Here is a 230,686-nt window from a genome sequence, read left to right on the forward strand (position 1 = left end):
TACCGGCGCCAATCCTTTTGATCAGCTTCAGTCCGTTCATTTCACCGAACTATCCTTTCGTAATCGCGGCGTTCTGTACCATACCATTACCGAATTTATTAGAATCGATTATCGGCAATCTCTATGCCTCATTACTTTGCGAACGCCGACTCAACTCACCCAACAACAGCATCGCCGTTTCCCGCGAGTGATATTAACCGACAAAATGCCCGCCCAATGCCGAATCGTCGGACTTAGACAGAAAGTCATCCACCATGGCGCAAGCTTCCCCATACAGATCGTCGAAATATCGGAAGGCGGGTTATCGTTTATTTCCTCCGTCCGTCTCTTTTACCCTATATACTTGCAATTCCATTTTTCCCTGCCTTCCGGAGCCCGTATTCTGGAACTGAACGGCGAAATCGTTCGAATCAATCCTTTCGGCAATGACGCTTACCGCGCAGCCGCCGAATTCCGGGATGTGCCGGAGGATATCCAGTCCTTGCTCGCCGACTATTGCATCGATTGCATGAGCAAATGAACGCACGTTCCAATTCCTTTATGAGGTGAGACAAAAGGCAATGTGGACTTTCTCCTCTAAACGAATGCTGAATGCATATGGCGAGAAGCGACTGTACGTCACCGATCTTGATTATGACGGCAAAGGGCATCCAAATAAGATTTATATATTCCTCGCCGAATACGGCACGGAAATCGAAATCGCCATTGCAAAGATTCGTTTACTAAAGCGTTCCCGCGAGTCCGAGCTGTACAAAGCGGTGCAATCGGACGGACAAACCTTTCTTCTTCGAACGGATCTGCGAAGAGGCAATCATTTTGCTTATTGTTTGCACGATACGTACAAGCATTGGATAGATGTTCACCTTCATGGTCGATCGAACAATCCTTCAACCGATTCTTTGCCGGTTGTTTCCCAATCCGTCCCTTTACTCCCGATTATGCAGATGAAGCGCAAGATCTTGCTTATCGATACGGAAATGATTCCAAAATCTTATTTGCATTTTAAACATTGGCTGAGGGACAACGAGATCGTACTTAACCCCTATTATCGTGAATGGTTGGATTCCCGTGTCGGCGATCCCTCCCTGCAGGCGGACATCCATCGCGAATTGAATAGCATTGCCGAACATTTTCCGCACAAGCTCGTGTCGGATCAGTACGTCGATTTGGAGTCCAGCCGCTACCATCAACGAAATCTATCCGACGAGAGGGAATATTTGTTAACGCTTGCGCAACAGCTTCAAGTTACGGCGTCGCAGATCGTATTCCTGACGCAAGACGAAGAGTGGACATTAGCCATTCAGGCGCAAGGCTATCAGTCCGTCGATCTCGGCGCGGCTTCGCCGGAAACATCGACTTCGCCGCGCGCTTCCGATCCCATTCAAGAAACGATTGGGCAACAGAGCTTGGAGCAGCAAACGGCGGATCGACAAACCGTGCTCCCTCCGCGCTCTCAGCGGCATAAAGGGTTACGATAAGATGGAGGATGGCTTGATGCGACTGATGTCCGCGAAAGATTGGTTACAGGTTTTCAAAAAAAGATGGCGCTTGCTCCTGCTATTCCCCCTGCTATTCGCAGCGATAGCTGCCTATTTGAGCTATTACGTAACTTCTCCGATCTATACCAATACGTGCACCTTGCTCGTCAACGAGCAGAATCGGCCGAATAGTTCGACTCTAAGCGTCGAGGAAGTCACGCTGTACGAGAAATTGATGGGAACTTACAAGGACGTCATCATGAGCAACCGAATCCTTCATCCCGTGGCGGAAGCTTACGGAAACGGAATCACTCCGGGCAACATCGGTCAAATCGTCAAAGTGTCTACCAAGGTCAATTCGCAAGTCATTTCTATCTCCGTTACCCATGCGAACCACAAGATCGCAACGGATATCGCGAACAAAGTCGCCGATCAATTCAAGAATAATCTTCCGAGCATCATGACCGTGAATAACGTGCAAATTCTAGATTATGCGGCCTATCAGGATCATCCCGTCCCCGTTAAGCCGAACAAGAAACTGAACATAGCGCTTGGCTTGTTTCTTGGGGTTGGCCTGTCCGCTTCCATTATCGTAATGCTGCAATTATTCGATACTCGCATTCGGAACGAGAACGATCTATACGACATTCTCCATTATCCCCTGCTCGGTTCGGTCCCAAGCTTCGAGCATGCCAAGCGAAAAACATTCTATCATTAAATACGTGGAGGGACCGTCGCGATGGCCGGAAAACGCAAAGAAACCTATTTGTTAACCAAACAGGAACCTCATTCTATCGTATCGGAAGCCTACCGTACCATACGCGCCTCTTTGAAATACGGGACCGCGGAGCAGGGACGGAAAACGATACTGTTCAGCAGCCCCTCGGCAGGCGAAGGCAAAACGACCGCGGTCGCTAATCTCGGTTATTTGTTCGCGCAGGATGGCATGAGGACGTTATTGATCGACGGGGATCTTAGGCGTCCGAATCTGCACCATATTTTCCGGTTGCCGAACCGTGCCGGGTTAAGCTCGTATCTGTCCGGATACAGCTCGATCAACGAGATTATCCAACCGACCGAACTAACCAACGTAGAGCTTATCCCGGCAGGCCCAATACAGCCCAACCCATCGGAATTGCTAGGAAACTATCGCATTTCGGAATTACTGAAATACGCCAAGGAAACTTACGATCTGATCCTCATTGACGCGGCCCCGCTTCTCGTCGTGTCGGACCCGGCCGTACTCGCTAGAGCGGTCGACGGAGTCGTCGTTATGATTCGGGCCCTTAGAACGAATCGGGAGGATATCGTCAAATCTCAAAAGCTGCTTGAGCCGTTCAAGGATAAAGTGCTCGGATTTATTTTGAATGAGAGAACGGGTACTTAAAAGATGACTTTGCGCGGGGTTCGTGGTGCGGGACAATCTCGGAGTAAATATCTAGCTGTCGTTCTACGATATCTCGAATGTCATAATGCTCGACCGCCAGCTTCCTGCCCTCTAACCCGAAGGATTCGCGAAGAGAATTTTCTTGAAGCAGCTCGTCCAATCGATTGCTTAACGTAGCCGAGTCCTTTACAGGAACAAGGAAACCGCTTTGTCCATGCCTGACCTCTTCCCGGCAGCCTCTTATATCCGTCGCCACGACGGGTTTGGCCATTGCCATGGCCTCCAAGATGGAGAGCGGCATTCCTTCCCTATGGGAGGGAAGAACGAATATATCGCTCAGCGCGAGCAGTGCCGGAATATCCGTGCGAAATCCGAGAAACAAAACATCTTCATGATAGAGATCGGGCAGCATCCCAAGCAACGTACGATCGCGCTCGCTGTTATGATTCTCTCCGACAAGCATAAGTTTGGCATTCGGATGATTCGCTTTCAAAGCATGGAACGCCTCTATCAACTCCAGTATGCCCTTCTCCCTTACGAGTCTGCCCACGTATACGATGATTTTGTCGTTTTCCGATATCCCGAGTTCGCACTTCATCCGGGCGATGGTCTCTTTGGAAACCGATTCGGGGTTATATTTTGTCGCTAGCTCGACGCCGTTGCTGACATGGAATAAAGCTTCCCTCTTTTTGAACTTCGTTTTCAAACATAACTCGTAATCTTCTCGGCTGACAAGAAATAACCGATCTACGCAAAGTCGGGTCAGCCATTTCTCGATCTGATAGAAAACCCGGTACTTCATAGGCTTCATATGCTCATGAAAATAAAAACCGTGGGAGGTGTAAATAATCGTCTTGCAACCTGCCAGCTTAGCGGCTACCCTTCCGAGCATGGAGGCAATCGGATTGTGCACATGAACGATATCGTACTTTTCCTTGCGTATTAACCGATAAAGCTCTTTAACGGTGTTCAAATTCGACGGAGCGGTCAGCTTTCGTATGACCGGCGTACGCACCATCCGAATTCCCGTTTCGTTCAGAGCCGCGAATAAGCCTGTATCCGTGCAAGCGCAATGAACCTCGTGCCCGTTGTCCATGAGGCTTTCCAACAGAGGTCGAATGGAACTGACGAACGAATCTAACCCGCATACGTGCAAGATCTTGGCTATTACGAATTCCTCCTCAGGCGAATGGTTCGTCGTTCCCCAACCTGTTAGCCGCATAATCCTTAAATTCGGCAAGAAAACCAATCCATTGGGCGGAAAGCCGTTGCTCCGTATACTCCCTTGCCTTCGTTAAATCCGCGAAACCGGCGTTTTTACGTTCTTCCTCATCCCGAATAAGCCCCTTTATCCGAACGGCTAACGCAAGATCATCCTTGGGCTCTATCATTCTTTCGGGAGGAAGCAGCTCCGGAATGCCTCCCACTCGGGAGGCCAGGCAAGGAACTCCTCTGCTCATCGCCTCTAGCAAACCTCTCGGCAACCCCTCGGTCAAGCTTGGCTGTATGTATAAATCCAATCCGTCAAGCCAATCCCTAACCGGCTTTCCAGAAGGGACGACTCCCAAGAAACTGACCCGGTCCTCTACCCCAAGCTCTTGCGCCAATTGCCTCCAGGGCTCCGGATTACCGCCTCCGAGTATGGATAGCTCTACATGGCGGTAGTCGGAGAGCCGCGCGAGCGCTCTGAAGGCGGTGTCCAATCCTTTGTATCGGGTTGCCAGCGTTCCGATCAATCCGATCTTAAACGATCCCTTCGAGGTTCCTTGGGGGAGCGAACGCAAGTCGAACCGCTCGTCCGTTATCGGATCGAGGGAGGCGTCCGAACAACCCAAAGTTCTCCCATCCGTCGGGTAATCCGATTGCAGGTAGTGCTGCGTTACGTATGAGACATGCGAGGCTATGCGGCATAACTTTCGTATACGGTAACGGTTCCATGGAGCATATCCTTTGCCGTACCAGGAGCCGTTGTACCACATCGAATCGAAGGGATGTCCTACCAGCTCGATCATCCAAGGCTTATTCATCTCTATCGCGGTCTGTATGCCCATAATCCCGATCTCGCTTGGCAACCGCGCAATGAGTACGCAATCTCCTTGCAACGCTTCCCGGAATTCCCGTTTACACCATTCCCTAAGCGTAATGTAATGCCAAGGACGGCTCATTCTGTCCAACGGCCTTACCTTCATGTCCGGACCTTCCACCTGCAAACGTTGAGTAACCGCGCCATGCAGACCGGTCGAGGCCGACTGCGTTTCCGATCGGATTCTTGTCACCAATTCCATGCTCCGGAACACGGAAGCGTACCTGTTTCTCCAGAACTCGTAATGAAAGCTTTCGTGATGATACCGACCGGTGGACTCCTCTTTTCCTAGAACCACATCGTATGCGTATACTAATTTCAAGACGGCTGCTAACCTCCCGGTTCTTTAGGCGAGTAAGACCTCGTAAACGCTTTTGCGATAAATACCCCGAAATAGGGCAAAAGCGAATACCATACTAAAGGACGCACGATCGAAGCCGTTTCGCCCCGCGCAATAATGAGGAAGAAGGATAAGAAACAAGCTAGCATCGCGAATTTGGCCGCATCGTTCCCCTCCTCCACCTTCCGAGAAAAGCGGGCAAAGCCATATCCGAACGCGCCGATAAGCAACGCCCCGAACCATCCGAAATTAAAATAGCTCTCCGCTATAAAAGAAAATCCGTAACCGCCGCCGATGCTTGCATACCCCGGATCGATCTGCCATCCTAACCAATCCGCGGCAAGCCCATGGGCGACGGAAGGGTGCAAATCCCAGAACAGATTAGGAACGATCGTCAACAGAGCGTACATATAACCTTGCCCCATATCGTATTCGCGGACTAGAGGAATCAAGTCCATCGTATGAGCTACCGTCAGCATGGAATTGCCGACTTCGCTCATGATCGCTACCGCCGGATTGTCTAACATGAGCAGATCGTTAACGAGATCAAGCGAGCCCATATTCCGGGTTCTCAGAACGGCAATCGCCGGGAAGACGATAAAGAAAATAAAGCTCCCGAAGAGGACGATCCATAGACGGGGCAACCGCATAACGAGCCGATCGTACAGCCACGCGTATGCGATGAAAGGCATGATCGCTCCCGAGCGTAATCCTAGAACCAGCATGATGAACGTATACGCGACTACGATGAAGAACGATATCGCGATCCCCGAACGGCTTCGGCGGCTTCCTGCGAGAATGAAAAGCGCGGCGGGAATTAATAATTTGCTTAGCAGAAACGGAATCGCCCCGAATCCAGTCGGATCATCGTTGCCGTATAGCGCAAGGACGTTCCCGTTCATGACTTTGACGATAGCATCCTTTAGCAGAAACGCCGTGGGAACGAACGCGATCGATAACATGCTCCATCCCACAATCCGAATGGCACGATCGTCCGTATCCGTCTTCCGCACGGAGTCGGTTGAATGGAGCGGCAACTGTCCCGACCGATCGGATCGGACTATGCTCAGCAGGGCTCCCAGGTGCATGATCGACATGCAGATGAGAACGAACAAGATCGTGCGCATTAAGGCGTCGGGGGAAAACTGGTTATCCAATATTCCGTTGCGGTTCATACGGAACACTTCCAGCAATAGCTGGCCTCCGTTAAACAACGCAGCCGCGATCAGAAACAAGAAATAGGGAGAGAGAAGCCGGCCCCCGACCGCCTTCCATGAGAGCAATGACCAGACGATAAGGCAAAGGTAAAGGCAACAAGCCGGATAGATAAGCGGGGCGGAGTCGTAATTCATATACAGCCATAAGAGAATAAATACGGCATGGCAGAATCCGATGTGGATCAAGAGACTCCATCGCGAAAGCCATAAAGTATCCCGATTATCGTACAGCGCTGGAGCTTGCATACAATTCCCTCAATTTCTCCGTTGAATCTTGGATATCGAACCCTTTCGTTCTAAGGCTTCGGTATCGGATTTCGGCTTCCGGAACCGGCTGGCTAAGCCCTCTAACAATCGCTTCCAACCAAATTTCCGTATTCTTGCCCAAGTCCAACCGTTCCATCGTGCCTAATCCCATATCCGCTTCTTCAGGTATCCCGCTAGAGCAGACTATGGGAACTCCCGCGGCTTGCGCTTCGATGAGCACGAGCCCCAATCCTTCGAATAACGAAGGCAGAAGAACGAGATCGAGAGCGTTCAGTATGTCAGAAATGTGCTCCGTAGCTCCGTAAAACGTGACGCTGTCCGCGATTCCTAGCTCCGAGGCCAGATTCTCCGTTTGCGAGCGCAACGGACCGTCCCCGACGAGCAATAAATGAAGCGAGGGGTTACGCCGTCTGGCCTCGTGAAAGATGCGCAGGGTAAACCTATGATTCTTAACCGGATCGAAGCGTCCGATCTGCCCGATCAACTGACGGTCGTTGGGGAGTGCCAAATGCCTGCGTATCTCCTGCTTCGCCATAGACTTCTCGATAAAGCTAGGCAAATCTATGCCGTTGGCAACGACTTGATCTCTAGGATCGCGAGGAACCTGCCGACCGAAAAGCGATTCGCAAGCGGATAACGAACAGCCTAATCTGGACGTTGCATGCTTACCGATCAACCTTCTCATCCATCCTCGGTACGCTTTCCGGAGAAACGACTCCCTTCTTTCCTCGTTCGTTGTATGACTATGCGAGATGCGTATGGGCACGCCGCATTGGTCGGCTATTCGAAGTACGAAGCCGCTAAAATAATGAACGTGGCTATGTACGGCTTCGAAAGGGCCTTGCATGACCATAACTCTTCTTAAATCGCCTAGATGGGAAATAAGAGATTTCGGATCGGAGACGATGAACAGACGGCCGCCTAATTTTCTTATTTCGTCATCGTAGTGCCCCGGATCCGAACAATGTACGACGAAGTCGAACTGGATCCGTTTGCGATCCATCTGGCGATAGACATTCATGATAAACGTCTCCGCTCCGCCGCGATCCATCTTTTTGAATACATGCAACACCCTTATCGCGTCACGCATAACCGCCAAGCCCCCTTTGCCATATGCATCGCTAGTTCATTTCCTTTACCTCTGTAAGGGGAGACAGACGCTTCTCTATTTTCATGGCAATGATTCCGTAAGCCACAGCGCTGAACAACCAAGCCGCTACGTAAGCGAGCGCCAACCCCTCGGCACCGCCGTCGCGCATTCCGAAATAAAAGCTGCCAAATAGGGTTAAGCTCCATCCTGCCGAAACGAACATGCCGATCCACCATTTGCTGTTAGCGAACAAAGATTGATAGAGCCCGACCGCGATCGTCTCTAATATTGCGGATACCGCAAGGTAGACCAACACGGAATGGCCGGATCCGAAATCGGAACCGTATGCTTTGAGCAAATAAGGAGATCCAACCGCTACGGCTGCCGCAACGAAGAAAGCAACCGATACGGTCATGCCAAGGTTGGAACGCAACGTCTTGCGATAGCCGTGCAAGTCGCCTTTGCCTAAAAGGTTGCTAAGAATCGGGGAAGCCACTCTAGCGATAAGCCCCGGAACGAATACGACAAGGTTGCGAAGAACGTTCGCGGCATTGAATACCGCCATTTCCTCTATCCCGTTGCTTCTCGTCGCCAACGCCGCATGGCTTGTCCAAATGGCCGTCCCCCCGACGATTCCCGATACGGCAGCCGGCAAAGTCAATCGGTAGAGCAACGATCCCTCCCCCCACATTCCCGTTATCCGAGGTACGATTCCTTGGCGTCGGCACTCCTTGCGAATCGCTAGGGTATGAAGCCAGAACGCCGACAAGGACGAGAGGCTAAGCGCCCATGCCGCTCCGCTCAAGCCGAATTCGTAAGTCAAAACAAAGGCCAGCGTCAAAGAGGCGATCGCTTGAATCACGTTTAGTTCGGTTAACCTCGTAAAAGCTTCCAAACCGTAGAGAATTCCGATCTGACACCACCAGACGGACCAGAAAAACACGTAAACGGACGATATCCTAAGCAGCATCGCCAATTGAGGCTCATGAAGCACGGTCCCTGCAATCCAAGGGGCCAAAACGAATAATCCGACCGCATAAATAAAACTGACGCCCATCGATACCGTCAAGCATAAGGCGACGAACCTGCCGGTCCTAGCCGGATCGCTATCGCGATGTTCGGAAATGATCTTGGAAGGCGTGATGCTCATTCCCGCGCTTGCGATCGTCACGACCATGAATACGGTGCTCTGCACGATGCTCCATTCTCCGAACGCGATTTTGCCTAGCAAACGCGCCGCGATTATCGTTCCAAGGAACGAGGAGCCCTGGCTAATAAGCGAAGCCGCGATATTCCAGGTTATCCCTCTGAAGAAACGCCTGCTCGCTTCGCTCCATGTATCCTTAAGCCGGCTCATGATTTGCGCCTCTTAGCCAACCGATTGATTAGCGCGAATACCGCTAAGCCCGATGCGACGCCAACCATATCGACTCCGACATCGAACCAACTGGGATGGCGATCCGGTACGAACCATTGATGCGCTTCATCCGCGATTGCCCACAACCCCAACGCGACGGGGATGCAGCCTAACCATCGCCGCCGAATTCCGGTCCATGAAGCTATAATCATCAGACTCGCCGTCATTCCTGCGAACAATAAGAAATGCGCGAGCTTCCTCAGTAGGAATGGGTAGTAATAATAATCGTTGGCGTGATCGTACCGGACATGCTCCCGATCTTCATTCTCTATTCTTGCCGTTCGCTCGCCCTGCCGAATATCGAAATAATCCAAATGAATGGCATTCCCCTGAGAGTTCGCGTTACGCTCTTCCAATGCCCTTAAGACGAGCACATGCTCGCCCGGAGCGAAATCCGGCGTGACGAACAATGGCTTGATCTCGGACTCGAAGGCGAACAAATCGACAGTGGACACAGGTTTCCCGTCAACGAGAACTTGAACGATGCCCCCATGCGGACCGGTATAACCAGCCCATTCGACCTTGCCTCCAGTAAACTTCAAACTTATTTCGGCGTTCGGAGAAGAGGTATACGACATCGAACCTCCCGAATAGGCCGGATCAGGAATCGTCATCTCGCGATTATGCACGATTTCTCCCCGATAACGAATTTCCAAGTTATCCGGAATCCACCGTGCGGCCGCGCGCATAAGTCCTTCATTGGAGTAAATGAGCGACGCCGTCTTTTCCCCTTGGATGCCGCTTAGCGCAAAGCTTGATGCGCATACCGCAACAGCGAAGAAGACAAAAACGAGGTGTCTCCAATTCCATCGCGCGGACATCCTTCCGTCACGCGTGCCGAATCGTTCTTTCCGGCTTGTTGTCGTCATCTTCCGCTCTCCCGGATCCTCTACTGAAACACGTTGAAATGAATGTCATCGACATACAGCTCGCCTACGGAATTGTCCGCCTCCGACTTCAAGATACAGTACACGATTGCTCTCGTCGCTTGTCCGGGTGTTACTCCGTTAACAACAAGAGAAGTATAGTCCCCTGTCGCGCTGCCGATTTCGGCGGAGTTGGATCCCACCCATACTTGGTTCGCATCGAAGAAATCGACGTACAACTGGGCTTTCGCGCCGATAAGCTTAGTCGCCCATATTTTACCGCTTAGCGAATACAGGCTATCGCCGGAAACGGCATTAGACTGCGAAATCCACGCATATCCGCCATTCCCCATCTGCGAGGCCGCGATTTTCTGAGCTTGTCCCGCGTTAGCTCCTTCGACCGGAACGACCGCGAATTCGGGAGCAGTCGCGTTGAAGAAGCTCTCGCTCCATTCATCCGCTACTGCGCCTCCCCAATTGTGGCGTTCGAAATCAGGGTTGCGGATATTGTCCAAGGATACGGTTAGCGCCAGATCGTCGGCGAATAACTTGCCGGATGCATTGTCCCCGGTTGCCCGCAATATGACGTACACTCTTGCTCTAACCGTACCCGCCGGAGTAATTCCCGATATCGACTCTTGGTGATATTGATCCGTTATCGCGCTCACGTTGGAAGAACGGAATGTAATCCAGTTGCCGTTCGCATCGAAGAAATCAATGAACAGCTGCCCTTGGGCATTCTCCAGTTCATTGGCCCACAGGCTTCCGCTGAAGGTATAAGGCTTGCCGGCTTGCAGGGCAACGTCCTGATACACGGAATGCAGCTTGTCGTTATCCATGCCCGAAGCCGATAATTCAAGAGCATATTGGCCGTTCCGCGCGGCTGCGCTGCTCTTGGAAATGTACTCCGTGTATCCGGCGTTGGGAGAATAGACGGACGAACCGACGGACGTATTCACCGACGAAAATACGGACCATCCAGGCAACGTGTTATCGTCTCCCTCTTCAAAACCACCGTTCACGATCAATGAAGCGACGGGTACAACGATGTCCGGTTCCTTCTCTCCCATAAAGCTCAGAGTATCCGCGATAACCGAACCCCCTCCGCCTTGCGCCAATGCCCTTAAGACTAAGCTGAACCGGGCGGTTACCGCTCCATCCGGCGCCGTTAGGCGGTCGTCCACGTAGACATATCCGCCGGTAGCTTGAGTCAGTTCCTTGATTCGCGTGGCAACGACGTTGCCGGATGCGTTAAGGAAATCTACGTATAATTGGAATTTGGCGTCCCGGAGTTCCGCGATATGGACTCTGCCGCCCCAATCGTATGTTTTGGAAGCTTGAACGGCGACATCTTGATAAACGATCGACACGCCGTCTTGAGGCAATCCCGTTGCCGCGATTTGTTGCGCAATGAGGCCGCTGGAGCTGCCATCGATCAGCAGCCGGTTGCCGCTCGTTCCGCCCTCGCTGACGCTGTCGTACCATCCGGCGAAAGATTGTTCGAAATCGCCGTTATTCAATATCTCAATTCCACTCTTAACCTTGAAAGAATATTCATAGGCGGCTTGAAGGCCGTTACCCGACATATCCTTCACCGCGCCTTGCGGCAGGATCGCTTTATATTCGGTGCCTGGCTGCAAATAGGCAGTCGGCGCGATGAACAATTCATTGCTATGAATCCGGGCAGTTGTCTGGATTACGGTACCGGATAAGGATTGCAGACGAATGTCCGAGAAAGAATCTCCTGCTTCGATAGGTTCATCGAACGTTACTCCGATAATGGAATTGGACAATATTCCTTCGCCGACCGTTGGCGGTTCCACGGACTGAACGACGGGAGCATCCGTGTCCACGTTATAGGACAGGAACGAAGTCTCATCAACATAGATCGTTCCTTCGGCATCCGCGCCCGTGCCTCGTACGATAAGGAACACCATCGCGCGGGTCGCGTTGCTCGGAGCATCTCCCGACAGTTCTACGGTTTCATATCCTTCCGTCGGAGCGACGACATCTTGAAGCTGAGCTCCGACCCATTGCCCCCCGGCATCGAAGAAATCGACGTACCATTGGAATTTGGCGTTCGTCAACTGTTCGGCATATACTTGCGCGGTCATCAAGAATCGATTACCGCTCTGAACCTTGACCGATTGGCTGAGCATGCCTGCGCTGCCTTCGGCCAATCCGCTTACGTGCATCTTCAGCGCTTTGCTTCCGTTCGTTACGGGCTCGGCGACGAGCGTCTTCTGCAGCGTAACTCCCGAATCATAATAGGTCGTCCACTTCTGGACGGCCGAAGCCGTACCGAGAGCGCCGGATTCGAAACCGGAGTTCTGGAGCAGATTTTCCAGCGTACTTCCTTCGAATGTCGTGAAAGACGAAGCATAAGCCTGCGGCTGCACGTTACCCGCCGCGTCTCTGACCGCGTTCGCGGCCACATGGATCGTGTAGGTCGTTCCAGGCGCCAATAAAATATTCGGTTTAACCAGCAGTTTGTTGGCTTGGACGGATACCTTCGCGGAGACGGCATTGCCATCGTTGATCAATTGAACGTCCGTACCCGAAGGATTCGTTAATTCAATATTCTCATCGTAGCTGATCTCGAGCGTCTGATTGATGACGCCCGCAGCCCCGTCGCTCGGATTGCCGTACCAGAACTGCGGCGCCGTTCTATCGTCGTTAGGAGTGAACAATAAGTCGTCCACGTACAAAGTTCCCGCGCCGTTGTTATCGTTGCCGCGTACAATCGCGAATACCGCGGCGCGCACCGCATCGGCGGGCGCGGCCCCCTCCACGTCGAAAGCCGCGTACCCCGTTGTCGTCTCTTTGTATTCCTTCACCATTAAACCGACCCATTGTCCGTCCGCGTTGAAATAATCGACGTAGAACTGGATTTTGGCGTCGGCTAATTGTTCAACGTTGATCCGCCCCGACAGACGATAGCTTCGTCCCGGTTCGACGGGGATGTATTGCACGACGGTAGCCATTCCGCCTTTAGGCAATGCCGAACCCACGATTCGAACGGCGGCTTGTCCCGATGCAACCGGCGTTTGAACGGCTCTGATACTGCCGCCGGATACCGAGGAATTCAGCAACGTCCAATCCTCGATACTCGTTCCTTCTTCCGAGTAAACTTCGAAGCTGCCGTTCTTGAGCAGATTAACCGGACCCGGCTTGCGAACGAGTACGGTCGCTCCGTCTGACAGAAGCCCTTCTTTGCCGTTCGAAGCAACCGCGCTTACGAAGTAAGAATAGTTAGTATCTTCGTTCATGGCTTGGTTAACGAAACTATCGTCCAAGAAAGCCGTTCCCGTTACTTTGGACGATCCGCTGATTCTGACGGGCGTTCCCCCGTTCCCTCCCGACGACGGAACCGCCTGGCGATATACGTAATATCCCGAGGCGCTCGGGACCGGGGACCAGCTCAATTTTACCGAACGGTTGATTTGGAATGTCGCGCTTACGGACTGCGGCTGCCCGATCGGCGGTTTAGGCACCGTGATCGAAACGGTATTCGATCTAATCGACTCGTTACTCGACCGATCCACGGCGCTTATCGCGTAATAATATCTGGCGTTGGCCGTTTGCAGGGCAAACCCTTGATTATCGATATAGGTTGTCGCCCCGCTTGCCGCTTGTCCAACCAGAACGTATGGTCCTCTTGAAGCTGTGGCGCGATAGATGCGGTAAGACTGGGCATACTCGTTCCCTTGCCATTTCAACTGAACTTTGCCGTCTTGAAGCTGAACCCTCGGCGTCGGGAATTTGTAAGCCTTAAGAAGAACGGGTTCCGCCAAGGATCGCGCCGACTCCGATCCGCTTGGATACAGGGTGCTCACTTTATAGTATGCTAGCCGGTTCTTGCTCAAATAGAGACCGACATAGCTATTATCCGTATATTGGATTTGCGCCCCGCTGGTAACGGTCGCGATAAGCTCGTAATTCCCGTTGATAGAATCGGAACGATAAATTTTGTATCCCGCCGCTAGATTTGCTTCTCTCCAGCTTAAAGTCACCGCGTTGGCGGAACTGATTTTCGTACGGATAGAGCTTGGCGGCTTCTTCTCGATTGCCGGGACGACGACGCTGACGGCGGCGGTTGACGGAGACTCCGTTCCCCCGTTCCCGATCGACCTAACGGTATAGTAATATCGTACGGATAATTCGCCCATAGTAACGGACGTATCCCGATATTCGTTATTGTTCGCGCTTGATGTTGCGTGAATGATCTGAAAATCCCTATCCGGCTTGGTCGAGCGGAATACGCGATAACCTTTGGACTGGGATACCTTGTCCCATCCCACTTTGATTTCCTTGCCCGTCCAAGACGCGGATGCGTTCCTAGGAGCCGCCACGCCGGTAGAATGCGCCGCGCTCGCCGTTTGAGGCAACTGCAACGGGTGCAACGCTTGCACGAGCAGAGCAACGATTAGGAGTAAAGCAAACTTCTTGACCATGGAATCATCCAACTTTCCCTCGCATGATAAATAACCTTAGAACGATAAATAGAGTCGAAGAAACAAAACCAAAAAACCCTCCGCATACAGGAAGTTATCGAGAGGATATATTCATTTTTTGACGGATTGCGAGAAAGGCATGGTGTACGTGCGCGAGTCTGAACAGATAAACTTACTTTGGGAGAAATAGAGTGCGGTAGCAAGTTCATTCCAGAGGATTAACGGATAGGAATATCTGAGTTGGTAACGATCCGAGGTGACTTTACTAGATGAGGATGGGACTTTATAACTAATATATCATAGCCCTTTAAGACTGGATAGCCGTATCCACTGCAAAAATTGTAATTATTTAGATAGTGCTCTCACGAACATATAGCTGATCCTCGTTGATAATCGTAGCCCTAATTCCATGTTCGCTCAGCCTTTGGATAACGGAATCCGCCTCCACCTTATTAGAATTAGAAAGGAGCAGCACTAACCGTTCCTTGATCATGCCTAAGGAATCCATTTCGCGAAGATTGCCGGATATTAGATTGGCCAACGCCGTTATGTTGCGATTCGTACTATCGATATCCAAGAGGACATAATCCGAGTTATATCGCTGCTTCGCGGATATTCTGATTTGCAGTACCTGTTCGAAAAAAGCCGGAGACAGCACTTTCGTCTCGTCCACGTACCTCTCTTTGCGCGTAACCCCGACATATCGAAAGGCACGGGAGAGGGAGCCGGCTATCATATCGATGCTCAATTCGAATAAATTCTCGTAATCCGGATTTATTTTATCCAAGGAAGGCTCATGCACGGAGACGAGCGCCACCGCTTTGCCTTCGTAACTGATCGGAGCCGCGAGCGTCGGCAGATCCGCGTTCATCGTCTTATTCACGAACAGCTTGCCGCTGTTTATCGCTTCATGCAGGTTAGGATGCTCCGATAACCGGATCGTCTTAGGAAGGTTGAAGTCCGTTGCGTTGGATTTGATCGCAATCCGCAGAAAATCCGACTCGTTGACCGCGTAGACGGATATTTTGTCCGTTTCCATCAAATTCGACAGAACGCTTACGGAAGAGACGATGATTTCCTCCGGCACCGTGCTCTCGAGCGCCTTGATAATGCCGTGTATGCGGCCGATGCTGATCTTAGCGTTGATTGAAAAACGCTGAAGCTCATCTTTTACCTTCCGGTTATCGTCTCGGACATATTCCTTTACCCCTTCTTTCGTCTGCTCCCGTATGGGCGCAAACGATTGCGTAAACCATTCGAAAGTACGCGTAAGGCCGTTCTGGATCGAGTAGATCGGCGCCCAGTCCAAATCCCGTTTGACTCTCGTATTGTCCAGACTGGAACGATAGATATCGCCGGGACGGCTATCCAAGTAATTGACTTTACCCGTTTCTTTCAGACTGCCGATGATTTCGATGAGCTGGTTAACGCTCGTCTCCGTATCCGTGGATAAGTTATATACACCGGTTACTTCTTCGCTGTTAGCCCCCCGGTATATGGCATCGACCACGTCTTCGACATAGATGAAGTCTCTAGTCTGGCCTCCGTCGCCGTATACGTTGAGCTCTTTGCCATCCCGAATCCGTTCCATGAAAACGGACACGACTCCGCCTTCGCCCTTGCTGCCCTGCCGAGGCCCGTATACGTTCGAGAACCGAAAACATAAGGTTTTCAAACCATAGAGTTCTTTCCATTTCTCGCAGTAATATTCGCCAAGATATTTGTTAATTCCATATGGGGAAACAGGACCGCAGACCATATCTTCCTTAAGCGAAATCTTTTCATAAGGCCCATATACGGCAGCCGAGGACGCGAAGATCAATTTTTTGACTTTCGTTTTGTGAGAGCATCGTAAAATGTTGACTAATCCGAGGATGTTGGATTGCGTATCCGCATGCGGTTCGTTAACGGAGGTAACAACGTCGACTTGGGCAGCGAGATGAATGACGACGTCCGGCGAAATGCTCTGGAACAATTGCTCGCAATTCAGATCGTGGACGCTCATGCGGTAAAACTTATGAGGAATGGTTACGTTGGATTTTTGACCGGTCGTCAAATTATCTATGATATAAATCCGGTGACCCTCTTTATAGAATCGTTCCGACACGAATGAACCAATAAAGCCGTAACCGCCAGTAATGATTACATTCAATAAAAACCCTCCACTTAAGGTTGAAAATCCAACTTTTGACCTACAAGCTAACCCCATTGTATGCCCAATTGCCTAAATATAGCAATTACATAATTCGATTTTTCCTCACAAAATTTTTCATCTATTCGTCCGAAGTCGAATAGCAATAGAGGGCAACCCGTCTTCTTAACCGGTTGCCCTCTTTTAATGGAAACAATGAAGTTCGGAGTTCGGATGGAAATCGGCTTAAATTCCAACGGTGCTGTAGCCGTTATCGACGTGAAGCACTTCGCCCGTAATGCCGCGAGCCCATGGACTCATCAAGAACAAAGCGGTATCGCCGACATCGGAAGCTTCCGTGTTGCGGCGAAGCGGAGCTTTCTCCTCTACTTGCTTCAGAATGGTGTTAAAGCCTGCGATTCCTTTCGCGGCCAGCGTGCGGATCGGACCGGCGGAAATCGCGTTAACGCGAATGTCTTGCGGTCCCAAATCGCTTGCGAGATACCGAACCGATGCTTCCAGCGCCGCTTTGGCAACGCCCATTACGTTATAGTTAGGAAGCGAACGCTCCGCTCCTAGATAAGTCAAAGTGACGATGCTGCCGCCCTCGGTCATTAACGGGTGAAGCCTTTGCGCGACGGCGGTCAGCGAATAAACGCTAACGTCGTGCGCCAACGCGAACCCCGGACGGGACGTATCCACGTACAAGCCGTCCAGCTCTTCGGATTTGGCAAAGGCGATGCAATGCGCAAGACCGTGAAGCACGCCTACTTCTTCCTTCAAGCGTGCCGCCAACGTCTCGATATCCTCATCGGACGACACGTTGCACTGCAAGGTCAGAGAACCTTCGATCGTGTTCGCCAGCTTCTTAACGCGTTCTTCAACCCGTTCGTTCTCGTATGTAAACACTAGACGCGCTCCTTGGGAGGCAAGCGATTGAGCGATGGCCCAGGCGATGCTGCGTTCGTTGGCAACCCCCATGACCACGATGTTCTTTCCTTTCAACAATCCGTTCATTACGTGGAAATCCCCCTCGTCACAAGTAAGGCTGCACCCGTGCCTCCAATAGCTGACACAACACCCTTCTTTGTCCAACGTAACGCATTTCCATAGCGATTGCAACAGTCAAATCGCTAGATGGTTAGCGGCTTGGAGGCGCTGTCACGAGAGCAGCTCCAAGCTGCCTCCGTCAATGACCCGAACAGCCTCCCCGGAAGCCTCCAATTCCCGGAAATCTTCCATCAGCTTCAGCAAAGCCCCGTCCTTCATCTTGGCCTCGATCATCACGTCTATTGCCTGGGTTGATCCCGCGATATTGGCTAGAAATTCAAACAAGGGCTGCAGCTCGATATAATCGGCGTGTCCCCGCGGGTCGGCGTCGCTCTTCGGACTTGAGACGTGAATTTTGGGAGGAAGCGCCAACGGGGTGCCGGTATGCCGGACGTTCCAATCGAAGCGCTCCCACGTAGCAAGTATTCTTGGCCACAACTCCTCCATCCGCTCGTTCCCGGGATTGACGGCGTGATGATGAATGTCCAGCACCATGGGAACCCCGACTTCTTCCGCGATGCTAAGCGTCTCGGCGGCCGTGAACGTTTTATCGTCGTTTTCCAAAGTGATTCTCTTGCCGATGCGCGGTTCGATCGCCTTGAATTGCTCGACGAACCTTTTTCCCGACGTTTCCTTGTCGCCGTAGCTTCCCCCGACATGGATATTATTCAACGCCCGCTCGTCCAAGCCCATCGCTTCCAACATGCGAACGTGATAATTCAGATCGGTTACCGAATTACGGAACACTTCCGGCCGCGGCGTGCTTAGCACGGTAAAATGGTCCGGATGAAAAGAAACGCGCATGTCGTGCTCGCGTATAAAAACCCCGACTTCGGCAAATGCGTTCGCCAAAGCGGGGTATGGATCCCAATCCTGCAATTGCTCGTGCGTGGCGAGCGGAATCAGCTTGGAGGTCATACGGTAAACTTGAATGCCCAAATAGCGGTTGTGCTTCAACAGCCTAAGCGTGTTATGCAAATTTTGTTCCGCGATGCGCTCCAGGCGGCGCAATCCCGCTTCGCGGTCGGACAGCTTCGAGAAGCTGGCCATCGTCATCGTCTTCGACGGAGAGGAGTCCTCCAGCTCGACCGACATGGCAACGTATCCGAATCGTACGATCATGATGTTGGAGCCTCCCGTACATTGAATATACGGATACTAGGATTGCTCTCCGAAGAACATTTCATGTGCGAGCGAAGTTTGAACGCGCGCCTCCTCTCCCGTCAACCTGCGTACGAGCTCCATCTCCACCTGAGTCACTTCTTCTCCTTGGAAATTGATTTCCGCGATGGAGGCTACGATCCGTACGATCGCTACGGCTTGGTTATCCGGCGTATAAGCGATAACCTTCTGGCCGGTGGGGAATACGCGAAACTGTTTTTTGACCATTTTACCGCGGCCGTATTCCAGCAACTCGTACAGCTCCTGTTCCGACTTGAATTTGCAGACCGAATTGAATTCCGTTTGAAATCCCATATTTTTGTTCCTCCCGTCTTTTATCTAAAGGTTTCTCGTGTAATTGCTTAACATTCTGGCATTAATTATACCCTTCATGCGGCTCTTAGGAAAAGGATTTAAGTTACCCACAATTGTACCGGGTTAGATGATGGCGCAGACGATTTGCGGACATTTCCACATGTGCACAGCTCGCGGGAACGAGCTTCATTCACAGCCTGGTTTTCCGCAATTTGTGCATAGTTTGCTCATGACTATCCATTTGATGGAGAATATCTTCAAAAAATGCTTACCAAGATATTTCCGAACCCTTGTAGTCCAACCAGTTATCCGCAAACGTGCGTGAATTGTGCATTAGTTGGGCGTAACTTGGGGATTATGCGGATAAATATTCATTTGATGGATTTGTTGTCCACATGTGCGTAACTGTCACTCTAGTTGAATTGCAATCGGGTTTTCCACAGCCAGTGACAAACAAGACCCTCTGGGTTATGATTCACTTAACGCGCGTGAAGCACACCGCCTTTGTCCCAATTTGGGATCGGGGCGGTTATTTTTTTGTCCAAGGGAGAGGGTAACGTGAATCGATTCGAGACGGAATATCGCATTTGGTTAGACAAGCACATCGCCCAGAGCAGCGGAGAACGGCATCGTAGATTGAAAGCGCGCCATGGTTTTGGAGAAAAACTTCTACTAGAGCAAGCCTGGTGGCCCGTTGTCCAAAGTCTCGAGAATCTGCACCCGGAATATGAATTCGTCGATCCGGAAGGCAATTATTATTTTATGGATTTTGCTTATGTTCGCATGCCCGCGCCTATTTGCCTGGAGTCAGACAGCTTTGGCTCCCATGCCCGAGATGCCGACCGAGACAAATTCTCCCGCGGGTTGGATCGCCAGAACGAGATCGTATTGGCGGATTGGCGCATTTTGCGTTTCTCGATCGACAAACTAAAGGAAAACCCGCTAGCATGCCAAAAACAAATCCGCAGGATGCTGGAAAATTGGTACGGCGAAGACCATTCGAATATACAACGCTTGTCTCTCTATCAACGGGAAATCGTCCGTCTCGCCACCCGTTCGCCCGCTCCGATCACGGTTTCCATGGTTTGTGAATGTTTGGGCCGGAATGAGAAGCTCGCGAGGGAGCAACTCCAGTTGCTCGTCCAAAAAGGAATTCTAGAAACAGCAGCAGGGGAAAAGAGAATTCGCAGTTACCGCCTACGTAGATAACGGTGCTCAGGCCCGCTATTCCGACGTAATGCCCGTTCCTGCGGAAAATAACAGTGCTCAGCCCGCTATTCCGGCGCACTGTCCGGTTCTGCGGAAATAACGGTGCTCAGGCCCGCTATTCCGACGTAATGCCCGTTCCTGCGGGAATAACGGTGCTCAGATCCACTATTCCAGCGCAGTAACCGGTTTTGCTGGAAATAACGGACTTGAGCACCGTATTCCGGCGCACTGTCCGGTTCTGCGGAAAATAACAGTGCTCAGGCCCGCTATTCCGGTGCACTGTCCGGTTCTGCGGGAAATAACGGTGCTCAGGCCCGCTATTCCGACGTAATGCCCGTTCCTGCGGGAATAACGGTGCTCAGATCCACTATTCCAGCGCAGTAACCGGTTTTGCTGGAAATAACGGACTTGAGCACCGTTAGATTCCGAAAATGTTGGCTTAAACACGAAATAACGGAGCTCAGCTCCGTTATTTTCGGCGTATTTCTCGTCCAGAATCCTAAGTTACTCCCCGCCGCCGTAATCGATCGATTGGCGTTCCTCGTGGCGCTCCAACGCGAGTTGGATAAGCGTATCCAATAGCTCGCGATACGAAACCCCCGATTCCTTCCACATCAGCGGATACATGCTAAACGGCGTGAAGCCCGGCAGCGTGTTCACCTCGTTGATGAACAACGCCCCATCGCTACGGCGAAGGAAGAAGTCCGCGCGGCATAGCCCCGATCCGTCAATGGAGCGGAAAGCTTTAACCGCCATCGATCGCACCGATTCCGCCACTTCCGGCGACACTTCCGCCGGGATGACCATTACCGATTTGCCGTCGATATATTTAGCCTTATAATCGTAAAATTCGTTAGAGCTGCAAATTTCGCCGGGCACGGAAGCGCGCGGATCGTCGTTGCCGAGCACGCTTACCTCGATCTCTCGGGCATCGACGAACTCTTCGACGATTACCTTGCGATCATAACGCAACGCTTCCTCGATCGCGGCTTCCAATTCCGCGCGGTTGCGGGCTTTGGATACGCCTACGCTGGAACCCAGATTCGCCGGTTTCACGAAGCAAGGATACCCAAGCTCCTCTATGTTGAGCAAGACTTGCTCGCGATTCTTTTTCCAATCAAAACGGATGAAATGACGATAGCCTACCTGAGGCAAACCTGCCTGCGCGAACATCGTCTTCATCGCGACCTTGTCCATTCCGACGGAGGAAGCCAGCACTCCCGCCCCCACGTAAGGCAGCCCGGCCATCTCGAACAACCCTTGAATCGTGCCATCCTCTCCGAACGTTCCATGGAGCAGCGGCAACATGACGTCGATCGCTTTGCCGTCGTTTGCCGACGTTCCTTCGGCGAGCACGCTTTCCGACATCCCTTGCAATACCGGCAGCAGCGCGTTTCCGGTTACAGGGCCAGATCCAGACACCTCACCTCCGGCTTCCTCCGCGGAAGGAGTAAATTGCAGCTCCGCCACCGCCGAAGGAGGCGCGCTCAACAAGGAACCGGATCTCCATAACCCTTTAGGCGTAATATAAAAAGGAATAAGTTCATATCGATCGTAGTCAAAAGCCTTCAACACGGCCAACGCCGTCTGCAGCGATACCTGATGCTCGCCCGAACGCCCGCCGTATACGAGTCCGACTCGTATTTTATTACCCATAACGTCATTTACCTCCGGCTTAGTCTGACATTACCGCCAACGGCATTCCGCTCCGGCGGAATGAACCGTCACGCAATCTCATGTAGGATCAAAATTCATCGGCGATGCGGTAAAAGTGATACCGGGTGTTCTCCGTCCATGCATACGAATCTTTGTAATCCCAATACCGGTGGCGGCTGCTAACCGTATTCGCGTTAACGAGCGGCATGCCTCCGGGCGTAAATCCGGTTACGATCGTATTATGGCCAACGCGACCGGTGCCTTCCCAGTCATAGCAGATGACGTCCCCGAGCTTCAACGCCTCCGGTCCGGAGACGGCTACCGCCCGTAACCCCCAGGCGCGCGGATTTCCCAAATAATGCTTTAAGCTATTGGCTACCGCCCAACTATAGCTCCACATTTCTTCTTTGTTAGAGTAGCCCTTATACCACCAGCCCGATGGCCTTCTCCCAGTATAATTCATAGGCGCTCCCCCTGCAAAGAGACATTGGGATACATAATTCGTACAGTTGACCTCGAAGTTCTCGTATGCCGCATTCGGCTCGTTCCACCATCTCTCGGCATAAGCAACGGCGGATTCCCGCGAGTACGGGACGCTTCTGCCTGATACGGCAATACCGTAACCGTATTCGTTATCCCGCGAAGAACCCGCGTATACCCTGGATTTAAAACCGTATAAGGCTTGCGGATTCATATAGGGAGCGGGCGTGGTTGCAACGTTTTTTCTGTCGCCTTCCCATTGATCGTGAACGTCGTCTTCCTCCTGCACAAAAACTTCCGCCGACCGTTCCGTTGCCAATGGTTTAATGCTGATCACTCTCCAGTGATTACCCGCGCGTACGAAACGAAGCCGCTCCTTCTCCACCCTCTCCTCCGTCCAAGGTTCGTTTCGCTGCTCCATCGCCCGCACGAGATGGATCGATATATCCGCGAAGACCTCGCCCCGACTAACTTGACGACGGTCAATTCGAGCGCGCATTTCGCTTCGTACGGGCTTGATTGCCCATAGCGATTCCCTATTGGATGCCAGTCGCAATCGCCTAGCCAACCGCTCGCGATGCTCCCGATCGGGAATATCGCGAAGCTTGCGCGCATCCGTATGCAATGCCGCTTCATTAATAGTGCTCACGTATCCGAACAAGGCTTGTTTCCATTCATTATCTTCGCTAGGCATCGAGTATCCCTCCCGTTACGGCTCACGATCAGTCGAACCCAGATTACGCCACTTCATCCTATGATCGAATTTCTCATTCCATGCCTTACGATTGCCAACGATATGAAAACCCGAGCAACGGATGAAAACCTAGGGTAATGCGGCATTCTAATGGAATGAAATTTGCGCGTTTAGCCATGAAATAGGCGTTGTTCCCCCTCAAAACCGCTTTACGGAGAAGAAACAACAGGGTATACTTATGGCATAAAGTATTTTTGAAATCGTGTTTCACAGGGTGAAACCGACTTGGAGGATGTTCTTCGGATCCTGAATCCCAAGTACGCTTCAACAAAAATACGAATGAGAAAAGGATACGAATCTAGGAGGCTACACACTTGTCCAAATTACCTTATCAAGTACAGGAACAACTGCAGTCATCAGGTCAATCGTACCGTTACTACCGCTTGCAAGCGTTGGAAGAGCAAGGCTTAGGCCCGGTTTCCAAGCTTCCGTTCTCCATTAAAGTGTTGCTCGAGGCTGCCATCCGCCAATTCGACGGACGCGGCATCACGGAAGAGCACGTTAAACAATTGGCCACTTGGACTCAAGGCCGCGAAGACAAAGAAATCCCGTTCATCCCTGCCCGTATCGTTCTTCAAGATTTCACGGGCGTTCCCGTTGTCGTCGACTTGGCGGCTATGCGCGAAACGGTTAAACAAGCCGGCGGCGATCCGAAGCAGATCAACCCGCTCGTTCCCGTGGATCTCGTTATCGACCACTCCGTCATGGTTGACGCATTCGGCTCCCCTGACGCTCTGCAATACAACATGGACGTGGAATTCGAGCGCAACGAAGAACGTTACCGTTTCCTTCGCTGGGCGCAAACGGCATTCAACAACTTCCGTGCCGTTCCTCCGGCAACCGGTATCGTTCACCAAGTTAACTTGGAATACTTGGCATCCGTTGCCGCTACCAAAACCAAAGACGGCGTAACCGAAGTTTACCCGGACTCCCTCGTCGGTACGGATTCCCACACGACGATGATCAACGGACTCGGCGTTGTCGGCTGGGGCGTAGGCGGTATCGAAGCCGAAGCCGGTATGCTTGGCCAACCGCTATACTTCGTTATGCCTGAAGTCGTCGGATTCAAATTAACGGGCAAACTGGCTGAAGGCGCTACGGCGACCGACCTTGCTTTGACCGTTACCCAAATCCTTCGTAAAAAAGGCGTTGTCGGCAAATTCGTGGAATTTTTCGGTTCCGGATTGTCCAACATCAGCCTTGCAGATCGCGCGACTGTAGCGAACATGGCTCCTGAATACGGCGCGACAATCGGTTTCTTCCCGGTTGACGGCGAAACGTTGAACTACCTGAGACTGACTGGCCGCGAAGAAAGCCAAATCGATCTCGTTGAAGCCTACTACAAAGCGCAAGGCATGTTCCGTACGGACGAAACTCCGGATCCCGTCTTCACCGAAGTAATGGAACTCGACTTGTCCACCATCGTTCCTAGCTTGGCAGGCCCTAAGCGTCCTCAAGACCGCGTAGAGCTGACGGCTATGAAACAATCGTTCAACGAAAGCATTCGCACGCCGATCGAGAAAGGCGGCTTCGGCTTAACCGATGCCCAAATCGAGCAAACGGCTGACGTTAAACATCCGAACGGCGCGCAAAGCAAGCTCGGTACGGGCGCGGTCGTCATCGCCGCTATCACAAGCTGTACGAACACCTCTAACCCAAGCGTTATGATCGGCGCCGGACTCGTTGCCAAAAAAGCCGTAGAACGCGGATTGAAAAAACCGGCATACGTCAAAAGCTCCCTGACTCCGGGATCTCTCGTCGTAACCGACTACTTGAATAACGCGGGTCTCCTGCCTTACCTTGAGAAGCTTGGCTTCTACGTAGCGGGTTACGGTTGCGCGACTTGTATCGGTAACTCCGGTCCGTTGCCGGACGAAGTCAGCGCCGCGATCGCGGATAACGATCTGGCCGTTGCTGCCGTTCTGTCCGGTAACCGTAACTTCGAAGGCCGCGTACACGCACAGGTTAAAGCGAACTACTTGGCATCTCCGCCGCTTGTCGTCGCTTACGCTCTGGCCGGAACGGTCAATATCGACCTGACGAACGATCCGATCGGATACGATGCCGACAACCAGCCGGTATACTTGAAAGACATCTGGCCGACCAACGAAGAAATTCAACAAGCGGTTGCCGCTTCGCTTACTCCGGCTATGTTCCGCGCCAAATACGAGAACGTATTTACGCAGAACGAGCAATGGAACAAAATCCCTGTACCGGAAGGCGAGTTGTACGAGTGGGACGACAAGTCCACTTATATCGCGAACCCGCCGTTCTTCAAGGACCTTGCTCCGGAAGCAGGCGACATTGCCGACATCAAGAGCGCTCGCGTGCTCGCGCTTATGGGCGATTCCGTTACGACGGACCACATCTCCCCTGCCGGTAACATTAAAGCCGACAGCCCGGCCGGTAAATACCTGCTTGAGCACGGCGTGAAAAAAGAAGATTTCAACTCTTACGGTTCCCGTCGCGGACACCACGAAGTCATGATGAGAGGCACGTTCGCCAATATCCGTATTCGTAACCAAGTGGCTCCGGGAACGGAAGGCGGCGTTACCACTTACCTGCCTACAGAAGAAGTGATGTCCATCTACGACGCTTCGATGAAATATCAAGACAGCAACACGAATTTGATCGTTATCGCCGGTAAAGAATACGGTACGGGAAGCTCCCGCGACTGGGCGGCCAAAGGTACGTTCTTGCTGGGCGTCAAAGCGGTCATCGCGGAAAGCTTCGAGCGGATTCACCGTTCCAACCTCGTCGGCATGGGCGTGCTTCCACTGCAATTCCCTGCGGGCCAAAGCTGGAAAACGCTAGGCATTACCGGCCGCGAAACGTTCGAAATCAGCGGACTGTCCAACGACGTAACGCCTGGACAATCGGTTAACGTAACCGTTAAACGCGAAGACGGCACGACTTTCGATTTCCAAGCGATCGCCCGTCTCGACTCCATGGTCGACGTTGACTACTATCGCAACAGCGGTATTCTGCAAACCGTTCTTCGTCAAATGATCGCGGCTCAATAAGTTGCGATTGCTCCAGCCCTTCATCCTCGGATGAAGGGCTTTTTTCAAGCTTCTCTACGTGCTTTGTTCCCGATGGCTTTCATACGTTATAATAGTTCCACACACTATGCGACTCTTACATATGCTTGGAGGCGAGCCCGGAAGATGATGACTAAGACGAATAAAAGCTGGATACGCCGCAATTGGCTGACCCTCCTGACCGGAATTCTGACCCTGCTATTAATGGCGGCCTTCTTAAAACCATGGCCTTATATGATTTACGGACCCGGATCGGCCGATCCCGTCCATCCGCGGGTAGAAACAGGCCATAAGCTCGAAGAGAAAGGCGCTTTTCTGTTCACGACCGTCTCTACCTACTCCAATCCGAATATTTTCAGCATCATCAAAGCCCGAATCGATCCGAAAATGGAAGTCAAATCCGAAGAAGTCGCAACGGGCGGAGCAACGAATTTGAACGCTTACCGCAATCTGCTCGCCTGGATGCGCGACAGCTCGGAAGCGAATGCCTTGCTTGCCGCTTATACGGCCATGAACAAACCCATCGACGCGAAAGAGCAAGGCGTCATCGTCTATGCCTTGCTGCCCGAATCGAAAGCGAGAGACAACGGCTTGCAGGAAGGCGATATCATTACCAAAGTAGACGGCAAGGACATTACGAACGCCAAAGAGCTTTCCGGATACTTAACGGGAAAAAAAGCCGGAGACAAAGTTGCAGTGTCGGGAACGAGAGGCGATAAGAAATTCGAAGCGAAGGTCCCGCTCATTACGATGAACCCCGGGAGCAGAACCGGGATCGGCTTCCAGAACGAGACCGTCCTGAAGGTCACTCCTCCCGATCCCGTCAAATTCGATTTCGCGGACACGGGCGGACCCTCGGCCGGGCTTATGATGACGCTTGAGATTATCGCGCAGCTCACAGGAGAAGATCTGACCAGGGGTTACCAAGTCGCGGGAACCGGTACGATCAGCGCCGACGGCACGGTCGGACAGATCGGCGGCATTAACTACAAACTCATCGCTGCGGACAGAGAAAAGGCGGACTATTTTCTCGTTCCATACAACAAAAATCATCCGGACAACTGGGAACTCGCCCAAAAAACGGTCAAAGATTTGAAGCTAGAGCCTAAACTCGTTCAAATCTCCACCCTTCAAGAGGCCGTTGATTTCCTCAAAAAGCTGGAACCTAAAAAGTAACCGTACGTAATCCGAAAGCCCTATCTAACGAAGCCGACCGCTTCCGTGACTAGGGCTTTTTCCTTTTGACAGGATTGGCAATCGGTGGTAACATTTGACCGCAGTTATTTTCTCTTATAAGGCGGATACCCTACGATGAAATACTGGAAAAGATGGACTTTATCTTTCACTTTGGCGATATTCGCTCTTCTCAGCGTACAAATCGCACCGGGAACGGCCAACTCGGAGGAGAGCTTTGAACCGATTATGCTGTCCGAGCTAAAAGGCGGCCAAGAGCTGTTCGAACCGATCTCGAAGTTCATTAAGGATTCGTTGGAGCTAAGCGAGGAAGATGCCTCCGCGATTACGACTGGAACGGTATACGAGGTTGATCTCGGCAACTATCCGAAAGGGTATACGCGGCAATTTCTCTCTTTCGTGTACAACTACGAGTGGATAGAGCTCGTTCTCGTCACCGCGAACGAAGATGCCTCCAGCATCAAATTACTGAATCGCGCGGTGAGCAGCGACGCCGGCGACATGTTTCTCAATACCGCGAAGCTCGAATTCTCTACAGCGGGCAACCATGTCTACATATGGACCCAATCTCCTTATAGCGCTTATGAATCGTACGTGGATCTCGAATGGGCGGGAGATACTTTTTACGTCGCCGAACATGAATTCGACGACCCTACCAAGCTCTATTTCGAGGAAAAGGCACAATTGGTTAAAGCCAAAGACATCGAAGGGTTAATTGCCCAATACGATTCCATGTTTCCTTTGTACCCGAGTTTCTACGAAAGCAACTTTACGCTTGCTGCGCCCGCGTTGAAGCTCGCCCACCAGAAGGCGCTCCAAGTGCAGAAGAAAGACGTTAAAAAAGCGATCAAATACCTCGAATACGGATTGGATCAATATGGAGATGCTTTCGGCATATGGGGATATACGGTCGGAACGTTGAAAAAAACGGATATCGTCGGCAATCCGGACGACTCGAACTATCGGGAATCTCGGCTGACTCTAAGCGCGTATGTCGGAATCCTGAACGACTACGGATACTTCCTGTCTCTTGCCGGACGCAACAAGGAAGCCCAACCGATTCTGGCTAACGTAATTAAGCTCGTTCCTTCGCGTACGGTTGCCTACCTTAACATAGCCGACGTCGAATGGACGCTTGGTCAGAAAACGGCCGCCAAAGCCCACTACAAGCAATACTGGAAGCTGCTCGGCAGCAAAGCATCTACTATCGCCCCTAAGAGGGTAAAGGATCGGATGAAGTAAAACGTCCGTCTTATAATTAACAAAAGCCCTCGCTTCCCAAGCGAGGGCTTTCTCTATGCTTATTTAGGCAAGGTGATGGTTAATACTCGCTTACCGGAATCCAGCTTGGCCGTGCCGCCTAGCTGCTTGGCAAGCCAGTCAGCGGATACTAGCCAATCTCCGGCTTTCTCTTGCGCGGCGACGGGAAGCTTCACGGCTTTGCCGTTCACCGTTCCCTGCGCGTTATTCTTTTTCAGGATGACCTTGTTTTTCCCCAGAACGACCGTTGCCGTCTGTTTGTTCTTGTCCCATGTCAGCTTCGCGCCGAATGCTTTGGCGGATTGCGAGAGCGGCATCACGACCATGCCTTTGTTCAACTCGGGCTTTACGGACAGGGAGACAAGCTTGCCGTTTACCTTTAGCTCAATTGCCGTCATCTCCGCAGCCGGCTGAGCAATCGAGCTCCCGAAGCCGCCGATGGCGACGGGAGCGAACCGTTTGGTCGTAGAACCGTCGCCCAGTCGACCGTTCGCGTTCCAGCCCCAAGTCCATAAGCTTCCGTCCTTGCCTATGGCCGCGGAAGTGCCTCCCCCTCCCTTGATCGCCGCGATGGCAGGCAAGCCGTTCACCCGTCCCCAGCTATATCTTTCTTTAACGCCGGATACGCCAAGCTGTCCCTGTGAATTATCGCCATGCGTCCATACCGTCCCATCCGGTTTGAGAGCGAGGAACGACGGCTCCGTGAATCTAAAAATCGTACCTTGGATATCCGAGAATCCTTGCAGCTCTTTCGTCGCTTCAGGGACCAAATTAACCGGTATTCGATCGTATGCAGCGGAATCCGTAGGGTTTAGCCCTTTGGATTCCAACAGGGACTGTCCCCATTGCAACACTTGGCCATTCCGCAAGTAGGCGATCGCCGTTCTGCCGTTCGTATCCACGCGAGAGACGTTCGCGAGCCCCGGCACTTGAACCGTCGCGGAAGAATATGAATAGTCCCGTTCGCCGTTCCCCAGCTGACCGAAAACGTTCGAACCTGTCATGGTTACCGTTCCGTCGCCGGTCAGCGCCGCGAACACCGAATCTTCCGACGCTACGGATTTTACGTTAGCGAAAGCTTCATTGCGGGATGGCGTCAACTTCAGCTTCTCGTGCTCCTCGCTCATGCCCGAGTAGGGATTACCCATCAGCGACTCTCCCCACCGCCATAGCGAACCTTCCTTGTCCCACGCGACGATTCCCCTGCCCATCGCGCTTATTCCCGCGATGTTGTTCAATTGGGGAACGACCTGCGGCTTATAAGCGTTGCGATCATCCGCGATGCGCCTCCCTCCGGTGCTATCCGGCGGCCCAAGGGAACTATACGTTCCGTCCCCGAGCTGGCCATCCATATTGGAGCCCCACACCCATACCGTGCCGTCGTCCCGAAGAGCCGCCGTATAGAAGCTGCCCGCGTCTACGTCGATCACATGATCGATCCCGTTCACTTTAGCGGGAACTTGCGAACCCGTAATTCCTTTTCCAAGCCCGAGTTGGCCTAATCCGTTACTCCCCCAGGACCATACCGTTCCGTCCTTGGCCACCGCAACGCTATGATAGTTGCCGAAGGCAACGTCAACGATAAACTTGCTGTCGTCCGGTGCCGCGGACGCCGCCTTGATCCCTTCGCCCGCGAGCGCCAGCACCCCTGCTAAACCAAGCAAAGCAACCCGCTTCACCGCTTTGTTCAACCTGTTCCGCACCTCTGACCCCGCCTCTTCGATGTAATCATTCCTTTTCTATAATCGGACATGACCTTTTAGGAATTTACCCCAGCATCGTACCCATGCGATGCGCTGCCTCAATAATTGCCGGGGCGACCTCGTGCATGCGGTCCGGGGTCAACCGGTTAGAAGGTCCCGAGACGGACAGCGCCGCGACCAGCTTGCCCGAACGGTTGAAGATCGGCGCGGATACCGCCGCCGCTCCAGGCTCCCGTTCCTCGTAGCTCGTGGCGTAACCGATCGCGACGATGTCGTCGAGCTGTTTCCCGAATGCTCCGCGGTCCAGATGGGTCGGCCAGGCCGGATCCGCCATTACGAGACCTCGGATCCCCGGCTCCGCGAAGGCTAGCAGCACCTTGCTGGAAGCACCCACCGAGAGCGGCAAGCGGGCTCCCACCGTTGCTACCCGGCGGATCGCTTGCATGCTCTGCACGGCTTGGATTCTTACGCGTTCCGCGCGGTCTCTCACGTACAGGCTGACCGTCTCGCTTAATTGGTCTCTCAGCCGCTCCATCTCCGGGAGAAGCACGACGGAAGGATCGTCCGAACGCGACAGGTTCGCGGACAATTCCAATACGCTTAACCCCAGACGGTATTTGTCCGTCGCGCTGTCGCGCGTTACGAAGCCCTTATCTTCCAATGTCGCCAAAAGCCGAAACACGGTGCTTTTATGTAAACCAACGCGTCCGGCGATTTCCGTTAAACCCCATTCGTGACCTGAGGCAAAACAGAGAAGTACGTCCAATGCTCTTTCCACCGCGCGAACCGTTCGTTTCTCTTCCTCCACAAGCTTTCCCTCCACATCCCTATCGTTTCACTCTATGAAACTTTGTTACACCCAGTATAACGCAAAAGGAGATGCGCGTAAATGTTGGAAGCGCTTTATTACAATTTGATTACGTATGATTTACAAGTCTCGCAGGCTCATTGACGCTATAGGTCTCTCGTTCTACGATGAGGTTACTAGTGTACGACAGTGCATACGCAAAGCGAGGCGATCCTAGATGACAACGATGTCGACGCCCCTACCTCTAGTCGGTTCGGGAGCAGCTTTCCCGGTTCCGGTTCAACCGTCCGAACGCGGTTGGATTCAGAAGCTGGGACGGTTGTCCCTCAACTTGGCCTTTGTCGTTTTTTGCCTGCTCGTCATGCTGTTCGTAGCGTTTCATGCTTATGCGGCTTGGGCGCTCTCCCATCCGCCGGTCGCGCCGCTATCCTCGAACCCGATGCTCGCCAAAAACCTGGCTTACTCCGAGGTCACATTCGCAAGCGCGGACAATCGGACGTTAGTCGACGGCTGGTGGATTCCCGCCGAGACGAGCCAAAAAACGGTCGTGCTCAGCCACGGGTACGGCGCCAACCGGGAAGAGTTCTGGGTACCTATGTACGATCTGGCTGATCTCCTGCACGGAATGAATTATAATGTCCTTATGTTCGACTACGGGTTTGCCAGCAAGACGCATGCCACCCCTGCTACGGGAGGCAGAATCGAATCGCAGCAGCTTCTCGGAGCCATCCAATTCGCACGCGAGCAAGGCAGCCAAGAACTGATCGTATGGGGATTCTCGATGGGTGCCGGAACGGCGCTGCAAGCCGCCCTGCAAACCGCCCCCGTCGACGCCATGATATTGGATAGCACCTTTCTTCCCGACGACGAAACCATATATTACAATATCAGCAACTACGTGAATCTTCCGAGATATCCTTCCTTGTCGCTTATCCGCAAATTTTTTCCGCTTATGAGCGGTACCCGGTTGGAGCAAATCCCGGCAGCCCAAGTACAGACAACCGCTTTCGATTTCCCGATTTTCCTGATCCATGGAACCGCGGACGACAAAGCTCCGGTCTATCTTTCCGAGAACGTCGCCAAAGCGCAGACGAATTCCCTCTCCCAGCTGTGGATCGTTCCGGACGCCATACATGAAATGATCTACCGCACTCACACCGAAGAATACGTTCAACGCATGACGGTTTTCCTCGATAGCGTACATTCGGGAGTGCTGGCCAAACTTCCGGCCACTGAATCGGGGAGTTCCATTATTCCTGCACAAACGGTAGTACCGGCATCAGCATAGGACCCATAACTTATAGGCATTATACGAGCCTCCTCTTGCATACGCTTTGTACGAAGTCTACTTCGTCAATTCGCAATCATGGGGAGGTTATTTATGTCATCCGTTCAAGGCGATATTATGCCCCTGCAGTTACTGGAAGAGATCGGCTACTGGAAAGCTCAGGAGTTAGAGCACGCGAACATGCTGCGTTCCCTCGTGCCGGCGTTGGAGCCCCCGTACGTGAGATGGCTGTCCGAGTGGGAGAACGTATTCGCGAGCACGCGCGATTTCGCGCAGCGAAACAAACTGTTTATCGAAAACGAGCCTGCCCGTTTCACGCAAGAGTGGGCCGACATCGTTCCGAAGCTGCTGGAGGATTCGCTGGAACAGTCGAGGGAATTCAGCCGTCAATTGCAGCTTCTTCCCGGGCATAGCGAAGCCCTCTCCCGAATGCAAAACCCGGAGCTCCCGCTTGCCTACATCCAACGCCAGACGGATTACTTTGGAGGGATCATGGGCCAACTCGAACGGTCGGGGCAATCGCGTTATCCCGATCGCAAGGAGAGAACGAGGATAGTCCCGAGGGCTTTTCCGGCCCCGAACCGGCCGACGAACTTCTGAAATTACGGCCTCAGACCGCTCAAGACGAAGCCGAAGACAATCGTCCCGGCAGCACTTGGTCTAATCCGACGGGTAATTCCGTGCCCCCCCTCTCCGCGGCCGCGCCGGGAAATCCTGTCCCGATCGGAGGGCATAAGCTGCCGCCTCTCCCATACTCGTACAAAGCTTTAGAGCCTTATATCGACGAGAGAACGATGAAAATCCATCACGACAAACATCACCAGAGCTACGTCGACGGATTAAACAAAGCCGAGAAAAAGTTGGAGGAAGCCCGGCATACGGGCGACTTCGATCTGGTGAAGCATTGGGAAAGAGAGCTTGCCTTTAACGGCGCCGGACATTACCTGCACACGTTATTCTGGGACGCTATGTCGCCTCGGGGGGGAGGCAAGCCTACCGGCCCGCTGTTGGATGAAATCAACAGAAGCTTCGGCAGCTACGATGCTTTCAGGAAGCAGTTTACGGAGGCCGCCAACAAAGTCGAAGGAGGAGGCTGGGCTATTCTCGTGTGGAGTCCGCGCAGCCGCCGGCTGGAGATCCTGACGGCGGAGAAGCATCAGAACCTGTCGCAGTGGGACGTGATCCCGCTTCTCCCGCTTGACGTTTGGGAGCATGCCTATTACCTCAAGCATCAGAACGAACGCGCAGGCTATATTAGAGACTGGTGGAACGTCGTCAATTGGCCTTACGTGTCCGAAAGATACGCTACCGCGAAGACGGTGCAATGGGTGCCTTATTAACTTCTAATGCGCTTCGAACGTATCGCTCCCGGAGGAAGGGCAGAAATCCTTATCCGTTCGGGAGCGGTATGCTTGTTCCGTTAGCCCCACTTATTAGAGATCCAGTTCCCGACAAACAACAATATTCCGCACCATACGTTTATCCATCCGACAATCCCGGCGACCTTCTTCTCCTTGCCCATGGACGAGGTCTCGTATCCTTTGACGTCCCAACGCAAAATGAACAATCCCGTTAGCAGACACAAAGGGATAATATACCCGAAAGAACCTGTATAACCGTTTCCGCCTATCACCCGCGATCCGCTCCTTGGTCCATCTTTTTTGATTATTACTTGGCTTTCATTCCGATCCGCCGGATTTTGGAGTTTACTCTTACTTCGACTTCAAGCTCCCTAAACCGTTCATGCCACTTCTCGTTGGTTTTGACTTGGCTGTTCCAATAGGACGGTTTTTTCGCGCGAATATATTCTCCGAAGCCGAAAATATCGACGCCTTCCTCCTGCAATTTCCCGATTAAAGACTCGGTTGACTTTTTTAGCGACTTCTTGTTCGTTTCTTCGATTTCTTTTAAAATTTTGGAATTGCTTACGTAAAACTGTTCGTTGACCTTCTCTTCGAGATTAATCTCGGTAAAGATCGATACGGTAATCTTCGGCCGGCCGTTCACGGTCTTGACGCTGAATTTCGATTTGCGGGACGTTGCATATACGGTAACGGTATTCGATGACCCATCGACCTTAATAACCCCTCGATACCCGGCCGGATTCATCCCTTTAATCGCCATGTAGGCGGCGATTTCGAACGGTTTCGTGGTACCCACCAATTTATCCTCTTTGAAATACGCTAATCCCTTGACTTCTATGTTCTGTTTTTTCTTTAACTCCACGTATGGCAGGTATCCCTCCTGCCCTTTTTTCGCGGAGTTGCTCCAATACATGCCAACGTAGTTCACCGGGAACTTGCCTAATTTGACCGAATTATCCATTGTCGACATGAGATAGAGTGCCGGAACGCGTTCCAGCTCCGGCGCTGCTCTCATTAATCTTTCCGCTTTGCCTTTCGAGACCAGCATCCATGCCATTCTCCGCACTTCCGGGTTTCGGCGGAGATAGTCGTTAATATTTTGCATTCCGATTTTGGCCAACTCTTCGGAAACGACGATAACCCGCAAATGGCCGAAAAAGATTCTGCCGGAAATTTGCTGCTGCAAATTCATAAGAGCGTCATCCATCGTATGCCCTACCATGCTAATGACCCATACGGTTTGTTCCGCTCCCCCTTTCCCCCCTCCCCCGCTTTCGCCGGGACCTAGCGGGATTTTACCGGGAAGGGCGATTTGCACCGTGATCCTGATCATTCCCTTGGCGGGTTCCGGAAATCCGGCGGTAATATGGGAGATTTCATCCTCTTCTTTTTCCGTTTCCTTGCTTGCCGCATCAACCGATATGCCCAGCACGACGGCGCGTTCTTCAATTTCCAGACGGTCCCAACAGGCTGTCAGCAAAGGAAACATCATCGCTACGATGACTGACAGCTTAATCCCTCTAAACACTCGGTTGATTCTCACTGGAATCCCCTCTTTTTTTGCGAATCATGGCGATGATCAGCAGCAATCCCGGGTACGCGATCGTAATGACGAGTCCGATCCTGCCGACGCTTTGGATAATTTCATACATGTTCAAGATGTTCTGAGGAACCATCGCGATGAAAAAAACGGCAGGCAAAAGAAAAAAAGCAAACATTTTGTGGTCGCGCAAGCGAAACAGCTTGCTCATCTCTTTGATCGCAAGAAAATAACTCGAGAAGAGAGTCGTGAATACCGCCGTTACCCACACGGCCAGAAACGCGGCATCCAAGCGTTCCAAAACGTTCGCGGGCAACGATGTCGCCTTCGCCAGCTCCAACGTCGGCCAAAGCAGATTCTTCGTTTCTTCGGAACCGAAGACGCTTACCGTCGCCGCGACGATCGTCACGTACAACCCACCCGAGATGACCATCCCCCACAGGCTTGCCTTCATCGCTTTCTCGGGATGACGCATGGCCGGAATGACCGTCGTAATAATGAATGAACCTTGAAACAAAGCCCCAATAGTCATCACGCCTCTGATCATTCCTTTATGTTCGTTGCCCCAGACCGGCAAAAGATTGATCACGTCGGAATTTTTCAAAGACAGCGCGACGATTAACAAAGCCGGGCCCAAGAGAAGCGGAAAATAAAAATAGTGAATGTACGCGAACGTCGTTATATCGTTGCGAGTGGAGATCGCGGCAAGCAGCAGCATCACGATAACGGTGACCTCTAGCGGCGTCTTGGTCAATACCGATGTAATCACCACTTCTCCGAACTCTCTCGCGGTCAGCGACGTCAGAACGGCGAAAAAACCGATAATCGCCGCGCTCCCGATCCAGGAGAACCACTTTCCGATAATCGCTTCGCTGTATTGGACGATCGACTGGTTCGGGAATCGCATGCCGAGCACCGTAATCAGAAACAAGCCTACAAATGCAAGCACCACTCCTAAGAATGTAACGAGAGGAGCCCCGGAATCGGCGGCACGAACGGCAAAAAGAGGGATCGGGAGCACGCCTACGCCGATAATGGTGCTGATAAGAATAGCCGCCGCCTGAATCATTGTAATTTGCCGGGATTCCCTCATTCTTCGGACTCCTTCCGATCTTCTTTGAACTTTAGCGGATCCATCGCGTTGTTTTGCGGCTTTTTCATTTCTTCGACCGTTTTGCCGCTTAATCTGATTTTATCCATCGGGAAGAGGAATGCCGGCCTTCTTCTCATCCACCATAACGGGCCGCGCACGACCAAATCCTTCATCCCCCGGAAGTTGCCGGGAACAAGCGGACTCAAATACGGAATGCCGAACGACTTCAAAGAAAGAAGATGGTTCGCGATGAGGATCAGCCCTATCATCACCCCGTACAAGCCGAATATGCCGGCCAGTATGATAAGCGGGAACCGCAAGAGCCGCAGGGCAAGCGCCACGTTATAAGCCGGGGTTGCAAACGAGCCGATCGTCGTCAGAGCGATAATAACGACGGTTATCGGACTGGCGAACCCCGCGGCGACCGCGGCCTGTCCGACGACCAATACGCCCACGATGGATAAGGCGCCGCCGACTTGCTGCGGCAATCGAATCGTCGCTTCCCGCAGTACCTCCATGGAGATTTCGATCACCAACACTTCTATAATGGCCGGAAAGGGTACCCCCGCGCGCCCTCCGGCCACCGCTACGGCGAACTCCGTCGGGATAAGCTCCGGATTGAAGGAAATGATCGCTACGTACAGAGAAGGAAATACAAGCGAGAACACTAGCGCGATAAGGCGGGCGAGACGAATGGCGCTCATCAGAAGGAACCGTTCGGTGTAGTCCTCGACCGTCTGATAGAGCTGACTGAATACCGTCGGAACGACCAGAGCCAGGGGGGATCCGTCGGCGAGAATGGCGACTCTGCCTTCCAACAGGTTGGCAACGACTTTGTCCGGCCTCTCCGTATTCTGGACTTGCGGGAAAGGCGACAGCTGGTTGTCCTCGATAAACTGTTCCAAATATCCGGAATCCAGAATCGCGTCGATATCGATGACGGACAGCCGTCTGTTTACTTCGTCGACGAGGTCCGGATTCGTTATCCCGTGAATAAAACAAATCGCGACCTTCGTTTGCGTTCTGCGTCCGACTTCAATCGTCTTGATCCGAAAGTCCGGAGATTGCAGACGGTAACGGAGCAGAGCAATGTTCACGCTCAGCAGTTCGATAAATCCTTCGCGCGGTCCCCGGATGACCTGTTCGGTCGCCGGTTGGTCGATCGAGCGTTTCTCGATTTTGCGGGTACTGATGAGCAATACCTCTTCCAATCCTTCGACGACGAACAGCGTCTGGCCGCGAACGATGCCCACGATCGATTTGGCAAGCAGATTTTCCGATTTCACCTCTACGTGGTACAACGTATCTTTGAGCAGGATATCCATTAACGGGCTTCCGTTGTTAATCTTCTCGTCTAAATTCGGAGGCCCGTACATGAGCGGCCTCAATATTTCGGAATTCAGCATCGTCACGTCGCTCATGTGGGTGTAATAAATTAATGCCGCGGGATGTTGTCCGAATACGTGAAACCTGCGAACCTCATAATCGTCGTTCTCGCCTAGTACGCCGTTGATAACCGCGATCGTATCTTCCAGATCTCCGCTGATCTTCGCTCCTTGAAGCTCGTCTTGAGGCGGATCCGGAGCCTCGTGAACCGTAGGTTTATCGTTTCTCTTCGACTTCTTCAGCATCGTGGATTTTCACCGCCGTATTCTATTGCATGGGATAAGGAACTTGGAATGTTATTGTTTGGCAATTGACCGTCTTTTAAACAACTTTTTACGATCGAGTCCATAACGCAAACAGTCCCAGCCGCGATGGCTGGGACTGTTTAACGATCTAGCAGGACTAATGTTTAATGCCGATTACAGGCTCCAATCCAGCTTCACTTCCCCGCCCTTGCGGGAAGATTCGTAGATGGCGTCGATGATCAGGTTGCTGCGCAAGCCCGTTTCCGCCGAAGTCCAAGGAGCTTGGCCCGTGCGAACGCAATCGAGGAAATGCCGGCTCAAGCGTACGCGCGCGCCTTCATCCTCCGACGGCGCGACAAGCGGGATATCCATCGTCTGGTCGAACCGCTCCGTTAAAAATTTACCCTCGCTGCCGCGAAGCACCGCGCCGCCGTCGGAGCCCATCAAGTGAAGGAAAGGAGAGCTGTCCGTATCCATATGGACCGCCCAGCTTACTTCAAGCGTAAGAGATGTGCCATCCTCCATCTTGATTATCGCCGTAGCGAGATCTTCGACGTCATAGATGCCGTTCCAGTTCGGCTTGCCCCAGCTGCCGATCCCTTTTTTCCGAGGACCGAACTCCGCGTAGGTAGAACCGTATACCGATACCGGCTTAGGCTCGCCCATGAGGAAAAACGCCAAGTCCAGCATATGAACGCCGATGTCGATCAGAGGTCCTCCCCCCGATTGTCCGTGTTGGGTAAACCATGTTCCCCATCCCGGTATCCCTTTGCGCCGATACCAGCCTGTCTTAGCCGTATAAATACGGCCAAGTTCCCCGCGGTCGATCTGCTCCTTCACTTGCAAAGCCAGCGGCTCCCAACGCATTTGGTGCGCGACCATGACCGTTTTCCCGGTACGTTTCTGAGCCCTTACGATTTCCTTGGCCGCTTCGGAGTCCAGGCCCATCGGCTTCTCGACTAGAACGTGCTTGCCTTGCTCTAGAGCAAGGATCGTCAGGGAAGCATGCGCTTGGTTAGGTACCGCGACGATAACGGCATCTACGTCCTCGCGGCGGATGAGCTCTTCCGGAGACGCGGACACGACGGGAATGCCGTATTGCTGCGCTCTTTGCTCGGCAAGCGGAAGAAAGACATCCGTGATCGCCACGAATTCGCACTCCTCCTTAAGCTTACCGAATTCCTGCAAGTGAACGTTTCCGATATTTCCTGCGCCGATCAAACCGATTCGAATTTTTTGCTGATTACTCATGAATAAGCCTCCTCGACTTTTGCGTTGTCTGATAACGCTATCATAATCCATCGTACGGCACTCTTTCGATGACCGATATAGCTTAGTTTGTATCTTAATTTGCACAAGTATCATTGCCATGCGGTAACAGGCACAGCATGAGGAACATATCCGTTCCTCCGCTGTGCCTGCTGTCATCTATGTTTTATTTTATCGTTCTGTGCCAAGCTCCAATATCCGCACCAATAGAGTCACCGCTTCCGCTCGGGCCGCGGTACCGTTCGGAACGAACTTATTGTCGCCGCGGCCATTCACGATGCCCAGCTTGCGAACCGCCTCAATTGCGCCTTTCGCCCATTTCGGGATGTCCTGATCGTCCGCGAAGCCGGTTGTTGCTTCTGCTTCAGCAGACAGTTTAAGGGCTCTAGCGATCATCGCTGCCATTTCCGCACGGGTAATACGCGCATTCGGCCGGAAACTGCCGTCCGCGTACCCGCTCACAATACTTGCTTCAACGGCATTCGCGATCTCTTGCTTCGCCCATCCGCCGATTGCGGCTTCGTCCGTAAACGCAGTCGCTGAACCTGCTCCTTCCAGCTTAAGCGCCTTTGCCAGCATGACCGTAAATTCGGCGCGGGTAATGGCGGCATTCGGCTTGAACGTTCCATCCGGATAGCCGCTGACAAGCTTCATGCCCGCCGCGCTCAGGATGGCGCTCTTCGCCCAATGTCCCGCGATGTCTGCGAACGATGGCGCCGGCGCGTTCGGTTCGCCGCTTTCGTCCTTCTTCTCGCCTACAGCCATGACCGCAAACTTGGTGAAGTGATCCACTTCGGCCGTAATTCGATCGCCTTTCGCTACGCCGCCTATTTCAATCCATACTTTCTTTGCTTCGTCATAATAGAAGATAGCGACTCTTTGATTGTCTCCCGCGAGAGACGGATCGAACTTCATCGAGATCACGATCGGCTTCTTGAAGTTTCCTGCCCTATTTTTCGTCAATTCAAAGACGCTGCTGACTAACTTTTCCTTATCGAATACGAGGTTTGCCGTACTGGACAGCTTCTCGATCTCGATGCGCAGCTCTTGCTCCGCCGCTCCTGCGCCTATCGTAAGGATAACTTCGTTATCGAGGCTGACCTCGCCGGCCCGTCCGCTCGGAATAAGGATGGTGCCGTTGTTCGATTTGATGACGGAAGTATCATTGCCATTGCCTGTGCCGCTGCCGCTGACCGGAGTCTCCGGTTGCGGCGTCTCCGGTTGCGGAGCCTTCGGTGTCGCCGTTACGGCATCGGAGAACTCGCTCTCGCCCCCCGCTCCCACGGCTTTCACTGAGAACGCGTATCGCGTGCCGTTCGTCAGACCGGTTACCGTGAACGCGGTTTCCGCGACGTTCGCCTGTACTTGCACCCAACCGGCCGGATCAACCGGAGCCGCTGACCCTGCATACTTGTAAACGACATAGCGATCCGCTCCGGCCACGGCGTCCCACCTCAGCGAAACTTTCCGGTCGCCCGCCGCCGCGGCGAGGTGAACCGGCGCTGCCGGAACCAGCGACAATGTCGATTTCGGCGTCGCCGTCACGGCATTGGAGAAATCGCTCCCGCCTCTCGCAGCTACGGCTTTCACCGCGAACGCATAGCTCGTTCCGTTCGTCAATCCGGTTACTGCATACGTGGCTTCCGTTACGCTGGCTTGAACCAGCTGCCAGTTGCCCGGATCGGCCGGCGCCGCCATGCCTTCATATTGGTACACGGAATAGGTGACGCTTTCCGCCGAAGCGTCCCATCTTAAGGTTACGGATCGGTCGCCGGGCGCCGCCGTCAAATTCGCGGGCGAAGCCGGAACAGTACCTGCATCCGCCAACGGGATCACTTCGTTCGACGGCTCGGATGCCGCCGAATCGCCTTGAGCGTTCGTCGCGACTACCGTAAAGGTATACGCCGTACCGTTCGTCAGACCGGTGGCAGTGATCGGGCTATCCGTACCTTCCGCCGCCGTAACGGCTTCTCCGTTCGCCCAAGCGGTTACTTTATAGCCTGTAATTTCGCTTCCGCCATTATGGATCGGCGCGGCGAAGCTCACCTCAGCGGACCCGTCTAGACCGACGGCACGCACATCGGCAGGAGCGTCCGGGACGGACTTAAGAGCAGAATACACTTTAAATTCCCAGAGCGAGTAGCCGTAGGCGCTCCCTCTTTTCATGCCATTCATCCGAACGTATCTGGCATTCACCGGTTCGAAGGAGATCTCTTCGACTCCTCCGGCTCCGTTTGTGGTGCCGTATACCGTCTTCCAGTTCGCCGTGTCGTCGGAAATCTGAATTTGATACTCCTTCCCGTACGCGGATTCCCAATGCAACATGACCTTCTCGATGGATTGGCTCGAGCCAAGATCGACGTAGATCCACTGCAGATCGGAATAGTTAGATCCCCAGCGGGTATTCAAAAAGCCATCGACGGCATTCCCGGGAGCCACGTCCGCGGCTCTGGAAGAGCTTGCCACTACCGGCATGCCTTCAGCAAGATTGGGCGGTACGGCTTCATACACGCTAAATTCATTAAGCGAGTAGCCATTTCCGGTACCCTGCTGAACGCCCTGCATCCGAACATACTTGGCACTGACCGGTCTGAAAGGAATGTCGACGATTCCTCCGTTACCCGTCGTCGTTGAGTAAACATCCGTCCAGGCGACAGCATCGTTCGATACTTGAATTTTATAACTTTTCCCGTAAGCTTTCTCCCAATTAAGCCTAACTTTATTGATCGTATATTGATCTTGCAAATCAACATAAATCCATTCATTATCCGAATGGTTTGAACCCCAATACGAAGTCCTGTAAATATCCGTAGCATTCGAAGCATGCAGGTTGTCTTTGCTCGATGAAGCGGTCGCGCCTTTATCGTAAGCGAGATCGAATCCTCTGTCGTCGTGAGAGGCTCCCTCATTCAAAGTCATGCTTCGGCCTGTGAACGTATCCTTGCCGAGCTTATAGCTTGTCGTGGATTGTTCTCCGTTACGATCCAGCGTAACGTTCACTGTAATTCCCGGCGTCTCGGGATTGGCGACTGAAATACGGACAGGTGCTACAGATTCGTCAACCATAACCATGGCGGGTTTATCTACTGTAACAGTCAACCCGTCTCTCAACTCCACCGTTCCTGCTTTATAAAACAGCAATTCCGCAATTTCCAAAGTATTATGCCGAACGGCCTGAATCGACACAGTATTTGAGAGAATGCTTATTGGGTTGCTGCTCGCATAATTGCTGACCTCATCGGAAGTTTTGTTTGGCAATACAATGTACTCATAGGAGGCATTTGTCGGCTTTACGCCATGGTCCAACCAAATAGAGAAAACCGGAAGAGTGATCGGCTCCGTTGAACTGTCCTTAATGACGTCGCTCCAGCTTCCTGTTTTCGTCTCCTGTTGTACTTGAAAATTCGTCGAACTCGGGAATATATAGCCAATCTTATCATTATATGCCCAGCGACCGTTCGTTATCGTCTGCGCTGCTCCGGCTGCAAGCAGATTGCCGTCTACGAGAACTTCGCCTACCGCTTGGCTTTGATTCAATGTCGTGTGAATGGCATCCGTAGTTGTCGATTTGATTCCTGCTCCAAGCGCAACCATCTCATCGTCGAAGAAAAAGTAACCTTTCTTTCCGCTCGTACTCAGCTTATTGAAATCAAATGCGGTTGCGCCATAACGCTCATTCGTCACTCCGCCTACGAACGTTTGGGCATTGTTGAAATTCGTATCTTTCGTGAATGCGTACGGAGCCGTCGTACCTGGAATATGTCTCCAGTCCATCAGCGGGTAGATCGGTCGATATTCGTCGCCGGTTCTTTGGATAGCAGTGGCCCCTTGCGCCGTCCAGTGCAGCAGGTTATATCCGCTAGGATGAATTGTTCTCTTTTCGCCGCCTTTGACTGTTTTGGAAGACATCTTGACCGTAATCCCATAGTCATCCCGCATATGGGAGGAGACGAGCGTCTGCCATTGCGTGATATTGTTAGCGTCCTGTCCATTGCTCGTGCTCGTGCCAACATTGCGAATATTGTCAAGGAAACTCGCAAACTCCGCAGCTCTCGCCGGGTTGGCTGGCTGCATCCACACCAGCGGATCTTCGTAATAGGTCAAAGCCGCACTCGAATAACCCGGCCATTCGGGTCCATTCATCCCCATGCCCAGATCGGCGACATCGCCTCTCACGAGATACCTGGTGCCGTCCAAAATGTATGACGATAACGAATCGATCGCTGCCTTGCTGAACGGGAAGGCAGTGCCCGAAGTAACGTAAGCCCAGAATGCCATATCTCTGGCAAAGCTTCTTCCGTAACCCGTCGTATAATTCGTTTTGCCATGCATGAAGAAAGACATGTCCGCCTGAATTCCCGTTACGGTCGTCGTTACATTCGCTAACGCGTTAAATGCCTTCACAGCGTCCCGAACGATATTCGCATCCTCGAGCAACAAGCCGCGGTACATATAATTTTGATTGTACCAGGACGAATTGGTTCCATCGACAGTGTGCGGTTTACTGTCTAATGTAGCGACAATGTTGGAGGTTTGCTCCTCAGTTAAGTAGCCTTCACATAAAAGCGCGATTTTTTCTAGCCTTAATTGTTTGCCGATTCCGGTTTCCCACCAGTTGGTTGAAGTCGGCTTTACCATAAACCAGTAGTCCAGCCCCTGTTGAATACCAGCTAATAGAGCTTCGTCATGATAGTATGGACCGCCCGGATCAGCAAACGCCTGAGCCATCGATTGCATTCGATCCAGCGCAAGATAGGGGGACCAAGGCTTCCCCATATTCGCATTGGTTGTATCTGCGTAATCGACATCCGTCCAGCTTCCGTTCGCGTTTTGACTGGCTAAGTAAGTGCCGGCCTGTGATTTGAAGGTCCATTCGACTCGACCGTTCGTTCCGTCGTTTATGATATCTTTGGAGATGTAAAAGTCAACCATCCGTTCTTTCATCATTTTCATATTCGCGATCTCTTGAGGAGTGCTGGTCTTGTCAACAATTTGGAAATAGAAGCGATCAGCATTTTCCGCATAACCGTCATTAAGTAAAAATGCGATGTAGTACTCGCCTGGCGCCAAGTCTTTTAGACTTGGATACTCTTTTCGACCCTCGCTTTTGTCTGTAAGTGTTATCGTGCCATCGGGAAGACCGTTCACATAACCCCATTTCCAGGCATTCGTCCCCTTTTTAGGAGTTTCGCTCTTGAGGTAAATACCAATCCAATCTTTATTTCCTTGAGCCCCTGTGTAATGGATGGTTAGCGGCTGCCCGCGCTCTACAACCGTTTGATCCATACTTAGCGTGCCGCTGTATTCGGGCTCGGGGGCCGCAGGCAGATTCAAGTCCGCGTAACTGCGAGGCTTCACATTGAACTTGGATACGACAGCGCGGTGGTCGGACAAATAAGTATCCAATTGGATGTCCGCATAAGATGTCGGTCCGCTTTTAACCTCCTTCTCGCCGATCAATTTGCTTTCCAGCGTTGTCGCAGGACCCCCGGCATACACATAGTCAAGCCGGTCATAGACTTCCGGCTTTCTCCACTCGGTGCCTTCGACCGCCCAAGTGATCCCTGGCGCTGCGGCCGGATCAGGATGCACGGCCCGATAAGAATCGACCATGCCCAATTGATCCAGCTTCTTCGATACCGGCCATTCCACCGCTTTGCCGAAATAGCGGTCTTTCGTCGCCTCCGTCCAATCCAGGTGCGACGGCACATTAAAGTCTCCCGTCAGAAAGACAGGCATCCCTTGCTCGGCAAGCGCAGGAAGCTTGCTGAACTGGTTACGCATCTCGGCCATATGTTTAAGGTTTTCATCGGCAATGACACTCTCCGCTGTCTTGCCGTCTGCAACGCTATAAGGACCGTAAGGCGAAGACGACAAGTGCATATTGCCAATGGCCACCGCTCTGCCAGGATCGACTTCAATCAGGTAGTAATCTTTTTCCTTATCCACATCGAGTATCGGATATTTGCTTATGAAGCTAATATCTGTGCCCGCCTTAATGCGGACATAGTATCCTAACAATGCTGCCGCCTGGTTTACGATTTCATCTTTGGATTCTTGAATACCTACCACATCCGCGCCTGACACCTGGATCAAATTCGCGAGGAAATTGACTACATTATCTTTGCCGTTCTTTTTAATGGCATCCCCCGCCCAAACGTTCAAGCTCATCACCGTGAACTCGATTTCCGATTTCGGGTCGGGGCCCGGCGTCGTCGAAGTTACCGTGACTTCAACCGTTGTCGATTTCCCTTCGTGCGTAATGTTTATCTCAGCGGTCCCCGCTGATACGGCCTTCACCAATCCTGTTGAGGTAACCGTAGCCACCTGTTGATTGCTGCTAACATACTGGATGCCATTTGCCACTGTTACATCTTTGGTTTCATTCGTATTATACGTGGCTTCAACTTGCAGTTGTGCGCTGTTCTCTAGTTCATTCAGCCTTAACTCCACCGATTCGGGAGTCGCCTTCAACTGTGTGATGGCATTGTCAACAATTTGGAAGTAGAAGCGATCAGCATTTTCCGTATAACCGTCATTAAGTAAATATGCGATGTAATATTCGCCTGGCGCCAAATCTTTGAGATTTGGATACTCTTTTCGTCCCTCGCTTTTGTCTGTAAGGGTTACCGTGCCGGCGGGAAGATCATTCACATACTCCCATTTCCAGGCGTTGGTCCCCTTTTTGGGCGTTTCGCTTTTAAGGTAAATACCGATCCAATCTTTAGTACCTTGAGCCCCTGTATAATGGATGGTTAACGGCTGCCCGCGTTCCACAACCGTTTGATCCATACTCAGCGTGCTGCGTTCCGCAGCACGAACAACATTCGTAGATATACTCATCGTTCCTACTAAAAGTACGAATGCCATCAACGATTTCAACAGTTTACTCATGCATGTCTCCTCCTTTGTTAATCTAAACTTAAAAATTCCCTGATAGCGCTTTCCAATCTATGGATTGAAGAAGGCAGCTCACGCTGCCTTCAACCCGTTATAAAAAAGTGTTATATATATCATCCAATGGTATGTCTACTACAGCCATCACTTCGTCCGCGGCGCCATAATACATGCGGATCGTTTGATCCTGCAAAAGGGCTCCGCACGAAAACACGACCTTGCCGAAAAATCCATTCACTTCATATGCAGCTTCCGGCTCCAATACGGGTACGCGAGATCTCGCGATCACCTTGGCCGGATTTTCCAAGTCGAGCAGCACCGCGCCCATGCAATAGCGATGCTTGCTGTCCGCTCCGTGGTACAAGGCAAGCCAGCCGCGATCGGTTCGAATCGGAACCGCGCCGCCACCCATTCGAGCCGAATCCCATCCTTGTTCGCTAAGCCCCATCAGGAAGCGATGGTTCCCCCAATGGTCCAAATCGGGCGATTCGGCGATCCACATCTCGGGAGAGCCGAACGATTTCGGCACCGGACGGTGCAAAGCGTAGTATTTGCCGTTAATTTTTTCCGGGAATATCATGACGTCCTTATTCTCGGGAGCCAGCATCAGCCCGCGACGCTTGAATGTTCGGAAATCCCGGGTCTCCGCCACGCCGACGCCAACGCCGCGAGCGGAGGCGGAACTGTAGGTGATATAATACATGTCCCCGATTTGGGTCACGCGCGGATCTTCGATTCCCCACGCTTCCAGGGCGTGTTCCGGAAACAAGGCCGGCTGCGGCTCGATGTCGAAATGAACGCCGTCCTTGCTTCGCGCCACCCGCAAATGAGATAAGGAGGTGAGCATGACCGTTCGTCCGTCCCTTACTACGAAGCGCGAGTCGGAGAAATCATAACTCGGATCGGTCTTGTCGTAACGCTCTACAAGTACATGAGTACCCGCTTCGTTCAGCCGGGGGATAAGCACTTCATCCGCCCGGTCCGATACTGGCGCTTCCGCAACGCGCAGCAACAGGATAATTTCATCCCGTAACTGCGCAACGCCTGCATTAAACGCACCAAGCACTCGAAAGTCGGGGCGGGAGGGCGCAACGTCCTCGGCCCGTATAACAGGATTTTGCTCGCAGCGTTTTACGTTCATGTGAAATACCTCTTTCAGTATTTAGGTGCTATTATTTACCGGATGTAACGGCGTTGATTTGCGCTTGAATTTCATCGATCACTTTTTGTCCGCCGAGGCTCTCCATTTTTTCCTCCAGCATCGCCTTGCCTCTATCCGCAGGCAGCACGCCTTGACTTAGCGGCAGGAAGATCGAATCGTGAAGCGGCGTAATTTTGGCATATTCCGTCTTCACCTTCTCAGCGTTAAAGTTGAAGCCCGACGTTGGACTAAGCGTGAAATTGGCCGGGTTGGTGGAGAAGTCGAACCACTTCTTGTCATCCGGCATCATCGTATCCGGCGTGCGGTTCAGCGTTGGCCGCCAGGTCAGCACATAGCCCGGGAACGAATAGTTGGACAGCACCTTATAGCTCGTATCGCCGACAGGTTCCCAGTCCTTCCCTTGAATGCCGTATTCCATCAAATCGTGGTTTTCCTTAACGGACAACCAGTTGGCTACGTCTAAAGCTAAATCGGCATGCTTGGATGAAGTCGGAACGCAAAGGAAATTCCATTGCTGGAAAGCGGTATAAGGCTTGGCCTTATCCCCGTTCGGCACGAAAACCTCAAGCTTGACGTTACCGTCTTGCAGCATTTCCGAATATTTCAATCCCTCCACGCCGTCAGCCGCATAATAGGTGGCCGCATATTTTCCTTGCTTGAACAGCGTTTCCGCATTTTGCTCCTGCGCGATATTTTTGGAAAGTATGCCGTCCTTGTAGTATTTGGTGACGCGTTCATAAGCATCGGCAATCATCGGGCTTGCCCATTGACTGACAACCTTCTTGTCCTTGGTTGAATAGGCGAACATGTTGACGCCGATCTCGAGCACTTCATCGAGCGCCTGATTAGCGGATTCGCTCAGGATAAACGGAAGTTTATCTGCTTTGATGCCGTTAATGACGAAGGGCTTGACATCCTTCTCGTTTTCCTTGACCGCATACAAAAATTTCTCCAGATCGTCGAGCGTTCTCAACTCGGGAAGTCCGTATTTCTCGCGCAAATCTTTGCGGATAAGCAAGCCGTATACCTGGCCTTGGGTGGTGCCGAGCGGAATGCCCATAATTTTGCCTTCAAATTTGTTATAATCCCACATTTCATCGGGAATGGACGCTTTGAGCTCCGGACGCTCGGCCACCATGGCATCCAGTTCCATCAAAGAATTGCTGGCGATCATCTGATTCATGGATAACCATGGGGCATCCAAATACATATCGAAATCTTCCCCGGCGGACATCTTTACGGAAACCGCATTCCCGTAATCGGACCACGGCAAGAAATTGATGTTCAAGGCCGCTCCGACGTTGTCCGCTTTCAATTTGTCGTTGACCGCCTGCAGCACATCGTCAAAGCCCGCCGGCTTATCCCCTGGAAAATAAGCTTTCAGCATCACCGTTTCCTTCGTCGCGGGTGCAGCGCTTCCCGTATTCGTTGGAGAATTCCCTACATTGGCGCCAGTCTCCGATTTGCCTGCGCAGCCCGCCAACATCAGTGACGAAGCCAATACCGCGGTCGTCGCCGCGCCAAACCATTTTTTCAATCTCATTTCGTTAACCTCCCTTATCTAATGAAAAAAAGTCTATGATTAACCGGGCTATTCCGGTTAATGCCGAAATTCTCGATTACCCTTTACGGCTCCTACCGTTAAACCCTTGACGAAATATTTCTGAAGCATGGGATACAGCAAGACAATCGGACCGATCGTCAGCACGGTTGTCGCCATTCGCACGCCATAGGTTGGCGGCGTGACGGCAATGGCCGCCGCGGCGGGAATGAGATTTTTGGCGGCTTCCATATTGGATACCATCCGGCGCAGAATCAACTGCAGCGGGAACAGCTTCTCATTATCCACGAACATCAATCCCATAAACCAGTCATTCCAGTAGTTTAGTGCATAGAACAGACCGACGGAAGCCAGTATCGGCTTCGAGATCGGGATCATAATTTGGAAGAAAACTCTCATTTCATTCGCTCCGTCAATTCTTGCGGCTTCCTCCAATTCCTCGGGAATCGTACGGAAGAAACTGACCAGCAAAAAGACGAGGAACGGCTGGCATAATAAGGTTAAAATGAGCACCCAGACGGTATTCTGCAAGTGCAGCCACTGACTGACCACAATATAAAACGGAATAATGCCTCCGGAAAAAAGCATAGGCAAATAGCAAAAAATCAGAAAAGGCGTTCGCAGGACATTCCGCTTGTTGGCTAGAGAATAGCCGAGCATCGCGGAAATGCACAACGCGCTTAATGCGCCTGCGGCGGTGATAAAAATCGTGACCGCATAGCCGTTGAACAACACATCCGATTGCAAAACCGCTTTATAAGCGTCCAGCGATAATTTTTGCGGAAATAAAGTATACCCATGCGCAATCAGTTCTCCTTCGTCCGTAAACGATCCGATAATCATCAGCAGAAAAGGAAACAGACAAAATAAGGTGAACAACAAAATGAACGTATAGGCAAATACCGTAAAAGTTCGATCCGCAGCGCTCTGTTTCTGTCTCATCGTTATTCTCCTAAAATAAAGCGGATTCTTTAGACACCCTTCGGGTTACCCAGTTGGCGGCAATGACGAAGATCAGACCCATAACCGACTGGAACAGGCCAACCGCCGAAGACATGCCGAAGTCATGCAACTGTCTCATGGAGCGGAATACGAAGGTGTCGATGACATCGGTAGTCGGATACAGTAAAGAGTTGTCTCCGATGATGGCATAAATCATGGCAAAGTCCCCGTTGAAAATCTTGCCTACGGACAGCAAAGTCATAATCATAATGGTAGGAACGAGCAGCGGCAGCGTAATGCGCAGCACAATCTGCAGCTTGGATGCTCCGTCGATCCGGGCAGCCTCGTACAAATCCTCCGATATGCCGGTAATCGCGGCCAGAAAAATAATCGAAAGATAACCGGCTCCTTGCCACACGCGGATAACCGTCAGAATGTAAGGCCATAGCTTCGACTCAAACATCCAGTTGACCGGTTCCAAGCCGATATTTTGCAGCCAGGCGTTAATCATCGGCTCTTCCCCGCCGAATAAGGATTGGACAATCATTCCTACCACGATCCAGGACATAAAATAAGGAAGAAAAATGAAAGATTGCGAAATTCGTTTGAAATACTTATTGCGAATTTCATTGAACATAAGCGCGATTAACACCGCGGCCGCCGTAGTAAACAAAATGAACAGCATGTTCAGCATCAGCGTGTTGCGCAGAATGACCCAGAAGTCATCCGATGTAAAGAAATAATCGAAGTTCTTAAATCCGACCCAATCGCTTCCCGCAATTCCTTTGGCGAAATTATAGTCTTTGAAGGCGATCATAATCCCGTATATGGGAAAATAACTGAACACGAGAAAGAACAGCAGCCCCGGCGCGGCCATAGCATAGAGAAAAGGATTTCGCGCAATATGCTTCAGCTTGGACCGTTTACTTGCGTTAAGTTGATATTGCATCGTTTTGCTTCCCCCCTTTCATCGAGACCGGAAATCGCGTCAGCGTCCCGTCATCTATGCCGTTACCTTACCAAGCCCTCGCCGCAACGGCAATTCCGGCAAGCTCCGATTTTTCCTGCAAGCTCGGATTTACGAACTTCCCAAAAACAACACTATTTCGAAAATAAACGATTTTGCGGACGGAAATGCTCGCTATGCTATAATGAATCCACCAATTTATGAGCTCGGCAGTCATCATTACGGGGGTTCTAGAGCAATGAAATTCAGACTTTCAGTTCTCGCATCGCTGAAGCGGCACCCTACTTATATGAAACTTATTTTTTATTTTGTCAGCGCCAACGTTCTGGTTTTGGCCATATCTTTTGCGTTGCTCAATTGGCAGTCTTCCAAGACGCTTCTGGAAGAAATCGGCGATCATTCCGAATCGTTGCTAGAGAACGGCGCCCAGAACACGGCGCAACTGATGGAATGGGCTCTGGAATTCAGCTTCTCCTCCAGCAATGACAGTCCCCTTAAGGTATATGCCCTTTCGGATCAATACAGCGATTTTGAAACGTTTGAAGTATGGAGCCGGCTTATGGACATCAAGAACGCCAATCCGTCTATCGATTCGGTATACCTTATCAACGATTACACGAATACTGTAGTAGATTCCAGACTTGGATTGAATGACGCGGAAGCTTTTTACGACCAGGACATTATTGAGCGTTTGCGGGATCCAGCTACAGCGGAACGGAGCGTTCTCATTCCGAGAACCTTGTCCATACCTCTTGCCGGTAATAAGGCCAAAGAGGTGATTTCCATCGTAAGATTTTACGAAAAGGGCAGTTCCATCTCTGCTTTCGTTCTGAATATGGACACTCATCATTTAATGACCTTGCTTCAGGACAATTCGACTTATGCGAACAGGTCGGTAACGGTTCTGAACGATAGGGATGAGACGGTTTTTAGCAGCATCCCTTTGAATAAGGAACAAATCGCGGAGCTCAGGAGCCACGGGAATAAAGGCGAAAGCGGATGGAAGCTGTTTGAGCCCCGCAATCAGGGAGAACAGTTGATGGTTTACGCAAGCACCTCCATCAAAGGAATTCAGGATTGGACCTTTATCGAAACGATACCGAAGTCTGTCATTTTGGGAAAAATCACTGTTCTTCGCAATACAAGCCTGATCTTGTTCCTCATCCTGTTCGTAGCCTCATTGACCGTTATCGTTCTGATTTCCAAGCGGGTGTACTCGCCTATTCAAGAACTGATTAGCAGAGTGATGCGGCAGCATCAAGCCGAAAAGCCCGGCGAAGGATATAGCGCAAATGAACTTGACTACTTATCCAATGTGTTTACGGCCCAACGCAATCAGATTCATGAACTGACCGAGCAATGGCGGCATAATAAAATTCTGGGCAGGGAGCGGTTTTTGCGGGATTTTCTCGGGGATATCTACCATTCGGCAGAGGAAATAAGTTCTCAATTTCAAGAATGGGGAATCGATCTGCCGGAAGACCAGCTGTCGGTAGCCATCTTCCGGATCGACCGCTTCTCGGAATTTTCGGAGGCCTACCCGGAGAAGGACCGGCGTCTGCTCCGATTTGCGATGTCCAATATTATCCAAGAATCTCTGCAATCGTCCAAACACAAGCTGCAAACGGTGGACATGGGGAACGACCACGTCGCGGTTGTCTTATCGGCACCGTTGTCCGAAGAATTTGCGAAGAAGCTGCAAGTATCCCAGCAGTTAATGGAGCAGTATTTGTCGATCGGCACGACAGTCGCTTGGGGTAGGACGTTGCCCAGCCTGACCGACATACATGAGATCTATATGGAGACGTATGAACTGACGCAGGAACGGTTCCGATTCGGCCACGGAGCGCTCATCGTGAATGCATGGCTAGCCGACGCGCCCGGAGAACTATATCATCTGCCTGTGGACAAAGAACGGCAGGTCGCTCAGGCTCTTCCCAAGGGTAATGCGGACATGGTTCTGGAAATCATACGCTCAGCCGTAGTCAAGCTGCGGGGACTGCCCTATTTTGAATGTAAAATGTCGTTGATTACCTTGTTCATGGACATACGCCGGCTCATGCAGGAGCACTCCAGTCAGCCGCTCCCCAGCTCATGGGGGCTGACTTCCATCGAGAATCAGATCATGCAGCAGGAGACGATGGAAAACGTGGTACCATGGATGGAAGCGCTCGTAACCAAGACGCTCGAAGACATTGCGGCTGCCCGCGGTTTATCCAAAAACGCGGCCCTGATCGAACAGGCCGACCAGTTCATTGATAAGCAATTAACCGATCCGAACTTGTCCGCAACGATGTTGGCCGATCATTTGGGTCTGTCCGTGAACTATTTCCGCAGTTTGTATAAGGCGGAGACCAACCAATCGATTACGGATAAGATATCGGAGAAACGCCTGGATTGCATTTGTCGGGAGTTGCTTGCCTCCGACTCGCCGATCGAGCAGATTATCCATCATTTCGGATTTTCGTCGCTTAACACGTTTTATTCCATCTTCAAAAAGGTGTATGGAATGACGCCGGCCCAATATCGAAGGATGCATAAAAATGGCGCTAGTTGATATGCCGGCCAATCGCGATCCGAAGTATGTAAAAAAATACAACCTTCCGTGTTCCGGGAAGGTTGTATTTCGCGTCTGGCTTATTATCTCTTGAGCAACTCCAGGAACTCCGAACGAAGCGCCGAGCTTTGTCGGAATTGGCCTCTAACGGCCGAAGTTACGGTTTTGCTGCCCGGCTTCTTCACCCCGCGGGCGCACATGCATAGGTGCTCCCCTTCTACTACGACCATTACTCCGTGCGGCTGCAGTACCTCTTCGAGAATGTCCGCGATTTGCGAAGTGATTCGTTCTTGTACTTGCAAACGTCGCGAAATCGCTTCTACTAGCCGTGCAAGCTTGCTCAAGCCGGCTATCTTCCCGCTTGGAATATACCCGATGTGGGCCTTCCCGTAGAAAGGTGCCATATGATGCTCGCATTGGCTGTAGTATACGATATCCTTCACGATAACGAGCTCTTCATGCCGTTCATCGAACGTGACGCCTAGAACGTCCCTAGGATCTACCGCGTACCCCGCGAAAATTTCCTCGTACATGCGCGTTACCCGCGCCGGCGTCTCCAACAAACCCTCGCGCTCGACGTCTTCGCCGATAAGCTTCAATATTTCCCGGACGTGGAATTCGACCTTCTCCCGGTTATTGCTCACATCCGAATTGGAGTAATCTTTGGCTCCCGCCATAACCATTCCTCCTACTATCTACGGAACTTAGGATTATTTCTGTTGTTCTGGCTTGCACCCGGGTTCGACTTGGCATTGCCGCCGCCCGAGTTTTGGTTTTTCATCATTTGCTGGGCTTTCGCCAGCTGCTGGCTATTCATGTTATAGCCCATTTGCTTAGCCATCTTCTGAAGCATTTCCGGATTGTTCTGCATCTTCGTCATTTGGTAGCGCAAATAGTATACCCCGACAATAAATCCAACGATCAAGCCGACGATTAACGTCAGGATCGGAATGATATAGGACCACATAATCAAGCGCCTCCGAAATTTTCATAATAAAACCCTGCGAACGCCTCGATGCGTCAGAGCAGGGCCGTTGTATTATGATAGCATGGTCCAACTTCGCGCGCAAACGAAAATGCCCGTATGAGGCGTTAAGATAAAACTGCTTCAATGAAAAGCGTAGGATGCTGGGCGAGATCGACCTCGTTATAGCCTACCGCTTCTTCGCCTTCCTTGTCGATTACCCGCACGACCGGTCTTCCGGGCAAGCCGCGGTGCTGGCCGACGACGACTCCGGTTTGGCGGTTGGACAGCTTCACCGATATTCCGTTCGGATAGATCGATACGATTCTCATGAAATGAACCAATACTTCGTGATCGAGCATTGTACCGGACATCGCGTTTAATCTTTCGCATGCTTCATGCGGCATTAGCGTCATCTCATCGCCGGACGGATAGATCAAGTTGTCGTAGGTATTCGCGACGGCTACTATTTTCGCATAGGTATGGATATCGTCGCCCGTCAACCCGCGCGGCAAACCGCTGCCGTCTACGGCTTCATGATGCTGGAAGGCGACATGCGCAATCAGCAAGCTGTATTCGCGCTTATTCTTGATCAGCTCGAACCCGCGCCACGCGTGATGCATCCGGCCTTCCTGCACTTCAGGCGCTCCGAGCTTGCCGATATCGTGCAATAAAGCTCCGACGGCCAGTTCTTTTAACTGAATCATATTTAAACCCATGTTAAGCCCTAACAGCGAAGACATCATGCAGACGTTCATGGCATGCAGGAACATGGCATTGTCTGCCGTACGGATATCCGACAAGTGAATAAGTACGTTCTGGTTCTTCAATACGTCGTCGAGCATTTCGTCCACGGTTTGGCCGATCGCTTTCGAACTGAAGGTTTTTCCCGAACGAAGCGTCTCGAACATCTCGGACATCTGATGGATGACCGCCCGTTTCGTATCGTCGGAGAGCAGCTCCTCGTTAGAAATATCGCGATACATCGGATCATCGATATAGATCGTCGTTACGCCTATCCGTTTTAACGTGCTAATCATATATACGGTTAAGTGCACTCCCGTGGAGAGCAGTACCGCTCCATTGGAAGAGAAGATCGTTTTGCCTAGTATTTGCCCCGGTTCGACCGTCTCGATATCGACTAATTTCATCTCGTACCTCTCCTGCCTTTGCCTTTAGTTCTATCATGGTGTAATAAACTATATTTCGGCATATTGGATACCGAAGTTTATGGGGTTGGAGACGAATAATAAAAACTCCTTCGATCCTTAATAATAAGGAAGCGAAGGAGGAGGCTTCTTCGTTTAACAGTTTATTTCACTTCATAAATTTCATACAATCCGTCGATGACGAGATTCGCCGCGAGAATGCCTCCCGCCGTATTCCATACGGCATCGTCGACTTTGTATACTTTACCGTTCTTAACGGCATTAAGGCTTTGCCACAACGAATCGTTGACCCATTCCTTTTCCGTTTCCGAAGCTTTGCCGTCACCGGTCTCGTAAGTGAAATACAACAAACGGTCCGCGTCCGCTTCAGGCAGACGCTCTTTCGTGATTTCGTCTACGAATTGGTCTTTCGCGTTCAAAGTCATCGCGTTCCGGGTAATGCCGATTTGGTTGAAAATAACGCCCGTAAACGTATCCGTATGGTAGACGCGCGTCTTACCGCCCATGAAACGTACGACCGAGACGGTTTCCTTAAGCTTGTCGCCCGCTTTGGTTTTGAACTGATCGATCTTCGCGTCGAAATCGGCGATCAGCTTGTCGCCTTCCGCCGTTTTGCCTAACGCTTCGGCATAAAGCTTGAAGTTCGTTTTCCATTCGCCGCGCAACGTTTCGGATTCTACGGTCGGGGCAATCGCGGACAATTGCTCGTAAATTTTCTCATGGCGCATTTTATTGCCGAGAATCAGATCCGGCTTCAAGCCCGCGATCAATTCCAAGTTCGGCTGGCCTTCTTCTCCAAGCTCCGTTACGCCTTCCATTTGATCTTTAATGTGATCGTACCATGGCGAGCCCGTCCAAGATTTCACCGCGCCGACCGGCTTTACGCCAAGAGCGAGCAAGGCTTCCGTTCCTTCGTTGGTCAGAACTACGACGCGTTGAGGAGCGCCGCTGATTTTCGTTTCGCCCATGGCATGCTTGATGACGCGCTCCGCTGCCGGCGACGAACCTTCCGGGGATGCGGTTTCCGCTGCCGGGGATGCGCTATTGGATGCAGCCGGAGAGCTGCTTTCATTCCCGTTTCCTTTATTGTTTCCGCAAGCGGTAACCATCATCGCCATTACGAGCAAGACGATTCCCCACCATGCGGACTGTTTTCTAGCGTTTGCTTTCATTTCGTTTCTCCCCCTGATGTGTATTCATGCCGTTAGTTGAAAATCATTATCAATCAACAACATTTCTTAATCTATTCGAAATGCTCCCCGATGTCAACAATTTGTTGAGAACGATTTTCATCCTCATTGACAGCATGGAACACATCAACTACACTCACAAAGGGGACTATGTCCCCTTGTTAATAACCGGGAACCCTTATCACATCAAGAAAGCTGGTCGCCATGAGAACCTTCGGACTATTCCTCTTTTTGCTGCTACTGGTCCTATCGATGCTATGCAGCATTGCGTTCGGAGTAGCGGACATCCCTATCTCTGCCGTTATTGATTCTTTCATCCATTATGACGCCTCCCAAAGCCATATCATTATTCGCGATACCCGCGTTCCCCGAGCCTTGATCGCGGCGTGCGTCGGAGCAAGCTTGGCCGTGGCCGGCGTGCTTATGCAGGTCATTACCCGCAATCCGATCGCCTCTCCGAGCACGTTCGGCGTGAACTCGGGAGCCGCTTTTTTCGTGGTGCTCGCATCCGGCCCGATCCTGAATCTAAGCGGACTTCAACAGCTCACTTGGACAGCTTTAGTCGGCGCGGCGGTAAGCGGCGTCATCGTATTCATATTGGGCAGCGTCGGCAAAGACGGAATGACCCCGATCAAGATCACGTTAGCGGGGGCGACGATCGCCGCTTTTTTCTTTTCCCTCACCCAAGGGTTCATGCTTGCCGACGGTAAAATGTTCGACCAAGTGCTTATCTGGATGGTCGGTTCGGTCGCGGGACGGGAAATGGACATGTTATTGAATGTCCTTCCTTACATGGTCATCGGCCTTATCTTAGCTCTATTCCTGTCTAGCCATATGAACGTCTTGTCGATGGGAGACAGCGTCGCCAAAGGGCTCGGAATGTCCACGGTACGCATTAAAGGAATGGCATCGCTCTCGATTATTCTATTGGCCGGAGCTAGCGTAGCCGTAGCTGGACCGATTGCCTTTGTCGGAATTATCGTACCGCATATCGTTCGCTATCTCGTCGGCAACGATTATCGATGGGTCATTCCGTATAGCGCCGTCGTCGGGGCTTTGCTTCTCGTTACGGCGGACTTGGGCTCTCGCTACATCGCCATGCCGACGGAAATTCCCGTGGGCGTCATGACGGCGATTCTCGGCGTCCCGTTCTTCGTCTATATCGCACGGAAAGAGAGGCGAATCGGATGAGCAAATATACCTCTTGGAGAACGAAACAGCCGAGCCTCAGCTTTCAAGTAGATCGCAAAGTCATACGGGTTACGACTATACTAGCCGTTCTATGCGCATTCATCATGATCGTCAGCACGGGAATCGGCAGCCAGTGGATTAATCCATGGGATGTGCTCCGCTCCATATTCGGACAAGGAGACTCGATGCATAACGTCATCGTAATGAAGCTAAGATTGCCGAGAATCGTCATCGCCGTCTTGGTAGGCGCCTCTCTTGCCGTTGCGGGCGCGGTGCTTCAGGGAATCGTCCGCAACCCCCTTGCTTCTCCCGACGTCACGGGAATTACGGACGGCGCTTCGCTCGGAGCCGTGCTTTTCTTGTTTATATTCACGGATACGCTATCGATTCGTTGGATGCCCGTCGCGGCCATCCTCAGCGCGTTCGTCGTTACCGGAATCCTTTATTTGCTAGCTTGGCGCAACGGAGTCGCTCCGATCCGGCTTGTATTGATCGGCACGGGCTATCCGCGGCCTTCAAGTCGATCTCGTATATGCTCATCATTGCCAGCCCTTTTATGCTTGCCATCAAATCGGTCACCTTTATGACCGGAAGCATATACGGAACGTCATGGGAGAAGGACGTGTTCACGCTCCTTCCTTGGGTAGGAATCCTATTGCCGCTCACCTGGCTGCTCTCTCGCCATTTGAACGTTCAAGCGCTCGGCGACGACGTAGCCAACAGCGCCGGATCGAACGTACAGCGGGGCCGAATCGTTCTGCTCCTGCTCAGCGTCGCTCTAGCGGGTTCGGCGGTAGCCATTGGCGGAGCAATCTCGTTCATCGGACTAATGGCTCCCCATCTAGCCCGCAAGCTGGTCGGTCCCGCCTTCGGGGCTCTTCTGCCGGTAAGCGCATTGCTCGGAGCGATCATCTTGTTACTGGCGGATTTGGTCGCCCGTACCGCTTTCTATCCGCAAGATATCGCCGCGGGAGTGTTTACCGCCGCGATCGGCGCGCCGTTCTTCTTATACATGCTATATCGTCGAAGAAATACGTAATTCGTTCATTATTAGCTTTCACAGCGTCGAGAAAGGATGAAGGATCAATGAAAGGATTAACGGCTAAGGGATTATCCTTGTCTTATAACGAAGATTACATATTCAAACTGCTGGATCTAGCGATTCCAATCGGTCAAACGACCGTGTTGATCGGAAGCAACGGCTGCGGCAAATCGACGTTGCTTCGTTCGATGGCTCGCCTGCTGAAGCCGAATGAAGGCAGTATTCTTCTTCACGGCGAGGATATTGCCAAGCTTCCCACTAAGGAAGTAGCGAAGAAGCTGGCCATTCTGCCGCAAGGCCCGACCGCGCCGGAAGGGTTGACCGTGCAGCAGCTCGTCAAGCAGGGGCGATACCCGTATCAGAGCTGGCTGCAGCAATGGTCCGAGCAGGACGAAGCCAGCGTGAAGGCGGCCCTTGAAGCGACAGGAATGAGCCCGTTCGCCGAACGGCCGGTCGATTCGTTATCCGGCGGTCAGCGGCAACGGGCATGGATAGCCATGACGCTTGCCCAAGACACGGGGATTATTCTCTTGGATGAGCCTACGACGTATCTCGATATGACTCATCAGATCGAGATTCTAGACTTGCTGTATGAGCTTAACGTTCGCGAGAATCGTACGATCGTCATGGTGCTGCACGACATCAATCTCGCCTGCCGTTACGCGGACCACATCGTCGCCATCAGCGATGGAGCGGTTTACGCGCAAGGCAAGCCGGAGGAGATTGTCGATACTTCGCTCATCGAAGCCGTCTTTCGCCTCCACTGCGATATTATGCAAGATCCTTTGTATGGTACGCCTATGTGCATCCCCCATGGCAAAGGCCGAAAACTAGCCAAGAGATAACCTTCTCGTTAGCCATTCCTGCGAAATAGCGGTGCTCAGCACCATTATTTGGCCGCAAATCCGCTCCAGTCGCGATTTAGTGGTGCTCAGCACCTTTATTTGGCCGCAAAACCGCTCGAGTCGCGATTTAGCGGTGCTCAGCACCTTTATTTGGCCACAAGTCCGCTCGAGGCGCGATTTAGTGGTGCTCAGCACCTTTATTTGGCCGCAAAACCGTTCGAGGCGCGATTTAGCGGTGCTCAGCACCTTTATTTGGCCGCAAAACCGTTCGAGGCGCGATTTAGCAGTGCTCAACACCGTTATTTAGCCGCAAATCCGCTCGAGTCGCGATTTAGCGGTGCTCATGCAACTAGAATAAAAAGTGGACACCTCATAAGAGAATGCAGATAATTAACACAACAAAATGAAGAGGTGTCCGGCATGGGTGAGCATAGACAACGTTACAGCGACGAATTTAAGGAACAAGCAGTCAAGTACATTCAGGAACAAACGAAGACAATACCTCAAATTGCAGAGGAACTGAATGTACCGGTAGGCACATTGCATCAGTGGATGGCGAAGTATCGCAAGTTCGAGAACGAGCCGCTGGTAGATCGTGAGACAATCCGCCAGAAGGATGAGCAGCTTCTAGAGCAAGAGCGTCAGATCGAAGACCTCAAGGAGGAAATCGCCATCCCAAAAAAGGCCATGCACATCTTCAGCAAAGAAAGGAACTAAGGTTCCGGTTCATTGAAGATCATCGCTCCGAGTTTCGAATCGAGAAGATGTGCGTCGTTTTAGATGTATCGCGGAGCGGCTACTACAATTGGGTTCAAGAGAAAGCCGAACAAAATAGCTATCAGAAACGTCGTAAGGCACTACTGGCGCGTATTACATGGCTTTTTCTAGATTCCAAAAGACGTTACGGCAGCCCGAAAATCACGAAGCTACTGCGGGATGAAGGATGGACGGTTTCCGAGCGTTTGGTCGGCAAGCTCATGAGCGAAAACGCGCTTCGGTCATGCGTTTCTAAGAAGTTCCGTGTCACTACGACGGATTCCAATCACACGCTCCCTATTGCGCCAAATGTACTGAATCAGAATTTTAAGACAACGGCTCCGAACAAGGTTTGGGTAACGGACATTACTTACGTACCGTGCCGCGAAGGGCGCATGTATCTGGCAAGCATCATGGATCTTTACACGCGCAAAATCGTGGGCTGGAAGTTGGGTGACCGAATGACGACGGATTTAGTGCTAGCTGCGTTGGACCAAGCTTATAAGGCTCAAAAGCCCTCAAAAGGGCTAATACACCACTCCGATCGCGGCTCACAGTATGCCTCGGACGAATACCGCAAACGGCTAAAACAGTACAGAATGAAAGCCAGCATGAGCCGGAAAGGCAATTGCTACGACAACGCCTGCATCGAATCGTTCCATAGCGTGCTCAAGAAAGAGTTTATTTACTGTACGCGTTTCAGGACGAAAGTCCAAGCACAGCAAGAGATGTTCGAGTATATTGAGTTCTTTTATAATCGTAAAAGAATTCATGGTTCTTTAGGCTACGTTTCGCCGGATCGGTTCGAAGCCATGTACTACAAAATGTTGGGGTAACTTCGCTTAACGGGTGTCCACTTTCTTGACAGAGGTCCATTAACACCATTATTTGGCCGCAAATCCGCTCGAGACTCGAAATAACGGTGCTCAGCACCGTTATTTCGCGCGCAGGACAACTACGATTCAACTCGTATATTCCCACGAGTTGAATCCGACACAAAACGGCTTCCACCATCCCATACGGGCGGCGGAAGCCGTTTATGTTTGACTACGTTAATTTTCGTCGTATTTCCCCGGAAATAGCCATTTATTCGCGTCTGCGATCCGTTACGGGAGCCGACAACGCTCGTTCGATCGCAGATAATACTTCAGCATCCTCTTCCTTCGATTGCGCGGCCCGCAAACATTCAATGGCTTCTTCCGCACCGATCCGCCCAAGCGCCCAGGCCGCTGTCGCCCTCAGTTCCGGGCGCGGATCGTCAAACAGTACCGCGGCGACATCGGGCACGGAATCGACGTCGCGGAAATTGCCCAAGGCGATAAGCGCGTTCCGTTGAATCGGCTTGCGTCCGCGCCAAGACGCCGAGCTTGCGCCGAATTTCTCGCGAAATTCGCGATTGCCCATCTTCAGCAGCGGACGCAGCAACGGCTTGGCAACCTCCGGGTCCGGCAGCAGCTCCTCATGATGCCTGGTGTCGATTTTCCGATTAACGGGACAGACGATCTGGCAAGTATCGCAACCGTACAGGCGGTTGCCGATTTTCGCCATCATCTCCTCTTCCACGATGCCCTTGGTCTGCGTAACATAGGAAATGCACCGTTGCGCATTCAATTGTCCCGGGCCTACCAGCGCCCCCGTCGGACATGCATCGATACACAAGGTGCAATCCCCGCAACTGTCCAACAACGCCTTATCCGGCTGCAGAGGAAGGTTGGTAAGCATCTCTCCCAAATAGACCCATGAACCCCATTCCGGCGTCAACACCGAACAGTTTTTCCCGCTCCAACCGATGCCGGCGCGCTCGGCGACGGCGCGATCCGATAACGCCCCCGTATCTACCATGGACATGAGCTTGGCATCGGGCACTCTGTCCAATATCCATTCGGTCAGCATGGCGAGCCGCCGCCGCAAAGCCTGGTGGTAATCTTCCCCCCAAGCCGAACGCGATAATATGCCTCTTCGTTTGCCCGGTTCCGACACCGGGGCGTTCTTCATCTTGGACGGGTACGCAACGGCGATCGCGATAATCGAACGGGCTTCGGGCATAAGCAGCTTCGGCTCCGTCCTCAGATCCAAGTCCGGCTCTTCGAACCCCGATTCATGGCCGAGCTCGCGATGCCGAACGAGCCTTTCCTTAAGCTCCGGGAACGGGTCCGCCGACGTCACTCTCAGCTTGTCGATGCCGAGGCTGGGAGCCGCTTCAAGCATATTTTCTTTGAACTGCTTCCAATAAGCCATATCCTTCTCGGCCATGATCAGCCTCACAGCTTAGCCCAACGGCTGATCGGCCAAATGATCAGGTCGGCGCGGCCTTTAATAAGCTCTTCCGGTACTTCCTTAAACGCGCGGCTATCTCTGCTGGCGCTTGCATGGCGATTATCTCCCAACACGAAATAATGGCCTGCGCTAACCGTCGTCAACGGGAAATCCTCGCCCTCGATTTTCACGTCCGTGTATGACTCTACTTTCAAATCACCGTTGATGTATAGCTCTCCTTCACGGATTTCCACCGTATCCCCGGGAATCCCGACAATCCGTTTAACGAGATATTCTTTGCCTTCCGAGCCTTCGGTCGGATCCTTCAGAATGACGACATCGCCTCGGTCGAGGTTTCCGATCTTCAAGACGATTTTGTTGATGAACAACCATTCGTTCTCGTGAAGCGTCGGCTCCATGGATATTTTCTTCACGGTTGATAGCTGAAAGACGAATGCTTTGAGCAGCAACACGATCGCAACGGCTACGATAAGCGCCTTGGACCAATCCCAAAGCTCCTTGCGCCATCCGGTTAAGATCGGTTTCTTCTCTTTTTGCACCGAACGTCTTCTTCCGCCGCCGGAGGAGGTTGCGGGCTCTAATGGTTGGCTCATGGGATAGTAATCTCTCCTTCAGCGTTCGTTTGTCGTTTCCACTGCTCGTAATAGTGGTAAACATCGGCATCGACGAATGGCATGGCTTTATTCGCAATTCTGGATTGCAGCTCGAGCAACCCGGCTTCCACGCGATTTTCGACCGAGTGCCCGTACCGGTACTCCTCTTTATGAAGGAGGAATTCATCCCGGTCAAGTTCGTGCGCGGCTCCGTTCGGCATGACTACAACGTCAAGGTCGTAATCGATGTATGTCAGAACATCCCCGTAACGATAAGGGGGCGAGGCCAAGTTGCAATAGTACCGGATCCCTTGCTCTTCAATGAGCGCGACAACGTTAAACCATTGCTCCGGTATAAAGAAGGAAACGGCCGGAACGCGGCTGATCCATTCCTTGCCGTCCGCTTCTATGATCGTCGTGTGGTCGTTGAGCATAACCCACAGAGAAGCTCCCGCATGCTGAAGGAGAAGGCGCTCCTTCGGAACTTGCCAGTTTTCTAACCATACGCGGTGCAGTGAACCATCATGCTTGAAGCTCTTGATCACGCATTTCTGATAGGGATTATCCGCTTTGTTCAAGATGGCACCTCCCGCCGTTCGATCAAGCTGTACGCTCCGCGGCTGCGGGCGATGTTCAATAATATAAGAAAAGCATATCTCCCCGCCAAAAGCAATGGCGCAAAAGATATGCTTCCTGGATCCGTCCGCGATCGATTCAACCTGCTACGATCGAAAGCGGCTGTGTTAACTGAACGAAATCGACGGGCCTTAAACCTAGCGAATCATAGAAGGGCCGCAAATGTTCGTTATGCTTGTCCTCTGCAACAAGAACCTTCATCACGTTGCGCTGGCGGAACCGATTGTTCATATTGGATACGAGAGCCCGTCCAACGCCTTGAAGCCTGAATTCCTTCCGAACGGCTATGCGATATACATAACCCTTATGGTGATCAATCGTTCCAATTAATACTCCCGCGATATTGCCTGCCGATTCCGCAACGAGCACCAATTCGCTATCCCAAGACAATTGGCGAGCGAACGCACCCATCGTCTCTTCACAGCATTCTTCCGATAATACTTCTTCCAGAAGTTCGGCAACCGACCTGTAGTCTGACAATTGGAAAGAACGAATCTGCATGCTGTACAATTCCCCCGGGCATTAAGTTTTACATCCAGTTAACGATCTCTTAATTTTACGACAATTTAGAGAAATTTCTAGTTCTTTTATTAAAAAAACATAAATTTTTTCGCAAAAACGAAAGAAAACGGGATGAAAACGCTTTAAACAACACGATTGTTGGTGGTTTAACTACATTAACGGGAATAAACCGCGATATTCGGATTTTTTTGCTGGATAATCGGTGCCGAATTGGGGATTCTAAGAGAGTTGATGAGATTCGGATCCTGTCATAACCCCATGAGTTTTGACTTTTTATACATCCATGTTGATTTAATCGAAAAGATAAGGGATAATAATAAACGTGAGTAACACAAGCTACATATCGAAATCACTATTTAGGAGGTTTTTTATCCATGGCACACGAATTACCGGCACTTCCTTACGCAACAGACGCACTTGAGCCTCACATCGACACGGCAACGATGGAAATCCACCACGGCCGTCACCACAACGCTTACGTAACGAACCTGAATAACGCTTTGAAATCCGCTCCGGAGCTGGAAAGCAAAAGCGTTGAAGATCTCATCGCAGACCTGAACGCAGTACCGGAAAGCATCCGCACAGCGGTTCGCAACAACGGCGGCGGCCATGCCAACCACAGCTTCTTCTGGAAAACGATCAGCCCAAGCGGCGGCGGCCAACCTTCCGGCGCTCTGGCTGCTGCGATCGATAGCGAGCTTGGCGGTTTCGATAAGTTCAAAGAAACATTCGCGGCCGCAGGCGCTACTCGCTTCGGCTCCGGCTGGGCTTGGCTTGCTCTTGGCAAAGACGGCAAACTGAAAGTATACAGCCTGCCCAACCAAGATAGCCCGATCATGGAAGGCGACACTCCTCTTCTCGGCCTCGACGTATGGGAGCACGCTTACTACCTGAAATATCAAAACAAACGTCCTGATTACATCGCTGCTTTCTGGAACGTTGTGGACTGGAACGCGGTCGGCGCAATCTACGACGCTGCGAAGTAATTTAATGACGTAACGCAAAGAGATCGCTTCCCCGGAATGGATGGCAGCTGCCCCCGTTCCCCGGATAGCGATCTCTTTTTAATGCCGCTTGCGATTAAATTAATGAACGACGGCATCCTCTTCCAATAGCTCGTTCAACTCGGCGGCGACGGTGTCGATCATATGCACGAATGAAGATAGTTCCTGAGAGCTAGCCGCCTGCTCCCTGGAGAAGCGAACGGTCTCTTCGCTGCCGTGCTTGACTTCGTCCAGCGACGCTCGGATTTCCTTAAGCTTGGATTGAATCGTAACCAAGGACTGCTTGGAATTCGTCGCCAGCTTGCGGATCTCGTTGGCAACGACTTCGAACCCTAAGCCCGCATCGCCCGCGCGAGCCGCCTCGAGCGCCGCGTTCAAGCCGATCAGATGCGTTTGATCGGATATTTCGCGCATCGTAGTTCCCAGCTGGTTGATCTCTTCGATGCTGTGGGAGAGCTCCCCGACTTTGGCATGGGAGTTTTCTTGGACGTTGGCCGTATGCGAAGCGTTCGTGGCGACCGTCGTGCTGCTGGCGCTAAGCTGAACCATCATCGAAGATAGTTCCTGCACGGCGGTGCTCACCTTCGTGATCATGTATTGGCGTTTCTCGACCAGTCTCTCGATTTTGGCTTTCTCGTCCTGCTCGTACGCCTCCAGAACGATCTGCGAGTCCAAGTTGAACATCTTGCTTAGGGAATGGGTAATCCGCAGCCATTCGTCCGGGAGAATGCGTTTGAGATGCGTTGTCGCGATGTCGAGATATAAAATGTAGGTGCCTAGGTACCATTGCGTCGTCAAACCGATTTTGGAATGAACCTTCCCTATGAACAGGCGCTTGTCGAAAAATTGTTCGTCGATGCTGCCATCGGTCAGAGATTGGAAATACCACACTTGCGTTTTCTTTAATCTTTCGATCGTGCTATGGGATTGAATAAGCTCAATCAATTCCGGCTGTTCCGTAATTCGAGCGTACAGCTCGTCCACGACGGCATCCGTGATTTCCTGAAACGCCGATTGTTTGGAGCGCAAGAATCGCAAATCTTCCTCGGATATCCCTATGTATTTCAATTGCTTCATTCTTGCCGCGCTCACTTGAATCATTTCCCTATTCCTCCTCATCTAGGCTGCTGCTTCTCTAGATTCGCCTTAATCTAGTCCTACGTCAAGCATCCAGATGAAATTTATCTCATTAAGCGCGGTAACCGCTAGCTGCCAGAAGCCTATCCGCATGAAGCAGCACCGTCAGCTCATCGCCCTTCTTGTGAATCCCGCGAATGTATTCGGAGGCTATGCTCGCGATAGCCGCAGGAGTCGTCTCCACCTCGTTATCGGGCATATTGAATACTTCCGTTACCGAATCGACGAGTACTCCGATGTTATTCCCGCCCGTGCTCATGACGATTACCCTGGAGTCTTCCGTCAGCTGCGTCGGAGCAAGTCCCAGGCATTGCGAGAGATCGACAACGGGCAGCAACGAACCGCGAAGATTAAATACGCCTAACATTTCAGGCGCATCCGCAGCTACCTGCGAAAGCGTCGGCACGCGAATGATTTCCTTAACCTGCTCGATATCGAGCGCATATTGTTGTTCGCCAAGCATGAACGCCACTCTTTTGTCAGCCCGGACTTGAGCTTTCTGTTGCGCGCTCTCGCGCTTATGATTCGTAACCGTTCCCGCATCGCGGACGACGGCGTTCACATCCAAAATGTAAGATATGCTTCCGTTGCCTAGAATAGACGAGCCGGAAACGTAAGGCACTTGGCCCAAGTAGGACGAGAGCGGCTTCATTACGATCTCTTGATTAGCCACGAGCTTGTCTACGTACAGGCAAACCCGCTTCTCCGCGGCCCCGATCATAACCGCGTATCCTTTGCTGGAGCTGATCGGAATCGTACGAAGCTTGTCATGCAACCGGATAAGCGGGAAGAGCTCTCCTCGCACCGTACAGATTTCTTTGCCATGCACGCTCTGAATATCGGCGGACGACAACTGGAACGTCTCTAGCACGTGAACGAGAGGAACCGCGAAAGTATGCTTGCCCAGTTCTACTAGCAAAGAGCGCGTTATCGCAAGCGTAAGGGGCAGTTTGATCGTAATTTCCGTCCCTTTGCCGATTGCCGTGTCGATATCTATGAGCCCGTTAAGTTTTTCGATATGCGTGCGGACGATATCCATCCCTACTCCGCGCCCGGACAATTCGGTAACTTGTTCCGCCGTGGACATCCCCGAGTGAAAAATAAGCGCGATCATTTCCTTATCCGTCAGCCTAGACGCCTCGTCTTGACTAATAAAACCCTTATGGATCGCTTTCTGTTTAATCTTCTCGGGATCGATCCCTCGTCCGTCGTCCTTCACGCGAATGACGATCGCATTCTCCTGATGGCTGGCCTGCAAATGCAAATGGCCTTTGCGGGGCTTGCCCAGCCGTTCGCGCTCTTCGGGCGACTCCAAGCCATGATCGGCAGCATTCCGCAGAATGTGGATAAGAGGATCGCTAATCTCTTCTATGAGCGTCCGATCCAGTTCCGTTTCTTTGCCTTCTATCGTAAAATGAATCTCTTTGCCCGCTTGCTGCGACAAATCCCTTACCAACCGCGGAAATCGATTAAACAGCTGTTCGATCGGGAGCATCCGGGTTTTCATCATGCCCTCTTGCAACTCGGCGATCACCCTGTTCAGATGGTCGGTCACTTCCCCTAGCATCGCAACCTCGGTTTCCTGTTTATATCGTTCATCCAGCCTTTTGCGTACTTCTTTAAGCCGGGTATTGTCAATAATCAACTCCCCGACCAAATTCAACAGGTGCTCCAGCCTTTTGACGTCCACGCGTACGGTTTGCTGAATTTGCACCTTGCTATCGGTTGGAGTATCGCTTTTACTTACAGCGGATGGAAGGATCGCGGCCGGTACCGCTTCAATCCCCGACTCGAGTTCCGCGTCGGATTCGTCCTTAGGTTCCGTTACCGGCTCGACGACGCGTACGCTAACGTCGCTGATTTGCGAAAGTTGCAGAACGTTGCCTTCAATGGCATCCGGCGCATACGTAGATGCGACCACGAACGAGATCGGGCCCGATAAGAGCAGCTCTTCGTTATCCCATTCGCTCAGCGCGGGCTTCAGGGCGATGATTTCCCCCGTCTCGCTTAACGTGCGATGGACAAGCATTCCGCGCACCGTGGGCATATCGGCATCGGAGGAGAGCGTTACGGATACCATGTACAAAGGTATGCCTTCTTGGCGCTTGCGCGTCATCTCTTCCATTTCCGACGGGTTCCAACCCTCAACGGCAACGGCAGCCGGCTCCTGCTCGCCGGGCGTACTCTCCCTTACGATGTCAAGGCTCGTGTCGCAAGCATGACGTCCGTTCAAAATTTGCTCAAGCGCATGAAGCAAAGTTTCGTTCGGATGCTCCTCCATCTGGCCTTGCTTAAGGGTCTCTCGTTGTAATTTCAAATAATCAATGCAATTAAACAAAATATTAATCATCCCGGAGCTTAAGATCAGTTGCTCCTGCCTGAGAAGGTCGAATACGCTCTCTACCTTGTGGGTAACTTCTTTCATTTGATGAAAGCCCATGGCGGCCGAAGAACCCTTCAACGTATGGGCGGCACGGAAAATTCTCTGTACGGTGTCGCTATGGTTGCCGTCCGTCTCCAACTCGAGAATGGCATGGTCCAACGTGAGCAATTGTTCCTCCAACTCGTCCAGGAACACGCTTAAATAGGCAGACGCAAATGAATCCATCCGATTACAGCTCCCCTCTTATTCCTAGAACGGCTTGCAGATTCAACACGCTAACGAGCCGATCGCCAAGCCTTCCGATGCCGGACAAATAATTGCGGTTAACCGCGCTCGCATGTTCGGCGGGAGGCACGATTTCCTCGAAAGCGGCTACCTTCTCCACTCCGTCTACCCATATTCCGATATCGTCCTCGTCCGTCCTCACGATCACGATGCGCGAGGAAGAAGTTTGCGGAGCTTCCGGTATACCGAATCTAACGCTTAAACCGATGACGGGAACGATTCGCCCCCGCAGGTTGATTACGCCTTTGACATAGAGCTTATCGCAAGGCACGTCCGTAATCGGCTGAACCTTAATGATCTCCTGAATTTCCGCGATAGAGAGCGCGTATTTCTCTTCATTCAATCCTATGACGATATAATTGTTCATCTAGCGTTCTCCCTATACCTTGAAGATGGATACGTTATCGTTTAACTGGACGGATAGATGGGCAAGCGAATTCGACGAGCTGGCCGTCTCCTCCGCGGCTGCCGCGGATTGCTGGCTAGTAGCGGCGATAGTCTCCACCGCTCTCATGACTTCTTCCGACTGGGCTGCCTGCTGTTCGCTGGCCGCGGCGATTTCCGATACTTGATCCGCCGTCTCGCCGACCATTCGGACGATGCTGTCGAACGTTTTGCCGGTTTGGGAAGACAACGAGGTCGCTTCTTCCACCGCCTTAACGCTTTGATCCGTATTATGCTGCATGCCTTTGATGATCGACGCGATCTGTTTAGTAGCCTCGCCGCTTCGTTCCGCCAATTTGCGAACCTCGTCCGCCACGACCGCGAAGCCTCTTCCTTGATCCCCCGCTCTGGCTGCTTCGATGGCCGCGTTCAGCGCCAACAAATTCGTTTGCTCCGCGATCTCGTCGATGACCTCTATGATTTGTCCGATTTCCTGGGAGTCTTGTTCAAGAAGCTGCATCTGCCCGGACAACCGGTCCATGCTCTGGATCGACGCCTCGATCGCCGCGCCGCCTTGCTCCGCTCCGCGTTTGGTACGATCCGACAGCTCGGCGACCGATGCCGCGTTCGCCGCCACCGCGGACACCGCGCGCGACATCTCCTGAACGAGCTCGTTGATCGTCTGGGCGGATTCCGCTTGATCGGTGCTTCCTCTGGCGATTTCTTCGGTCGTAGCCGATATTTCCTGGGCAGCCGCAGCAACGCTTTGGGCAGAACCTACGGTCTGACCGATCAAATTGCGCAGGTTGTCCATCATTTCGTTGAAGGCGCTCGCCAAAATACCGACCTCGTCTTTGCTGCCCGCCAACGCCCGATCCCGCAAATCTCCCTGAGCCGCCTTGGTGGCGACGTTCACGACCGACTTGATCGAATGAACCAGTCTATTCGATAGGAAAATAGCAAGCGCAAGCCCCAGGAGAAGAGCCGCCGAACCTAGCACGAATACGATGATCGTTCCCGTTCGATTCGTATCGAACGCATTCGTGGCTTCCTCGTCGGCGCCGGCGACATTATAGGTAATCCACTCGTTCATGTCCGATTTGATCGTCTGCACCAAAGGCAGAACTTCCCTAATAATCGCTAAGTCCGTATTCGCCCCATCGCGCTGGGCATCCTCGACCAGCTTCTTAATAACGACGAAGTAGCTATCCGTGTTTTTCTTGATCTCGTCGTACATCGCTTGTTCTTCCGAATTGGATATGAATGATTTATACTCTTGCATCTCTTTGTCGAAGCTGTCCATGCCCGTTTGAAGCGCCCGAATCATATCGTTCCTGGCTTGCTCGTTCGTCTCGAATTTCATGAGCATCAGTTGGCCGCTCAAACCGTTAAAGTCGCCTCTCATTTGGGAAAGCTTATACATGCCCGGCATCCAGTTGTCTTTCACCTCGGAGATGGAGCCTTTTAACGAGCTCATCTGCATGATCGCCACCATACCCACGGAAACCAATAAAATCAGTACAATCCCAAAGCCGCTTAACAATTTCGTGCGTATGTTCATTCTCATCCCTATTTTTCTCCCTCTCCGACTATCTCGCTTGTTATACTAAAGTTGCCTGCAACTCGGCTTCATCCGGCATCCGGATTATGCAATCCAAGATGTTCATCAGCTCGCCGCGGGCTTGATGCATAAATCCCATCATCGAGTCTTGAAGCTTGTCCGTCTGAAGCGTCGCGTTAAGGAAAATCTGCCGGTTCAAAATCACGATCGACAATTCGTATTTGGACGGATACCGTTTGATTTCCTCATAGATCGTCGTTTCCAAATAGGCTTCCGGCAAGATCAAGGAATACATCAGCACGGGATGGTCCGGTTCCATATCCTTGATCTGAAACTGCTCCCACAAAGGATAATTGCGTTTGTGCCAGCGATAACCGAATACGACGGCTTCTTCCTCCCATACGGGCTCATACACGCGGGTAGCCTCGAGAAAAAGCTGCCTGTAAAATTGGATTAACTTCATTTTGTCCCCCCTCACTGCGCATTGTCGGATCGATCCAACGACATACCGACGTTCCCCTCCGTTCTGATTTGCTCATATACCGTAACTTTAAGCCTGAATTATTAAATCTTGTGCTTGATTAGTATTTGAAAGATATGTTTTTCGCTAACCGAAACGAAGATTACGAGGAAGATGTTAGCAAAATGTTTGGATTTTCGACGGTAATAAGGGGAATTCGTGAAGAAAATAGAGGGCATTTCACCAAAAAAGCCGCGAGGGCTTTCGGTAATTCCCTACCGAAAGCCCTCGCGGCTGCTGATCATGACGATTATGAATTCATGGCGCGAATAAAATACTCCGTTAACAATTTTCTAAATACGTTAGGCCATGCATAATTTTCGAATTGCTCCGGCCCTACCCATTCGTACGCCGTCCGATCCGCGACGTATTCCTCCGCGGCAACGGCTGGCAATACTCTAATATTCCAGATAAGATGGGTAAATATATGCTGCGCTTCCCCGATGATCTGCTCCTTGGCCTGGATCCTGACCCCGTCATCGGCCAGCGCCGTTTCGAGCCGCTGCTTGCCCATTGACGAATCTTCCCACGCATCCGCATCGGAAACCTCGATATGGGGAAGCTCCCACATCCTCGCCAATAAGCCCGTTTCCGACCGTTGCCTAACCAACACTTTGCCCGCGTGAGGTCCCGTTCCTTCCACCAACGCAGCGAATCTGTATACGGGCTTCGCTTTTTTCGCTTTCGTCTTCACGGGGAGCTCCCGCTCGCGTCCTTGAAGCCGAGCCAAGCACATATCCGTTACGGGGCATTCCGTGCACGAAGGCGATTTCGGAGTGCAGATTAGCGCGCCGAGCTCCATCAAAGCTTGGTTGAAGTCTGCCGCTTCTCCTTCGGGAATAAGCTCCTGCGCGAGCCCTTCCATGCCGATCCGCGTGGACGGACGAGCAATGTCGTCCTCCAAGCAGAAGTAACGCGACAGCACCCGCATGACATTGCCGTCCACGGCAGGCTCCGGCTGATTGTAGGCGATGCTCAAGATAGCCCCCGCCGTATAAGGACCGACCCCCTTCAGGCCGGACACCTCCTTCTTGCCGCTCGGAACGACCCCGCCGTACTGCTCCGCGACTTCGCGGGCGGCAGCCTGAAGATTGCGCGCCCGCGAATAATAGCCTAACCCTTCCCAATGCTTAAGCACGTCTTCCTCCGGAGCCTCGGCTAAGCGCTCGATGGAAGGAAATCGGTCCACGAACCGATTGAAGTACGGAATAACCGTGTCGACGCGGGTTTGCTGAAGCATGATTTCCGACACCCATATATGATAAGGATCGCGGCTTCTTCTCCATGGCAAGTCTCTCCGCGCCTTCCGATACCACCCTAATAATTCCATGCTGAAAAACCGTTTCGAATCGCTCGATTCCACTTCAGTTATTCCTCTCCTATGTGACTAGACTCCCGAAGAAACCATCGTTGTCGCTTGCTTGCGATAACGGCTAGGCGTTAAGCCGGTATGGGCTTTGAACATTCTGGAAAAGTAATAAATCTGCATCCCGACCTTGCTAGCTACCGCGGATACGTTGCATTCCGGCTGGAGGAGCAAGCCCTTGGCCATTTCCATTCGCCGCAAATTCACGTATTGGATCGGCGAATAGCCGAGTATCCCTTTGAAAAACACGATGAAGTAATTCGGATGCAAATACACCTGCTTAGCCAAACTCTCTACCGTGATGTTGTCGGCCAGATGATCGTCGATGTATTTCAGCACGAGATCGATTTTCTGAAGATCCTCGCTCGGCGCATCGTTATCATGAATCGAGAGGTTATCCAAATAAATGCTGATAAGCTCCAGCATCGTTGCTTTAATTTTGAGCCTCGAGGTAAGCATGTCTTTGGTCAATAATTCGAACAATCGTTCGAACAGAACAGTCGTCTCCCGTTCGTGGTTGTCATCCAACCGAATAGAAAGAGGGATCTGAAGAGCCCTGTACAGATCGCGGTCCTCATAGCTGCTGCGGAAGTGGCACCATTGGAGCGTAAGCTGCCGATCCGGCTCGACCGATATCCGGTGCGGCATCCCCGACAATACGATGCATAACCTCCCTTTGGAGAGGGCGATTTCTTCCTCTTGAACGATTAGCTTGCCTTCTCCTTCCTTAACGAACAGAAAGCGATTACAATCATAGGTGTCCTCCCGCTCCTTGAGCGACGCGGAATCCAACACCGTTTCCGCTGCGGCGGCAACCTCTATATTCATGTGCTCGAAATGTTTCATCATGATAGTTAAATAATTCGTAGTCATCTCTGCGCCCCATTATCTGGATATAGAAATTATCGTCCTTTTTTACACCTATTCCATTATACGTCAATCTAGCGCAAGCGTATATTTCCAAAATGAATGCTTACGCCCAATAAATAACAGTCCAGCTGCAAATAACGCCGGACTGTCCCCTTGCTTACTTTTCGATTAACGCCGTAGCCGCGGCTATCGAGCGCTCATGCGTTATCGCGATATGTATCTTGAATGAGCCCTCCGCCCATCCTAACCTCTCGATGGAAGCCGATGATAAGGAACACGTCGGTTTGCCCCATTCATCGGGTAGCACTTCTATATCCTTGAATCCGACGGTCGCGCCGATTCCGCAACCGATCGCCTTCACGACGGCTTCTTTGGCCGCGAATCTGCCGCTAATATACTCCAGGGCGCGGCGTGGCTGCAAGGAAGCCCATCCTTCGCATTCCCGGGCGGTAAGCACTCGATCGACGAACCTATCTTTGATCGGCCCCGAGAGAAGCTTATCCATCCGCGCCAGCTCGACAACGTCCAATCCGATCCCCAAGATCATCTTGTCGGATTAAATTCCCGGAATTAGCTGCCTTTTGTGCTGCGTACGCAAGTAATGCCTCTCAAGGATTTCGCGGGCTTTCGGGTCGATCTCCTTGCCTTCCAGATACGAGCTGTTGTCTTCGTACGTGACTCCGAGCTCGTCCTCGTCCGTCTGGCCTTGCCACAATCCCGCCGTCGGAGCTTTATCTACTACGCTTGCTGGCACCCCGAGACGTCTAGCTAACTCGCGGACTTGGCGTTTATTCAACGTGCTGAGCGGAGTAATGTCCACGGCACCGTCTCCCCACTTCGTGAAGAAACCCGTTAGAGCTTCCGAAGCGTGATCCGTACCGACCACGAGCAGATTCAGGTCGAAAGCCAAAGCGTACTGAACGACCATGCGCGTCCGCGCCTTTACGTTCCCTTTGCCTCCGCGGCTAATATGGCGGTGAATATTGAGCGTCTTAAAAGCATACTCCGTTTCCAACGCAATCTCGTCCACGGCTTCCGCAATGTTCGTCTCGACTTTATGCTTCAACTGAAACGCTTCGGCCACCTCATAGCTATGGTGAATGTCCTCTTGTTCCCCATAAGGTTGGAATACGCCTAGCGTCATGTAATCTTTGCCCGTTTCCTCGGTAAGCTCGTCGGTCGCGCGTTTGCATAGCCCGGCGGCAACGGCGCTATCCACGCCTCCGCTTATCGCGATCAGCAACCCGGTCGCTCCCGCTTGCTTCACGTAATCCTTCAGAAAATCGACGCGACGCTCGATTTCCCGATCTACGTCGATTGTCGGTTTGACGCCTAACTTCGCAATGATCTCCTGCTGGATCGTCATATGTACATCCCTCCCGTTTCAACAAAAATATCCCGGTGACTTAACCGCAATGGCTTAAGCCCCCGGGACGACGTGAATTACCGGCAATAACGATCGAAGGCCGCCGTAAGATCGGAGGCAATATCATCCGCGCTGCGATTCTCGATTTGGTGCCTTTCGATAAAATGAACGAGTTCTCCGTCCTTCAACAGAGCAATGGATGGGGAAGATGGCGGATAAGGCAGGAAATATTCGCGAGCTTTCGCCGTTGCTTCCTTATCTTGTCCGGCAAATACCGTAAACAGATGGTCGGGCAGCACGTCATGCTGCAAAGCTTCGGCTACTCCGGGACGGCATTGTCCCGCCGCGCAACCGCAAACGGAGTTAATGACGACCAGAGCGGTACCGGAGGCTGTCGGAAGCTTAGCTTCCACCTCTTCGGGTGTTCTTAATTCTTGAATGCCGAGCCGAGTCAAATCGTCGCGCATCGGTTGAACCGTATTCATCATATATCTTTCGAAAGACATGGACATAGATTGCGCCTCGCTTTCCGGATCAATTAATTGGCGGTTTCGTTTATCCGCTACGCTTCATTATACAGCGTTGCCGCAAGCCCCGTCAAAAACCGCGAACCTCTCTCAGCAAGACAACCGGGATGCCATGCTGTCGTAAGCATGGCATCCCGGTTGTCGCATTGCCTTGGTTAAGGTTCGTCCAACACTTCGGGCACCGGGAAATATTCGTCGTCATCATCCGGGTTGATCGACTGGGCTGTATTGTGTGTCGGATGCATGAACAGTCCTGAGGGGAGAATTCCCTGTTCGAATAAATCCCGGTTTTCCTTCGTGCGGAATCCGATATCCTTAAATGGATGCACCCACTGTTCCCCCGCCATAACGGAAGGATCCGTCTCCTCGCTCCATTGCTCGAGCGGCGAATGGTCAGACGCGTAATCGTGATCGCCGATCACGACTCCGTTGGCATTCACGAACGGCTCCCGCGGCCCCCGGTTGTCGCGGAACTCCGCTCGAAATTCGATCTCGAACGGATCCAAGTTCGAATCGTCATGCCCTCCCGCGGGCTTCACGCCCGAATAGGAGCTGTTATCCTTATCCGCGGAAATAACGTTCAGGTCGACGGCCGATTAGGTCCGTCCAGTTTCTTGTCGAATCCCGGGGACAAAGGCGAATTGTTTTTCCTGGCCCGATTAGCCGCATTCCGCCCCGATTTCGAAGGGCCTTGTGTATTTGCCATGGAAGCATCCTCCTTGTCTGGATGAGTCCCCCGTAGTGTATCCGATTTAATGCCCCTTATCCGCGCCTTTAACATTTCGTCAAGAAATGTTGCCCAGCTTGTTGAAGGTGACGATAAAGGATGTCCCTTGTCCCATCGTCGATTCGACGTGGATCTTCCCGTTATGCCTCTCGACGATACTGAGACATAAAGCCAACCCTAAGCCCGTTCCGTTAGTCTTCGTCGTATAGAACGGTTCGAATAGCCTTTTCAACTGCTCCGGCGGAATGCCGACTCCGTTATCGACCATCCGCAGTTGTATGCTGTCGCTGGAGTTCAACGTCTCGATCCGCAGAACTCCTTTGTCGTTCATCGCTTCCATTCCGTTGCGGGCCAGATTAAGAATCAGCTGTTTCATTTCCTTGCTGTTCATCGGAAGGTGATCCATGTTCTCGCCGAGCCGCAAATCGATCATCTGTCCCCGCAAATTGGCGTCCGCCCATATTAATGGAAGAATATCGTTAAGCAAGTCGTTTAAGTTGGACGGCTCCTTCTCGACGATCCGATTCTGGGCGAGCGACAGGAAGTCGTTAATGATCGCGTTCGCCCGGTCAAGTTCGTCCAACACGATACGAAAATAGGATTGTTGCTCCTCGGGGCTTCTTTCGTTAAGCAGTTGCACGAATCCCCTGATTACGGCCATCGGATTGCGTATTTCATGCGTGATGCTCGCGGCCATTTGGCCTACGAGGCTAAGCCTCTCCATCCGGTCAACCTCGTCTTTCAGCCTTTGGAGCTCGGTAACGTCGTGTCCGATGAAAAGTACCCCGTCCGTTCCTTGCGAAGGCAAATCTTTGATCGGACAGGAAACGGTGTAGAAGATTTTCCCGTGCAGCCTGATGATCTCCGTGATTTTTTCTTCGCCCCGAAGCACCCGTACTACCGGGCTAATCTCGAAATGCACGTTCATCCTATCCGTGAACACGGAAAACTTCTGATACAGAATATCGTTGCGGCCTAGAGGAGCGACGAACTTAAGCGCCTTGTCGTTCACTCGGGTAATGACTCCGTCGTTGTCGCAGAAGACGACCATTAAAGGGGTATTATCGATGAACTGCTGCAGCCTGAGCATCTCGTTGCGATACTTTTTCGACACGTCGTATAACTGCATTTGCAATCGGATTCGATCGTAACAAAGCTCCGTATAATAAACGCTGACTAAAATTACCGCGATAAATAAGGCGCCGAACAGGAGAATGCCGCCAATATGCTCCGGCAGTTCGGACATCTCGAAATCCGGCAAGCTCAAGAAATAGTGGGCGTCCTGAAGCAAAGCGAGCAGAAAGCACAACAAAGCGGCAAGCTTAAGCTTGCCTCCGCGGGTGCTGCCTTGAAACGCCGAAATACGAGAGTAAAATATCGGGATATAGATCAATAGGAAAATAGCGAAAATGATATACTCCCATTGAGTGGCCATTACGCTTAGCCGGGAGATCGCATAGACTGCCAAGAGAAAAATCGCGACGGGTAAGCCGCCGTACAAAGAGCCTATAATAAAAGGAATATGGCGGAAATCAAAATTCACTCCATGCTCGTTGATTACGGAGAACCGCGTATTCAAAATCATAGCCGCTGCGCATGCTAGACCAAGCACGACGTTGGAATAACGCGTTTGATCCGGCTTGGAATACCAGGCCATGAAGAAAAATACGGGGAGAAGGGCGATCAGGACTTGCAGCAGAGTGTCTTTCCACATCCTGTGAACCTCCTGCGCAACGAATCTACATTTATTGTAAAAATAGCCAATCTCTCAATTCTCATTACCGACATTCATAGCTTATATCGAAATTAGTATATTTTCCATATTATTCTTCAACAATATCTTCCTCATTTCTTGCCTTTCAACCGACTATTTTGCATTCCGCCGCGCCGGTGTTAGAATCTATACATATCAAAAGATCGGGAGCAATAGCATGAAATACGACGTAATCGTAATTGGCGGAGGCTCCGCCGGGTTAATGGCGAGCATCGCGGCAAGCAAACGCGGCGCCAAAGTCCTTTTGCTCGACAAAGGAGAGAAGCTCGGGCGTAAGCTCGGAATCTCCGGCGGCGGCAGATGCAACGTTACCAATAACAAGGAAACCGACGAGCTGATCAAGCATATTCCCGGCAACGGCAGATTTTTGTACAGCTCCTTCGCCAACTTCAATAACCGAGACATTATCGCGTTTTTCGAGAATCTCGGGATCGCGCTTAAGGAAGAAGACAACGGGCGAATGTTTCCGGTCACGGACAGAGCCAAGACCGTAGTTGACACGCTCGTCGGCCAAGTTCGCAAGCAAGGAGTCGAAATTAAGCTTAACGCCCCAGTGGATACGATTCTTTACGAGGACAATCGCGTGGTCGGCGTACGACTGAGATCCGGGGATGTGCTGGATAGCCGCGCCGTCATCGTCGCCTCGGGCGGCAAGTCCGTGCCTCAGACCGGCTCGACGGGAGACGGTTATCATTGGGCGGAAAAGGCCGGACATACGATCACCGAGCTTTTTCCGACGGAAGTTCCTCTAACGTCCAATGAACCATTCATTACGAGCAAAGAGCTTCAAGGTCTTTCCCTTCGGGACGTTTCCTTATCCGTATGGAATCCGAAAGGGAAGAAAATCATCGAGCACCAAGGCGACATGATCTTTACCCACTTCGGCATATCCGGGCCGATCGCGCTTCGATGCAGCCAATTCGTCGTCAAAGCCCTCAAGCAATTTAACGTAGGCAACGTCGAAGCGTCCGTGGACTTGATGCCCGACGATAGCGTCGACGAGGTCTATTCCCGAACGTTGAAGCTAACGGAGCTTGAGCCCAAGAAGTCCGTCAAGAACATTCTTAAAAGTTGTTTGCCCGAGAAGATGGTCCCTTTGCTCTTGAAGCAATCCGGGCTGGCTGAATCGCTTACTTACGACAACCTTCCGCGGCAGGAATGGATGCAATTAGCTAAGCTGATCAAACGATTCCCGATAAGAGTATACGGAACCTTGTCGATAGAAGACGCTTTCGTCACGGGCGGTGGCGTTAACTTGAAGGAGATCGATCCGCGGACGATGGAGTCGAAGCTCGTGGACGGATTGTATTTCTGCGGAGAAATACTCGATATCCACGGTTATACGGGGGGCTACAATATCACCGCTGCCTTCTCTACCGGATATTCCGCCGGCATGAATGCCGCTATCCGATAAATGAAACACGGAACTTACAGCGGCTTTCAAGCAGCCACTGTAAGTTCCGTATTTTTTTCGTGCCGGTTATCCTAATTGGCCTGTTTAAGTGAACATACGGCGCCAGTAGCTAGATGTATTTTTACATGTCCACTCTAAGGGGTCATGACCACAACAAAGTTATTTATTCAAATACAATTTTCACAGCCATTGATTGAATTGTTGATATTCCAAATGTCCATGCTTTTGCCTTTTTGCCAATAAGTGAAGTATCGAAGGAATACTCAGACAGATCGCGGTTTTCTATATACCATTTTCCATCTTCGGCTAAAGCGATCCATGCGAGCATATTACTCTCATCTTTGACTAAAATCCGTTTTTTTCTATATCAATCTCCGTAACAATACCCGTAAAATCGGCATCCCTTGTACAACATTCTTGGATAGACAACTCGAAATCTATTGTTTTTCCAAGTATCTTATATATTGTGTCACTAATTGCTTGTATTTCCTCTTGGGTAAAAACCCTTTCAATGTCTCCATAACTTCTAATTTCGATCCATAATCTATTATTAAGAACAGATATATATAATATCTTGATGGAATGCTTTTGTTCAATTTCATTTCTATGATCAGAAATCGATTCAATGATTCTCTTAAAATCATTGTCTAACTGATACAAGAATACTGATATTGGATTTTTATCATATTGGATACTCAGTCCGAGGGCTTCACTTGCATATCTTAAGCTAATGTATAAAGATTGATTAAAAATAATAGGAGCTTGAGTCATTTTGTGTTCTTCTTTGTTAATCCATGACCTAAAGCTAGATTGCTCTACCGTGATGCTAAAATTATCTTTAGTTGCTGTTGCGGTTTTCTTACTCGCATTCCAAAATACATTTGCACCAAATATTTCGAAAAATTGTCGAAATGGGACTAAGACTTGATTTTCCTTTATTATTGCGTTAGAAGAAATATCAAGTAGTTGGTCGTTATTGTAAATCTTAATTGTCGTATTACTAGGTGGATTCGCATATATGTGGGGGTAACTACAAAAAATAATGATAGAAATAAGACTTATTATTACTTTTCTCATCAGAATCATCCTAATTTTTGTTTTTAATACAATGGGTAAGAGATAATATGCACTAAAGGCGATCACATTCGGAGAAACTCCTATGTACATGTAGGTTACTCAATATATTCAGACTATTTATTTTCAAGAACTTATAGAGGTTGGTTTACCATTAACAGAATGACTTATAATAATAGACTAGACAGAAGATAATTTTGTTGCTTTAAATTATAAATTCCAACAATTCATTTGTGGATCAAAAAGTCTTAACGAATAGGTACAGGGCAATGAATGTCTAGTACAATCATGTTCATTCTAGTATTAATTGCCCTTACCTATTCAAACATATAGAAAATTATGATTTTAATAATCAAGTCTTACGGATGTAATTCCTAAATGAGAAACAACATTTTGTATATGAGAATAAAGGAATCTTGGTTCAGTTCCCACCATTTTCGTTCCTGATAAGACACCAGTTAATCTGTGACTTCCAAATTCATTTGGTATATATGTTGGTGCACCGCTATCTCCTCCATAAGCATATGCTGCTATGCTTCTTAGGCCCGTAAGAAATGTTCCACCTGGCGCCCCGGAATCATATGGTGTTATTAAGGGTCCGCAGGTTACTTCGGTTGTTCTTCCAGATTTACATACTGTTTGCCCTATTATTTCACTAGAAATAGATTCTGTAGACTCAAATACACCATTCTGGTATAAGTATGGCGATGTAGCTGTATTTGATTGTCCAATTACAATTGCTGCTGCATCGGCGGTTCCCTGATAATGCCGTCTCTCAACCATTCCTATTACTGATCCCCCTTGAGTGTATACTTGTCCCAATTCTGCGCAATGTGCAGCTGTTACATAGGCAACTTCTCCTGTATTTAGCCATCCAGTAAATGCACCTGTGCAAGGAAGATTGTTAGGTGGCACTATTTCAAGTCCTCCAATCAATGGACGGGTGTACGCAGTCCTTGAAGTTAACGTTATTGGAGAAAATTCACTATTAATGATATAGTAATTATTTTTAAATCTTTCTTCAATTTCTTTTCTGACAAACGAATCTTCACTTGGAACTCCAATAATTACTTTATTATCGGGGATAGAGATATCCGTAGAAACGTGAGTCCATTTATTTTCGATAATAAATTGATTTATCTGTTCCTGATAGTTTTCTAATTCACTTAAAGGAGTATCTACCTCAAAGATCTGCAATTTATCTATTCGAGGAAAAGCATTGATAATTTCGGAATGTATATTTGATTTCGAGCTGTTATTAACTAAGCCAACTCTAATAGTTCCATTATTCAAAGATCGGTCAAAGTACATCCCCCCAAAAGAGTCTTTATGCTTTGTGATCAATTCAACTTGAAGATCTCTCGCGTATTCAATGGTAACATCCTGATCCTTTAATAATTCCATTTCATCATTAGTTAAATATACACCATATGTTTCCTTGCTTTTGTTATTAATACTATTAACAGAAACAGATTCAAGTTTTTCTAGATCATAAACTTTCCTAAAGTATTCATTGCTGCTTTTTTCAAACTGTGATAATGAAGATAAAGAATTTGATGAACCATCTGTAGTTGCCAAAACAGGAGTGGTGGCTAAAAGACCAATAAGGAAGACAATTGACAACATGCTAGTTAACTTTCTCATCTGGAAAACACACCTTTATTTGGTTTTTTTGTAACTAGTTTAAAATATACAGCACTTCCGATTAATTGTATTGAAAATATTCCCAAACAGTAAATTTTCACTATATATTTGGTTAATAAGTATCACTATTTATTGTTTGATTTACAGGATTCGACTAAATACTCCTTCATTCGAACATTCATCTAGTATTCCCTCTTTAAGGATTCGACTTTAGATACTCGAATATCATCGGCATCGGAATCCAGCGTAAACCATCCGAAAGATCATTGACATAAATGCTTGGCCTGTGAATTTCTTTCCATGCATAAAGGCACCATATTGCAGCTGCCGAAGTGGGTGAAGATCATGTCGACATGGTGCTTGATGATCCGTCACACGGGCGGAGGCGTCAACTTAAAGGAGATCGATCCGCGGACGATGGAGTCGAAGCTCGCGGACGGATTGTATTTCTGCGGAGAAATCCTCGATATCCATAGTTATACGGGAGGCTACAACATCACCGCTGCCTTCTCAACCGGATATTCCGCCGGCATCAATGCCGCTATAAGAGACTGATTCGCATAGTAATAACAGTTAAGCGGCTGTCACTTGAGAAATTGGATTGTTATTTCAAAATGGCGACTTTAGGGAGGCTATCCCTGCGTCGCCATTTCACGTCTTTGGTCGATCGCTTCCTTCTTGAGAAGATTATGGGCAAGCGAAAGCCACCTGACCTCTAGGCTTTCTTTAACTTCAGAAGCCTCGATTGTTCTTTATTACAAAGAAACCGTACCTTTCGTATATGGTTGGGTGGTACCTCCATTTTACCAAGGGGCGGTTTCTTTGCGTTATTATGGGGTGGAGATTTTCGAAACAGCGATAAAAATAGAGGGTATGTATCTCCTGTAGGAGCGAAGCGTTTGCCTTTTCCGACGTGAAATCCCCTTGTTACGGGGTTATCAATTCAGATTTCACGTCGGGAACAGCAACCGGAAGGAGATACATTCCTCCAAAATCTAGTCGCTGCTAAGGAAGGGGGCGTTCTCTAGTCATCTAAGATGACTTATGGGACAGCCTCTTACTGCCATAGGATCAGCGCTCAACGGCAACGTTCGTTTTGGGTGCGCGGAATTGCAATCGGTAGAACAACAACATCCCCACGTGCAGGACGGCAAGCACGACATATATATTGCTGAATAGGGAACTGCCCGGATCGGTATGGACAGGAAGCCAATTCGTCGCCGTGCCCTGCTCCGATACGATGCCGTACACGCCTGCCGCTATTCCTTGGGCGATAAAGCTAACCATCGAGAAAAGCCCCATGCCCACTCCGACCTGGTCTTTGGGCAATGATCCGGATACGGAATTGGACATCGCGATCTGCATGAAGGATTGGCCTACGTTGCCGAACATCAAGAAGAAAGCGATCCACGCCGGAGAGATTCCCGTAAAGACGGCCAACAAGGCAAAACAAGCGATTAAACTAGCGGAAGCCACGGAGTACAGGTAGGAATTGCCTTTCCGATCCGCCAATTTGCCGCCCTTCCTTCCCAGGATAGCGGAGGCTGCCGCTGCCGGAACCATGGCAAAGCCGATCCAACTGGAATCGAGATGATAGACTTCGGACAACAGAACCGGCGTTAAAAAATATAAAGAAACGCCTATGCCGCTGATGAGAAATGCAAATGTCAGCGCGATGGAATATTTCAGGTTACGAAATAGCCGAGGCTGGATAAAAGCTTCTCTGGCGTAGCGGATTCGCACGACGAAGAGAATTAATGCCGCTAATCCTAGAACCAAGTATAGCCAGGTTCGATTCGTAACCCCTAGTAAAAGCAGCGTAATCGATGCAGCGAGCAAGCCTCCGCCAAGCCAATCGAATTTACGGGGAGCTTCTTTCGGCTCATGCTCCAAATATTTGCGATAAAACGGAAGCAACAGCAAAATGAACAAAGAAGGCAGAAACAGCCAACGCCAGTCCGCGAAGCTGACGACAATCGCGGAGATGACGGGCGCAAGAGCGCTTCCGAGCCCGATCCCGACGGCCGTCATGCTTAGAGCGGAGCCCCGCTTCTCGGGCGAAAAGTACCGCACCGGGATGATCAAAGCAATCGCCGGAATCGCCGCGGCCCCCGCGGACTGCAGACACCTTCCGAGCAACGCCAACCAGAACGTCTGGGACACGAGTCCGATGAGCGAACCCGCCGCGAACAGCGTCAGTCCGAACGTCAGCAGGCTTTTCAGTTGGAATCTATCGGCCAATTTCCCGTACGTCACCGTTCCAAATGCGTAGATAAGCGTATAGGCCGACGACAACCAGCTTACTTGAGCGAGCGTAAGATGAAACTCCTCGCTAATTTGCGGAAGCACGACGTTAAACATAAGGGCGCTCATCGACGATAGCATGACGGTAAACATCATTAAACGCATTAAAATCATGCCTTTTCGTTGCCGAAGATCGGAACTCATCGTTAATCTCTCCTTTAATCGAATAATGAATGTAAGTACATACTTGCAATATTTGGATAAAAAAACTAGGGTGTCAAAGCCCTAGCGAATAACCGTGCGCTTTCCTCGATAAATTCATCCAACGAATCTTCCGGCATCGGCTCTTTGGCGTTCAAGTGATTGCTGATGAAAGCGCCATGATTCATCCACATGAAAGATAATGCTTGCAATTCCGCATTCGAAGTCAAAACCTTGCCTTGCTCCGACATGGCGATTAAATAATTCGTTAACAGTTTTTTCAGTTGTTGAGGATGGCGCCCCGCCTCCTGATAAACTTCCTGAGGGAGACTGCCGCTGCCTCTATGCGCGATTAAAAATAGCTTTCGATTCCGCTTCATAAGCTTATGATACGTTCGGCTGATCAAGAGCAAATCCGAGAGCAATTCCCCTCTTAGTCCCTCGTTAAACAGCTTTGTCATTTCATCGGCATAATGATAGCGGCTAAACGCAGTCTCCAGCAGCTTCTGTTTCGTGCCGAAATGGCGAAATAACGTGACTTCGTTCACTCCCGCGGCAACGGCGATCTCCTTGGTCGTCGTCCCGTCATATCCCTTCTCCGCCATGAGATCGATAGCGGCTAGCAGAAGCTTATCTCCAGTGCTTTGATTGTTGCCCATTTTCCCGCCCCTTAATGCAAGCACTTACTTACATTCATAATTGTATTCGGGTAATGGATTAATGTCAACAACTGGATCGATTATTCCACGCCTTGTTTTCCTCTCCCATGCGAAAGATCAAGTAGCCTCGAAATGATCGTACGAGCCGTCATCGGCGGAGAAGCTCTTCCCTTCGCCTTCTGCCGCGGAGCTGGCCACCTGATAACTCTCCTCCCAATCCTCGTTGACGGTATGCGCCGGGATCGGAATATCTCCCATGCCATAGGCATGGTCGGTCACGTCCACGACTTCCGCCGGCGCATGTTCCATCAACTGTCCCGCATAACATTGCACGATCTCGAGCGCGGACGTCAAATCCTCGTCCTGTACGTGGATATGAAGCCTTCCTTCCTCGTGCAGCTGCGGCTCGTACCCTAGTTCCATTAACGTCTCTCCAGCCAATCGAGCCTGATTTTCGTCCGGGAACTGGAACATCAGGGCGGCGTGCTTCATGTCACTCATCCTCTCCAAGTACCATTAACGCATCCAATCCCGCATAGGTTTTCCAAAAGGGGGTACCGTTTATTCCTATTCCTGGCGAAAAACCTTAAGAGTAACGAAAGCATGGTTAACGAATCGTACCCAGAAATAACCGGCTAACGGCGCCACCGCCAGGGCCAGCCAGCCCGCCCCTCCGTAACTGAAGCCTATCTTCGCGCCTACGATAAATGCCCATACGGTCATTGCCGGCAATGCGCCCCATACTCTCGCCTTGTTCGCGGCTTGTTCAAGCATTTCAATACGCCATTTGAACAAAGCAATGTAAGGCTCGGTCAACCAGTTCATCCACTGCCTGTGCACCATGAGCATGAGAAGCATCGGCAAGGCGAGCCAGACGATTGCCGCCAATAACGCCGGCGAAGCAAGCGTTGCGGCTATCCCGGCGCCGGTAAAACTGAGAACGGGTTGGAAGAGATCCGATCTGCGCAGAACGGATTTAAACCAACTGTCGAGCAGCCTGTGAGCATCGTCACGGTGCTTAAGAAGAGGCTGCGAACGTTTGAACAGCATCGGTCTGCGCAGCATCGGGGCAGGCTTCTTGTCCATTGCCTCTTTAAGAATAAACCTCACGTTACCGGCATAGAGGGAGTTCTCTATCGCGATCTCGTGCAGGAATGTACCGTGCATATTTAGACGCATGATCATCAGCCAAGCCGAGATTCCCGTCAGGGCCGCGATTGCCAGCCCCATAGCGGCTAGATTATCTTCTCCTATGACGGCGAAAGAAACAAACAGATAGAGTAACGCGAGATAACCCGCAATCGATACGAGCGCTCTTTTCCAGCCTTTCCACGTTTGCGTTAATCGATCTCTCAGCAGCATCCATACAAAGCCGAATAAGGAACAATAGAGAATTAGAACGAGCAGATAGCTCCCGGAGAGCCGGAAAATTTGCAGCAAAAGAGGCGAGGCGACGGCAATGAACAGAGATGAGATCAGGAGCCTGGTGACGATTCCGTATAGGAAGCCTCCCATGACTTTGCCGCGAATCCACCTTGCCCGGCGATGAAGGAATAATCCGTCCCCGGGTTCCGCGAACGTTCTATATTTGCCGATCAATTGTAATAGTCCAAGAAGAATGAAGATCCCTACGAGAATGTTATGGTCCAAGCCTACCGGAGGATCGCGCAACAGATCCCTGTACATGCCGCCGAAGATGAAAAAGCCGGGAAGCAAAACGTACAGCCAAGTCGCCCAGTCCATCACCGTTCGCCAGATTTTCCAGACGGCCGTCCAATTGGCGGACACCCGCTCGATGAACATGAGGAGCGGCTCGTATCGGTCGGGACGAAATGCATCCTTGTTCGGCTCGCGTATCATGCCCGCACCTCGTCATCGATGTATGTCAACTTATGAAAACAATCGAACAATCTCGCCTCCGGACCGCACCCCGCGGCGGCTCTAATCTCGTCCAAGGTTCCGGAAGCGGCTGCTCCCCCGCCGTGGACTAGCACGAACCTGTCGCATAATCGCTCCGCCGAATCGAGTACATGCGTCGTCAACAATACCGCCGCTCCGCGGCTCCTCTCCTCCTCCAAGGCGTCGAGCAATTCCATTACGGCGCCGGGATCGAGCCCGATGAACGGTTCATCCACTAAATAAAGCTCGGGCTGCAGCAAGAAACCGATAATGAGCATCGTCTTTTGCTGCATTCCCTTTGAAAATCTAAACGGATATTCGTGTTTAAAGGCATGCAGCCTGAATCTGCGCAACAGCTTGTCCGCGCGTTCGCGGAACAATTCCTCGGGAATGCTTCCCGCAGCCGCGACGAGAACAAGATGCTCCCACAACGTCATCCGTTCGTATAATATGGGTTGTTCCGGAATGTAGGCGATTCGCGAGGACAAGTCCCCGGCTTCAGCGTTTTCTCCTTCTATTCCATGCCACGCGAGCTTTCCTTTCCAATGGGGAAGCTGGCCGAGCAACCCCTTCATAAGGGTGCTCTTCCCGGCTCCGTTCGGACCTAACAATCCGACTCGTTCACCGGACTGAACGGTCAAGACAACATCGCGCACGATGGGGCGTCCCGGTTCGTATCCGGCTTCTGCTACGTCCGCGCGGAATAGCGGTTCTTTTCCGATTGGCAACTTCTACTCCTCCTCCGTCAAGCTTCTTTAACATACGAAGAGGCCGATTGTGAAGTTTCAATCAGGCGACTTGGATTATTCCGTTAAATCCGGACAAAAGAAAAAAGCCTCCTCCCGGTTACCGGCCGGGAAATGCGGAGGCTTCCGGAAAAGGGAGGCACCCTGATCCTACATACATTCTATCCCATAATGCTAGTTTCGAAAAGCATGCAAGGAATGGTTAATTTCCATTGTTTGGGAGTAGACTTGCTGATAGATGCGGAATAGCTGCTCGTACCGTTTGCTTGTTTCTTCATTCGGGCGATACGTGCGCGCATGCTTCACGAACACTTCCCCGCATGCGTCCAGAGTCGGGAACCAGCCGCTGCCGACCGCTGCCAACATAGCCGCGCCAAGGCCCGGGCCTTGCTCGTTCTCAAGCGCGACGACATTCGCTTGGAAAATGTCGGCCTGCATTTGCAGCCATAGCGGATTTTTGGCGCCGCCGCCGATCGATACGATCGTGTCCACGGTTTTGCCCGCCGCGCGGAAAAGATCGATGGATTCGTTCAGCGAGAACGTAATTCCTTCCATAACCGCTTTGGCGAAATGCGCGCGAGTGTGGCTTCCGTCTACTCCGATGAAGCTGCCGCGAATTTTCGCGTCCGCGTGCGGAGTGCGTTCGCCTACGATGTAGGGCGTAAACAACAAGCCGTTGGATCCGGCAGGAATGTCTCCGATTCCTTCAAGCATGGCATCGAACGATTCGCCTTTGGCGAAAGTATTGCGGAACCAGCTCAAGGAATACCCGGCTGCCAGCGTTACTCCCATCGCGTAGAACGCGTTTTCTTTGCCATGATTGAAAAAGTGGACTTTGCCTTGATAATCCGCGGAAGCATCCGCTTCATAGGTAAGGATGACGCCGGACGTTCCGATGCTGCAAAGAGTAAGTCCCGGCGACAAGATGCCCGCTCCGATCGCTCCGCATGCGTTGTCCGCCCCTCCGGCGAACACTTTCGTTGCGGTCGTTAGCCCGGTCGACCGGGAAGCCTCGGCGGAGATCGTTCCCACGTATGCGCCTGCTTCCACTAACGAAGGGCAGAACGATTGCGGGATTTCAAAAGCGTTAAGCACGTCCGCGCTCCAGCTCTTGCCCGCCACGTCGAGCATTAACGTTCCCGCGGCATCGGACAGATCCATATGCGTTGCGCCCGTCAGGCGCAGTCGCAAGTAATCTTTAGGCAAGAGGAAACGGCTCGCTCTCGCGTAGACGTCCGGTTCGTTTTGTTTAACCCATAAAATTTTGGGCAGCGTAAAGCCTTCCAGGGCAGGGTTGCGAGTAACGGCTAGAAGCTTATCGGCGAGCGTCCTCTCGATCTCCCGGCATTGTTCCGTCGTACGCGTATCATTCCATAGAATGGCTCTGCGCACGGGCATGTTATTCTCGTCGAGGAGAACGAGGCCGTGCATTTGCCCCGAAAAGCTAATTCCCTCGATATCGGATGGGTTTACGCCCGAGCTGGCAAGCAGCTCCTTAAGCGACCCCGTCGTTCCCGTTACCCAATCTTCCGGATCTTGCTCGCTCCAGCCGGATTTCTCGTGATACAGCGGATATTCTTTGGTCGCTTCCGCTTTTACGCTGCCGTCTTGCCCGATCAGCAACGTCTTCACTGCGCTTGTTCCCAAATCTACGCCAATGACATATTTCATGGGGTTAACCTCTCCTCATATGAAAATCCGCCCCGCCGGTTCCTTCCGGGGGACGGAATGGTCGTGCCGTTTAGGCCACCAATATGCTCTGTTTATCTTATACGCTGAAGATGACGTCGTTCAATGTCGCTTTGATTTGCTCCAAGCGAGCGGATTCGTTGCGGATCGGTTTAGCTTGCAAAGCGTATGCTTCCAGCGATTTCAATGTCGCTTTGCCGGATACGATCTCGGCGCCGATCCCTTCTCTGAAGCTGCGGTAGCGGTTGTCTACGATATCGTCAAGAACGCGATCTTCGATCAGCTTAGCCGCCGCTTTCAAGCCGCGAGCGTAAGTGTCCATACCTGCGATATGGGCGAAGAACAAATCTTCGTCCTCGAAGGAGGAACGGCGTACTTTCGCGTCGAAGTTCACGCCGCCGCGGCCGATCCCGCCTTCGTTCTTCAGAATTTCGAACATAGCGAGCGTCGTGGATACGAGATCCGTCGGGAATTCGTCCGTATCCCATCCGAGCAGCATGTCGCCTTGGTTCGCGTCGATCGAGCCCAGCATGCCGTTGATGCGAGCGGTGCGCAGCTCGTGCTCGAACGTATGGCCGGCAAGCGTCGCATGGTTCGCTTCGATGTTCAGCTTGAAGTGATCTTTCAAGCCGTAGCTTTGCAGGAACGCGATAGCCGTAGCGGAATCGAAATCGTATTGGTGCTTGGAAGGCTCTTTCGGTTTAGGCTCGATCAGGAATTGCGCGTCGAAGCCGATTTCTTTGGCATAATCTACGGCCATGTGCAGGAAACGTCCCAAGTTGTCGAGTTCCAGCTTGAGATCCGTGTTCAGCAACGACTCGTAACCTTCGCGGCCGCCCCAGAAAACATAGTTTTCCGCGCCGAGCTCTTTACCGACTTCAAGGCCTTTTTTCAGGGTTGCCGCAGCGTAAGCGAATACTTCGGCATTGTTGGTCGTGCTTGCGCCATGAACGTAACGAGGGTTCGTGAACAAGTTTACCGTGTTCCACAGCAGCTTCTTGCCGGTAGACTTCTGGTAATCCTTAAGCATAGCTACGATGATGTCCAGGTTTTTGTTCGACTCGGCCAGCGTTGCGCCTTCCGGAGCGATATCCGCATCATGGAAAGCATAGAAAGGAACGTTTAATTTCTCAAGCAATTCGAAGTTCGCTTCTACGCGAGCTTTCGCTCTATCGATCGGGGACAAGGAATCCCAGCTGCGAACAGCCGTGCCCGCGCCGAACGGATCTGCGCCGTTCGCGTTGAACGTATGCCAGTATGCGACCGCGAAACGAAGATGCTCTTCCATCGTTTTGCCGAATACGATCTCTTGCGGATTGTAATGCTTAAAAGCGAAAGGATTTTTCGAATCGCGTCCTTCGTACTGAATCTTAGGAACATTAGTAAACTTGCTCATTAGAATATTGCCTCCCTGTAAGCGATATCAATTTCTTTTCTGACATCAGCATATCATGCCCGAACTTAGTTTGTCTATCCAATAAACTAAGTTTTTAGAAACTTTATGTGGTATGATAGGTAACAAGATACAACGCAACGAAATAGAATTTGCAATAGAAGGAGTCGCTTCTCGGAAATGACGACACCCACAGGCGATCAGGCTTTAATCAAAAGAATCAACACGGCGATCGTGCTAGAGTATATATTGCGCGGCGCACCGCTTTCCCGTGCCCAAATCTCCGAGCAATCCGGACTGAACAAAGCGACCGTCTCCAGTCTCGTGCAAGATTTGATAGACGGATCGTTGGTTCAGGAAATCGGCACGGGGGAATCCAGCGGCGGACGAAAGCCCGTTCTGTTGGAATTCATCGCAACTTCCGGGTATGCCGTGGGCATCGACTTAGGAGTCAATTACATACGCGGAGTGCTAACCGACTTGCGGGGAAATATCGTGGCGGAAAGAACCTCCGCTCTGCGCCAATCGGAGCCGGGAGCTGCCGTAGATCAATTATGCGTCTGCATCGAGAATCTGATGGCGGAAGCGCCTTCGAGTCCTTACGGTATTGTCGGCATCGGAGTCGGCGTGCCCGGTCTGGTGGACGATACCGGGACGATACTGTTCGCTCCCAACTTGAAGTGGCGGGATATTCCGTTGCAGCGCCTGTTATCGGAGCGGTTCTCGTTGCCCATTACGATAGACAACGAAGCCAACATGGGCGCGCTCGGGGAGCAGAAGTACGGTGCAGGCCGCAGCATTAACAACTTAATTTACGTCAGCGTCGGAATCGGGATCGGTACCGGGTTAATTTTGCATAAGTCCCTCTATAAGGGCGCATCGGGATTTTCCGGGGAGATGGGACATCTATCCGTCGAAGCGCACGGCAAGAACTGTACGTGCGGCAATCGCGGATGCTGGGAGATGTACGCTTCCGAGCAAGCGTTGCTGGAGCAAGCGGCCCCGCTCGGCTTCGAGGATTTGGAAGCTTTGCTCGCCGCCGCATCCGCGGGGCGGGAAGACGTGTTGGAGCTATTCTCTGGTATCGGAGAATATCTGGGCGTCGGCATCGCCAACATCGTCAACGTGTTCAACCCCGACGCCGTCGTCATCGGCAACCGCATGAGCCAAGCGCGCCCGTGGCTGGAAGGCCCTCTCCGGCAGACGGTTATCCAACGCGCGCTCGGTTTCCATCTGCGCAAAGTCCAACTCCTATTCGCGGAGCTTGGCGAACGCTCGTCCATGATGGGGGCCGCGGAAATGGCCATCGCCGGCTTCTTCGCCCGGGTCAAAGCGACATAGACGGGAGCTGCGGCTCCCTTATAGTCGCTTTTTGCGACTTTGGCGGCCTTTTTGCTCGCGGTGGCTCCTCCATTGTTGCTTTTCGCGACTTTGGCAGCCTTTCTCGCTCTGCGGTGGCTCCTCCATTGTTGCTTTTTGCGACTTTGGCGGCCTTTTTGCTCGCGGTGGCTCCTCCATTGTTGCTTTTTGCGACTTTGGCAGCCTTCTTTGCTTCGCGGTGGCGTCCTCCATTGTTGCTTTTTGCGACTTTGGCAGCCCATTTTTTCGCATTCACTCTCTCATAGTTGCTTTTTGCGACTTTGACGGCCTCTTTTCTCGCATCCAGTCTCTCATTGTCGCTTTTTCCGACTTTGGCAAACTACTCTCTCATCCTTTATTACGCTAGTATTTTATGTTATAAATTACTATATCGTTATATACGAATCTATTCCTATCACCCGGGGTACTTGAGCCGAGAAAAGAGGTTGGGAAAATGAACGATAAGCTGGCGGAAATGGCGGAGTTGCTGAAGCTGCTAGGAGATAGGACGAGGTTGGCTATGTTAGGCCTCCTTCAGGAACGGGATTTATGCGTTGGAGATATCGTAGATCTACTAGGCACGAGCCAACCGAATGCCAGCCAGCACCTGCGCAAGCTCAAGAGCGCCGGTCTGGTCAGGGAAACCAAACGAGGGCAGTGGGTTTTCTATTCTTTGAATTTGGACGACTTCCCCGACCTGCGAATATTTTTATCCCAACTGCCCGGCCGGAAAGAACGCTTAAGGTCGTTATCCCGCTTGGTTGAACGGAGCTAAACGCTCACGTGCTTCAATCGAGACTATCGCGGCTCATTGAAGGCACTTTTTTTATAGGTGAATATTGTTTGCATGAAGAGAACTCTTTCGTGCCGCTATTTCGCTCGAAGATCGTTTTCGATAACTCTCCGCCATCATATGCTCTCCCCGGCTACCGCGGATTTAATTGGCTTGAATCCACGGTAGCAGATTGAGCTTCATCCTCAGCAACCTGACCGTTGTAGGCTCTATACCACAGCTTCATGCCGGCTGATCCGTCTGCGGCATGACGTACCCCTTCGCTAACCCAACCCTTCTCCCCTCCGTCGTGCCGCTAATCAAGTGAATGCGGATAACCGTACATCCGTGCACGAGATAGATCTGTCCCCGATTTGCATCGTAGACGCGGCTGTTCTCTCCTTCCGTCCATCGATAACAATCCTTCTTATTTTCGGGATAGTCGATCGTTTGCTTCCATTGCCCATCGTTTGAAAATCGATCCAGCCGGTTGTCCTAATCCCATCCAAATACGTCCCAAGCGTCAATTTCCGCTCCAATCTGTTATCATATGAATATATAAATTTCGGAAAATCAAACAAATTCGCACGCCAAAGGCAGGATCACAGCAATGACCTTTCAATTGACCAAACGGGTTATCAAGCTATTATGCGGCCCGTATTCGTACGAACGCGGAGAATCCGAATACCGGTCCGGCAAAGTCGCGATCACGGAATACGATTCCGACTCCTCCCGTTACCGCGCTACGGTCAAAGGCATCGACAGCTTCCAAGTACGCGTCGATATCGACAACAACGGGGATGTCCGCGCGCAATGCGATTGCCCGGTATTCGATATTTCCCCTAAATACTGTAAGCATGTCGCCGCGGTCTTACTCAACATTCACGACATTCAGAACGCGGGCAAATCCCCTGTTCGTTCCTACGCGGAATCTAGGCTGCAGCCGGATGCATATCGCTCCGGAACGAACGGATCGGGCCGTTTAACTCCGCGTTACTCCTCGTCGATGGCGCATGCCGCTTCCCGCGACCGCACCCACTCCGGGGACAACGGCCTCAGCAACGGAGTGCTCGGCCTGTTCAGCAACAAACCGTCCCGTTCAAGCCGAGCGCGGCATTTGTTCGACACGAGGCAGGCGCTGGACGTGGAATTCGTTTTCAGCCCTTTTCCGTACGGTTATCGGAAATATATGTTCGGCGTGGAGCTCAAGGTCGGTTCTGGAAGATTGTACGTCGTACGGAAAATCAGAGAATTGCTGGAACGGATAGACCGAAGCGAAGAGTACGTATTCACCAAGCACTTCTCTTACGATCCCGAGATGCACAGCTTTACGCAAGAGAACCATGCCGTTATCCGGCTGCTAATCGAGATTTATCGCAACGAGAAAATGTACCGGGAAACGTCCAGCATCTACTCTGCGCATGCCAGCCATTTGAGCGGGGACAGAATGTTGCTGATTCCTCCCGCCTCGTGGGATAAACTTGCGCCATTGATCGCTCAAGCCCCTCACGCCAAGCTGGAACAAGAAGGCGTAACTTACGAAGGCATACAGGTTTCGGACGAGCAGTTGCCGCTTCGATTCGAATTCAATCGAGCCGAAGCAGATAGCGAAGACATCAGCTATCGACTGGACGTTACCGGCTTGGATCGGATAACCGTCATGGACGCTTACGGAATCGTCCTTACCGACGGCAAGCTGTTGAAGCTGAAAACGGAGCAATGCACCCGGCTATCGGAACTCAAGCAAATGTTGGAGTCCTCCCGCGAGAGCCGGGTTCGGATATTGCCGGATCAAATGGAGTCGTTCATGGAGCAGGTCATTCCCGGCCTCATGAAGCTGGGAAGCGTCCGAATTGCTCAAGACGTAACCGAACGATTAATACAAGCTCCTCTCAAGGCCAAACTTTACTTGGACCGGGTTAGGGATCGATTGCTGGCAGGGTTGGAGTTCCAGTATGGAGACATTGTTATCAATCCATTAGAGGGAATCGGCCAGAAGCGCGGATCGGACCGAATTCTAATGAGGGACGGCGAACAGGAAGGACGGATTCTCGAGCTGATGGAGTTGAGCCGGTTCGCCAAAACCGAGAGCGGATATTTCATGGACGATGAGGACGGCGAATACGAGTTTCTGCACTTTATCGTCCCGCAACTGGAGAAGCTGCTTCATGTGTATGCTACTTCCGCCGTGAAGGCTAGACTCTTTGTCGGGCATACGCCCCCGAAGATCAGAGTCGACGTGGACGAACGAACGGATTGGCTGGAGTGCAAATTCGAGATAGAGGGCGTTCCCGAGACCGAGATCCGTAATCTTCTGAAATCGCTCGCCGAGAAACGCAAATATTACAAGCTGCCGAACGGAGCGCTCCTGCCGCTAGAGAACGTCGATTATGAAGCGATCAACCGGTTTATGAACGAGATCGGCGTCCCCAAGGATATGACGGGATCGGAATTCCGCCTTCCCCTTGTTCGCGGGCTTCATCTGATGGATGCGGACCAGCAAGGCGGAGCCATCAAGCTGGGCAAATCGTTCCGCATGCTTCTCGACAATATGCGCAACCCGGACAACTTGGATTTCCCTGTGCCGGATAGTCTTGCCCCCGTCTTGCGTGACTATCAGAAATACGGATATCAGTGGTTGAAGACGCTCGCTCATTATCGTTTCGGGGGGATTCTCGCAGATGACATGGGCTTGGGCAAAACGCTTCAAAGCATCGCCTACCTTGTCTCCGTGCTTCCCGATATCAGGGACAGGCAATTGCCGGCGATCATCGTCTGCCCGGCTTCTCTTATGTACAACTGGCGCAACGAGCTGACCAAATTCGCTCCCGAAATCCGCGCCGTTATTGCGGACGGCAGCAAAGTCGACCGCGATCGCGCGCTTAAGCAGCTGTCCGATTCCGACGTCGTCATTACGTCTTATCCGCTTCTGCGAAGGGATGTCGAATCTTATGCGCAGCCTTCGTTCCATACGCTAATTCTGGACGAAGCCCAAGCATTCAAGAACCATGCCACTCAGACCGCGCATGCGGTGAAATCCATCCAAGCGCGATATCGCTTCGCGCTTACCGGAACCCCCGTGGAAAACTCCATCGAGGAGCTGTGGTCGATCTATGATGCCGTCTTTCCCGAGCTGTTCCAGGATCGAAGGCTGTTTAACGAGTTGACGAGAGAAACGGTCGCCAAGCGGATTCGTCCTTTCCTGCTGCGGCGGCTGAAGACCGACGTATTGAAGGAACTGCCGGAGAAGATCGAGTCCTTGCATGCTACCGAACTGCTTCCGGAGCAGAAAAAGCTATATATGGCTTACTTGGCTAAGCTTCAGAAAGAAACGCTGAAGCATCTTGATGAAGAAGGGTTTCAGAAGAGCCGCATCAAAATTTTGGCCGGCTTGACTAGGCTGCGCCAGCTCTGTTGCCATCCTGCCCTGTTCGTAGAGGACTATGAGGGCAGCTCAGCCAAATTCGAGCAGCTATTGGAGATTATTGAAGAATGCCGCACCGCCGGCAAAAGAATGCTTGTTTTCTCTCAGTTCACCGAAATGCTAGGATTGATCGGAAGAGAGCTCGGCTATCAGGGTATCCCGTATTTCTACTTGGATGGCCAGACCCCATCCTTCGATCGCGTTGAGCTATGCAACCGATTCAACGACGGCGAGAGGGATTTGTTCCTCATTTCCTTAAAAGCCGGAGGTACGGGCCTTAACCTGACCGGGGCGGATACGGTCATCCTGTATGATCTCTGGTGGAATCCCGCCGTAGAACAACAAGCCGCCGACCGGGCGCATCGAATGGGACAGAAAAACGTCGTGCAGGTGCTCCGGCTTATCACCCAAGACACGGTCGAACAGAAAATGTACGCCCTTCAGCAAAGAAAGAAAAACTTGATCGAAGAAATCATCCAACCGGGCGAAGAAGCCTTATCCACCTTGACGGAGCAGGAAGTCCGGGAAATTCTTATGCTGCAATAACACACGATAGGATGGGGCAATCCCTTAAGGTCTATTTACTTGACCGAATGGGACTGCCCCTATTTTATTCGAACAGAATAGAGCAATTTTGTACATGGCGATAAATTCCCGCTCGCGGAGTTGAAAGTGTAATCAAACAAAGCTATATTATTACATATCGAAATTATAATATATAAAATGATTTCGTTTCGATAAAGTATATCCAATATTACTTTTATTTAGAAAGGGGCACTTCCTATGCAGAACATCGACGACATCGACCGGCAGATCATTAAAGCTTTGAACGCGAACGGAAGAATATCCTATACGGACTTGGCCAAGGACATCGGACTGTCTCGCGTAGCGATACAAGCAAGAATCAACGCCCTCATGGACGAAGGCGTCATCGAACGGTTTACCGCCGTCATCAATCCCGAGAAAATCGGCATTACCGTGTCCGCCTTCTTCAACGTGGAAGTCGAACCGAAATGCCTGAAAGACGTCGCCGACACCTTAGCGGACGAGCCTGCCGTCACCAGTCTGTATCATATGACCGGACCTAGCAAATTGCATATGCATGGCTTGTTTACGAACAATAAAGAAATGGAAACGTTCTTGAACGATAAGCTGTATCGGCTGCCCGGGGTCGTGAGCGTCGACTGCCAGGTATTGATTACTCGCTATAAGAGCCGAATGGGAATGAGGTTGTAACCGATGTCCGAACAAACGAAAGAACGCCCTTACGCGCAACTTGCCTGGGCAATGGGCAAGACGGGCATTCTCGGATACGGCGGAGGGCCGTCCGTTATCCCGTTGATCCGTTATGAAGCGGTAACCCGCTACCGTTGGATGGACGACGACGAATTCGGGGAAATTCTCGCCATCGCCAACGCCCTTCCCGGACCGATCGCCACTAAGATGGCCGCCTATCTCGGTTATCGCCAGAGAGGAATTCTCGGCGCTGCCGTGGCGGTCCTAACCCACATTCTGCCTTCCGCGATCGCCATGGTCTGCCTGCTTGCCTTCGTGGAGTACTTAAGCCATTCTGCCGTCGTGCAAGGAATGATCGTCGCGGTTATGCCGGTCATCTCCGTCATGCTTGGCGTTATGGCCTACGAATTCGCCAAGAGGGCTTACGCGGGGTTAGGCAAGATCATGCTCGTCGTATTTTGCGGAATCTCGTTCGTCCTGCTTCAGCTCGTGCCCGTGCATCCGGCAATCGTCATCCTCTTGTTCTTAGGATATGGAGCCTTCCATTACCGCATCGTCAACCGAATCAAATCCAATTCCAATAAATCCGAAGGTGAAGCTTCATGATAAATGACCTCATTGACCTTATACTCGGCTTCTTCATCTCCAACGTGCTCGGATACGGCGGCGGACCGGCATCGATTCCTCTGATGTACCAGGAGATCGTAACCCATTACCATTGGACTTCGGATCATCAGTTCTCGAACATTCTCGCGCTTGGCAACACGCTCCCCGGACCCATCGCGACCAAGATCGCCGCTTTCGTCGGATACGACGTAGCAGGCATCCCGGGCGCGTTGCTGGCGTTAGCCGCTACGATCGTGCCATCCGCGATCGCCCTGATCGTACTGCTAAGAATCATGCAGAGATATCGGCAATCTTCGGTCGTCAAAGGAATGACGCTGCTCGTGCAGCCGGTAATCGCCGTCCTCATGCTCGTTCTGACTTGGCAGATGGGCAGAACCTCCATCGAATCCCTCGGCATCTGGCAAGCGATAATCATTGCGGCAATCGCGTTATGGGCGATGGAGAAGCGCAAAATCCATCCGGCGTTCGTCATTCTATGCGCGTTTATCTATGGCGGACTTGTCGTTCCCCATTTATAAAATAAAAGAGGACCAGACGGTTAGTCTGCTCCTCCTTGTTCCTGCGGGCTTAGGTCATCCGAATGGGTCACCCGATTGCGGCCTCTGCTCTTCGAAGTATACAATGCCTGATCCGCTTTAACGATCAACGTCTCATCGCTGTCATCCTCCGATACGGTTGCCGCCCCTACGCTGACCGTGACCGGGTATCCGCCCCAATCCGCTTGCTCGATCTCCCGCCGATACCTCTCGGCTATTAGGATGGCATTGTCCCGATTGGCGTCCGGCAAAATAATGGCGAATTCCTCTCCCCCGTAACGGGCCACGATATCGCTTTCCCTAGCCTGAGCCTGCATCGTTTTCGCTAGTTTCCTAAGAATCTCATCGCCTACGGGATGGCCATATGTATCGTTAATCCGCTTGAAAAAATCGATGTCGAGGAGCAGCAAAGAGAACGGAATTTGTAACCGATTGAACAAAGACAAGCTCCCTGCCAAGCTTTCCTGGAACGCTCTCCGGTTTTTCACGCCGGTTAAGCCGTCCGTCGACGCTTGCGCCTCAAGGCTTTGATTCAGCTTGATAAGTTCCTCCTGCTTCCTCTCGAACTCCTCGTTCAACGCTTTCAACGTCTCGTGCGCTTCATCCTTCGCTTTATTCAGCTCTTCCAGCTTCCTCTTCGAGTTCAGCATATCCCGTTCATATTCGATCCTTTTGCGCATCTCGATCAGGACGCAGTCGATGTAAGACTCCCCGTCGCGCTCCTTGCGGACTCCGTTCAAGAGAACGGGCACTTCCGCGCCGACCTTGTTCTTGAGCGTAAGATAGATTTCGTTGACGTAACCGTTAAGCTGGATGAACGGATAAAAGTACGTATGGAAAAAGATCTTGTTCGCGACGTTCATCACGTTCTCGATATGCTGGCCGAGCAAATCGCCGCGATCATACTGCAGCAGGTTCAGTAACGTTTGGTTAGCGTCGGATATGATTCCGGTATTCGTAAGAGTAATAAATCCGCAAGGAGCGTAATTCAACTGATCGTCCATTGGTCGAGCCCTTCCCTGTTCACTAATCATGAATCCATTAAGTACTGTTTAATGTACTGCGTTGTTTCACCCGGATGGCTTAAGTGCGGATAGTGGCCTTTCGCGCTCATGAGCTTCAACGTGCTTTTCTTGAGATGCGAATGCAAGTATTCCCCTACCTCTATCGGAGCGATGCTATCCTCGGAGCATTGCAAAATCAGGGACGGAACGGTAACCTTATCCAACTCTTCCCGACAATCGCAGTAGAAGGTCACCTCCGCGAATTGGCGCGCGATAACGGGATCCCTCGAACAGAACGTCTGTTCAAGCTCTTCCGCGAGCTCTCGGCGTTCGGGATTGTTCATGACGATCGGCGCCAAATAATTCGCCCAGCCCTTGAAGTTCATTTCCATCATCGTTAACAGTTCCTGAATATCTTTTCTATCGAATCCCCCGTAGTATCCGGGAAGATCATTAACATAACAAGGCGAAGGCCCGAGCATGATCAGTTGCCCGAAATAATCGGAACGGGCGATCGACGCCAACGTTCCGATCATTCCGCTGACCGAATGGCCGACGAATATCGCATCGCGAAGATTCAACGCATCGGCGATTTCGAGCACGTCCTGCGAATAACCGTTCAAATGACCGTATCTTCCCGGGTCGTAATCGTCCAAATCGGATTTGCCGGAACCTACGTAATCAAACAAGATCACCCGGTAATCTTCTTCGAAAGCCGGAGCAACATGCCGCCACATCTCCTGATCGCATCCGAAACCGTGAGCGAATATTATCGGCCGTTCGCCCTTCCCCGAAATCGTAACGTTGTTGCGGGCCATAATGTTGTTTGCCATCACGTTCACCTCTCGTTGGATTAGCCGTAGGCTCGTACACTACTAATCTATAACGCAATCCCCTACGAATCTATATAAAAAAACCTATCGCGCGTGATCCGATTCAGCTTCTAGGCGCCTTCAAACAAAGAGCCGAGAATATCCGGAGCTTTCTCCGGCATTTCTCGGCTGCTGCTATGCCTTCTCCATATGCTTCTTGAGCAAATCCCGGCCTCTCTTCAGACGGGACTTCACCGTGTTCATCTTCATGTGATTCATCTCGACGATCTCTTCCATGGACAGATCGAGCACATAACGCTGATAGACCATTAACCGATAAGCCTTAGGCAGCTTGTTGATCGCCGCGAGCAAATCTTCCGAGGCTTCCTTCAGAATCAGCACGTCTTCCGGTCGAACCGCTTCGGCCGCCTGGTCTTCCCAGCCTTCGTGCTTCATCATGGGATGAGAGAGAGTCAGCTTCGTTTTCCGCTTGCGCAGAATATCGATGCAGATGTTCTTGGTCGTCGTGAAGATCAACGAAGATACCGACCCGGCGGGGTCAAGGCGTTCGAAGTTGACGTACAGCTTAAGGAACGTCTCTTGAACGGCCTCTTCGCTATCCATCTTGCTGCGCAGGATTTTCCATGCGAAGCTGAATATTTTATCTTTGTAATGCTCGAACAATTGCTCGTAAGAGATAACAGGGATTCCCCTGTTCACGGTATGCTGCATATCCATAGGTTTGCACCTCTATTCTGTGAAGCTCAATATCCCTCATTATATCAAAAGAGAGCTTGTCTTTTAAGAATTCACAGAAAATTTCGCAAAAACTACACGATTAGCGGCCCGGGATAAACTTCTTGATCCAGCTTCCGAATCCGGCAGGGTTGCGGGTCTGGACAAGCACGACTCCTTCGCCGCGGAATCTGCATACTAATGCTTCGCCGCTCGTAATGCTGGAGAACCAGCCTTTGGAGGCTTTCTCGATCGTATAATTCATGTAACCCGGCCAAGCGACCAGATGTCCGTTATCGATAATACGCTCTTCTCCCGGCTCAAGGTTAATGGCATGAATAGCGCCGTATGAGGATAAGAACACCGTGCCCGTCCCGCTGATCTCGATAATAAAGAACCCTTCGCCGGACAGAAGGCCGCGGCTTAGATTTTGCATTTTCGTATTTACCTTGATCCCGCTCGTTCCGGCTAAGAATCCGTCTTTCTGTACGAACAAACTGTAAGATCCGTCGAGCTCAACGGATTGAATATCCCCCATGGACGATGGAGCGAGCAATACCTCCCCGCCGCCTCTATTCGCGGATAACTCTTGGAAGAAGAACGTTTCGCCGCTCAGCATTCTTCCGAGTCCTGCCATGATCCCGCCATCGGCGGTCCCTTTGACGTCGATATTGGGCGACATGGATACCATTGCGCCCGATTCCGCTTTTACGCTCTCGCCTGCGTTCAGTTGCAGTTTCAGCAACGCGAATGCCCCTTGATATAGAACGTCGTATTTCATCTTTGTTCCCTCCGCATGTCTTTTTTTAGTATTTGCCGCGTAAACGGTTAAAGAGCATCGTTCTAAAAACGACGCCCGTCCTTATTGCGGTCTCTTAAGAAGCTGTCGGGATCTATTAATCCGTCCAAACGGCCGGCAGCGTCTTTGTAAATTCGCGTAATTTCTTGCACTTTATCGAACTCTAGGTTTCCGGGACCCAAATTTTCATAGAACATTTTCTGCAACAACGTATTGAATAGTTGTAACCTCTCCTCGACGACTTGCAGCTCCTGCGCCAAGATTTCATCGAAGGTGTGGTTTCTGATCCAATCTTCGATCGGATCGTCGTTCTCTTCCGCCTCGTCTTCGAATCTCCCGCCGCGATCGCGTTCGCGATCTTGATCGTACCGGTTGCCGGAGACGTCGATCGAGGTTCTGAGCTGCGATAGCATGATTCGCTCTTTGGCGAGCATGACCTGAAACGGCTTATGCGCCAGCAGATCCGCAACGACGAGACGGCACATGTCGGGATTGCCTAACAGGCTAGCATCGAATGGATGGAGAATCCATTGATTCTGTTTACTGTACAAATTAAACTCGAACCATTCGCCTCCATAATTGAATCGAACGTTAATCGTGGTAGGATCTAAGATTTCGAAAGTAAAATCCAAGCGGCCTGCTCCTCCCGGTTGGCGAAGTTATCTAATGGTATAGTACCAAATCGGGGAAGATTTGAAAATCTTTTGACTTTACTCCTCGATAAGCTCCATGATAGATTCCGACTTCTCGTTGCTCGCCACGACGATCAGAACCAGGATGCCAATGCCGATCACCCAACTCATGACCATACCCGAACTTCCTCTCTACCAACCGGATTTACTATAGTCTATCCGGCGGAGCGAGATTTTATGACGTTCATATTTCGCTCTACTTCCCCCCTCATCGCCCATCTGCAACCGAGTTAGTCGGCTTTTCCGCGACATATGTCCGCCAATTGGAACGATTTATTCCGCAGCAAAGCGAAGCGCATGACTTCTCTTTCGTAAACGGGCAATTCGAGCAAACCCGTTCCTTCCGCATTGCCGATACGACCGATTAATTCATACAAATTCCGTTGGCAGAACTCCGGTTTCTTCTCCAGTTCATCTCTGCTATATGGAAAATAGACGTATCCATAGATCGCAACCGAACGAGCACGAGCCCTTTCGAAAGAAAAACGATCCCGCGTGATCTTCTCCGCATGAGTGACGAAGTGATCTTCTTCGAACACAATCCGTAACCTGGAATGAAATACGTCGCCGTAAATTCTCGTACCCGATAAGCCCATCATTTCATATTCGATCTCCATGTTCTCGAAGCTGCCGAATACGGGAAGCAACACGGTCTCCAACAGCTTCTTGGTCCCCGTCAAATCCCTCCGCAGCATCTCGAGTCTTTGCCCGCTGGCGCCCCGAACCTGCTCTTTCCAAAAAATCCCATACCCCGTATCGAACATTAACGAACTGCTCCTCTCCAATTTAAAAAAAAAGCCGCCAGCTCCCTATGGGAACGGACGGCGCGTGCTTCACGCGTTCGGAGATTAATATTTAGTCCAACAAACTCGTTACGGAAGGCTGCTGAATAGCCGCCGGCGCTGCTGGGCTTGTCCCAGGCTGCAAGCCGAGACGTTGGCCCATCTGCTTGTTGATCTCGGATAGGCGAGTCGTTTGTTCCGTAGCGGACGCGATAATCGTGCGGTTCGACTCCTCGCAACGATTGATCGCCGACGTCAAGTCGTTCATCGCTTGGTTGATTTGCTCCATCGACATGGAAGACTTCGTCATCGCTTGAGTCGTCTTCTGCGTCGTTTCGTTGAGGAGACGGGCATTTTCCGCGAATTGCTTGCCTAGCATGTCGTTCGTTGCGTTAACGGCATCGATAACCTTCAGTTGGTCGTCCAACGCCGTCGCGATCATCGCGGATACGGTAATGAGATGCTGCGTCTTATCGATTGTCGCATCTACCGAATCGATAAGCTTGTCGTTATTGTCGTTAATGATATCCGAACCGGCAATCGCTTGCTGGTACAGCATGATCATCTCGGTCAGCGCTTGAATCCGCGTGACGACTTTACGCAAGCCCCGCTCCAGCTGAGCTTTTCTCATCTCGTTCTCCGGCTTCGCGATTTCTTGCTCGAACAACACTTTCAGTTGGTTGCCGAGCTCTATGCGTTGCTGAACGTTATACATTTCCTGAAGGCACATTTGCTTCAAGTTACGCATATGCACGATATTTTCTTCCAATGTGTCCTTACCGTTGCGAAGCGCGGATATGATCGATTGTACGTTGGTTTTGACCGATTGGTATTTCATGATGTAGTTTTTCATCGGAGTCTTGCGCAGAATCTTCTGCATCAACGAGAGATCCTTGCTCCGGTTCAAGTCGTCGACTTCATTGCGCAGCTTCAAAATATTGCCCGCGATTTCCGAGCGTTTGCCCCCTAACAGATCGTTAAGCGGACGCTCGAGCAAAGTCAGGTTTGCCCCGGCTTTCTCCATCGTCTTCTGGCCCATTCTTCCGATTTCATCCATCAAGGAATCCAATTGAGTGGCATCGGTCGAAGAAATGCGTTGAATCGTAGCTTGCGCTTCCTGTTGAACTCTTGCCGTGTCCGAATCCTTAAGCATAATGGCCTGCATACTCATGTGTAAATCCTCCTCTAGAGTTAGTTGCCTGCACCGTAACGCTGGTGAATGAGCTCGGCTTTGTTTTTCAATTCCATAAGGTCCTTCTGTTCGATAAAGCCCGTATATGTCGTAATTTGATTGTCGATATCTTTAAGGCTGTTCAACAAAATTCTGCGATTCTGCCGTTTGGCTTCCCCGCTGAGATTAAGGAACGGGGTAATGGTTCCGTTCAAATCCTTCAACACGAGCCGCTGGATCTTATGGTTGATATCGCCGTTGTTGAACTCGACAAGCTGAGGAATAATCCGGTTTAACCTTACGAGCAGGGATAACGTGCGTTGAACGATCTCGTTATCCAGGTTGTTCTTCTCGCCCTCGATCAGCACCATGTCCTCGATCGTCCCGATATATTCCATAACCGTATCCCATTCCGGGCCAAGAGCGGGAGCTCTATGTCCGTGCGGACGGTCTGTCTGCGGCGCGGACGTTTCGGCGATCCGATTGCTAGCGGATGACGGCTGATCGACCCTCTGGCCGCTGTTCGCGGCTGCCGCCGCAGCCGCATTGGCCGCGTCTCTCTCCGCGGCTAGCTTGGCCACTTTGAGCTCGGCCTGGCGAATCGTAGATCCTACAAGCGTTCCCAGAATCGGGAATACCAAGGATACGGACACGGGAAGAAATTTAGTTGAAACAAGACCTACGACATAACCGATGATTAGGGAGGCAAGCCCCCATTTAGAACGAAGCAATGTTTCGCGTACCTCCTGTCATACGATCTTTGAATAAGAAGTTATTCAACCTATTACTCAAGTGTATGGTTTTCAGCCGCTCGCGTCAATTTTTTATCTAAGATCAGCCTTGTCTTGCATCACTACGGGCAGCTCAAGGTAACTCGCCTTGACCCCCATGCGGGGAACGGGCCGTTCGAACGATTGTCCTAATATCGTCTTCACCGCCAGGTACGGCATGTTTACGCCGCTCAAGCAGGTGATGAACAAGCCGCCGGACATTCTCGGATTAATCTCCAGCAGCTTGGGAACGCCTTTGTTGTATTTGACCTGAATGTTGAACACGTAGGGAATTCGGCATTTCGCCGCTACTCGCTCGGCAATCTCCGTCAACTCCGGAACATCGTCCAGCAAGTAAATTCTACCCGTGGACTTCCTTCTCGGCACGGCGACGATCAGCTTCCCTTCGGAATCCGCCAGGCAGTCGATGCTGAATTCGTCTTCCTCGAGAAGCTCCATTACCATCAGCTTAGGAAACTTCTCTACCGCGGACAACGTGGCGTACACCTGCTCGAAAGGGACGGACAAACTCACCCAGCTATACAGATTTGCCAGAGGATCCATTTCGTTATCGATGATCCGAAATCCCATGCCGCCCTCGGAGTCCGTAGGTTTGAAGCATGCCCGATGCCCGTTCCGAACAAGAGTTTCGTAGGCCGACTTGAATTGTTCCGCGGTTTCGACGACGTAGTATTCCGGAATCTCCACGACTCCCGTCCCCTGCAGCGTTTCATAGAAACGATCCTTCTCCAGCATACTCTCCAATAACGGGATGTCCCGGCATACCATGACCTTCGTGCCGATCTCGTCGAACCGATCCGCTTCCTTGGCGATTTCGAGCATTTTGAGCCGCGGGATAAAAATATCAATCTCGTTGCGACGGCAGAAGTCTACCGCGTAATCGACGTACTCGGTCCCGTGAAGCACCGGCTCCCGCTCGGAATAATCGCACGCCTGCAAGCTGAGATGATTCGTATCGGGATGAGTGCCGTAAAACTTGAATTTTCCCCCGTCCGGGTTATCGCGGATCATATTCATGTAATGATAGGAGACGGAAAACCAGCGGTTAAAATAAATGTTCGTCATATCGCGTTCCTTGCCTCCATCCGATTCATCAGCGTGCCCACGACTTCTTCGGAAGCCCGGATCCCGGAACGTTCCGTAAATAGAATTCGGTCATGCACGCCGTATTTCCGATATAGCTCCCCATGGTTCGGAGCCACGAATTCGTCCGCGACATCGAGCATGCTCTCGTCAAGCAAGCTGTCTCCGGCCGCGAATACGTAACTCGCCCCGGCTAGCTCCTTTACGTAACGTACCGCGGAGCCTTTGCTCACGCAATCGGGAACGAGATAGATTTTACGTCCTTGCAGCGAGCAGTTCCAGCCATCGTCCTGCAGAAGTTTCGTAAGATCGTCCATTAACCCTGCGCGTAGCTTAGCCCGATCGACGATCACCGAATAGAACAGCTCGTCGCAATATCGATCCTTGATGATCCATTCCTTAGCGACTAATTCGTCGAACTTCCCTTTGATCTCGGGAGCGGGCGCGCATTTCTCGCGCACGGTCCGACGAACGCGGTTTTCCCATTCCTCGTCCGACCTGCCGTCGATCAGCACCTTACCGCCGTTGCTCACGATGGCGTAACGCGAAGGAACGCCCTCGGTTAGTCCGAATATTCTCCGGTATTGCTCGTAGATTCTAGTCGTCGTAGGAACGAAATGAACCCGACCGCTAAGCGCTTGAAGATCGCGGTAAGCCGTTCGGGTCATGAACGAACGATATTCCCCCTGATCGAGCTCCACCGGAACGAGTTCATCCGGCTGTTCGATCGGCCCCATGGAATTGCGGGAATAAATAAGCGTTTGATCCAAATCGCATGCAAAGATCATTCCGCTCCCCCCTTCAGCGGTTTAATCAATCCGCAGCAAGAATAAGTTAAATCCGGGTATACCTCGACGGGAACGCCTCGATCGCGAGAGAGCAGAAGGATCGAAGCCAGGTTCGGGTTGTCTAAGTCGTTCACGAGAATTTTCCACGGCACCCTTCTCAGCAGCACTCGCGTCGTCTCTCCGACTCCCGGCTTGATCAGATTGATGTCGGCGATTCCGTAATCGCGCTGAATTCTCAGGATATCCTGCTCGCCTTTCCAAGTAACGGGATCGCCGGGAATCTCCAGCAGGCGCGTGGCTTCCTCTAGAGCCTCTTCTCTCACCGAATCGAAGTAAGGTTCGATCGCATCGACGAACGCGTTCGTCAGATCCTCCTTCTCCCACTCCCGATAATATTTGGCCCCGTGGTAATCGTCGGGTCCGATCAAGTCGTCCCGCAGGACGGTTCGGCTGATCAAGCCCGATACGGTGGAATTCAAGCAGGCGCTCGGGATCAAGAAGTCTTCCCGCGTGCCGAACGTCCCGGAGCAGCGTCCGGGATCCGCCAGCACGGCCAGATCGCCGCTCAACTTAACTCCGTATTTCTGCTCGAAACGGTTACAGGCATTGATAAGCACTTTGCGAATCGCCCCTTTGCCCGTCCAACCGTCGATGAACTGAATTTCCGCTTGCGGGTGCGTACGGAGAATATATTTAAGGGCATTCTCGTCGATTCCTTTGCCTCTAATAATCGAGATGCTGTAGTGCGGCAGATCGCGATCGTAATACCTCCTAATATATCTGCGAATCAGCACGCCGATAGGCGTTCCGGCTCTAGCAAGCGAGACTAGCGCCAAGTTCCGCCCTCTCTTGCTTAGGATCTGCTCGGAAACGACGGCCGCGGCCAGCGCGACCCGTCTCGCCGTTGCTTGAAGCGTTTCATGGAACAGCTCGATGTAGGCCTCGGAGGGACGGTATTCCATCGGCAGCATCTCCGAATAATGCGTACCCGATTGGATCGCTTCTTCCCGGTCTTCGGTTCCCCGTTCCAGTGCCAAATGGCTTAAATCCTTTAGAAGAAATACCGCGTCCTCGGGCTTGTAGCTCCCCATCGAGGTCGGGGAAGCGAGTTCGCCATCAAATATCGAATTCAAATGAACCATCACTTCTCCTCCGCCGGCAACGGTTTTCCGAAGAAAACGAGATTCACGATTGGAATTCCGATTCGGGCAAGCGCCCGCTCAAAGGACTTCCCTTGCTCCGCGTCATATTCCCGCTCAATGAAGACGAAAGCTTCGTCGTATTGTCCCGGAGTCACGTTATACATAAAGTTCGCCACCGTCGCGTCATCCGCGGACTCGAAGCGATATGCGGAAGTTACGGCGTAATGCTCCCCTTGCATCGGATAGATGGGACTCCTTGTCGTCGATTGATAGTAAACCCCATCGCCCATGAGATTCGCGATTCTCATCGGAATATACATGAATTCGCCGGTGCCCATGCACAGAACACGTTTGCCCGTTCTCTCCGAAACCAAGCGCTTCGCCGCATATGCGACTTCGCGATCCAGTTCCGCGCCATGCCGAGCGTCCATCCCGAACCTTCCGGTATTCGTCAGATAAGGCACTGCCGTCGTCTTATCCGCAAGAGACGTACCCATATGGGAGAAGAAGCCCGATATATCATGTCTTCTAAAGCTGATCGCGCAATCAGGTACATCTACCGGCGCCGATTGATCTCGTTCATCCGAGGGGTTTCCTTTAACTCTGATCGCCCCTTCGACGAGCGACAAACAACGAATGCGGATGCCAAGCTCGCGCTCCAGCTGGCCGTACCGGCTTCTATCATCCCGAGAACGCCAATCAAGCAAGCTGGCCACGACATAATCCCGTTGTCCGAACGTCTCGAACAACTCCTTGATAATGTTCAACGACGTTTTGCCTGTCGTCATCTCGTCGTCGACGAGCACGATGCGCGAAGCTTTGCGGAAAATATCCGTGTCTTCGGCATAACAACGATGGGACATCGCGTGCGAATGCTCTTCCTCGAAGTTGATGACCGACGTCCTGTCCTCGATCTGCTCCCGCGTCGTATGCAGGTACATGACGTTCCCGTCGAAAGCATCGAACATGCTATGGCCCAGCGCGGTGGCCGTCTCCGCGAATCCAATGAAAAGCGTCGGCTCCTCCACCATGATTTTGTTGTCCATTAACCGACCGTATAGCTCGTCCGCCCGCGCGGGGTTGTCGAAAGCTTCATGCCATTGCCGCACGGACACCGACGACGTCTGACGTTCTAGGATGGAAGTCTCGTAGAGACAGCCCAACATCGCTCCCGATATTAGAGATAGCGAGGGATGCACGGGAAGATGTTTGCCCAGCACCTTGCTGACGAAGAGAAAACTGCGTTTCTTGTTGATTCTCGCCGCCATCTGAAAGAGATGATCGAGCTCCAGCCGGTACGGATTCGAAGCGATGCTCACTCCGACCTCCAAACCGTCCACGATTTTATACAAGCGCTCCTTCTCGCTGCGAGTCCGCGAGTAAGCAGGTGAAGTTATGTTTGTCATGTAACACCCCGAAAATCTTGGCTCGGATCATGATCCGGTTTGACCAGTTCAGATGCGGCTTGATCTCATTCATTTTGTTCTCGTACCGGCTCTTCATGACGCCGAGATCGCCTTGGCTGTTCGATATGATGCTCATCGCGTCGATATACTCTTCGTGAGTGACTACGTATAACGATTGAACGGGCTGGAGATGGGTCGGATGGATGATCGTCTTGCCGATAATCCCATTCTCCTTATCGTACGCAACCTCGCGAATCAAACCATCCACATAGCGGTCCAGATAGGACATTCTCAACCTAAGGCCGTCTTTGCCCATCATTTCTTGGAAAGGCGTCGCTCTCAGCTGAGGCTTAAGTACGCGGTCGCTCCTGAAATATTCCCACACGGGACCGGAAATGACGAAGCGATTGTCTTCTCTCCCGAAAATATTAATAATATCCGTTACGCAATCCCGGATAACGCCGATATCGTAGATCGTCATGTCGGGATTTCTCCTTAATCCGAACATGCTGGAGAAATCGGTAGCGCCGATACGCACGTTCAGCACGTACGGCTTGTATTTCGTCAGCAACGCTTGAATGCCCAATAGCGTGGCCAGCCGGCTCTCCCGATAGATGACCTCGGGCGTCTCCAAGATCGGCATTCCGTACAAGATCGGGAAATCCGGAGCTTTGCTCTTATTGTAAGCTTCCAATATTCGAAAGTAGACTTCCCCTTCGGAAGCCGTAAACTTGGGAAAAGCAAACCCGGTAATCAACCGTATCTGATCTCCGAGCAACGGCAGCAGTCTCTCGAACTGCGCGGATGAGCGAACTCGGACAAATAAGAGCGGCAACCCTTCGTCGTTCAGTTGCCCTCTATTCAGGCAGGCCTCCAGCTTGTCCATCGTCCGGCATAGATTCTCCTCTGCCAGCTGTACCTGATTATCCCCTACCGCGTCCTCGAGATCGATGACCAAAGACACAAGGCCTTTGATCTTCTTGCTGGCAATATCCTCCGCGATCGTCGGCCTCGTCGCCGGCATGTACAACGCCGCTCCGACAGCGTACGCCAAGAGCTCTTGGTCGGTCCGATTGTTGAACTCCGTCGGGAGATAATGAAAGATATCGTGTTCCTGCTCCGGGGTCAGATAGTCAAAATAGCGCATCGACATCACCCTCCTTAATGCTTCTTGCCATTCCAAATCAACCCGTAATTAGTTCTAAAAAATATCCCCCACTTAATCATGAGGGATATTCCTTCGAGTATGAAATCTTATACGGAATCGGACGTCGTTCCTTGCGCTTTTTTCTTCTTAATGGAACTGAGGATCATCGTACCTACGAAGATCGCGATCAGAATGGAGAAGAATACGGCATGGGACACGTGGAAACCGAATGCTCCGGAGATCATCTTAGCGGCAATGACGATAATAAGGATAAACGCCGCTTTCTCCAGCTCCGGGAATTTCTCGATCAACTTCAGGAACACTTGGGCGACGCCTCGCATCATCAGTACCCCGAGAATACCTCCGAGGAACAAAACCCATACCTCTTCGCTTACGCCGAACGCGGCGAGCACGCTGTCGATACTGAAGGCGATATCCATGATCTCGACGGCAAGAACCGTGCGCCAGAAGCTGAGGCCTTTGTTCTCGACTTCCCCGTCTTCTTCATCGTTCTTGCGACGAATATATGGAATAAGGGGGATTCCGCCGACCCGGGCGAATCTGAATTCCAGGTCGAACAAATTGCTTAATGCGATCCAGAGTAGATATAAACCTCCGGCCACTTTAATCCATGTGATCTTAACCAAGAACGTTCCGATCCCGATGGCCAAAAACCGGAAGACGTAAGCGCCGATAAGTCCGTAAAACAATGCTTTCTTTTGTTGCTCTTTCGGAAGATGCCTTACCATTACGGCGAGTACCAATGCGTTATCCGCGGATAGCAAGCCCTCAAGAATGACGAGCGTACCTATAATTCCCCAAGTCGAAGGCTCCGCCAATATTTGCCCCATGTGGTTCCAATCGAAGAAACTCGCGAAGCTGTCCACAAAATTGCTAAAAAAATCTGCCATGATGCTCCCCCTGCCAATTCTTTCTCAGTATCGGAAACCTTGTTGCTATTTCCTGCCTTTAGACCAACGCAGCCCCCAGTTATAGGCGATATCGAGCTTTTGTTGATCGTCGAAAAACTGAACCAACCGCTCGATGCTGAAGGTTTGATCGTTCACGTTCTTGATCATCGCAATTGCGCATAGCCCCTTGCTATTGTTGTACTCGTCCATTCTGACGACGATATCCGGTCCGCCGGATTGGGTAATGGTCACGACGCCGTCAGCTTGAGACCAGTTCGCCACCCCTTCGTAGATGAAGGCGAATATGACGATGCGTTCGATCTCGGCGACTTTGGCGCCATTGATCCTAAGATTCTCGCCGCCGGCCAGCGCGCCGGTACGATCATCCCCGTCCAACGAAATGTAAGGCGGACGGCTAAAGTCGCCGAAGGCATTGCCTAACGCCTGTACGCCGCCCTTGGACCCGTCCTTCAGTTCGAAGAGGCAACCCAGATCAAGGTCGATTCCGGAAGCGGCTTTAAATAATCCGCCTCCCGATTTCTTGCGATTCCAGTTTAAGTTAACTAGAATTTCTCCCAGCGCCCCCGATTTCTTCTCGAGGTTAATGACGTCTCCCTTTTTGCGAAGCTCGATCTTGTCCAACCGAATCGTGGAAGGCGGAGTCGATGGAGGCTGGATCGGCGGTTGGACCGGCGGCGGGGAGGATAGGGACGGCGAGGCTTGTCCCCCCGCGCTCGGGGCGGAATCTTCACGAACGTCAACGCCGAAGCTTCCGCACAACGCGGACAATCCGCCGGAGTATCCCGATCCGATCGCGTTAAACTTCCATTCCCCGTTGTATCTATATAATTCTCCTACGACAATCGCCGTTTCGATAGGAAAGTTTTTTCCAAGTTCGTATCGAAGCAATTCGTTGCCGGTAGCTTCATCGATGACTCTGATATAGGCATCGTTCACTTGCGAGAAATTTTGTTTGCGGACATCTCCTTCGTAGATCGTTAAGGTAAACGATACCTTCTCGATTTCCTTCGGGATGCTCCCCAACTTGATGCTGACTTGTTCTTTGTCCGGTTGGTTACCGTAAGTTTTCCTGTTGCTTTCCCCGACGATTTCAATCGCTCCCGCAGCGCCTGAAGGATTCGAATAGAAAATCAAATCTTGATCCGATCTTACTTTACCGTTCGCTTGAAGCACGAACACCGAGAAATCCAAATCGACTCCAGAAGTAGAGTTCCACCCCATACCGACAATAACACGCGACAATGAAGGATTGCTTCTAGTAATATCTGCTTTCTGGCCTTTGACGATCGACAACGACATCTTAATATAGCCTCCGTTTGGGTTTACTTACTTGGCGTCAAGGCCATAATTGTGCGCCAGCGCCGATAACCCGCCGGCAAATCCCGATCCTACCGCCTGGAATTTCCAATCGCCGCCATGGCGATACAGCTCGCACACGACAACGGCCGTCTCCACCGAGAAGTCCTCGCCGAGATCGTAACGCAGAATTTCGCTGCCGGTTTGCTCGTCCACTAACCGAACAAAAGCATTGGATACTTGCCCGAAATTCTGGTTGCGCTGTTCCGCGTTGTGAATGGTCACCGTAATACCGATGCGATGAATGGCTTCGGGAATTTTGGTGAAATCGAGCTTGATTTGCTCATCGTCCCCGTCTCCTTGCCCATCCCGGTTATCTCCCGAATGAACGACCGCGCCGGTATAGACGGACAAGTTGTTGTAAAATACGAAATCCTCGATTCCGCCCGCCTTGCCGTTCTGATGGAGCAAAAAAGCGGACGCGTCCAAGTCGAATGCTTCGCCGCCCGTATATTTATTCGTATCCCAGCCAAGTCCGATAATCGCGCGCTTGAGCCCCGGGTTAGTTTTCGTAAGATCGATTCTTTGCCCTTTCGACAAACTGATCGTCATGGCAATTCCTCCTTATACTTGTACTCCGAAATCACGGCATAACCCCGCTAATCCGTCACGATAGCCGCTTCCGACGGCACTGAATTTCCATTCTCCGTTATGGCGATACAACTCCGCGACGACTACGGCCGTCTCGATCGAGAAATCTTCTCCCAGATCGTAACGGATAAGCTCCTCGTTCGTACCGTCCTTCACGACGCGGGCGAACGCGTTAGCCACTTGTCCGAAGTTCTGGTTGCGTGCCGCGGCATCATGGATCGTGATGCAGAAAGCCACTTTCTCGATATTCGCGGGAACTTGGCTCAGATCGATCGTCAAGGATTCGTCATCCCCCGCGCCCTCTCCGGTTTGATTGTCGCCGGACAGCTGAATAGCCCCGTTGGCGATGCTCTTGTTGTTGTAGAAAATAAAATCCGCATCCGAGTTCACTTTACCGGAAGCATTCAAACAAAAGGCCGACGCATCAAGGTCGAACGAGCTGCCGCCATCGTATTTGTTCGTATCCCAGCCTAAACCGACCTTAACTTTAACGAGACCCGGATTGGATTTGGTTAAATCTACTTTTTGGCCTTTGGACAAGTTTACCGCCATGGAAAGTTCCTCCTTTAATTAAAAAAAGGACCGCAATCCTACCGAAAAGCGGTCCCTCGAACAGGGTATAACGAACGATTACATCAAACCGAAATCTTTGCACAAGCCGGCCAGGCCTTCTTTATATCCGCTGCCAACCGCGTTGAATTTCCATTCGCCGCTGTGACGGTACAGTTCCCCTACGACGACAGCCGTTTCGACGGAGAAATCTTCTCCCAGGTCGTAACGGATAAGCTCCGCGCCCGTATCTTCGTTAACGATACGTACGAATGCGTTCGTAACTTGTCCGAAATTTTGGCCTCTTTCCGCGGCTTCGTGGATCGTGATGCAGAAGGAGATTTTTTCGATTTCGGCAGGAATGGCCGCCAGGTTGACTTTGACTTGCTCATCGTCTCCGTCGCCTTCGCCCGTCAGGTTGTCGCCCGTATGAACGACGGAACCGCTTGGATTCTGGGTATTGTTGTAGAAAACGAAATCTTTTTCAGTAGGCGCTTTACCGCCCGCGTTAAGACAGAAGATGGAAGCGTCCAAATCGAAAGCTTTGCCTCCGTCGTACTTATTCGTATCCCATCCCAATCCGACCAGCACTTTCGTTAGTCCCGGGTTCGTTTTCGTCAAATCGATTTTTTGGCCTTTAGATAAGCTAATAGACATAGGAGTAACCTCTTCTCATGATTTTATTTGATGCTGCAGGGATTTCATTATTGGTAAGAACGGGCAAGAAGATCAACGTGAGCAGCATCCGTTCCTTCGCCGATCGCGTTGAATTTCCATTCTCCGCTATAGCGGTAAATCTCTCCAACGATAAGCGCCGTTTTGCCGGAGTAGTTATCCGTCAAATTAAAACGCACCAATTCCTGTTCGTTGGACTGATTAAGCACGCGAATGTACGCGGAGGAGATCATTCCGAAGTCCTGCTTGCGGTTCACGCAATCGTAAATATTAACAACCATAAGAATCTTGTGAATGTTGGCCGGTACGCGACCCAGATCGATGTGGATCTGCTCATCGTCTCCGTCGCCTTCTCCCGTGCGGTTATCGCCGGAGTGAACGACCGAGCCGTCAGGGCTCTTCAAGTTGTGGAAGCATACAAGGTTTTTCCCTTGAAGCTTGCCGTTCTCGTCCAGTAGGAGGGCGGAAGCATCGCAGTCAATGTCTACTTTCTTGGAGCCGAAGAAGCTCTTCTTCTCCACGGGGTTCCATCCGAGACCTACGATTAGCTTGCTAAGTCCGGCGTTACCCTTCGTTAAATCGACTTTCTGTCCTTTTACTAGAGAAATCGTCATTTCAATGGGGTCTCCCTTCGACTGTTTCAATCTTATGCGGCTGCGTCATGGATTCTATGAATCTATCATCCATTGACTAACCTATTTTACGACCAAGCGACAAAAAGGTTTCAACGACTTTTCAAATCATTTTCTGAAAAAACACCAAACAATTAAATTATAATCCAAATGCCACCATCCCATCAATATTTGGGAATCGCAAAGCTGCTGTAACCTTCCAGGTTCGACTTGCGTCAGTACACTTATCGAATTTGCGTAACAAACATCAAGGAGAGTGCACAGCTATGAAAAAAACATCCATCTTCCTTCTTTTAACCGTCGTGCTAAGCCTAGTCCTTAGTGCTTGTTCTAGCAACAACAAGGAAGCCGCAATCGACCCCAAGGTACCTGCCAAGGAAATGGCCGACCAACTGTTGGCTCGATTCGAACAACCGATGCTCATGGAATTGGAAACAGCCATGGTGCAGCAGCTCTATCGCTTGGATCCCGCGTTACTAGAAGATTATTCGATTAGAACGCCGCTCATGAACGTGAAGACGAATGAACTGACGATCTTGAAAGTTAAAGAAGCCAAAGACGTAGCTGTCGTCGAAGCAGCGGTTAAGCAACGCGCCGGCGACGTACAGAAGCAATTCGAGTCTTATCTTCCCGACCAGTACGAACTGTCCAAGAACTATAAGCTCGTCATCAAAGGCAACTACATCCTGTTCGTCATTTCCGAGAATGCCGACGAGCTCGTTAAATCCTTCGAAGGCTTCTTCGGGCAAAAATAAACGGACATGGTATTCAGCAGCCTGATTTTCCTATTCGTCTTTCTGCCCGTCGCCCTTCTACTGTATTACTGCTCGCCGTGGAGAATCAAGAATCTCGTTCTGTTCTTAACGAGCCTTTTGTTTTACGCATGGGGAGAGCCTGTCTACATCGTTATTATGCTCATTTCCACCGTTACGGATTACGGCTTCGGGTTGCTGCTTAGCAACTCGCGGCTGAAGCCGATTCAGCGCAAAGGGGTCGTCGTTTGCTCCATTATCGTCAATCTCGCGCTTCTGTCGTACTTCAAATACGCCGATTTTCTCATTCAAAACGTGAACGGTCTTTTGGGAACCGATATCCCGCTTACCGAGCTGGCTCTTCCGATCGGGATCTCCTTCTACACGTTCCAATCCATGTCCTACATCGTGGATATCTATAGAGGAACGGCCAAGGCGCAACGCAATTGGATCGACTTCGCCACGTTCGTCGCCTTGTTCCCGCAATTGGTCGCGGGTCCGATCGTGCATTACAAAACGGTTTCGGAGCAGCTCCGCAAACGCACGGTCAATACCGAGATGTTCGCGGAAGGCGTTCGGCGGTTCATCGTCGGGCTAGCCAAAAAGGTGTTGCTCGCCAACAATATCGGTCTGCTCTGGCACTCGATATCGGAAATGGATTCCGGTTCGCTGCCGGTGTTAACGGCTTGGTTAGGCATCATCGCGTTCGCGTTCCAAATTTATTTCGATTTCAGCGGATACTCCGACATGGCTATCGGACTAGGCCTGATGTTCGGATTCCGATTCAACGAAAATTTCGATAAACCCTATACCGCTCAGAGCATCACCGACTTCTGGCGAAGGTGGCACATTTCGCTTAGCGGCTGGTTCAGAGATTACGTCTACATCCCGCTTGGAGGCAATCGTCAAGGGTTAGGCAAGCAATTGCGCAATATCCTTATCGTTTGGTTGCTTACCGGGATCTGGCATGGAGCGAGCTGGAACTTCCTGCTATGGGGCTTGTATTTCGGCGCGATCCTGATTTTCGAAAAATGGTGGGTACTCAAGCTGCTCGACCGTGCGCCTCGTTGGATACGCCACGCCTATGCCATCTTCCTCATTCTTGTCGGCTGGGTATTGTTTGCCTTCGACGAGCTCCCGATGGTCGGCGGTTACTTGCAGGCTATGAGCGGTCTGGCCGGCCAACCGTTGTGGGATAACCATACGCTGTATTTCGCTTACACGAACGCGATATTGCTTGTCGTACTGGTCGTAGCATCTATGCCTAAGAGGAAGCTCTTCGCGGTTCACCCTAACGGCCAAGGAGCAATCCTGAACGTTGCCTGGTGCGGGCTGTTGTTTTTCCTATCCGTCTCCTATCTGGTCGACGCGACTTTTAACCCATTCTTATATTTCCGTTTCTGACGAGCAATAAAAGGAGTACACCCGTAATGAACAATCGGAAGGCAGACCGCATATTGGTTTGGGGATTCGTCGCCGCGCTGTTTCTGATTCCGCTGACCTTCTTCCTCATGCCGATCAGCCGGTTCTCCGAGTTGGAGAATCGTACTTTGCAAGACGCCCCTAAATTAACTTGGGACAACGTAATCTCCAAAAAATTCGCCGACGAAGCCGAGAGCTTCGTAACCGATCATTTCCCTTATCGCGGCGACTGGGTATGGATTAAATCCACGGTCGAGCAATTGCGCCTGCAACAAGAAAATAACGGAATATTCAAAGGCAAAGACGGTTACTTGTTCGAGAAGTTCGCGAAACCCGATTACGAGAAAGTTCGGCGGTACACGGAAGCCGTCAAGCAATTCGCGGCCAACCACCCGGACGTCGACATGACTTTCCTGCTGGCGCCGACATCGATCGGCATGTACCCGGATCGTTTGCCGTGGAAAGCTCCGTTCTATTCCGAAGCAAAGGTAAACGGCGTAATCGCCGATCAACTCAAAGATAGCGTAACTTTCATGGACGGGTTCGACTTCCTGCGTCCGCATGCGTCCGAGTCCATTTACTACCGGACGGATCATCACTGGACCACGCTCGGCGCTTATTATGCTTATGCGGCTTACGCCAAGCGAATGGGCTGGACTCCGCTCGGCGAGAAAGACTTCCGGATTCAAACCGTGAGCGATTCGTTCCTTGGAAGCTTCCATACCCGCAGCCAATTCAGCGGATTGAAGCCCGATCCGGTTCAAGCTTTCGTACCGAACAATCCCGTTCATTCGGAGATGTATATAGCGGATACCGATAAGACGGCTGCCACTCTATATGACGATAGCTTTCTGCGGAAGAAAGATCAGTATTCTTACTTCATGGGCGGAGTCCATGCTCTTACGACGATCAAGAACGATCTTGATCCGCAAGCCGTAGACCTGGACAAACTTCTCGTCCTTAAGGATTCCTACGCCCATAGCTTTATTCCGTTCCTCGCTCCGCACGCGGCGGAAATCCATGTCATCGACGTCCGTTATTATAACGGCAACATCGGCGATTACATGAGCGAGAACGGAATCGAAGACGTATTGTTGCTCTTTAATACGGCTACGTTCGTCGAGAACGGCGAAATCCTGAAAATCGACAATTAATCGTTCCGGTCGTTCCCACGGCTGCAACATTACGCGGACAAGCTCCGTCAGTAGACTTGTAATCGCAACAGACGATCAGACATCAAGGAGAATACGAACATGAAAAAAAGCGCCATTGCCTTTCTGTTAGTGACTACGTTATTAGGCGGTCTGCTGAGCGCATGCGGTAGCAATTCGAATAACAACGCCAACGCTCCTACTTCGACGAGCGAGGCGTCCCCAAGCAGTGAAGCTAACTCGAGCCCGGAAGCGAGCCCAAGCGAGGAAGCAAGCACCAGTCCCGAGGCAAGCGCCAGCCCGGAAGCGAGTCCGGGCGCGGAACCTAGCCCTAGCGAAGAAGCAAGCCCAAGCAAATCCCCGGAACCGAGCAAAGAGCCTGCGCCTAGCAAAAAACCGTCGACGCCTAGCAAAACTCCGGAACCGAGCAAGAAGCCTGAACCAAGCAAGAAGCCTACTCCTCCGAAGGAGCCTGAAGCAGGCAAAGAACCGACTGCGAAGGACATCGTCGATGAGATGTTGAAGCAGGTCGAGCAACCGAAGCTTATGGATATGGGAGAAGACCAAGTCGAGGAATCCTACGGAATCGATATGAAGCTGCTGGCGGATTATACGGTCAGAATGCCGCTGATGAATGTCAAAACGAACGAAATTGCCGTATTCAAAGTTAAGAACGCAAAAGATATCGACGCCGTGAAAAAAGGAATCGAGAAACGCGCGGAGGCTGTCCAGAAGCAATTCGAAACCTACCTGCAAGACCAATATGAGCTCGCGAAAAACTACAAAATCGTTACGAATGGCAATTACGTGCTGTTTCTAATTTCCGAAAGCGCCGATGAATTGGAGAAAGTCTTTAACGCTACCTTCGACAAGAAGTAAGTAAACCATATAAAACAGCGAAAAAGCGGGATCCGGTTAGGATCCCGCTTTTGATTTACGATCTTAGAGCACTCTGCGCGCGGTTACGTAGCTTTTCGTCCAATAGTTCGAATTCATGTTCGATACGGTAACGCCCTGGCTGCTGCTCGCGTGAAGGATTTTGCCGCTGCCCGCGTAGATCGCCACGTGGCTGATTCCGCCTCCGCCGGTTCTGAAGAATACGAGGTCTCCCATGCTTAAATCTCCTTTCTCGACCTTAGTTCCCGAATAAGCTTGAGAAACCGAAGTTCGAGGCAAGTTCACTCCGAATTGTTTGAATATATATTGTACATACGACGAGCAGTCGAAAGCATATGTAATTCCCGCTGCCGCTCCGTATTGATAAGGCGTTCCCAGATGTTCTTTGCCATATGCGATAAGTTCCAGCGATTCCGGCGTGGCCGCGCTCGCTTGCGTAGACGAAGCGATCATCGATCCGAATAATCCCGTTACGACCAAGCTGCAAGCCAATAATACTTTTATCGTTAATTTCTTGCTCATTTCGTTTTCCTCCCGGCTTCTCTGGTTGTCGGTAAACCATTGTTGTCGGAAATCAATATAACACATCTGTTTTTACCGATATTTTTCCAAGGAGAGCGCAAACGCGGCCGTCAAAGCGCTTTTCAGCTTTTCTTAGAAAAGAGTTAGAAAACGTTAATGTTTCGAAAAAAGCTAGAATCGAAAAAAATCGGAACTTTGTATTGTAAAACCGTAAATTCCGAGTATAATACTAGGTATATAGATCATAAGCGTCAGGAGATGCCAACATGACCCAATCGAACAACCGAATCGCCAGCCAATGGATCGATGATCAGCTTGATATATACAGCCTTGCCGTTCGCCTTGGAGATCGGGGTTGGCAGGATCAAATCCTGGAGCGCTTACGCAACAAAGACGAGCACATTCAACGCGAAACCCGGTATCAGGCTTGGGAAGCTTTATGGGCCCGGTTCGACGAGATCAACCGTAAAATTCTGGGGATATACGAGCAGCTTCATACGAGCGAGAACGAGAGTCATAAAGAAAGCTTACGGGAACAAGCGTGGGAACTTCGGAACTTGCGCGTTCAGATCGGCATGAAGCTGAGAGAGAGCCAATCCGGCATCTCCAACGTTCTGCAAAGAGGATAATCGGCTTTTAAAATAAAAAAAGGCATGCAGCGGTCTGCTCTGCCATGAAACTTATGGGTCTGAGGAATGGTCAAGATTCCTTCAGCCGTCGCTGCAATCTTACATCGAAGTTTGTTTCATATCGCGCATCATGCCCATCATCATGGTGGTCATTTCGTCGCACTCTTGCATTTTGCTCATCATCATGTCCATATCCATGCCGTCCATCATTTTCATTTCCATCATGTTGTCCATCATCATTTTCATGCATTTCATCTTGCACATCATTTCTTCCATGCACATGTTCATCATCATGTTCATCGCCATTTTCTCCATGTCTTCTCACCTCCGCTACTTATTGGCATTGCTTTCCCTTGTCTAAGTTACACTATTTCTTGCCCAAGATCAACAACTTTTTATTGATTTGATAAAAAAAATATGATATAAATAAAGATTGCCGTTTTTATTTCGAGTAATCCGGTTGGATTTATTCCCTTGGTCGGAATGAATCGAAAAAGCCCGAGACCCCTTGTAATTCTAGGGTTTCGGGCTTTTTTCGGGTTTTGCGGGTGTTATACGTTGCACATACGTTATACCTTTAACTCAGAATGTTGGATGGATGAGGTTTCTATTTGAATGGTCGTGTGCTGGATTTTGAAACGCTCCTCAATCAATCGAATCGCTTGTTGTAAAATAGCTTGATTATCCGACTCGTCAGAGACGAGCAGATGGCAGCTGAGCGAATCCATCCCGGACGTAATCGTCCAAATATGCAGGTCGTGAACGTCTAGCACGCCTTGGATTTCGGTTAACGTCGATTTGACCTGCTCTTGGTTAACCGTAATCGGCGTACCTTCCATCAGAATATGGACGGTATGCTTAACGACTCCCCATGCTCCCTTCAGGATCAACAAGGAGACTAGTACGCTAATAATGGGGTCGGCTAAATACCAATCGAAAACAAGCATGATCAATCCAGCCGCTATCGCCCCTACGGATCCGAGAGCATCCCCAAGCACATGAAGGTATGCGCTTCGAAGATTGAGATTGTTCTTCACGTCTCCTTTTCTTAGCAATGCCCAGGCGCTCATCAAATTGGCGATCAATCCGACGGATGCGATAAGGATCATCGACAGGCTGGAGACTTCGGGCGGATGACCAAACCGATTGAATGCTTCCCACATAATAAATCCCGCGATTACAAACAGCGTAACGCCATTGAACAAAGCCGCTAATATTTCGAAGCGGTAGAAGCCGTAGGTTTTGTTAGGGGATGCCGGTTTCGTCGCGAACCAGAAAGCGACCAGGCTTAAGGCCAACGAGCTCGCGTCGCTCAGCATGTGGCCGGAATCGGACAGCAAAGCAAGGCTATTCGTCAGAAGCCCGCCCGCGAACTCCAGGATCATGATTGCCGCAGTGATAACAAGAGCGATCGCAAGTCCCCGTTTGTTGCCTTCGCGTCCGGCGTCATGATGATGATGCCCTAACCCATGATGGTGATGGTGGTGCCCGTGCCCATGATCGTGGCCGTGCGCATGATCGTGGTTGTGATTATGGTTGTGATTGTCTTGCTCGTTATCATCGTGTGAATGGCCTTCGCAACGGGCGTGGTTATCCTCGTGGCGAGAATGATCATCCTTCGGCAAACTTTGTCTGTCATGCTCTCGTTCGTTTTGACCATGCTTATGTTTGTCGTTCATAACCTTATCCCTACTTTACATATGAATATATGCTCATATATAGTATGAATCATCGCCGATGTTTCTGTCAATAACATTCCCATATTATTCATAACAAGCATAAGTCGCTCTCGGCATCCTAAGTTTCCGCCAAACCGTCGAACCTTTTCCGACCTTTTTTCGTCCAATGCCAAAAGTGCCCATCTTTTGATATAATAGTTCGGGAAACCGGTTTCTCGTTACGCGTACGAGCGAGATTACCCAATTATTATTGGAGGCTGCAATCATGGCGAAATCTGCGGAGAACAGAGTCATCTTAACGAAAGATCAACTAATCGAACAATTCAGAAACTGCGGGGTAGCCGAGGGACAGACGATATTCGTGCACACTTCTCTAAGCAGCATTGGGTTTATCGTCGGAGGAGCGGAAACGCTTATCCGTTCGTTGCTCGAAATCGTCGGCGTGGAAGGAACGTTGATGATGCCTTCCCAAACGTGGAAAAACCTTGACCCTTCCACCGGAGTTCACTGGGAAGAACCCGTAGAATGGTGGCCGATCATTCGCGAGCACTGGCCCGCGTACGACAAAGAGGTAACGCCGGCCATCGGTATGGGCGTAGTCGCCGAGATGTTCAGGAAATGGCCGGGAGCGAAGCGGACGGACCACCCCGCAAGGTCTGTAGCGGCCGTAGGCAAATATGCCGAATATCTGACCAAGGAGCACGATCTTAGCAATATTTTCGGTAAAGGCTCCCCGGTAGACAAGCTGTACGAATTAGATGGGTATGTCTTGTTGATCGGGGTCGGCTACGATAAAAACACGTCCCTGCACTTAGCCGAAGTCAGAGCCGACTTCCCGACGAAGAAGTTTGCCGATGAGAGCAGCGCCGTGCTCGTAGACGGACAAAGAGTATGGGTGACGTACAACACGCAAGCGGTCGACGACGTGGACTTCGTCAGGCTGGGGAACGAATACGACCAAGAGGCCAACATCCGCATTCATAAGGTCGGCAATGCCGACGTCCGGTTCATGAAGCAAAGGCCGCTAGTCGATTGGACCGTTAAATGGATGGAGAAACATAGAGTATAACGGTACCGCGTGCCGCTATTGCAGCGGAATTTCCGGCCGGGGCTCGATTAGCGGCACCGCGTGCCGTTATTGCAGGTGAATTGCCGGCCGGGGCTCGATTAACGGCACCGCGTGCCGTTATTGCAGGTGAATTGCCAGCGTAGGCTCGATTAACGGCACCGCGTGCCGTTATTGCAGCGAAATAGCCGGCCGGGGCTCGATTAGCGGCACCGCGTGCCGTTATTGCAGGTGAATTGCCGGCCGGGGCTCGATTAGCGGCACCTCGTGCCGTTATTGCGAGCCCATCGGGCCATTTATCGCATTTAAAACGCAAATAGCGGCACTGCGTGCCGCTATTTGCTTCGTCGTTATATTAAGCTCGCGCTTCCTCGTACGCCCTCAACCCGAGCGCGATCGAGCCGGTTAAGCCCGCGTTATCGCCGAGTCCCGGAGGTACTATATAGCCGTCGATGCCCCCCGCTTCAAGCGCCTCGGCGACTACGTAGCCTTTCAGATTGGACCGGACTTGTTCGCGGATAAGCGGGAACAATTGCATCTGATGCATGACGCCGCCGCCTAGAATAATCTTCTTCGGCGAGAGGAGCAGAATCGCGCTCGCTAACGCTTGCCCGATGTAGAAAGCTTCCATCTCCCACGCCGGATGATCGGCTGGCAGCTCGCTGCCTTTTACGCGCCACCTGGCTTCGATGGCAGGTCCCGCGGCCATCCCTTCCAAGCAATCCCCGTGATACGGGCATTTGCCCTCGTAAGTGTCTTGCGGATGACGGCGGGTCAGCACGTGGCCGCCTTCCGGATGCACCAAACCGTGTACCATTTTGCCTTCGGTGAAGACGCCGACGCCTACTCCCGTACCGATCGTATAGTAGAGGCAGCTATCCAGCCCTCGGGCCGCGCCCCAAGTCGCTTCCCCCAGCGCCGCCGCGTTTACGTCCGTATCCCATTCCATCGGAACGTCAAAAACTTTCTTCAGCTCCGGGAGCACGGGATAGTTCGTCCAACCCGGCTTCGGAGTCGTCGTGACGTATCCATACCGCGGGCTGTTCCGATCAATATCGATCGGACCGAACGAACCGATTCCGATCGCATCGACTTGCTTATCCTTGAAATAAGCGATTACTTGGGCGAGCGTCTTCTCGGGCTGCTCCGTCGGAAAGCTGATCCGCTCCAACACTTCGCCCTTCTCGTTCCCGATTCCGCATACGAACTTCGTTCCGCCCGCTTCAATCGCACCTATGATCAACCTGTTCTCCCCCTGTCCACTGCCGTAAAAGTTAAATCCGATAGAAGCCTTCCAACTGCGCCGCGATCTCTGCCTTGGCGTTATCGACGACCACTTGTCGTTGCGGTTTGTCGAACAGCGCTTGAATCCGCTCGGGGAACGTCTGCTCGATGCCGATCAAACGAATCGCCTCGTCGAATTTGGCCGGATGAGCCGTTGCCAGCGAGACGAATGCGCCGTCGCCTTTGTTACCCGCGCTTTCGTAAGCCGCGATCCCGCATGCGGAATGCGGGTCAAGCAAATAGCCATATCGCTCCTGATAAGCCTGTATCGTATCGAGGCATTCCGCGTTCCCAACGCTGTAAGCCGTCATATCCTGCTGGATGCGCGCGACTTCTTCTGCCGTGAAGGTAAGCTGCCCCTCCGCCTTGAATTTCTCCATGCGCGCGGATACTTCGCCCGCATTCTCTCCTAGGAAGTAATACAAGTAACGCTCGAAGTTGCTTGCGATCTGAATGTCCATGGACGGACTGTGCGTCATGCGGAACCCTTCCGGCTTGTATACGCCCTCGCGAATAAACCGCTCAAGAATGTTGTTCTCGTTCGTGGCCAATACTAGCTGCTTGATCGGCACTCCCATTTTCTTGGCCAAATAACCGGAGAAAATATTGCCGAAGTTGCCCGTAGGGATGCTGAAGTTAACGCCGTCCGCTCTCGTCTTTTCGGGCAGCTGCAAGTAAGCGTAGAAATAATAAACCGATTGCGCCAAAATGCGCACGAAGTTAATGGAGTTAATCGCGCGTAAATGATATTTCGTCTTGAATGAAATGTCCGCGAACAGCTCCTTGATAATCTGCTGGCAATCGTCGAAGTTCCCGTTAACCGCCAGATTCAACACGTTGTCGTCCTGCACGGTCGTCATTTGCAGTTCTTGAACGCGGCTGACCTTGCCGTTCGGGTGGAGAATGCAAATCTGGATGCCTTCCTTGCCGCTAACGCTGCTGATGGCGGATGCCCCGGTGTCCCCGGAAGTCGCGCCGAGGATGTTGATGACTTTGTTCTGCTTCTTCGCCACGTAGGCGTACAGATTGCCCATGAACTGCAAGGCGACGTCCTTGAACGCGAAAGTCGGACCGTGGAATAGCTCAAGAACGTGCAGGGAGTCGTTTAAGGTCGTTAAAGGCAACACGGCCGGGCTCGTGAAGCCGGCATAGCTGTCTTGAATGAGCGTCCGCAAATCTTGCTCGGGAATCTCGTCGTTCGTGAATAACGAAAATACTTCCAGCATGAGATCCTGATAAGACAGCTTGGACCATGCTTTCAATTGCCCTGCCGTAACGGTAGGAATCGTCTCCGGAACGATCAGCCCTCCGTCTTCTCCCAGTCCCATTAGGAACATATCGATAAAGCCGATCGGCGCTACTTTTCCTCTCGTGCTTATGTACTTCATCGCGTATTTCTCTCCTCGTTATGAATTATTCTTCATCCATTGTGGACGAAAGCGAACATAATTTCAACAATTGCGTATCCGCTATTCGCAGACGAGCACCTGACGGGTAAATTTCCCTTTGTTCACCGTGCAGCGGTCCTGGATCTTAAAGCCGGCTTCCAAGATGATCGAGTCCATCTCTTCCACCGTAACGACGACAAGTCTCGCCGCGAATTTCCTTGCGCTGGCCAGCATTTCCCGTTTCTCCCCAAGGGATAGCACGGAACACAGATTGTACGGCATATCCAATATCGCGACGTCGTAACTCTCGGTAATCTCCCTCATATCGCCTAGCGTAACTGTAGCCGAACCGTACTCGAAAAACGCCACGTTCTCCCTTGCCCCAATGGCCGCCAGCGGATTTATTTCCCTTCCCGCGATATCGATGCCCATCGACAATGCTTCCACGAGTACCGTCCCGATTCCGCAGCAAGGGTCGATCGCCCGCACTCCTTCTATACGAGGGACGGCTATGTTGACGACCGCCCTCGCGACTCGGGTGCTTAGCGCCGTAGAATATTTACGCGGTTTATCGTTGTGCTTTAACCATGCCGCCTCCCCGTGAACCAACTCCCCTAGCCGCCAACGTCCGTCTATTCGGGCAAAGCCGAATTCCCGATCGGGCTTGCGCATTTCCGCTCTTCCGCGGAACCGCGAGCCGATCTCCCGTTCCATCGCCCGTTTCTCGTCGTATTCGAACTTCGCCTTTTCTCCGGGATCGTAATTGTCTATAGCCAGCACCTTGAAAGTCGATTGCCCCAGCTCGATATCGCCTGCTCGCTCGGCGAGTTCCCGCAAACTATCGGCCTCGAACAGTATTTTTATTCTCATCTTTATAAAAGGGCTTCGCCCCGGTTCCACTTCAATCGGACTCCGCAGCAAATTGTATCGGCTCTCGTCCCCGAACAACGCGCGCATCTCCAGCATGCTTAATGGGCGTTCCTCTTCATTGGAGGCGAAAGCGTATAGGTAATCGTTCATGCGAATCCATCCTTTGTCGGCAACGCTCTATCCTATAGTAAGATACCATTCCCGAAGAGCAAAAAACACCACAAATTAACCACATTAGAGGTTAGAAAACCGAGAAAAATTGAACTACTATAAATGAATAATAGATTGGAAAAGAGAGGGATGCCGCGTGTCTTATTTATCCGTAAGCACTTGGAGCCTGCACCGGTTGCTTGGCCCCTTACGTTGGACGTTCTGGGACGCCGAAACCGGGACGCATCGGACGCATGTGCAGGATCAGCCCCAAATTCATGCGTTGCTTGAATTGCCGGAGCAAGCCGCCAAACGAGGATATCGGGCTGTCGAGATTTGCCACTTCCATTTCCCGGCGACGGACGAGAGTTATTTAATGCAGCTTCGGAAATCTTTCGCCGATGCCGGCGTTTCCTTCGACACGCTCCTCCTTGATTACGGGGGTCTCACGACGACGGACGAAACCCGTAGTTCGGCCGACCAGCAACTGTTCCGCGATTGGATCGACGTTGCTTCCCTATGCGGCGCCAAGCAAATCCGCTTGATCGCGGGGGAAGCCGCTCCTGCCGATGCCTCGGCGATTCGGCAATCGGCCATGGCTCTCTCTAAGCTGAACGAATATGCGGCTACCCGCAACGTGCGAGTCGTTACGGAGAACTTCAAGGAGCTGACTTCAACGGGAGAGAGCTGTCTGAAATTATTGGGCGAGACGGGGAACGCGGTACGAATGATTACGGATTTCGGCAATTTCCACGGGGAAAATAAGTACGGCGAGATTGCCTCGACTACTCCTTACAGCGTGTCCATTCACGCCAAAGCCGCATACGACGAATCCGGCAATCCCGACGAGACCGAATTCAAGCGATGCCTTGATGCCGTTAAGCGTACCGGTTACGACGGCGCATTCGTCCTCATCTATGACGGTCCGGGCGATATGTGGCAAGGTCTTGAGCGGATAAAGCAAATTGTTCAACTTTACTTATGAAAAACAGAGAGCCTTCAACCTCCGCATCCCAGGCGGAACGAAGGCTCCTCTCTCATTAACGGATCAGCGTCCCGAAAATATTTCACTTCAAGAGACTCAACATTTGGACGACCGGTCTTCCGTCGCCGCTTAGCTTCGCTTCCCGGCTGCGCAATTGGGAGGAACCGTCCCCGTCCAGAAAAATTCCGTTCACGAGCTTGCCGTCTCCGACGCGCTCCGCGATCGCTTCGCGGAACGCCGCCAGCGTCCCTTTCGTCGAGCTTACTACCAAGTAGAGATTTCCCTCGTCGTCGTATACGGCTGCCGAGCGCAAACAATAATCATCCGGCAGCGGCGCGGCCTCGGCAGCGATTTGCTCCATCCAGCCCTCATCGTTCCCTAAGCTCATACTGATGCCGCCTTGAGCCCAGAATCGAGAACGATCCGTTACCGACAGCTCCGAGGCTTGACTTGCCACCTGCACGCTCAGCTTATCCAAGGATCCGTCCCAGACAAGCGTTCCTCTCGCATATTTCGCGTTTTTCGCGCCAACCCCATACGATCCGTGCGTATCATTAACGGGCACGTCGTTCACGACGGCAATGCTGAGCAAAGCATCCTGATAGAAGAACCCTCCGTTTATCCCATAGAAGGGTGCCGCGGTTACGTTATTGTGCACGGGTTCCAGCCCGATATTGGATGGCCGCGTGCGCAAATAATGCAGCTCCATTCCGTTGCTGGCCACGGAAGTCCCATATATATAGTCATGCGGCATGTTAAGCTCGTCATCGCTATTCGCATTATCGCCTTCGTTTAACGATAGGATTAGGATCGTCGCGATTAACGCGACTACCGCCAAAAACAAAATCCCCGCTATGGCTAGCTTTATCTTCGTTTTCTTTTCCATCTTTGCGCGACCTCGTTCTTTTCCTTCTGCTAGTCTCTCATTATATCAATGAACGGCGTTAGCAATCTATTTTTTTCATTTTGTAGCGGCGGTTACAGTTTTATCGGAAAAAGGAAGAGTAAAATGATCCTCGGCACTGAATGGTGTACGTCTATCCTATTCAAGAAGAGGAGATTCATAATGTTGAAGAAACGAAATTCGAAGTGGCGGTTAGCCAAGCTGCTGATCGCCTTCGGGCTCTTAGCCGGGCAATTACTGGCCTTTTATCCCGCGGAGCAAGCAAGCGCGTCATCCGAATTCAGCACGAGCGTAAACGTAAGCTCGTCTACGGCGCAACCGGGCGATGCGGTTACCCTTACGACCGCGATAACTTCCAACCTGACGCGTTCCATCCACGCCCAGGTGAAAGTAACGAACTCGAATGGAACGACGGCTTACGAGCAATGGCTGTACAACGTGCCGACGACGGCCGGCCAAACGACGGAGCATCCCGTGGAATGGATCGTTCCCGAAGGGATTCCGGCAGGGAAATACAGCGTAAGCGTCGGAATCTTCGGAGCCGATTGGGACACGATGTACAATTGGGATTCCGGATTGGCTAACGTTACGATCCAATCGGACAGTACGTTGCCTTCCTTTACATCGACCTTGAACGCGCCCGCTTCCGCGGAAGCCGGAAGCAGCGCCCGCATTGCCGCCAACCTCGTCAGCAGCTTGGCGAGTACTGCCAATGTGAACCTGTCTGTCTTCAGTCCTACCAACGTTATAGTGCATGAGGAATCGCTTGCGAATCTGACGTTCGCCGCTAACCAGATCAAACCGATCGCTACCGAATGGGAAGTTCCGGCGGATGCCGCTAACGGAACGTACCGGATTCAATTGACGGTATCCGACCCGAACGGCGCGGCGATCTATTATCAGAACGCGAATTTTGGAAGCATTCGAGTAGCCACAGTCGACCCTGCGGCTTCCGCGTCTTACGTCACTAAGGCGACGACAAGCACCCCTCGCGTGAAAGCGGGCGATATCGCCCAATATTCGGCGAAAGTGACATCGGACCGCAACGTGTCCGTCCTGATCGATATCATTGTCAAGAATCCTTTTACGAACGAAGCCGTTGAACAAACCGTATTGCAGCACCAAGTCCTGACAGCCGGTACGGCTCTCGAAGTTCCGTTGACGTGGTACGTGCCTGCCGACGCCGCTACCGGTAATTATTCGATCGAGATCGGAATTTTCGGCGAGCAATGGGAAGGCCCTTATCATTGGAACTCCGCTGCCGGAGCCATTCAAGTCACCGACGGCACGACGCAGTCCATTGCGTTTACTTCTTCGGCGGAAGTCGAGCGTTCTCCGATTAAAACGGGCGCCGTTCAAAGCTTTACGATCGAAGCCGCAAGCGATGCGAATACGAAAGCGAACGTGAAATTGAAGGTCATCGATCCGAAAGGCGCGGTCGTTCATTTCAAAGATTTTGCCAACGAGACCTTCACCGCGCAACTGCCGAAAAGGCTGCAAACGGATTGGATCGTGCCGGGCAACGCGGAACCCGGAACGTATCTTGTCGATACGGCGATTACGAGCATCGACGGAACGATCGTCTACGACAGCCGATCGTCCGCGGCGCAATTCGTCGTCGAACAAGACGATACTCCGACCCAACCGGATAACGGAGCGAACGCCAACTGGAAAAGTCACGCTACGGTCGCCGAATCCGTCGAAGCCGGCTATCCGATTACCGTTACCGCCAACGTCGTCAGCGAGGATTACGCTCATGCGCTGGTCGACGTAGAAATTTACGGAGAGCAAGGCCAAGTGTATCAGGTTGTCGTCGACGACCTTTACTTCCAACCGAACGCGCCTAAGCAAATCCCCGTTACGTGGAACATTCCCGCCGCTCAATCGCGAGGCGATTATACGGTGAAGATCGGGGTATTCCCTGCAGGCTGGAAATCGGTATGGGAACACGACTGGAACGATAACGCGGGCACGTTCGAAGTCAATTGGGGCGTTATTCCCGAAATGACGCAGAGCAGCGCCGTATCGTCGGATACGATTCAGCCCGGCCAGACCCAGACGATTCAAACGCAATTGACCAGCAGCGAGACGGTTCCCGCTTCCGTTCGCTTGGAAATTCTGGATTCCGCGGGCAACCGGGTTGCCCAACGGGATTACGCGGAAGAGCAGTTCGTTCAAGGCGTAGCCAACGGATACGAGTTGGAATGGACGCCTCCGGCCACTGCCGTTAATGGCACATACAAGCATAAAATATCGGTCATGAAGCCGGATGGCGTTCGGGTATTCTACGCGAATGCGGATGCGGCGCAATTCGAACTGACCGGCGGCATCGACTTGGAATACACCCTTTCCGCGGCTACGATTCAAAGCGAGGTAAGCGCGGGCCAAACGTTAAACGTAAATATGCGGGCCGGAAGCACGGTTCCTTCGATTGTGTCCTTGAAGGCGAATTTTATCGATATTCTGACAGGGGAAACGGTTCATAGCGAGTGGCTGGACAATCAAGTTCTCCCCGAAGGCGAAGAAGCGGCATTGGCGCTCGATTGGACGCTTCCGAAATGGATCCGCATGAATGAGCAAAAGGTACGTTCCGGCGCCGAGCCGTTGATCAAATACGTTCTTGACGGCGACTATCGGATCGATCTGGAGCTATACAACTCAGATAAGACTTATTTAATCTTGGCGCAGGAAGGCGCCGCCGCTTTTAAGGTCACGTCTCCAGCCGACGCGCCTGCTCCTCAGCCGGCCCAAGAGCCGACTCTTCCGGAAATCATGAAGCTCGGCGTGTTCGCGACGAATAACGACGCTTACGGGTTAACGGGCTGGATGCCGGAAACGGGGCTTCCTTGGAATTTCGCTTATCGTTACTTGAACGGCGGCGTCAACAACGCCGAAGGTTGGACGGGTTGGGATCAATACAACGTAGGAGACTGGCAGGGCGCATACGCCTACGATTACGCCAAAGAAGCGACGGATCGCGGTTATACCCCGGTCTTGACCTTCTATCAAATGCTGCAAAGCATTTCCGGAGATTGCTTGGATTGCGATGAAACGAAGGACGATATCATCACGCTCAGCGATCCTTATGCGATGCGCGCCTATTTGGAAGAATTCAAGCTTCTGATGCAGTTATTGGGCACGGGTAACTACAATGACAGACAGGGAATCGGCAAAACGGCTATCGTCCACGTCGATCCCGACTTGGCGGGTTACGCCCAGCAAGCCGTACTCGACAACAACCGCTGTTATGGAAAATGTACCGGGCAAGGCAATGATCCTTCGTACTTGAAAGCGGCCGTAGCGAGCACGCGCATGCCGGAGCTTGCCGACTTGCCGAATACGTATCAAGGCTTTAACTGGGCGCTGCTTCGCCTTCGCGACTTATACGCCCCGAACGTGTTAATGGCGCCTCATGTCAACAGCTGGGGAACGCTAGTCGACGTCGGCAGAGATACGAATCCGAATTTGGACGTTACCGCGCTAGGCAAGCTCGCGGGCGAGTTCGCCAACTTAACCGGAGTGAAGACCGTGCCGGCCGGCATTAAGCCTTATGATTACATCTTTAACGACATCGACGATGACGATGCCGGCGGACCGAGAGGGTATTGGCTCGACCGCACCAACCTAACGCTTCCTAACTTCGCTAGATGGGAGCAATTCGTCAAAGCGGCTTCCGAGCAAACCGGCAAAAAAGTCATGGTCTGGCAAATTCCAGTCGGCAACCAGGTGTACCGCGCCATGGATAACACGCCGGGACACTACCAGGACAACAAAGTAGAATACTTCTTCAGCCATCTGCAACAGCTGGCGGACGCGGGCATCGTCGGACTCATGTTCGGCCATGGGCAGCCCGGATCGACTTCGCACTATAATCGGATGGACGATAATCAGAATTCGCCGGCCGAAGAAGATTACTACAATCCCGATCCGTTAACGAACTCCGACGGATGGGGTGACGGAAGCGTGCACACGAACGATAAGCTTGCCGATTACACCGACGACGACGGCGGCTATCTTCGCTTGCAAGCTAAGCAATACTACGAGAACCCGCTGCCGGTATCCAACCACTAAAATCGAAACTCCCGCCAACAAAGCGTTGGCGGGAGTTTTCATATTCTGCATAAAAGTTAAGGAAGCAAAGTTTCTCCCATTAAATACCGGTCGCACTCCCGAGCGGCTTCGCGGCCTTCGTTGATGGCCCAGACGACCAAGCTTTGGCCGCGCCTCATATCGCCCGCCGCGAATACCCCCTTCACGTTCGTCTCATACCGGCCGTACTCTGCCTTAGCGTTGGACCGTTCATCCTTTTCCACGCCGAGCTGGTCGAGCATCGTACTTTCCGGGCCTAAGAACCCCATCGCCAGCATAACCAGTTGAGCGGGCCACACTTGCTCGGTGCCCGGTACTTCCACCGGCCCGTATCGGCCCTTCGCGTCCGTTTTCCATTCCATGCCGACGGTGTGCAGTTCCTTGACGTTGCCGTCCTCGTCGCCGACGAAACGCTTCGTCGAAATCAAATATTGCCGCGGATCGTTGCCGTACAGAGCCTTGGCTTCCTCTTGCCCGTAATCGAGCTTGTATACGCGCGGAAACTGCGGCCATGGGTTGTTGTCGGCGCGGGTTTCCGGCGGCTTCGCCATGATCTCGAATTGCGTAACGCTCCTGCAGCCATGGCGCAAGGAAGTTCCAACGCAATCCGTTCCGGTATCTCCCCCGCCGATGACGATGATGTCTTTGCCTTCCGCGGAGACGTACTGTCCGTCCGCGTGCTCGGAATCCAGCAGGCTCTTCGTATTCTTATGCAGAAACTCCATTGCCAGATGAATGCCCTTCAGTTCGCGGCCTTCTATCGGGAGATCCCGGCCTTTCGTCGCGCCTCCGCACAGAACGACGGCATCGAACTGTTCGATCAGCCGCGAAGCCGGAATATCCTTGCCGATCTCCGTTCCCGTCACGAAAACAATGCCTTCTTGCCGCAGCAGATCGATCCGTCGCTCGACGGTTTTCTTGTCCAGCTTCATATTCGGTATCCCGTACATGAGCAGGCCGCCGATGCGATCCGCTCTCTCGTATACGGTCACCGAATGCCCCGCCTTGTTCAATTGAGCCGCGCACGCCAATCCGGAAGGACCGGAGCCGACGACGGCAACCTTCTTGCCCGTGCGAACCGCGGGTGGCTCGGGGACGATCCACCCTTCGGCGAAGCCTTTGTCGACGATCGTTTTCTCGATGTTCTTGATCGTGACCGGAGGGTCGTGCAAGCCGACGGTGCATGAGCCTTCGCAGGGTGCCGGACATACCCGTCCGGTAAACTCCGGGAAATTGTTCGTCTGATGCAGCCGATCCAACGCTTGACGCCACAATCCCCGGTAAACGAGATCGTTCCATTCCGGAATCAGATTATTGACCGGACAGCCGGCCGCCATCCCGTTAATGATCTGCCCGGTATGGCAGAACGGAATTCCGCAATCCATGCAGCGGGCGCCCTGCTCCCTAAGCAACTCTTCCGATGCTTTGCTCTGAAACTCCCGCCAATGATGGATGCGGTCCAGGGGGTTAATCTCGGGAGGCAGTTCCCTTCTAAATTCCATGAATCCGGTAGACTTCCCCATATCGTTTCTCCTCCATCGCCCTAGTTGCCGCTTACTCGCGACAAGTCCCTCATGTTCGCTTCGAACGCGGCCATGGCAACCTCTTCGCCGCTTAAGCCGGATACCGCCAACCGATCCATCGCGTCCAACATCCGCTTGTAATCCTTCGGAATGACTTTGACGAACTTCGCCAGGCTATCTTCCCAATGCTCCAACACCGATTGCGCCCATCCGCTCTTCGTATGGAACACGTGGCGTTCGACCATGGTTTTCATTTGCTGCGCTTCTTCCGGCGATTCCACGCGTTCGAGATGGACCATCTCCAAGTTGCAACGGTTAATGAAATCCCCTTCCTCGTCTAGCACGTAAGCGATCCCGCCGGACATTCCCGCCGCGAAATTGCGCCCCGTCTTCCCGAGAACGACGACGCGTCCGCCGGTCATATACTCGCAGCCATGGTCGCCCACGCCTTCGACGACGGCGCTCGCTCCGCTGTTCCTAACGCAGAAACGTTCTCCCGCTATGCCGCGAATATAGGCTTCTCCCGAGGTGGCGCCGTAGAATCCGACGTTCCCGATGATGATATTTTCTTCCGTCTTGAAGATCGCTTTCTCCGAGGGAGTGACGATGATTTTACCGCCCGACAGCCCTTTGCCGACGTAATCGTTCGAATCCCCTTCCAGCTTAAGGGTCACCCCTTTCGGCACGAACGCGCCGAAGCTCTGGCCGGCGGAGCCGATAAAATGGAACCGTATCGTATCCTCCGGGAGTCCCTTCGCTCCGTAACGGCGGGTAATCTCGCTTCCGAGAATCGTTCCGACGACCCGGTTCGTGTTGCGGATCGGCACGATGGCCGCCACAGGCTCGCCGGAAATCAAGGCAGGCTCGGCGATCTTGAGCAATACTTGCCGATCCAGCGATTGGTCAAGGCCGTGGTCTTGCGAAGTGTTGCAATAACGCCCTACCTCCGAACCGATCTCCGGCTGGTGGAGCAACGGAGAGAGATCCACGCCCTTCGCCTTCCAATGCGCGATCGCTTTACGCCCGTTCAGCTTGTCGGTCCTGCCGACCATTTCGTTCACCGTACGGAAACCCATCAATGCCATTAGCTCCCGCAACTCTTGGGCGACGAAACGCATAAAATGAACGACATGCTGCGGATCGCCTTTATACTTCTTGCGCAGCTCCGGGTTCTGCGTCGCGACTCCGACCGGACAAGTGTCCAAGTGGCAGACGCGCATCATCACGCACCCTAGCACGATCAGCGGCGAGGTGGCGAAGCCGAACTCCTCCGCTCCGAGCAACGCCGCGATGGCTAGATCGCGCCCGGTCATCAGTTTTCCGTCGGTTTCCACCACGATCCGGTCGCGAAGCTTGTTCAGGACGAGCGTCTGATGCGTCTCCGCCAAGCCTAACTCCCAAGGTAAACCCGCATGGCGAATGCTCGTCTGAGGGGAAGCGCCGGTTCCGCCGTCATAGCCGCTGATCAGCACGACGTCGGCACGGCCTTTGGCGACGCCCGCGGCTATCGTTCCGACGCCAACCTCCGACACGAGCTTCACGTTGATTCTCGCCCGCGGGTTCGCGTTCTTCAAATCATGGATAAGCTCCGCCAAATCCTCGATCGAGTAAATGTCATGATGCGGGGGCGGGGAGATGAGCCCGACTCCCGGAGTCGAACCGCGCACCTCGGCGATCCAAGGATATACTTTGCGCCCGGGGAGCTGGCCGCCTTCTCCCGGTTTCGCTCCCTGCGCCATCTTGATCTGAATTTCATCCGCGTTAACGAGATAGTGGCTCGTCACGCCGAACCGGCCCGAAGCGACCTGCTTGATCGCGCTGCGCCGGGAATCGCCTTTAGAATCCGGCGTAAACCGGTTCGGGTCTTCCCCGCCTTCCCCGGTATTGCTCTTCGCTCCGATGCGGTTCATCGCGATCGCCATGCTCTCGTGCGCTTCCTTGCTGATCGAGCCGTACGACATCGCCCCCGACTTGAACCGCTTAACGATCTCGTCTACCGGCTCCACATCTTCGATCGGAATGCCGCCCGTCTCGTCCAGCTTCAGTTCCAGCAATCCGCGGAGCGTAAACAGCTTCTCCTGTTGCCCGTTGACCGCCTCGGCAAATTTCTTGAACAGCGAATAATCGTTCGTGCGGCAAGCTTGCTGCAGCGCGTGAATCGTTTGCGCCTGGTAAATATGCTCTTCTCCGTCGTGTCGCCATTGGTACTCTCCGCCCGCCGGAAGCACGAGCTCGCCCCGCTCTTGCCGCGCGTACGCCAGCCGATGGGGAATGAGCGCTTCTTCCGCGATAACTTCCAATCCGACGCCGGCTATTCTTGAAGGCGTCCATGTGAAATACTTGTCGACAAGCGATTGCTCAAGCCCGAGCGCTTCGAAGATTTGCGCCCCCCGGTAACTCTGGATCGTCGAGATCCCCATTTTGGACAACACTTTGACGACGCCTTTCGTTGCCGCCTTCAAATAGTTCTGGACCGCCTTCTCGTGAGAAATGCCGACGAGCAGCCCTTGACGGATCATATCGTCCAGCGACTCTAACGCAAGATAAGGGTTAATCGCGCTTGCCCCGTATCCGAGCAGCAATGCGAAGTGATGAATTTCCCGCGGATCGCCGGACTCGACCAGAAGGCTCACTTTCGTTCGCGTGCCGAGCCGAATCAAATGATGGTGCAAGCAAGACACGGCGAGCAGAGCCGGAATGGCCGCATTCTCGCGATCTATGCCCCGGTCGGATAAGATCAAGATGTTATGCCCGCGCGAGATGACCCTATCCGCCGCTTCGCACAGCTCCGTAAGCGCGGCTTCCAACCCTTGCGCCCCTCCCGCGACCGGAAAAAATATCGGCAGCGTAATCGCCTTGAAGCCCGGTCTGCGAATATGGCGCAGCTTCGCGAACTCTTCATTCGAGAGAATCGGCGACTTCACCTTAATCTGTCGGCAGCTTTCGGGTTCAGGCTTCAGCAGGTTGCGTTCCGGACCGATGGTCGTTCCCGTGGCGGTTATGATTTCCTCGCGAATGGCGTCGATCGGCGGGTTGGTCACCTGCGCGAATAATTGTTTGAAGTAACTGTACAACCGCTGCGGCCGCTTCGATAGAATCGCTAACGGAGCGTCGTATCCCATCGACCCGATCGGTTCGACTCCGCTTTGGGCCATCGGCTCGAATACTTTGCGCAGCTCCTCGAACGTATACCCGAAAGCCCTCTGCCGTTGAAATACGGTCGAATGGTCGGGCTGAGGAACTTCGGGCGCGTCCGGCAGCTCCTCCAAACCGATCAGATGCTCCTTCAGCCAATCCTCGTAAGGATGTTCCTTCGCTATGGACGTCTTGACTTCCTCATCCGAGATAATCCGGCCTTCCTTCGTATCCACGAGCAGAATTCGGCCTGGACGCAGCCTTTCTTTGCAAAGAACGTTTTCCGGCGGGACGTCCAACACGCCCACTTCCGAGGACAGTATGATCCGGTCGTCCGTCGTCACGTAATACCTAGCGGGACGCAGCCCGTTCCGATCCAAAAACGCGCCGATCCGGGTCCCGTCGGTGAAAGCCATCGCCGCAGGTCCGTCCCAGGGTTCCATCAGCGTGCTATGATATTCATAAAACGCTTTCATCCGATCCGTCATGCTTTCGTGATTCGCCCAAGGCTCGGGAACCATCATCATGGCCGCGTGCGGAAGCGACCTTCCGGATAAATAAAGAAATTCCAGCGAGTTATCGAACATGGCGGTATCGCTGCCATCATTGTCGATGACGGGCTTCACCTTGTCCATATCCTTACCGTACAGCTCGGTCTCGGCTATCGCTTGTCGGGCATGCATCCAGTTCACGTTGCCCCGCAGCGTGTTGATCTCGCCGTTATGAATCACGTACCGGTAAGGATGAGCCCGCTCCCAGCTAGGAAACGTATTCGTGCTGAACCGGGAGTGAACGAGCGCGAGCGCCGTTTCGACGATCGGATCCTGAAGCTCCATGTAATAAGAATCAACCTGCTCCGGAATGAGCATTCCTTTGTAAACGATCGTTTTGCTAGACAGACTGGAAAAGTAGAAAGACTCCCCGCCCTCCAAGCCGGAATAGCGAATCTCCTGTTCGGCGCGTTTGCGGATCACGTAAAGCTTGCGTTCGAAGCCCAGCTCATCGACGAAGCTCCCCTGTTGTCCGATGAACGCTTGGCGAACAAAGGGCTGCACGGATTTGGCGGTCTCGCCGAGCTTCGAATCGTTCGTCGGAACCGTTCTCCATCCGATTAGGGCCTGGCCCTCCTCGCGTACGATGCTCTCAAGCCTTTTCTCGAAAGAAGCGCGCAGCGCCGCATCCTGCGGCAAGAACAGCATCCCGACCCCGTACTCTCCGTCCGGGGGAAGCGTTATGCCTTCTTCTTTTAGTTCCCGCCGGAAAAAAGCGTCCGGGATCTGCAGCAAGATTCCCGCTCCGTCCCCCGTGTTCGTCTCGCATCCTTGCCCGCCGCGGTGATCCAGGTTCCCCAGTACCGTCAGCGCCTGGCGGACGATATCATGCGACTTGCGACCTTTGATATTCGCTACGAATCCCATCCCGCAAGCGTCGTGCTCGAATTGCGGATCGTACATTCCTTGCTTGACCGGCAGCCCTTTACGCTTCATAGTTCGCAACCTTTCTATACCATAATTTTTATGTATATATTCGAGTTGTCTGACTATGTATGGATTATTCAATTTTTCTCCTAGCGGCTGAGTTTGAAACGGCGGGTTAGTTGACCTATTGGCGGTTCGGTTAGTAGTGTGTGGGAGGTTTACATTGCAGAGGGCGGATAGATCGATTGGTGGTTGGGCGTAAATATAAAATACAGTTATTTTCGAATAGACCGTGTCCTATTAGCCAATTCACTGTATTTCCCGTAACTAATTAGAATTAGTCGGTTTTGCCGACTAACTTGCTTCCGAGAAGAATCACCGAGGTGGAATTAGTCGGTTTTGCCCGACTAACTTGCTTCCGAGAAGAATCACCGAGGTGGAATTAGTCGGTTTTGCCGACTAACTTGCTTCCGAGAAGAATCACCGAGGCGGAATTAGTCGGTTTTGCCGACTAAACTCGCTCCAAGACGCGCCTTAGAGACGCAAGTAGTAACGATTTCGCCCGTTATTCCGGTCAATTCCCCTCCTAATAAATCCTAATTCGATAGCTCTTCGATTCGTTTAACCTTATTTTCGTTTTATCGGCCTGCATCCGACCGAATGCAAAGAAGCACCCCGACAAAGCAACACTATTGTGTTTAGCTCTGCGAGACGCTTCCTCGATGCTGTTAAATTCATTATGTTCAAGAATATTATTCCTGTCAAACGTTGATTCTATCGCCAGCCCCTGGAATCTCTATCTGTTCCGCGAACATAATCGGGTTTAACCGATCGGCTCCATTAAGTTTGTTTCTTCCTATACTGCCCGGGAGATATGCCGTAGGCTTCGCGGAACACCCTATGAAAATAAGTATAGCTGCTCAGCCCCGTCTCCATGGCGATCTGCTCAAGGGACATCAAGCTGTGATCAAGCAGTTCCAGCGCATGCGTGAGTCTGAGCTGCTGGGCGTATTGCATGGCGGACACTCCGAAATGTTCCTTGAACAGGTGGACGGCCCGGGATACGCTGAGACCCGCATGCCCCGCAATATCTTGAAGCCTCAGAGCTTTAGCTGCGTTCTCCTCGATGTAATTCCTCATCTTCAAAGCATGGAACGCCGATACCGACTGGGCGGGAGGCGCTTCTTCGAGAGCGCGGTCGAGCAGCAGGAGCAAAGCACGAACAAGAAGCGCGATCAGCTCCGAATGCCCGCCGTCCAGACGCCGTTTCTCGGAGATCAATTGCTGCCAAATTCCTTTGATCCTCTCATCCTCCACGATTTTTTTGCGAGTCGGCCTTATTTTATCCTCCCACCACTCATCCATTCCCTTGCCCGTGCACATGACGAAATAATCCCCGTTGGGCTTCATCGGCTCCCCCGGTCTTCCGATTTTTAGCTCGTAAATATCTCCAGGCTTAAACAGCAGTAGATCCCCAGGCAAAATATCCGTATATTGACCGTTAATCAGCGCCTCGCTAATCCCTTCCAGCTGCAATCGGATAATATAGGTATCAAGACCATTGCTGTAATTATGCCAGAAGGGGTCCTTATGTCTGGAATGTCCGCACAATTGTACGTTTATCTCACACGAAGACAAATCGCTCACCTCTGTTCAGTCGCTCACGATGACCAGATCGTATAGGTTTTCAGTCATTTTGATTCTACATCTATTGCGGTCTTTCCTCCTATAATAAATCATATAAATGATTATGGAGGCTAACTATCATGAACCAACGAAAAATCAGATTGATTCAGACCGAACAGAAATCGCAGGACAGATTGACGGAAAAGCCCTCGCTATCGTTCCATGCCGACGAGAACGGCGCGGAAAATCAGTTGATTAACGTCTACGACGATCTCGCCTACCAAGAAATCATCGGTTTCGGGGGCGCGATTACGGAAGCCTCCGCGGTGACCGCCGCCAAGCTTGGAAAAGCCAACCGGGACGAGATCATTAAAGCTTATTTCGACGCGGAGGAAGGTATCGGATATACGCTATGCCGTACGCACATCAATAGCTGCGACTTCTCTCTTGGCAACTACTCGTACGTCGAGAAAGAAGACCCCACTCTTGAGAGCTTCGATATTAGCCGGGATAAGCTAACGCTCATTCCTTATATCCAACAAGCGGCATCGACAGCCGGAGACGACTTCCTCTTATACGCCTCGCCATGGAGCCCGCCGGCTTGGATGAAGACGAACGGGGAAATGAACAACGGCGGCAAGCTTAAACCGGAATATCGCGAAGCTTGGGCGCGTTATTACGTCAAATTCATCGAAGCCTACGAAGCGGAAGGCTTGCCGATCTGGGGGTTAACGGTTCAGAACGAAGCCAAGGCCGTGCAACGTTGGGATTCTTGCATCTACACCGCTGAAGAAGAGCGCGATTTCGTCCGCGATCACTTGGGACCGGCGCTTGAAGCCGCGGACCTTGCCCGCGTCCGTCTCATGGTCTGGGATCATAACAAGGAACGGGTATACGACCGCGCGAAAGTCGCGTTCGAGGATGCCGAAGCGTCGAAATACGTCTGGGGCATCGGCTTCCATTGGTATTCCGGAGATCACTTCGAGGCGCTATCCGCCGTTCACGACCGCTTCCCGAACAAAGGCTTGGTTTTCACGGAAGGCTGCCACGAAGGCGGCGTACAGATCGGGTCGTGGAAGAGCGGCGAACGCTACGCGCACGATATCATCGGCAACTTGAACAACTGGATGTCCGCATGGACGGATTGGAACATCGTTCTGGACGAGCAAGGCGGACCGAACCATGTCGGCAACTATTGCGACGCGCCGATTATCGCCGATACGAAATCGGATTCCCTGACTTTCCAAAGCTCTTATTATTACATCGGACATTTCAGCAAGTATATCCGTCCGGGAGCCGTGCGGGTAGCCAGCACTAAATATACCGATAAGCTTGAGACGATCGCGTTCAAGAACGTAGACGGATCGATCGCCGTCGTCGTGCTGAACCGTACGGACGAGGACGTTCCTTATATCCTTCGGAACCGAGACGAGCTCGCCGAATCGGTTAGTCCGGCGCACTCGATTCAAACTCTGTTATTCTAATGCCAATAGAAGGAGAACACATACAGCAAATGGCACAGTATAAGTGGACGACTACAGAAATTCGCGCCAAAGCCGAGAAGCTGCTTGCCCGAATGACGCTCGAGGAAAAAGCAGGGCAAATGACGCAATACGATTGGGGCTCTAACCCGATTAATCCCGATACCGGATTGTCGCAACGCGACCACATTTCGAAACAGATCGCAGAGGGCAAGGTCGGATCGGTGTTTAACTTGTCCGGCGCCGCGGAAGCGAATTCCTTGCAGCAGCTAATCCTGGATAAAACAGCGAACGGAATTCCGTTGCTGATCGGGCGCGACGTCATTCACGGATACCGTACGATATTCCCGATTCCTCTTGCCCAAGCCTCCGCTTGGAATCCGGAACTTGCGGGCAGAACCGCCGCAGCCTCGTCTAGAGAAGCGCAAGCGGACGGCGTCGCTTGGGTGTTCGCCCCGATGATCGACGTAGCCCGCGATCCTCGTTGGGGTAGAATCGCCGAGAGCATCGGCGAAGATCCTTATCTGGCTTCCGCCTATGCGAAAGCATGGGTGGAAGGCGCGCAGACGGACGATGGCCCGGGCCTGGCGACGGCCAGCTGTCCGAAGCATTTCGCGGCATACGGATTGGCGGAAGCCGGAAGAGATTACAACACGGTGGACCTATCGGACCGCGTGCTTCGGGAAGTCATATTGCCGCCTTTCCGTGAAGCGGTCGAATCCGGGGCGCTCAGCATCATGGCCTCCTTTAACGAAATTAACGGCATCCCCGCCTGCGCCAACCGATACTTGTTGACGACGATCCTGCGCGAGGAATGGGGCTTCGAGGGCATCGTCGTCAGCGATTACAACGCCGTCCGGGAGCTCATTACGCATGGCGTTGCCGCCGATGAAGAAGAAGCCTGCTTGCTTAGCATCAACGCCGGGCTGGACATGGATATGTCCTCCGGCATCTACGTTCGTTATTTGCCGAAGCTTGTCCGCGAGGGCAAAGTAGACGAACGGCTAGTAGACGAAGCGGTCCTTCGCATCTTGGCCGTCAAGCTGAAGCTTGGCTTGTTCGAGAAACCGTTCGTTACGGTAAGCGAATATGCGACCGATCGCTCCTTGCCGGCGGATCATCTTACCTTGGCGCGGCAATCCGCTCGCGAATCGATCGTATTGCTTCGCAATGAACGGGAGACGCTTCCTCTGAGCAAGATGGCCTCGTCGATTGCCGTCATCGGTCCTCTCGCCGACAGCGTGCAAGATCCGCTTGGCTGTTGGTCATTCGACGGAAGGCCGGACGACGTCGTTTCGTTGCTCGAAGGCATACGACTGTCGGTAGAATCTCATAGGAAGATACATTATGCGCGAGGATGCGACGTAGAATCCGACTCCGACGCCGGATTAGCCGAAGCACTGGAAATCGCGAGCCAAGCGGACGTCGTCGTCCTGGCGCTCGGCGAAACGTACTTGATGAGCGGCGAAGCCGCTGTCGTACGAGTCTGGATCTGCCCGGCGGCCAAAGAAGGCTAGCGGAGGCCGTTGCCGCTCTGGGCAAACCGGTCGTTACGGTATTGATTACCGGTCGGCCCCTTGCTATCCCATGGCTTCAGGATTATTCCGACTCCATCGTTCAAGCTTGGCATCTCGGCGTGCAAAGCGGCCATGCCATCGCCGACGTCCTCTTCGGCGATTACAATCCGAGCGGACGTCTCACCGCCACGTTCCCGTTGAACGTCGGTCAGGTTCCGATCTATTATTACCGCAAGAATACGGGGCGTCCGCCCGGAGGCGCCTATACGTCTTATTACATTGATTCCTCTACCGAGCCTTTGTATCCGTTCGGTTACGGTCTCGGCTATACTTCTTTCCGTTACGGGGCGATCCAATACGCCAAGCAACGTATCGGCAAGGGAGAATCATTCGAACTCTCTATCGAGGTTACTAATACCGGAACGATCGAGGGCGAAGAAGTCGTCCAATGCTATATCCGGGACGAGGCCGCTAGCGTCACGCAACCTCTTAAGAAATTGGTCGGCTTCCGCAAGCTTAAGCTCGCGCCGGGCGAGACGGCTACCGTTCCGTTCACCGTCACGCAATCGGCGCTCGCGATTATCGACGCCGGCATGAACCTCACCGTCGAACCCGGACACTTCACGCTCTGGATCGGCGCGAACTCCTCCGCGGGCGAATCCGTTCGACTGACGGTCGAAGCTTGATCCGGCCAAAAACATTAAACGTACGATAGACATCCTCAGCGAGAATCAACCGCTTTTATTCATTTTTTCCCATATAAATACAAATGAGAGATTATAGTAAATATTTTATGGCTTATGAAAAATAATATCCTGCGGGAGAATAACCGAACCATGAAATAGGGTATAGTTGGGGAAAAAGGAGGATTCAATCATGCAAATCATTTACCACGGTCACTCATGCGTTCAGCTCGTCACGAATGGCAAGTCGCTGGTCATCGATCCGTTCTTGAGAGGCAATCCGATAGCGGTGACGAAACCCGAAGACATCCAAGCGGAATACATCCTGCTTACCCACGCGCATACCGATCATATCCTCGACGCGGAGCCGATCGCGCGAGCGAACGATGCCACGGTCGTTGCCACCTTCGAGCTCGCGATGTATATGTCCTCCCGCAAAAACCTCAAGACGATCGACATGAACCTGGGCGGAACGGTCGATCTGGGATTCGCCCAAGCGAAGATGATCCAAGCGTTCCATAGCTCCGGCATCTTTCTGGAAGAAGGCCAGATTATATACGGCGGCATGCCCGGCGGATTTATCATTCAAGCCGAAGGCTTGACGCTGCTGCATGCCGGAGATACCGCGCTGTTCTCGGATATGAAAATGATCGGCGACCGCCATTCGATCGATATCGCTTTCTTGCCGATCGGCGACCATTACACGATGGGACCGGACGACGCTCTGCAAGCAGCGGAATGGTTCGGCGCGAAAATGGTCATTCCGATCCATTACAACTCGTTCTCGTTAATTCGCCAGGACGCCCACGATTTCGTGCAGCGATTGGAAGCCCAAGGCCAACAAGGGCGCGTTCTCGCTCCGGGCGAGAAGTTCGATTTTACGAAGGGGAAGTAAATAACTTCGCTGCGCTAAAGAGGCTTAGTTCCGATAAGCGAATTCGCCTGTCGGACTAAACCTTCTTCCTGCTTTAGAACTGAACCATTTCGCCATACCTAAGAGAGAGCCGCTTATCCGCTCTTGAAATAACCGGATTTCTACAGTTAATCCGATAAAATCATCAGACTACTCTGCCTCGTATGCAATAATAAATGTAAACAAGACTACATCCCTTCACGAAAAAACCGCCAACGCCCGAGAATTCGGGCATTGATGGTCGATTCCATTATTTTTTCGCTCCATTGTCGTCCTCTTTGCGGTTCAGGATGGCGCGGGCGACGTAGAACATCAAACCCAAGAACAACCCGGTACCGACCACGATGTAGATCATCGTGAATATTTTGCCCAGCGTCGTTTGCGGTTCGAAGTCAGGATGCCCTACAGTGCTCAGCGTCGTAATACAAAAGTATAGCGCATCGACGACGCCCAGCCCCTCCTCGCCCGTATAAAACAACGTGCCGGACACCAGCATGAGGAGGATAAGAATAAACAAGACTTGAAAGTTCTTGTCTTTGAAAGATCTTCTTATGCCTTTCAACAAGCGTATGAGAGTAATGAGAAACGAAACCATGCTAGAGAGATATCCTTTCCTAAGGCATCCTATCTACCTTAGTTCAAAGTTCCCTCGCTTATACGGATTTATACGCGGCGGAACCCAGCCCCTACTTAGAACAACATATCAGATAGCCGCATCATACGTTCCGTATCGATATCACGCTCTAATCCGCGAAGCTGAGCGTGAACGTTGCCAGTATCGGCAGCAGCACAAGGACCGTAACGCCGATCAACATCGGGCTAACGAACAGCACCCCCGCCAGCGTCTCGCTGTTCCTCAAGCTCAGCCGTTTGCCGAGGGCAGGTTTTGCGTCGATTGCGGGCGTCGCAGCCGAGTTCTTCATAGGGTACACCTCTAATCGGTTCGTAATCGTAAACTTGTTTACATTATAAAAGAAAAATACCGCCAGCCTTTGACGGTATTTTGATCTCCTACGCTATTAATTTTACTTTCTGCTTAGGGCAATATTGCCGTTGCCCCCCTACAAGATGGGAGATACCAACCTGGACACCGATTCCTTGAAACGAATCCATCTGGAGCGTTGTTTGTATTGCTCCATCGTGAGCAAGGTGGACACTTCGATATCTTTCTTGAACGCTGCGGTCAATTGCCGCGAAATCCCGGTGTCGTAAAGGAAAGCTCCCACTTCAAAATTCAGCTTAAAGCTTCTCACATCCATATTCGCGGTACCAACGAAGGCAATCTCCTCGTCTACGACAATCGTTTTGGCATGAACAAAGCCTTTGTTGTAGAGGTACATGGAAACTTCGGCCTTGAGCAATTCCCCAATAAAGGAGAGCGTCGCCCAATAGACGAACGGATGATCCGGCTTGTTCGGAATCAAAATGTTCACTTCTACGCCCGATAACGCTGCGATTCTTAAAGAATCCAGTAAACTGGCATCCGGGATAAAATAAGGGGTTTGAATATAAATGGATTTCTTTGCGGAAGCGACCATTTTCACATAACCGTTTTTAATATGCTCGAATTTGGATTCAGGTCCGCTGGCAACGATCTGCATCCCTACGGTTCCTTCCGTGGCCGGACTCGGGAAAAACCGAGGCTCGTAACGAATGTCCCGACGCGATGCCTGATTCCAATCCAGGATAAAGCGGGTCTGCATCGAATGGACGGCGCTGCCTTGAACCCGGAGATGCGTATCTCGCCAATAGCCGAACTTCGGATCTAGCCCAAGGTATTCGTCGCCTACGTTAAATCCGCCGGTATATCCGATACTCCCGTCAATGATGACCAGCTTACGATGATTCCGGTAGTTTAGCCGGAAGTTAATGAGCCGAAACTTCGATGGGAAGAACGCCTCCGCTACTCCGCCCGCTTCGCGAAACGATTTGAAAAATCGTTTGTTCACTTTCCTCGAGCCTAATTCGTCGTATAATAATCGAATGCTAACCCCCTCTCGCGCTTTCTCCGTTAACGCGTGAATGAGCTTAGTTCCCAGTTTATCATTCTGAATGATGTAGTACTGAATATGAATATGGTCTCTCGCGGACTCGATATCCCGGAAGAGCCGAATAAATTTCTCTTCGCCGTCCGTCAATAATTCCACTTCGTTATCTTCGGTAAGAACGGCCCGGTTCGTGCTTAAATGCAACCGAATAAGATCCATGTTCAGCTTCGCTACCGGGTTGCGGAATCGGGCTTCGCCCGATTTCATCCAGGACAATTGATCCCGTGCCGCCTCTTTCATTCCGATCTGTTCGATGTCCTTCCATTCGAAGAGACGAATGCGCCGGTAATTTTGCGCGAAGAGCAAATACATGATAAATCCCAGAACGGGGATGAAATAGAGAACGAGCAGCCAAGCCCAGGTGGAGCCTATGTCCCTTCTCTCTCGAAAAACGATGGCGGATGCAAGAATCATATTCAATAAGAAGACTAAACCAAGGAAATAGGATGCCATGTTCAATTCGCTAACCTCCCGCGTTGTCAAAGATGATGCGACTATTATATCCCATTGGAAAAGGTTGAAATATATCATCGAAGATAATGAATCGGATTTTCGGATGACGGCTTGGGTTATCGATTTTGACATCGCAGCGTCCGACTATGACTAAATACCCATTTTTTAACTTGTAGAATGATCGTATTTATCTATACTAAAATAGTATATTTTCCCTAAATCGTCCTTTAACGGCCCTTTTCCGGGATGATCAGGAATGCAGAAACATATTAAAAAGCGGAGGGACAAAAACGATGTCGCGTTTCAACACGGCAAAGAAAGCGATAAGCTTAATCGTTTTACTAGCAATGATGTTAAGCTTAGCTTCGACAGCATGGGCGGCTCCAAGCTCATCGGACGATCTTAAAGGCCACTGGGCGGAAACCGCCTTACGCAAATGGGTCGCGGAAGGTACTCTGAAAGGCTATAACAATCGGTATAATCCCAATCAACCGATAACAAGAGCGGAATTCATGACGTTGATCAACCGCTCCTTCAAGCTTACCGAATCAACCGATATTAAGTTCTCGGACCTTGAAACCTCCCATTGGGCTTACGGCCAAGCGGCCATTGCATCGAAAGCGGGATACGTCAAGGGTTACGCGGACCAAACGATTCGCCCGAATCGCCCGGTTTCGCGCGAGGAAGCCGCAAGCATGCTTGCAGCGCTTCTCAAGTTGAATTCCGCCGACCTTGAAGGCCTGAAGCCGATTAAAGACGCTGCCACGCTCTCCTCTTGGAGCAAAAAAGCGGTCGCCGCTCTTGTGAAGGAAGGCATTCTTACCGGCAATTCCAAAGGGAACTTCGAACCGCAACGCGAGCTGTCACGGGCAGAAGCAGTGTCCCTTCTGGACAAAGCGAGAGATTACGCTCCACCGGCAACCGTATACGATAAGGTCGGCACTTATGGCCCGACCACGGGCCTAACGACTATTTCAGGCGACGTCATTGTCTCCGCCGGGGGCATTACTCTGCAAAATACCGTTATCGAGGGCGATCTGAAAATATCTGAAGCCGTAGGAGAGGGCGATGCCTTTTTCAAAAACGTAACGGTAAAAGGTACGACTACAATTAGCGGCGGAGGTCCGAACTCCGTCCATTTCGAAGATTCCGTATTGGTAAGAATTTCAATAGATAAGCGCGATGGCACAGTGCGAGTGCTCGTTATTGGCGACACTACCGTTCAACACGTTGTCGTTCACTCGCCGGTAAAGCTTGAAGAATCAAGCACATCGGACAGCGGGTTTAAGAACGTCGAAATCGCGGACAATCTACCCTCCGGCTCCAACGTACAACTAATCGGACAATTCGAGAACGTTTCGGTTTTGTCCTCCGATATTAAAATCAGCATACCTAGCGGATCCGTGAAAACGCTCAACATCGGCGAAGGAGCCGGGAATACGACAATAGACGTAAGCGCAAGCGCTACGATCTCGGATCTCGTATTAAACGCGGTTGCCAAATTGCTGGGCCAAGGAACTGTAGCCAACGCGACCGTCAACAGCGGCGCTACGGGTTCCTCTTTCGAGAAACGTCCCGCAAACGTAGGAGGAGAAGCCTCAGGCAGCATTACTGCTCCGAACGCTGGTACCGGCGGTAATACTGGCAACGGTAGTACTGGTGGCGGTAACACTGGTGGCGGTAACACTGGTGGCGGTAACACTGGCGGTGGCAATACTGGAGGCGGCAATACTGGAGGCGGCAGCACGCCATCGTGTACGGAAGCTCCCGATGTTTGCCGGAATGCCAAATTATCGAATCTGACTGTCTCCGGATTTACGTTGAATCAATTGGATTCGAATTTTGCCGCGACGGGATCTACCGGCTTCAACCCGGACGCATTCGCATATAGCGTCGTTACCGCTCGGACGATGGAGCCTGTAACAGCTGCCCTATCCGTTACGAAGTCCACCTATTCAACAGCCTCTTATACGATCTGGGGCAACTTGTCGAACCATTTGGAATCCGGCTCATTGACGGACGCGAACTCTTCCCTTCAATTGGCAGTGAAACCGATGCAAGACAGCCGAGTGGTCATCAACGTGAAAAGCGGCGACGGAATAGCTACCAAATCCTATCAAATCTTCTTCCAGTATCCTAGAACCATTCAAGAAGGATTGAAAATAGGAAGCACTACGTGGTCGACTTTCGAGAATGGGCAATGGATCGCGCAGAATTCTTATCACATCCAGAAAGGTTCGGTCAACGGAGAGAAGCTTATCGATACGGATACCCTGCTTCTTTTCAGTCCAGGCGAAACGGTTCCGTTCCTAACCTGTACCTACTATAGCTGCAGAATTCCCGATGATTCGATTACCGGCACGACTGGAACATGGGATGTCAAAATTATGAGAAACGGTACGATTCTAGCTCAAGGAGAATATCGCTACGATCTCAGTATCGTTCCTGTATTAACAGGCGACATCGGCTTAGAAGCTATTCCTCTTACTACGCAAGAGCTCATCGACGCTCTTCGGAATGAGCCTAGCCTGACAACGCCTCTAAGTTTCGGATACAAAACATTCGTTGATTCGGCAAAGCTTCAAGCACTCGTTCCCGGCGCGAAATATTATAATATCGGCGCCCAAGACATGATAGGAACCGTAAACGCGTTGCCGGTAGGACTATCGAAGGAAGAATATAAAATCGGCATTCAACCCAACGGCTATCACGGCTACTCTATGTCCCAAGCTTATTCGTTCAGCTTCGGCAACCCGAATGCCAAACAACAAATTTATGGCGCATATTATCATCGATCCGACTCCCCGGATGAAGACAAATCGATCAATGATATGTTCGTATATGTTGGCATTTACGATGAGAACCTTCAGCTTCTCGGCCAGTTTATTACAACCCTGACATTCGATCAAGCTCACGTCGCCGATGGATATACTCCTACCGGAAACTGGGTTCCTTCGCAACCTTAACAGCAATCGCCCTTTACTTGGCTTTTCTTGCCAGGTGAAGGGCGAGTTATTTAATAGGGGTACAAACCGGCATCATTGTCGTCATGAAAGGAGTTCCCGCGAGAAAATTCTCTCCGGTCAGCCGAACCCCGATTCGCACGAGACAGAATCGTAAGCCGGATAGACGTCCGGGTGCAGGAATGCCGCAAGCTTCCGCAAACCGACGACGAGGCGCGGGGACGGCCTGCAATAGAGAGCCTCTTCCATGATATGGATTCGATTATCTCGGACTGCCGCGAGTTCCGGCCAATTCGGACGTTGCTTCACCGTCTCCGGCTTCACCTGCTGCGCTTTAACGCCCACCCACGCTAATAAAATATAGTCGGGAGCTCGGCCCAGCACATCGTCCAAATCCGTCTTCACGCTAGCCCGGGCATCGTCCGCGAATACGTTCCTCGCTCCGGCAAGCTCGCTGATCTCCGTCAGCCAATTCCCTCCTCCCGGCGAATAGACCGGCTTCGGCCACCATTCCCAGTAAAGGGCCGGCCTATTCTCGACTCGTCGGCTCAACTCCGCGTAATGCTCCAGCATTTGCTCGTACTTTCGCTTGGCGGTCTGCGCTTGTTCAACCGTATTCGCGGCTTCTCCGACAGTCAGCATGTTGCGGCCGATATCTTCCAAGCTTTTCGGGTTCAGGATGAGATAAGGCAGATTCCTCGCCTTCAAGCCCTCGATATTCTTCTCCATCCCCGGTACGGTAAGCGATGCGACAACCAGATCGGGTTCGAGCGCTTCGACGGCATCGATATCGATGTCCATATCCGAGCCCAGTCTAGGCAACCCGGCAATCTCGGCCGGCCAGTCGGAATAATTGTCTACTCCTACGATTGAGGAAGTTAACCCCATAAAAGCCAACAATTCCGTATTGCTCGGACAGAGCGAGACGATCCTCATAGTCGCCGTTCCCCTCTCACATCTCGATTCCCATGACGGCCGATATGCCTTCCTCGTAATAATGCTTAACCGGCTTCATTTCCGTAACCAGATCCGCCAATTCCACGACTTCCGGCTGCGCGTTGCGGCCCGTCAACACGAGATGCATGCCTTGCGGACGGTTGCGAATAACCTCCAACACCTCTTCCAGCGGCAGAACGTCGTTGACCGGGAACGTATTGATCGCCAGAGCGTTATTGATCTCGTCTAGAATGACCAGCTGATGCTCTCCCTTAGAGATGCGTTCCTTCGCATAAGCCCAAGCTTTGCTAAGCGCCTCCCGGTGCTCTGCCGGCGTCTTCAGCCAAGTAAAACCGATACCGAGCTGATGAATTTCGATTCCCAGCTTGTCGAACACGAGCTTCTCTCCGTATGTGCGTTGAGGAGATTTAATGAACTGTAGAACGAGCACCTTGAAGCCCCGGCCCGCGCCGCGAACCGCCAGTCCCATGGCCGCAGTCGTCTTTCCTTTGCCGTCGCCCGTATACACTAACGTCAGTCCGCGCTCTTTGCTCGGCTTTTCCATCTTCGATCAGCTCCTTTATTCTAGAAACGCCCCGCCTTGTAGCATAATTTGCGGCAGCTTATGTACCGGATGCTCGACTACGATAGGCGTAGTCCCGTATACGAGTTCGATCAACTCGCTGCGCATAATCTCCTCCGGAGTCCCGATACAGACCGCTTCGCCCTGGTTGATCATCAGCATCCGATCGCAATAGATCGAAGCGAGATTCAGATCGTGAAGCACGGCGACGACCGTCAGCTTCTCTTCCCGTTGCCAAGCCTTCACTAAATCCATCATCTGAACCTGGTATCCGATGTCCAAATAAGTCGTCGGTTCATCCAAAAGAAGCAGACTCGGCTGTTGGGCCATGACTTTGCCGAGCGCGACCCGTTGACGCTCGCCTCCGCTCAGATTTTGCAACGATCTATCCTGCATATCGACTAGCCGAAGCTTCTCCAGTATGGAATCCACGATGTTCGATTGATCGTCCTTCTCTTCTCCGAGCCAATTCTGATACGGATATCGTCCCATCTCGACGATTTCTCTCACCGTGAAATTGACCGGAGGAAGCGACTCCTGCTGCAGCACCGCCATAAACCGGGACAATTGCTTGCGCGAGTATTGCTCTATCGGGCTGCCGTCGATCCGAATGCGACCCGAGCTCATTTTCTCGACGCCGGATAAGAGCTTGAGCAACGTCGATTTGCCGCTGCCGTTGGGACCTAGAATGCCGAAGAACTCCCCTTCGCCGACGGCAAACTCGATCTCCTTCAGGACATTAGCCTCATTATAGGATTTGGAGAGATGTTGGACTTGCAGCATGCCTCTACGCCCCCAGCCTTTTCTTGTTTTTGCGAAGCAGATACGCGAAGAACGGCGCTCCGAGGAAAGCCGTGACCACGCCTAACGGAATTTCCGTCGGGCTAAGCAGCATTCGGGCCAGCGTATCCGCCCACAGCAGATAGATTCCGCCGAAAATAGCGGTGACGGGAAGCAAAATCCGATAATCCGGTCCGACCATTAACCGCACCAAATGAGGTACGACTAATCCGACGAAACCTATCGTGCCGGCTACGGAAACGGCTGCCGCGGTAATTAACGTAGATACGCACAAGACGATCATGCGCGTTCTTACGACGTTAACGCCTAGATGCTCGGCTTGACGCTCGCCGAGAGCGAATAAATTCAGCGTTCGTCCGTAGGACAACAGAACCGCAAGGCCGATTAGGAAATACGGTACGAGCATTAAGGTAAAGGACCACCCTCGCAACGATAGGCTCCCCATCAACCAGAAGATGATTTCGTTGATGACCTTGTCGGATAGGGATACCATGAACGAAACCATCGATCCGAGGAACGCCTGCACGACGACGCCCGACAGAATCAACGTTTCCAACTGGAACTTGCCGTTAATGATCGCGAGCCGAAGCACGATGAACAAACTAAGCATCCCCGTGACGAAAGCAACGGCAGGAATCATCCATTGCCCCAGCAAGACAACCTGCAAGCCGAACAAAATAACGAGAGCCGCGCCTACCGCGGATCCCGATGCTACGCCGAGCGTATACGGATCGGCTAAAGGGTTGCGCAGCACGCCCTGGAATCCTGCGCCGGCAAGGGATAAGCACGCTCCGATCAGAATAGCGAGCAGGACGCGGGGCAAGCGCACCTTCAGAATGATTTGCTCCGAGGAAACCGGCCAGTCCGGCGTCACCCAGTCCCCGACGTAAGGCAGCTGATGCCATAATATGCTCCATACTTGGGAAACAGGCAAACTCGCCGTCCCCATCGACAAGCTCACGACAACGGAAAGAAGGAGGAGCGCGAAGCCTGCTCCTCCCCAGATCAAGATTTTCCTACTCACTCTTCACCAATCCCGGATAGATGCCTTCCGAAAGCTGTTTCAACGCTTCCGTAATGCGAGGTCCGGGTCTGGATAAAATATCTCCGTCCATGCCGATCAATTGCTTATCCGCGATCGCTTTGATTTTATCCCAGCCGCTGCGGCCTTGGATAAGATCTTCCAGCTTCTTGCCGCTCTTCTCGTCGGTGATGTTCAACGTATAGATGATAACGTCCGGATTGTCCGCGATCACCTTCTCTTCGTTGATCGGGTTCCAGCCTTGCATATCGGATGCGATGTTCACGCCGCCGGCCAGCGTAATCAACTCGTCCATGAACTCGCCTTTGCCGACCGTCCAGCCGGGGGAGAACTCGATATAAACTTTTTTCTTGCCTTCGGGTTTAATCGTTGCCGCCGCTTCCGTTACTTTGCGAACGTCCTCTCTCATCTGCGCGACGAGAGCTTCCGCTTCCGTTTGCTTGTCGGTAATTTGGCCGATCAGCAGAATATTGCCCAGAACGTCCTCGATACTCTTCGGCTCCGTCTTCACGAGCTTAAGATCAAGCGAACGGAACTTCTCTACCGCCGTGTCTTTGATGGAAATTCCCGTGATGACCAGGTCGGGTTCCAATGCGATGATCGCTTCCACGTTCGGTTCGGATACGCCGCCTACCTTCTGCTTCTCGAGCGCTTCCGGCGGATAGTTGTCGTAATCGGATACGCCTACCACCTTATCGCCAAGGCCGAGCGCGAACAGAATCTCAGTCTCGGATACGGAAGTCGAGACGATCTTCTCAGGCGCCTTATCGAAGGTAAACTCCGTTCCCGTCGCATCCTTAACCGTAAGCGGGTACTCCGTCTTCTTAGCCGCTGCTTCGGAAGCCGGCGCGCTTTCCGATGCCGCCTGGCTAGCGCTTGCGATTGGGCTGGCACTTGCGCTCTGGCTTGAGCTCGGGCTCGCCTCCGAATCGTTATTGTCCTTTCCGCAGCCCGCTAATGCGACTGCCAGTGCTAACGTTAACGCTATTAACCATAATTTCTTCATAGCTTAATCTTCCCCTCGTCAAGTTTGTAGAGCAGAGCTTGAACGATCAAATCATTTTACCGGCAGGGCCATTCAACGAGAAAACCCCCGGTCTCCAGCAGGAAACCAAGGGTTAGCAGATCAGGTAACATCGGATGATTGGCATACAATCTATATCCTGATTCGGCCATTCCTTTTCCGCGAAGGATGTTCGTTGGCGAAGCCGAGTAGGCAGGTTTCCTGGCTTACGGGTTAGATGACTCCCTCTCCTTCCCATTCCTTGGAGGAACAGTGGACTTGCGAGGCAATCCCCGATATACAGTGGCGGGACCGCGCCGGGTTTGCACCGGCTTCCCTTTTAACCTCCGAAGCTTATCGCATCAAAGGCACCTACAGGCTGTAAATTATTTAATTGGTCAAGCGATAATCTCTTCTAGAATTATAGTTGAACGGACTGCAAAAGAGAAGTGAAGATTGTATGATCATCCGGTTTGGCAACCGTTTGACTCACGAAAAGAAAGGCGAACCGGGATTCTTAGCACCCGGTTCGCCTTCGTTATTAAAACGGCTCCATCCCTAGCGTATCCACTTTCTCGCCGGTGATATCAACGCCCATTTTGCTCGTAAGATCCCGATAATGTCCCGCGCGCGCTTAACCGGGCTGCCTTCCGTCTCGCCCATATTCGCTTCCAGGCCATTCAGAACCATGACGGTCATGCCGAATCCCGGCTTGCTCAATCCTTTGGACAGATGGGCTTTCGTCGGCTTCCATTTGTTAATGATAACATCGTGAGCCGAAGGCTTCGGCGCTTGCGGCGTCATCCAGAACAGGATGGCCGTCATGAAGCCTACCTTCCCATCCGCCGCCAATATTTCCGGATTGCCGAGCAGCACGTTCTTGTCCCCGTAGATGATCGAACTGAAGAGGCCGTAATTGAAGTTCCAGCTCATCATGATCGGTCCGCGTCCGTAGTAACGTTTGCCCGGAGCGCCCGGATAGAGCTCGCTGCTCGCAGGATCGACGAAAGGATCCAGGTTGACTCCGGTTCTCCCCGCGATATTCTCGTTCCAGAACAAGCCCCATTTCAATTCTCCCCCCGGCGCTGTCGCCCAACCTCCGCCGGTCTCGTGGGATAGATTCGCTAAGAATGCCGCTAGCTCGCGTTTGCGATCCTTTTTGAAGCCTTCTTTGAGGAAAGCGCCGAAATCGATGATAACGGTTTCAATTTCTTTCGTCTTATTCTCTTCGGAAGTAAAATCGGAGGACCGGGAAACTAGCGTCTCGATTCTGGCTTCCTTGTCCAGTCGATGAACTTCCTGCGCTCCGGGGCTTCCTTTGCGCGAACTGATTTTAAGCTTAATGTTCGCCGCCTCCGTGACCGCCGCGATCAAATTGTCGTAGGAGAAAAAATCCTTCTGGTTTTCTTTGTAATATTCTTTGCCTTTCGCCACCTTAAACCATTCCGGGGAGCCTAATCTGTAAGGGAACAATTCCTCGTAATCCTGCTGAGGAAGCAGCGCTTTGACCGCATCTACGGCCTTATCCGGCGTATAATCGGGGTCGATGCCGTCCCATTGAAGCTCGATCTCTTGGCGGGTTAGAAAATGATTTTCTCCAACCGCAAGCTTGCTTCCGGCATAATCGATTGCGTTCTTCCCGGTTGCCGGCTGCTCGTCGGCGGCTTTGCTTTTGCCTGCGGCCGCAACGGAGAACGGCGCTGCCAGAAGCGCGGCGGCAAGCGTTAAACTAAGGGTGCGATGAATCCACTTACTGGAAAACGAGTGCTTCCAATTCGATTCGCCCATAAATCCACACCTTTCAAGTAGTAGTAACATTTGGAATTCTATACGACCCTCCGATTGCGAGTCTATAGGGATGGAAGAAGTCCGTTTCAAAGTGACACAAATCATTTATTAGTATCAAACGATGGAATAACAAAAAGCCCCGTAGAGGATTTCCTCGCCGGGACTTTTTGCGATTATATTTTCTTAACGAATTCCGATTTCAGCTTCATTTCGCCGAAACCGTCGATCTTGCAATCAATGTCATGATCTCCGTCAACCAAGCGGATGTTTTTCACTTTCGTTCCGATTTTTACGACCAACGAGCTTCCTTTGACTTTAAGGTCTTTGATCACGGATACCGAATCTCCATCGTTTAAGACGTTTCCGTTGGCATCTCTGACGACTTTTTTGTCGTCCCCATCCGCGGCATCGGATTCCAATGACCACTCATGAGCGCATTCCGGGCAAATGAGAAGATTTCCGTCTTCGTAAGTATATTCCGAATTACATTTCGGGCAATTGGGCAGTACTGTCATGTTTCTATTTCCTCGCATTCGTGTCAGCGGTGAGCCGATGGATTTCCAATCTATTATTCAGAGACCGAAAACAACCGGATTAGCTTGAGCCGATCCTACGGAAACTCCTTTAATGATAATACGATATAGAGCTATAAAGTTCCAATTAAGAATTGCATTGTCTAACGCTTTACTTTCTTTTTACATCAACAGGGTTTGAAGCGCTAAAGCTCCTTCATGCTCAGGCTCCATCGCTATCGTTCTACGCGCGTATTCCAAGGCGGCAGCCTCATTGCCGGTCTCATAGCAGCAAACGGATAAAGGATAGAGCACCTCGGAGTCAGCCTCGCCATGCCGAAGAGACCTTTCCAAGAATACCAAAGCATCTTCGAACAATTCCATTTCGTACAGCAGCATTCCGCAGTCTAACGCCAGGTTGTGTTTATCCTCCACGGAGTAATAGGTTTTCCACATCGAATGTATTCCGCTGCGGATATCTTCTATTTCGGCCTCATTGCCGGCTGGAAGAAGATTGGAGATGCGCTTGGCGCTTTGCAGGAGCCATTGCGAATCGTAGCCGCTCAATCGCCAGAGGGCTAGGATTTGCCGTAATTCCATATGATCCAACTGCCCGTCAAACCATTGTTTCATGCTGAAAAAGTCATCCGGGCCAAAGCGTTCTACAAAACGCCGATAAGCCAGACGGGTATGCGCATAGCCCATCGGTTCTTGCAGCATTAAAATACAGCCTACGTTTAAGTTGCTATGATGATGCGCGGTGAAGAGAGACAGCGCGCCCTTCTGCTCGAAAAAGGTTTGAATCGCATGATAGTTTGCCGTCAGAGAGAAGCTTCCGTGATGAATAAGCTTGGGGGGCTCCGCAAATTCCCAGTTCTCTAACCTGTGGTCGCCTTTATCCGCCGTAATCAGAAGGAAACCCCTTTGCGACAGCCGGCCAAGTCGTTCCAAACAATTTAAACCGATAGCTGGAAAGAGAATGTGGGAATCCTCTGCCTTCTCTCGATAAAGTTCAATAACATCGCGGTACGGATACGTTTCCCGTTCAGAATCGGTCTCCTGGCGATAATGATACCCGAGTGTCGTTTTCTCCAGTATTTCGGATGCGCTCAGACCTTCCGTTCCTTCCGGAAACTGCAGGGAGACCTTGCACTCATAGATTTTACTTCCTTCCACGTAAATCAGTTCTTGCGGGATGCTGTCGAAAAAGTAATTCGCGATGACCAGCAACGGTTGCTGCAGGTCCCCCGGTCGTATAGCGATTCCCGATTGGATCAAGATTAGTTCCGTATCGGTAACGGCATCGAATTTCGCGAAATCTAAAATCCCCTTTTCAACAAAGGGAATCAAGCAGGGGTGCCGTTGCCAGTATGCTATATTTTTGACGGCGATATCGCTCATGATATAGCGAAAAGGCGGGATCGCAATGCCCGCAAAAGCCGCTAGCTCGCATAATTCGTTAAGCACATGAAAGGCTAATCGGCCCGAACCCGCTCCAAGCTCGACAATCGTGACAGGTTCGGAGGCATAGCCTACCCCCGCTCTGTCCTGAAGAAACCCGAATATCATTTCCGCATAGGCCTCGGCTATAATCGGGTTGCTCGTTATGTACTCCGGGACCTCCTCGTTTTGCCATGCCTTGATTCCTTGCTCTTCATAGTAGGAACGCTGCAGTTCCCAGATCGGGGCTTCACTGAAGCGATAGATGGGTTGTTCTGTTTGCGCCATTTTACTTATACCCCTTTAGCTCGATTCCTTTCATCATAAACCGTCCCCTTCACTATCTCCAAATCCCTGCGCTTAATCGCTAAATCGGAATAGCGACAACCGCAAAATAAAACTCCCGCAAAATAAAAACTCCCGCCCCTATGGAGGGACGAGAGTTCTCTTTCGTATTGCGATAACGGCTATTTCGCGAATCTATGGCTGCCGATCGTCGCGATCGTATCGAGACCTGACCAGAACGCTCCTTTGGACACGTCGGGATCGTAAAAATACACCGCATTCCGAACGTTGTTCTTTCCGTTCAAAGCATCCTTGGCCGCGCGAAGCACGCTTGCGTTCGGTACGCTCTTATCCAGCATGCCGTTATGCGCGACGGGGAACTGCTTGCCGGAATAGATGACATCGCGGATCGAATTCGGGAACCGCGAATCCTTGACTCTATTAAGCACGACATTGGCTACGGCCAACTGCCCCTCATAACCTTCATATCCCGATTCGACCTGAACGAGTCTAGCCAGCAGCATATAGTCCTGCTTCGTAAACGGTTCCGCCTCGTTCTCGAGTACGGAAGGGATGACGACCCGCAACGTCGTTCCGACTTTAATCTCGTCGGCTTTGTCCAGCTTATTCCGCTTTAGCAGCGCCGATTGGCTAACGCCATGCTGCTTGCTTATTTCCGATACTCCGAAATCTTCGGTCACGACGGCGGGTTCAACCGCGTCCAACTCGGCTACCTGGGCATCCGCATCCCAATTAAAACTTGTATGTAGCAGTTCGGCGACATGGCGAAGCGGAATATAGATTCTGCCTTCCGCGACGAACGGCGCCACGTCCATTAAATAGCGGCCCTCGTTGAAGTACACTACCGGCACGCCATTGCTTAGCACGATTTTGTCTTTGTTAACGGTATGAATCGTCACCGCTTCATTGTCTTGGTCCCATTCGGTCTTCGCGCCTAGCTTATCCGCCAGCCCCCCGATTGGAAGGAACAGCCTTCCGTCAAGCGTGCGCACCGAATCGGTTAGTTTCGCTTTAACGCCGTTAATCTTAATGGTTACGTTATTTACCGTCGAAGCTTCCGTTTTCTCCGCGGCAGCTGCCGGCAATGCGATGCAAAGCAGGAGAAGCGTAAAGAGGGGGATAAGCATGAACCCGCGAGTTTGCTTACTTCTACAAAGCATGATAACCTCCCAAAAATGTATAGCATGATAAATCCGTTTTTAAGCTACCGTAAAAATATATCATAATATTAAGCGCTTGCAGGATTAACATTTTCACACAATTGGGATATTCATGGAAAAATCGGGTTAGCGAGCGAGGGGTTGGGGCGGAAAAGTACCGCCTCACGGTACTATTGAGCTCGCGAGCGAGGGGCTGGCAAAATACAAGAAGCCGCCTCAAGTTTCGCTTTCGAGACAGCTTCTTTCGTCCGTATTCAATTATAACGACGCCTCATTTTAGCGAGCCGTAATACTCGGCGAAAACGTCCGCGAAAGCCTCCGCCGTGAGCAGGTTTTCTTCCAGCGTATTGTTCACGCCGCCGAACTCCATAAGCAAGCTGCCCGGGGATATCGACTGGTTATACTCCCCGTTTCCTTGATGGGCGCTCTTGGCCAACACGCCGCGCGACAAACCCGGATACTTCTTGTTAAGCCGCGCATTCAACGCTTCGGCCAATTTCTTGTTGGCCGCGAAGTTCGGATGAGCGGTTCCGATGACGAACAAGATACGCGCATAGGATTTGCCTTTGATCGTCGCCGTCGTGCTTTTGCGGGGGACGTCGGCGTCGCGATGAATATCAAAAAAGTAAGCCAACGATGGGTTTGCTTCCATCGCTTTTTTGACGTCTTTACGAGACTCCGCGTAAGAGAAGGAGAAGCCCAAATTTTGTTGTTTGAGTTTCTCGGTATAGTCATCCTTGCTTACTAACGATTGGATTCCTTTTTTTCGCAAAACCTCTCCCATTTGCTGGCCGACTAACGTAATATTCACTTTCGGATCGTCGAAGGACGTCCCTTTTTTATTGCCGACAACGTTTTTCCAGGATTCGCGATTATGAGTATGATAGATATAGACTTTCGGTTGCGAGACTTGATCGCCAAGACCGGTCTTGACGACCCATCCGGCAACGTAAGCGGTATCGCCGCCGGGAAGCGAAACTTGATACCAATCTCCTTCCGTGCCGACGATCTGAAACGAATCTCCCAGTCTAGCCTTGCCTACGATTTTATAATCAAGCCCAGGCCCGTTACGCAAATTGGTGACTTCTACGATGTTAACGAAGCGTATTGGTTTATCGATTTTCACGACCCAAGCGGCCACGTACGCGGTATCGCCGCTCGAAAGCTCTACTTGATGCCAATCCCCTTCCAATCCGACGACGGGAAATGTATCTCCCGGCATGGCTTTGCCTACAATCTCGTAATCTAGCCCCGGTCCGCTTCGCAGATTCGTAACGTCAACGATATTCACGACGGCTTCCGGAACAACCGATGTTTTCCGCTCCGCCTGCTCATTTTCTACGCTAATATTTTGATTACTAGATTCGGATGGCGAGGACGGAGATCCATAAGCAGGATCCAACGCAACGAATAAAAGCAGAGCCGTAGCGCATCCGATTAGTATCGATTTACGTAAGAACAAGGCTTACTCTCTCCCATGTCGATAGTGTCACTTAACAGTCTTCGACACTATTCAAGGAAAAGCCTTCTATTTACCCGAAATTCGTCAGAGGTCGGAGAACCTATTCCATAAAATCCTTTAACTGTTTGCTGCGACTCGGATGCCTTAATTTGCGCAAAGCTTTGGCCTCGATCTGCCGGATTCGCTCGCGAGTAACTCCGAATTCCTTGCCTACTTCTTCGAGCGTACGGGCACGGCCGTCATCTAGCCCAAAACGCAGGCGAAGCACGCTCTCTTCCCGATCCGTCAGCGTATCGAGCACATCCGCCAACTGTTCCTTCAACAGCTCGAACGCCGCGGCATCGGCTGGCGCCAAAGCATCCTGATCCTCGATGAATTCGCCCAGCTTTGAGTCGTTTTCTTCCCCGACGGGCGTCTCTAGCGAGATCGGTTCCTGAGAAATCTTCATAATCTCCCTTACTTTATCTAAGGTAAGATCCATTTCCCTTGCTATTTCTTCCGGCTCGGGCTCGCGACCAAGCACTTGCACCATTTGTCTGGAAATACGGATATACTTATTGATCGTCTCCACCATATGAACCGGAATGCGAATGGTTCTGCTTTGATCCGCAATGCTTCGGGTGATCGCTTGGCGGATCCACCAAGTCGCGTACGTGCTGAACTTAAATCCCTTCCTATAGTCGAATTTATCTACGGCTTTGATCAAACCCATATTTCCTTCTTGAATGAGGTCAAGGAACAACATGCCGCGTCCGACATACCTTCTGGCAATGCTGACGACAAGGCGAAGATTCGCCTTCGTTAATCTTTGCTTGGCCTGCTCGTCCCCTTGTTCGATTCTTTGGGCTAAATCGACTTCCTCCTCCGTGGAAAGCAATTGAACGCGTCCGATTTCCTTCAAATACATGCGAACCGGGTCATCCACCTTCACGCCTGGCGGTAAAATCAAATGTTCGTCGTTATTGAGCTCCGTCTGTTGATAGTCCGTCATCGCTAATTCTCCTTCCACGTCCTGGGGTTAACTTCAATCTAAATTAATATTGACAAAAACTTTTCATTGTGGTATGATATTTTCATCTATGGATATTTCCGAAAAATATCGTACTCGTCATTCTAACAAATGAGTGAACAAAGAGCAAGATTTATTTTTTAGGGACAAAGTCATGCTACGCATGTTCAATAACGGCACAATGTGCCGTTATTTTTTATTGCCTGGAAAAGAACGATCATCAAATAAGATAAAGACTAGTCGTTTAAAGAACGGGACATACTGTTCTATGGCAGCTGTCAGTTGAGTACGCTTGGAACATACAGAAGGGAGCATGCTGCATGTCTCGCCATACGACGAAAAACAACAAGGGAAAGAAATCGAATCCCGGAAACAATCACGATTCTGCCGTCCCGGGTTCGACAAACAAACAATAGGCCGGAAAGAAACCCCAAAATGCGGACGGAGGCGATCATATGCCATCAAGCCGGAATCACCAAGGAGCGCACGGGATCGGTCAGGTTGAAGAGCAGCTGAATCAACAGGCGCGTGCCGCGGATAACATCCAAGGCGGAAGCGAAACGGATCGCGAGATTGCCATGGAGGCGAACCGCGATGCGCACACCTCTCTGGACGAGATCATCGAAAGTAACTAACAGGGCTTAATTAGACGAAGGCTGCCGAAAGATCGGCAGCCTTCTTTCTATATAGCTTTAGTTCACCAGAATAGGATCCTCGGGGTCCGACAAATCGTAAGTGACCGGTCTTGCGTAAACGTATTGCCTCGTCTTCGGATCGTATGCGTAGACAGTAAGAGTAAGTTCAGTCTCCGGCAGCCCGCCCGGCACGACGAGGTATCGCTTGCCCGTTGTCAAATCCGTGTAATCGAAAGTCTCTTCCCCTTCGTCCTCATAGGTCCAATAGACGCTATACTGCAGCCGTCCGGCAACGGCCGGCGCGGCGGAACCCGCTTCGAAGGTAAGTTTATGGTCGATTCCTTCTTCCTCTTCCCCGGACTCGACGGCCTGAATCTTCGTTAGCTTAGGTTCCTTGAAGACTAAGGGCAACGGATCTTTAATACCGCTCAGTTTCAGCCAGTAGCTCCTAACGGACGCAAGCGTAGTTGCCGGAGGAAGGGATTCATTCTCAATTTCTCCATAGAAACCTCTTCCCTCTTGCGATTGATGAGATTTAACCATGCTCAACTTGGCCGTCGGAGAACCGAACATGGCCATGTAGTCGTCCGCCATAATCTCTCCGGGATCCCAATAATGGGTATACTCGGGGTCGGATGTATCCTCCGTGAATAAGACCGGATAATTTTGAATTCCCCTTATGGCCGCCCATTTCGTGGTTGAGTCGCTAGGAAGCTTATGTTCTTTTTTAATAAGCCAATAGTATGTAAAATGGTGTCCGTATTCGTGGCTTAAAGTCGTGGACAGACTCTCCACGGTCGACAAATTGTCGGCATCGTAAAGAATGATTTCCGTCGGCTCGTCCATCTCGATGTCGGATAGGTCGTCCTCCGTCCAAGAATAGCCCATATTCGCGACGCCCAATTCGTCTTCTTTCTCTTCCGGCGACAGAACGACCTTACCCAGGTAACGAAGTTCCTCGCCGTGCGTGTTTTTCATCAATTCGACATACAGCGCCTTCAACTTCTTTTGGTTCCATTTCTTGCTGTAGCTGACAAACTCGATCTTCTCCGGAGACAGGTACGTAGCCACCGGATTCCCCGAAGCCGCCCATGCCGAAGAGCTCGAAAATCCGCTGACTAACCCCATGATCATAGCGATTAACGCCAACATAACGGCCGATCTTCTAATCATCCGTTTCAATAACTCCGCCTCACTATCCGTTAATAATGTTGTTCCTAAATATATCGGCAACTAGATTTCGTACGATGATATCCAGGGATTCACGTTCGGGCGAATAACGGAGACGAGCCGTCGGCTCGTCTCCGCATTCCTGTTCATTCGTTGATTAATCCAGCCTTGATCAGCAACCGGTACAGAAGCACGGTCGTCTCCGCGCGGGTTAACGACTTCCGCGGACGCAACTCGTCTCCGTTACCCTTCATTAAACCTTCGGAAATGGCCGTCCGGATCGAATCGCTCGCCCAGTTGCCGATTTGATCGCGGTCGGAGTAGGCTTCTAAGTCTACTTGCGCCCCTGCATTTCTTGTTGCCGATGAGATGTCGGCCAGTCGCAGCGCCCGAACGATCATGACGATCGCTTCTTGTCGCGACACTTCCCGATTCGGGCCGAACGTTCCGTCCTTGAACCCATCCATCAATCCGTACGCTTTAACCGCCGCGGCGCGCCGCTGTACCAGTTCGACCGGCCGACGTCCAGGAAGCTTGCCTGACCTCCGCCTTCCGGCAATCCCAGAGCTCTTGCTAGCAGCGCAGCGAATTCGGCCCGAGTAACCTCGGCATCGGGATCGAACCGCCCTCCGTCTACGCCTTGTACGATCAATCGGCTATTCATTTCGCTGATTTCGTTAGCGGCCCAGTGTCCTTGAACGTCCGCGAATAGAGACTGCTTGGAAACAACCGCAAAGACGCCGTTCGTGAGACTCCGAATCACCGCGGCCCGACGACCGTCCACTAAGGCAAACTCCGTCGGCACCGGACGCGCTCCAAGCTTCTCGTCCCATACGACGACCGTCGATGTCGTATGATCGTCAGCTTCCGTCGGTAAATAAATGACCCTTTCCACATAATGGCCAAAGCTAGCAATCTCTCTTTTCTCGCCATGATCGATGATATGCACGTTAAAATGAACCGGATTCCCGACTAGCCGGAAACCGCCTTTATTCGCCGCATCCCGCAGACCGGCAATTCCCCCGGCTTCGCCGAACGCGATCGTTACTTGAGCTTCCGCGGCTGTCGTCCAATCCGTCTTCCGGCTTATGACCTCGTCTAGAGGCAAGCGATACTGGCCTTGCCGAGTTTTTAATAGAATCGTAGCTCCCTCTTCCGGAAGGAGCGAAATGGCGTCGCCGGGAAGGCGAAGCGCGATTAAGCCCGCTTCATCCTCGATCGAGATCGAGAGATTCGCTTTGGCCGTTGCGGAAGATGAGAGCACCTTCTTAAGAACTTCGCTATCCAACAGTACGTCGATGGATTTGACTCCGTCCGCGCCAGTTCGCAAAGCGGCAACTCCGGACACTTCTGTATCGTTGATCCGAATCGCAATCGTATTGGATGGCGATGGGTTTGATGGGCTTGATGGACTTGTGCCGTTTGAAGGGCTAGACGGCCCGGGATTCGTGCTTGCCGCGGAACGGTTTACGTTAAGCGTGTACTTTTTCACGGTACCATCCTGCGCTTTGACATTGACCTCGAACGCGTTATTGCCCGTTGCCAGCGGATACTCGCCGGTAATCGAATTCGCGGTCGCCCGCATTCCGTTCACGGAGACGATAGAATAGCTATCCGAGGTTGCCAACAACATTTTCAATCCGGTTACCGAATGGGTTACCTGAATGTTATAGTCCGTTGTCCCCGAATCAAAGGCGAAATTTACCGTCCCGCCCGTTCCCATGAGCTGCCAGTCGGCCAAGTTCGCATTGTTGCTCATGGGAACGATATTCCGGACTTCGATCAAGCTCACGTTCGCGTTGCCCGCCGTATCTACCGCATAGACGGAATAAATCCCGTTCTCCTGAACGGTAAAACGATCGGCGATCGCCACTCCTTGTGTATCGAAATACGAAACGGCACGGCTTCCCGGCGCCCACTTAATAGAAGAAAGGCTATTGAAGTGCCCGTATACCGACGCGGTTACGGTAACCGTCACGTTGCCGAAGGTAGGGGCGATAGGATTTGCTTGCAGTACGATTCTAGGAGGCTGATCGTACGTAAACGCTACATTCACGGTCTGGATTAAAGTTAGACCGGTTGTTGCTTCCTTCGCGGAATAGGTCACGTTCTCCGCCGCCGTATTGCTCACCGTAAATAACGCTAAGCCGTCCGCATCTGTCACGTCGTATACGGCTTGTATGACCGAGCTTCCTCCATTGGCTTGAAGCAGCACCCGCTTGCCTGCGATCGGGTGGTCGTAATCGTCCTTGAGCTTAACGAAGATCGATGCTTTGCCGGCTCCGTCCGCACGAACGACAAGGTCGCTTGCGGTAACCGTGGAGCGCTGCGCGCTTACGTCGCCAAGGAGAAATTCCACGCTGGCCGTCGGCGCAATCGGATTGCCATCGACGCTGGCGCTGATCGTCGCGATACCTAACGTTGTAGGGGCCGTCAGCGTTGCCGTATACGTGCCGTTACCGTTGTCCGTTACGCCGCTAACCGTTCCAAGCGTTGACGTAATGCCAACCATCGCTCCCCCGGCCGTCTGCGCATTACCCAGAGCGTCGATCAACTTCACCGAGATCGTCGTCTGGCTTGTCCCATCGGCGGTCAGCGTTGCATCGCCCGCTTGGATCGTGCTGTTCGCCGTCGACGCGCGCCCACTACGAACTGCATGCTGACCGTCCCCGCTATCGCGCTTCCGCCGATAGTTGCGCCGATCGTCGCCGTCCCTGTCGTCGTCGGAGACGTAAGCGTCGCCGCGTACGTACCGTTGTTGTTATCCGTTACGGCGCTAACCGTGCCGAGCGTAGACGTAATGCCTACCGTCGCTCCTCCGGTTGAGATCGCATTGCCCTGGGCGTCGATCAACTTCACGCCGATCGTCGTCTGGCTTGTCCCATCTGCGGTCAAAGTCGCGGAGCCAGCCTGAATCGTACTGTTCGCCGTCGACGGAGTTCCCGGCACGAACTGCACGGTGGCCGTCCCCGTTATCGCGCTGCCTCCAACGCTGGCGTTGATCGTCGCCGTCCCTGTCGTCGTCGGAGACATTAGCGTCGCCGCGTACGTACCGTTGTTGTTATCCGTTACGGCGCTAACCGTGCCGAGCGTAGACGTAATGCCTACCGTCGCTCCTCCGGTTGAGATCGCATTGCCCTGGGCGTCGATCAACTTCACGCCGATCGTCGTCTGGCTTGTCCCATCTGCGGTCAAAGTCGCGGAGCCAGCCTGAATCGTACTGTTCGCCGTCGACGGAGTTCCCGGCACGAACTGCACGCTGGCCGTCCCCGTTATCGCGCTGCCTCCAACGCTGGCGTTGACCGTCGCCGTCCCTGTCGTCGTCGAAGACATTAGCGTCGCCGTATACGTGCCGTTGTTGTTGTCCGTTACGGCGCTGACCGTGCCGAGCGTCGATGTAATGACTACCGTCGCTCCTCCGGTCATTATCGTATTCCCATTCGCGTCCTTCAATCGTACGGTTACCGTTTGGCTTGTCCCATCGCGTCAGCGTCGCGTTGCCCGCTTGAATCGTGCTGTTCGCCGTCGACGGCGCTCCCGGTACGAACTGCACGCTAGCCGTCGACCGATCGCGCTACCGCCTACGGTTGCACTGATCGTCGCCGTACCTGTCGTCATCGGAGCCGTGAGCGTCGCCGTATACGTACCGTTGTTATTGTCCGTTACTGCGCTGACCGTGCCCAGCGTCGAAGCGATGCCTACCGTCGCTCCTCCGGTGCGATCGCATTGCCCTGGGCGTCGATCAACTTCACGCCGATCGTCGTCTGGCTTGTCCCATCGGCGATTAGCGTCGCGGCGCCAGCCTGTATCGTACTGTTCGCCGTCGACGCGCTCCAGGCACGAACTGCACGCTAGCCGTCCCCGTTATCGCGCTACCGCCTACGGTTGCACTGATCGTCGCCGTACCTGTCGTCGTCGGAGCCGTGAGCGTCGCCGTATACGTACCGTTGTTATTGTCCGTTACTGCGCTGACCGTGCCCAGCGTCGAAGCGATCGCTACCGTAGCTCCTCCGGTCGTAATCGCATTCCCATACGCGTCTTTCAATCGTACGGTTACCGTCGTCTGGCTTGTTCCGTTCGCGGTCAACGTCGCGTTGCCCGATTGGACCGTGCTGTGCGCCGTCGACGGCGCACCTGCTACAAACTGCACGCTAGCTGTCGACGTAATTGGGCTGCCGCCAACGCTGGCGCCGATCGTCGCCGTGCCTGTCGTCGTCGGAGCCGTGAGCGTCGCCGTATACGTGCCGTTATTGTTGTCCGTAACGGCGCTGACTGTGCCTAAAGTCGAGGTAATGACCACCGACGATCCTCCGGTCGCCCAATCCGTTCCTTGCGCGTCTTTCATTTGTACGGTTACCGTCGTCTGGCTGACGCCATCCGCTACCAGACTGGATTGCGCGCTTGAAACCCGACTCTCGGCCGGGGATAAGGAGTAATCCGGGATCGTATATGTCTTGAAGGCGAAATCTCTCCCGGCAGCCGACGAGGATCCTCTTGGATACGTATCGGCAGAACTCAAATACCAACCGAATCCGGCAGGACTCCCAGACTCCGTGGAAGCTACCATTCGATACACGGTATTCTTCTTCAAGTAAGGTGATGTCCCGGAAAAATCGATCGATACCCAGCCTGCGCCGAACGTCGCCAACTGCGCGGTCGCAAGAGGCGTCGAAAGATTGCTTTCCTGATAGATACTCACCTTAAGGGCGCCGGTTGTGCCGAAGGAATCGAAGATATTCAGATCAATCCCGCTGAGATTACCGGCAAACGCCGGGGTAAAGGTTTGAAATCTCGGGTAATCGGCATTCACGAATACATTGCCGGTGCCACTCGCGTTCTCTTGATCCAAAACCGCCGAACCCGCAGCGTAAACGGATCGACCGGGCAACCACCCTAAAACAATCACGATGCTAAGAACAATTGCGATCCATAGGTTCAAAGCTTTCATCATTTCCTCCATTCTTGGCTTCGCTTCCGCATGAACGAAACTTAGCGCTCTAAATTTTAATAACCCCCGCATAAGTAATCCCTGCGACAACTATCCCCGCCAGGACGAAAATACCGAAAAACCATTTCGTAAATTTAAGGCCTACTCCCGGACCGTCCCACCATAACTTACCGTAGATAATAGCCCCGAGAAGCATGACGCTTAGAAAAGCAATGCCGGCATTATACATCGTTATCCACCTATCCCTCTCAAAATTTAGCTTTTTTCACACTTTTAATCTATTTAATTATTAGTAAGATAAAATAACTCTTTATCCTGCGCCATACCCATAAAGGGATATCTTTGTTCGAAATGAGGCATTAAACGCCTAAAAAATAACTGCTCCATACCTCCTTGGAGGTATGGAATCTTTAGCGAATCGGTTTTATGATAAGCGATAGATTTCGCGCGAAGCTGCAAGGTTGGCAAATAACCTCTTTAATAGGGATGCCTCTTTCCGTTAAAATAATTGACATAAAATGTAGTCAGAGGTGTTCGGAAATGAAAGAAGCCGGAATAACGCTCAGAGAATTTATGAACGGACAAGCGTACATGAAGCCGGATGCTTTCCTTATCCTTGCTAGAGCGATTGCGGCCAGCGTCGGGAAACTTCATCAGCAACAATTCATACACCTCGATTTGCGGCCTGAGCGGATATTCGTTTCAGCGAATGGGACGGACGCTAGCTTGATAGATTCCGGCCACGCGGCGCGTCGATCGGACGACGGCTACGTCCGATCGTCCGTCTACGGCATTCCCGACGCAGGCCTGCCTTATTGCTCGCCCGAAAATACGGGCAGGATGCTCCGTACCGCGGACGAGCGCAGCGATCTATATTCTTTAGGCGTACTTTTCTATGAAATGCTCTCCGGACGCCTTCCTTTTCTAGCCGACAATCCTCTCGAATGGGTGTACCTGCATCTGACGCAATCCCCGGCACCGCTAACGAACGAAGGAACGCGATTACCCGACGGTCTGGAATCCATCGTCATGAAGCTTTTGGAGAAAAATCCGGATAGCCGTTATCAGAACGCCGGTTTTCTAATCGCCGATTTAGATAAAATCGGACGCGCCCACGATACTTTTTTCATGGAACCCGGATTTCACGGCAGAGAGCTTGAAATTTCAATGCTCACTCAAGCCTTTTATTCCGCTTGCTTCGGATCTACGGAAATGGTCTACGTTTCGGGAGATGCCGGAATCGGCAAAACGAGCTTAATAGAAGAGATCTTTCGAAAACAAAGGCATTCGCGGGATTTTTACTATATCGCCGGCAAGTTCGAGCAAATCTCGAACGAAAGCCCCTATCACCCTATTATTCAGGCCTTTCGCGGGTTAATGCGCCATTTGCTCGGCGAGCGGAAGGATCAAACCGAGCAATGGAGACTCAAACTGCAAGAAGCTCTCGGCGCCAATGCCGACCTCATTACGACGATCATCCCCGAAGCCGGGCATATATTGGGCAACACGCCGGCTGCGGAGGAACTGCCGGCCAATGAATCGAAGAAACGGTTCTTTTACGTTTTCCGCAAATTCGTGCAGGCGCTGGCTTCCAAAGAGTATCCCATCGTCCTCTTCATCGATGATTTGCAATGGGCGAACTCTTCGTCCCTGCAATTGATTCAAGCCTTGTTATCCGATCCGGAATGCCAATATCTCATGTTCGTCTGCGCCTATCGCCATACGGAAACGGATCGGAGCAAGCTTCCGGGGTACGAAACGGACGGAAGCGTCACGGATCAAGCGGTTGTCCGTCACATTCATCTGTCGCCGCTCGGCATGGAGCAAATGAACCTGATCGTGATGGAGACGCTGAATAGCGATGCCGACTCTACGCTTATCTTGACGGAGCTGTTATACCGCAGATCCGGCGGCAATCCGTTTCATTTCAAACAGATCCTGCTCCGCTTACAGGATGACAACATTCTGCTATACAATCATGAAAAACGATGCTGGCAATGGAACTTGGGACAGATCATCGAGCAGGAACCTAGTTATGCCATCCATGATTTAATGGAACGCAGATTGCAACGTTTCTCGAATCAAGCGCAGGAACTGCTCAAAGCGGCCGCCTGCGTGGGGAGCACGTTTCACCTCGATCTCATCTCTTCCGTCGCGAGCCTCGATAGAGACGAACTCGTCTCCGAGTGGTTCCTTATTGAAGCCGAAGGGATGGTTGTGCCTCATGATACCGGGATTTATCGTTTTGCTCACGATAACATCCAGAAGCTGATCTATAATCAAATAGATGATCAATCGAAACAAGACATCCATATCCGAATAGGCAGATGCCTGCTCGGATCGGATATCGGGATCGGAGAAAGCTCGTTCGACGCCGTTAACCATCTTAATAAAGGCTCGAAGACGATTAAAGACGAACGCGAGCTAAGACAGCTGGTCAATTTGAATTCGGAAGCCGGAAAACGCGCCAAGGCCTCCTCCGCATACGATATTGCTCTGGGATATTTCGCAAAAGGCGCGGAGCTGCTGTCAGACAAAGACTGGGACACGGAGTTCGAGTTTTGTTTCGAGCTGCATGCCCAGAAAGCAGAATGCGAATATTTGTGCGGCAATTCCGATCCGTATGAACGGGAAATCGAATTATTGCTTGACCGTGCCCGCAATCCTGTCGAACGCAGCCGGGTGCAAATGATCCGAATTATGCAGCACATTAATCAAGGCAGATATTTAGAGGGGACGGCACTAGGCATTGAAAGCCTGAGAGAGCATCACGTTATCATTTCGCCCAATCCGGGAAACTTAACGCTCTGGATAGAGGTCAAGCGAATCGAGATCTTGCTTCGCAATAAGCATGACAAACTCGCCCATTTGGAGGAAATGTCGGACAAAGATCGCATTGCCGCGATGAACCTGATTTTCTCGATTACACCCTCCACCTTTTTTACCGATAAGAAGGTCTTCATCCTGCTGATGTGCAGAGCCATTCAACTGTCGCTTAAACATGGGAACACCCCCGCTTCCGCGACCGTCTATTCCGCATTCGGCATGCTTCTGGGGACCGGGTTCGGCAAATTCGATCAAGGTTATGCCATGGGCAAGATCGGCGTGGAGCTATCCGAGCGCTATAATAGCGCCTCGATTAAAAGCAGAACCTATACGATATTCGGCGCGGTTCTCTGCCAATTTGCCGGGAATAACCGCGATGTGGACGATTATCTAAGTAAAGCGCTCCGTTGCGGCATGGATTCGGGAGATTATGTTTTTGCCAGTTACGCCATGGGAGCGCACGTCAATTCCTTGTACGCAAGAGCGTCTTTAAGCGAATTGTCCAAAAAAATCGCGGACTACATGGCGGTGCTGGATACGACGAAAGATGAATTCGTAAGGCAGAACTTTTACCTGTATCAGCAAGTTATTCTCGCCTTGAAAGGCGGAACGGCCGCTCCCGGCTCGTTCAGCAGCCCCGGCTTCGACGAAGATGAATTTATACAACGGATTCGCGAAGAGGAAACCTCGGCCACCACTCTATTTCAATATTGCACCTACAAGACTCAGCTTTACTATTTGCTGGGCAACTATGAGGAGGCCGTCCGATGGGCCGAGCAAGCCAAGCCCTATGAGGCATACGCTACTCATTTGCCTCATTTGCCGGAATGCCTGTTTTATGAATCGCTTGCCTCATTGGCCGCACGCCAAACGTCCGGGGAAAGTTCATCCGTAAGCAAAAGCTTGCAACGAGGCATTCGGCGATTCATTAAATGGACGCAGTGGAGCCCGGACAAATATCGGGCAAAGCAATACCTGCTTGAAGCCGAATTTGCGCGCGCGATCGGCGAATTCGGGGCCGCCGAGGAGGGGTACGATAAAGCGATCCGCGAGGCCAGGGAGCACGGCGATATCCATGTCATTAGCCTAGCCGGCGAACTAGCCGCTAGCCACTATACGGGAAGCAACAGGAGAAAGACGGCTTTGCATTATTTGCATCTTGCCGTTGAAGGATTCAGACAATGGGATGTTTACTTGAAAACCTCTCAATTGGAGAGGCTGGTGTTGGATGTACAATTTCAAGAGAATACCGCGCTAACGTCTGTAAGAACGCAATCGCCGGCAAGCCGAACGGCTGCCGAGCTGGAGATCGCGGCCGCGGGCTTTCAGGGCGAACCCCGTTCCGCGGACAGCATGGATCTCGCCGCGATTCTCAGAACGACCCAAGCGATCACGAATCAGATGGACATGGATACCGTGCTGGCGGAAATCATGAACACCATTATGAAGCATGCGGGCGCAAGCAAGGGAGCTCTGCTCACGAACACGAACGATGACGCGCTCACTATACAGGCGTACGCGGATTCGGAGGAGCAGGCCGCCGTCCGGTTCCCCATGGAATTGTACGAAAGCCTTCTTTTGCCGGAAGGAATCATTCGATACGTCTTTCGCACGCACGAGGCCGTCCATTATGCCGGAGGAGAAGAAAGCTGGCTGATTCATAACCCCTATATGGCCAAACACCGCCCGCAATCGGCCCTGTGCATCCCCGTAACCGTTCACGGCATGATGCTGGGCGTTCTGTATCTTGAGAATAAAAGGACAAGCGGCGTGTTCGCGAATGATCGCATGGAAGTTCTGCTCGCGATGGCTTCGCAAGGAATCATGATGTGCGTGCTGCAGAGCTCGTCCGAACCGATAGATACGGAACCGGGAATGGAGGAACATACGCAAGATGCTCCTTCCAGCGCGATGGAGGAGCCGCTAACGGACCGCGAACTGGAAGTCCTCGCATTATTGGCTGCCGGATTGTCCAACAAAGAAATTGCCGATCGCCTGATTATTGCCATAGGTACGGTGAAGGTACACGTCAAAAATATTTTCGCCAAGCTGAAGGTCAATCGGCGCTTCAAAGCGATCGAGCAAGCCAAGGAACTGAAACTGATTGGTCGGAATTCTTGAATAATAAAAGGAAACAGCGGCAGACCGGGACAGAAAATAAAGTCCTGGATCTACCGCTGTTTTATTTACTTATTCAGTTCAAGATGCAGTAGAGGATACGGGCGTCCCGAAGGGTCTAGTTCCGATCGTCCCGTCCGAATAAATCCATAACGTTGGTAGAACGCGTACGCTCCCTCATTTTGCTCGTTCACGTCAACTTTGAGCTTAGAGCCTTTTATAGTTTCGGCATGTCCGATTAATCGGCTGCCTATCCCTTTCCCATGGTAATCCGGGTCGACGAATAACATCTCTATTGTCGTTCCATCAAGTCCAATAAACCCTAACGGTTGTTTGCTTTCATTCAGTTCCATCCAAATCTCAACTTCTCTTAGCGCGCCGTTTCGAACCATCCGATGATAAAACTGCATATCCTGTTCCGTCAAAAAGGTATGGGTATGACGTACGGCCCGGTACCAGATATCCACTAATTGTTCGTGATTTTCATCCTGATAGGAGATAATTTCATTTAGCACAGTTATCCTCCGTCCTTCTTCTTTACTTTGCTTACCGACTTGTTCAGGCGCTCTAAAGCGATTCCGAAGCTTGGCTGACCCATGACGCCAGTTGCTTGGAATCAAACGTATCCCCTTTTCGCAGCTTCAGCGTTTTTCTTTCCGGGGGGCCGTCGAACATGCTTTCCGGCAATTCCAAAGCGGCTGCGTTAAAGATCGTAAAGCTGACCGCGTCTTTCGATGTCGAGACGACCGCGGCGTATTTGCCGTTTTTCAAAAAATGGGGTTTCTTATACTGAATACGTTCATGAACATCCGGAACGGCCTGATGGACAACCTCGCGCAGACGGGTTGCCAGTTCTCCCTGCCATGGTTCTTTTAACGCTTCGATAAAATCGGTTACTTCTTGGTTCATTCTCATACTCTCCTTTATGTACGTTGAGTTTTATTTTTTAACATGTAGAGTTGGTCTCGCAAATCGGCTTCCAATGCCCGCGTTCTAGGCTCCCGCAAGGAATCCGAATTCTCTTCGAGTCTCCGCAGTTCGATCTCGCACTCTCCGCGGCCCGCCGGAACCGGCATTCGAAGCGCCCAACCCACGGCTTCGTCCTCCGTCTTCGCATCGATCAGAATATATTCCGCCATGAGCTCATGATCTGCCGGAAAAGGGCCTGCTTGTATGTCCGGCTCTCCGCCGTGCGTTGGATACGTTATCCTTATCCCGGTCGAGCTTGGCTGAAGCTCCTCCGCGGCAAGAAGCGCGCCGGCCTTGGCCAAAGACTTTTTGTACGCTGCCTTTGCATCGTTGTGCTCCCGGCTTTGATGGATTCCGGACTCCGAATACCCTGTCGCTTTGACAATCAGCATATAACGCATTCTTGGTTCCCTCCTAGAATATTCCGGACTGGCATTCGGCCGCCCGGTTTAATAAAAGCGTTCGTTCACGCTCATTAAGGGTCATGGATGCGGCGCGTTCAAATTCCATTCGTGCTTCATCGTATCGTCCCAGCTTGGCCAGAAGATCGCCGCGAACGCTCGGCAGCAGATGGTATCCTTGCAAGGAGCGTTCGGCAATCAGACCGTCGACGATCTCCAGCCCGAAAGCCGGACCGAACGCCATGGCTATGGCGACCGCTCGGTTTAATTCGACGATCGGCGAAGGCGTTACTCTCGATAATGCTTCGTATAGAGCCGCAATTCGGATCCAATCCGTCTCCGCCGCGGTCGGTGCCTGCGCGTGGCAAGCCGAAATCGCGGCCTGCAACGCGTACGGCCCAAGGGGACGGCCGAGCTTCCGGCTGCGCTCCAGCGCGGCCAAGCCGCGGCGGATCAGCAGCCGATCCCACTGCGCCCGGTTTTGATCCATGAGAAGGACGGGTTCCCCCTTGGAATTAACCCGGGTTTTAAACCGCGAAGATTGAATCTCCATAAGAGCAACCAACCCGTGAACTTCCGGTTCATGAGGAGCGATCTCGGCGAGAACGCGGCCCAGCCTCAGGGCCTCCTGACAGAGCAGCGGACGGATCCAGTGCTCCCCGGAGGTCGCCGAATATCCTTCGTTGAACATGAGGTAGATCACCTCAAGCACCGCGGACAATCGATCTTTGAGTTCCTTCCCCGCAGGCACCTCAAAAGGAACCTTCTCGGCGCTCAGAGTTCTCTTGGCCCGGACGATTCGCTGGGCAATCGTTGATTCCGCGGCTAGGAAAGAACGCGCGATTTCCTCCGTCGTTAGCCCGCACAACAGGCGAAGCGTCAGGGCGACTCTGGCGTCCTGCGATAACACCGGATGGCAAGTCATGAAGATCAGGCGAAGGAGATCGTCGCCGATTTCCCCGTCCAAAGCCTGATCTACGTCATCCTCCGTATATAAGTCCATGCCGTGGGCGATTTCTACGTACTTCTGATCCCTTAGCTTGTTCCGGCGTATGAGGTCGATCGCGCGCCGCTTCGCGGCCGTCATGAGCCAGGCGCCCGGATTGTCCGGAATGCCGGTCTCCGGCCAACGTTCAAGGGCAATGACCAAAGCATCCTGGGCAAGATCCTCCGCGACGCCGACATCCCGTACCATTCGCGTTAACCCCGCGATAAGCTTGGCGGACTCCATTCGCCAGATCGCATCGACGGTTCGGTGAGCATGGGGCAGACTCACGCCTTTTTCTGCTCCTCAAGCCGTTTGCGAAGATCGGCTTCTTTCGCTAACGATTCCGGATTATCCATTAAGTCTTCCGCCTCGAACACTTGTCTGAGCTCGATCTCGCCCTGTCCGAATCCATGGGGATCGGGCATGCGCATAGCCCATTCAATGGCTTCTTCCCTGGATTTGACTTCAATGAGCGTATATCCCGCGATCATTTCTTTGGCCTCCGTAAACGGACCGTCAATAACCTTCGGTTTGCCGCCGGGTTCCGGATAGGATATCCGGATTCCGTTCGAGCTGGGCTGTAATCCATCGGCAGCGAGCAACACTCCGGCTTTCACTAATTCCTCGTTGTATTTCTGCATGGCTTCTATAAGCTCCTGGCTGGGCATAACTCCTGCCTCTGAGTCTGTAGTCGCTTTAACGATCATCATAAATCTCATATTGTGAACCCTCCTATTTTATGGCGAAGCTTCTTCAGATTAGAGATTACCCGCGAAGAATGCCGTAAGCTCCGATGAAATGATTTTCGTATCGAGTTTCTTCGTATGGCCAAGTCCCTTTTTGCTCAATAATCGCGCATTCGGCAGTACGTTTGCCAGTGCCTGGGCACCATGACGCAGTCCAATCGGACTTTCCGTTCCTTCGAGCACCAGCGTTGGCATCTTTACCGCGCTCCACGATTCGGCGGGCAACGGCTTTCCGTCCATGTAGCCGTCCAACAAAGCCGCATCGTAGGGGAGCGTGTGAGCAACGGCCATGAGCTTAGGCCACACGCCCGGCATAATCCGCATCAAGCCGACTACGAATGAAGGAGCACCCATGCCCTTGGTCATAAAGTACTTGACGGCATCCGCCCGATTATTCGCGGCGATGAGCGCCGTAACTTCCCGAACGAAATTTTGCGGAGGCTTGTGACCCTCGGTATTGACGACGAACGGAGGCTCGTGCAAGGCCAATTTCGTAATATTTAAGCCTCTTGCCGCCGCTTGCAGAGCAAGCACCGCCCCTGAAGATAGACCCCAAACATAGGCTGATCCGCCTGCTTCATCCATCATTGCCTGAAGATCCTCTATCTCGCGCTCTATGGCATAGGGCTGCGCGTCTCCGCTATCGCCGCGGCCTCGACGGTCGTAGTTGTAGACCGTGAAGCGCTCCGACAAACGTTTCGCCAGCTGCACCTGCCCGGGAAATTTCCGGTAGCTGAACGCACCCGCTACGAGGATGAGCGGCGGTCCTTGGCCCGTTTTGTCGTAAGCAATCTTTGTACCGTCTTTTGAAGTGGCTAACTGCATCGTATCTCTCCTTTGCCGTTATAGTAAATCGTTAAGCTATTGTTTCAAGCTTCTATTATGACGACGAACCGTCTACCGCAAAATCGACGCATCCGCGAAAAAATATTTTTGATTCTTTCTCATTATTATCACGTAACAATTAAATATAGTAAACCGAGTCCCACGGCTCCATGGGTTAGACTAGCCCGGCACTAGAAACAGCGCAACCCAGGACGAGAAAAATAAGGTCCTAGACTGCCGCTGTTTTATTGAACTATCGTTTTCCGTCAGCTAACCGATCAATAAATCTATCTATTTGCAGCGAATTGCGTTACTTGACTTCGTTCAGGCGCTCTTCCAGACGATCCCAAGTTTCGGTGATCCCCTGCATCATGCCCATGTCGATGACGGTTTTAAGCGCATCTGCAGACACGTATTCACCGCGGTTAACCAGCTTCGTCTTCCCATCCAGATCGATGAATTCTAAAGACACCACGGTCGAAGGCATAGTCTCGTTCGTATTGCCTTCGGCATCCGAGAAGTAATCGGTGTAGACGATCTTCTCCGGCTCGGCAATTTCCTTATATACGGCTTTGCCCCAAGATTCCATGCCGTAAAATTGACCTTGGTTCCGATCGACGCATTTCATGCAGTAGTGCCAAACGCCGTCCGGCTGAAAATCGACGGTGCAAACGGTGAGCTCCCAGCCTCTAGGTCCCCACCAATGCTTAAGATGCTCAGGTTCTTTGAACATCTGGAACACGAGATCGCGCGGCGCGTCGAACACGCGCTCCAATACCAGTACCCGCTCGTTCTCTACTCTCGAAACCATTTTGTTGTTAGACATTGTAATTCCTCCTATATATGATGTTATGATTTTTCCTTGTTTTGCAGCTCTCGCAAGTAGCCATCCAATCTGTCGAATCTCTCTTCCGTAATGCGCCGAAAGGACTGCACCCACGAATCCAGCGCTTCGAACGGTTCGGGCCGGAGCTTGTAAATTCTGCGGTTAGCTTCGGCTTGTACTTCCACGATCCTGCTCTCGCTGAGCACCTTCAAATGCTTCGAGGCTTGCGGCTGGCGAAGCCCCAGCCGGTCGGCGATTTCCCCCACGGTCAGAGGCCCGTCGCGCAACAGTTCGACAATGTCCATACGATTCGGTTCGGCCAATGCGCTCAGCGTCGTCATGTCCATGCCCGGAATCTTCTTCGACATGTCGCTCACCTCGTTAAGTAATGGTTTCTGTGTATTATCTCATCCCCTTCATCGCCATGATCATCTTCTTGATGATTTGAATATACCTTATAAGGAATATTCCTGTCAAGGAATATTTTAATCAAACCATCCGACAGGCATAGGAAAAGAAAATGGAGACGACGATAGATTATCGTAACTATTCCGTAAAAGAGCCGTCTATAGAGAAAGGGGTGATTATCATTGCGAAAGCTTCTCGCGATCATTGCGCTCGGATTTGTTTTGTTAGGATGCGAAAGTAAATCAAGCCCGCATCCGGAGAGCGCGCCGCCTGTAATCATTGATACGGCTGTCGCTCGTTTTACTGATTTCGTCGGCAATCCGGATAAGGTAAATGTTTCTGCCAAGCTCTCTCGGGAACAGGCATTATCCGCCGCTACCGATTACCGCCCCATGACGGGAAAATGGTTTGAAGGGGAGAACGGATTTAATCTTATTGCTTCCTACACTTCCGAAGAAACCGAAGCAGGAAGTAAGGTAGGAGCGGCTCTAGGTCAAATTCCCGAAGGGCGGTCTGCTCGTTTTCAAATCACAAGCCGGGACAAAGACGGAAAACGGCTTCAACTGATAACAGAGTACGTGGCCGACATCAAAAATACGCTCGATGGACGTCTTGACTTTTCATACAACATCCCGGAACAGCCGAACGCAAACTATCTCCTCAGCATAGAAATCGTCTCTCCCGAGGGCGTTGTCGAAGACACGATGATCGCGCCCATTTTCGTCCCCCCGAACGAACTCAACGCTCGCCTAACCGTAAAACAACCGATTGACGGATCCGACCAAACGGAACTAATTCTTTATAATGCCGGTCCAACCGATCTGTATTTTGGATATGGCTATGGGATTTATCAAAAAGTTTCCGAAGGGTGGAAGCTTTTACCCGACGATAGTGCCGTTCCGGCAATCGGGTTCCGTTTACAACCCGGCCAATCGCACCGCGAAGAGGTTAGGTTTCCCCGGAAGCTTGAACCCGGAAATTATCGGATCGTAAAGCAGATCGAAGGATACATGACCGACTTATCAGTAAAACTAGCTGCGGAAATTAAGGTATAAGTATTCCTCCAGCTTCTATTTTCCGCATCGTTCGCCCTTCAAGGAACTGCCCCCAATAAAAGAAACAGCGGCAGCCATGGACGGAAAAAAGTCCTAGACTGCCGCTGTTTTATTGTACTAACGTTCTCCGTTAGCTTAATAAACGATGCAACAAAGTGAATCGAACTTCAACCTTTCCATTCTGGCGCACGCAGGATCCCTCTATAGAAAAATTCATATCTTAATCAACAAGCTTTTGTTTTACTTTTCTCCAAAATCCTTCATTCCTCCGATTGATATGCTTCTCATTGTAAATCAGCAGACTGTAGGAGGACCACAGCGTAGATGTTCGAATGATTGCATAGGTGCCGAGGGCGATCAGAACGACGAAAACCGGATAATATGGGACCAAGACGCCCTCAGAGATCCCTTTTCTCTCTAGTGCAAATGCCATTCCTCCTACAGCAACCATACTAGCCCCGACGACGATGATCGCTGTATACTTACCCTTCAACCGATTCATACGTTCCGTCAATTGCTTTACGTAACCCTGATCCAACAGAAGAGCTTCTTTCGCCAGCACATGGTACCGCTCCTCATCCTTCAGTATAGCTGCCACGAGTGAAACGATGCCTCCTGCTGCCAACAAAATGATAAGGAAGGAATAACCGACGGGCTCCTGTCTAAGCATCAGATATGGCAAGCTAGCCAGAATGAGCAAGCACACGCCTAACGCAATACGGTTGGACGACTTATGCTGGTGGCTCAAATATCCTTCCGCCATTTCTTGGCTGACATAATAACCACGCTCTTCACGGCTTCCCTTCTCCTCGGTCTCCTTCAACAAATAATCGATGGATACCTCGAATAAGTTTCCGATCATAAGCAGCTTTTCCGTTTCAGGAAATCCTTGTCCGTTCTCCCATTTGCTTACTGCCTGTCTGGTTGTGCTAAGTCTCTCAGCTAAAGCTTCCTGGGAATACCCTTTTTCTTTTCGTAGTTGCAACAATTTTTCGCTAAATGACATAGGCTTGCTCTCCTTTGCTCGATACTAATTGAATTATAGAAAAACAAAGGATTCGATACTATATTTTTAAGGTTGCGTTTGCGCCGCTTGGAGTTGCATATGGGTTTTTATTGTAGAAAAAACGTAGGTCATTGGGTTCTAGACTGCCCCACTGCTTCATTAGACTAATCTGCCCTATAGCTTAATGAGGCCACGACATTCTACCCTTTATTTTCTCCGTCTACAACTTTATTTTCTTTGGACAGCAGCCAATCTATACTCTGCTTTCAATTGATCCAATTTCTCATTAAATTTATTTCTAGCCTCACTGCCTATAGACGAAACCAAAGATTGAAGCTTTCCATCTCCGTAAACAGATTCTTCAGTTACATCCAATACGTTCAGCCAGTCCTTTATCTCTTCAAAACAGGAATAGGGAATAAAAATCTTATGCAGCAGTACTTGAACATCACTGTAATAATCCAAAGGTGCAACTTGGCTCCCATGGATAGTAAAATTGCCGGACTGTCTACAGATGCGGCGATCAATTGGGCTGCCTAAAACACAGAATGGCATCATGAAACGAGATTCAACGTCTTCATCAAGATATCGCTTAAAATGATCATATACATTATCCTTCGCAATATTAATTACTTCAGTAAAAGGTTTCTCTGAATTGTTCCAGATGTGCTCCCCAACATGTGCATTTACCTTTTTGGGATCCATTACAAAAACAGAAGCTCCGTATCGACTAAACGAGTTTCTATTAAAGTCATTAATCGCCTCGTCTACCGGTATTATCATTTTGGGATCAATGTTGCTTTGGGTTGCAAAGAATAAAGCAATTAGCGGATCGGTAGACCAATCCAAAAGCGTAGTAGGCACGCCATAATGCTGGGCTAAGAAATACCACTCAAGATCGTTCTTAGGCTCTGCTCTTAAATATTCCCCTAAGTAAGTTATTGCTAGTTCCTTAAACTTTTGCAACATAGTCGGAAATGGTAATATAGCCACAGCTTCCCCTCTAGCGGCTCCTCCATGTGGGTCCATGGGTCTGCCAAACTGATCAGCTATCGCATAGTTATCCCTTATGGCTGACGGAACCAACCGTTGCCATGCCTTTGATTGTCCACGGAACCATACTGTTTCTTCCTCGGATTTAATTTTTTTAACTACATCCAGATATCCCTGAAAGCTTTTTATTTTATGCTTTTTAAAGCCAACATTAGGGTTCTCGGACATTCAAAGCACCTCCTTATTATTACTTGCTTTTAATGCCATAACTAGACAACAAAGTCGGAGCCCCGAGGATTTCGGGCTCCGACTTTGTTATGGGTTGCTATAAGTCCCAGCGGCTTAAGGTTCAATCCCCCATACGAGAGTTCCGTTCTGGAAGAGAGTTACATGATCCCAATTGGCATAGGCGGTTTTCGTCGGGTCGAACGAGTAGTCGTTCGATTCGTTGAAGTTCGACCAGTCCGACTTGGACATGCGCAACTGAATGTCGCCGGTCTGCCCGCCCGCCGCGATCGAGCCCGCGCCGGAGGAGAAGCTGAGCTCCACGTACGTGTCCGTCACCGTCCGTTGGACGTTCTCCCCGCCGATTTGCGCCCAATCTATCCAGGTGTTGACGGATGCGCTGCCGTCTCTGGAGAAGTAGTAACGGAGCTTCAGCGTGCTCAGGTCAACGGCGCTCGTATCGTTGTTTTTGATATTGAAATGCGGCTTGATTTGGTTGTCGGCCGCGTTCGTGTCAGCCGCTCTGTACTGTACGGCCAAGCTCGTGCCGCCGTTCGCCGAATCGGTCGCGACCGTTATCGCGTTGCTTGCCGCCGACACGTTGCCGGCCCCGTCTCTCGCCTTCACCGTAAAGGTATAGCTGGTTGCCGCTGTTAAGCCCGTCACCGTAAATACTGTTCCGCTCGTTGAACCGGCTTGCGTCGCACCGTTATAGATCATGTATTCCGTTACGCCGATATTGTCGGTCGACGCCCCCCACTGCAGCGATACCGTTTGGCTAGTGCGACCTGTCGAGCTCAGGTTGGCTGGAGCCGAAGGTGCTACGGTATCGTTGCTTGTCGAATCGCTCACTGCAATGGCTAGCGAGGCAGAGGCTCCGGCGCTGAACAGGAACGTCAAGTTCGTCGTGCCTACGGGTTGCTGGGCAAGATAACTCTTCTTCAGCGTGATCGCGTTGCCGAAAACGGTGTAGTCCGTTCCGGCGGCAAGGGAAACCGTGCCGTTCTTGATCCCGGAAAACGTGTTTCCGTTCAGCGTCAGGGTCACCGGAACGTCCGCCTGCATGGCGGTATTTTTGTCAAAGGCGGCTGTATTCGGACTTATCGTCGAGTTGTTGTTAGCGTTGCCGCTCCCGGTCGCAAATGCTGCCACGAACACCAATCCGGAATTCCAATAAACGGTATGCTCGTTCGTAGTCCATTCTTGGAAATTATCCGTATAGTTTTTCGCTGCGAATCTTGAGATCTGGTTGCCGGTATTCACATCGTTGGAGAATCTATTCGGTCCTCCTACCAGGTACCCCTTGGGTACCCCCTGCAAGCCATCCGTTCTGAACATGACGCTGAACGGATACTTTACGCTATTGTCGCCATACCCCGACACAAAAGATATGCCTACGGGATTTGCGCCGAGTATCCAGTCTAATTGACTATATGTGATGTCATTAATAATCTCGAGGTTATTTGCATAGGTCCCTAGCAATTTTGTACCAATAATCATTTCCATCGGTACATCTGCAAACTGCATGGTTATCCCCCAAATATAGTGACCGTTTCTCACAATGCTATTCCATGCGCTTTCATTGTATCTGTTCACTTTGTCATTGAACCATTGCTCGTATTTAGTAGTATACCAGCTTACAACCGCAGGATTCTTATTGGCAGCCTTTAGATAACTGAAGAAGCCGGTATTAAAGGTATCCCCCCAACTGCTTGCAAATTCATTTGCATCCTCGAAAAATTTCCCCATTTTCGTGTAATTTGCAACGAAATAGTTATTATATTTTGCATCGCCAGTCGTTCGGTAAAGGGAACCTGCGGCCCAAAGCCGGTTGGAAGCGTCATCCGTCACATCATAGGGCCACCTGCCCGTGTTGGGAGTACCGATAAGCTCCGGATGTGCCTCCAGATAACCCCATGCGTCTATTGCCGCGTCTAAACAACTCTGAGCGAAAGCCGGATCGATAGTTTGATAAATCAAGTAGGCATGGGCCAATACGGCGGCTGCGGTAGCCGTATCGGCGGTAGTTTTGATGTTTGTTCTTGGACTTACCGTATCTGCGTCGATAACCTCTCTATCGACTAAATTATCGTCATCCTGAAAAGTTACTCGCGCATAGAATCCGCCGCTTGCAGCATCCTGCATTTTGAGCATCCATTCCAGTTCCCACCTTGCTTCATCCAGGATATCAGGAATTCCATTCCCGCTCTCAGGAATATTAAACTGATTGTCCGTGAATTTCTCAGGCATAATTTCATATGCCCAGAAAAGATCTGACAAAGCTTTGGCGCCGGCGTTTACGTACTTGCCTTTATCGCCCGCATCATACCAGCCTTTCGATACGTCTTTTATGATCGAAGGATTGGACATTAAAGGCACCGCGGTATCGGGCGTGAAATCGGTTCTCTGATAATTTTGAGTATACGGACTGGTAATATTTATTCCTGTCCTTTGGTAATAAAAATACCTCGCAACGTCGACCAAGAATGGTTCGTATATCGCATTGGCATTGCCGATCGTGAATTTCGGCGAATTCTGAAGTCCTTGCACTGCAATATAATAGGTTCCCGGAACTTGTAAACTAGTAAAATCGGCCGTAAAGATTCTCTCGCCGCTGTCGACGGCATCGTAATTCTTTTTCAACACAAGCGTTCCCGTAAAAGCCGTAGAGTGATTTTCCGCATTAATCACGTTAAACGAAGTATTCTCATCGACCATGAGAACATCCTCAAAACCTGTAACAAGCGCCTGTTTTTCAACGTGAATCGGATACCCGGCCTGATTTACCTTGATGGGGTGATACTCCCTCTCCTTATCCGGCGATGTAACCTTAATATCGTTAAACCAGACTGTTAATGGGTTCATACCGTCATTTTTGATGGATAACGCATCGACCGAAGAAGGATAAATTCCTTGGGAAACTTGCATGACATCTTTCAACGGTATTTTCACATGGGTCCAACCGGTCGTAACATGGATATAGTTTTTGATATTTACGGTTGTGGTAATTTCATTGCCGGCAGCCCTTTCGAACACCCTGTCTTTAAAACCGAGCAGAAAGGATTCTCCGCCTGCTTGCCCTTAATGTTAAACTCAAGAAAACCGTTGGCATAATAAGGCGTGAAGTCGTATGCTTTCCACCCGGCTACGGTGATCAAAGCGTTATACCAGGACGGATTGGAAACAGTCATCGTATTTAATTTTAATGAAGGCAATCCATTTAACGTAACGGAATTATCGACTGGGAGTTTCCCATTTTGCGTCTCCAATCCAAACCCGCTGTCGCCGGCCCAGCCATCCGATGTCGTACTGAATATACGGTAATCCAGCAAGTTTCTCCACCCTGCAGGCGCTTCGGGAGTAGAAGCGTTAGCGTTGAGCGGAAAAGATAAAAATGTTGTAACCAACACGGTAAAAGCAAGAATCAAACTTATTTTCTTTCTCATTATCGTTCACTCCTTTAATAAAATATTCCTTTTCCCGCGGACCAGAGAAGCAAGATCATCGCTATGGACGGCTCAAACAAAGATTAGAAAGATAATCACCTCCTTAATTGCCAGGCCGTTGTCATAAAAAAAGGGCTGTCCCTCAAGTCATTTAATGACCATCTGAACAGCCCTCTTTTCGCTGAATCCCTATCTTTTAATCATTACTTGCCGGCCAAGAACGCATCGAATTGTTTCTGTTTTTCCGCTACGACCTTATCGGCGCCGGCAGCCTTCAGCGCGTCGATATACTCCGGCAGCATCTTTTCGTAATCTATCGAACCCGATTCTATCGCTTTCTGATACTGCTTGATCACGTTAGCAATCGCACCGACTTCGCCCTTGACGGGTTCGCTGTTAAATACGAATCCAAGTCCCGGCGACGATTTGGCTCCGGAGTTGAAATCTTTGAATTGCTCCCATTTGCTAGGATCTTCCGAATCCCAGACGTAGTTAAGGAATTGGTTGCCAAGCTCCCATGCGGCCGCGGGAGAATATTGCGCGGTCTGCGCGGTAGGCGTCATGACTTCGCCGTTCAGAGTATAATGAATGCCTTCGATTCCGAAGTTCAGCATGTTGTTGATTTGTTTGTCCGTATGCAGCAGATTAATAAGCATCATGGCACGAGCGGGATCCTCCGAAGTCGAAGAGATCGCAAGCATAGCTCCTGCCGTTTCCCCGGTGGAAACGGTCTTGCCTGTCATCATGATCTGACCCAGCTTGCCGGGCATACCCGCGGCATTGGCGATTTCTTCCGCTTTGCCCGGTTTCATCGGGTCGATAGTGGAGAACACATTGCCCGCTTTGTAAGCATCTTGGGTGGATAATTGAGTCGTCGCGGCGTCTTTGTTAATATAGCCTTTCGTAAAGTAGTCGCGCGCAATGCGCAAGTATCTCTTGTAAATATCCGTTTCTTCCGCCAACACGACTTTCGTGTCGTCGCCATTCTTCATAATGATGCCGGGAATCGTTCCGTCGCCCAGGTAATCAAACTCCGCGAAGGAGTGCACGGTGAACAAGCTGCCCGTCGTATACAGCGGAATCATATCCGGTTTTTTTTCCTTTACGACCTTGTAGATAGCGTCCAGATCTTCCGGAGTTTTGACCGCGTTCATATCAAGACCGAGCTCTTCGGCGATATCCTTCCGGTAGACGATGCCGCCGGCCGAAGCCAGTTCTTTGTTCGTGGGTATGCCGTAACTTTTGCCGTCGATCTTGGAGCCCTCAAGGAAAGCGGGATCCAAGCTTTCGAGAATTCCTTGTCCGTATTGTTGCAACAATTCTCCGACTTCCTTGTAAGCGCCCTTGGATACGTTTTTGGCATATCCGTTCCATTGCGCCGTGAACAACACGTCGACGGCTTCGCGGGAGGCGATCATCAGGTTCATTTTATCGTCCCATGCGCCCCAATCGATCCCAACGATGTCGATCGTGGCATTGATTTTTTCCGTCAGGATCTTATTAAGGGCTTCTTCAACCTTCTTCTCGTCCGCTTGCGGGGCTCCTTCATATACGAGCTTTAACTTGTACGGCTTTAATTCGCTTGCGCTTGCATGGGAAGACGTTGCCGAAGAAGACGGCGAAGCGGCAGCGGGTTCTGAAGAACTGCTCTCTTTTGCGTTCTCTGCGTTCTTGTTGCCGTTACTATTGCCGCAAGCGGCAAGTACCAGAAACACGGCAATCATAAGCGCTAACCAGGATACCTTTGCCTTGTTTGCTTGTTTCATGAATCTTTCGACCTCCATCGTATTTTTATCTATGCTAGCCGGTTACCCGGAAATAGCCGTAATAATCATCCTTAGCCTTTGACGGCCCCGACGGTCAACCCTTTAATGAAGTATTTCTGGAAGAACGGATAAGCGAAAATGATAGGTCCGACCCCCACGATGACAAGAGCCATCCTGACCGTTTCGCTCGGGAAGTTGAACATGCCGCCTGCCCTCGCTATTTCCGCTGCCGCAGTGGGATTGTTCGAGAGATACTGGATATTGGCCAGCATTTTATACATGAGATATTGAACCGAGATGTTATGGTTGTCCGTGATGAACACGAGACTGTGGAACCAATCGTTCCAGTAAGTCAGCGTCTGGAATAGCCCGACCGTAGCGAGTACCGGCAGAGATAGCGGAATGACCATCTTGAAAAAAATTCGAAGTTCGCCAGCTCCGTCGATTTTGGCCGATTCCAACACCTCGGGGGGAACCGATTCCTTGAAGAAGGTTCGAACGACGAGCACCCAGAAGGCCGACATCAAGAGCGGGATGATCAATGAGGCCAAGGTGTCTTTTAGATCGAGCATTTGCACGTAGACGAGATACCAAGGCACAAGGCCTCCGGAGAACAACATCGTGAAGAATACGAAGAACGTGAAGAATTTGGCATGCGGGAAATGACTTCTGGATATCGGGTAAGCATATAGCGCGATAATAATGACGCTTAACAACGTGCCGATCAGCGTAACCAGAATGGAGATCTTGTAGGAATAAGCGATCTGCCCGATATCTCTCCACAGAAATTCGTATGCCGCCAGGTTGAACTTTTCCGGGATAAATCGATATCCGTTGTTTACTACCGATTTCTCGTCGGATAACGATACCGAGACAATGAGCAGGATGGGAATGATGCATAGCAGAGAGTACGCGATGAAAACCGCGTGGAAACCGAGCGATACTGCCCTAGTAAGTCGATTTTTCGGACTGGTTCCGGACGATGCTGTTTTCTGCCCGGCGATAACGGCCATCTGTCGTCCCTCCTAAAATAACGCGTTCTCGCGATTGAAGCGGCGAACGACCCAGTTTGATAGAAATACAAGAACAAATCCCACCACGGACTGCAACAGACCTGCGGCCGACGATAATCCAATATCGCCTACGGTCAAAAAGGTGCGGTATACGTAAGTATCGATAACGTTCGTGACCGGAAAGAGCACGCCCGATTCTCGGGGGACTTGGAAGAATAACCCGAAGTCGGCGTTAAATATTCTGCCGATCTGCAATAAAGTCATGATCGTCAGAATCGGCTTGAGCAATGGGATCGTAATGCGGGTAATCTGTTGCCATTTGCTGGCTCCGTCAATCGTCGCCGCTTCGTAATACTCGTCATCGATACCGATAATGGCGGCTAAATAGATGACCGTGAAATATCCCATGCCCTTCCATGTATTGATAAGGGGCAGAATGAAGGGCCAAACCTCTTGCGTAAAGTACCATCGCACCGGCTCGAGCCCGAGCGCCGGCAGCAGCGTCTCGTTGAAGTATCCATGTTCGTCGCTCATGAAGGCGTAGACCAAGTAGCTAATGACGATATAGGACAAAAAGTAGGGCAAAAACATGATCGTTTGATACGTTTTCGATAAAAACCGGTTTTTAAGCTCGTTCAATATAATTGCAAAAGCAAGCGGAACCGTCATGTTAAGCAATATAAACAACGAGTTGTACAGCAGCGTATTTCGTATGATGATGTAAGAATCCGGCGACTTGAACAGAAAGTCGAAATTGTTGAACCCCACCCACGGACTACGCAATATGCCGATTTCGTAGTTCACCGTCTTGAAAGCGATGATGATTCCCGCCATCGGAACGTAATTGTTGAAGAGCAGCAAAATAACGCCCGGAAGCATCATCGCGTAGAACATCCAGTAATGACGCAGAATTAATTTCCAAGTTAATTTTCGGGGCTTTACGATAGCATCTGTAACCGTTTGCGCGGATGCCTTGGCCATTCTTTGTTTGTCCTCCTTCTTCTAAGTTCGTGATACCAGTGTAAACGACAAACGACGCCTCACTCTATCGGCGTCGTTACCCACTTATTGCTCTAGTGACCTATTCAGCGCAGTCCTGATATTTCTTCCTATATTCCTGAGGCGTCATTCCCGTCAGCTTCCTGAAGAGCTGCGAGAAGTGCGAAAAGTTTGAATACCCGACGGAAACCGCGATGTCGCTGATTTTATGATTGCTATTCTCCAATTGCCGCTTGGCCTTCTCCACTCTATGTTCCGATATGAATTCCGTCAACGATTTGCCGGTTTCCTTCCGAAATAGACGCGATAAGTATGCGGGATTCAAGTAAACCTGCTCCGCGATTTCGTCCCTGTTCAGATCCAGGTTTACGTTATTCTCGATGAATTGCTGCACCTTAACGATCACGTTGGAAACATCTTTGATTTCGGTCGCCATATATTCGACCAAACGCTCCACGAACCGAATCGTCCAATCTTTCATCGCGGCGAACGACTTCAGCGCTTGCTCCCCCGTCCGCCACTCCTCATCTACGAAGACGTCCGAAGGAACCAAAGATCTCCGTTGAAGAAGCTGGAACACGCAATTGACTAACCCGTAATAAAAGTTGACTCTAATCATAGAGTTCGCTTGCTCGGCATGCCACTGATCGAAGAGCTCGTTCACGTTTTTCAGCAACTGCGATTTCTTCCCCCGTTCCGCCAAAACGATCCATTCCTGCAGATTGGGCATAGCGTAGATCCGCTTGTTCCTCGTAAAGGAGGTCATCCGGAAAACGCCTGTGGTTTGGCTTATGTTGCTTCTTTCCATGTCCGCAAGGTTGCGGGTACATATTCGAAGCCCCGAGACCGGGACGGCTTCGCCAATGTAGCAGGATACTTCCGCATGCAAGTAATCGCCGCAACTCCGGATATACTCTTCGCTTCGTTCTTGCAGCGTTTCCTGATCTACCGGATGTTCCGTTCCGTATATCAGCGCGAAAATCATCCCGTTTTGCTCTTGCACGACATGCCCTTCCCAATCTTTAAGCAATATTTCCTCCGCCGCATTCTTAAGAGCGTAAGACATGATCTCTTCGTCCCGGGCGCTCCATTCTTGCCTCCACCGCTCGACGCTGATGAGAATCGGCAGCACGGATGAATCGGTATCCAGCTTCATCTCGTACAGCTTGAATAATGGCTCTAGCCGCTCGGCCGTCGCCGGTATGCGCAAGCTCAACACGTCCTGCCACAATCGCTCGATCATTATCGGCAGCTGACGGTTCCATTGATCATAATAATGCGCATACGTTTTTTGAAACATTTCCTCCTGCTCTCTCGTTTCGATCAGTTCCAGCGCCCTAACGACGCTTGCCTTCAACAAGTTGTGATCGATCGGCTTGAGCAAGTATTCGAAGCAATTTAATTGAACGGCTTGCTGCGCATAGACGAAATCGGCGTGCCCGGTCAGGAAAATCGTTACCGTCCGAGGCGAATGCTCATTGACCCAATTCAATAGCTTAATCCCGTTTTCTTTAGGCATATCGATGTCGGAGACGACGACATGTATCCGATTGTTCGTTAGAATATCGCGCGCTTCTTCCGCATCGAGGGCAGTAAACATATTTGCGATAGGTAACGAGGACCAGTCTATTCCTTTAACGATTCCCCGAATAGCTACAATTTCGTCGTCGACGACCAAAACGTTGTACATGGCTTAATCCCCCTAATTCGGTTCCAGTTTAGAATCCAGCGGCAGCTTCAACCGAACGATCGCCCCGCCTTCCGGGGATGCGTTCGCAAATTCGACGGACGACCTATCGTAGCGCAGCTTCAATCTTTGCACGACGTTCAGAATGCCGAGACGGCTCGATTCCGCTTGAGGCAAGCTGTCTCCATTCCGCAGACTAGACAATACGTCATCGGGAAACCCCGCTCCGTCGTCTTCTATCGTGATATTCAAAAATTTCCCATGGTGGTCGAGCGATAACGATCCTGTGATGGAAATCGAGAATGGACGCTTATGGTTGACAAAGCCGTGGATAATCGAATTTTCTACAAAAGGCTGAAGCGACAGAGCTGGTATCATGACCCCTTTCATCCAATCCTCGATCCGATCGTTGCAATGCAACAAATCGGGGTAACGAAACTTCTGGATTTCGATATAATTGCGAATGTGCTTCAATTCCTCTTCAAGCGAGATCAGATCACGGTTGCCTTTCATAATAAATCGAAAATAATCGCCTAAATGAAGCGCCATTTGTTTCACTGAACCCGTATCGTCCAACGCAGCGAAATTATAAATAATATTGAGACTGTTCATGTAGAAGTGCGGGTTGATCTGGGCTTGCAGCTGCTTTAATTCGATCCTCTGCGCCCGAAGCTGTTCTTCGTACATCCCGATCCGCAGACTCTTGATTTGCTCGGCCATATTATTGAACGTATTGGCTAGGAATTCAAGCTCCACCGTCTTCGTCGTCTGCAAGCGAATATCAAGAATGCCCAGCGAGATCTTTTTCATGCCCGAGATTAGCAATTGGAGAGGGTTGAACAGAGTGTGTCGGATGAAGAACATATACAACGTAAAGAGGAGCAGAATCCCGAACATAATGAAGTAAGTTGCCTTTTGAAAATAAGGAAGTCCTTGCAGCATATAGCCTTCCGGTACGAGAATACTCGTCGTCATATTCGCGGTTTCGCTAGATCGGTTCAAGATCATATATCGTTTGCCCGAAATTTTATCATTGACGAACTTGTAAGGCGCGTCGTCGGTTTGAATATCTTCATGGGACAAGCTCGCTTGCGCTTCGTCTTTTTGCGGTCCAAGTCTCCTGCCATCCGGTCCGTAAATAGCGCCTTCCCCGATATCTCCATCGTCCCACTGAATAGACAGCAATTCGAGTAGGTCCGTCACTTTAATCATTGCCCCGACATACAACTCCTCCGTCGGCACTTTTACGAAATTGATTAAGAAGTCCCCCCCTGCCACTCTAGAATCGTTCCAAGCGATCCATTTCCCTTGGCCCGCAGCTTTACCCTCGCCGATCATGCGGTCGATATTCTCGGTGAACATATTTTTGATATTCGTATACTGTCCGATCGAATCGGTGCTGAGCATCATATCATTCTTGCTGTAAATCACGATTGTATCGATCAGATTGTAAAAGTCGACATCCCGATTAAGCGCGTTCTGGATCCGGACTTTCGTAAGGATGTAATTATCGCTCCCGTAGGGGTATGACATTAACAGCCCGACATTATCGTCGAGTACGGTCAGCTTGTTGAGATATTCGCTAATAATGTTCATCGACTCGTCGGTTTGGTGAACGAAGATATCCAGCGTATTCCGATACGTCTCTGAAACTTTGTCGCGGACGACTTGTTTAGCGTAGAGGTTATTGCCGTATAAAAATAACACGATCGGCAGCATGACGACGAAAAAACTGATCGTTAACTGAGTCTTAATGGATCGCAGCATGGAAAATCCTCCATCGATTCGGATATCGATAGTCTATCAATTGTAAACGGTTACCTCAATATACATTTCTTTATTAATTGTAATTGCCAACCGACACCTCCGTGACTGAGGCACAACAGATATATAGCATTAAAAACAATTATTCCGTGTGGATTTAAGCTGTTGATCGTTAACAACGTAAATGACTATCAAGAGGCGAGACGCGAAAACTGGGGAATTCCCATATCGGGTCTGTTTATGTGTCTGCGTGGGAGAACCGGAGGAGGATCCAACTTTGCATGGGACCAGTTTATGAGCGGATTTGCTTTGGAATCCGGCAACGGTCGTTCTTTAGGTTAAAAAAATAAGCAGCCACCACAGAAAGTCTTCCGTGATAGCTGCTCGCCGATTACTGAACTTGATATTTCCGCACCGCCGATACCGTCCACTCGGACAGCTCGGTGATCTTCATTTTCTTCATCTCGCGCAAATACGTGTCGAGCACGTCTCCGATCGGATCGGTCCATTTGCGGTCAATGGAGGAAAGTCCGTTCATAATGCCAAGCGCCGTAACGATTTGCGCAGCATTACAGTCGACGTCTTGGCCCACCATCGCAATGATGTGCAGCGTCTCGTCGAAATCGCCGTTGCCATACCATAGCGCCACCACTTCCGCCATTGCATTCGGATATGCGTGGATCCAGTTGTATTCTTTGAACATTTCCTCGCACAACTTCCAAGTTTCGCGCCAATCGCTATGCTGGCGGCACCACTGAAGGGCTTTCGAAACGAACGCATAGTATTCGCTGTCTGACGGAATCGCGTCTACGGACACTTCAACGATCTTCCGAATATCCTTCTCGACGAAAGCGAGCGATACGAATACCGCATTGAAGATTTCTCCCAGCACCCCGTTGTTCGCATGCGAGACGACCGCGTCCTTCCAGGCTAGCTTTGCCGCTTCTTTCGGGTTGCCCGGGGCAACCATGCCGCAAATCGCGCCGCGCATCTGGGCGCCGATCCATTCCCGGAACGGGTTGTTCAAATACCCGCTCTCCGGCGGATAGATCCCGTTCCGTATGTTCTTCAAGGCGATTTCTTCCGCCGACCAGCCGCTCGGCACGAGCGCCACCCATTCCTCGGCGATCGTCCCTGACGATACCTTATAACCGAATTTATCGAAAGCGCTCAAGAAGGCGATTTCGAACGTAATATCATCGTTATACGTATTCGGCTTACGTACATAACCCCGGATGTCTCCGAACTTCTCTTGCAGCTTCTGGGACGTATACCCTTCGATCGCGGTTCCGAGAGCACCGCCAACGATCTGGGCTACCCATCCTGCTTTGATGCGGGATGCGAAATCGTCCGTATGCACATTGTATGATTCATATGCTTGGAATTTCGCCTTCCGTTCGTATGCTTCCCATTTCTCGTAAGACTGATAACGCCAATACTCGGCCTCTTCGTCCTTAGGCAGACGAGATAACTCGTTCATCAGCCGTGCAGTAATCCGCTGAAGCTCCATCATGTCATTCTTGTCGAACGCCGCTTCTCCGGCTTCAAGCAGAGGAAGAAGATGATCGGTCTTATAGCCCATATTATGCATCGATTGCACGGCCGCGACGGCCAACATCTCCGGTGCTCCGGATCCCGGAACATTGCTATGCCAGAATAGCTTCAAGGTCATATCATAGAATTGCTCCACTTGAGTCATGGCCAACCAAGTTTGTTCTTCCTCGTCCAGTACGACCGGATTCGCGTTTTGCATTAATCGGTATGCTTTTTCCCATGCTTTCATATCGTAAATTCCTCCCCGTTAGTGTAATCCGTGTCTATAGCTTTATTCTCGGGAAAAGTTTACTTCGCCATTGGTAGCACCCCATATTCTGCTGGCATTCTAGCGCGTCTTGCGCGCTCAAATCACAGCCCAATCATGAAACTCCCTCATCTTGGGAAGCATCACACTACCCGGCTCATAAAATGAGCAAGGAACCGGTCCGCGTCCACCTCAAGACAAACGTCTATACTCGGACGTCCGTCCGGGACGACGTTACGATCGGCATAGGTTTGACCGGCAGTATGCTCACCCTCCGTGTCAACCTTCACCGGCATCGATTCCGTCCGGCAGAACGTGGGATCAATGACCATGCCTACGGCTAGCGGATCATGCAGGGCACAGCCTCCGATACCGGGGCTGAATCTTTCGTATGCATCGATATAAAAATCCGTCGCGTCCGCCAGGAAGCGCGACATCTTGGTCCCCTTGTCGCGCCACTCCCGTAACCGAGTACGCGGCAGCAGCGTCTTCATCGTTACGTCTAGCCCGACCAGCTTAATCGGCAGCCCCGAGCCGAACACGAACTCGGCGGCCTCCGGGTCGCTATGGATATTGGCTTCCGCATGCGGAGTAACGTTGCCGGACACAGTGACGGCCCCGCCCATGATGACCACTTGACCGACCAACCGCACGAATTCCGGATCTAAACGAATAGCCTCGGCCAGATTGGTCATTGGACCCACGGAAACGATGCTTAATTGACCGGGCATGCGCCTCGCCTGCTCCACCATAAATTGAGGGGCGGTAAGCGATTCGGCTTGACCTTTAGGAAGAGCGTCGAGCAACGCGCCGCCTAAGCCGTCATCGCCATGCACGTGCTTGGCGTAAGCATCCTTATTCCGGGACAACGGCTTGTCCGCGCCAGCGTACACCGGCACATCCTCGCATCCCAGCAGTTCAAGCACATAGAGGGAGTTACGGGTCGCTTCCTCCACGGTTACGTTCCCGAACAGCGTCGTCACTCCGATCAGCTTCACCTCGGGAGAATGAGTCGCATAAGCGATCGCCATCATATCGTCAATACCCGTATCCACGTCCAGAATCATCGGTTTCATCCCGTTCACCTCGCTGTCATAATCAACTAGTTGGACTTGGAATACTTAGACAAAGTATCGACCATCAATTTCCAGAACTTATCCTGATCGAGATCCAGCGCCACTTTCACGTTCGGTTCCTTGCCCGTTACGCCGAGCATATCGACCACCGTCATCCCGTAGCTGAACTCGCCTTTTGTCTCGATGTCTACGCGGAGGTTTCGGTAGGTAAATATGGACGGATCGATACAATAAACGACGCAGCATGCGTCATGGATCGGCGCGCCTTCGAAGCCGAACACTTCCTTGTACGTGTGCATGAAAAATTGCAATAGCTCCACCACGAAATCCGATATCGGATTGCCGATCTGCTTGATCCGCTCTTGAATTTCGGGAGTCGCTTGCGCTTTATGCGTCAAATCGAGCCCGAACATCGTCAGAGGCACGCCGCTCTCGAAAACAACCTTGGCCGCCTCGGCATCTACGAAAATGTTGAATTCCGCCGCAGGCGTCCAATTCCCGAATGTGCCTCCGCCCATTAGGACGATTTCGCGGATCTTAGGAATAATCGCGGGTTCTTTGCGCATCGCCATCGCAATGTTCGTCAGCGGAGCAGTTGGAACGAGCGTAATGTCTCCGTCCGAGTCTAGAAGTTGTCTGATGATGAAGTCGACCGCATGCTCGTCCGACATTATCTTCGTTGGAGCAGGAAGTATTGGTCCGTCCATTCCGCTATCCCCATGGATATCCGCCGCAGTCTCCCGCTTGCGTACAAGCGGCTGCGGCGCTCCCTTAGCAACCGGCGTATCCGCCAGCCCTGCGATTTCGCAAACCTTTAACGCATTAATGGTCGTTTTGTCGACTTCCGCATTGCCTGCTACCGTTGTAATGCCTATCAATTCCACTCCCGGATTCGCCCCGGCGAGCAGTATCGCAATAGCGTCGTCATGTCCCGGATCGCAATCGATAATAATCTTTCTAGCCTCAGTCTTAACCATCGTGTCTTGTCCCCTTTAGGCTGTAGTAGCGAGCTTTCTCTTCTGCCGCATAGCGAAAAATACGAGCGCGGCAATGGTTACAACATACGGAATCATCTGAATGAATTGGCTTGGAATCGGCGCATCCGGAACGGTCTGCACAATCGTCGCCAGCGCGCTAGCGAGGCCGAAGATCAGCGAGCCGAACAAAATGCCGATCGGGTTGCGATTACCAAGCAGCACAACGGCTAGAGCGAGGAACCCGGTTCCTCCGGTCATGTCCTTAACGAACATGTTGGTAAGCCCATTGGACATGAAGGCACCCGCTAGCCCAGCGAAAACGCCGCTCCATGCCAGCGCGGAATATTGAATCCGCGTAACTGGAATGCCTAGCGATTGTGCGGCTTGAGGCGCTTCGCCAACAGCACGGAGATGTACGCCGTACGGTGTCCGGTAGATCAGAACCATACAGAACACGACGGCTAAGATGGCGATCCAGACCATCAGATTGTGCCCGCTCAGCAACTTGCCCAGCAGGGGTACATCTTCAATGAAAGGGAAATTCACCGTCGGGATCGGCGCAGCCTTGCTCGGGGAATAGTTCCCGGTCACGCCGAAAATCTTGCTCATCAGGAAGATGGTAAAGCCCGAGCCGAAGATGTTGACCGCGAATCCGGTTATGATGATATCCACCTTCATCTTAAGCGAGAAAAATCCCATCCCGTAGCTGATGAGTACGGACACCCCAACACCCGCTAGCACTCCGAGCGCCCAGTTTCCCGTGCTGGAGCCTACCGCGATCGAGGTAAACGCCGACATCAGCATTAATCCTTCCAGTCCGATATTGATGGCACCGCCGATATCCGAAATGAGACCGCCCAAAGCAGCCAGTAGGATCGGCGTCATTACGCGCAACAGCACCGCGAACAGCGAAAGGTCTATAATCTGGCTCCAAATGGTTTGCCACACCATCTTACTTCACCGCCTTTTGCTCGGTTTTGGCATACCTTTGTTTAATAAAGGTAAAGATCGCCTGCGCCGTTACGAGCAGCACGAGCATGACTTGAATAATAACCGCAACCTCTCGGGGCATATCGCTCCCGTATTGCATCGTCTGGGCGCCTACCTGGATATACGCATAGAATAATCCGGCGACGAGCACGCCCACGGGATGGTTGCGGGCGAGCAATGCAATGATGATGCCGTCAAAACCGAGACCCGCGGAGAAGTTTTGTTTGAACGTCTGTTGAATCCCGAGTATTTCCACGATTCCGGCTAATCCGGCCAGCGCACCGCTAATCATAACGCTGATAACAATGATTTTGCGCGTTGCGATACCGCCATAGCGGGCAAAATGTCCGTTCTTCCCAACCATCCGAAGTTCGTAACCGATCGAAGTTTTATAGAGAAGCAAGTATACGACCGCAACGGCCGCCAGCGCGATCAGAATTCCGGCATGGGCGCTCGTGCCGGGAATAATCTTGGCCAGCAAAATGTTCTTATCGATATTTTCCATTTTGGCGTAGCCGCCGCCTTGCGACTTAAATTGATTATTAACGAAATAGGACGTGAGCAGAATCGCCACAAAGTTAAGCATTAGCGTCGTGACGATCTCATTTGCGTTCAAGTAAGCTTTCAACAGCCCCGGAATCGCCCCGAAAAGAGCTCCCCCGATGAGCGCGGCTATCACTACGAGCGGCAGATGAATCCATGGACTTAAGCCTGGCAAGTACACCGCGGTAAGCGCCCCAAGGAAGCTGCCGATGTACAATTGGCCTTCGGCCCCCATGCTGAATACGCCCGTTTGAAATACGACCGAAAGAGCGAGGCCTGTCAAAATCAAGGGAACCGCTTTGTTTAGTATCGTGCCGATATTGAACCAACTGGATAACGGGTCAAGGAACAAGGCGCTAACGGCCGCAAACGGTTCGCTGCTCGTCAGAAAAATAACGACAAATCCGCACAGCAGCGCAGTTATGACCGCCATCAGAATACCGCTAACTTCCAGCACAACCATTCTGGACGACTTCATCGTATCGCCTCCTGTTCCTGTTTCTTGATGCCTAGCATGTAATAGCCGATTTCTTGTTCCGTCAGATCGGGAGTATTATCCAGAATTGCCACGATTTCACCATTATAGAGGACAGCGATCCGATCGCTCAGCGCCATAACCTCCGACAGCTCGGCAGAAACGACCATGACCGCCGCTCCGCCGTCACGCCGCTTAATAATCTCCCGATGGATGAACTCGATTGCCCCGATATCGACCCCGCGGGTCGGCTGCGAGGCAATAAGCAACTTCGGGTTTTTCGACAGCTCTCTAGCCACGACGACTTTCTGAAGGTTGCCGCCAGACAGCGCGCCCGCCAAAATCTCCTCGTTCTGAGCACGTACGTCATACGCCTGCATCATCGTTTGGGCGAACTGCTTGATTTTATTATGATTAAGGAAAATCCCCCGTTTGAACTCGGGATTCCGATAATGGTCAAGAATCAGGTTTTCCGCAATCGTAGAGGTCAAGCTGGCTCCGGAGGTTTGCCGATCTTCCGGGATATGTCCGACTTTCATTCGGCGAATGTCGGCGACGCTTGCACCGAGTAACTCCTTGCCCTGATAAAGGATAGTGCCCGCAACCGCCTTGCGAAGACCGGTAATCGTCTCCACCAGCTCGGTTTGGCCATTGCCTTCCACGCCTGCAATACCGAGAACTTCACCGCTGCGAATATCGAAAGAAATTCCCTGCAGCGCCTTAGTTCCCTTGTCATCCAGCGCCTCAAGATCACGGACGGACAGCACCACGTCTTTGGGTTCGGCAGTTTCTTTGCTCACGCGGAACAGCACTTCACGTCCGACCATCAGACGGGAAATCTCTTCTTGGTTCGTGTCCTTCGTCTGCAATGTCGCAATCGATTTGCCAGCCCTCAGTACGGTAATTCGATTAGAAATGCGCATGACCTCGCGCAGTTTGTGCGTAATGAAGATGATCGTATGGCCTTCACTAACCAGCGCCTGAATGGAGTCGAACAACTCGTCCGTCTCTTGCGGCGTCAGTACGGCCGTCGGTTCGTCCAAAATGATCAGCTTCGCGCCCCGATACAGCACTTTCAAAATCTCCACCCGTTGCTTCTGCCCTACCGGAATCGTCTCGACCTTTGCCTGCAAGTTTACCTTCAGGCCATACGTCGCAACCAAATGCTCGACTTCCCGGTATTCCTTCGCTCGATCGCGAAACATCGAAAACGGGCCTTTCTTCGGCTCGCCGCCAAGTACGATATTTTCCGACACCGTCAGAGACGGCGACAGCATAAAATGCTGATGCACCATGCCCATGCCTTGCTGTATAGCGTCTTTCGGTCCGCTAAAGCTAACCGGTTGTCCCTTATATTCAATCGTTCCATTCGTCGGAGCTTCCAATCCGAACAGAATTTTCATCAAGGTCGACTTGCCGGCTCCATTCTCTCCTACAAGCGCGTGAATTTCTCCTTCGTGAACGGTCAAATCAACGCCCTTATTAGCGGCTGTTCCGTTAGGATACACCTTATGAATGTCCTTCATTTCTAGTAAAATCGGCATGTCTATCCCCCTAGCCAGAAAATGACTTCACTCGTATACGGGGCCCCGTGAAAAGAAAGAGAGATGAGGCTACCTCACCTCTCCTATGTTACTTATAACGAAGATTTTACGGTGATCTCGCCTTTTGCAAGCTTATCTTCGATCTCTTTCATCTTATCTCTGATCGATTGCGGTACGTTTTTCTCATACAAGTCGTCTTTTGCGATACCGACGCCGCCTTCTTTGATTCCCAGCACTTCTCCTTTACCGAGAGGCAATTCGCCTTTGACCAACATTTCCAAAGCACGGAAGACCGATTGGTCAACGTTCTTCATCATTGAAGTCAGTACGCTTCCCGGATAAAGCGGGTTTTGGTTGGCGTCTACGCCGATGGAGTACACGCCTCTTTCGTTGGCGCCTTCCAACGTACCGAGACCTGCTGCGGAAGCTACGCCGAATACGATATCTGCTTTTTGCGAATCGATTTGCGCTAATCCCAATTCTTTGCCCTTTGGAGCGTTAACGAAATCTCCCACATAAGAAGTAACGACCTTCACATCTTTGTCCACATATGCAGCGCCTTGCTCATATCCCGATTTGAAGTCGTTAATGATCGGAATATCCATACCGCCGACGAATCCAACGACTTTATCCGGGTTAGCGCCTTTCAGCTCCGTGTTGGTGGTTACCAATGCCGCGAACGCTCCTGCAAGGAATGAGCCTTCGCTTTGAGAGTACAGCATCGAGTAGACGTTAGGAACGCCTTCAATTAAATCATCGAAGAAGATGAACTTAATATCCGGGTAGCGCGCTGCCAAATCCTTCGTCACATCAATCATCTGGCTCGTCCCGACGATAACTACGTTATATTTTTTGCTAGCTACTACCGCTTCCAGACCTGACGCCCAGTCTGCGGAGTTGGCGCCGCCTTCAACCGTTTTAGACTTAATTCCGAGTTCTTTGACCGCTCTATCCATACCCGCTTGCGCAGAATCGAAGAAGCTCTTGTCTCCAAGCGTGCTGTTTACATAGTAAAGGGCGTTGATCTCTGCACCAGATGCCGCTCCCGACCCGTTCGATGCAGTCGATGAAGCTGCCGGAGATTGGCTGGATTTACCGGACTCATTATTCTTCGTGCCGCATCCCGCCAAAATTAACGCAATTGAAAGAAACATAACGCCGAGCGTGCTGAGTTTTTTCATGTTCATGATGTTTGGCTCCCCTTTGATCACTGGTTGTGTGCTGCTTCTTTAATGAATTGTTCAGCTTCCTGAAGCATCGGCATGGAAGCTTGCGCTCCCTTGCGCGTCGCTGTAATTGCACCTATGGCAGAGGCGAATTTCGCAGCCGCCCAAATGTCTTTGCCATTGACAAGCGCTGTCCCTACCGCGCCGGCGAACGCATCGCCTGCCGCCGTGGAATCGACGGAATCGACTTTGTAAGGCTCCACGAAGAAGGTTCGATTCGCTCCTACGACAACGACTCCTTTTTCCCCTAACTTCGCAAATACGGTCGACACGCCCTTGTTGATCAATTCGACAGCCGCGAGTTTTGCCGACAACTGGTCGGTAACTTCAACGCCGGTCAACTGGGCAATTTCCTTCTCGTTAGGAAGAATGTAATCCACCATTGCGAGCAAATCTTGTGGCAGCTCCCGCGCTGGCGCAGGATCAAGTAAAACGGGTACCTGATGCCGCTTCGCGATCGTAATCGCTTCCTTTACCGTCTCTAACGGAATTTCAAGTTGTACCATAAGCAGCTTCGCCTGCTTGATCAGGCCCTCCTGCTTGCGCACATCCTCCGGTGTTAGTCGAAGATTGGCGCCGGCAGCGACGACGATACTATTATCGCCCTGCGGGTCCAATGTGATGAACGCTACACCCGTCGCTTCCTCGGTTGTCTTCTCGACTGCAATGCAATCGACCCCGACCTGCTCCAGATTGGCGAGCAATTGATCGGCGAACAGGTCATTACCCACTTTCCCAATCATAGCCACTTCAGCCCCGAGCTTGCGGGCCGCGACCGCCTGATTGGCACCCTTGCCTCCGGCATTCATAAAGAAATCTTTGCCTAACACGGTTTCTCCCCGATCTGGACGATGGTTCAGGCTGACCACCATGTCCATATTTAGGCTCCCTACGACTACAATACTAGCACTCATTTCCGGTCCACCCCGTTACATGATTCTCTGTGTATAAGCTTGTGCTCCAAAATCACGTTTTTCGAGCCCGACCTCACCCCCTTCATCTTGTCATCTAATAGCTGCACGGCAGTGACTCCGATCTGATAGGCAGGTATCGAAATCGTGCTCATCATCGGTCGCGACATGGCACAAAAGGCAATGTCATCGCAGCCGAAGATCGAAATATCCTCCGGCACGCGCATTCCACGGCGATAGATTTCGTGCATGGCTCCAAGCGCCATCAGATCGTTAGCAGCGAATATGGCCGTCGGTCCGTATTCGTCAATCAAATCTCCCATCTGGTGCACCCCCGATTCATAGCTGAAAGTGCCGACGCTGACGAACGGTTCAAGATTTGCTGCAAGCATGGTATCTACGTAACCTGCTCTTCGACTTACCGCCGATTGAATATTTTTAGGACCCGCTAGATGGGCAATTCGAGTATGTCCCTGTCCGATCAAATAACGGACTGCCTCTTGTGCCGCTCGATAGTTGTCGATCGACACGGCATCGAACGGCCTGTTCTCGATTAGTCGGTCACAAAGTACGATTGGCGTTCGCAGGCTCGTCAGATCGTTAACCGTCTTCTCGTCGAGCGTCGATGAAATAAGCACGATTCCTCCGACTTGTTGTTCCACCATTTTGTAAATAATATCCTGCTCCAGCTTCGGGTCATTATCCGTATTGCTAATAAAAAGCGTATATCCGAGCCTGTGCGCAGCATCCTCGATCCCCCGGGCCAATACCGGAAAGTACGGGTTCGTTATATCCGGCAGGATCAGTCCAATCGTATTGGTACGATTCGTCGCCAAGTTTCTCGCGATCGAGCTTGGACGATAATTGAGCTCTTCGATCGCGCGAAGAACGCGCTCCTTGATCTCCCCTTTTACTTGAGGATTGTCGTTAAGCACTCTCGATACTGTCGCCTTGGACACTTGCGCTAGTTCCGCAACATGTTGAATATTGGGTTTCATTCGCTGTTCACCGTCGTTTCTTCCAATCCCATTCTCGTTTCAGAAACCGGTTACTGAATTTTTAATATTCCAGAAAGCGGTTTCTGATTCATACTATATCATGTCGAAATTTGTTTTGCAACCGTTTTCATTTGTAAACAACACTATAGAAAGCCAAAATTCAATTTGGTTCATCTTATACTTCTTTCGAATCCCTTCACTCTAACACCGATTGTCTCCACCCAATACGCCTCACTAATAAAAATGGTCGTCCTGAAAATGAATTTTCAGAACGACCCAGGATGTACCTGCTTTTTCAATTGAAACAAAACTTTATTGTAATGAATCAATTTCTGTTGGCTGACAAAAAAGTCAGGAACCAATTTTGTTGATTTTACTGGGTTTGTAACGTCACTTGATAAACTTCAAAAATAAAGAGTCTGGAACCACTAAAAAATACCATGAAAAGAAAGTTAGATACCTACCGGTTACCGACTACTTCATATCCTCAAACATTGAAGCGTTGAATGCAGCACTGTGCAGCTGACTGGACGGCTATTACCATGTCCACGAGAACGGCAGCACGAAGCAGTCGCCGAAGGCGCGATTCTAAGCCAGCGATAGGCCGCGCAAGCGTCTTTCGCTCACGGAGCTGAACGAACTGTTTCTATGGTAGGAGTAGCGGACGGTGGACAAGACCGGCTGCATCCAGCTGTGCAGCAACACCTACGAGACAGACAGTAAGCTTGCCAGGCAGAAAGTTGCCGTGCGCTATGATCCGTTTAATCTGAGCGAGATCCAGGTGTGGCAGGACGAGAAGCGCTATGCCGACGCCGTGCCGGTGGAACTGAATCGAAAGCGACGAGGTCAAGAGGAGGTGTTCGACTTGACCTCTCGCCAACTTATTAAATTTCCAACAGACGAAACCGTCACTCGGCGCTCCAGCATACCTGGCGGCTTCACCGCTTCTCTTTGCCGTAAGCTCTTTTGCGAGATATTCTGCAGTCATTGCTCTTCGTGCGAACGCATCGGGTTTCCTATCTCCTTTCGGTTCGGCCCTTCCGCTAGCCGTTGCAACAGCTTGCGCACTATGACCTCTGCTGGCTCCTGCGGATTCAGCAAAGCCTCTCGATTCTGGTTACGAAGTCACTTCGCGTCCTCCGCAGGTCTCCCGAGACAAGAACGTCATCGTTCTGCCCGCAACCAGTGAAGTTTACAGGAACAGCCTTTGGCGACTTAGGGTTTCGTCATGTGCGGGTGACTCATCCGACTATCCCTGCCTCAAATTCAGTTCCTGCAAAATGCGGCCCACGTCCAATGGACGAAGGCCGCTTTGGGTCTACCGTTTTACAACAAGTCCGATTCGCTCAACAATCGCTGGATGATCGCGGCGACTTCGGCGCGCGTCATGTACGCCTTCGGCGCCAACTTCCCGCCGTCTCTGCCCGAGACGATTCCCGCTTGAACGCTGCTTGCGATACCGCTCAGAGCCCATGGCGCGATCTCCGAAGCGTCGCCGTACGCCTGCAGGACGTCCTCCGCCGGCCGTTCCGTCAGACGCGCCGCGAGGCCCGTGAGCTTCATCGCGTCGGAGATTATCCGCATCGCTTGCTCGCGGGTTAGCATTTCGTTCGGATGGAAACTGCCGTCCTCGAACCCGCTGATAAGACCGTATTCGTACGCGGTCTGTACGACTCCGCTGTACCATTCCTTTCCTGCCACATCCGTAAAGCCGCCGTCATACTCGCTTGCACCGAGGCCCAAGCCCCGTACGAGAAGGGCCGCGAATTCCGCGCGGGAGATATTCCGATCCGGATCGAACTTGCCGTCGCCTGAGCCTTGGACGATCATCCGCGCGCCCATGTCGATCACGGTCGCTTCCGCCCAGTGGCCTTCCATATCCTCGAATCGGACTGCATTCGAGATTAGCGCGTATACGCTGTTGGTCAAGCTGTTCATCTTCGCGACGTATCGTCCGTTCTCTTCAACGATCTTCGTCGGTATTGGGCGGACTCCGCCCTTCTCGTCAACGACGACCCCTGTCGTCACCGTCGCCGGATCGACGCCTTCCGGAATCGCGATGAATCGCTCCACATAGGTATCGAATTTCGAAATTTCAATGCTCGTATCGCCGTACGTCGCGCGGACCTTGAAGCTTACCGGCGGCGCGACGAACAAGAGTCGGCCTCCCGCCGCCGCGATTTCCACGATGCTCATCATCTCAGTCGTCGGGGCTGCGATTTCGATCTCGATGTTCACGTCTTCGAGGGCCACGTCTTGACCGAATATATTCGCAAGCGCCTGCACTTTCAACAGTTTCGCCGGTAGTGAATACCCGGCATCGGCGGTTTGAAGCGACAACGCCGCCTCGGCCTGTTCCATGCTCCGGAGCATCGAGCCGCTGAGCGCTCCCACGACGACGTCGGCCTCGGCCGATACCCGCAAGGCAATGACCGCCCCGCGCCCTTCCGCCGCGAGCCGTTCTTCGAGCTTCCGCGCGTCGAGCGTTACCGTCGCTACGGAGCGGCCGTTCACGACTTCGGTTGCGACCGTTCCGACGCCGGAGACGTCAGAGTTCGCCGATCCCGGCGCCGCAGGTACGTTCGGCGTACTAGGCGTAACGACCGGCCCGCCGCCGTTGCCGTTGCCCGGATTCCCTGGGGCTGCAGCCTCCCGAGTAACGATGACGGTATACGTCTTCTTCGCGCCGTTCTCCGCCGTAACGACGATCTCGATCGCGTTCTCCCCGGTTCTCAGGGCGATCGCACTGCTGGCTTGGCCGCTCGCGACGGCGATCGCCGCGCCGCCGTTCGCGCCGACCGTAATCTCTGTCGCATTCGCGTCCGCAGATGTCGGTATAACGGCGACGCTATCGATGGTGCTGCCCACCGTCGCGCGATAGCTCGTCAAGCCGGCTTCGAACGCCGGAGCCAACGTCCCCTGCGTCAGCGACAAACTGCTCAAGTCCGCATTGCCGTTGCCTTCCCGAACGATTGTCACGCCGTACGTATTCGTCGTTCCGTCCGCCGCCGCGACCGTAACGCCAATCGGGTTGTTCCCGACCGCGAGACCCGACGCACGGTAGCCGTAGACGTCGCCGGTTACGCTTTGATACACCGCTCCCGTTACCGAGAACGACTGATTCGGTTCGCCCTTCGTCAGGAACAGATCGACGGTCGTCACCGACCCAGGCACGGTCACCGTATACGTAAAGCGCTCCGGAGAGAACGTCGGAGCCCAAGCCCCTTGATCCGTCGACATCCCGCCCAGGTTCGCGTTCGCGCTCGGCGCACGCGCGACGCGAATCGAATATTCGTTCGCGACGCCGTGCTGCGACGTCACTTCGACGACGATCGGATTCTCGCCCGTATTCAACGGGATATCTCCGCTATCCCCGCCGCTCGGCACCGGCGCGCCGTTCACCTTCACCACGGCCCTGTCGCCCGCCGCCGCCGTCGGCGCAACCGAGAGCGAAGAGACCTCGCTCGGCACGTCGACCGTATAGCTCTTCGTCGCCGGATCGAAGGCCGGGCTCAACGTGCCAGCCGACAAGCCGAGACCGCTCAATCGGTTGTCCGTGCTCAGCGCTGCCGTTACGACGCCTCTATCGTCGTATGACGCATCCGCATAGGAGAGATATGGCGTTCCGCCGCTCACCTCGAATGAGAACAATCTGTCGTTCAGATTGGCGTGATGGGCGGCGTCGCCGACGATCGTCCAGCGATCGCCGTCGAACCGCTTGACCAGAACCCTATCATGATAGCTTTCGTCCGTGAATGCCGCATAAGGGACTCCGCCATCGATCCTTAACAACATCATGTTGGATCTACCCGCCGATATTCCCAATTCGCCGACTGACTCCCATTGCCGGCCGCTCCAATTCTTCACAGCCGCTCTTCCCTCATTCTCCGTATCCGCGTAAGCCAGATAAGGCGTGCCTTCGGACACGAATAGGGAGAAGCCTGCATCAGGGTAGGAGCCTTCCATGGGATCGCCCACCATCTCCCACGCGCGGTTCTGCTCGTTCCAGCGCTTGACGACCACGGCGTTAGATTCCGACTCCGATTCCGATTCCGCTTGCTCGTAGTAAGCGACATACGGGATGTTGTCACCGTCGACGAACAAATTCGTGAATTCCGAATATGCCACGCCCACCTCGCCCATATCCTCCCAGTCGTTGTCGTTCATCCGCATCACGTGAACACGATCGTCGCCTCGTTCTACGTACGACACATAGGGAATGCCGTTCTTCACCTGGAAGGCGAAGTGGAATATACTTCCCTCGGACTGTGCAACGTCTTCCCGACCGACGCTTGTCCATTGTTCGCCTACATACTTTCTCACGGTTATTTTCCGGTCCAGATAAGCGACGTACGGAACTCCGCCGTCGATCGCCAGCGAGACCAACGTCGCTCCGCCTTCCGACGCGGCGGAGCCGACGTTCGACCAACCGCCCTGCTCCAGCTTCTTCACGGCTACCTTCCGGCCGTCGGCATAATCGACGTATGCCACGTAAGGGACGCCGCCCGATACGTAGACGGAGGAAGAACCGACCTCCCCGTCGGAGACGGTCGGGCTCCCGACCGGACGCCAGGAAGAAGTCGAATCCGACGCTTCCAGCACCGGCTGATCGATGTGCGCGCTCCAATAGTTCTCTGCGTCCACTTCAATACCGGTCACCCCGGCAGGAAGCACCCCGGCGGCGATTGTCAGTTTGCCTGGGCTAAGCGTATAGTCCACACCCGCTTCGAGCCGTTTGTCGGTGTACACCCCCCATACCGCCGCGCGCCATTGCTCGTCATCCTCGAACGTAATAACGACCGGCTGTCCTAGCGACGGATTCGGCATGCCCGACCTTAATCGAGGAGGCTCCTTCCCGATGATCCACTGCTTCACCGTGGCCTTCGCGTACCCGGTCGCGGTCACCACAACGGTATTATCGCCTAGCGGCAGCGTCCCCGGGTCAATCGTAAGTTTCCCGTCTTCCACCTCATAGTACTCTTTGGCCAGCGCGGTTCCCTCGACCGTCACCCCTGTTATCGCATCAAGCCAATCGGTGTCGTTGTCGAACGTAATTACGATATCGTGAAGACTATCGTTATCCGTACCATCCGCCGTCAGTGTAGGCGGCGCGTAAAGCAACGTCTTGAGGACGACGCCGCTATTTTCCGTGACGACCAGATAGGGATCCCCGTTCTGGAAATACAAAGAAGAGGAACTCACGACCCCGCTGGTGTAGCTTCCCATCTGAACCCACTCTTCATCTTTGTACGCCATGACTTTCAAGCCCTGGGATTCGAAGGCGGCGGCGATATACAATACGCCGCCTTCGGCGTACATCGTCGCCTTCTCGTCGCTGGTCGTGAATTCTCCGATCTCCTTCCATTGCCCGCTCTTGTACTCGATCACCTTGGAGTAGAGCGTACCGGTGTCCATCATGTAGGTTAAATAGGATAAATAGATGACATCCTGATCAACGGCAAAGTTAATCGGCATAATGAAATCATCGCTCGACAGAGCTGCTGCACTATTCCAAGTCTGTGCAACTTCGTCGTACCACTCTACGGCGAGGTTGCCGGATTTATAATACGCCCTGTAGATTGTCCCGTCCTCGACATACAGCCCCGCCGGTTTCGCATCGCTGATCGAGGCCGAGGCGTCCGTGCCGAGCGTCGCCCAACTGTCTGCGTCGGCATCGAAGCGCAACACAGAAATATCGGACGAGTAGACGGTTTGGTACAGCAATAGCGGCGCGCCGTCGGCATCCAACGCTACGATTAGGCCGTTAGGAGTCTCGGAAGGTAGCTCGGAAGGCATGCCGTCTGTGCTAAGCTGCTCCCAGTCTTTACTCTCTTGATTGTAATGCATGACGTTTGCATTTAAACTATACCCGTCCTGGAGAGCAATATACGGGCTGTCGTTGTCTTGAACAGCGAGGGATAGATTATAGGCGGAAGTGAACCCTTCCTTCCCCACGAGTTCCCAAGCGCCGTCGACCTGCTTTTTGACGCTGATTTTTCCTCGGTTGCTTACATCTTGATAGACTGTATAGATCGCACCGTTCGCGTCGACAGCCGTTGCCGTCTCGCCCGTAGACCCTCCATAGATGACGTTAATCGGCTCCCACACCTTCGCGGGAGCCGCCTTCGCCTCCCGGACGCCGAAGCCCGGCGGGACCACCAAACTACCTATCAGCATGACCGTCAGCAAAGCGGCAAGCAGCCTACTGTATTTCACTCTCATCAAGATGCCAATCTCCTCTCCATCGTATGAGCTGTGACGCCCAAGTTTGCAATACTTAATAGTGTAAAAGGTTAAGGGCAAAAAAAATATTCCCCGAACGGGGAATACAAGGGGAAGGCTATATTAATCGCCGCTGCTTCGCGATCGTAACGGCTTGCACGCGGCTGTTCGCCTCGAGCTTCGTATACACATTTTTCAGATGCTTCTTCACCGTCTCTTCGCTGACGTTCAGCCGCTCGGCGATCTCCCTGTTCTTCTGTCCTTGCTCGACGAGACGCAAGATCCGGCTCTCCTGGCCTGTCAGCAAGACGGGGACGTCGACCTCGTCCTCCAATCGCACATGCAGCTTGCTGATCAGCCTCTTCACATACGCGAGCGACACGTTCCCCGTCAGTCCCGGCGTACCGCTCTGTCTCCGTCGAACATACCTGGCGAGCAGACTGCCCATCGCCTTGCCTTCATCGAGGAAAGTCCGGGCGTAGCCGTGAGGCTCCCCGAGGGACAGCGCCGCCTCCAGCTGCCGCAGCGCCTCCTCTTCGTTCCCCTGCTTGTCCAGCGCCAGGCACAGCAGCGTCAGCGCCTTCACGCGATCCCACCGCCAATTCTTCTGTACCGTCATGCGGACGATGCTCTCCGACAGAACGACGGCTTCCGAAGCGCGTCCGAGCTCGATCAGCCCTCGGGCGAGGATGTAATGATCCCGGTACATAGACGGGACGGGGTCCGTGGGCTTTAACCCGCAAGAGAGCACCCACGCCTCTACCCGATCGAGATGCCCGGCGAAGAGGTCAAAGTACGCCGTCTCCGCCGTCAGCCTGCGGAGAAACTTCTCCTTGTCCGACGTATTCAGACGCTCCTCGGCGTCCTCCAGCATCGCGAACGCAAGCGAAGCTTCCTCTCGAATCAGATGAATCCAAGCGAGACTCTCGATCCCGAATACCCAAATTCGCGTATAAGGCTGCCACGGGCCGTCGTACACGATGCGCCGCAGCATCGCTTCCGATTCCTCGACGCGATCCCATTCGAATAACAGCGAGCTGTAGAAGCAGTAGAAATAGCCGAGGAACGGGTAGTTCTCCTTCTCTTCCCATATCCGCATGCATTCCGCCAGAAACCGCTCGGCCTCGCGCAAATCGTCGAAGAACGAGAGGATATTCGTATAATAGGGAGCGCCTAGCGTATTCGATGCGATCATCTGCAGCGGATTGTCCTTGCCCTTCTGCTCATGGGTTTCGTAGAGCTTTAGATTCTCGAACACATCCGCCATGTTTCGGAGGTAGATCGCATTTTCCGTTGCGAGGAAATAATAAGCCCCGAGCCACGCCTTCCAATCCGGGTCATCCAGTTCATGCCTCAGAGCGCGAAGCTGCTGCTCCACCCAGGCATTGTCGCCCATCTCGGCCTTCACCTTCAAGTAGAGCAGCTGGATGAACGGGCGCTTGCGCATCGAAGCGAACGGGATCGCTTCCAACCAGCCGAGGAGCGCGGCGCGGTGGTTATGCAGCGCGGCGATGTTCGCTTCGATCGACGCGGCCGCTTCCTCATATCGACCACCGGCGAGCCAATGCTCTACGGCCGCGGCCGCATCGCCGCGGTCTTCGAGCCAGCGGGCCGCCGCCTCATGCGCATCCTTCCAGCGATCCGGCTGCAAAGTTCGGAATTGCTGTTGCAGGAAATCCCCGAACAGATGATGGTACCGATACCATTCGCTTCGCTCGTCCAACGGGGTCAGGAACAGATGCAGTTGTTCCAAGCGCTCCAGCATCGCTTGGGCTCCCGGCTCTCCGGTCACGGCCTCGCAGAGGGAAGCGTTCATGCGGGATAAGATCGAGGTACGCAGCAAGAAGCCGCGCACCGCCTCGTCTTGTCCGCTCAGCACCTCCTCCAGCAAATATTGCGCGATGCCGCGCTGCCGGCCGCCGAATTCGCGGACGAAAGCGGTCGGTTCGCCGCTGTTCCTCAAGGAGATCGCCGCCAAATGCAAGCCGCTGACCCAGCCCTCCGTTCGCCGAACGAACAAAGCCGTGTCCTCGTCGGTCAGCTCAAGCCGCATGCAGTCCCGGAAGAAGAGAGCGCCCTCCTCGGACGCGAAGCGCAGATCGTTCTCCGTCACAAGGCGCATCTCGCCTTGGCCTGCAGTCGCGCCGTCGGGAACGGCAGTCGGGTTCGGCTGGCGATATAGAGATGAATGCGGGAAGGAAGATATTCGAGCACATACGCGATCGACTGGTGAATGTCCGGCCGGTCGATGACATGGTAATCGTCGTAAATAAGCGCCATTTCCTCTTTCACGGCTTGAAGCTCGCCGAGGAATGAATCGAGGAACGTCGTATAAGCCCCCTCCTCGACGGAGGCGAGCTGCGCTTGTTCGCCGAAGTTCGGCGGTTCGCCGCGTACGGCAGCGATCGTATAACTCCAAAACCGCACCATATCGTTGTCGTGCTGATCCAACGAAACCCAGCCGACTCGGATGTTGCTCCGCCGAGCCCATTCGCTTAACGATGTCGTCTTCCCGTAGCCCGCAGGCGCCGTCATCGCGGTCAGCTTGACGGACAAGCCCTCGTCCAGCGCCGCCGACAGCCCCGGTCGAGGCACGAGCGTTCGATGGCTGGACTGCGGAATGCGAAGCTTCGTATGATGTAGAATCGTTATCACTCCGTTTACGGCAACCCCTATACTGGAGTCGTTCCCTACTATTCTATCATTGGCGGAAATCGTTCGACATCCGAGCCATCGTTGAAAAAAACCAGCCCCCTGGGACCGCTCCGCTTGAGTTCGACGAACGCGGCAGTGCTCCTTATGCGCTCCTGTCGTCTACCGTCACATTAGCATCATTAATCTCGGAATAGCTCGATCTTGTGCCGGTCGTTGAGCGTACCGTCGCCGGCATACAGCCGTTCCGTCACCTACGCATGCCCGGCTGGCTAATTTCATAAATTCGTTCGTCTCTCGAATGGTTTACGACTTTAACCATCCGCCTAGTAAACTTTCTATACTGTAAACTATTCATCCGCATTCTGGCAATAACGAACGCCTTACGATTCTCAGGCTCTACGATTTTAACGCTTTTGCATGTTGGCATTTTTGGGCCTCTAGCCATCTATCTTTTATTGCAGCATCTAAATCCGGCATTATAGAAGTAAGTTTGGATATGTCCGGGGCTCTAATTAATATTTTCTTCTCCTGTATTGCACCTGTATCTAAGAACTTAATAGCAGTCCGGCAATAATGAGCCAAAGCTTCGAGCCTTACTCTTCTGCTAGTAGCAAAGAAATCAGCATCATTTTCAAACTGTTACTGCCAACGCATAATGTCCGCCAGTTGACGGCGTAAGTTGTCCTGCTGGTGACGGTCATTCTGTCCGCTTGAGTGGAAGAAAAAGGGGAACCACGCTAATTCCCCTTGGATGACACGCTTGATCATATGATCGTCGATGATCCGATCTTTGTTCTGTGAACCGTAGTTGAGCGCGTGGGTACATACTTTGTTGATTAGCCTTGCAGCGCCGCTCGAGTATCGGTAGATGTCATCATTCGCACCGTCGGTAAAAATGTCATGCTCCGCGCCGGCGAACGCCATGTGGCGCCGGCTGTAATCACCGGTTTGCGCCCGATCGAAGTGCGGCAGCTTGCACTGAAGGTCGATCCGCTGACGGATCGCCGCATATGCCTGCAAATTCAGGCGATCCCCACTTTTTTAAATTAACAAACAGGCCCATTTGGTTTCTTGGTTTTATTTCAACAAATACAGTTCTGCCATCTGAGAACAATACACAGTAATCAGGATAGTACGTCCTATTTACGCCTTCAGTTGTAATTACTGAAGAATGAGCCGGCTTTGCCTTCCCCTTCTTGATTAACAGTTCTCTTCGGATGCAGCTTAACCCATTCAGTTTGACTTGTCTTTTTAAGATCCTTAGGCCATATAGTATGCGAAAACATCCGTTCAAAGGTTTTTCTCTGCCTCTTTTGATCACCTGAAAATGATATATAAACTTGTTCAATAATCCGAGTTGACGGAAAGGATGACAATCTCATCAAAAAACATGCAAAGTAAAAAGTGTCTTGACTACTTCCTGGCATTATCCACGATTGAAGTGTTTGGAATAATATCACACTCGGATGTCTATAATCTTTTCTATCATATCGAAAGTGACATGAATATCTAATTCTCCGACAGGAGGAATTGATAACTTGCCGAACTCTTTCACGTGAAATACCATGTTGATCTCCGATGTCCTGCAAGGCCAATTCGTGAGATATTTATTTAGCAGTAAACCTGGTCAGCATTCGTTGACCAGGTTTTTTCGTCGCAAATAATGTAAAGAGAAAATAAAGCAGTTTGAGCTATAGTTACCCGTTAACGGAATGACCTGTATGTAACTATGATACGGTTCACCGCAATGTATCTAAGCACAAAGTGAAGTTTGACCACAAAGTATACATTTGTATATAAAGACAAGACGGGAAGGTACTCTTTCCCTTCGTTACCTTGCCGAGCAGGCGGTGGTAACTCTCGATCATATTGGTCGTGTAGATCAGCTTTCGGATCTCGAGAGCGTACTTACATCGCGTCTAATAGATAGATTGGAGAGATTACACAGTAAATTTTACAGTCCTTTTCGTCTAACTCCATGTATTAACTTTCGTATATGGTAGCTATATCATGTATTCTACGCTTCATTTCTGTGCGAATATGTAACGGCTCTAAACACTCGCATTTATCCCCAAAACTGAAAAGAATATTGTAGTAGTATTCGTTCTCTATGAAAGGAAAACTAACAATGCAATGCTCATCACCGTCTGGTGAAAAGTGTTCATAAGTGCAATAATCAAGTACCCTATCCATGATAGATTTATGAATACGAATTTTGATTTTTGTTTGCATAGTTGCCAAAATATCAGTAAATTCTAACTGCGTTTTTTGATAATCTCGTGGCGTAAAAATTTCCTCTTGTATTTGTAGGTTTGATATGCGGGATAGTTTAAATAAGCGAAAATCATTTCTTTTATGGCAATACCCTTGCCAATACCAATGACTACTTTTCAATACAAGCTGATACGGCTCGGCTATTCGTGTGGTTTTACTTCCGTAGCGGTCTGCATATTCAAACGAAAGTAGCTTGCTTTCCTGTAAAGCTGTTTTGATAATTTCTAAATATGGTTGTATGTTTCTGTTACCCATCCACGAACTTAAATCTATATATATTTGATTTGCTTTGAATTCAATATCTTTCGCTCTGTCGGCGGGGATAAAACTCTTGACTTTTGCAAGGGCGTTTACCAGTTCATCACCTCGTATCATGTTGGAAAGACTGGAAAGCCCTATCAAGATAGCGGAAAGGTCGGCAGTCGAAAAAACCTTACTATCAATCTTGAATTTCTGCATGATTTCAAAGCCGCCGCCCACTCCCGATGTTGAGCGAACAGGAATACCCGCCATGTTGATAGTGTCTATGTCACGGTAGATTGTGCGGGGTGAAACTTCAAACATACCGGCTAACTCCTGTGCGCCTATACGCTTTTTATCAAGGAGTATCATAATAATGCTAACAAGCCTGTCAACTTTCATCTGATAGCCGCCTTCCAAAATTTCTTGTTATCATTATTGATTGTTGCCATACTGTCGTCAACAATTACAAGGTATATTCAAAAAGCAAACAAATCAATCTACCTATCAGGAGGAAACACTATGCAGAAAAAAGCCTTAGTAATAATCGATATTCAAAATGACATAACAAAGAATTACAAGGATATTATTGGCAATATCAATAAAGCTATTGATTGGGCAGTCAATAATAATTTCCATGTTATTTATATAAGGCATGAAAATTTATCAGCCGGCACGAGGACTCTTAAACCCAATACATATGGGTCTGAATTAGCTTCAGACTTGAAAATAGTATCAAAAAATATTTTTACAAAATACAAAGGAAACGCATTAAGTTGTGAAGAATTTACAGACTTTATTAGTAAAAATGAAATATGTGATTTCTACATCGCAGGAGCAGATGCTGTTGCTTGTGTTAAATCAACCTGTTACAACTTACGCAAAGCAAATTATGGCGTTAATGTCCTATCAGATTGCGTTACCAGTTATGACAAAAGGAAAATTGATGAAATGCTTCGTTATTATGAAAGTAAAGGTAGTAAAATTATTTGTTTGAATGACCTATTAATTTAAGCTCTCTTCCATACACACAGCGCGGCGGGCGTTTTTCCGCCCGCCGCTGAAAGACCAAAGAAGCTCTAAGCTTATTCGGTCTCTCATTCTTACTTGTGATATGGTTCAGCGCGAATAATCTTCAACTAACCTGCCCGTAAGTTTAATGAAAAAAACAGCCTATTTTCAGTCGGCTGCCAAATTGATTATCTTTGGTTAGATACACATAGAGTATACCGGCTGTATCCAATATAAAATAGAGAAGTCATTCTAATTATTCACTCTTCATCCAAGCTCAGAAGCTCATTCAGATCTACCTTGAATCGTCTATGCAAAGCTATTAATGTATCAGCGGATGGTTTAGTTATATCTTTTTCTATCTCGCTTAGTCTCCCCTGAGATATTCCTAATGCGTTTGAAAACTCAACCTGCGTCATTTCGTTTAACTTACGTACTCTTTTCACTCTTTTTCCGATAGTATCGGCCATACAGCCTCCAACCCAGTGAAAGAATAAAATGTCCCGATGACTGCAATGCATCATCGGGACATTTCTTATACGCTCGACTAAAACTTACTCCACAGTAACGCTCTTAGCCAAGTTCCGAGGCTTATCAACATCATGCCCCAGAGCCAGCGAAGCGTAGTAAGACAGCAACTGCAGCGGGATGACGGACAACGCCGGAGTCAGCAACGGTAACGTGCGAGGAATCGCGAATTGGCGATCGACGGACTTCGCTACTTCTTCCTCGTGACCTTCGTTCACGATACCGAGAACGTCGGCGCCGCGCGCTTTCGTTTCTTTAATGTTGCTAAGCATTTTCTCGTATAGATCCTCTTGCGTGAGGAGCGCGATAACCGGAGTGCCGTCTTCGATCAGCGCCAGCGTTCCGTGCTTGAGCTCGCCTGCGGCGTAAGCTTCGGAGTGAATGTACGAGATCTCTTTCAGCTTCAACGAGCCTTCCATCGCGACCGCATAGTCGACGCCGCGGCCGATGAAGAACAGGCTGCTGTGATGGGAGATCGATTCGGCGACTTCCTTGATCACTTCCGCTTGGGCGAGAATTTTCTCGACCTGCTCCGGCAAAGCTTGCATCGCGGCCAGCACATGAGCAACCGCGGCTTCGTCCTGCTTGCCGACCGTTTGAGCCCAGTACAACCCGAACAGGAAGAAAGCAATCAGTTGAGACGAGTAAGCTTTCGTAGAAGCTACCGCGATCTCGGGACCAGCCAAAGTAATAATGACATCGTCGGCTTCGCGAGCGACGGAGCTGCCCACTACGTTCGTGATCGCGAGAACCCGGGCTCCGCAACGTTGCGCTTCGCGAAGCGCCGCTAACGTATCCGCCGTTTCGCCGGATTGGCTCACGACGATGACCAGTGTATCCGGAGTGATAATCGGAGAACGGTAGCGATATTCGGACGCGACATCCGTCTCGACCGGAATGCGCACCAAGCTTTCGATGACGTTTTTCCCGACAAGCCCAGCATGAAGGGCAGTTCCGCAAGCCACGATGTGGACGCGATTGATGCCTTTCAGCTGTTCCGCCGTCATCTTCAGCTCCGGCAATTCAACCGAACGTCCATCATCGCTGATGCGACCGAGCATCGTGTCGCGATAAGCTTTTGGTTGTTCGTGGATTTCCTTAAGCATGAAGTGGTCGAAGCCCGCTTTCTCGGCGGTCATCAGATCCCAATCGACATGGAAAATCTCTTTGGAGATAAAGTTGCCCTCGATCGTCAGCAGTTCCACGCCATCGCGCGTCAGAACAGCCATTTCTCCATCATTGAGGATGTAAATATCGCGCGTATGCTCCAGAATCGCCGGAATGTCCGAAGCGATATATTTCTCCCCTTCGCCCACGCCGATGATGAGCGGACTTGCATAACGCACCGCTACCAGACGATCCGGCTCGTGCTCCGTCAGTACGCCAAGCGCGAACGCTCCGCGCATTTTCTTGACCGCGCGCTGTACCGCCTTCACGATATCGCCTTCGTACTCGACGGAGATCAGATGAGAGATGACCTCCGTATCCGTCTCGGATAGAAATCTATGGCCCGCTTGCACCAGTTCTTCTTTAAGCTCCAAGTAATTCTCGATGATCCCATTGTGCACGACGGAAAATTTCAACGTATTATCCGTATGCGGATGGGAGTTCACGTCCGAAGGTTTACCGTGCGTAGCCCAGCGGGTATGTCCAATTCCGACCGTGCCGCGCAGCGGGTCTTCGCTTAAACGGTTTTCCAAGTTGACCAACCGGCCAACCGTCTTCGTTACTTCCAAACCTTGTTCCGTCTGAACGGCGATTCCCGCGGAGTCGTAACCCCGGTACTCCAACTTCTTAAGACCTTCGATCAAGATCGGTTGCGACTCTCTAAATCCAATATATCCAACGATTCCGCACATATTTATATAAGCCTCCGTTTTGGTTTCTCAGTTATTCGTCCGAGAAGACCGCAACCAAGCCGTATGAGCGGCATAAGCCGTAATCTAATAAGGGGGGTTCCGTTCTCCCCCAAACCTCCCACGTCATGCCCCTCGCGCGACCGGTTACTGGCCGCCGGACATTTCTCGATGGTTCAACTGTTACTCGCGTTCATCGTATCGGATTTTTGTTCGCCCGGTTGCCCTAAGCGTTTTGTACTCCGATTATCGGCTTCGATGATAAGCCGGAAGGTCCCCGCCGAATGTTCCGAACACCTTCACCTCGTCAACTTGTCGCTTTCATGGGTTCCACGTTAAAGTTTGCCGCTCGGATCAGCTTTCCCGTCCCTGATCTTTGCCCTTCCGCGTTTCGCCAAGATTCAACAAGTTCTGGCGCTAATCTTGCTATTTCTCCTCTACCCTGCCCTTCTATTCCAGAATCTATTCCTTATCTTATTCGTTTTGAAAATGTCTTGCAACCATTACGTGATTATTTCCTCGGAAATGACATTATTCTACAAAGGACAATCGAGTATATCAGCCATAAAATTGAATGCTCTTTGAATCGGGTGTTATAGTGAAGAGGGGTGGTCCCCAATGAAGAGGAGAGGTGTAAGAATGACAGCTAACGATCACGTTGAACATATATTGGATTTAGCTCGGCAAAATGGTCTGAATATCGATCCGGCTAGCATGGAGTTGAATGTATCGGGGCTCGATTTTCTCACGGCGTTCGGCCGTACGGCGGATGGAGAGGCATGGGTCATCCGTAAACCGAGACGCCCGGACGTCGTCGTATCGGCTATTTATGAGCGGGACGTGTTGAAGCTTGTTAAGGAACACCTTCCCGTCGACGTCCCCGATTGGAAGATCTGTACGCCGGAAGTTATCGCCTATCCGCGTTTGAACGGCACGCCTGCTGCTACCATTAACCCGGAAGCAAAAAACTACGATTGGGCCATAGACCCGCAATCGCCGCCTTCCGTCTTCGTTAAGTCTTTGGCCGAAGCAATGGCGGCATTGCACGGAGTCGATCACGAAGCCGCGGAAGAGGCCGGCATTCGGGTAAAGTATCCTAGGGAAGTTCGGCGTTCGCTAACGGATAAAATGGACGAAATCCGACGGATCTTCGGCGTTGCTGAGGCTTTATGGCAGCGCTGGCAAGCTTGGTTAGCCGATGACAGCTACTGGCCGCCGCATTCCGCTCTCATTCACGGCGATCTGCATCCTGGACATATCGTATTGGATCCGGAAGGACGAGTAACGGGATTACTCGATTGGACCGAGGCGGAAGTCGCCGATCCCGCAACCGACTTCGCGATCTATTACGCGGCGTTCGGAGAGTCCGGTTTGACGGCATTACTGGAGCAATACAAGCAAGCCGGGGGCAAGACCTGGCCGCGGATGAAGGATCACATCATCGAGCTAATGGCCGCTTACCCCGTACTCATCGCCAGCTTCGCCATGAAGTCGGGATTGGAGGAATACCTCGTCATGGCGCGCCACGCGCTCGGAGTGAACGAATTCGGTGAGGAGCTTCCGTTATAAGAATCACGCCTCGCACAACGAACAAGCTCCCGGTCGCAAGATCGGGAGCTTGTTTAATGCTATTAAAGGTGGTTTTAGCGCGATGTCATAACGTTATGTGCACTCCGATGATCGCATCGGTCCCGAATAGAGCGATGTCATAACGTTATTCTCGCTAACCATCGCCGCCGCACCGCACGTCACCGTACCGGCCAGCATCACTCGCATCCACGCATTGATTAAGCCAATTCCGCTTTCACGACATCGACGATAGCCGCTACGTGACGCTCGATGTCTTCCCGCTCCGGCCCTTCGGCCATGACGCGGATTAAAGCTTCCGTCCCGGACGGACGCACCAGCACGCGGCCGTTATCGCCCAGCGCCGATTCCGCAGTCGCAACGGCGTCGGCGATCGCGGTATTTCCAGGATAGCGGGATTTATCCGCAACGCGCACGTTCACAAGCACTTGGGGATACTTCCTCATCATTTTCTTTAGCTCGCCAAGCTTCCGTCCGGAGCCGACGACCGTATCGAGCAGTTGAAGCCCGGTAAGAATGCCGTCTCCCGTCGTGCTGTAATCGAGGAAAATAACGTGGCCTGATTGTTCTCCGCCGAGGTTGTAGCCCCCGTTAACCATCTCTTCCATAACGTAACGGTCGCCAACTGCCGTCTTCGCCGTACGCAAGCCTAGCTTCTCTGCCGCTTTGAAGAAGCCGATGTTAGCCATAACCGTCGTCACGACCGTATCATGCTTCAGCCGACCGGATTTGCGCAGAGCGTCGCCGCAAATACAGAGGATATAGTCGCCGTCCACTTCTTCGCCGTTCTCGTCGATCGCGATCAAGCGATCCGCGTCCCCGTCGAAGGCAAGCCCGATATCCGCGCCATGTTCCTTCACTTTCGCCGCGAGCATCTCAGGATGCGTAGAACCGACGCCTTCGTTAATATTCAGCCCGTTAGGCTCAGCCCCGTATGCGATCACTTCCGCGCCTAACGCCCGGAATACTTCCGGCGCGATCTCGTAAGCCGATCCGTTTGCGCAATCGAGCACAAGCTTCACTCCGGCGAAGGAATTGCCGACCGTCTTTTTCAAATAGTCCATGTATAGGGACTTCGCTTCCAGATTAGTCGTTACCGATCCGATGCCTCCGCCTACAGGGCGCGGCAGGTTGTCTACTTCCTCGTCCATCAAGCGCTCGATTTCGGCTTCCGTTTCGTCCAATAGCTTGAATCCGTCTCCGCCGAAAAATTTAATGCCGTTATCCGCAACCGGATTGTGCGATGCCGAAATCATGACTCCCGCATCCGCTCCAAGCGTTCGGGTTAAGTAAGCTACTGCCGGAGTGCTAACGACGCCTAATCTTACGACATCTGCTCCGATAGACAATAATCCCGCCGTTAGCGCGCTTTCCAGCATCGCCCCGGAGATCCGGGTGTCGCATCCGATTATGACTTTGGGACGTTCTGCTTTCCCTGCCAATACGACTCCGCCGCATCTGCCGATTTTATAAGCTAATTCCGGTGTTAATTCTTTATTCGCGACTCCTCTTACCCCATCAGTTCCGAAATATTTCCCCATAGCTGCTTTTCTACCCCTTCATTCTGATCTTACTGAGGAAACGACGATCCCTGCTCCGGTTCCTCATCCTCTTGGTCGACGATGATGCCGCCTACGGCTTCCTCTCCGTCCGTAACGGTCTCGGTTGCCGCCGCTTCATCCTTGATTTCCACCGTAATGCTTTTCGTGCCGCCCGCCTGCTCCATGAACCGTTCGAGGCTGACGATCAGAGGAATGTCGTAAACCCCCGGTCCACGGCCGCTCAGATCGGCAATTACATCGACGTCTCCCGGACTCAATCTATCCAAGATTGCGGGAGCCGCTTGAATCGTAATATCCGCTTTGCCCGACGAAGGATTCGTAATCGTTGCGACCAACCCTTCGCCTAATCCGCTTAACGAGATGTTTAGTCCTTCAAGCGTTCTCGTCGCCGATAACAACACCTCGATATTAATGCTGATCTCCGCGGGCGATATTTCGATGATCGGCGCCACGACCTTGAGCGGAACGGTCACTTTCCCGGATTTGTTCACTTCGTCTAATTGAACTTCGACTTCAAGGAATTCAATTTTATCCAATTCTTCTTGCGGTCCATATACCGTCACCTGCTCCACGTCCGGCTTGAAGGAAGCGATGCTTATTCCGGCCGGCGTATGTCCGACGAGCTTGAATTGCAGCGGAACCGTCTTGAACGGATTGGTGATAGCACTTCCACCTCAAGCACGGCAGGATCGATAATCGCTCCTTCGATCGCTTTGCCGTCTTTGTCGAAGGCTGCCAGCTTCACGCTTTTGTTTTTGATCGATTCCTTCTCGCCATCGATGGCGATTGTCGCCCCGACGCGATCAACGCTCGACAACTGACTCTTAGGCAACGTAACATGAACCCGATTGCTCGGTTTAATAATCGGCGTTCCTACTTTATAACCCTTAGCAGGATTGCCCTTCGTCTGAATATCGACTTCGAATTCCTTAATTTGCAATGCTTCGATGCTAACCATCACGGTGGAGGGAGACATCGAAACCAATGTAATGCCTCTAGGCAAATTCTCTTCCAACTGCAGTGTATGCTGGCCTTCGCCCACGGTTCTTAAATCGACCTTCAGCTGGTAATCTTTCGTCTGCGCCGCCTTAAGATCGCTTCGCGTTCCTTTGACGGTAAGGTTAACCTTGAGCGGTTCCATGCCTATTAGTACGTAGTTCCTCTCGTCCAAGCCGTAAGGCTGAACGATGACATCGTTGATTACTTTCGTATCGTACAAGGATGCCACATTGTTCGGCGTCGTGTCATTCGGATCGAAATGAACGACGGCCCACATGAGAATTCCGAGCCCAAGAGCTACTAACTTCGCTATGGTCGGGTGGTTTAACCATCTATCCACGGTCTCCACCGCCCTTCCGCTTCCAGAAAGCCCACTCCGTGGTCTTGGATTTGAATTGCGGACGCAATTCCTCGAACAGCTTGGAGATGAGCGACTCTTCCTTAATGTCTCGTACGATCTGACCGTTAATCGCAAGGGATACTTGTCCCGTCTCCTCCGATACGGTAACGCTAATCGCGTCGCACACTTCGGTTACGCCAATAGCCGCGCGATGGCGGGTGCCCAATTCCTTGCTGATGAACGGATTCTCGGATAACGGCAAATAGCAGCCCGCAGCCATGATCTGGCTGCCTCGTATAATTACCGCTCCATCGTGAAGCGGCGTATTGGGAATAAATACGTTGCTGAGAAGCTCCGAGCTAAGCTTCGACTCCATCTTGATGCCCGATTCGATATAATCGTTCAGCCCCGTATTCCGCTCGAACACGATTAACGCCCCGATTTTACGCTGCGCCAAATAATTAACGGACCTAATGACCTCGTTAATTCGCTGGCTAACATCCTGCTCCTCCGAAGACGAACGGGTAAACAACTTGCCGCGGCCAAGCTGCTCTAACGCTCTTCTAAGTTCGGGCTGGAAAATAATCAGAACCGTCACTACGCCGAACGTAAACATCTGGTTCATGAGCCATTTCAGCGTATACAAATTCAGCCAAGTACTCAATGCCCAAGTTATGACAAGTAAAAATATACCCTTCAGCAACTGAACCGCCCGGGTGCCTCTTACCATCTTAATAAGCACGTAAATAATGTAACTCACGATTAAGACATCGACGATGTCTTTTATCGAATTCTTAAATGTCAGCCCGGCAAAATAGTCCAAGACGCGACCCCCCCGTCCCGGCGCTGGAATAGTTTCGACGAATATTGTCGGAAATCCGCATTGCTTCTATACTTATATCTTTCTCTACTGTGCCCCAGAAATCCTGTTATTTACACAAAAAAAACCTCTCCATGGTTCAGAGAGGTTCATTTGCTTGATCCGGATACCTTCACGCATCGTGTCGGCTGTTGTCGAACGAATCAAGATCCGTAAGCCAATGTTCCGAAGAAAGAACTCACCTTATACCAGAACCAGTCCACCGCGCGATCGATCGTCTTGATTTCTCCCGCAATGTGCGCCGTGGAAGCAAGCGCAGTGACATGTCCATCGATGACGGTCAAATTCCCGTCCAGATCCCCTAACACTTGCACGTCCCCATTGACGACCGTGAGATCACCGGATACTTTCTGGCCCTCCGGTACGATGACTTTCTTGCCCTCGATGACGACATGTTCCAAATCCGGCCCCGAAACGGACAGTTCCTGACTTTGGTTCCACATCGACACGAAGCTAGACAACATTACGACCATGAATATCGCGGCCGCCGATACCGCCGGGTGGCGACGTACCCAAGACGTCCAAGCTGCCGGCCGGCGCGGGCTGGGAAGCGACTTCATGATTCGATCGCCCAGTTCGACCGGCGCCTTCTCTATAGGTAAAGCCTTTACGAGCGAATCGGTTCGCTCTAACGATTCATAACGGGTATAGCACGATGGACATTCGCTCAGATGCTGTTGCAGCTGCTTCATTTCCTCGCGTGCCAAGTCCCCATCCAAATGATCATGCATGTACATGACGGCGACGTTGCACTTCATATCAGCCATCCCTTTCCTCAGCGGTGATACAATCCGCATTCGATGCTTCTATACTGTACGTGCGATAATGATGAGCGGTTTCACTTATTTTATATGAAATCCTCACAGCTTGTGCTCCAGTTTTTTCCTGAGGAATTCGCGCCCTCGGTGCACCCGGGTTTTCACCGTCGTAACGGGCATTTCCAGTACGTCCGAGATCTCCTGCAACGATAGGTCCTGCAGATACCGTAAAATCATTACGGATTTATACTTCACGGGCAACGTCGCGATGGCCTCATGAATGAGTCTCTGCGTCTCGGAGAGAAGCAATTCGCTCTCGGGCGTTCGATCTTCGCTCGGGAGCATCGCATACCCGTCCAGTCCCTCGTGATCCGACGATTCCGCATCGAGCGAGTAGATTGCTTTTCTTTTTCTAAGTCGGTCTATGCACAGGTTCGTGGCGATCCTATAGATCCACGTAGAAAATTTCTGATTCTCGTCGTAGCGGTCAAGATTCTTATACACCCTCAAGAAGGTTTCTTGTACGACATCCTCGGCTTCTTGGCGATTGCTCGTCATCCGGTAGGCGAGGTGAAACAACTTATCTTTATATAGATCCACGATCTCCGCGAAAGCGCGCTGATCCCCTTTGCGGGCTAGACGCGCCAGACGCGTTTCTACTGGCTTCAAAGTTACGGCTCACCTTCCTTTCCGGCTGCGACAGGCCCCGAAGACTTGCGTTGGGCAGACATAATGCCAGCTATGATCAGTATTATTCCTATTCCTTGCCCTAACGATAGCGGCTCGTCCAGCAGGAGGAACGCCGCCATAACCGCAGCGGGAAGCTCCATCGAACCGAGCAGCGCGGCTAATCCGCTTCCTATCTTGGGAATCCCGTAATTAAAGCAGAAAAAGGGAAAGGCGGTCCCCAGAAGGCCGAGCAGCATCCCCCAGCCGATCATTGGCCCGCTAAAGCTCTCGAATATGCCGTCGAAACCATCGAAGGATAAGAGCAGTACGACAAACGCCAGAGAAGCTGTAGACATAACCGCTGACTTGGCGATGGGATCCAACTGCTGCGGAAGAAATCCGCTTAGGAAAAAAAACAGACTGTATGTAAGAGCGGATAGAAGCCCGAATAGTATCCCCCATCCGTCGATGCTGCTGTAATCCTTCTCCAAAATTCCGACAGCCAGCGCCGTTCCAAGAGCTATGCACAGAACCGCGACCCATTCCTGTCGGTTCGGCCATTTGCGCTTGCGAATGCTTTCTAGCAAAATCGTAATCCACGTAAACTGAAAAAGCAAGACAATCCCCAAAGAAGCATCCAAACGCGACAAAGCCTCATTATAAAATACGGTGGTAAGCGACAAGCCGATTATCCCGATCAAGGTAAGCTTAAGCCACTCTTTCCTTGTACGGGCAAGAGATCGCGAGCGTTTGTTTAACCGCGTTACTCCAAGCGCAAGCCATAGCAACGCCGCTCCCGAAAACACCTGTTGAAGCGTAAGAGGCTTAGCGCCCCATCCGTCGGCAATAGCCAGTTTGAATACTACAGACACGAGACCGTAGCTTGTCGCGCCGACAAGGACGAGAGCAATGGCCGTCAAGGGCTTCTTCGTTCCGTTCATGTTAGACCCGCTTTCTTGCGCAAAAGGGCCCGGTTAGCAACCCGGGCCCTCATTCATTCAATTAGATCAGCCCGTATTGCGGAGACCTGCCGCGATTCCGTTGATCGTTAGGAGCACTTCGCGAAGAAGTACCGCGTCATCCTCGTTCTGAGCCCGCAAGCTGCGCAGCTCCGTCAACAATTGAACTTGCATGTAGCTTAACGGATCAACGTACGGGTTACGAAGGCGGATCGATTCTTGAATAACAGGGACGTTATCCAATATATCTTCTTGCCCCGTAATGGTCAGGATCATTTCCTTCGTCTTAGCATGCTCTTCTTCGATCTGCGAGAAGATCCGGTCCTTGATCGTCTCGTCCTCGATCATCCCGGCATACTGGCGGGCAATGATAAGATCCGCTTTGCCAAGCGCCATCTGAAGGTTATCCACGAGGGTTTGGAAGAACGAATACTCGCGATACATCGTGCGAAGAGTCTCCAGACGTTCCGCATCGCCGTTCACGTAAGTCTGGAACGCCGTACCGGCAGCATACCATGCAGGCAGCAAGTACCGGCTTTGCGTCCAAGCGAATACCCACGGAATCGCGCGTAAGTCTTCGAAGCGATCGCTGCCTTTGCGTTTGGAAGGACGGGAACCGATGTTCAGCTCGCCGACTTCCGGAAGCGGCGTCGACTCTTTGAAGAAAGTCATGAAATCCGGATCGCGGAAAATGAGATCCTGGTATTTGGTCTGAGCGTCGACCGAAATGCCGCGCATGATGTCTTCCCATTGCGTCTCGATCGATCCTTCTTGCGAAGGGTAACGGGACAGGTATGCTCCCGTAATTAAAGCCCCGGTAGCCTGCTCTAAGCTTCTGTAGGCGATTCCCTTCATGGAGTAACGGGAGGATAACACCTCTCCTTGCTCCGTAATCTTGATTCCCCCGCCGATCGTGTGCGGCGGCTGTGCAAGAATGCTGCGGTTAAGCGGCATTCCGCCGCGGCCAAGAGCACCGCCGCGGCCGTGGAAGAACTTCAGCCGAACGTTGTGCGCTTTAGCCGTTTTGGTCAAGTCGTTCAACGCCACCCGAAGCTCCCAGTTAGCCGTAACCATACCGCCGTCTTTATTGCTATCGGAATATCCGAGCATGATCTCGTGCAGATCGCCCATCGCTTTCAGGCATTCGCGATAGACCGGAAGATTAAACAAGGTTTCCATAATCGCCGGTGCTTCGTGCAGATCGTCGATCGTTTCGAATAGAGGAGCCGCTTGAAGCGTGCAAACGATCGTTCCGTCCTCATTGCGACGGAACAATCCCGCCGCCTTGGCGAACACCATAACCTCGAGAATATCGCTTGCGGCTTCCGACATGCTGATCAGATAGCTGGTGATACAGCCGGTGCCGAATTCCTGTTGAGCGTTGTAGATCGTGTGATAAACGTTCAGACACTCCTTGCTGGAGTCGCTTAAATCAACCGCATCGTTCAACAATGGGTTTGCGCTCTCGAGCAAATCGTTCAGAATGGTTATTTTCTCCTGCTCGGACAACTGAGAATAGTTTTCCGTTACTCCCGTTTTCGCCAATAGCTCCGTCATCGCGTTCTCGTGCTCTTTGCTATGCTGGCGCACATCCAGAGCCGCAAGATGGAAACCGAATAGCTCCACTTGGCGAATGAATTTCTTCAAGTACGAATTCGCCACGTAATCGGCGAAGTGATGACGAAGACTCCGGTCGATGATCGCGATATCGGCCGTAAGATCGGCAACCGTGTGATAACGTTGCTTCGTCCCCTTGTACTCGTCTTCTCTCATGTTTTGCAGCTTCTGCAGCATATATCTCAACTTCACGCGGTAAGGCTCTTTGTCGTTCGTCCAAGCCTCTACCGTGCGAAGCTCTATATTGGCGCTATCTTCGCGGATCGAAGCGAGCAACTCATCCGTCACGTTGACGATCGTCGTGCTGAAGCTCAAATGGCGACCGAGCGCGCGGATAATGTTCTCATATTTATAGATAACGAGATTACGCTGCATATGCAACGTCTTCCAAGTAATATCCGCTGTAACCGAAGGGTTGCCGTCGCGGTCTCCGCCAATCCACGAACCGAAGCGCAAGTAAGTCGGAACATGCCAAGACTCTTCCGGATAATACTTCTCTAGGCAACGCTCCAACTCTTCGTATACGTCGGGAAGCACTTCGAACAAAGTTTCATGGAAGAAATACATCCCGTTGCGAACTTCGTCGAGTACCGTAGGCTTACGGTCGCGAAGCTCATCGGATTGCCATAAGGTCAACACTTCGTTCTGCAGTTTCTCGCGCAGCTTCTCGCGTTCACGGTAAGTCAGGGTTGGATTATCCAATTCCATAACATCGTCCGCGATCCGCTTATGAATATCGAGTACGTCACGGCGAGTCGCTTCCGTCGGATGCGCCGTCATTACAAGCTCTAGCGAGATGTCCGTAAGCATATCCCGCACTTCTTCTACGGAAAGCTTCTTCTCCTTCAAGTCTTGAACG

The 230,686-nt window shown here is 51.6% G+C and carries 188 protein-coding genes, 7 pseudogenes and 1 riboswitch (2 of these 196 running past the window's edge); of the genes and pseudogenes, 45 read left to right on the forward strand and 150 right to left on the reverse strand.

Features of this window, described 5'->3' with window-relative positions:
• The 4 genes in view from FPL14_RS09365 to FPL14_RS09380 are tightly spaced (at most 40 nt apart) and all read left to right on the forward strand, a layout consistent with a single transcriptional unit that may run on beyond the window.
• Window positions 1–520: the 3' portion of a PilZ domain-containing protein gene (locus tag FPL14_RS09365; RefSeq protein WP_182302727.1), read on the forward strand. 161 nt of this gene lie to the left of the window's left edge; only the last 520 of its 681 coding nucleotides appear in the window; the start codon falls outside the window, past its left edge; the stop codon is at window positions 518–520.
• Window positions 521–560: 40 nt separating this feature from the next.
• Window positions 561–1,478, forward strand: a complete 918-nt coding sequence (locus tag FPL14_RS09370; protein ID WP_182302728.1) for a hypothetical protein — start codon at window positions 561–563, stop codon at window positions 1,476–1,478.
• Window positions 1,479–1,494: 16 nt separating this feature from the next.
• Window positions 1,495–2,196 (forward strand): YveK family protein, encoded by a 702-nt coding sequence (locus tag FPL14_RS09375; RefSeq protein ID WP_182302729.1) that lies wholly within the window; start codon window positions 1,495–1,497, stop codon window positions 2,194–2,196.
• Between the two features lie 21 nt (window positions 2,197–2,217).
• Window positions 2,218–2,865 carry a CpsD/CapB family tyrosine-protein kinase gene (locus tag FPL14_RS09380; RefSeq protein ID WP_182302730.1) on the forward strand — a complete coding sequence of 216 codons (648 nt, stop codon included), beginning with the start codon at window positions 2,218–2,220 and terminating at the stop codon, window positions 2,863–2,865.
• Here FPL14_RS09380 and FPL14_RS09385 read toward each other — a convergent pair.
• The 11 genes from FPL14_RS09385 to FPL14_RS09435 form a co-directional block, all read right to left on the reverse strand.
• Window positions 2,837–4,105 (reverse strand): glycosyltransferase family 4 protein, encoded by a 1,269-nt coding sequence (locus FPL14_RS09385; protein ID WP_182302731.1) that lies wholly within the window; start codon window positions 4,103–4,105, stop codon window positions 2,837–2,839. The two genes, FPL14_RS09380 and FPL14_RS09385, sit on opposite strands and share 29 nt — an antisense overlap.
• Window positions 4,047–5,270: a glycosyltransferase gene (locus FPL14_RS09390; protein ID WP_182302732.1), complete on the reverse strand. Its 1,224-nt coding sequence runs from the start codon at window positions 5,268–5,270 to the stop codon at window positions 4,047–4,049. Before FPL14_RS09390 ends, FPL14_RS09385 begins: the two co-directional genes overlap by 59 nt.
• Window positions 5,271–5,278: 8 nt before the next feature.
• Window positions 5,279–6,751: an O-antigen polysaccharide polymerase Wzy gene (gene wzy, locus FPL14_RS09395; protein WP_182302733.1), complete on the reverse strand. Its 1,473-nt coding sequence runs from the start codon at window positions 6,749–6,751 to the stop codon at window positions 5,279–5,281.
• Window positions 6,726–7,862, reverse strand: coding sequence for a glycosyltransferase family 1 protein (locus FPL14_RS09400; RefSeq protein ID WP_182302734.1), 1,137 nt, complete (start codon window positions 7,860–7,862; stop codon window positions 6,726–6,728). The genes wzy and FPL14_RS09400 overlap by 26 nt, the downstream gene beginning before the upstream one ends.
• Before the next feature lie 31 nt (window positions 7,863–7,893).
• Window positions 7,894–9,219, reverse strand: a complete 1,326-nt coding sequence (locus tag FPL14_RS09405; protein ID WP_182302735.1) for an oligosaccharide flippase family protein — start codon at window positions 9,217–9,219, stop codon at window positions 7,894–7,896.
• Window positions 9,216–10,148: a VanZ family protein gene (locus FPL14_RS09410; protein ID WP_182302736.1), complete on the reverse strand. Its 933-nt coding sequence runs from the start codon at window positions 10,146–10,148 to the stop codon at window positions 9,216–9,218. Before FPL14_RS09410 ends, FPL14_RS09405 begins: the two co-directional genes overlap by 4 nt.
• Window positions 10,149–10,168: 20 nt before the next feature.
• Window positions 10,169–14,611, reverse strand: coding sequence for an Ig-like domain-containing protein (locus FPL14_RS09415; RefSeq protein ID WP_182302737.1), 4,443 nt, complete (start codon window positions 14,609–14,611; stop codon window positions 10,169–10,171).
• A gap of 337 nt (window positions 14,612–14,948) precedes the next feature.
• A complete protein-coding gene (locus FPL14_RS09420; RefSeq protein WP_182302738.1) occupies window positions 14,949–16,751 on the reverse strand; it encodes an NAD-dependent epimerase/dehydratase family protein in 1,803 nt (600 codons plus the stop codon).
• Between the two features lie 225 nt (window positions 16,752–16,976).
• Window positions 16,977–17,747, reverse strand: a complete 771-nt coding sequence (fabI, locus tag FPL14_RS09425; RefSeq protein WP_182302739.1) for an enoyl-ACP reductase FabI — start codon at window positions 17,745–17,747, stop codon at window positions 16,977–16,979.
• A gap of 144 nt (window positions 17,748–17,891) precedes the next feature.
• Complete coding sequence (gene uvsE / locus FPL14_RS09430) at window positions 17,892–18,902, reverse strand: UV DNA damage repair endonuclease UvsE (RefSeq protein WP_182302740.1); 1,011 nt, start codon at window positions 18,900–18,902, stop codon at window positions 17,892–17,894.
• A 36-nt stretch (window positions 18,903–18,938) separates the two neighbouring features.
• Window positions 18,939–19,256 (reverse strand): hypothetical protein, encoded by a 318-nt coding sequence (locus FPL14_RS09435; RefSeq protein WP_182302741.1) that lies wholly within the window; start codon window positions 19,254–19,256, stop codon window positions 18,939–18,941.
• Window positions 19,257–19,814: 558 nt separating this feature from the next.
• On the opposite strand from FPL14_RS09435, the gene FPL14_RS09440 reads away from it, so the two are divergent.
• Entirely contained in the window at window positions 19,815–20,465 is a 651-nt protein-coding gene (locus tag FPL14_RS09440) for a DNA-binding response regulator (RefSeq protein WP_182302742.1), read from the forward strand.
• A gap of 504 nt (window positions 20,466–20,969) precedes the next feature.
• Here the strand turns inward: FPL14_RS09440 and FPL14_RS09445 are convergent.
• Together FPL14_RS09445 and FPL14_RS09450 are read right to left on the reverse strand one after the other, a co-directional pair.
• Complete coding sequence (locus FPL14_RS09445; protein ID WP_182302743.1) at window positions 20,970–22,121, reverse strand: D-alanine--D-alanine ligase; 1,152 nt, start codon at window positions 22,119–22,121, stop codon at window positions 20,970–20,972.
• Window positions 22,122–22,209: 88 nt separating this feature from the next.
• Window positions 22,210–23,295, reverse strand: coding sequence for an amidase domain-containing protein (locus FPL14_RS09450; protein WP_182302744.1), 1,086 nt, complete (start codon window positions 23,293–23,295; stop codon window positions 22,210–22,212).
• Window positions 23,296–23,669: 374 nt separating this feature from the next.
• Here FPL14_RS09450 and acnA point away from each other — a divergent pair, with 374 nt between their 5' ends.
• From acnA to FPL14_RS09465, 3 genes are all read left to right on the forward strand, one after another.
• Window positions 23,670–26,378 (forward strand): aconitate hydratase AcnA, encoded by a 2,709-nt coding sequence (acnA, locus tag FPL14_RS09455; protein WP_182302745.1) that lies wholly within the window; start codon window positions 23,670–23,672, stop codon window positions 26,376–26,378.
• Window positions 26,379–26,522: 144 nt separating this feature from the next.
• Window positions 26,523–27,572, forward strand: a complete 1,050-nt coding sequence (locus FPL14_RS09460; protein ID WP_182302746.1) for a SepM family pheromone-processing serine protease — start codon at window positions 26,523–26,525, stop codon at window positions 27,570–27,572.
• 135 nt (window positions 27,573–27,707) lie between these two features.
• Window positions 27,708–28,832: a tetratricopeptide repeat protein gene (locus FPL14_RS09465; RefSeq protein ID WP_182302747.1), complete on the forward strand. Its 1,125-nt coding sequence runs from the start codon at window positions 27,708–27,710 to the stop codon at window positions 28,830–28,832.
• 59 nt (window positions 28,833–28,891) lie between these two features.
• Here FPL14_RS09465 and FPL14_RS09470 read toward each other — a convergent pair whose 3' ends face one another.
• Entirely contained in the window at window positions 28,892–30,553 is a 1,662-nt protein-coding gene (locus FPL14_RS09470; RefSeq protein ID WP_182302748.1) for a stalk domain-containing protein, read from the reverse strand.
• A gap of 64 nt (window positions 30,554–30,617) precedes the next feature.
• Window positions 30,618–31,361 (reverse strand): IclR family transcriptional regulator, encoded by a 744-nt coding sequence (locus FPL14_RS09475; RefSeq protein WP_182302749.1) that lies wholly within the window; start codon window positions 31,359–31,361, stop codon window positions 30,618–30,620.
• A 217-nt stretch (window positions 31,362–31,578) separates the two neighbouring features.
• Here FPL14_RS09475 and FPL14_RS09480 point away from each other — a divergent pair, with 217 nt between their 5' ends.
• From FPL14_RS09480 to FPL14_RS29570, 3 genes and pseudogenes are all read left to right on the forward strand, one after another.
• Entirely contained in the window at window positions 31,579–32,649 is a 1,071-nt protein-coding gene (locus tag FPL14_RS09480) for an alpha/beta hydrolase (protein ID WP_229263853.1), read from the forward strand.
• Between the two features lie 93 nt (window positions 32,650–32,742).
• A complete protein-coding gene (locus tag FPL14_RS29565) occupies window positions 32,743–33,249 on the forward strand; it encodes a DUF2935 domain-containing protein (RefSeq protein ID WP_220471228.1) in 507 nt (168 codons plus the stop codon).
• Window positions 33,250–33,356: 107 nt separating this feature from the next.
• Window positions 33,357–33,989: pseudogene (locus FPL14_RS29570) on the forward strand (superoxide dismutase); the annotation flags it as partial.
• A gap of 80 nt (window positions 33,990–34,069) precedes the next feature.
• Here the strand turns inward: FPL14_RS29570 and FPL14_RS09490 are convergent.
• From FPL14_RS09490 to FPL14_RS09535, 10 genes are all read right to left on the reverse strand, one after another.
• Window positions 34,070–34,282 carry a CLC_0170 family protein gene (locus FPL14_RS09490; RefSeq protein ID WP_229263855.1) on the reverse strand — a complete coding sequence of 71 codons (213 nt, stop codon included), beginning with the start codon at window positions 34,280–34,282 and terminating at the stop codon, window positions 34,070–34,072.
• A gap of 35 nt (window positions 34,283–34,317) precedes the next feature.
• Window positions 34,318–35,556: a Ger(x)C family spore germination protein gene (locus tag FPL14_RS09495; protein WP_324617891.1), complete on the reverse strand. Its 1,239-nt coding sequence runs from the start codon at window positions 35,554–35,556 to the stop codon at window positions 34,318–34,320.
• Window positions 35,534–36,646: a GerAB/ArcD/ProY family transporter gene (locus FPL14_RS09500; protein ID WP_182302750.1), complete on the reverse strand. Its 1,113-nt coding sequence runs from the start codon at window positions 36,644–36,646 to the stop codon at window positions 35,534–35,536. The genes FPL14_RS09495 and FPL14_RS09500 overlap by 23 nt, the downstream gene beginning before the upstream one ends.
• Window positions 36,643–38,277 (reverse strand): spore germination protein, encoded by a 1,635-nt coding sequence (locus tag FPL14_RS09505; RefSeq protein WP_182302751.1) that lies wholly within the window; start codon window positions 38,275–38,277, stop codon window positions 36,643–36,645. The genes FPL14_RS09500 and FPL14_RS09505 overlap by 4 nt, the downstream gene beginning before the upstream one ends.
• A gap of 174 nt (window positions 38,278–38,451) precedes the next feature.
• Window positions 38,452–39,528, reverse strand: a complete 1,077-nt coding sequence (locus tag FPL14_RS09510; RefSeq protein WP_182302752.1) for a Gfo/Idh/MocA family protein — start codon at window positions 39,526–39,528, stop codon at window positions 38,452–38,454.
• Window positions 39,529–39,717: 189 nt separating this feature from the next.
• Window positions 39,718–46,440 carry a polysaccharide lyase family 8 super-sandwich domain-containing protein gene (locus FPL14_RS09515; RefSeq protein WP_182302753.1) on the reverse strand — a complete coding sequence of 2,241 codons (6,723 nt, stop codon included), beginning with the start codon at window positions 46,438–46,440 and terminating at the stop codon, window positions 39,718–39,720.
• Window positions 46,441–46,537: 97 nt separating this feature from the next.
• A complete protein-coding gene (locus FPL14_RS09520; RefSeq protein WP_182302754.1) occupies window positions 46,538–47,584 on the reverse strand; it encodes a glycoside hydrolase family 130 protein in 1,047 nt (348 codons plus the stop codon).
• Between the two features lie 31 nt (window positions 47,585–47,615).
• Window positions 47,616–49,148, reverse strand: coding sequence for a DUF3502 domain-containing protein (locus FPL14_RS09525; RefSeq protein WP_182302755.1), 1,533 nt, complete (start codon window positions 49,146–49,148; stop codon window positions 47,616–47,618).
• Window positions 49,149–49,205: 57 nt separating this feature from the next.
• Window positions 49,206–50,108 (reverse strand): carbohydrate ABC transporter permease, encoded by a 903-nt coding sequence (locus FPL14_RS09530; protein WP_182302756.1) that lies wholly within the window; start codon window positions 50,106–50,108, stop codon window positions 49,206–49,208.
• 10 nt (window positions 50,109–50,118) lie between these two features.
• Window positions 50,119–51,057 carry an ABC transporter permease gene (locus FPL14_RS09535; RefSeq protein ID WP_182302757.1) on the reverse strand — a complete coding sequence of 313 codons (939 nt, stop codon included), beginning with the start codon at window positions 51,055–51,057 and terminating at the stop codon, window positions 50,119–50,121.
• A gap of 256 nt (window positions 51,058–51,313) precedes the next feature.
• Here FPL14_RS09535 and FPL14_RS09540 point away from each other — a divergent pair, with 256 nt between their 5' ends.
• Window positions 51,314–53,632: an AraC family transcriptional regulator gene (locus tag FPL14_RS09540; protein WP_182302758.1), complete on the forward strand. Its 2,319-nt coding sequence runs from the start codon at window positions 51,314–51,316 to the stop codon at window positions 53,630–53,632.
• 83 nt (window positions 53,633–53,715) lie between these two features.
• Here FPL14_RS09540 and folE read toward each other — a convergent pair whose 3' ends face one another.
• The 4 genes from folE to FPL14_RS09560 form a co-directional block, all read right to left on the reverse strand.
• On the reverse strand, window positions 53,716–54,309 hold the full coding sequence (folE, locus tag FPL14_RS09545; protein WP_182302759.1) for a GTP cyclohydrolase I FolE: 594 nt from the start codon (window positions 54,307–54,309) through the stop codon (window positions 53,716–53,718).
• Window positions 54,310–54,323: 14 nt separating this feature from the next.
• Window positions 54,324–54,599, reverse strand: a complete 276-nt coding sequence (locus FPL14_RS09550; RefSeq protein ID WP_182302760.1) for a YneF family protein — start codon at window positions 54,597–54,599, stop codon at window positions 54,324–54,326.
• A gap of 125 nt (window positions 54,600–54,724) precedes the next feature.
• Window positions 54,725–55,747 carry an HD-GYP domain-containing protein gene (locus FPL14_RS09555; protein WP_182302761.1) on the reverse strand — a complete coding sequence of 341 codons (1,023 nt, stop codon included), beginning with the start codon at window positions 55,745–55,747 and terminating at the stop codon, window positions 54,725–54,727.
• Between the two features lie 161 nt (window positions 55,748–55,908).
• Window positions 55,909–56,937 carry an ABC transporter substrate-binding protein gene (locus FPL14_RS09560; protein WP_182302762.1) on the reverse strand — a complete coding sequence of 343 codons (1,029 nt, stop codon included), beginning with the start codon at window positions 56,935–56,937 and terminating at the stop codon, window positions 55,909–55,911.
• A gap of 222 nt (window positions 56,938–57,159) precedes the next feature.
• Here FPL14_RS09560 and FPL14_RS09565 point away from each other — a divergent pair, with 222 nt between their 5' ends.
• The 5 genes and pseudogenes from FPL14_RS09565 to FPL14_RS09580 all read left to right on the forward strand — a co-directional run bounded on the left by FPL14_RS09565 (window position 57,160) and on the right by FPL14_RS09580 (window position 61,625).
• Window positions 57,160–58,146 (forward strand): FecCD family ABC transporter permease, encoded by a 987-nt coding sequence (locus tag FPL14_RS09565; RefSeq protein WP_182302763.1) that lies wholly within the window; start codon window positions 57,160–57,162, stop codon window positions 58,144–58,146.
• A pseudogene (locus FPL14_RS09570) lies at window positions 58,143–59,185 on the forward strand (FecCD family ABC transporter permease). Before FPL14_RS09565 ends, FPL14_RS09570 begins: the two are co-directional and overlap by 4 nt.
• Before the next feature lie 47 nt (window positions 59,186–59,232).
• Window positions 59,233–60,033, forward strand: coding sequence for an ABC transporter ATP-binding protein (locus FPL14_RS09575; RefSeq protein WP_182302764.1), 801 nt, complete (start codon window positions 59,233–59,235; stop codon window positions 60,031–60,033).
• Between the two features lie 420 nt (window positions 60,034–60,453).
• Complete coding sequence (locus FPL14_RS29575; RefSeq protein WP_220471229.1) at window positions 60,454–60,750, forward strand: transposase; 297 nt, start codon at window positions 60,454–60,456, stop codon at window positions 60,748–60,750.
• Between the two features lie 11 nt (window positions 60,751–60,761).
• The gene (locus FPL14_RS09580; RefSeq protein WP_229263952.1) at window positions 60,762–61,625 is read left to right on the forward strand and encodes an IS3 family transposase; all 864 of its coding nucleotides are present in this window, start codon (window positions 60,762–60,764) and stop codon (window positions 61,623–61,625) included.
• Between the two features lie 250 nt (window positions 61,626–61,875).
• Here FPL14_RS09580 and queG read toward each other — a convergent pair whose 3' ends face one another.
• The 4 genes from queG to FPL14_RS09600 all read right to left on the reverse strand — a co-directional run bounded on the left by queG (window position 61,876) and on the right by FPL14_RS09600 (window position 64,796).
• Window positions 61,876–63,042 carry a tRNA epoxyqueuosine(34) reductase QueG gene (gene queG / locus FPL14_RS09585; RefSeq protein WP_182302765.1) on the reverse strand — a complete coding sequence of 389 codons (1,167 nt, stop codon included), beginning with the start codon at window positions 63,040–63,042 and terminating at the stop codon, window positions 61,876–61,878.
• Window positions 63,043–63,050: 8 nt separating this feature from the next.
• The gene (gene lepB, locus FPL14_RS09590; RefSeq protein ID WP_182302766.1) at window positions 63,051–63,659 is read right to left on the reverse strand and encodes a signal peptidase I; all 609 of its coding nucleotides are present in this window, start codon (window positions 63,657–63,659) and stop codon (window positions 63,051–63,053) included.
• Window positions 63,656–64,237: a DUF402 domain-containing protein gene (locus FPL14_RS09595; protein WP_182302767.1), complete on the reverse strand. Its 582-nt coding sequence runs from the start codon at window positions 64,235–64,237 to the stop codon at window positions 63,656–63,658. Before FPL14_RS09595 ends, lepB begins: the two co-directional genes overlap by 4 nt.
• A gap of 136 nt (window positions 64,238–64,373) precedes the next feature.
• Entirely contained in the window at window positions 64,374–64,796 is a 423-nt protein-coding gene (locus FPL14_RS09600) for a GNAT family N-acetyltransferase (protein WP_182302768.1), read from the reverse strand.
• Between the two features lie 395 nt (window positions 64,797–65,191).
• Between FPL14_RS09600 and FPL14_RS09605 the strand changes: the two genes are divergently transcribed.
• Window positions 65,192–65,803 carry a superoxide dismutase gene (locus FPL14_RS09605; RefSeq protein WP_182302769.1) on the forward strand — a complete coding sequence of 204 codons (612 nt, stop codon included), beginning with the start codon at window positions 65,192–65,194 and terminating at the stop codon, window positions 65,801–65,803.
• Between the two features lie 99 nt (window positions 65,804–65,902).
• Here FPL14_RS09605 and FPL14_RS09610 read toward each other — a convergent pair whose 3' ends face one another.
• The 13 genes from FPL14_RS09610 to FPL14_RS09665 all read right to left on the reverse strand — a co-directional run bounded on the left by FPL14_RS09610 (window position 65,903) and on the right by FPL14_RS09665 (window position 78,661).
• Window positions 65,903–66,922 carry a globin-coupled sensor protein gene (locus tag FPL14_RS09610; RefSeq protein ID WP_182302770.1) on the reverse strand — a complete coding sequence of 340 codons (1,020 nt, stop codon included), beginning with the start codon at window positions 66,920–66,922 and terminating at the stop codon, window positions 65,903–65,905.
• 88 nt (window positions 66,923–67,010) lie between these two features.
• Window positions 67,011–69,566, reverse strand: a complete 2,556-nt coding sequence (locus FPL14_RS09615; RefSeq protein WP_182302771.1) for a chemotaxis protein CheA — start codon at window positions 69,564–69,566, stop codon at window positions 67,011–67,013.
• Window positions 69,567–69,570: 4 nt separating this feature from the next.
• On the reverse strand, window positions 69,571–69,993 hold the full coding sequence (locus FPL14_RS09620; protein WP_182302772.1) for a chemotaxis protein CheW: 423 nt from the start codon (window positions 69,991–69,993) through the stop codon (window positions 69,571–69,573).
• A gap of 12 nt (window positions 69,994–70,005) precedes the next feature.
• A complete protein-coding gene (locus FPL14_RS09625; RefSeq protein WP_182302773.1) occupies window positions 70,006–71,577 on the reverse strand; it encodes a methyl-accepting chemotaxis protein in 1,572 nt (523 codons plus the stop codon).
• Between the two features lie 34 nt (window positions 71,578–71,611).
• Window positions 71,612–72,034 carry a hypothetical protein gene (locus FPL14_RS09630; RefSeq protein ID WP_182302774.1) on the reverse strand — a complete coding sequence of 141 codons (423 nt, stop codon included), beginning with the start codon at window positions 72,032–72,034 and terminating at the stop codon, window positions 71,612–71,614.
• A 307-nt stretch (window positions 72,035–72,341) separates the two neighbouring features.
• Window positions 72,342–73,454 (reverse strand): A/G-specific adenine glycosylase, encoded by a 1,113-nt coding sequence (gene mutY / locus FPL14_RS09635; protein WP_182302775.1) that lies wholly within the window; start codon window positions 73,452–73,454, stop codon window positions 72,342–72,344.
• Window positions 73,455–73,478: 24 nt separating this feature from the next.
• A complete protein-coding gene (locus tag FPL14_RS09640) occupies window positions 73,479–74,330 on the reverse strand; it encodes an AraC family transcriptional regulator (RefSeq protein ID WP_182302776.1) in 852 nt (283 codons plus the stop codon).
• A gap of 154 nt (window positions 74,331–74,484) precedes the next feature.
• On the reverse strand, window positions 74,485–74,874 hold the full coding sequence (acpS, locus tag FPL14_RS09645) for a holo-ACP synthase (RefSeq protein WP_182302777.1): 390 nt from the start codon (window positions 74,872–74,874) through the stop codon (window positions 74,485–74,487).
• Window positions 74,875–74,883: 9 nt separating this feature from the next.
• Complete coding sequence (gene nadE, locus FPL14_RS09650) at window positions 74,884–75,693, reverse strand: ammonia-dependent NAD(+) synthetase (protein WP_182302778.1); 810 nt, start codon at window positions 75,691–75,693, stop codon at window positions 74,884–74,886.
• 77 nt (window positions 75,694–75,770) lie between these two features.
• On the reverse strand, window positions 75,771–76,205 hold the full coding sequence (locus FPL14_RS09655; protein ID WP_182302779.1) for a BrxA/BrxB family bacilliredoxin: 435 nt from the start codon (window positions 76,203–76,205) through the stop codon (window positions 75,771–75,773).
• A gap of 170 nt (window positions 76,206–76,375) precedes the next feature.
• Window positions 76,376–76,759, reverse strand: coding sequence for a DUF3905 domain-containing protein (locus tag FPL14_RS09660; RefSeq protein ID WP_229263856.1), 384 nt, complete (start codon window positions 76,757–76,759; stop codon window positions 76,376–76,378).
• Between the two features lie 41 nt (window positions 76,760–76,800).
• Window positions 76,801–76,926 carry a spore protein gene (locus tag FPL14_RS29580; RefSeq protein ID WP_220471230.1) on the reverse strand — a complete coding sequence of 42 codons (126 nt, stop codon included), beginning with the start codon at window positions 76,924–76,926 and terminating at the stop codon, window positions 76,801–76,803.
• 79 nt (window positions 76,927–77,005) lie between these two features.
• Complete coding sequence (locus tag FPL14_RS09665; protein WP_182302780.1) at window positions 77,006–78,661, reverse strand: two-component system sensor histidine kinase NtrB; 1,656 nt, start codon at window positions 78,659–78,661, stop codon at window positions 77,006–77,008.
• Between the two features lie 217 nt (window positions 78,662–78,878).
• Here FPL14_RS09665 and FPL14_RS09670 point away from each other — a divergent pair, with 217 nt between their 5' ends.
• Window positions 78,879–80,135 (forward strand): BaiN/RdsA family NAD(P)/FAD-dependent oxidoreductase, encoded by a 1,257-nt coding sequence (locus FPL14_RS09670; RefSeq protein WP_182302781.1) that lies wholly within the window; start codon window positions 78,879–78,881, stop codon window positions 80,133–80,135.
• Between the two features lie 163 nt (window positions 80,136–80,298).
• On the opposite strand, the gene FPL14_RS09675 is transcribed toward FPL14_RS09670, so the two are convergent.
• The 3 genes from FPL14_RS09675 to FPL14_RS09685 all read right to left on the reverse strand — a co-directional run bounded on the left by FPL14_RS09675 (window position 80,299) and on the right by FPL14_RS09685 (window position 82,853).
• On the reverse strand, window positions 80,299–80,463 hold the full coding sequence (locus FPL14_RS09675; RefSeq protein WP_182302782.1) for a hypothetical protein: 165 nt from the start codon (window positions 80,461–80,463) through the stop codon (window positions 80,299–80,301).
• A gap of 17 nt (window positions 80,464–80,480) precedes the next feature.
• The gene (locus tag FPL14_RS09680) at window positions 80,481–81,212 is read right to left on the reverse strand and encodes a copper amine oxidase N-terminal domain-containing protein (protein WP_182302783.1); all 732 of its coding nucleotides are present in this window, start codon (window positions 81,210–81,212) and stop codon (window positions 80,481–80,483) included.
• Between the two features lie 342 nt (window positions 81,213–81,554).
• Window positions 81,555–82,853 carry a S1 family peptidase gene (locus FPL14_RS09685; RefSeq protein ID WP_182302784.1) on the reverse strand — a complete coding sequence of 433 codons (1,299 nt, stop codon included), beginning with the start codon at window positions 82,851–82,853 and terminating at the stop codon, window positions 81,555–81,557.
• A gap of 321 nt (window positions 82,854–83,174) precedes the next feature.
• On the opposite strand from FPL14_RS09685, the pseudogene FPL14_RS09690 reads away from it, so the two are divergent.
• Window positions 83,175–83,408: pseudogene (locus FPL14_RS09690) on the forward strand (NAD(P)/FAD-dependent oxidoreductase); the annotation flags it as partial.
• Between the two features lie 77 nt (window positions 83,409–83,485).
• Here FPL14_RS09690 and FPL14_RS30940 read toward each other — a convergent pair.
• The 8 genes and pseudogenes from FPL14_RS30940 to xylA all read right to left on the reverse strand — a co-directional run.
• Window positions 83,486–83,581, reverse strand: a pseudogene (locus FPL14_RS30940) (transposase); the annotation flags it as partial.
• 343 nt (window positions 83,582–83,924) lie between these two features.
• Entirely contained in the window at window positions 83,925–85,301 is a 1,377-nt protein-coding gene (locus FPL14_RS09695) for an MFS transporter (RefSeq protein ID WP_182302785.1), read from the reverse strand.
• Window positions 85,302–85,366: 65 nt separating this feature from the next.
• A complete protein-coding gene (locus tag FPL14_RS09700; protein WP_182302786.1) occupies window positions 85,367–85,957 on the reverse strand; it encodes a TetR/AcrR family transcriptional regulator in 591 nt (196 codons plus the stop codon).
• 117 nt (window positions 85,958–86,074) lie between these two features.
• The gene (locus FPL14_RS09705; RefSeq protein WP_182302787.1) at window positions 86,075–86,449 is read right to left on the reverse strand and encodes a hypothetical protein; all 375 of its coding nucleotides are present in this window, start codon (window positions 86,447–86,449) and stop codon (window positions 86,075–86,077) included.
• Window positions 86,450–86,524: 75 nt separating this feature from the next.
• The gene (locus tag FPL14_RS09710; protein WP_182302788.1) at window positions 86,525–87,817 is read right to left on the reverse strand and encodes an ABC transporter permease; all 1,293 of its coding nucleotides are present in this window, start codon (window positions 87,815–87,817) and stop codon (window positions 86,525–86,527) included.
• Window positions 87,814–88,584, reverse strand: a complete 771-nt coding sequence (locus tag FPL14_RS09715; RefSeq protein ID WP_182302789.1) for an ABC transporter ATP-binding protein — start codon at window positions 88,582–88,584, stop codon at window positions 87,814–87,816. The genes FPL14_RS09710 and FPL14_RS09715 overlap by 4 nt, the downstream gene beginning before the upstream one ends.
• A gap of 192 nt (window positions 88,585–88,776) precedes the next feature.
• Window positions 88,777–90,273, reverse strand: coding sequence for a xylulokinase (gene xylB / locus FPL14_RS09720; RefSeq protein WP_182302790.1), 1,497 nt, complete (start codon window positions 90,271–90,273; stop codon window positions 88,777–88,779).
• A gap of 97 nt (window positions 90,274–90,370) precedes the next feature.
• Window positions 90,371–91,687: a xylose isomerase gene (gene xylA, locus FPL14_RS09725; protein WP_182302791.1), complete on the reverse strand. Its 1,317-nt coding sequence runs from the start codon at window positions 91,685–91,687 to the stop codon at window positions 90,371–90,373.
• Between the two features lie 177 nt (window positions 91,688–91,864).
• Between xylA and FPL14_RS09730 the strand changes: the two genes are divergently transcribed.
• From FPL14_RS09730 to FPL14_RS09755, 6 genes are all read left to right on the forward strand, one after another.
• Window positions 91,865–93,025: an ROK family protein gene (locus tag FPL14_RS09730; RefSeq protein ID WP_182302792.1), complete on the forward strand. Its 1,161-nt coding sequence runs from the start codon at window positions 91,865–91,867 to the stop codon at window positions 93,023–93,025.
• Window positions 93,026–93,497: 472 nt separating this feature from the next.
• Entirely contained in the window at window positions 93,498–93,818 is a 321-nt protein-coding gene (locus FPL14_RS09735) for an ArsR/SmtB family transcription factor (RefSeq protein ID WP_182302793.1), read from the forward strand.
• A gap of 607 nt (window positions 93,819–94,425) precedes the next feature.
• On the forward strand, window positions 94,426–97,785 hold the full coding sequence (locus FPL14_RS09740) for a DEAD/DEAH box helicase (RefSeq protein WP_182302794.1): 3,360 nt from the start codon (window positions 94,426–94,428) through the stop codon (window positions 97,783–97,785).
• Between the two features lie 237 nt (window positions 97,786–98,022).
• Window positions 98,023–98,475 (forward strand): chromate efflux transcriptional regulator ChrS, encoded by a 453-nt coding sequence (locus FPL14_RS09745; RefSeq protein ID WP_182302795.1) that lies wholly within the window; start codon window positions 98,023–98,025, stop codon window positions 98,473–98,475.
• Window positions 98,476–98,478: 3 nt separating this feature from the next.
• Window positions 98,479–99,081: a chromate efflux transporter ChrB gene (locus tag FPL14_RS09750; RefSeq protein WP_182302796.1), complete on the forward strand. Its 603-nt coding sequence runs from the start codon at window positions 98,479–98,481 to the stop codon at window positions 99,079–99,081.
• Window positions 99,078–99,620 (forward strand): chromate efflux transporter ChrA, encoded by a 543-nt coding sequence (locus tag FPL14_RS09755; protein ID WP_182302797.1) that lies wholly within the window; start codon window positions 99,078–99,080, stop codon window positions 99,618–99,620. The genes FPL14_RS09750 and FPL14_RS09755 overlap by 4 nt, the downstream gene beginning before the upstream one ends.
• Before the next feature lie 20 nt (window positions 99,621–99,640).
• On the opposite strand, the gene FPL14_RS09760 is transcribed toward FPL14_RS09755, so the two are convergent.
• The 19 genes from FPL14_RS09760 to FPL14_RS09850 form a co-directional block, all read right to left on the reverse strand.
• Entirely contained in the window at window positions 99,641–100,642 is a 1,002-nt protein-coding gene (locus FPL14_RS09760) for a sensor domain-containing diguanylate cyclase (protein ID WP_182302798.1), read from the reverse strand.
• Window positions 100,643–100,668: 26 nt separating this feature from the next.
• On the reverse strand, window positions 100,669–101,475 hold the full coding sequence (locus FPL14_RS09765; protein ID WP_182302799.1) for an alpha/beta fold hydrolase: 807 nt from the start codon (window positions 101,473–101,475) through the stop codon (window positions 100,669–100,671).
• A 174-nt stretch (window positions 101,476–101,649) separates the two neighbouring features.
• Window positions 101,650–102,192: an RNA polymerase sigma factor gene (locus tag FPL14_RS09770; protein ID WP_182302800.1), complete on the reverse strand. Its 543-nt coding sequence runs from the start codon at window positions 102,190–102,192 to the stop codon at window positions 101,650–101,652.
• Between the two features lie 100 nt (window positions 102,193–102,292).
• Window positions 102,293–102,970, reverse strand: coding sequence for a TIGR00266 family protein (locus FPL14_RS09775; RefSeq protein ID WP_182302801.1), 678 nt, complete (start codon window positions 102,968–102,970; stop codon window positions 102,293–102,295).
• A 62-nt stretch (window positions 102,971–103,032) separates the two neighbouring features.
• Window positions 103,033–103,620: a hypothetical protein gene (locus tag FPL14_RS09780; RefSeq protein ID WP_182302802.1), complete on the reverse strand. Its 588-nt coding sequence runs from the start codon at window positions 103,618–103,620 to the stop codon at window positions 103,033–103,035.
• Between the two features lie 290 nt (window positions 103,621–103,910).
• On the reverse strand, window positions 103,911–104,444 hold the full coding sequence (locus FPL14_RS09785; RefSeq protein WP_182302803.1) for a hypothetical protein: 534 nt from the start codon (window positions 104,442–104,444) through the stop codon (window positions 103,911–103,913).
• Between the two features lie 91 nt (window positions 104,445–104,535).
• Complete coding sequence (locus tag FPL14_RS09790; protein ID WP_182302804.1) at window positions 104,536–105,633, reverse strand: toxic anion resistance protein; 1,098 nt, start codon at window positions 105,631–105,633, stop codon at window positions 104,536–104,538.
• Between the two features lie 20 nt (window positions 105,634–105,653).
• Window positions 105,654–106,364, reverse strand: a complete 711-nt coding sequence (locus FPL14_RS09795; protein WP_182302805.1) for a hypothetical protein — start codon at window positions 106,362–106,364, stop codon at window positions 105,654–105,656.
• Between the two features lie 93 nt (window positions 106,365–106,457).
• Complete coding sequence (locus FPL14_RS09800; RefSeq protein ID WP_182302806.1) at window positions 106,458–107,489, reverse strand: ATP-grasp domain-containing protein; 1,032 nt, start codon at window positions 107,487–107,489, stop codon at window positions 106,458–106,460.
• Window positions 107,486–108,295, reverse strand: coding sequence for an HAD family hydrolase (locus tag FPL14_RS09805; protein WP_182302807.1), 810 nt, complete (start codon window positions 108,293–108,295; stop codon window positions 107,486–107,488). The genes FPL14_RS09800 and FPL14_RS09805 overlap by 4 nt, the downstream gene beginning before the upstream one ends.
• The gene (locus FPL14_RS09810) at window positions 108,292–109,437 is read right to left on the reverse strand and encodes a cysteine protease StiP family protein (RefSeq protein ID WP_182302808.1); all 1,146 of its coding nucleotides are present in this window, start codon (window positions 109,435–109,437) and stop codon (window positions 108,292–108,294) included. The genes FPL14_RS09805 and FPL14_RS09810 overlap by 4 nt, the downstream gene beginning before the upstream one ends.
• Window positions 109,437–110,843, reverse strand: a complete 1,407-nt coding sequence (locus FPL14_RS09815) for a phosphoribosyltransferase family protein (RefSeq protein WP_229263857.1) — start codon at window positions 110,841–110,843, stop codon at window positions 109,437–109,439. The genes FPL14_RS09810 and FPL14_RS09815 overlap by 1 nt, the downstream gene beginning before the upstream one ends.
• Window positions 110,782–111,990 carry an HpcH/HpaI aldolase/citrate lyase family protein gene (locus FPL14_RS09820; protein ID WP_182302809.1) on the reverse strand — a complete coding sequence of 403 codons (1,209 nt, stop codon included), beginning with the start codon at window positions 111,988–111,990 and terminating at the stop codon, window positions 110,782–110,784. Before FPL14_RS09820 ends, FPL14_RS09815 begins: the two co-directional genes overlap by 62 nt.
• 107 nt (window positions 111,991–112,097) lie before the next feature.
• Window positions 112,098–112,904, reverse strand: a complete 807-nt coding sequence (locus tag FPL14_RS09825) for a TerC family protein (RefSeq protein ID WP_182303928.1) — start codon at window positions 112,902–112,904, stop codon at window positions 112,098–112,100.
• 42 nt (window positions 112,905–112,946) lie between these two features.
• Window positions 112,947–114,221: a TerD family protein gene (locus FPL14_RS09830; RefSeq protein ID WP_182302810.1), complete on the reverse strand. Its 1,275-nt coding sequence runs from the start codon at window positions 114,219–114,221 to the stop codon at window positions 112,947–112,949.
• A 27-nt stretch (window positions 114,222–114,248) separates the two neighbouring features.
• Window positions 114,249–114,830 (reverse strand): TerD family protein, encoded by a 582-nt coding sequence (locus FPL14_RS09835; protein WP_182302811.1) that lies wholly within the window; start codon window positions 114,828–114,830, stop codon window positions 114,249–114,251.
• A 12-nt stretch (window positions 114,831–114,842) separates the two neighbouring features.
• Window positions 114,843–115,421, reverse strand: coding sequence for a TerD family protein (locus FPL14_RS09840; protein ID WP_182302812.1), 579 nt, complete (start codon window positions 115,419–115,421; stop codon window positions 114,843–114,845).
• 78 nt (window positions 115,422–115,499) lie between these two features.
• A complete protein-coding gene (locus FPL14_RS09845) occupies window positions 115,500–116,075 on the reverse strand; it encodes a TerD family protein (RefSeq protein ID WP_182302813.1) in 576 nt (191 codons plus the stop codon).
• 47 nt (window positions 116,076–116,122) lie between these two features.
• On the reverse strand, window positions 116,123–116,707 hold the full coding sequence (locus tag FPL14_RS09850; RefSeq protein ID WP_182302814.1) for a TerD family protein: 585 nt from the start codon (window positions 116,705–116,707) through the stop codon (window positions 116,123–116,125).
• Window positions 116,708–116,991: 284 nt separating this feature from the next.
• Here FPL14_RS09850 and FPL14_RS09855 point away from each other — a divergent pair, with 284 nt between their 5' ends.
• The 4 genes from FPL14_RS09855 to FPL14_RS29850 all read left to right on the forward strand — a co-directional run bounded on the left by FPL14_RS09855 (window position 116,992) and on the right by FPL14_RS29850 (window position 120,929).
• Window positions 116,992–117,480, forward strand: a complete 489-nt coding sequence (locus tag FPL14_RS09855) for a DUF4358 domain-containing protein (protein WP_182302815.1) — start codon at window positions 116,992–116,994, stop codon at window positions 117,478–117,480.
• A 6-nt stretch (window positions 117,481–117,486) separates the two neighbouring features.
• A complete protein-coding gene (locus FPL14_RS09860) occupies window positions 117,487–118,881 on the forward strand; it encodes an MBOAT family O-acyltransferase (protein WP_182302816.1) in 1,395 nt (464 codons plus the stop codon).
• 26 nt (window positions 118,882–118,907) lie between these two features.
• Complete coding sequence (locus FPL14_RS09865) at window positions 118,908–120,053, forward strand: DHHW family protein (RefSeq protein WP_182302817.1); 1,146 nt, start codon at window positions 118,908–118,910, stop codon at window positions 120,051–120,053.
• A 99-nt stretch (window positions 120,054–120,152) separates the two neighbouring features.
• The gene (locus tag FPL14_RS29850) at window positions 120,153–120,929 is read left to right on the forward strand and encodes a DUF4358 domain-containing protein (protein WP_229263858.1); all 777 of its coding nucleotides are present in this window, start codon (window positions 120,153–120,155) and stop codon (window positions 120,927–120,929) included.
• A 63-nt stretch (window positions 120,930–120,992) separates the two neighbouring features.
• Here the strand turns inward: FPL14_RS29850 and FPL14_RS09875 are convergent, their stop codons facing one another.
• Window positions 120,993–121,469 (reverse strand): C40 family peptidase, encoded by a 477-nt coding sequence (locus FPL14_RS09875; protein WP_182302818.1) that lies wholly within the window; start codon window positions 121,467–121,469, stop codon window positions 120,993–120,995.
• Between the two features lie 266 nt (window positions 121,470–121,735).
• On the opposite strand from FPL14_RS09875, the gene FPL14_RS09880 reads away from it, so the two are divergent.
• Entirely contained in the window at window positions 121,736–122,098 is a 363-nt protein-coding gene (locus tag FPL14_RS09880; RefSeq protein WP_182302819.1) for a hypothetical protein, read from the forward strand.
• A 99-nt stretch (window positions 122,099–122,197) separates the two neighbouring features.
• Here FPL14_RS09880 and FPL14_RS09885 read toward each other — a convergent pair whose 3' ends face one another.
• Together FPL14_RS09885 and FPL14_RS09890 are read right to left on the reverse strand one after the other, a co-directional pair.
• Entirely contained in the window at window positions 122,198–122,413 is a 216-nt protein-coding gene (locus FPL14_RS09885) for a hypothetical protein (protein WP_182302820.1), read from the reverse strand.
• A 254-nt stretch (window positions 122,414–122,667) separates the two neighbouring features.
• On the reverse strand, window positions 122,668–123,777 hold the full coding sequence (locus tag FPL14_RS09890) for a cation diffusion facilitator family transporter (RefSeq protein ID WP_182302821.1): 1,110 nt from the start codon (window positions 123,775–123,777) through the stop codon (window positions 122,668–122,670).
• Between the two features lie 265 nt (window positions 123,778–124,042).
• On the opposite strand from FPL14_RS09890, the gene FPL14_RS09895 reads away from it, so the two are divergent.
• Window positions 124,043–124,846, forward strand: coding sequence for an AAC(3) family N-acetyltransferase (locus FPL14_RS09895; RefSeq protein WP_182302822.1), 804 nt, complete (start codon window positions 124,043–124,045; stop codon window positions 124,844–124,846).
• Window positions 124,847–125,198: 352 nt separating this feature from the next.
• Here FPL14_RS09895 and FPL14_RS09900 read toward each other — a convergent pair whose 3' ends face one another.
• The 3 genes from FPL14_RS09900 to FPL14_RS09910 all read right to left on the reverse strand — a co-directional run bounded on the left by FPL14_RS09900 (window position 125,199) and on the right by FPL14_RS09910 (window position 128,535).
• Window positions 125,199–126,086, reverse strand: a complete 888-nt coding sequence (locus FPL14_RS09900) for an ROK family protein (RefSeq protein ID WP_324617892.1) — start codon at window positions 126,084–126,086, stop codon at window positions 125,199–125,201.
• 31 nt (window positions 126,087–126,117) lie between these two features.
• Window positions 126,118–127,515, reverse strand: a complete 1,398-nt coding sequence (gene thrC / locus FPL14_RS09905; RefSeq protein ID WP_182302823.1) for a threonine synthase — start codon at window positions 127,513–127,515, stop codon at window positions 126,118–126,120.
• Window positions 127,516–127,596: 81 nt separating this feature from the next.
• Window positions 127,597–128,535, reverse strand: coding sequence for a TRM11 family SAM-dependent methyltransferase (locus FPL14_RS09910; protein WP_182302824.1), 939 nt, complete (start codon window positions 128,533–128,535; stop codon window positions 127,597–127,599).
• 157 nt (window positions 128,536–128,692) lie between these two features.
• Here FPL14_RS09910 and FPL14_RS09915 point away from each other — a divergent pair, with 157 nt between their 5' ends.
• Window positions 128,693–129,520, forward strand: a complete 828-nt coding sequence (locus FPL14_RS09915) for a sugar phosphate isomerase/epimerase family protein (protein ID WP_182302825.1) — start codon at window positions 128,693–128,695, stop codon at window positions 129,518–129,520.
• Window positions 129,521–129,602: 82 nt separating this feature from the next.
• Here the strand turns inward: FPL14_RS09915 and FPL14_RS09920 are convergent, their stop codons facing one another.
• On the reverse strand, window positions 129,603–130,406 hold the full coding sequence (locus tag FPL14_RS09920) for a hypothetical protein (RefSeq protein WP_229263859.1): 804 nt from the start codon (window positions 130,404–130,406) through the stop codon (window positions 129,603–129,605).
• 180 nt (window positions 130,407–130,586) lie between these two features.
• Here FPL14_RS09920 and FPL14_RS09925 point away from each other — a divergent pair, with 180 nt between their 5' ends.
• Window positions 130,587–134,495: a COG1470 family protein gene (locus tag FPL14_RS09925; protein WP_182302826.1), complete on the forward strand. Its 3,909-nt coding sequence runs from the start codon at window positions 130,587–130,589 to the stop codon at window positions 134,493–134,495.
• A 56-nt stretch (window positions 134,496–134,551) separates the two neighbouring features.
• On the opposite strand, the gene FPL14_RS09930 is transcribed toward FPL14_RS09925, so the two are convergent.
• The 3 genes from FPL14_RS09930 to FPL14_RS09940 all read right to left on the reverse strand — a co-directional run bounded on the left by FPL14_RS09930 (window position 134,552) and on the right by FPL14_RS09940 (window position 142,227).
• Window positions 134,552–136,036, reverse strand: coding sequence for a glutamate synthase subunit beta (locus FPL14_RS09930; protein ID WP_182302827.1), 1,485 nt, complete (start codon window positions 136,034–136,036; stop codon window positions 134,552–134,554).
• A 20-nt stretch (window positions 136,037–136,056) separates the two neighbouring features.
• On the reverse strand, window positions 136,057–140,658 hold the full coding sequence (gene gltB / locus FPL14_RS09935; protein WP_182302828.1) for a glutamate synthase large subunit: 4,602 nt from the start codon (window positions 140,656–140,658) through the stop codon (window positions 136,057–136,059).
• 771 nt (window positions 140,659–141,429) lie between these two features.
• Window positions 141,430–142,227, reverse strand: coding sequence for a helix-turn-helix transcriptional regulator (locus tag FPL14_RS09940; protein WP_182302829.1), 798 nt, complete (start codon window positions 142,225–142,227; stop codon window positions 141,430–141,432).
• A 128-nt stretch (window positions 142,228–142,355) separates the two neighbouring features.
• On the opposite strand from FPL14_RS09940, the gene FPL14_RS09945 reads away from it, so the two are divergent.
• The 4 genes from FPL14_RS09945 to FPL14_RS09955 all read left to right on the forward strand — a co-directional run bounded on the left by FPL14_RS09945 (window position 142,356) and on the right by FPL14_RS09955 (window position 146,791).
• Window positions 142,356–143,699 carry a glycoside hydrolase family 30 protein gene (locus tag FPL14_RS09945; RefSeq protein ID WP_182302830.1) on the forward strand — a complete coding sequence of 448 codons (1,344 nt, stop codon included), beginning with the start codon at window positions 142,356–142,358 and terminating at the stop codon, window positions 143,697–143,699.
• Window positions 143,700–143,728: 29 nt separating this feature from the next.
• A complete protein-coding gene (locus FPL14_RS09950; RefSeq protein WP_220471231.1) occupies window positions 143,729–145,213 on the forward strand; it encodes a glycoside hydrolase family 3 N-terminal domain-containing protein in 1,485 nt (494 codons plus the stop codon).
• A gap of 17 nt (window positions 145,214–145,230) precedes the next feature.
• Window positions 145,231–145,899, forward strand: coding sequence for a glycoside hydrolase family 3 C-terminal domain-containing protein (locus FPL14_RS30290; protein ID WP_267875433.1), 669 nt, complete (start codon window positions 145,231–145,233; stop codon window positions 145,897–145,899).
• Window positions 145,900–146,089: 190 nt separating this feature from the next.
• Complete coding sequence (locus tag FPL14_RS09955) at window positions 146,090–146,791, forward strand: metal-dependent hydrolase (RefSeq protein WP_182302831.1); 702 nt, start codon at window positions 146,090–146,092, stop codon at window positions 146,789–146,791.
• 268 nt (window positions 146,792–147,059) lie between these two features.
• Here the strand turns inward: FPL14_RS09955 and FPL14_RS09960 are convergent, their stop codons facing one another.
• From FPL14_RS09960 to cls, 3 genes and pseudogenes are all read right to left on the reverse strand, one after another.
• Entirely contained in the window at window positions 147,060–147,404 is a 345-nt protein-coding gene (locus FPL14_RS09960; protein WP_182302832.1) for a potassium channel family protein, read from the reverse strand.
• Between the two features lie 151 nt (window positions 147,405–147,555).
• A pseudogene (locus FPL14_RS09965) lies at window positions 147,556–147,732 on the reverse strand (sugar ABC transporter permease); the annotation flags it as partial.
• Between the two features lie 138 nt (window positions 147,733–147,870).
• Window positions 147,871–149,316: a cardiolipin synthase gene (cls, locus tag FPL14_RS09970; RefSeq protein ID WP_182302833.1), complete on the reverse strand. Its 1,446-nt coding sequence runs from the start codon at window positions 149,314–149,316 to the stop codon at window positions 147,871–147,873.
• A gap of 287 nt (window positions 149,317–149,603) precedes the next feature.
• Between cls and FPL14_RS09975 the strand changes: the two genes are divergently transcribed.
• Entirely contained in the window at window positions 149,604–152,276 is a 2,673-nt protein-coding gene (locus tag FPL14_RS09975) for an S-layer homology domain-containing protein (RefSeq protein WP_182302834.1), read from the forward strand.
• 117 nt (window positions 152,277–152,393) lie between these two features.
• Here the strand turns inward: FPL14_RS09975 and FPL14_RS09980 are convergent, their stop codons facing one another.
• The 11 genes from FPL14_RS09980 to rpoD all read right to left on the reverse strand — a co-directional run bounded on the left by FPL14_RS09980 (window position 152,394) and on the right by rpoD (window position 164,297).
• A complete protein-coding gene (locus tag FPL14_RS09980; protein ID WP_182302835.1) occupies window positions 152,394–153,209 on the reverse strand; it encodes a cobalamin-binding protein in 816 nt (271 codons plus the stop codon).
• 16 nt (window positions 153,210–153,225) lie between these two features.
• Window positions 153,226–153,774 carry a cob(I)yrinic acid a,c-diamide adenosyltransferase gene (gene cobO, locus FPL14_RS09985; protein ID WP_182302836.1) on the reverse strand — a complete coding sequence of 183 codons (549 nt, stop codon included), beginning with the start codon at window positions 153,772–153,774 and terminating at the stop codon, window positions 153,226–153,228.
• Between the two features lie 15 nt (window positions 153,775–153,789).
• Window positions 153,790–154,575 (reverse strand): heme ABC transporter ATP-binding protein, encoded by a 786-nt coding sequence (locus FPL14_RS09990; RefSeq protein WP_182302837.1) that lies wholly within the window; start codon window positions 154,573–154,575, stop codon window positions 153,790–153,792.
• Between the two features lie 4 nt (window positions 154,576–154,579).
• Window positions 154,580–155,617 (reverse strand): FecCD family ABC transporter permease, encoded by a 1,038-nt coding sequence (locus tag FPL14_RS09995; protein ID WP_182302838.1) that lies wholly within the window; start codon window positions 155,615–155,617, stop codon window positions 154,580–154,582.
• Window positions 155,610–156,641: an ABC transporter substrate-binding protein gene (locus FPL14_RS10000; RefSeq protein WP_182302839.1), complete on the reverse strand. Its 1,032-nt coding sequence runs from the start codon at window positions 156,639–156,641 to the stop codon at window positions 155,610–155,612. The genes FPL14_RS09995 and FPL14_RS10000 overlap by 8 nt, the downstream gene beginning before the upstream one ends.
• Window positions 156,642–156,833: 192 nt before the next feature.
• Window positions 156,834–157,029: riboswitch (cobalamin riboswitch) on the reverse strand.
• 167 nt (window positions 157,030–157,196) lie between these two features.
• Window positions 157,197–158,426, reverse strand: a complete 1,230-nt coding sequence (locus FPL14_RS10005) for a chitinase (RefSeq protein ID WP_324617893.1) — start codon at window positions 158,424–158,426, stop codon at window positions 157,197–157,199.
• A gap of 173 nt (window positions 158,427–158,599) precedes the next feature.
• The gene (locus tag FPL14_RS10010) at window positions 158,600–158,941 is read right to left on the reverse strand and encodes a zinc ribbon domain-containing protein YjdM (RefSeq protein ID WP_182302840.1); all 342 of its coding nucleotides are present in this window, start codon (window positions 158,939–158,941) and stop codon (window positions 158,600–158,602) included.
• A 180-nt stretch (window positions 158,942–159,121) separates the two neighbouring features.
• The gene (locus tag FPL14_RS10015) at window positions 159,122–160,666 is read right to left on the reverse strand and encodes a tetratricopeptide repeat protein (RefSeq protein WP_182302841.1); all 1,545 of its coding nucleotides are present in this window, start codon (window positions 160,664–160,666) and stop codon (window positions 159,122–159,124) included.
• Window positions 160,667–160,845: 179 nt separating this feature from the next.
• A complete protein-coding gene (locus FPL14_RS10020) occupies window positions 160,846–161,844 on the reverse strand; it encodes a cell wall hydrolase (RefSeq protein ID WP_182302842.1) in 999 nt (332 codons plus the stop codon).
• Window positions 161,845–162,115: 271 nt separating this feature from the next.
• Window positions 162,116–163,306 carry a stage II sporulation protein P gene (gene spoIIP / locus FPL14_RS10025; protein WP_182302843.1) on the reverse strand — a complete coding sequence of 397 codons (1,191 nt, stop codon included), beginning with the start codon at window positions 163,304–163,306 and terminating at the stop codon, window positions 162,116–162,118.
• Window positions 163,307–163,406: 100 nt separating this feature from the next.
• Window positions 163,407–164,297 (reverse strand): RNA polymerase sigma factor RpoD, encoded by an 891-nt coding sequence (rpoD, locus tag FPL14_RS10030; RefSeq protein ID WP_182302844.1) that lies wholly within the window; start codon window positions 164,295–164,297, stop codon window positions 163,407–163,409.
• 473 nt (window positions 164,298–164,770) lie between these two features.
• Between rpoD and FPL14_RS10035 the strand changes: the two genes are divergently transcribed.
• Entirely contained in the window at window positions 164,771–164,950 is a 180-nt protein-coding gene (locus tag FPL14_RS10035) for a hypothetical protein (protein ID WP_182302845.1), read from the forward strand.
• 57 nt (window positions 164,951–165,007) lie between these two features.
• Here the strand turns inward: FPL14_RS10035 and FPL14_RS10040 are convergent, their stop codons facing one another.
• From FPL14_RS10040 to FPL14_RS10070, 8 genes and pseudogenes are all read right to left on the reverse strand, one after another.
• The gene (locus FPL14_RS10040; RefSeq protein ID WP_182302846.1) at window positions 165,008–166,123 is read right to left on the reverse strand and encodes a hypothetical protein; all 1,116 of its coding nucleotides are present in this window, start codon (window positions 166,121–166,123) and stop codon (window positions 165,008–165,010) included.
• 143 nt (window positions 166,124–166,266) lie between these two features.
• Window positions 166,267–166,587 carry an S-layer homology domain-containing protein gene (locus FPL14_RS10045; protein ID WP_182303932.1) on the reverse strand — a complete coding sequence of 107 codons (321 nt, stop codon included), beginning with the start codon at window positions 166,585–166,587 and terminating at the stop codon, window positions 166,267–166,269.
• Complete coding sequence (locus tag FPL14_RS10050; RefSeq protein ID WP_324617928.1) at window positions 166,587–168,737, reverse strand: invasin domain 3-containing protein; 2,151 nt, start codon at window positions 168,735–168,737, stop codon at window positions 166,587–166,589. Before FPL14_RS10050 ends, FPL14_RS10045 begins: the two co-directional genes overlap by 1 nt.
• Entirely contained in the window at window positions 168,713–169,378 is a 666-nt protein-coding gene (locus FPL14_RS10055) for an Ig-like domain-containing protein (RefSeq protein ID WP_267875434.1), read from the reverse strand. The genes FPL14_RS10050 and FPL14_RS10055 overlap by 25 nt, the downstream gene beginning before the upstream one ends.
• Window positions 169,373–169,591 (reverse strand): annotated as a pseudogene (locus tag FPL14_RS30295) (Ig-like domain-containing protein); the annotation flags it as partial. The gene FPL14_RS10055 and the pseudogene FPL14_RS30295, both read right to left, overlap by 6 nt.
• Window positions 169,592–169,606: 15 nt before the next feature.
• Window positions 169,607–169,957 (reverse strand): Ig-like domain-containing protein, encoded by a 351-nt coding sequence (locus FPL14_RS30740; RefSeq protein ID WP_182303933.1) that lies wholly within the window; start codon window positions 169,955–169,957, stop codon window positions 169,607–169,609.
• Window positions 169,905–171,140: an Ig-like domain-containing protein gene (locus FPL14_RS10065; protein ID WP_182302849.1), complete on the reverse strand. Its 1,236-nt coding sequence runs from the start codon at window positions 171,138–171,140 to the stop codon at window positions 169,905–169,907. The genes FPL14_RS30740 and FPL14_RS10065 overlap by 53 nt, the downstream gene beginning before the upstream one ends.
• A complete protein-coding gene (locus FPL14_RS10070; protein ID WP_182302850.1) occupies window positions 171,118–171,297 on the reverse strand; it encodes a hypothetical protein in 180 nt (59 codons plus the stop codon). Before FPL14_RS10070 ends, FPL14_RS10065 begins: the two co-directional genes overlap by 23 nt.
• A gap of 311 nt (window positions 171,298–171,608) precedes the next feature.
• Between FPL14_RS10070 and FPL14_RS10075 the strand changes: the two genes are divergently transcribed.
• On the forward strand, window positions 171,609–176,015 hold the full coding sequence (locus FPL14_RS10075) for an AAA family ATPase (protein ID WP_324617894.1): 4,407 nt from the start codon (window positions 171,609–171,611) through the stop codon (window positions 176,013–176,015).
• A 65-nt stretch (window positions 176,016–176,080) separates the two neighbouring features.
• Here FPL14_RS10075 and FPL14_RS10080 read toward each other — a convergent pair whose 3' ends face one another.
• From FPL14_RS10080 to FPL14_RS10115, 8 genes are all read right to left on the reverse strand, one after another.
• Window positions 176,081–176,527 carry an acetyltransferase gene (locus tag FPL14_RS10080; protein WP_182302851.1) on the reverse strand — a complete coding sequence of 149 codons (447 nt, stop codon included), beginning with the start codon at window positions 176,525–176,527 and terminating at the stop codon, window positions 176,081–176,083.
• Between the two features lie 52 nt (window positions 176,528–176,579).
• A complete protein-coding gene (locus tag FPL14_RS10085; protein ID WP_182302852.1) occupies window positions 176,580–176,921 on the reverse strand; it encodes a DUF1801 domain-containing protein in 342 nt (113 codons plus the stop codon).
• A 14-nt stretch (window positions 176,922–176,935) separates the two neighbouring features.
• Entirely contained in the window at window positions 176,936–177,382 is a 447-nt protein-coding gene (locus tag FPL14_RS10090) for a YciI family protein (RefSeq protein WP_182302853.1), read from the reverse strand.
• Between the two features lie 13 nt (window positions 177,383–177,395).
• On the reverse strand, window positions 177,396–178,613 hold the full coding sequence (locus tag FPL14_RS10095; RefSeq protein ID WP_407644667.1) for an RNA polymerase sigma factor: 1,218 nt from the start codon (window positions 178,611–178,613) through the stop codon (window positions 177,396–177,398).
• A gap of 41 nt (window positions 178,614–178,654) precedes the next feature.
• Window positions 178,655–179,089 (reverse strand): YciI family protein, encoded by a 435-nt coding sequence (locus FPL14_RS10100; protein ID WP_182302855.1) that lies wholly within the window; start codon window positions 179,087–179,089, stop codon window positions 178,655–178,657.
• Window positions 179,090–179,128: 39 nt separating this feature from the next.
• Window positions 179,129–179,941, reverse strand: coding sequence for an alpha/beta fold hydrolase (locus FPL14_RS10105; RefSeq protein WP_182302856.1), 813 nt, complete (start codon window positions 179,939–179,941; stop codon window positions 179,129–179,131).
• Window positions 179,942–180,251: 310 nt separating this feature from the next.
• Window positions 180,252–180,767: an SRPBCC domain-containing protein gene (locus FPL14_RS10110; RefSeq protein WP_182302857.1), complete on the reverse strand. Its 516-nt coding sequence runs from the start codon at window positions 180,765–180,767 to the stop codon at window positions 180,252–180,254.
• A gap of 23 nt (window positions 180,768–180,790) precedes the next feature.
• Window positions 180,791–181,135 (reverse strand): ArsR/SmtB family transcription factor, encoded by a 345-nt coding sequence (locus FPL14_RS10115; protein WP_182302858.1) that lies wholly within the window; start codon window positions 181,133–181,135, stop codon window positions 180,791–180,793.
• Window positions 181,136–181,357: 222 nt separating this feature from the next.
• On the opposite strand from FPL14_RS10115, the gene FPL14_RS10120 reads away from it, so the two are divergent.
• A complete protein-coding gene (locus FPL14_RS10120; protein ID WP_182302859.1) occupies window positions 181,358–182,230 on the forward strand; it encodes an immunoglobulin-like domain-containing protein in 873 nt (290 codons plus the stop codon).
• A gap of 220 nt (window positions 182,231–182,450) precedes the next feature.
• Here the strand turns inward: FPL14_RS10120 and FPL14_RS10125 are convergent, their stop codons facing one another.
• From FPL14_RS10125 to FPL14_RS10210, 18 genes and pseudogenes are all read right to left on the reverse strand, one after another.
• Window positions 182,451–183,236 (reverse strand): helix-turn-helix domain-containing protein, encoded by a 786-nt coding sequence (locus FPL14_RS10125; protein WP_182302860.1) that lies wholly within the window; start codon window positions 183,234–183,236, stop codon window positions 182,451–182,453.
• Window positions 183,237–183,464: 228 nt separating this feature from the next.
• Window positions 183,465–184,457, reverse strand: coding sequence for an FRG domain-containing protein (locus FPL14_RS10130; RefSeq protein WP_182302861.1), 993 nt, complete (start codon window positions 184,455–184,457; stop codon window positions 183,465–183,467).
• 114 nt (window positions 184,458–184,571) lie between these two features.
• Window positions 184,572–187,319, reverse strand: a complete 2,748-nt coding sequence (locus FPL14_RS10135) for a glycoside hydrolase family 9 protein (protein ID WP_407644668.1) — start codon at window positions 187,317–187,319, stop codon at window positions 184,572–184,574.
• A gap of 15 nt (window positions 187,320–187,334) precedes the next feature.
• A pseudogene (locus FPL14_RS10140) lies at window positions 187,335–187,900 on the reverse strand (hypothetical protein); the annotation flags it as partial.
• Between the two features lie 203 nt (window positions 187,901–188,103).
• The gene (locus FPL14_RS10145) at window positions 188,104–189,666 is read right to left on the reverse strand and encodes an ABC transporter substrate-binding protein (protein WP_182302864.1); all 1,563 of its coding nucleotides are present in this window, start codon (window positions 189,664–189,666) and stop codon (window positions 188,104–188,106) included.
• A 71-nt stretch (window positions 189,667–189,737) separates the two neighbouring features.
• On the reverse strand, window positions 189,738–190,679 hold the full coding sequence (locus FPL14_RS10150; protein ID WP_182302865.1) for a carbohydrate ABC transporter permease: 942 nt from the start codon (window positions 190,677–190,679) through the stop codon (window positions 189,738–189,740).
• A gap of 12 nt (window positions 190,680–190,691) precedes the next feature.
• Entirely contained in the window at window positions 190,692–191,660 is a 969-nt protein-coding gene (locus tag FPL14_RS10155) for an ABC transporter permease (RefSeq protein WP_182302866.1), read from the reverse strand.
• Between the two features lie 100 nt (window positions 191,661–191,760).
• On the reverse strand, window positions 191,761–193,368 hold the full coding sequence (locus FPL14_RS10160) for a helix-turn-helix domain-containing protein (protein ID WP_182302867.1): 1,608 nt from the start codon (window positions 193,366–193,368) through the stop codon (window positions 191,761–191,763).
• Between the two features lie 12 nt (window positions 193,369–193,380).
• Complete coding sequence (locus FPL14_RS10165; protein ID WP_182302868.1) at window positions 193,381–195,132, reverse strand: sensor histidine kinase; 1,752 nt, start codon at window positions 195,130–195,132, stop codon at window positions 193,381–193,383.
• A gap of 388 nt (window positions 195,133–195,520) precedes the next feature.
• The gene (locus tag FPL14_RS10170; protein WP_182302869.1) at window positions 195,521–196,912 is read right to left on the reverse strand and encodes an ADP-ribosylglycohydrolase family protein; all 1,392 of its coding nucleotides are present in this window, start codon (window positions 196,910–196,912) and stop codon (window positions 195,521–195,523) included.
• Window positions 196,913–197,073: 161 nt separating this feature from the next.
• Window positions 197,074–198,006, reverse strand: a complete 933-nt coding sequence (locus FPL14_RS10175; protein ID WP_182302870.1) for a nucleoside hydrolase — start codon at window positions 198,004–198,006, stop codon at window positions 197,074–197,076.
• 26 nt (window positions 198,007–198,032) lie between these two features.
• Window positions 198,033–198,983, reverse strand: coding sequence for a nucleoside hydrolase (locus FPL14_RS10180; RefSeq protein WP_182302871.1), 951 nt, complete (start codon window positions 198,981–198,983; stop codon window positions 198,033–198,035).
• Between the two features lie 15 nt (window positions 198,984–198,998).
• Complete coding sequence (locus tag FPL14_RS10185; protein WP_229263860.1) at window positions 198,999–199,934, reverse strand: ABC transporter permease; 936 nt, start codon at window positions 199,932–199,934, stop codon at window positions 198,999–199,001.
• Between the two features lies 1 nt (window position 199,935).
• Window positions 199,936–200,994, reverse strand: coding sequence for an ABC transporter permease (locus tag FPL14_RS10190; protein WP_182302872.1), 1,059 nt, complete (start codon window positions 200,992–200,994; stop codon window positions 199,936–199,938).
• Window positions 200,991–202,535, reverse strand: a complete 1,545-nt coding sequence (locus FPL14_RS10195; protein ID WP_182302873.1) for an ABC transporter ATP-binding protein — start codon at window positions 202,533–202,535, stop codon at window positions 200,991–200,993. Before FPL14_RS10195 ends, FPL14_RS10190 begins: the two co-directional genes overlap by 4 nt.
• A gap of 92 nt (window positions 202,536–202,627) precedes the next feature.
• Window positions 202,628–203,722, reverse strand: coding sequence for a BMP family lipoprotein (locus FPL14_RS10200; protein WP_229263861.1), 1,095 nt, complete (start codon window positions 203,720–203,722; stop codon window positions 202,628–202,630).
• A 20-nt stretch (window positions 203,723–203,742) separates the two neighbouring features.
• Window positions 203,743–204,675 carry a ribokinase gene (gene rbsK, locus FPL14_RS10205; protein ID WP_182302874.1) on the reverse strand — a complete coding sequence of 311 codons (933 nt, stop codon included), beginning with the start codon at window positions 204,673–204,675 and terminating at the stop codon, window positions 203,743–203,745.
• Window positions 204,672–205,670, reverse strand: coding sequence for a LacI family DNA-binding transcriptional regulator (locus FPL14_RS10210; protein WP_182302875.1), 999 nt, complete (start codon window positions 205,668–205,670; stop codon window positions 204,672–204,674). The genes rbsK and FPL14_RS10210 overlap by 4 nt, the downstream gene beginning before the upstream one ends.
• 667 nt (window positions 205,671–206,337) lie before the next feature.
• Between FPL14_RS10210 and FPL14_RS10215 the strand changes: the two genes are divergently transcribed.
• Entirely contained in the window at window positions 206,338–206,859 is a 522-nt protein-coding gene (locus tag FPL14_RS10215) for a Mu transposase C-terminal domain-containing protein (protein ID WP_182302876.1), read from the forward strand.
• 137 nt (window positions 206,860–206,996) lie between these two features.
• On the opposite strand, the gene FPL14_RS10220 is transcribed toward FPL14_RS10215, so the two are convergent.
• From FPL14_RS10220 to FPL14_RS10245, 6 genes are all read right to left on the reverse strand, one after another.
• The gene (locus FPL14_RS10220) at window positions 206,997–211,892 is read right to left on the reverse strand and encodes a cadherin-like beta sandwich domain-containing protein (protein WP_229263963.1); all 4,896 of its coding nucleotides are present in this window, start codon (window positions 211,890–211,892) and stop codon (window positions 206,997–206,999) included.
• 118 nt (window positions 211,893–212,010) lie between these two features.
• Entirely contained in the window at window positions 212,011–214,005 is a 1,995-nt protein-coding gene (locus FPL14_RS10225; protein WP_182302878.1) for a winged helix-turn-helix domain-containing protein, read from the reverse strand.
• Complete coding sequence (locus FPL14_RS10230; RefSeq protein WP_182302879.1) at window positions 214,002–214,547, reverse strand: hypothetical protein; 546 nt, start codon at window positions 214,545–214,547, stop codon at window positions 214,002–214,004. Before FPL14_RS10230 ends, FPL14_RS10225 begins: the two co-directional genes overlap by 4 nt.
• A 639-nt stretch (window positions 214,548–215,186) precedes the next feature.
• Entirely contained in the window at window positions 215,187–215,567 is a 381-nt protein-coding gene (locus tag FPL14_RS29865; RefSeq protein WP_229263862.1) for a hypothetical protein, read from the reverse strand.
• Window positions 215,568–215,698: 131 nt separating this feature from the next.
• Entirely contained in the window at window positions 215,699–216,142 is a 444-nt protein-coding gene (locus FPL14_RS30745; RefSeq protein ID WP_407644651.1) for a sigma factor-like helix-turn-helix DNA-binding protein, read from the reverse strand.
• Between the two features lie 388 nt (window positions 216,143–216,530).
• Window positions 216,531–217,463 (reverse strand): helix-turn-helix transcriptional regulator, encoded by a 933-nt coding sequence (locus FPL14_RS10245; protein WP_182302881.1) that lies wholly within the window; start codon window positions 217,461–217,463, stop codon window positions 216,531–216,533.
• Between the two features lie 120 nt (window positions 217,464–217,583).
• Between FPL14_RS10245 and FPL14_RS10250 the strand changes: the two genes are divergently transcribed.
• On the forward strand, window positions 217,584–218,075 hold the full coding sequence (locus FPL14_RS10250; protein WP_182302882.1) for a cysteine hydrolase family protein: 492 nt from the start codon (window positions 217,584–217,586) through the stop codon (window positions 218,073–218,075).
• Between the two features lie 257 nt (window positions 218,076–218,332).
• Here the strand turns inward: FPL14_RS10250 and FPL14_RS10255 are convergent, their stop codons facing one another.
• Window positions 218,333–218,542: a helix-turn-helix domain-containing protein gene (locus FPL14_RS10255; RefSeq protein ID WP_182302883.1), complete on the reverse strand. Its 210-nt coding sequence runs from the start codon at window positions 218,540–218,542 to the stop codon at window positions 218,333–218,335.
• Between the two features lie 84 nt (window positions 218,543–218,626).
• On the reverse strand, window positions 218,627–220,459 hold the full coding sequence (glmS, locus tag FPL14_RS10260) for a glutamine--fructose-6-phosphate transaminase (isomerizing) (protein WP_182302884.1): 1,833 nt from the start codon (window positions 220,457–220,459) through the stop codon (window positions 218,627–218,629).
• A 636-nt stretch (window positions 220,460–221,095) separates the two neighbouring features.
• Here glmS and FPL14_RS10265 point away from each other — a divergent pair.
• Window positions 221,096–222,025 (forward strand): macrolide 2'-phosphotransferase, encoded by a 930-nt coding sequence (locus FPL14_RS10265; protein WP_182302885.1) that lies wholly within the window; start codon window positions 221,096–221,098, stop codon window positions 222,023–222,025.
• A 218-nt stretch (window positions 222,026–222,243) separates the two neighbouring features.
• Here FPL14_RS10265 and glmM read toward each other — a convergent pair whose 3' ends face one another.
• The 8 genes from glmM to ppc all read right to left on the reverse strand — a co-directional run.
• On the reverse strand, window positions 222,244–223,584 hold the full coding sequence (glmM, locus tag FPL14_RS10270) for a phosphoglucosamine mutase (protein ID WP_182302886.1): 1,341 nt from the start codon (window positions 223,582–223,584) through the stop codon (window positions 222,244–222,246).
• A 29-nt stretch (window positions 223,585–223,613) separates the two neighbouring features.
• Window positions 223,614–224,267, reverse strand: coding sequence for a CdaR family protein (locus FPL14_RS10275; RefSeq protein WP_182303937.1), 654 nt, complete (start codon window positions 224,265–224,267; stop codon window positions 223,614–223,616).
• Window positions 224,201–224,944, reverse strand: a complete 744-nt coding sequence (locus FPL14_RS10280; protein ID WP_182302887.1) for a CdaR family protein — start codon at window positions 224,942–224,944, stop codon at window positions 224,201–224,203. Before FPL14_RS10280 ends, FPL14_RS10275 begins: the two co-directional genes overlap by 67 nt.
• Window positions 224,937–225,767, reverse strand: coding sequence for a diadenylate cyclase CdaA (gene cdaA, locus FPL14_RS10285; protein WP_182302888.1), 831 nt, complete (start codon window positions 225,765–225,767; stop codon window positions 224,937–224,939). The genes FPL14_RS10280 and cdaA overlap by 8 nt, the downstream gene beginning before the upstream one ends.
• 200 nt (window positions 225,768–225,967) lie before the next feature.
• On the reverse strand, window positions 225,968–226,582 hold the full coding sequence (locus FPL14_RS10290; RefSeq protein ID WP_182302889.1) for a zf-HC2 domain-containing protein: 615 nt from the start codon (window positions 226,580–226,582) through the stop codon (window positions 225,968–225,970).
• Window positions 226,583–226,684: 102 nt separating this feature from the next.
• Window positions 226,685–227,251 carry an RNA polymerase sigma factor SigW gene (gene sigW / locus FPL14_RS10295; RefSeq protein ID WP_182302890.1) on the reverse strand — a complete coding sequence of 189 codons (567 nt, stop codon included), beginning with the start codon at window positions 227,249–227,251 and terminating at the stop codon, window positions 226,685–226,687.
• A 2-nt stretch (window positions 227,252–227,253) separates the two neighbouring features.
• Window positions 227,254–228,192: an EamA family transporter gene (locus FPL14_RS10300; RefSeq protein WP_182302891.1), complete on the reverse strand. Its 939-nt coding sequence runs from the start codon at window positions 228,190–228,192 to the stop codon at window positions 227,254–227,256.
• 66 nt (window positions 228,193–228,258) lie between these two features.
• Window positions 228,259–230,686, reverse strand: the 3' portion of a protein-coding gene (gene ppc, locus FPL14_RS10305; protein WP_182302892.1) for a phosphoenolpyruvate carboxylase. The gene runs 365 nt beyond the window's last position; 2,428 of the gene's 2,793 nt are visible here — the last part of the coding sequence; its start codon lies off the right edge, out of view — the gene reads right to left on this strand; the stop codon is at window positions 228,259–228,261.

It is taken from the genome of Cohnella cholangitidis (genome assembly GCF_014107495.1).
Classification (GTDB): domain Bacteria; phylum Bacillota; class Bacilli; order Paenibacillales; family Paenibacillaceae; genus Cohnella; species Cohnella cholangitidis.

Bases quoted from the DNA above. Each gene is read 5' to 3' on its own strand.
- FPL14_RS09450 (WP_182302744.1), bottom strand. From the start codon at position 23,295: ATGCCTAGCGAAGATAATGAATGGAAACAAGCCTTGTTCGGATACGTG.
- FPL14_RS09460 (WP_182302746.1), top strand. From the start codon at position 26,523: ATGATGACTAAGACGAATAAAAGCTGGATACGCCGCAATTGGCTGACC.
- FPL14_RS10040 (WP_182302846.1), bottom strand. From the start codon at position 166,123: ATGATTAGAAGATCGGCCGTTATGTTGGCGTTAATCGCTATGATCATG.
- FPL14_RS09880 (WP_182302819.1), top strand. From the start codon at position 121,736: ATGACCCAATCGAACAACCGAATCGCCAGCCAATGGATCGATGATCAG.
- FPL14_RS09765 (WP_182302799.1), bottom strand. From the start codon at position 101,475: ATGGCAAACAACATTATGGCCCGCAACAACGTTACGATTTCGGGGAAG.
- FPL14_RS09515 (WP_182302753.1), bottom strand. From the start codon at position 46,440: ATGAGTAAACTGTTGAAATCGTTGATGGCATTCGTACTTTTAGTAGGA.
- FPL14_RS10220 (WP_229263963.1), bottom strand. From the start codon at position 211,892: ATGAGAGTGAAATACAGTAGGCTGCTTGCCGCTTTGCTGACGGTCATG.
- FPL14_RS10265 (WP_182302885.1), top strand. From the start codon at position 221,096: ATGACAGCTAACGATCACGTTGAACATATATTGGATTTAGCTCGGCAA.
- nadE (WP_182302778.1), bottom strand. From the start codon at position 75,693: ATGACGATCCAGCAGGAGATCATTGCGAAGTTAGGCGTCAAACCGACA.
- FPL14_RS09790 (WP_182302804.1), bottom strand. From the start codon at position 105,633: ATGAGTATGCAGGCCATTATGCTTAAGGATTCGGACACGGCAAGAGTT.
- FPL14_RS09625 (WP_182302773.1), bottom strand. From the start codon at position 71,577: ATGAGAATGAACATACGCACGAAATTGTTAAGCGGCTTTGGGATTGTA.
- FPL14_RS09785 (WP_182302803.1), bottom strand. From the start codon at position 104,444: ATGTTCGATACGGGGTATGGGATTTTTTGGAAAGAGCAGGTTCGGGGC.
- FPL14_RS10155 (WP_182302866.1), bottom strand. From the start codon at position 191,660: ATGGCCAAGGCATCCGCGCAAACGGTTACAGATGCTATCGTAAAGCCC.
- FPL14_RS09855 (WP_182302815.1), top strand. From the start codon at position 116,992: ATGAAAAAAACATCCATCTTCCTTCTTTTAACCGTCGTGCTAAGCCTA.
- FPL14_RS10250 (WP_182302882.1), top strand. From the start codon at position 217,584: ATGCAGAAAAAAGCCTTAGTAATAATCGATATTCAAAATGACATAACA.
- FPL14_RS10115 (WP_182302858.1), bottom strand. From the start codon at position 181,135: ATGTCGAAGAAGATTCCGGGCATGGACATGACGACGCTGAGCGCATTG.
- gltB (WP_182302828.1), bottom strand. From the start codon at position 140,658: ATGAAGCGTAAAGGGCTGCCGGTCAAGCAAGGAATGTACGATCCGCAA.
- FPL14_RS10170 (WP_182302869.1), bottom strand. From the start codon at position 196,912: ATGAAAGCATGGGAAAAAGCATACCGATTAATGCAAAACGCGAATCCG.
- FPL14_RS10175 (WP_182302870.1), bottom strand. From the start codon at position 198,006: ATGAAACCGATGATTCTGGACGTGGATACGGGTATTGACGATATGATG.
- FPL14_RS10090 (WP_182302853.1), bottom strand. From the start codon at position 177,382: ATGCGTTATATGCTGATTGTCAAAGCGACAGGGTATTCGGAGTCCGGA.
- FPL14_RS29575 (WP_220471229.1), top strand. From the start codon at position 60,454: ATGGGTGAGCATAGACAACGTTACAGCGACGAATTTAAGGAACAAGCA.
- FPL14_RS10065 (WP_182302849.1), bottom strand. From the start codon at position 171,140: ATGCGGGGGTTATTAAAATTTAGAGCGCTAAGTTTCGTTCATGCGGAA.
- FPL14_RS10150 (WP_182302865.1), bottom strand. From the start codon at position 190,679: ATGGCCGTTATCGCCGGGCAGAAAACAGCATCGTCCGGAACCAGTCCG.
- FPL14_RS09740 (WP_182302794.1), top strand. From the start codon at position 94,426: ATGACCTTTCAATTGACCAAACGGGTTATCAAGCTATTATGCGGCCCG.
- cobO (WP_182302836.1), bottom strand. From the start codon at position 153,774: ATGGAAAAGCCGAGCAAAGAGCGCGGACTGACGTTAGTGTATACGGGC.
- FPL14_RS09555 (WP_182302761.1), bottom strand. From the start codon at position 55,747: ATGAAATTAGTCGATATCGAGACGGTCGAACCGGGGCAAATACTAGGC.
- FPL14_RS09680 (WP_182302783.1), bottom strand. From the start codon at position 81,212: ATGAGAAAAGTAATAATAAGTCTTATTTCTATCATTATTTTTTGTAGT.
- FPL14_RS10045 (WP_182303932.1), bottom strand. From the start codon at position 166,587: ATGGATGGGTTCAAGGACGGAACGTTCGGCCCGAATCGGGAAGTGTCG.
- FPL14_RS10165 (WP_182302868.1), bottom strand. From the start codon at position 195,132: ATGCTGCGATCCATTAAGACTCAGTTAACGATCAGTTTTTTCGTCGTC.
- FPL14_RS10000 (WP_182302839.1), bottom strand. From the start codon at position 156,641: ATGAAGAAATTATGGTTAATAGCGTTAACGTTAGCACTGGCAGTCGCA.
- FPL14_RS09945 (WP_182302830.1), top strand. From the start codon at position 142,356: ATGAACCAACGAAAAATCAGATTGATTCAGACCGAACAGAAATCGCAG.
- FPL14_RS09615 (WP_182302771.1), bottom strand. From the start codon at position 69,566: ATGGATTCATTTGCGTCTGCCTATTTAAGCGTGTTCCTGGACGAGTTG.
- FPL14_RS09400 (WP_182302734.1), bottom strand. From the start codon at position 7,862: ATGCGTGACGCGATAAGGGTGTTGCATGTATTCAAAAAGATGGATCGC.
- fabI (WP_182302739.1), bottom strand. From the start codon at position 17,747: ATGAACGGATTGTTGAAAGGAAAGAACATCGTGGTCATGGGGGTTGCC.
- FPL14_RS09750 (WP_182302796.1), top strand. From the start codon at position 98,479: ATGTCCGAACAAACGAAAGAACGCCCTTACGCGCAACTTGCCTGGGCA.
- FPL14_RS10190 (WP_182302872.1), bottom strand. From the start codon at position 200,994: ATGAAGTCGTCCAGAATGGTTGTGCTGGAAGTTAGCGGTATTCTGATG.
- FPL14_RS09525 (WP_182302755.1), bottom strand. From the start codon at position 49,148: ATGAGATTGAAAAAATGGTTTGGCGCGGCGACGACCGCGGTATTGGCT.
- FPL14_RS10085 (WP_182302852.1), bottom strand. From the start codon at position 176,921: ATGAACCAAGAAGTAACCGATTTTATCGAAGCGTTAAAAGAACCATGG.
- FPL14_RS09770 (WP_182302800.1), bottom strand. From the start codon at position 102,192: ATGGATATGCAGCATACCGTGAACAGGGGAATCCCTGTTATCTCTTAC.
- FPL14_RS10210 (WP_182302875.1), bottom strand. From the start codon at position 205,670: ATGAAACCCAATATTCAACATGTTGCGGAACTAGCGCAAGTGTCCAAG.
- FPL14_RS09705 (WP_182302787.1), bottom strand. From the start codon at position 86,449: ATGAAGCACGCCGCCCTGATGTTCCAGTTCCCGGACGAAAATCAGGCT.
- FPL14_RS09775 (WP_182302801.1), bottom strand. From the start codon at position 102,970: ATGAAATACGACGTTCTATATCAAGGGGCATTCGCGTTGCTGAAACTG.
- xylA (WP_182302791.1), bottom strand. From the start codon at position 91,687: ATGAGCAAGTTTACTAATGTTCCTAAGATTCAGTACGAAGGACGCGAT.
- FPL14_RS09920 (WP_229263859.1), bottom strand. From the start codon at position 130,406: ATGGAAAAGAAAACGAAGATAAAGCTAGCCATAGCGGGGATTTTGTTT.
- FPL14_RS09735 (WP_182302793.1), top strand. From the start codon at position 93,498: ATGAACGATAAGCTGGCGGAAATGGCGGAGTTGCTGAAGCTGCTAGGA.
- FPL14_RS10020 (WP_182302842.1), bottom strand. From the start codon at position 161,844: ATGCTTTGTAGAAGTAAGCAAACTCGCGGGTTCATGCTTATCCCCCTC.
- FPL14_RS09410 (WP_182302736.1), bottom strand. From the start codon at position 10,148: ATGACGACAACAAGCCGGAAAGAACGATTCGGCACGCGTGACGGAAGG.
- FPL14_RS09695 (WP_182302785.1), bottom strand. From the start codon at position 85,301: ATGAGTTCCGATCTTCGGCAACGAAAAGGCATGATTTTAATGCGTTTA.
- FPL14_RS09800 (WP_182302806.1), bottom strand. From the start codon at position 107,489: ATGACGAACATTTATTTTAACCGCTGGTTTTCCGTCTCCTATCATTAC.
- FPL14_RS09895 (WP_182302822.1), top strand. From the start codon at position 124,043: ATGGCGAAATCTGCGGAGAACAGAGTCATCTTAACGAAAGATCAACTA.
- FPL14_RS10160 (WP_182302867.1), bottom strand. From the start codon at position 193,368: ATGTACAACGTTTTGGTCGTCGACGACGAAATTGTAGCTATTCGGGGA.
- FPL14_RS10075 (WP_324617894.1), top strand. From the start codon at position 171,609: ATGAAAGAAGCCGGAATAACGCTCAGAGAATTTATGAACGGACAAGCG.
- FPL14_RS09370 (WP_182302728.1), top strand. From the start codon at position 561: ATGTGGACTTTCTCCTCTAAACGAATGCTGAATGCATATGGCGAGAAG.
- FPL14_RS10095 (WP_407644667.1), bottom strand. From the start codon at position 178,613: ATGGAGTCCGCCAAGCTTATCGCGGGGTTAACGCGAATGGTACGGGAT.
- glmS (WP_182302884.1), bottom strand. From the start codon at position 220,459: ATGTGCGGAATCGTTGGATATATTGGATTTAGAGAGTCGCAACCGATC.
- FPL14_RS09620 (WP_182302772.1), bottom strand. From the start codon at position 69,993: ATGAACAATTATATCGTCATAGGATTGAATGAAGAGAAATACGCGCTC.
- FPL14_RS29580 (WP_220471230.1), bottom strand. From the start codon at position 76,926: ATGGCAAATACACAAGGCCCTTCGAAATCGGGGCGGAATGCGGCTAAT.
- FPL14_RS09830 (WP_182302810.1), bottom strand. From the start codon at position 114,221: ATGTCGTTGTCGATCGTCAAAGGCCAGAAAGCAGATATTACTAGAAGC.
- FPL14_RS10195 (WP_182302873.1), bottom strand. From the start codon at position 202,535: ATGCCGATTTTACTAGAAATGAAGGACATTCATAAGGTGTATCCTAAC.
- FPL14_RS10125 (WP_182302860.1), bottom strand. From the start codon at position 183,236: ATGTCATTTAGCGAAAAATTGTTGCAACTACGAAAAGAAAAAGGGTAT.
- FPL14_RS29565 (WP_220471228.1), top strand. From the start codon at position 32,743: ATGTCATCCGTTCAAGGCGATATTATGCCCCTGCAGTTACTGGAAGAG.
- FPL14_RS09955 (WP_182302831.1), top strand. From the start codon at position 146,090: ATGCAAATCATTTACCACGGTCACTCATGCGTTCAGCTCGTCACGAAT.
- FPL14_RS09670 (WP_182302781.1), top strand. From the start codon at position 78,879: ATGAAATACGACGTAATCGTAATTGGCGGAGGCTCCGCCGGGTTAATG.
- FPL14_RS10105 (WP_182302856.1), bottom strand. From the start codon at position 179,941: ATGCAGTTAGCCACTTCAAAAGACGGTACAAAGATTGCTTACGACAAA.
- FPL14_RS09435 (WP_182302741.1), bottom strand. From the start codon at position 19,256: ATGGGATTTCAAACGGAATTCAATTCGGTCTGCAAATTCAAGTCGGAA.
- FPL14_RS09405 (WP_182302735.1), bottom strand. From the start codon at position 9,219: ATGAGCCGGCTTAAGGATACATGGAGCGAAGCGAGCAGGCGTTTCTTC.
- FPL14_RS09600 (WP_182302768.1), bottom strand. From the start codon at position 64,796: ATGCAGATTCGTTCTTTCCAATTGTCAGACTACAGGTCGGTTGCCGAA.
- FPL14_RS09630 (WP_182302774.1), bottom strand. From the start codon at position 72,034: ATGAAGTTAATCCAATTTTACAGGCAGCTTTTTCTCGAGGCTACCCGC.
- FPL14_RS09960 (WP_182302832.1), bottom strand. From the start codon at position 147,404: ATGGTTTCGTTTCTCATTACTCTCATACGCTTGTTGAAAGGCATAAGA.
- FPL14_RS10005 (WP_324617893.1), bottom strand. From the start codon at position 158,426: ATGGGCGAATCGAATTGGAAGCACTCGTTTTCCAGTAAGTGGATTCAT.
- FPL14_RS09845 (WP_182302813.1), bottom strand. From the start codon at position 116,075: ATGTCTATTAGCTTATCTAAAGGCCAAAAAATCGATTTGACGAAAACG.
- FPL14_RS09850 (WP_182302814.1), bottom strand. From the start codon at position 116,707: ATGACGATTTCTCTAGTAAAAGGACAGAAAGTCGATTTAACGAAGGGT.
- FPL14_RS09480 (WP_229263853.1), top strand. From the start codon at position 31,579: ATGACAACGATGTCGACGCCCCTACCTCTAGTCGGTTCGGGAGCAGCT.
- FPL14_RS10245 (WP_182302881.1), bottom strand. From the start codon at position 217,463: ATGAAAGTTGACAGGCTTGTTAGCATTATTATGATACTCCTTGATAAA.
- FPL14_RS09575 (WP_182302764.1), top strand. From the start codon at position 59,233: ATGAAAGGATTAACGGCTAAGGGATTATCCTTGTCTTATAACGAAGAT.
- FPL14_RS09910 (WP_182302824.1), bottom strand. From the start codon at position 128,535: ATGAACGATTACCTATACGCTTTCGCCTCCAATGAAGAGGAACGCCCA.
- FPL14_RS10015 (WP_182302841.1), bottom strand. From the start codon at position 160,666: ATGGCGCAAACAGAACAACCCATCTATCGCTTCAGTGAAGCCCCGATC.
- FPL14_RS09860 (WP_182302816.1), top strand. From the start codon at position 117,487: ATGGTATTCAGCAGCCTGATTTTCCTATTCGTCTTTCTGCCCGTCGCC.
- FPL14_RS09930 (WP_182302827.1), bottom strand. From the start codon at position 136,036: ATGGGGAAGTCTACCGGATTCATGGAATTTAGAAGGGAACTGCCTCCC.
- FPL14_RS29850 (WP_229263858.1), top strand. From the start codon at position 120,153: ATGAAAAAAAGCGCCATTGCCTTTCTGTTAGTGACTACGTTATTAGGC.
- FPL14_RS09950 (WP_220471231.1), top strand. From the start codon at position 143,729: ATGGCACAGTATAAGTGGACGACTACAGAAATTCGCGCCAAAGCCGAG.
- FPL14_RS09820 (WP_182302809.1), bottom strand. From the start codon at position 111,990: ATGCGCTATTTTGACTATCTGACCCCGGAGCAGGAACACGATATCTTT.
- FPL14_RS10185 (WP_229263860.1), bottom strand. From the start codon at position 199,934: ATGGTGTGGCAAACCATTTGGAGCCAGATTATAGACCTTTCGCTGTTC.
- FPL14_RS09975 (WP_182302834.1), top strand. From the start codon at position 149,604: ATGTCGCGTTTCAACACGGCAAAGAAAGCGATAAGCTTAATCGTTTTA.
- FPL14_RS09685 (WP_182302784.1), bottom strand. From the start codon at position 82,853: ATGAGAAAGTTAACTAGCATGTTGTCAATTGTCTTCCTTATTGGTCTT.
- FPL14_RS09605 (WP_182302769.1), top strand. From the start codon at position 65,192: ATGGCACACGAATTACCGGCACTTCCTTACGCAACAGACGCACTTGAG.
- FPL14_RS09980 (WP_182302835.1), bottom strand. From the start codon at position 153,209: ATGAGGATCGTCTCGCTCTGTCCGAGCAATACGGAATTGTTGGCTTTT.
- FPL14_RS09540 (WP_182302758.1), top strand. From the start codon at position 51,314: ATGAAATTCAGACTTTCAGTTCTCGCATCGCTGAAGCGGCACCCTACT.
- wzy (WP_182302733.1), bottom strand. From the start codon at position 6,751: ATGCAAGCTCCAGCGCTGTACGATAATCGGGATACTTTATGGCTTTCG.
- FPL14_RS10200 (WP_229263861.1), bottom strand. From the start codon at position 203,722: ATGAACATGAAAAAACTCAGCACGCTCGGCGTTATGTTTCTTTCAATT.
- FPL14_RS09755 (WP_182302797.1), top strand. From the start codon at position 99,078: ATGATAAATGACCTCATTGACCTTATACTCGGCTTCTTCATCTCCAAC.
- FPL14_RS09710 (WP_182302788.1), bottom strand. From the start codon at position 87,817: ATGATACGCGAGCCGAACAAGGATGCATTTCGTCCCGACCGATACGAG.
- FPL14_RS09745 (WP_182302795.1), top strand. From the start codon at position 98,023: ATGCAGAACATCGACGACATCGACCGGCAGATCATTAAAGCTTTGAAC.
- FPL14_RS09700 (WP_182302786.1), bottom strand. From the start codon at position 85,957: ATGGGCAACAATCAAAGCACTGGAGATAAGCTTCTGCTAGCCGCTATC.
- FPL14_RS10035 (WP_182302845.1), top strand. From the start codon at position 164,771: ATGCCATCAAGCCGGAATCACCAAGGAGCGCACGGGATCGGTCAGGTT.
- FPL14_RS09890 (WP_182302821.1), bottom strand. From the start codon at position 123,777: ATGAACGACAAACATAAGCATGGTCAAAACGAACGAGAGCATGACAGA.
- rbsK (WP_182302874.1), bottom strand. From the start codon at position 204,675: ATGAGTGCTAGTATTGTAGTCGTAGGGAGCCTAAATATGGACATGGTG.
- FPL14_RS09925 (WP_182302826.1), top strand. From the start codon at position 130,587: ATGTTGAAGAAACGAAATTCGAAGTGGCGGTTAGCCAAGCTGCTGATC.
- FPL14_RS09865 (WP_182302817.1), top strand. From the start codon at position 118,908: ATGAACAATCGGAAGGCAGACCGCATATTGGTTTGGGGATTCGTCGCC.
- FPL14_RS09510 (WP_182302752.1), bottom strand. From the start codon at position 39,528: ATGAGTAATCAGCAAAAAATTCGAATCGGTTTGATCGGCGCAGGAAAT.
- xylB (WP_182302790.1), bottom strand. From the start codon at position 90,273: ATGAAATATGTCATTGGCGTAGATTTGGGAACAAGCGCAGTGAAGACG.
- FPL14_RS09815 (WP_229263857.1), bottom strand. From the start codon at position 110,843: ATGACAAACATAACTTCACCTGCTTACTCGCGGACTCGCAGCGAGAAG.
- FPL14_RS09730 (WP_182302792.1), top strand. From the start codon at position 91,865: ATGACGACACCCACAGGCGATCAGGCTTTAATCAAAAGAATCAACACG.
- uvsE (WP_182302740.1), bottom strand. From the start codon at position 18,902: ATGATCGTACGATTCGGATACGTTGCCATGTCGGTCGAGCTGGAGGAC.
- FPL14_RS09990 (WP_182302837.1), bottom strand. From the start codon at position 154,575: ATGCTGCAAGTCCAACATCTCTCCAAATCCTATAATGAGGCTAATGTC.
- FPL14_RS10145 (WP_182302864.1), bottom strand. From the start codon at position 189,666: ATGAAACAAGCAAACAAGGCAAAGGTATCCTGGTTAGCGCTTATGATT.
- FPL14_RS09565 (WP_182302763.1), top strand. From the start codon at position 57,160: ATGAGAACCTTCGGACTATTCCTCTTTTTGCTGCTACTGGTCCTATCG.
- FPL14_RS09465 (WP_182302747.1), top strand. From the start codon at position 27,708: ATGAAATACTGGAAAAGATGGACTTTATCTTTCACTTTGGCGATATTC.
- FPL14_RS09530 (WP_182302756.1), bottom strand. From the start codon at position 50,108: ATGAGACAGAAACAGAGCGCTGCGGATCGAACTTTTACGGTATTTGCC.
- FPL14_RS09805 (WP_182302807.1), bottom strand. From the start codon at position 108,295: ATGATCTTTGCATGCGATTTGGATCAAACGCTTATTTATTCCCGCAAT.
- FPL14_RS10180 (WP_182302871.1), bottom strand. From the start codon at position 198,983: ATGGTTAAGACTGAGGCTAGAAAGATTATTATCGATTGCGATCCGGGA.
- glmM (WP_182302886.1), bottom strand. From the start codon at position 223,584: ATGGGGAAATATTTCGGAACTGATGGGGTAAGAGGAGTCGCGAATAAA.
- folE (WP_182302759.1), bottom strand. From the start codon at position 54,309: ATGGCGGGAGCCAAAGATTACTCCAATTCGGATGTGAGCAATAACCGG.
- FPL14_RS09505 (WP_182302751.1), bottom strand. From the start codon at position 38,277: ATGCTGAAGAAGTCGAAGAGAAACGATAAACCTACGGTTCACGAGGCT.
- FPL14_RS10130 (WP_182302861.1), bottom strand. From the start codon at position 184,457: ATGTCCGAGAACCCTAATGTTGGCTTTAAAAAGCATAAAATAAAAAGC.
- FPL14_RS09675 (WP_182302782.1), bottom strand. From the start codon at position 80,463: ATGCTCGCATGGATCGCTTTAGCCGAAGATGGAAAATGGTATATAGAA.
- FPL14_RS09835 (WP_182302811.1), bottom strand. From the start codon at position 114,830: ATGACGATCAGTTTGTCGAAAGGGCAAAGAATCGATCTTACGAAAACT.
- FPL14_RS09375 (WP_182302729.1), top strand. From the start codon at position 1,495: ATGCGACTGATGTCCGCGAAAGATTGGTTACAGGTTTTCAAAAAAAGA.
- FPL14_RS10070 (WP_182302850.1), bottom strand. From the start codon at position 171,297: ATGTATAATGCCGGCATTGCTTTTCTAAGCGTCATGCTTCTCGGGGCT.
- lepB (WP_182302766.1), bottom strand. From the start codon at position 63,659: ATGAGCCAACCATTAGAGCCCGCAACCTCCTCCGGCGGCGGAAGAAGA.
- FPL14_RS09535 (WP_182302757.1), bottom strand. From the start codon at position 51,057: ATGCAATATCAACTTAACGCAAGTAAACGGTCCAAGCTGAAGCATATT.
- thrC (WP_182302823.1), bottom strand. From the start codon at position 127,515: ATGAAGTACATAAGCACGAGAGGAAAAGTAGCGCCGATCGGCTTTATC.
- FPL14_RS10290 (WP_182302889.1), bottom strand. From the start codon at position 226,582: ATGAAGTGCAACGTCGCCGTCATGTACATGCATGATCATTTGGATGGG.
- FPL14_RS09380 (WP_182302730.1), top strand. From the start codon at position 2,218: ATGGCCGGAAAACGCAAAGAAACCTATTTGTTAACCAAACAGGAACCT.
- FPL14_RS09500 (WP_182302750.1), bottom strand. From the start codon at position 36,646: ATGAGGGAATCCCGGCAAATTACAATGATTCAGGCGGCGGCTATTCTT.
- FPL14_RS09885 (WP_182302820.1), bottom strand. From the start codon at position 122,413: ATGGAGAAAATGGCGATGAACATGATGATGAACATGTGCATGGAAGAA.
- FPL14_RS10300 (WP_182302891.1), bottom strand. From the start codon at position 228,192: ATGAACGGAACGAAGAAGCCCTTGACGGCCATTGCTCTCGTCCTTGTC.
- FPL14_RS09445 (WP_182302743.1), bottom strand. From the start codon at position 22,121: ATGGGTAATAAAATACGAGTCGGACTCGTATACGGCGGGCGTTCGGGC.
- FPL14_RS10255 (WP_182302883.1), bottom strand. From the start codon at position 218,542: ATGGCCGATACTATCGGAAAAAGAGTGAAAAGAGTACGTAAGTTAAAC.
- FPL14_RS10135 (WP_407644668.1), bottom strand. From the start codon at position 187,319: ATGAACCCATTAACAGTCTGGTTTAACGATATTAAGGTTACATCGCCG.
- FPL14_RS09560 (WP_182302762.1), bottom strand. From the start codon at position 56,937: ATGAAAGCAAACGCTAGAAAACAGTCCGCATGGTGGGGAATCGTCTTG.
- FPL14_RS09875 (WP_182302818.1), bottom strand. From the start codon at position 121,469: ATGAGCAAGAAATTAACGATAAAAGTATTATTGGCTTGCAGCTTGGTC.
- queG (WP_182302765.1), bottom strand. From the start codon at position 63,042: ATGGCCGAGAAGGATATGGCTTATTGGAAGCAGTTCAAAGAAAATATG.
- FPL14_RS09520 (WP_182302754.1), bottom strand. From the start codon at position 47,584: ATGAACGTAAAACGCTGCGAGCAAAATCCTGTTATACGGGCCGAGGAC.
- FPL14_RS09640 (WP_182302776.1), bottom strand. From the start codon at position 74,330: ATGACTACGAATTATTTAACTATCATGATGAAACATTTCGAGCACATG.
- FPL14_RS09655 (WP_182302779.1), bottom strand. From the start codon at position 76,205: ATGTCCATGTCTTTCGAAAGATATATGATGAATACGGTTCAACCGATG.
- FPL14_RS10110 (WP_182302857.1), bottom strand. From the start codon at position 180,767: ATGTCTAACAACAAAATGGTTTCGAGAGTAGAGAACGAGCGGGTACTG.
- acpS (WP_182302777.1), bottom strand. From the start codon at position 74,874: ATGATCTTGGGGATCGGATTGGACGTTGTCGAGCTGGCGCGGATGGAT.
- rpoD (WP_182302844.1), bottom strand. From the start codon at position 164,297: ATGACGGACTATCAACAGACGGAGCTCAATAACGACGAACATTTGATT.
- FPL14_RS09840 (WP_182302812.1), bottom strand. From the start codon at position 115,421: ATGGCGGTAAACTTGTCCAAAGGCCAAAAAGTAGATTTAACCAAATCC.
- FPL14_RS09810 (WP_182302808.1), bottom strand. From the start codon at position 109,437: ATGGTTCATTTGAATTCGATATTTGATGGCGAACTCGCTTCCCCGACC.
- FPL14_RS10010 (WP_182302840.1), bottom strand. From the start codon at position 158,941: ATGACAGTACTGCCCAATTGCCCGAAATGTAATTCGGAATATACTTAC.
- FPL14_RS10100 (WP_182302855.1), bottom strand. From the start codon at position 179,089: ATGAGATTTATGATGATCGTTAAAGCGACTACAGACTCAGAGGCAGGA.
- FPL14_RS09760 (WP_182302798.1), bottom strand. From the start codon at position 100,642: ATGGACGATCAGTTGAATTACGCTCCTTGCGGATTTATTACTCTTACG.
- FPL14_RS09550 (WP_182302760.1), bottom strand. From the start codon at position 54,599: ATGTGGTCCTATATCATTCCGATCCTGACGTTAATCGTCGGCTTGATC.
- FPL14_RS09610 (WP_182302770.1), bottom strand. From the start codon at position 66,922: ATGATTCAAGTGAGCGCGGCAAGAATGAAGCAATTGAAATACATAGGG.
- FPL14_RS09665 (WP_182302780.1), bottom strand. From the start codon at position 78,661: ATGTGGAAAGACACTCTGCTGCAAGTCCTGATCGCCCTTCTCCCCGTA.